This window comes from Nesterenkonia sandarakina (assembly GCF_014138825.1).
GTDB lineage: Bacteria > Actinomycetota > Actinomycetes > Actinomycetales > Micrococcaceae > Nesterenkonia > Nesterenkonia sandarakina.
Window position 1 is genome coordinate 339797 of sequence record NZ_JACJIH010000001.1, and the last position, 230686, is coordinate 570482.

The 230686-nt window shown below is 65.9% G+C and carries 207 protein-coding genes, 6 tRNA genes and 1 riboswitch (2 of these 214 cut by a window edge); of the genes, 143 read left to right on the forward strand and 70 right to left on the reverse strand.

Annotated features, from left to right (window positions below):
- A protein-coding gene (locus HNR24_RS01550; RefSeq protein ID WP_182494801.1) for an ABC transporter permease crosses the window boundary here: on the reverse strand, window positions 1–223 show its start. 593 nt of this gene lie to the left of the window's left edge; only the first 223 of its 816 coding nucleotides appear in the window; it begins with the start codon at window positions 221–223; the stop codon falls past the left edge of the window.
- Window positions 220–1224: an ATP-binding cassette domain-containing protein gene (locus HNR24_RS01555; protein ID WP_058888916.1), complete on the reverse strand. Its 1005-nt coding sequence runs from the start codon at window positions 1222–1224 to the stop codon at window positions 220–222. The genes HNR24_RS01550 and HNR24_RS01555 overlap by 4 nt, the downstream gene beginning before the upstream one ends.
- A gap of 274 nt (window positions 1225–1498) precedes the next feature.
- On the opposite strand from HNR24_RS01555, the gene HNR24_RS01560 reads away from it, so the two are divergent.
- The 4 genes from HNR24_RS01560 (at window position 1499) to HNR24_RS01575 (ending at window position 7557) form a co-directional block, all read left to right on the forward strand.
- Complete coding sequence (locus HNR24_RS01560; protein WP_083504890.1) at window positions 1499–3142, forward strand: ABC transporter substrate-binding protein; 1644 nt, start codon at window positions 1499–1501, stop codon at window positions 3140–3142.
- A gap of 148 nt (window positions 3143–3290) precedes the next feature.
- Window positions 3291–3506 carry a hypothetical protein gene (locus HNR24_RS01565; protein ID WP_182494802.1) on the forward strand — a complete coding sequence of 72 codons (216 nt, stop codon included), beginning with the start codon at window positions 3291–3293 and terminating at the stop codon, window positions 3504–3506.
- Between the two features lie 656 nt (window positions 3507–4162).
- Window positions 4163–5614 carry an ATP-binding protein gene (locus HNR24_RS01570; protein ID WP_182494803.1) on the forward strand — a complete coding sequence of 484 codons (1452 nt, stop codon included), beginning with the start codon at window positions 4163–4165 and terminating at the stop codon, window positions 5612–5614.
- Entirely contained in the window at window positions 5611–7557 is a 1947-nt protein-coding gene (locus HNR24_RS01575) for a Druantia anti-phage system protein DruA (RefSeq protein WP_220477140.1), read from the forward strand. Before HNR24_RS01570 ends, HNR24_RS01575 begins: the two co-directional genes overlap by 4 nt.
- A 30-nt stretch (window positions 7558–7587) precedes the next feature.
- On the opposite strand, the gene HNR24_RS01580 is transcribed toward HNR24_RS01575, so the two are convergent.
- The 3 genes from HNR24_RS01580 to HNR24_RS01590 form a co-directional block, all read right to left on the reverse strand.
- Window positions 7588–13143: a DEAD/DEAH box helicase family protein gene (locus tag HNR24_RS01580; RefSeq protein ID WP_182494804.1), complete on the reverse strand. Its 5556-nt coding sequence runs from the start codon at window positions 13141–13143 to the stop codon at window positions 7588–7590.
- Complete coding sequence (locus HNR24_RS01585; protein ID WP_182494805.1) at window positions 13133–13486, reverse strand: hypothetical protein; 354 nt, start codon at window positions 13484–13486, stop codon at window positions 13133–13135. Before HNR24_RS01585 ends, HNR24_RS01580 begins: the two co-directional genes overlap by 11 nt.
- Before the next feature lie 729 nt (window positions 13487–14215).
- A complete protein-coding gene (locus HNR24_RS01590; RefSeq protein WP_182494806.1) occupies window positions 14216–17026 on the reverse strand; it encodes a hypothetical protein in 2811 nt (936 codons plus the stop codon).
- Between the two features lie 981 nt (window positions 17027–18007).
- Between HNR24_RS01590 and HNR24_RS01595 the strand changes: the two genes are divergently transcribed.
- Window positions 18008–18187, forward strand: a complete 180-nt coding sequence (locus HNR24_RS01595) for a hypothetical protein (RefSeq protein ID WP_182494807.1) — start codon at window positions 18008–18010, stop codon at window positions 18185–18187.
- A gap of 205 nt (window positions 18188–18392) precedes the next feature.
- Here the strand turns inward: HNR24_RS01595 and HNR24_RS01600 are convergent.
- The 9 genes from HNR24_RS01600 to HNR24_RS01640 all read right to left on the reverse strand — a co-directional run bounded on the left by HNR24_RS01600 (window position 18393) and on the right by HNR24_RS01640 (window position 26311).
- Window positions 18393–18469, reverse strand: a tRNA-Pro gene (locus HNR24_RS01600).
- A gap of 186 nt (window positions 18470–18655) precedes the next feature.
- Window positions 18656–19693: an L-glyceraldehyde 3-phosphate reductase gene (mgrA, locus tag HNR24_RS01605; protein ID WP_182494808.1), complete on the reverse strand. Its 1038-nt coding sequence runs from the start codon at window positions 19691–19693 to the stop codon at window positions 18656–18658.
- An 85-nt stretch (window positions 19694–19778) separates the two neighbouring features.
- Window positions 19779–20897, reverse strand: a complete 1119-nt coding sequence (locus HNR24_RS01610) for a cysteine desulfurase family protein (RefSeq protein ID WP_182494809.1) — start codon at window positions 20895–20897, stop codon at window positions 19779–19781.
- A complete protein-coding gene (nadC, locus tag HNR24_RS01615) occupies window positions 20897–21847 on the reverse strand; it encodes a carboxylating nicotinate-nucleotide diphosphorylase (protein ID WP_182494810.1) in 951 nt (316 codons plus the stop codon). Before nadC ends, HNR24_RS01610 begins: the two co-directional genes overlap by 1 nt.
- A 9-nt stretch (window positions 21848–21856) precedes the next feature.
- Complete coding sequence (gene nadA / locus HNR24_RS01620) at window positions 21857–23134, reverse strand: quinolinate synthase NadA (RefSeq protein WP_182494811.1); 1278 nt, start codon at window positions 23132–23134, stop codon at window positions 21857–21859.
- Window positions 23131–23838 (reverse strand): NUDIX hydrolase, encoded by a 708-nt coding sequence (locus HNR24_RS01625; protein ID WP_058888921.1) that lies wholly within the window; start codon window positions 23836–23838, stop codon window positions 23131–23133. The genes nadA and HNR24_RS01625 overlap by 4 nt, the downstream gene beginning before the upstream one ends.
- A 105-nt stretch (window positions 23839–23943) precedes the next feature.
- Window positions 23944–25119 (reverse strand): SGNH/GDSL hydrolase family protein, encoded by a 1176-nt coding sequence (locus tag HNR24_RS01630; protein ID WP_182494812.1) that lies wholly within the window; start codon window positions 25117–25119, stop codon window positions 23944–23946.
- 202 nt (window positions 25120–25321) lie between these two features.
- Entirely contained in the window at window positions 25322–25738 is a 417-nt protein-coding gene (locus tag HNR24_RS01635; RefSeq protein WP_182494813.1) for a hypothetical protein, read from the reverse strand.
- A gap of 69 nt (window positions 25739–25807) precedes the next feature.
- Window positions 25808–26311 (reverse strand): GNAT family N-acetyltransferase, encoded by a 504-nt coding sequence (locus HNR24_RS01640; RefSeq protein WP_182494814.1) that lies wholly within the window; start codon window positions 26309–26311, stop codon window positions 25808–25810.
- A gap of 43 nt (window positions 26312–26354) precedes the next feature.
- Here HNR24_RS01640 and HNR24_RS01645 point away from each other — a divergent pair, with 43 nt between their 5' ends.
- The 3 genes from HNR24_RS01645 (at window position 26355) to HNR24_RS01655 (ending at window position 29896) form a co-directional block, all read left to right on the forward strand.
- Complete coding sequence (locus HNR24_RS01645; protein ID WP_182494815.1) at window positions 26355–27248, forward strand: alpha/beta hydrolase fold domain-containing protein; 894 nt, start codon at window positions 26355–26357, stop codon at window positions 27246–27248.
- 325 nt (window positions 27249–27573) lie between these two features.
- Entirely contained in the window at window positions 27574–29184 is a 1611-nt protein-coding gene (locus tag HNR24_RS01650; protein ID WP_182494816.1) for a peptide chain release factor 3, read from the forward strand.
- Between the two features lie 211 nt (window positions 29185–29395).
- Complete coding sequence (locus HNR24_RS01655) at window positions 29396–29896, forward strand: hypothetical protein (RefSeq protein ID WP_220477141.1); 501 nt, start codon at window positions 29396–29398, stop codon at window positions 29894–29896.
- A gap of 51 nt (window positions 29897–29947) precedes the next feature.
- Here HNR24_RS01655 and HNR24_RS01660 read toward each other — a convergent pair whose 3' ends face one another.
- The 5 genes from HNR24_RS01660 to tgt all read right to left on the reverse strand — a co-directional run bounded on the left by HNR24_RS01660 (window position 29948) and on the right by tgt (window position 36080).
- The gene (locus tag HNR24_RS01660; protein WP_182494817.1) at window positions 29948–31597 is read right to left on the reverse strand and encodes a sodium:solute symporter family protein; all 1650 of its coding nucleotides are present in this window, start codon (window positions 31595–31597) and stop codon (window positions 29948–29950) included.
- Window positions 31594–32250: an OsmC family protein gene (locus tag HNR24_RS01665; protein ID WP_058888930.1), complete on the reverse strand. Its 657-nt coding sequence runs from the start codon at window positions 32248–32250 to the stop codon at window positions 31594–31596. Before HNR24_RS01665 ends, HNR24_RS01660 begins: the two co-directional genes overlap by 4 nt.
- 12 nt (window positions 32251–32262) lie before the next feature.
- Window positions 32263–32357: riboswitch (SAM riboswitch) on the reverse strand.
- 146 nt (window positions 32358–32503) lie between these two features.
- A complete protein-coding gene (locus tag HNR24_RS01670; RefSeq protein WP_182494818.1) occupies window positions 32504–33529 on the reverse strand; it encodes an SGNH hydrolase domain-containing protein in 1026 nt (341 codons plus the stop codon).
- Between the two features lie 2 nt (window positions 33530–33531).
- A complete protein-coding gene (locus HNR24_RS01675; protein WP_182494819.1) occupies window positions 33532–34593 on the reverse strand; it encodes an acyltransferase family protein in 1062 nt (353 codons plus the stop codon).
- 137 nt (window positions 34594–34730) lie between these two features.
- Window positions 34731–36080, reverse strand: coding sequence for a tRNA guanosine(34) transglycosylase Tgt (gene tgt / locus HNR24_RS01680; RefSeq protein WP_310735364.1), 1350 nt, complete (start codon window positions 36078–36080; stop codon window positions 34731–34733).
- Window positions 36081–36115: 35 nt separating this feature from the next.
- Here tgt and HNR24_RS01685 point away from each other — a divergent pair, with 35 nt between their 5' ends.
- The 8 genes from HNR24_RS01685 (at window position 36116) to HNR24_RS01720 (ending at window position 43544) form a co-directional block, all read left to right on the forward strand.
- On the forward strand, window positions 36116–37198 hold the full coding sequence (locus HNR24_RS01685) for a YeiH family protein (protein ID WP_220477142.1): 1083 nt from the start codon (window positions 36116–36118) through the stop codon (window positions 37196–37198).
- Window positions 37199–37235: 37 nt separating this feature from the next.
- The gene (locus tag HNR24_RS01690) at window positions 37236–38786 is read left to right on the forward strand and encodes an Rv2578c family radical SAM protein (RefSeq protein WP_182494821.1); all 1551 of its coding nucleotides are present in this window, start codon (window positions 37236–37238) and stop codon (window positions 38784–38786) included.
- 91 nt (window positions 38787–38877) lie between these two features.
- Window positions 38878–40668 (forward strand): gamma-glutamyltransferase family protein, encoded by a 1791-nt coding sequence (locus tag HNR24_RS01695; protein ID WP_058888934.1) that lies wholly within the window; start codon window positions 38878–38880, stop codon window positions 40666–40668.
- A gap of 101 nt (window positions 40669–40769) precedes the next feature.
- Complete coding sequence (locus HNR24_RS01700; RefSeq protein WP_182494822.1) at window positions 40770–41090, forward strand: antibiotic biosynthesis monooxygenase family protein; 321 nt, start codon at window positions 40770–40772, stop codon at window positions 41088–41090.
- Window positions 41091–41169: 79 nt separating this feature from the next.
- A tRNA-Arg gene (locus tag HNR24_RS01705) sits at window positions 41170–41242 on the forward strand.
- Window positions 41243–41492: 250 nt separating this feature from the next.
- A complete protein-coding gene (locus HNR24_RS01710) occupies window positions 41493–42308 on the forward strand; it encodes a hypothetical protein (protein WP_182494823.1) in 816 nt (271 codons plus the stop codon).
- Entirely contained in the window at window positions 42280–43179 is a 900-nt protein-coding gene (locus HNR24_RS01715) for a DUF3037 domain-containing protein (protein ID WP_182494824.1), read from the forward strand. Before HNR24_RS01710 ends, HNR24_RS01715 begins: the two co-directional genes overlap by 29 nt.
- A 158-nt stretch (window positions 43180–43337) precedes the next feature.
- Window positions 43338–43544, forward strand: coding sequence for a helix-turn-helix domain-containing protein (locus HNR24_RS01720; RefSeq protein WP_182494825.1), 207 nt, complete (start codon window positions 43338–43340; stop codon window positions 43542–43544).
- A gap of 9 nt (window positions 43545–43553) precedes the next feature.
- Here the strand turns inward: HNR24_RS01720 and HNR24_RS01725 are convergent, their stop codons facing one another.
- The 3 genes from HNR24_RS01725 to HNR24_RS01735 form a co-directional block, all read right to left on the reverse strand.
- On the reverse strand, window positions 43554–43742 hold the full coding sequence (locus HNR24_RS01725) for a hypothetical protein (RefSeq protein WP_182494826.1): 189 nt from the start codon (window positions 43740–43742) through the stop codon (window positions 43554–43556).
- 128 nt (window positions 43743–43870) lie between these two features.
- Complete coding sequence (locus HNR24_RS01730) at window positions 43871–44185, reverse strand: helix-turn-helix domain-containing protein (RefSeq protein WP_182494827.1); 315 nt, start codon at window positions 44183–44185, stop codon at window positions 43871–43873.
- Between the two features lie 90 nt (window positions 44186–44275).
- Complete coding sequence (locus tag HNR24_RS01735) at window positions 44276–44884, reverse strand: helix-turn-helix transcriptional regulator (protein WP_182494828.1); 609 nt, start codon at window positions 44882–44884, stop codon at window positions 44276–44278.
- Window positions 44885–44963: 79 nt separating this feature from the next.
- Here HNR24_RS01735 and HNR24_RS01740 point away from each other — a divergent pair, with 79 nt between their 5' ends.
- From HNR24_RS01740 to HNR24_RS01785, 10 genes are all read left to right on the forward strand, one after another.
- Window positions 44964–45197, forward strand: coding sequence for a helix-turn-helix transcriptional regulator (locus HNR24_RS01740; protein ID WP_182494829.1), 234 nt, complete (start codon window positions 44964–44966; stop codon window positions 45195–45197).
- On the forward strand, window positions 45194–45391 hold the full coding sequence (locus tag HNR24_RS14340) for an excisionase family DNA-binding protein (RefSeq protein ID WP_182494830.1): 198 nt from the start codon (window positions 45194–45196) through the stop codon (window positions 45389–45391). Before HNR24_RS01740 ends, HNR24_RS14340 begins: the two co-directional genes overlap by 4 nt.
- Before the next feature lie 84 nt (window positions 45392–45475).
- A complete protein-coding gene (locus tag HNR24_RS01750) occupies window positions 45476–45685 on the forward strand; it encodes a hypothetical protein (RefSeq protein WP_182494831.1) in 210 nt (69 codons plus the stop codon).
- Between the two features lie 115 nt (window positions 45686–45800).
- Complete coding sequence (locus tag HNR24_RS01755; RefSeq protein ID WP_182494832.1) at window positions 45801–46727, forward strand: hypothetical protein; 927 nt, start codon at window positions 45801–45803, stop codon at window positions 46725–46727.
- Between the two features lie 3 nt (window positions 46728–46730).
- Complete coding sequence (locus tag HNR24_RS01760; RefSeq protein WP_182494833.1) at window positions 46731–46976, forward strand: hypothetical protein; 246 nt, start codon at window positions 46731–46733, stop codon at window positions 46974–46976.
- Window positions 46966–48114, forward strand: a complete 1149-nt coding sequence (locus tag HNR24_RS01765; protein WP_182494834.1) for an LvrA C-terminal domain-related protein — start codon at window positions 46966–46968, stop codon at window positions 48112–48114. Before HNR24_RS01760 ends, HNR24_RS01765 begins: the two co-directional genes overlap by 11 nt.
- Window positions 48074–49345 (forward strand): replicative DNA helicase, encoded by a 1272-nt coding sequence (locus HNR24_RS01770; RefSeq protein ID WP_182494835.1) that lies wholly within the window; start codon window positions 48074–48076, stop codon window positions 49343–49345. Before HNR24_RS01765 ends, HNR24_RS01770 begins: the two co-directional genes overlap by 41 nt.
- The gene (locus HNR24_RS01775; protein WP_182494836.1) at window positions 49342–49638 is read left to right on the forward strand and encodes a hypothetical protein; all 297 of its coding nucleotides are present in this window, start codon (window positions 49342–49344) and stop codon (window positions 49636–49638) included. Before HNR24_RS01770 ends, HNR24_RS01775 begins: the two co-directional genes overlap by 4 nt.
- An 82-nt stretch (window positions 49639–49720) precedes the next feature.
- Window positions 49721–50011: a hypothetical protein gene (locus HNR24_RS01780; protein ID WP_182494837.1), complete on the forward strand. Its 291-nt coding sequence runs from the start codon at window positions 49721–49723 to the stop codon at window positions 50009–50011.
- Between the two features lie 195 nt (window positions 50012–50206).
- Complete coding sequence (locus HNR24_RS01785; protein ID WP_182494838.1) at window positions 50207–50818, forward strand: hypothetical protein; 612 nt, start codon at window positions 50207–50209, stop codon at window positions 50816–50818.
- 352 nt (window positions 50819–51170) lie between these two features.
- Here the strand turns inward: HNR24_RS01785 and HNR24_RS01790 are convergent, their stop codons facing one another.
- Window positions 51171–51395, reverse strand: a complete 225-nt coding sequence (locus tag HNR24_RS01790; RefSeq protein WP_182494839.1) for a helix-turn-helix domain-containing protein — start codon at window positions 51393–51395, stop codon at window positions 51171–51173.
- A 330-nt stretch (window positions 51396–51725) separates the two neighbouring features.
- Between HNR24_RS01790 and HNR24_RS01795 the strand changes: the two genes are divergently transcribed.
- From HNR24_RS01795 to HNR24_RS01875, 17 genes are all read left to right on the forward strand, one after another.
- Window positions 51726–51796, forward strand: a tRNA-Trp gene (locus HNR24_RS01795).
- A 77-nt stretch (window positions 51797–51873) separates the two neighbouring features.
- Window positions 51874–52050, forward strand: coding sequence for a hypothetical protein (locus tag HNR24_RS01800; protein ID WP_182494840.1), 177 nt, complete (start codon window positions 51874–51876; stop codon window positions 52048–52050).
- A 901-nt stretch (window positions 52051–52951) separates the two neighbouring features.
- Window positions 52952–53491 carry a phage terminase small subunit P27 family gene (locus HNR24_RS01805; protein ID WP_182494841.1) on the forward strand — a complete coding sequence of 180 codons (540 nt, stop codon included), beginning with the start codon at window positions 52952–52954 and terminating at the stop codon, window positions 53489–53491.
- 88 nt (window positions 53492–53579) lie between these two features.
- Window positions 53580–55283 (forward strand): terminase large subunit, encoded by a 1704-nt coding sequence (locus HNR24_RS01810; RefSeq protein WP_310735365.1) that lies wholly within the window; start codon window positions 53580–53582, stop codon window positions 55281–55283.
- A gap of 3 nt (window positions 55284–55286) precedes the next feature.
- Window positions 55287–56693: a phage portal protein gene (locus HNR24_RS01815; protein WP_182494842.1), complete on the forward strand. Its 1407-nt coding sequence runs from the start codon at window positions 55287–55289 to the stop codon at window positions 56691–56693.
- Entirely contained in the window at window positions 56690–57781 is a 1092-nt protein-coding gene (locus HNR24_RS01820; protein ID WP_182494843.1) for a hypothetical protein, read from the forward strand. Before HNR24_RS01815 ends, HNR24_RS01820 begins: the two co-directional genes overlap by 4 nt.
- Window positions 57782–57860: 79 nt before the next feature.
- Window positions 57861–58610: a hypothetical protein gene (locus HNR24_RS01825; protein WP_182494844.1), complete on the forward strand. Its 750-nt coding sequence runs from the start codon at window positions 57861–57863 to the stop codon at window positions 58608–58610.
- Between the two features lie 31 nt (window positions 58611–58641).
- Window positions 58642–59493 (forward strand): major capsid protein, encoded by an 852-nt coding sequence (locus tag HNR24_RS01830; protein WP_182494845.1) that lies wholly within the window; start codon window positions 58642–58644, stop codon window positions 59491–59493.
- Between the two features lie 15 nt (window positions 59494–59508).
- The gene (locus tag HNR24_RS01835; protein WP_182494846.1) at window positions 59509–59901 is read left to right on the forward strand and encodes a hypothetical protein; all 393 of its coding nucleotides are present in this window, start codon (window positions 59509–59511) and stop codon (window positions 59899–59901) included.
- A 14-nt stretch (window positions 59902–59915) separates the two neighbouring features.
- Window positions 59916–60518, forward strand: coding sequence for a hypothetical protein (locus tag HNR24_RS01840; RefSeq protein WP_182494847.1), 603 nt, complete (start codon window positions 59916–59918; stop codon window positions 60516–60518).
- Entirely contained in the window at window positions 60511–60909 is a 399-nt protein-coding gene (locus tag HNR24_RS01845) for a DUF6093 family protein (RefSeq protein ID WP_259392387.1), read from the forward strand. The genes HNR24_RS01840 and HNR24_RS01845 overlap by 8 nt, the downstream gene beginning before the upstream one ends.
- Window positions 60906–61286 carry a hypothetical protein gene (locus tag HNR24_RS01850; RefSeq protein ID WP_182494849.1) on the forward strand — a complete coding sequence of 127 codons (381 nt, stop codon included), beginning with the start codon at window positions 60906–60908 and terminating at the stop codon, window positions 61284–61286. The genes HNR24_RS01845 and HNR24_RS01850 overlap by 4 nt, the downstream gene beginning before the upstream one ends.
- Window positions 61283–61660, forward strand: coding sequence for an energy transducer TonB (locus tag HNR24_RS01855; protein WP_182494850.1), 378 nt, complete (start codon window positions 61283–61285; stop codon window positions 61658–61660). Before HNR24_RS01850 ends, HNR24_RS01855 begins: the two co-directional genes overlap by 4 nt.
- A 13-nt stretch (window positions 61661–61673) precedes the next feature.
- Window positions 61674–61916: a hypothetical protein gene (locus tag HNR24_RS01860; protein ID WP_182494851.1), complete on the forward strand. Its 243-nt coding sequence runs from the start codon at window positions 61674–61676 to the stop codon at window positions 61914–61916.
- Window positions 61888–62403, forward strand: coding sequence for a phage tail tube protein (locus tag HNR24_RS01865; protein WP_182494852.1), 516 nt, complete (start codon window positions 61888–61890; stop codon window positions 62401–62403). Before HNR24_RS01860 ends, HNR24_RS01865 begins: the two co-directional genes overlap by 29 nt.
- Window positions 62404–62496: 93 nt before the next feature.
- Window positions 62497–63048, forward strand: coding sequence for a hypothetical protein (locus tag HNR24_RS01870; RefSeq protein ID WP_182494853.1), 552 nt, complete (start codon window positions 62497–62499; stop codon window positions 63046–63048).
- 38 nt (window positions 63049–63086) lie between these two features.
- Window positions 63087–63404 carry a hypothetical protein gene (locus HNR24_RS01875; protein WP_182494854.1) on the forward strand — a complete coding sequence of 106 codons (318 nt, stop codon included), beginning with the start codon at window positions 63087–63089 and terminating at the stop codon, window positions 63402–63404.
- Here the strand turns inward: HNR24_RS01875 and HNR24_RS01880 are convergent, their stop codons facing one another.
- Window positions 63405–63614 (reverse strand): hypothetical protein, encoded by a 210-nt coding sequence (locus HNR24_RS01880; RefSeq protein ID WP_182494855.1) that lies wholly within the window; start codon window positions 63612–63614, stop codon window positions 63405–63407.
- 42 nt (window positions 63615–63656) lie between these two features.
- On the opposite strand from HNR24_RS01880, the gene HNR24_RS01885 reads away from it, so the two are divergent.
- The 11 genes from HNR24_RS01885 (at window position 63657) to HNR24_RS01935 (ending at window position 76160) form a co-directional block, all read left to right on the forward strand.
- Window positions 63657–67079, forward strand: coding sequence for a phage tail tape measure protein (locus HNR24_RS01885; protein WP_182494856.1), 3423 nt, complete (start codon window positions 63657–63659; stop codon window positions 67077–67079).
- Window positions 67080–67897: 818 nt separating this feature from the next.
- Complete coding sequence (locus HNR24_RS01890; protein ID WP_182494857.1) at window positions 67898–70183, forward strand: hypothetical protein; 2286 nt, start codon at window positions 67898–67900, stop codon at window positions 70181–70183.
- Window positions 70184–70186: 3 nt separating this feature from the next.
- Window positions 70187–70507 carry a hypothetical protein gene (locus HNR24_RS01895; protein ID WP_182494858.1) on the forward strand — a complete coding sequence of 107 codons (321 nt, stop codon included), beginning with the start codon at window positions 70187–70189 and terminating at the stop codon, window positions 70505–70507.
- Between the two features lie 36 nt (window positions 70508–70543).
- Window positions 70544–72082, forward strand: coding sequence for a glycosyl hydrolase family 28-related protein (locus HNR24_RS01900; RefSeq protein WP_182494859.1), 1539 nt, complete (start codon window positions 70544–70546; stop codon window positions 72080–72082).
- A 178-nt stretch (window positions 72083–72260) separates the two neighbouring features.
- Complete coding sequence (locus HNR24_RS01905) at window positions 72261–72710, forward strand: hypothetical protein (protein WP_182494860.1); 450 nt, start codon at window positions 72261–72263, stop codon at window positions 72708–72710.
- 9 nt (window positions 72711–72719) lie between these two features.
- A complete protein-coding gene (locus tag HNR24_RS01910; RefSeq protein ID WP_182494861.1) occupies window positions 72720–72974 on the forward strand; it encodes a hypothetical protein in 255 nt (84 codons plus the stop codon).
- Between the two features lie 65 nt (window positions 72975–73039).
- The gene (locus HNR24_RS01915) at window positions 73040–73216 is read left to right on the forward strand and encodes a hypothetical protein (protein WP_182494862.1); all 177 of its coding nucleotides are present in this window, start codon (window positions 73040–73042) and stop codon (window positions 73214–73216) included.
- 3 nt (window positions 73217–73219) lie between these two features.
- Window positions 73220–74353: a LysM peptidoglycan-binding domain-containing protein gene (locus HNR24_RS01920; RefSeq protein ID WP_182494863.1), complete on the forward strand. Its 1134-nt coding sequence runs from the start codon at window positions 73220–73222 to the stop codon at window positions 74351–74353.
- A gap of 9 nt (window positions 74354–74362) precedes the next feature.
- Window positions 74363–74608: a hypothetical protein gene (locus HNR24_RS01925; RefSeq protein ID WP_182494864.1), complete on the forward strand. Its 246-nt coding sequence runs from the start codon at window positions 74363–74365 to the stop codon at window positions 74606–74608.
- A gap of 136 nt (window positions 74609–74744) precedes the next feature.
- The gene (locus HNR24_RS01930; protein WP_182494865.1) at window positions 74745–75461 is read left to right on the forward strand and encodes a hypothetical protein; all 717 of its coding nucleotides are present in this window, start codon (window positions 74745–74747) and stop codon (window positions 75459–75461) included.
- A 300-nt stretch (window positions 75462–75761) separates the two neighbouring features.
- Window positions 75762–76160, forward strand: coding sequence for a type II toxin-antitoxin system PemK/MazF family toxin (locus tag HNR24_RS01935; RefSeq protein WP_182494866.1), 399 nt, complete (start codon window positions 75762–75764; stop codon window positions 76158–76160).
- Between the two features lie 20 nt (window positions 76161–76180).
- On the opposite strand, the gene HNR24_RS01940 is transcribed toward HNR24_RS01935, so the two are convergent.
- From HNR24_RS01940 to HNR24_RS01960, 5 genes are all read right to left on the reverse strand, one after another.
- Window positions 76181–76396 (reverse strand): hypothetical protein, encoded by a 216-nt coding sequence (locus HNR24_RS01940; protein ID WP_182494867.1) that lies wholly within the window; start codon window positions 76394–76396, stop codon window positions 76181–76183.
- A 361-nt stretch (window positions 76397–76757) separates the two neighbouring features.
- Window positions 76758–77039 carry a hypothetical protein gene (locus tag HNR24_RS01945; RefSeq protein WP_182494868.1) on the reverse strand — a complete coding sequence of 94 codons (282 nt, stop codon included), beginning with the start codon at window positions 77037–77039 and terminating at the stop codon, window positions 76758–76760.
- Between the two features lie 878 nt (window positions 77040–77917).
- The gene (locus HNR24_RS01950) at window positions 77918–79135 is read right to left on the reverse strand and encodes a tyrosine-type recombinase/integrase (protein WP_182494869.1); all 1218 of its coding nucleotides are present in this window, start codon (window positions 79133–79135) and stop codon (window positions 77918–77920) included.
- 343 nt (window positions 79136–79478) lie between these two features.
- Window positions 79479–79823 (reverse strand): hypothetical protein, encoded by a 345-nt coding sequence (locus HNR24_RS01955; protein ID WP_157075461.1) that lies wholly within the window; start codon window positions 79821–79823, stop codon window positions 79479–79481.
- A 127-nt stretch (window positions 79824–79950) separates the two neighbouring features.
- Complete coding sequence (locus tag HNR24_RS01960) at window positions 79951–80373, reverse strand: VOC family protein (protein ID WP_220477278.1); 423 nt, start codon at window positions 80371–80373, stop codon at window positions 79951–79953.
- A gap of 22 nt (window positions 80374–80395) precedes the next feature.
- Between HNR24_RS01960 and HNR24_RS01965 the strand changes: the two genes are divergently transcribed.
- Both HNR24_RS01965 and HNR24_RS01970 read left to right on the forward strand, forming a co-directional pair.
- Window positions 80396–81202 (forward strand): hypothetical protein, encoded by an 807-nt coding sequence (locus tag HNR24_RS01965; protein WP_182494870.1) that lies wholly within the window; start codon window positions 80396–80398, stop codon window positions 81200–81202.
- A gap of 9 nt (window positions 81203–81211) precedes the next feature.
- Entirely contained in the window at window positions 81212–81415 is a 204-nt protein-coding gene (locus HNR24_RS01970) for a glycine zipper domain-containing protein (protein WP_058888938.1), read from the forward strand.
- A gap of 394 nt (window positions 81416–81809) precedes the next feature.
- Here the strand turns inward: HNR24_RS01970 and HNR24_RS01975 are convergent, their stop codons facing one another.
- From HNR24_RS01975 to HNR24_RS01990, 4 genes are read right to left on the reverse strand one after another with little or no spacing between them, the layout of a single operon-like run.
- Window positions 81810–82205 (reverse strand): VOC family protein, encoded by a 396-nt coding sequence (locus HNR24_RS01975; protein ID WP_058888939.1) that lies wholly within the window; start codon window positions 82203–82205, stop codon window positions 81810–81812.
- Window positions 82206–82259: 54 nt separating this feature from the next.
- Window positions 82260–83243: an SRPBCC family protein gene (locus HNR24_RS01980; protein ID WP_182494871.1), complete on the reverse strand. Its 984-nt coding sequence runs from the start codon at window positions 83241–83243 to the stop codon at window positions 82260–82262.
- Window positions 83244–83260: 17 nt separating this feature from the next.
- Entirely contained in the window at window positions 83261–83632 is a 372-nt protein-coding gene (locus HNR24_RS01985) for an ArsR/SmtB family transcription factor (RefSeq protein WP_058888941.1), read from the reverse strand.
- A 58-nt stretch (window positions 83633–83690) separates the two neighbouring features.
- The gene (locus HNR24_RS01990; protein ID WP_182494872.1) at window positions 83691–84587 is read right to left on the reverse strand and encodes a LysR family transcriptional regulator; all 897 of its coding nucleotides are present in this window, start codon (window positions 84585–84587) and stop codon (window positions 83691–83693) included.
- A gap of 90 nt (window positions 84588–84677) precedes the next feature.
- Here HNR24_RS01990 and HNR24_RS01995 point away from each other — a divergent pair, with 90 nt between their 5' ends.
- From HNR24_RS01995 to HNR24_RS02090, 20 genes are all read left to right on the forward strand, one after another.
- Window positions 84678–85544, forward strand: a complete 867-nt coding sequence (locus tag HNR24_RS01995; RefSeq protein WP_182494873.1) for a LysE family translocator — start codon at window positions 84678–84680, stop codon at window positions 85542–85544.
- A gap of 103 nt (window positions 85545–85647) precedes the next feature.
- Window positions 85648–87303 (forward strand): arginine--tRNA ligase, encoded by a 1656-nt coding sequence (gene argS / locus HNR24_RS02000; protein ID WP_182494874.1) that lies wholly within the window; start codon window positions 85648–85650, stop codon window positions 87301–87303.
- A gap of 78 nt (window positions 87304–87381) precedes the next feature.
- The gene (gene lysA / locus HNR24_RS02005) at window positions 87382–88824 is read left to right on the forward strand and encodes a diaminopimelate decarboxylase (protein WP_220477280.1); all 1443 of its coding nucleotides are present in this window, start codon (window positions 87382–87384) and stop codon (window positions 88822–88824) included.
- Between the two features lie 56 nt (window positions 88825–88880).
- Window positions 88881–90230: a homoserine dehydrogenase gene (locus HNR24_RS02010; RefSeq protein ID WP_182496056.1), complete on the forward strand. Its 1350-nt coding sequence runs from the start codon at window positions 88881–88883 to the stop codon at window positions 90228–90230.
- A 94-nt stretch (window positions 90231–90324) separates the two neighbouring features.
- Window positions 90325–91434 (forward strand): threonine synthase, encoded by a 1110-nt coding sequence (thrC, locus tag HNR24_RS02015; RefSeq protein ID WP_058888946.1) that lies wholly within the window; start codon window positions 90325–90327, stop codon window positions 91432–91434.
- Between the two features lie 22 nt (window positions 91435–91456).
- Complete coding sequence (thrB, locus tag HNR24_RS02020; RefSeq protein ID WP_083504994.1) at window positions 91457–92551, forward strand: homoserine kinase; 1095 nt, start codon at window positions 91457–91459, stop codon at window positions 92549–92551.
- A 310-nt stretch (window positions 92552–92861) separates the two neighbouring features.
- Window positions 92862–95027, forward strand: coding sequence for a transcription termination factor Rho (rho, locus tag HNR24_RS02025; RefSeq protein ID WP_182494875.1), 2166 nt, complete (start codon window positions 92862–92864; stop codon window positions 95025–95027).
- 143 nt (window positions 95028–95170) lie between these two features.
- Complete coding sequence (gene prfA / locus HNR24_RS02030; protein WP_179443013.1) at window positions 95171–96253, forward strand: peptide chain release factor 1; 1083 nt, start codon at window positions 95171–95173, stop codon at window positions 96251–96253.
- Between the two features lie 35 nt (window positions 96254–96288).
- Window positions 96289–97215 carry a peptide chain release factor N(5)-glutamine methyltransferase gene (gene prmC, locus HNR24_RS02035; protein WP_182496057.1) on the forward strand — a complete coding sequence of 309 codons (927 nt, stop codon included), beginning with the start codon at window positions 96289–96291 and terminating at the stop codon, window positions 97213–97215.
- The gene (locus HNR24_RS02040) at window positions 97203–97880 is read left to right on the forward strand and encodes an L-threonylcarbamoyladenylate synthase (RefSeq protein WP_182494876.1); all 678 of its coding nucleotides are present in this window, start codon (window positions 97203–97205) and stop codon (window positions 97878–97880) included. Before prmC ends, HNR24_RS02040 begins: the two co-directional genes overlap by 13 nt.
- Complete coding sequence (locus HNR24_RS02045; protein ID WP_182494877.1) at window positions 97877–99025, forward strand: MraY family glycosyltransferase; 1149 nt, start codon at window positions 97877–97879, stop codon at window positions 99023–99025. Before HNR24_RS02040 ends, HNR24_RS02045 begins: the two co-directional genes overlap by 4 nt.
- 288 nt (window positions 99026–99313) lie before the next feature.
- Complete coding sequence (atpB, locus tag HNR24_RS02050) at window positions 99314–100105, forward strand: F0F1 ATP synthase subunit A (RefSeq protein ID WP_083504897.1); 792 nt, start codon at window positions 99314–99316, stop codon at window positions 100103–100105.
- 138 nt (window positions 100106–100243) lie between these two features.
- Entirely contained in the window at window positions 100244–100447 is a 204-nt protein-coding gene (locus tag HNR24_RS02055; RefSeq protein ID WP_036476452.1) for an ATP synthase F0 subunit c, read from the forward strand.
- A gap of 81 nt (window positions 100448–100528) precedes the next feature.
- Window positions 100529–101098, forward strand: coding sequence for a F0F1 ATP synthase subunit B (locus tag HNR24_RS02060; RefSeq protein ID WP_058888952.1), 570 nt, complete (start codon window positions 100529–100531; stop codon window positions 101096–101098).
- Window positions 101098–101907 (forward strand): F0F1 ATP synthase subunit delta, encoded by an 810-nt coding sequence (locus HNR24_RS02065; protein ID WP_058888953.1) that lies wholly within the window; start codon window positions 101098–101100, stop codon window positions 101905–101907. The genes HNR24_RS02060 and HNR24_RS02065 overlap by 1 nt, the downstream gene beginning before the upstream one ends.
- 89 nt (window positions 101908–101996) lie before the next feature.
- Window positions 101997–103625 (forward strand): F0F1 ATP synthase subunit alpha, encoded by a 1629-nt coding sequence (atpA, locus tag HNR24_RS02070; protein WP_058888954.1) that lies wholly within the window; start codon window positions 101997–101999, stop codon window positions 103623–103625.
- Window positions 103626–103682: 57 nt separating this feature from the next.
- Window positions 103683–104576, forward strand: coding sequence for a F0F1 ATP synthase subunit gamma (locus HNR24_RS02075; protein ID WP_058888955.1), 894 nt, complete (start codon window positions 103683–103685; stop codon window positions 104574–104576).
- A gap of 69 nt (window positions 104577–104645) precedes the next feature.
- Complete coding sequence (gene atpD / locus HNR24_RS02080) at window positions 104646–106106, forward strand: F0F1 ATP synthase subunit beta (RefSeq protein ID WP_058888956.1); 1461 nt, start codon at window positions 104646–104648, stop codon at window positions 106104–106106.
- A 2-nt stretch (window positions 106107–106108) separates the two neighbouring features.
- Window positions 106109–106375 carry a F0F1 ATP synthase subunit epsilon gene (locus HNR24_RS02085; protein ID WP_058888957.1) on the forward strand — a complete coding sequence of 89 codons (267 nt, stop codon included), beginning with the start codon at window positions 106109–106111 and terminating at the stop codon, window positions 106373–106375.
- 156 nt (window positions 106376–106531) lie between these two features.
- Complete coding sequence (locus HNR24_RS02090; protein ID WP_182494878.1) at window positions 106532–107113, forward strand: dihydrofolate reductase family protein; 582 nt, start codon at window positions 106532–106534, stop codon at window positions 107111–107113.
- Between the two features lie 10 nt (window positions 107114–107123).
- On the opposite strand, the gene nucS is transcribed toward HNR24_RS02090, so the two are convergent.
- Window positions 107124–107816, reverse strand: a complete 693-nt coding sequence (gene nucS / locus HNR24_RS02095; protein WP_058888958.1) for an endonuclease NucS — start codon at window positions 107814–107816, stop codon at window positions 107124–107126.
- Between the two features lies 1 nt (window position 107817).
- Between nucS and HNR24_RS02100 the strand changes: the two genes are divergently transcribed.
- Complete coding sequence (locus tag HNR24_RS02100; RefSeq protein ID WP_058888959.1) at window positions 107818–108195, forward strand: Rv1322 family protein; 378 nt, start codon at window positions 107818–107820, stop codon at window positions 108193–108195.
- 77 nt (window positions 108196–108272) lie between these two features.
- Here HNR24_RS02100 and HNR24_RS02105 read toward each other — a convergent pair whose 3' ends face one another.
- On the reverse strand, window positions 108273–109418 hold the full coding sequence (locus tag HNR24_RS02105) for an AI-2E family transporter (RefSeq protein ID WP_232301783.1): 1146 nt from the start codon (window positions 109416–109418) through the stop codon (window positions 108273–108275).
- Between the two features lie 392 nt (window positions 109419–109810).
- Between HNR24_RS02105 and HNR24_RS02110 the strand changes: the two genes are divergently transcribed.
- The 6 genes from HNR24_RS02110 to HNR24_RS02135 all read left to right on the forward strand — a co-directional run bounded on the left by HNR24_RS02110 (window position 109811) and on the right by HNR24_RS02135 (window position 117810).
- Entirely contained in the window at window positions 109811–112027 is a 2217-nt protein-coding gene (locus HNR24_RS02110) for a hypothetical protein (protein ID WP_182494879.1), read from the forward strand.
- 66 nt (window positions 112028–112093) lie between these two features.
- Complete coding sequence (locus tag HNR24_RS14205; RefSeq protein ID WP_058888961.1) at window positions 112094–113074, forward strand: co-chaperone YbbN; 981 nt, start codon at window positions 112094–112096, stop codon at window positions 113072–113074.
- A gap of 86 nt (window positions 113075–113160) precedes the next feature.
- Complete coding sequence (locus HNR24_RS02120) at window positions 113161–113931, forward strand: ABC transporter ATP-binding protein (RefSeq protein ID WP_182494880.1); 771 nt, start codon at window positions 113161–113163, stop codon at window positions 113929–113931.
- The gene (locus tag HNR24_RS02125) at window positions 113916–115496 is read left to right on the forward strand and encodes a hypothetical protein (RefSeq protein WP_182494881.1); all 1581 of its coding nucleotides are present in this window, start codon (window positions 113916–113918) and stop codon (window positions 115494–115496) included. The genes HNR24_RS02120 and HNR24_RS02125 overlap by 16 nt, the downstream gene beginning before the upstream one ends.
- 184 nt (window positions 115497–115680) lie before the next feature.
- Window positions 115681–115998, forward strand: a complete 318-nt coding sequence (locus HNR24_RS02130; RefSeq protein WP_182496058.1) for a DUF3039 domain-containing protein — start codon at window positions 115681–115683, stop codon at window positions 115996–115998.
- A gap of 21 nt (window positions 115999–116019) precedes the next feature.
- Window positions 116020–117810: a DEAD/DEAH box helicase gene (locus HNR24_RS02135; protein ID WP_182494882.1), complete on the forward strand. Its 1791-nt coding sequence runs from the start codon at window positions 116020–116022 to the stop codon at window positions 117808–117810.
- Window positions 117811–117834: 24 nt separating this feature from the next.
- On the opposite strand, the gene HNR24_RS02140 is transcribed toward HNR24_RS02135, so the two are convergent.
- Together HNR24_RS02140 and HNR24_RS02145 are read right to left on the reverse strand one after the other, a co-directional pair.
- A complete protein-coding gene (locus tag HNR24_RS02140; RefSeq protein ID WP_058888965.1) occupies window positions 117835–118479 on the reverse strand; it encodes an isochorismatase family protein in 645 nt (214 codons plus the stop codon).
- Between the two features lie 74 nt (window positions 118480–118553).
- Window positions 118554–119534 carry an NAD(P)/FAD-dependent oxidoreductase gene (locus HNR24_RS02145; RefSeq protein WP_182494883.1) on the reverse strand — a complete coding sequence of 327 codons (981 nt, stop codon included), beginning with the start codon at window positions 119532–119534 and terminating at the stop codon, window positions 118554–118556.
- Between the two features lie 76 nt (window positions 119535–119610).
- On the opposite strand from HNR24_RS02145, the gene HNR24_RS02150 reads away from it, so the two are divergent.
- A complete protein-coding gene (locus HNR24_RS02150) occupies window positions 119611–120165 on the forward strand; it encodes a helix-turn-helix domain-containing protein (protein WP_058888967.1) in 555 nt (184 codons plus the stop codon).
- Here the strand turns inward: HNR24_RS02150 and HNR24_RS02155 are convergent.
- Window positions 120158–121417, reverse strand: coding sequence for a nicotinate phosphoribosyltransferase (locus HNR24_RS02155; RefSeq protein WP_375139287.1), 1260 nt, complete (start codon window positions 121415–121417; stop codon window positions 120158–120160). The two genes, HNR24_RS02150 and HNR24_RS02155, sit on opposite strands and share 8 nt — an antisense overlap.
- Before the next feature lie 200 nt (window positions 121418–121617).
- On the opposite strand from HNR24_RS02155, the gene clpS reads away from it, so the two are divergent.
- The 7 genes from clpS to HNR24_RS02190 are packed head-to-tail and all read left to right on the forward strand — an operon-like array spanning window position 121618 to window position 126797.
- The gene (gene clpS / locus HNR24_RS02160) at window positions 121618–121929 is read left to right on the forward strand and encodes an ATP-dependent Clp protease adapter ClpS (protein ID WP_058888968.1); all 312 of its coding nucleotides are present in this window, start codon (window positions 121618–121620) and stop codon (window positions 121927–121929) included.
- 3 nt (window positions 121930–121932) lie between these two features.
- Entirely contained in the window at window positions 121933–122607 is a 675-nt protein-coding gene (locus tag HNR24_RS02165) for a DUF2017 family protein (protein WP_058888969.1), read from the forward strand.
- Window positions 122604–123491 carry a glutamate racemase gene (gene murI, locus HNR24_RS02170; RefSeq protein WP_058888970.1) on the forward strand — a complete coding sequence of 296 codons (888 nt, stop codon included), beginning with the start codon at window positions 122604–122606 and terminating at the stop codon, window positions 123489–123491. The genes HNR24_RS02165 and murI overlap by 4 nt, the downstream gene beginning before the upstream one ends.
- A gap of 18 nt (window positions 123492–123509) precedes the next feature.
- Entirely contained in the window at window positions 123510–124343 is an 834-nt protein-coding gene (locus HNR24_RS02175) for an MBL fold metallo-hydrolase (protein ID WP_058888971.1), read from the forward strand.
- The gene (rph, locus tag HNR24_RS02180) at window positions 124340–125080 is read left to right on the forward strand and encodes a ribonuclease PH (protein ID WP_058888972.1); all 741 of its coding nucleotides are present in this window, start codon (window positions 124340–124342) and stop codon (window positions 125078–125080) included. Before HNR24_RS02175 ends, rph begins: the two co-directional genes overlap by 4 nt.
- Complete coding sequence (gene rdgB / locus HNR24_RS02185; protein ID WP_182494884.1) at window positions 125077–125715, forward strand: RdgB/HAM1 family non-canonical purine NTP pyrophosphatase; 639 nt, start codon at window positions 125077–125079, stop codon at window positions 125713–125715. Before rph ends, rdgB begins: the two co-directional genes overlap by 4 nt.
- A complete protein-coding gene (locus tag HNR24_RS02190; protein WP_058888974.1) occupies window positions 125712–126797 on the forward strand; it encodes a 3'-5' exonuclease in 1086 nt (361 codons plus the stop codon). The genes rdgB and HNR24_RS02190 overlap by 4 nt, the downstream gene beginning before the upstream one ends.
- 1 nt (window position 126798) lies before the next feature.
- Here the strand turns inward: HNR24_RS02190 and HNR24_RS02195 are convergent, their stop codons facing one another.
- Window positions 126799–127722 (reverse strand): ADP-ribosylglycohydrolase family protein, encoded by a 924-nt coding sequence (locus HNR24_RS02195; protein WP_058888975.1) that lies wholly within the window; start codon window positions 127720–127722, stop codon window positions 126799–126801.
- Window positions 127723–127789: 67 nt separating this feature from the next.
- Between HNR24_RS02195 and HNR24_RS02200 the strand changes: the two genes are divergently transcribed.
- Genes HNR24_RS02200 through HNR24_RS02210 form a run of 3 tightly spaced genes read left to right on the forward strand, consistent with a single transcriptional unit; the run spans window position 127790 to window position 133559 of the window.
- Window positions 127790–128977, forward strand: coding sequence for a metallophosphoesterase family protein (locus tag HNR24_RS02200; protein WP_058888976.1), 1188 nt, complete (start codon window positions 127790–127792; stop codon window positions 128975–128977).
- Entirely contained in the window at window positions 128974–132180 is a 3207-nt protein-coding gene (locus HNR24_RS02205) for an AAA family ATPase (protein WP_182494885.1), read from the forward strand. Before HNR24_RS02200 ends, HNR24_RS02205 begins: the two co-directional genes overlap by 4 nt.
- Window positions 132177–133559, forward strand: coding sequence for a hypothetical protein (locus tag HNR24_RS02210; RefSeq protein ID WP_058888978.1), 1383 nt, complete (start codon window positions 132177–132179; stop codon window positions 133557–133559). Before HNR24_RS02205 ends, HNR24_RS02210 begins: the two co-directional genes overlap by 4 nt.
- A 9-nt stretch (window positions 133560–133568) precedes the next feature.
- Here HNR24_RS02210 and HNR24_RS02215 read toward each other — a convergent pair whose 3' ends face one another.
- The 5 genes from HNR24_RS02215 to bcp all read right to left on the reverse strand — a co-directional run bounded on the left by HNR24_RS02215 (window position 133569) and on the right by bcp (window position 138469).
- On the reverse strand, window positions 133569–134357 hold the full coding sequence (locus HNR24_RS02215; protein WP_182494886.1) for an alpha/beta fold hydrolase: 789 nt from the start codon (window positions 134355–134357) through the stop codon (window positions 133569–133571).
- A gap of 3 nt (window positions 134358–134360) precedes the next feature.
- The gene (locus HNR24_RS02220) at window positions 134361–135872 is read right to left on the reverse strand and encodes a malate:quinone oxidoreductase (protein WP_083504899.1); all 1512 of its coding nucleotides are present in this window, start codon (window positions 135870–135872) and stop codon (window positions 134361–134363) included.
- A gap of 118 nt (window positions 135873–135990) precedes the next feature.
- Window positions 135991–137637: an ABC transporter substrate-binding protein gene (locus tag HNR24_RS02225; RefSeq protein WP_182494887.1), complete on the reverse strand. Its 1647-nt coding sequence runs from the start codon at window positions 137635–137637 to the stop codon at window positions 135991–135993.
- 58 nt (window positions 137638–137695) lie between these two features.
- Window positions 137696–137779, reverse strand: a tRNA-Leu gene (locus HNR24_RS02230).
- Window positions 137780–138001: 222 nt separating this feature from the next.
- Window positions 138002–138469 (reverse strand): thioredoxin-dependent thiol peroxidase, encoded by a 468-nt coding sequence (bcp, locus tag HNR24_RS02235; protein WP_182494888.1) that lies wholly within the window; start codon window positions 138467–138469, stop codon window positions 138002–138004.
- Between the two features lie 89 nt (window positions 138470–138558).
- On the opposite strand from bcp, the gene HNR24_RS02240 reads away from it, so the two are divergent.
- Complete coding sequence (locus HNR24_RS02240; protein WP_058888982.1) at window positions 138559–139077, forward strand: hypothetical protein; 519 nt, start codon at window positions 138559–138561, stop codon at window positions 139075–139077.
- Window positions 139078–139182: 105 nt separating this feature from the next.
- Here the strand turns inward: HNR24_RS02240 and HNR24_RS02245 are convergent.
- Window positions 139183–139255, reverse strand: a tRNA-Lys gene (locus HNR24_RS02245).
- 291 nt (window positions 139256–139546) lie between these two features.
- On the opposite strand from HNR24_RS02245, the gene HNR24_RS02250 reads away from it, so the two are divergent.
- The 14 genes from HNR24_RS02250 to HNR24_RS02315 all read left to right on the forward strand — a co-directional run bounded on the left by HNR24_RS02250 (window position 139547) and on the right by HNR24_RS02315 (window position 151780).
- Window positions 139547–139620, forward strand: a tRNA-Pro gene (locus tag HNR24_RS02250).
- 40 nt (window positions 139621–139660) lie between these two features.
- Entirely contained in the window at window positions 139661–141061 is a 1401-nt protein-coding gene (tig, locus tag HNR24_RS02255) for a trigger factor (RefSeq protein ID WP_058888983.1), read from the forward strand.
- Window positions 141062–141266: 205 nt separating this feature from the next.
- On the forward strand, window positions 141267–141875 hold the full coding sequence (locus tag HNR24_RS02260) for an ATP-dependent Clp protease proteolytic subunit (protein WP_036476421.1): 609 nt from the start codon (window positions 141267–141269) through the stop codon (window positions 141873–141875).
- Between the two features lie 66 nt (window positions 141876–141941).
- Window positions 141942–142610 (forward strand): ATP-dependent Clp protease proteolytic subunit, encoded by a 669-nt coding sequence (locus tag HNR24_RS02265; protein WP_058888984.1) that lies wholly within the window; start codon window positions 141942–141944, stop codon window positions 142608–142610.
- A gap of 124 nt (window positions 142611–142734) precedes the next feature.
- Entirely contained in the window at window positions 142735–144027 is a 1293-nt protein-coding gene (gene clpX / locus HNR24_RS02270; protein ID WP_058888985.1) for an ATP-dependent Clp protease ATP-binding subunit ClpX, read from the forward strand.
- Between the two features lie 136 nt (window positions 144028–144163).
- A complete protein-coding gene (locus HNR24_RS02275) occupies window positions 144164–145474 on the forward strand; it encodes an extracellular solute-binding protein (RefSeq protein ID WP_058888986.1) in 1311 nt (436 codons plus the stop codon).
- Window positions 145471–146481, forward strand: coding sequence for a carbohydrate ABC transporter permease (locus HNR24_RS02280; RefSeq protein WP_182494889.1), 1011 nt, complete (start codon window positions 145471–145473; stop codon window positions 146479–146481). Before HNR24_RS02275 ends, HNR24_RS02280 begins: the two co-directional genes overlap by 4 nt.
- A 2-nt stretch (window positions 146482–146483) precedes the next feature.
- On the forward strand, window positions 146484–147335 hold the full coding sequence (locus HNR24_RS02285; protein WP_182494890.1) for a carbohydrate ABC transporter permease: 852 nt from the start codon (window positions 146484–146486) through the stop codon (window positions 147333–147335).
- 21 nt (window positions 147336–147356) lie between these two features.
- Window positions 147357–148604, forward strand: a complete 1248-nt coding sequence (locus HNR24_RS02290) for an ABC transporter ATP-binding protein (RefSeq protein WP_182494891.1) — start codon at window positions 147357–147359, stop codon at window positions 148602–148604.
- Between the two features lie 143 nt (window positions 148605–148747).
- Window positions 148748–149134, forward strand: coding sequence for a glycine cleavage system protein GcvH (gene gcvH, locus HNR24_RS02295; RefSeq protein WP_058888990.1), 387 nt, complete (start codon window positions 148748–148750; stop codon window positions 149132–149134).
- A gap of 36 nt (window positions 149135–149170) precedes the next feature.
- The gene (locus tag HNR24_RS02300) at window positions 149171–149614 is read left to right on the forward strand and encodes an FHA domain-containing protein (protein ID WP_182494892.1); all 444 of its coding nucleotides are present in this window, start codon (window positions 149171–149173) and stop codon (window positions 149612–149614) included.
- 91 nt (window positions 149615–149705) lie between these two features.
- On the forward strand, window positions 149706–150464 hold the full coding sequence (gene ftsR / locus HNR24_RS02305; protein WP_083504901.1) for a transcriptional regulator FtsR: 759 nt from the start codon (window positions 149706–149708) through the stop codon (window positions 150462–150464).
- Between the two features lie 14 nt (window positions 150465–150478).
- Entirely contained in the window at window positions 150479–150982 is a 504-nt protein-coding gene (locus tag HNR24_RS02310; protein ID WP_182494893.1) for a bifunctional nuclease family protein, read from the forward strand.
- Between the two features lie 192 nt (window positions 150983–151174).
- Window positions 151175–151780, forward strand: coding sequence for a MerR family transcriptional regulator (locus HNR24_RS02315; RefSeq protein WP_182494894.1), 606 nt, complete (start codon window positions 151175–151177; stop codon window positions 151778–151780).
- 92 nt (window positions 151781–151872) lie between these two features.
- Here the strand turns inward: HNR24_RS02315 and HNR24_RS02320 are convergent, their stop codons facing one another.
- Window positions 151873–152658 carry a ParA family protein gene (locus HNR24_RS02320; RefSeq protein WP_058889458.1) on the reverse strand — a complete coding sequence of 262 codons (786 nt, stop codon included), beginning with the start codon at window positions 152656–152658 and terminating at the stop codon, window positions 151873–151875.
- Window positions 152659–152723: 65 nt separating this feature from the next.
- Window positions 152724–153053, reverse strand: a complete 330-nt coding sequence (locus HNR24_RS02325) for a putative quinol monooxygenase (protein ID WP_179442623.1) — start codon at window positions 153051–153053, stop codon at window positions 152724–152726.
- 160 nt (window positions 153054–153213) lie between these two features.
- On the opposite strand from HNR24_RS02325, the gene HNR24_RS02330 reads away from it, so the two are divergent.
- Both HNR24_RS02330 and HNR24_RS02335 read left to right on the forward strand, forming a co-directional pair.
- A complete protein-coding gene (locus HNR24_RS02330; RefSeq protein ID WP_182494895.1) occupies window positions 153214–154662 on the forward strand; it encodes a mycothione reductase in 1449 nt (482 codons plus the stop codon).
- A 281-nt stretch (window positions 154663–154943) separates the two neighbouring features.
- The gene (locus HNR24_RS02335; protein ID WP_182494896.1) at window positions 154944–155546 is read left to right on the forward strand and encodes a mycothiol-dependent nitroreductase Rv2466c family protein; all 603 of its coding nucleotides are present in this window, start codon (window positions 154944–154946) and stop codon (window positions 155544–155546) included.
- 119 nt (window positions 155547–155665) lie between these two features.
- Here the strand turns inward: HNR24_RS02335 and HNR24_RS02340 are convergent, their stop codons facing one another.
- Window positions 155666–156430, reverse strand: coding sequence for an SDR family oxidoreductase (locus HNR24_RS02340; RefSeq protein ID WP_182494897.1), 765 nt, complete (start codon window positions 156428–156430; stop codon window positions 155666–155668).
- Window positions 156431–156511: 81 nt separating this feature from the next.
- Between HNR24_RS02340 and valS the strand changes: the two genes are divergently transcribed.
- The gene (valS, locus tag HNR24_RS02345) at window positions 156512–159199 is read left to right on the forward strand and encodes a valine--tRNA ligase (RefSeq protein WP_182494898.1); all 2688 of its coding nucleotides are present in this window, start codon (window positions 156512–156514) and stop codon (window positions 159197–159199) included.
- Between the two features lie 113 nt (window positions 159200–159312).
- Here the strand turns inward: valS and HNR24_RS02350 are convergent, their stop codons facing one another.
- The 3 genes from HNR24_RS02350 to HNR24_RS02355 all read right to left on the reverse strand — a co-directional run bounded on the left by HNR24_RS02350 (window position 159313) and on the right by HNR24_RS02355 (window position 161972).
- On the reverse strand, window positions 159313–160020 hold the full coding sequence (locus HNR24_RS02350; protein WP_182494899.1) for an MgtC/SapB family protein: 708 nt from the start codon (window positions 160018–160020) through the stop codon (window positions 159313–159315).
- An 81-nt stretch (window positions 160021–160101) separates the two neighbouring features.
- Window positions 160102–160233 carry a putative transporter small subunit gene (locus tag HNR24_RS13765; protein WP_218849701.1) on the reverse strand — a complete coding sequence of 44 codons (132 nt, stop codon included), beginning with the start codon at window positions 160231–160233 and terminating at the stop codon, window positions 160102–160104.
- Entirely contained in the window at window positions 160230–161972 is a 1743-nt protein-coding gene (locus HNR24_RS02355) for a sodium:solute symporter family protein (protein WP_182494900.1), read from the reverse strand. Before HNR24_RS02355 ends, HNR24_RS13765 begins: the two co-directional genes overlap by 4 nt.
- 668 nt (window positions 161973–162640) lie before the next feature.
- Between HNR24_RS02355 and ileS the strand changes: the two genes are divergently transcribed.
- The 4 genes from ileS (at window position 162641) to ndk (ending at window position 168361) form a co-directional block, all read left to right on the forward strand.
- Window positions 162641–166021 carry an isoleucine--tRNA ligase gene (gene ileS / locus HNR24_RS02360; RefSeq protein ID WP_182494901.1) on the forward strand — a complete coding sequence of 1127 codons (3381 nt, stop codon included), beginning with the start codon at window positions 162641–162643 and terminating at the stop codon, window positions 166019–166021.
- Complete coding sequence (locus HNR24_RS02365; RefSeq protein WP_182494902.1) at window positions 166018–167394, forward strand: bifunctional folylpolyglutamate synthase/dihydrofolate synthase; 1377 nt, start codon at window positions 166018–166020, stop codon at window positions 167392–167394. The genes ileS and HNR24_RS02365 overlap by 4 nt, the downstream gene beginning before the upstream one ends.
- Before the next feature lie 81 nt (window positions 167395–167475).
- Window positions 167476–167955: a DUF4233 domain-containing protein gene (locus HNR24_RS02370; RefSeq protein WP_058889048.1), complete on the forward strand. Its 480-nt coding sequence runs from the start codon at window positions 167476–167478 to the stop codon at window positions 167953–167955.
- Window positions 167948–168361, forward strand: a complete 414-nt coding sequence (ndk, locus tag HNR24_RS02375) for a nucleoside-diphosphate kinase (protein WP_058889049.1) — start codon at window positions 167948–167950, stop codon at window positions 168359–168361. The genes HNR24_RS02370 and ndk overlap by 8 nt, the downstream gene beginning before the upstream one ends.
- A 139-nt stretch (window positions 168362–168500) precedes the next feature.
- Here ndk and HNR24_RS02380 read toward each other — a convergent pair whose 3' ends face one another.
- From HNR24_RS02380 to HNR24_RS02390, 3 genes are all read right to left on the reverse strand, one after another.
- On the reverse strand, window positions 168501–169514 hold the full coding sequence (locus tag HNR24_RS02380; protein WP_182494903.1) for an ABC transporter ATP-binding protein: 1014 nt from the start codon (window positions 169512–169514) through the stop codon (window positions 168501–168503).
- Window positions 169511–170449, reverse strand: coding sequence for an ABC transporter permease (locus tag HNR24_RS02385; RefSeq protein WP_182494904.1), 939 nt, complete (start codon window positions 170447–170449; stop codon window positions 169511–169513). Before HNR24_RS02385 ends, HNR24_RS02380 begins: the two co-directional genes overlap by 4 nt.
- A gap of 154 nt (window positions 170450–170603) precedes the next feature.
- Window positions 170604–172787: an acyltransferase family protein gene (locus HNR24_RS02390; RefSeq protein WP_182494905.1), complete on the reverse strand. Its 2184-nt coding sequence runs from the start codon at window positions 172785–172787 to the stop codon at window positions 170604–170606.
- 239 nt (window positions 172788–173026) lie between these two features.
- Here HNR24_RS02390 and HNR24_RS02395 point away from each other — a divergent pair, with 239 nt between their 5' ends.
- From HNR24_RS02395 to HNR24_RS14210, 6 genes are all read left to right on the forward strand, one after another.
- On the forward strand, window positions 173027–174190 hold the full coding sequence (locus HNR24_RS02395) for an ATP-grasp domain-containing protein (RefSeq protein ID WP_182494906.1): 1164 nt from the start codon (window positions 173027–173029) through the stop codon (window positions 174188–174190).
- 45 nt (window positions 174191–174235) lie between these two features.
- Window positions 174236–175384 carry a hypothetical protein gene (locus HNR24_RS02400; protein ID WP_182494907.1) on the forward strand — a complete coding sequence of 383 codons (1149 nt, stop codon included), beginning with the start codon at window positions 174236–174238 and terminating at the stop codon, window positions 175382–175384.
- A gap of 228 nt (window positions 175385–175612) precedes the next feature.
- Window positions 175613–176797: an ATP-grasp fold amidoligase family protein gene (locus tag HNR24_RS02405; protein WP_182494908.1), complete on the forward strand. Its 1185-nt coding sequence runs from the start codon at window positions 175613–175615 to the stop codon at window positions 176795–176797.
- A 129-nt stretch (window positions 176798–176926) separates the two neighbouring features.
- Window positions 176927–178204 (forward strand): nucleotide sugar dehydrogenase, encoded by a 1278-nt coding sequence (locus HNR24_RS02410; protein ID WP_182494909.1) that lies wholly within the window; start codon window positions 176927–176929, stop codon window positions 178202–178204.
- Window positions 178205–178298: 94 nt separating this feature from the next.
- Entirely contained in the window at window positions 178299–180788 is a 2490-nt protein-coding gene (locus tag HNR24_RS02415; protein WP_182494910.1) for a glycosyltransferase family 2 protein, read from the forward strand.
- Window positions 180760–181893, forward strand: coding sequence for an O-methyltransferase (locus tag HNR24_RS14210; protein WP_182494911.1), 1134 nt, complete (start codon window positions 180760–180762; stop codon window positions 181891–181893). The genes HNR24_RS02415 and HNR24_RS14210 overlap by 29 nt, the downstream gene beginning before the upstream one ends.
- Before the next feature lie 12 nt (window positions 181894–181905).
- Here HNR24_RS14210 and HNR24_RS02425 read toward each other — a convergent pair whose 3' ends face one another.
- A complete protein-coding gene (locus HNR24_RS02425; RefSeq protein WP_182494912.1) occupies window positions 181906–184011 on the reverse strand; it encodes an acyltransferase family protein in 2106 nt (701 codons plus the stop codon).
- Complete coding sequence (locus tag HNR24_RS02430) at window positions 184008–186737, reverse strand: glycosyltransferase (RefSeq protein ID WP_182494913.1); 2730 nt, start codon at window positions 186735–186737, stop codon at window positions 184008–184010. The genes HNR24_RS02425 and HNR24_RS02430 overlap by 4 nt, the downstream gene beginning before the upstream one ends.
- A 275-nt stretch (window positions 186738–187012) precedes the next feature.
- Between HNR24_RS02430 and wecB the strand changes: the two genes are divergently transcribed.
- Window positions 187013–188185, forward strand: coding sequence for a non-hydrolyzing UDP-N-acetylglucosamine 2-epimerase (gene wecB / locus HNR24_RS02435; protein ID WP_179442603.1), 1173 nt, complete (start codon window positions 187013–187015; stop codon window positions 188183–188185).
- A 10-nt stretch (window positions 188186–188195) separates the two neighbouring features.
- Complete coding sequence (smc, locus tag HNR24_RS02440; protein ID WP_182494914.1) at window positions 188196–191939, forward strand: chromosome segregation protein SMC; 3744 nt, start codon at window positions 188196–188198, stop codon at window positions 191937–191939.
- Here smc and HNR24_RS02445 read toward each other — a convergent pair.
- Window positions 191923–192387 (reverse strand): DUF1801 domain-containing protein, encoded by a 465-nt coding sequence (locus tag HNR24_RS02445; protein ID WP_198144732.1) that lies wholly within the window; start codon window positions 192385–192387, stop codon window positions 191923–191925. The genes smc and HNR24_RS02445 overlap by 17 nt on opposite strands.
- A 159-nt stretch (window positions 192388–192546) precedes the next feature.
- Here HNR24_RS02445 and HNR24_RS02450 point away from each other — a divergent pair, with 159 nt between their 5' ends.
- A complete protein-coding gene (locus HNR24_RS02450) occupies window positions 192547–193779 on the forward strand; it encodes an MFS transporter (protein WP_182494915.1) in 1233 nt (410 codons plus the stop codon).
- 116 nt (window positions 193780–193895) lie between these two features.
- On the opposite strand, the gene HNR24_RS02455 is transcribed toward HNR24_RS02450, so the two are convergent.
- Together HNR24_RS02455 and ftsY are read right to left on the reverse strand one after the other, a co-directional pair.
- Window positions 193896–195176 (reverse strand): ammonium transporter, encoded by a 1281-nt coding sequence (locus HNR24_RS02455; protein WP_182494916.1) that lies wholly within the window; start codon window positions 195174–195176, stop codon window positions 193896–193898.
- Window positions 195177–195399: 223 nt separating this feature from the next.
- Window positions 195400–196599 (reverse strand): signal recognition particle-docking protein FtsY, encoded by a 1200-nt coding sequence (gene ftsY, locus HNR24_RS02460; protein WP_182494917.1) that lies wholly within the window; start codon window positions 196597–196599, stop codon window positions 195400–195402.
- 222 nt (window positions 196600–196821) lie between these two features.
- On the opposite strand from ftsY, the gene HNR24_RS02465 reads away from it, so the two are divergent.
- The gene (locus HNR24_RS02465) at window positions 196822–198993 is read left to right on the forward strand and encodes an acyltransferase family protein (RefSeq protein ID WP_182494918.1); all 2172 of its coding nucleotides are present in this window, start codon (window positions 196822–196824) and stop codon (window positions 198991–198993) included.
- 52 nt (window positions 198994–199045) lie between these two features.
- On the opposite strand, the gene wecC is transcribed toward HNR24_RS02465, so the two are convergent.
- Complete coding sequence (gene wecC, locus HNR24_RS02470) at window positions 199046–200281, reverse strand: UDP-N-acetyl-D-mannosamine dehydrogenase (protein WP_058889063.1); 1236 nt, start codon at window positions 200279–200281, stop codon at window positions 199046–199048.
- A 256-nt stretch (window positions 200282–200537) separates the two neighbouring features.
- Between wecC and HNR24_RS02475 the strand changes: the two genes are divergently transcribed.
- Complete coding sequence (locus HNR24_RS02475) at window positions 200538–202700, forward strand: acyltransferase family protein (protein WP_182494919.1); 2163 nt, start codon at window positions 200538–200540, stop codon at window positions 202698–202700.
- A 55-nt stretch (window positions 202701–202755) separates the two neighbouring features.
- Here HNR24_RS02475 and HNR24_RS14215 read toward each other — a convergent pair whose 3' ends face one another.
- The 3 genes from HNR24_RS14215 to HNR24_RS14220 form a co-directional block, all read right to left on the reverse strand.
- Window positions 202756–205635 (reverse strand): glycosyltransferase family A protein, encoded by a 2880-nt coding sequence (locus tag HNR24_RS14215; protein WP_182494920.1) that lies wholly within the window; start codon window positions 205633–205635, stop codon window positions 202756–202758.
- Window positions 205632–206000, reverse strand: coding sequence for a hypothetical protein (locus HNR24_RS02485; RefSeq protein WP_058889066.1), 369 nt, complete (start codon window positions 205998–206000; stop codon window positions 205632–205634). Before HNR24_RS02485 ends, HNR24_RS14215 begins: the two co-directional genes overlap by 4 nt.
- Window positions 206001–206101: 101 nt before the next feature.
- The gene (locus tag HNR24_RS14220; RefSeq protein WP_182494921.1) at window positions 206102–209092 is read right to left on the reverse strand and encodes a glycosyltransferase family 2 protein; all 2991 of its coding nucleotides are present in this window, start codon (window positions 209090–209092) and stop codon (window positions 206102–206104) included.
- A 97-nt stretch (window positions 209093–209189) separates the two neighbouring features.
- On the opposite strand from HNR24_RS14220, the gene ffh reads away from it, so the two are divergent.
- The 14 genes from ffh to HNR24_RS02560 all read left to right on the forward strand — a co-directional run bounded on the left by ffh (window position 209190) and on the right by HNR24_RS02560 (window position 221045).
- A complete protein-coding gene (gene ffh / locus HNR24_RS02495) occupies window positions 209190–210794 on the forward strand; it encodes a signal recognition particle protein (RefSeq protein WP_179442591.1) in 1605 nt (534 codons plus the stop codon).
- A 200-nt stretch (window positions 210795–210994) separates the two neighbouring features.
- Window positions 210995–211402 (forward strand): 30S ribosomal protein S16, encoded by a 408-nt coding sequence (rpsP, locus tag HNR24_RS02500; RefSeq protein ID WP_179442590.1) that lies wholly within the window; start codon window positions 210995–210997, stop codon window positions 211400–211402.
- Window positions 211403–211419: 17 nt separating this feature from the next.
- Window positions 211420–211662: an RNA-binding protein gene (locus tag HNR24_RS02505; protein WP_036476533.1), complete on the forward strand. Its 243-nt coding sequence runs from the start codon at window positions 211420–211422 to the stop codon at window positions 211660–211662.
- Window positions 211663–211681: 19 nt separating this feature from the next.
- Complete coding sequence (rimM, locus tag HNR24_RS02510) at window positions 211682–212266, forward strand: ribosome maturation factor RimM (protein ID WP_182494922.1); 585 nt, start codon at window positions 211682–211684, stop codon at window positions 212264–212266.
- A gap of 14 nt (window positions 212267–212280) precedes the next feature.
- Entirely contained in the window at window positions 212281–213033 is a 753-nt protein-coding gene (trmD, locus tag HNR24_RS02515; protein ID WP_182494923.1) for a tRNA (guanosine(37)-N1)-methyltransferase TrmD, read from the forward strand.
- 204 nt (window positions 213034–213237) lie between these two features.
- Complete coding sequence (gene rplS / locus HNR24_RS02520; protein ID WP_058889071.1) at window positions 213238–213633, forward strand: 50S ribosomal protein L19; 396 nt, start codon at window positions 213238–213240, stop codon at window positions 213631–213633.
- A 149-nt stretch (window positions 213634–213782) separates the two neighbouring features.
- Complete coding sequence (gene lepB / locus HNR24_RS02525; protein WP_310735366.1) at window positions 213783–214412, forward strand: signal peptidase I; 630 nt, start codon at window positions 213783–213785, stop codon at window positions 214410–214412.
- A complete protein-coding gene (lepB, locus tag HNR24_RS02530) occupies window positions 214399–215133 on the forward strand; it encodes a signal peptidase I (RefSeq protein ID WP_375139288.1) in 735 nt (244 codons plus the stop codon). Before lepB (HNR24_RS02525) ends, lepB (HNR24_RS02530) begins: the two co-directional genes overlap by 14 nt.
- Window positions 215134–215161: 28 nt before the next feature.
- Complete coding sequence (gene rnhB / locus HNR24_RS02535; RefSeq protein ID WP_182494925.1) at window positions 215162–215830, forward strand: ribonuclease HII; 669 nt, start codon at window positions 215162–215164, stop codon at window positions 215828–215830.
- 165 nt (window positions 215831–215995) lie between these two features.
- On the forward strand, window positions 215996–216376 hold the full coding sequence (locus HNR24_RS02540) for a YraN family protein (RefSeq protein ID WP_182494926.1): 381 nt from the start codon (window positions 215996–215998) through the stop codon (window positions 216374–216376).
- A complete protein-coding gene (locus tag HNR24_RS02545; protein ID WP_182494927.1) occupies window positions 216376–218013 on the forward strand; it encodes a YifB family Mg chelatase-like AAA ATPase in 1638 nt (545 codons plus the stop codon). The genes HNR24_RS02540 and HNR24_RS02545 overlap by 1 nt, the downstream gene beginning before the upstream one ends.
- 14 nt (window positions 218014–218027) lie before the next feature.
- Window positions 218028–219338: a DNA-processing protein DprA gene (locus HNR24_RS02550; RefSeq protein ID WP_182494928.1), complete on the forward strand. Its 1311-nt coding sequence runs from the start codon at window positions 218028–218030 to the stop codon at window positions 219336–219338.
- 93 nt (window positions 219339–219431) lie between these two features.
- Window positions 219432–220391 carry a tyrosine recombinase XerC gene (locus HNR24_RS02555; RefSeq protein ID WP_182494929.1) on the forward strand — a complete coding sequence of 320 codons (960 nt, stop codon included), beginning with the start codon at window positions 219432–219434 and terminating at the stop codon, window positions 220389–220391.
- 147 nt (window positions 220392–220538) lie between these two features.
- Window positions 220539–221045: a DUF3145 domain-containing protein gene (locus tag HNR24_RS02560; RefSeq protein ID WP_058889079.1), complete on the forward strand. Its 507-nt coding sequence runs from the start codon at window positions 220539–220541 to the stop codon at window positions 221043–221045.
- A 256-nt stretch (window positions 221046–221301) separates the two neighbouring features.
- Here the strand turns inward: HNR24_RS02560 and fabF are convergent, their stop codons facing one another.
- From fabF to aceE, 6 genes are all read right to left on the reverse strand, one after another.
- Complete coding sequence (gene fabF, locus HNR24_RS02565; protein ID WP_182494930.1) at window positions 221302–222561, reverse strand: beta-ketoacyl-ACP synthase II; 1260 nt, start codon at window positions 222559–222561, stop codon at window positions 221302–221304.
- A gap of 94 nt (window positions 222562–222655) precedes the next feature.
- Window positions 222656–222901, reverse strand: coding sequence for an acyl carrier protein (locus HNR24_RS02570; protein ID WP_058889081.1), 246 nt, complete (start codon window positions 222899–222901; stop codon window positions 222656–222658).
- 84 nt (window positions 222902–222985) lie between these two features.
- The gene (locus HNR24_RS02575; protein ID WP_246310664.1) at window positions 222986–223990 is read right to left on the reverse strand and encodes a beta-ketoacyl-ACP synthase III; all 1005 of its coding nucleotides are present in this window, start codon (window positions 223988–223990) and stop codon (window positions 222986–222988) included.
- A gap of 141 nt (window positions 223991–224131) precedes the next feature.
- Window positions 224132–225055: an ACP S-malonyltransferase gene (locus HNR24_RS02580; protein ID WP_182494931.1), complete on the reverse strand. Its 924-nt coding sequence runs from the start codon at window positions 225053–225055 to the stop codon at window positions 224132–224134.
- Between the two features lie 91 nt (window positions 225056–225146).
- A complete protein-coding gene (locus HNR24_RS02585; protein ID WP_058889084.1) occupies window positions 225147–226322 on the reverse strand; it encodes a PucR family transcriptional regulator in 1176 nt (391 codons plus the stop codon).
- A gap of 278 nt (window positions 226323–226600) precedes the next feature.
- Window positions 226601–229339, reverse strand: a complete 2739-nt coding sequence (aceE, locus tag HNR24_RS02590; protein ID WP_182494932.1) for a pyruvate dehydrogenase (acetyl-transferring), homodimeric type — start codon at window positions 229337–229339, stop codon at window positions 226601–226603.
- A 247-nt stretch (window positions 229340–229586) separates the two neighbouring features.
- Between aceE and HNR24_RS02595 the strand changes: the two genes are divergently transcribed.
- Window positions 229587–230063 (forward strand): DUF3052 family protein, encoded by a 477-nt coding sequence (locus tag HNR24_RS02595; protein WP_083504914.1) that lies wholly within the window; start codon window positions 229587–229589, stop codon window positions 230061–230063.
- The gene (locus HNR24_RS02600; RefSeq protein WP_182494933.1) at window positions 230060–230587 is read left to right on the forward strand and encodes a redoxin domain-containing protein; all 528 of its coding nucleotides are present in this window, start codon (window positions 230060–230062) and stop codon (window positions 230585–230587) included. The genes HNR24_RS02595 and HNR24_RS02600 overlap by 4 nt, the downstream gene beginning before the upstream one ends.
- Here HNR24_RS02600 and HNR24_RS13915 read toward each other — a convergent pair.
- Window positions 230566–230686: the 3' end of a COX15/CtaA family protein gene (locus HNR24_RS13915; RefSeq protein ID WP_259392388.1), read on the reverse strand. The gene runs 1016 nt beyond the window's last position; only the last 121 of its 1137 coding nucleotides appear in the window; its start codon lies beyond the right edge, outside the window — the gene reads right to left on this strand; its stop codon occupies window positions 230566–230568. The two genes, HNR24_RS02600 and HNR24_RS13915, sit on opposite strands and share 22 nt — an antisense overlap.

Sequence of the window (230686 nt, forward strand, 5' to 3'; positions counted from 1 at the left end):
GGAAGTCAGCCACCCCGATGCCCTCGGCCACCGATTCCAGGGCTCCGATGTTCACCACGAAGAAGAACAGCGGGATGATCAGCGCCGGGATGACCGCGGCGGGATCTCTCGGAATCGCGCGCAGGGCTCGGTGCGCGACGGAGGTGAGATCGCGCAGGAACCCGGCGCTCTTGGGTTCGATCCGGGCGGGCGCGGTCGTGGTCGCGGTCGGGGAGGAGGTCACTGCAGCTCCTTGGTGCTCTGCGGGGCGGAGGCGCTGGCCATGAACGCGCTGGAGTCGGAGATGTGCTCACCGGTCACGGAGAGGAAGACGTCATCGAGCGAGGGTCGGCGCAGTGAGAGCTCGATGACCTCGACATCGGGAGCCTGGGCCAGCGCGACCGCAATCGGGCTGATGGACGAGGGGCCGTCGGAGACGCTCAAGGTCAGCGAGGGCCCGTTGGTCTCGATACGTTCCACCAGCTCCAGAGACTCCAGCGCCCGCGCCGCGGTGGCTGGATCCCCGGCGACCGAGACGACGACGACGTCGGTGCCGATGGTCCGCTTCAGCTGGGCCGGCGTGCCCTCAGCCACCAGTCGGCCCTTATTGATGATGCCGACGCGGTCCGCCAGCTCATCGGCCTCCTCGAGGTATTGGGTGGTGAGGAAGACGGTCATGCCGAGCTCCTGGTTCAGCCGCCCCACCTCCTGCCAGACCTTCGCCCGGCTCACCGGATCCAAACCGGTGGTGGGTTCATCCAGGAAGAGGACCTCGGGGTCGTGGACCAGAGCCAGAGCGAGATCCAGACGTCGCTTCATCCCGCCGGAGTAGGTGCCGATGCGTCGGTCCAGGGCGGCCCCGATGTCTACCAGCTCGGTCAGCTGGTCCACTCGAGCTTTGGTGGCCTTCGCAGAGAGGCCGTAGAAGCGTCCCTGCAGGGGGAGCATCTCGGACCCGGTCTGCTTATCGTCCAGAGCCGCCTCCTGGAGGGCGACCCCGGCGCGCAGCCGGACCTCACCGGGCTGGGACTCGACGTCGTAGCCTGCCACGGTGGCGTGACCAGACGACGGTGTGAGCAGAGTGCACAGGATCCGGGTCAGTGTGGACTTCCCGGCGCCGTTGGGTCCGAGGAAGCCGTAGATCTCCCCGGCCTTGACCTCAAGACTCACTCCGTCCACGGCGGAGAGGTCTCCGAAGCGGCGCACCACCGTGTCCGCCCTGATAGCAATCTGATTTGAGGGCATGCCGGTTCCCTTCGGGATTCGACGCTGCGGGTGCCGGGTGTCGAAGCATGGGCTCGGCACGGAGTCTCGCGCTGAGACAAGGATAGAAGCGCCGGTGAGTGCGGGCAATACTCCTTCGGCTTCAGCCTTTCATGCAGGTCACAAGCCGAGGCTGTGACCGAGAGGCAGAATTGCCGCTTGAAATTGTTGCACGGTATGACCCTATACTTGGTGTGATCTGTATCACCAAGATACAAATTCGCATCAGCTGTATCAGGGAAAAGGCGTGCAGACTATGACACAGCAGAAGAGAAGCCCATGGTCCCGATCAGGCGTGGTGGGGTTGCTGGCAGCAGGGTCGCTGCTGGCCACCAGCTGCGGCGGGGGCGATGCCGGGGAGGACGACGGCGCTGACGCCGCCGATCGCAATGCGGCGGCCATGGAGGACTTTGCGGTCGGAGACAGCTTCGTGGCCACCGAGCCGCTGGAGCTCTCCGTGCTCTACCGCAACAACCCGGACCACGGGTTGGACCAGGACTGGATGTTCTTCGACCACCTGGAGGAGAACCACAACGTGTCGCTGTCCATCGTGGACGCGCCGCTGAGTGACTTCGAGCAGCGCCGATCCCTGGTCATCGGGGCTGGGGACATGCCGGACTTCGTTCCGGTGACCTATCCCGGTCAGGAGGTGCCGTATATCTCCGGAGGCGCCCTCCTGCCGGTCAGTGACTACTTGGAACACATGCCGCACTTCACCGAGAAGCTCGACGCCTGGGATCTGCGGGAGGACTACGAGGCGCTCTACCAGGAGGATGGGAAGGCCTACATCCTGCCGGGACTGCTGGAGGATCCCTTCCAGCACTTCTCCCTCGTGGTCCGGGGCGATATCTGGGACGAGATGGGCTTCGAGGAGCCCGAGACCTGGGAAGAGTTCGCCGATCAGCTGCGTGAGGTCAAGGAGGAATACCCGGATGCGGTCCCGTACTCGGACCGCTGGGAGCTGCAGAGCACCTTGAACTTCGCCTCGGCGAACTTCAACACCGTCGCCGGCTGGGGCTATGGCGACGGCATCTACTTCGACCATGAGGCCGAGGAGTTCATCTACGCCGGGGCCTCGGAGGAGTACCGCGAGCTCCTGGAGTTCTTCGCCGGACTCCTCGACGAGGGTCTGATGGACTCAGAGACGCTGACCCAGGATGATCGCACGGCCGAGCAGAAGTTCTCCGCCGGGAGCTCGCTGGCGATCGCCGGAAACGACGAGTCCACCCAGATCTACACCCGCGGCTTCGAGGAGCTGGGCACCGAAGGCGCCGAGGCGCGGCTGATTCCCATTCCTGGCGGTGAGGACGGTGACTTCGTGCACAGCGGGGCACGTTTCGACAGCGGACTCGCCATCTCCTCCTCGGTCGCCGAGGATGATGACTTCCTGGCCAAGCTGCAGTTCATCGACTGGCTGTACTACTCGGACGAGGGCCTGGAGTTCGCCACCTGGGGTGTGGAGGGTGAGACCTACACGGTCGGCGAGAACGGCGAGCGGGAGCTGGATCCCAACATCGATCTCAACAGCCTGAACCCGGAAGCGGAGGAGCACCTGGTGCGTGACTACGGCTTCTCGAACCAGCCGTTCCTGCACGCCGTGGGCTCCACGACTGACCTGGTCCACTCCACCTTCCGCCCGCACGTGGTCGAGTGGCAGGAGAAGATGCACGACAAGGAGGAGCTGCCGGTGACGCCGCCGTATCCGTTCACGGATCTGGAGCTGGAGCAGGCGGGTCTGCTGCAGACCACGCTGACCGACCACGTGCAGACGGCGTCGGCGCAGTTCATCCTGGGGCAGCGGTCCTTCGATGACTGGGATGCCTACGTCGCCGAGCTGGAGAACCTGAACATGCAGCAGCTCGTGGACCTGGCGAACGACGCCTACGAACGCGCGCAGTGACCTCGCGTTCTACCGGGGTCTGCGTGAATCATCTGACCTCTGGTCTGTCCGATAACTCGCAAAGGCATCGGTAGAACGAGTCATTCTTCAAGCTATGCCACCTCTTCTGGACTATGCCAGGTGCGTCCCGGCATCACAGACTGACGTGGTGGAGGAAAGAACTCCAAAAAAACCTGTCTATGTCATGGTCCAAGGAATGCCGATCGGGACGTTCATCGGTCGCGTTTCCTTCGACAACTTAGCACTACGTATCGGCGTAGGGATGGCCCTCGGGGTCGCCTTCACGGCCATGTTCGATCCTACGGGCAAGGCCAAAGGACAGGCTGACCCCGATCCGGACGACACAGACCATACCAACAACTAGCCCACACCCGGCGGAGGAGGCCGGGGCCACCGGGGAGGGCTTCAGAAAGCGGATTCTCGGCCTAAACTCGGGATCGTCAACCGCTGGGATCTGTGCATGAAGAAGCTCCCTGAACCGTGGGTTCAGGGAGCTTCTTCATGTATTGAGGCAATATTGTCGGGCCAACGTAGTCACAAGCGAACAGAGTGTAGAGCAAGTCAAAAGAGGCGCACGCTTCATTTAATGAGATCGACAGCCGAACAGCCTGCACCAATGAGCCAGGAGGGAGCGCGATCTCCGCGGAAGCGCCCCCCTTGAGCATTGACACCCGAAGACATCGACCACCTCGTTGCTGACTACCGAACAGGTCTGTCCCTGTCCGAACTCACAACCAAGTACCGTTTTCACCGTGTCGTCAACCTAAGGTACACAAGCCAATCTGGCGTGCATCGAAAGGCGTAGGGTGAGAGTAGCCCGCAGGCACTGACCGAGATGACTCAACTATATGAGTCAAGCACCGGCGACATCGGCCGCGAGGTCGGGTTCACGACCAACACCGTGCGCAGAGAACTGAAAGCGCCGGAGTGACGCCAGGACTAACGCGCCATATCCACACGCACCGGGGATCGAACACCTACTCTAGAGGGAGTAGTCACAGCACGAGCTAAGGATCGACCATGCATACCGGCACTGAGGAGTCTGGGGACCTACTTGTTCCTGCAAATTTTCTTCGAGCAGTCCGGGAGTCGGGTTACCTCAGCATCAGCACTGCACTAGCCGAACTCATCGACAACTCGATCGAAGCCGCAGCATCGGCCATAAGCATCACGATAGCGCGACACTCGGCAGAGTCGATGCCGGAAATCTCCGTGGAGGATAACGGCAGAGGGATGTCAGAAGCCGAACTGAAGGCATGCTTACGTTTTGGCGGCTCTTCTCGGTTTAACGCACGAGATTCCCTTGGCCGATTTGGAATGGGGCTGCCTGCTGCCAGCCTGAGCCAGGCTAGGCGTATCGAGGTCGTTTCCTGGCAAGGAAGCGGCCCCGAAGCCCGGGTCGTACTAGACGTCGACGCCGTAGTCTCCGGCGCCCAGGTCGGACTGAACGTGGAACGTAGTGGTCAAAACCTCACGCCCTCGGGGTGCAAAGTGCGATGGGAGCATTGTGACCGAATCGAATATCAGCGGCTGGGGTGGCTCGAGCGTGTGTTGCGCCGGGACTTGGGACGGATGTTTCGTCGCTTTCTTTGGTCAGGTACGAACATAACCATCAATGGCGAGCCTGTTATACCTGTGGATCCGATGATGCTCACAGATGAAGCTGAAGGGGCGCGCGCGCAACTCGCCTGTGACCCTATGGAATTTGCTATCGAGAAGGAGGACGGCAAACGTTCCATTGTGACAGTTCGCTTCGCGTCCCTACCAGTGGCTGCATGGCACCACCTCGATAACGCGACGAAGCGCAAGATTGGAGTTATCGGAAAGGCTGGTGTTTCTATTTTGCGGGGAGGGCGGGAGATCGCGAACGGATGGCACCTCATGGGATCGAAGCGCAAGGAGAACTATGACGACTGGTGGCGCTGCGAGATTGAATTTGAACCGCAACTTGACGAGCAGTTCGGCATCACGATCAACAAGCAAGGGGTCCGACCTTCGAGTAAACTGCGCCACGCGCTAGAACCTGAGCTTGAAGCTATTGCCCGCCTGCTGAACAACCGAGTCCGGCGGTCCTTCGAAGAAGCGAAGATTCGAGCCGCTACGGAAGCAGCATGCTCTATCGCTGCCGCAGCAGATCGCGACCTTCCTCTCCTCGCGCTCAACGAGCAAACCGGACCGATGCTCTATAGAATCGAAGCCCAAGTCCTGCCCATGGACACGATGTTCCGGACGGATTTGGATGGCAGGACGATTACGCTGGTCCTGAACTCCGACCATCCCGTGTTTGAGGCTCTCTACTTGCCGCTCCAAAAGCTTGCAGAGGCCGGTTCCAGCAACCTTCGGACCTCTGTCGAACTTTTGCTTCTCGCACTAGCGAGAAGCGTGATTCAACAACGGCAGTCGGGTCAAGACCTCGACGCACTCCTGGATACGTGGAGCGGCACCTACCAGCGTATGCTTCAACGGACATGATTTCCGAGAAATCCAATGCTGTTCGCCTGACCCTTCCGGCAATTGCTGACCCAACGGAACACCAAGATTTCCGTAGGCTCTGCACTCTCTTCGACGAGGCCGAAGTCGATCCGGAGGTGGTGCTAGATCATGACTACTGGACCTCACGTGCAGGAATACAGGACCTTTATGACCGTCCTCTTCTGGACGCTGCGGCCCGTGTACTCATCGACCTTGTAGACCAAGGTTGGTCTGTCCAAACCGACGAAAGCCAGGTGTTCGTCCTGCCACCGGTCGAGCAAGCGAACCGTGAGGACGAAAAGGCGCGAGTTCGCAAACAAGAGCACCTCCGGCGAGATGCCCAACTCCGCCAATCGAGCGTCCGACGGTTCGTTCGGAAAATGGAAAGTCCCCGGGACCACCGAGGGGAACTCATATCGATCTTCAGCGTGATGCGCGATGGTGGGGAACTGGCAGATTCCTTAAAACGTGATGATGGCAGTGGCCAGAGCATCCAGCCCTACGTTCAGGTCGTCGATACTACAACCTACTGCGAGTACACCGGGTTAAGGCTTCACGACATGTGGCGCTACTTCCGTCATACCTGGGCAAATGCCTATGCAACAGTCCCTGGCCGTTCCATGCCCATCCTGATTCGTGACGCTGCCACGAAGCACCACGCGGTGATCGGCCTCGCCGCGATTTCCAGCCCTATTGTCCAAATCGCAGAACGTGACAAGTGGATCGGATGGGATACCAAGCAATTTGTCGCCGAGATCGCCGCAGACCCGAGTGAGAAAGTAGCACGTTGGCTGAAGGCCAGAATGCAACTGCAACTTGATGAGATCTACGTCGATGACCTACTTCGTGAAGGTGTTATTGACCTGGTGGAATTTACCCACCCAAACCCGGGTACAGTCTCACGGTTGCGGGCAGACGCTGAACGTCATCGACTCAAGCACCACCAGGGCGGGCGAGTGCGTGTAATTCGCCGCATTGAACCAGCTTCATGGGCAGATCGAGCCGAGACAGACCTCTTCCGATCTAAACGCGCGTCATTACTAGCGGAAACCCTAGAGATCCGTTCAGAGCTTGAACCTTACCTGTGGAGTGATGACCCTGTTGCCGGATTAAAACATGCACTCGAAGCGGCCAAGTCTCGCAAGCATATTGGCAGGCTGGTGCGTCGAGCCCGCGGGGAACGAGTCGGCACTGTAATCGCTGACCTAACTGTTTGTGGCGCTGTGGCTCCATACAACGCGCTGGCGGCCGGAAAACTAGTCGGAGCCCTCGCTGTTTCACCTCCGGTCCTGGCCGCGTACAAAGCAAAGTATGAAAGACCGAGTGAGATAGCCTCGGCGACGGCAGGACGACCAATTGTTCGAGAGTCCCGTCTTGCGTTCGTCGGCACCACCTCTCTCTACGGCTCTGGATCAAGTCAGTACAATCGTCTCTTCTGGCCTGCCGCCCTTATGGGGGGATCCGAGGATGAACGGCTGGGCTACCAACGACTGGGACGATCCCTGTCATTTGGAACATCGCATTTTTCACCGGAGACTGTCGCTGCTCTAGTAAGAGCAGCGGAGCTGAGCCATGGACGCGTACGAGTGAACGGTCTCTTCGGGGAAGGAGTCAGTCCCCGCCTAAGAAAGGTCCGTCTAGGACTTGCGGCACTGGCGTGGCCCGCCAATGAATTGCTGAAGCACGGGCGAGAGCGAATCCTCTATGGAGTTCCGGTGGTGCGAAACCTTCGGGAGTATTCCCTCGGTCTTGACCCTGAACCGGACTATCTTTTTGATGTCGAAGATACTGGCGCTGAGCAGAAGATAGGAGAGTGGTGGGTGAGCCGGTGGGGTAGTAGACGTCTCGAGCAAGAGCGTGTCATAGGCTCCATGCGCCAAAGCACACTCACTCGGCCAGTGCAGCATGGTGCCCGTGTCGCGCTACCTGCCGAAACGTTCTGATCCCAGGTACCAAGCTCCGGGCGAGACGGTCTACTTCACGAGCTGCAGCACTTTGTTCACCGCCGCAGGCAGGTTACGTGTCACCATCATGTCGTCAATGGAATGTACTTGAAAGTGGTTCCGTGCTTCGAACAATTCTTCGTTCGGCGGTACGTCGAGTGTCAGTGGACTCTGTATGTAGAAGAGAACCGTTCGACCTTCGGCGGTAACTACAAGTGGAGCGAGAATTGAATTTCCTCCGGGTAGTTTCACTGAGTCGTATTTAGCGAACTCGAGATTGGGTAGCTCCCGGCTCTGCAGATCGGCGAGCAGCATATCCAGTGCCTTCTCCTCCCTCGCTTTACTAATCGAAGGTTGAGTCCCATCCAGTGCGTATCGCAGCAAGGCTGCTCCGACTTCGCGGTCTAGTAATCCATGCTCAAACCGATTACGGAAACTACGCAGACAGCGATAACAAGAAGAGTCGCAGCCTGCCGGGCAGTTCTCAAGACGCTCAAGCGCTGTCCGATATATTGCCTCCTCATGCTGATGTACCCGCCGGGTGAATCCAGCACCACCGTCCAAGGTGTCATACATGTAGATCTCAGCTTCGAGCCCATGGCGTCCACCCGGGGTCAACGCCGGACGGAACTCTGCCTGCAGTTCGTTCGCATCAATATCAAGCGTCTGGGTCGCAGCGAGTGTTACTGCCTCTGCCACAGTTCTGAGTGCAACTTGGGTCGATAGAAGGTCCGGCTGAAGTGTAAGCGGCCGCTCCACTTTCAGACGTATCAACAGCACATCAGTGATGAAGTCTGTACCTAAGACCAGACCCTTAGTGGTGAACTTGCCGGCGCAGTGAGGATTCTTCTCGTCTGGATAGGGCTTCGGATGAGATCCCACAACTATGCCAGACGCACCGTGTGTGGGCTCAATCACACCACAACTCGTGCAATAGTTGTACCCCTCACTTCGAGGGCCGGTATTGGCGACAAGCAGAGTATCGCGATGATATGCCTGCTCGAGGCGCTCCGTTAGTCCTGTCCATGCTTGCTTTCCAGGCCCCTCAGCAACCAACTTAGCCCGCGTGGCGTAACTTGCGGCAGGTGTGTCGTCAGGGCTGGTGCCTGGTTCGTCACTCACGCGGTGAGCAAAACCTGTAGGGCGCAGCCAGGGCATCCCTGGTCCGAACTTCTCCTCGGCACCACAAGCTTCACACTCTTCGTACTTACCACGACGTTCTGGTTGATAATCGAAGTACTTGGCGTAATGGCAGACCTGGCATTCGAAGTACAGGGCTCGTTGAGCCCAAGCCTGGTCAAGTTCCTTACGCACGGGGGCGTACAGTGCCCCCGACACCCACTCTTTGCCATCGATCCAAACGGTTTTGCCAGGTGCGTACTGACTGAGTGCCCTGGGCAGGCCTTGCGACGGCTCGTACTTGAACTCGGCCCGGAACGGCTGCGACTTCTCCCGATCGAAAACGTGGAAAGACACAACATCTGTTGGGAATGCGTAGCGCGGCAACACTCCTTTGTAAAGCAATCGATCCAGCAGATTTCTTTGACTACGTCGCTCGGTGGGGAGATCGTCCGCGGTCTCGGGAGTGCTTATCTCCTCATCCCCGTGCACATCCGTCGAAACATCGCTTTCCCTACGAACAGAGAATTTACCCTCCTTGTCAATGGGTAGAGCCCTGTCGATCTCTTTTAGAGTCTGCTCCACAATGCCATCCAGAAGCTGAAACCTGTTCTCTTCGGAAAGTTCGGAAGGCAGCCAGTCGTCGATTTCCTTATGGAGAATACTTTCCTTCTCAACAAGCCAATTCTCGAAACCGTTCCTCGTTAGGTCCGCAGTCGTTCCCACGAAGTCTCGCACCGTACCAAGTACCGCGAACAACTGCGGTTGTTCCTCCGGCTTGATGCTCGGGAGTTGATCCTGGTGATACCGCTGCAGTAAATAGGCGGTGATGTGACGCCGGGCAATTTCCTCGTTATTGAGTGTCAGTGAAGGGTCATCCACGTCCCCTCGAATCATCTCTTTGGGGTTGCGGAAATAGTGGTCATCATGTGTATCGGCGCTTCCGAAAGAGAGCACCGTAGCCACTGCGTTGCCTCGACGCCCAGCGCGACCTGCTCTCTGCTGATAGTTCGCCCGAGACGGCGGCATGTTGCGAAGAGCCACCCCCGACAAACTACCAATATCGATACCGACTTCCATGGTAGTAGTGCAGGACAACACATCGATTGCAGCTCGGGGCTGTTCACCGGGGCGCGGCAATCCCACGTTGATGTCCTGGAAGAGCAGTTCGTATTCTTCTGCTTGAGAAAAAACGGCATCAGCCTGTGCTGCATTCAACTGCGCTGTGTGCTCTGCAGCCAGAATGCTCATAATTGGCTTACCAGACGTTTCGAGCGCACGCTCAGCACTCGCGCGGTAGTAGCCTTTGCGAGCCCGAAATACAGGATCGGTCGGGGGGTCGAGCAGCCGAATTCGATCCTCGCCGCAACTCACGCAAGTGTCTAAGCCCGGAAATGGTCGCTGAGTAGAACGACACCGTTCGCAGTACCCCCACTTTCCGTCCAGGTCCAACGCAAGGTTGCGGGCAAGCATCCGGTACTTGGCATCTGATGTTTGCTCGCAGAACATTTCGAGAAGGACAGGGAGCCATTGATCGTTAAAATCCCTCTTGGCGCCTACCTTGTTGAGCAGCCGCTCGAAGGGCCGGAACATTCCCTTGTGTGATTTCACACCACCACGCTGTTCTATTGAATCAGCGGTCATCGCGCCAAACCAAATGCCGGGTACCGTCCACTGACTAAGCCATAGTCGGAGAAGCGCAAGACGAGACTCATCGTTTTCAGCAAGTCCGTGGATCGGTGGGAGTTTCTCCAGCAACCGCTTGGTGAGCGATGGGCGTTCGCGTAGCGACGCGAGTCCTAGGGAAGCAAGTCCGTAATGCCTGTCGGTCAATGCGGAGTACATCGCCCGAAGCAAGGACTGTGGGGGAGGCGCACTGAATTCCAGCAGTTCCTCGAGAGCATCTTCATCCCCATCCAAGGCACCATCGTGAAGGAGCCGTGCCACATCGCGCAGCGACTCAAGCGACTCCTGCTGTCGCAGTTCAGGCCGGAGGCGCACCTTCAAGCGGCTAGCACCGATAACCACCGCAAGGTATAAACGCTCCAGGTGCAAGGTGCGACTGCGCTTCTGCGCTAATTCTGTCCAGCCTCTAATAATTAGAGGGCGAATAGCATCTCGCATAGAGTAAGTCTGAAGGTTCGGCGCCAGCCGTGCAGCCACCTGACGTGAGTCAGAAAATACCAGTGCTTTTCGGCCGCGCAACGGTGCAAAATCCGAATAAGGCGCACTTGGAGGCTGGACCTCGATTTGACGGGAGATAAGAGCCTGGAACGGCTGGTCACCTTTAGTCTGATGATCCTGAACCGAGCTCCGCCCGAAAATGGGTCTTCCTTTACAGACTGCACAGGGCACAAACTCTCCCTTAGCCTCGAAAGCGTTTCCCTCAGCGTCGTCGTCATTATCTGAACTGACTAATTCACCACTCCGCAGTTTCGGCAAATAAACAGTTCGGACTCTCTCCGGATCCTGCTCATTCTCATTCACGATGCTGCCTGTCACTAGGTCGAGTTCCTTGACCACGTAGTCGGCATCCGGGGATGGGTCTTCCAGTAGGAGATCTAGAGCGTCCAGTTCGGGCGCGGACTCGATTGCGCTCCGAAAGGCCGCTCCCGGTTCGTGCCATAAGAAGGTCGGCGCGTCCAGACTATCCGTATAACCGCGGGCATATGAGGACCCGCAGTGCCTGCAGGTGTAGTACTCAAATACGCGGGCTCCGCAATCACAGGAAGCTCGAGGCTGAGCAAATAGCTTACCGATCGGCTTCTTTTCGGTCTGGTCGCCACGCTCTTCGCAGTCCTGGTCCAAGCACGCCCATAGACCGGGCAATCCCCGGAAGAAGGCATGTACCCGGCATGGCAGCAATCCAGCAGCATCCGATGATTCGCGTGCTGCGCTTCCCAAGCTCACGAGGGCCGTGACTGCGCGATCGGCTATGTGCGCTTCAACGCCGGGGAAGACCGCTTGGCCCAGTTCGTGCACTGGCTGCGCGTGTTTCATGGTTTCGTTGATAAGCAAATTCATCGGCCCATAAGAGCTCAGTGCCTGATAGAGAAGAAGGCTAGGCGGTTGATCCTGCTCTTGAACCCCTCGGTTACTGAGGAACCCCGACAGTGCGGTAATCCGTACCGAGTCGTCCTCGGCTTCGTAAAATTCCTCGAGTGAGACGGAAGCCAGCAATTCGGCCTCGCTTGGTGTCCCAGCGACTGCGGCATCCCGCCAAGCTAGGTCGCTAGTTACTGTCTCGAAGTCGGCGGTGTCTTTGCCCGACAGTTGCGCTGCGAAAGCTTTAGCATACTCCGGGTCAGAAAAACTGGCGCTGGTCGTGATGACCTGCATACGCTCTGGAGGTATCTTCAATCTGGAGCGCAAACGCCGCAAAAGTAGTCCCACTTCTGCGCCCGCGGCCCCTCGATATAGGTGTGCCTCATCCACGACGAGCAAGAACTTCTCTTCGGGGTTGTCGGCCAACCACTGCCGCGTATGGTCGAAAACTGGACGCTCCAACGGACGCATCAACATGTACTCCAACATGGAATAGTTAGTGACGAGGGCGTCCGGTGGCGTGTCAAGCACCTCGTGGCGCGTAAGAAGTTCGGGATCGCCTGGCAAGGTAACCGCGCGCAAGAACTTCCTGGTCTTCGGATCCTGCCACCAAGAGCCGCTCTTGCCATACCATGCCTTGAGGTCAGGCTTTGCAGGCCACTTTCCCCGAGCTTTGAGTTCCTGCATCAGTTTCTTGGCCTGCTCGTGCCCAGTTGCTTTAGGGTCTGAAGCGCGCTCGATTAGGAGCACATAAAAGTCTTCGATCGAGCTCAACCTGTAACTATCCTTCTTTGGGCTTCGCACGCCAGGATAGAGAGTCCGGCTTGTATACCGCGCGAACCGCGCGGGGCGTCCGGCCCATTGGTGAAATTGTCCTGTGACGCGCTTATCCCCCATCAGCAGTCGAAGTCGACCCAGCTGGTCGTTCACTAGCGCGTTCATCGGATACAGGATGAGAGCGCGAACGGCGGGCGCTTCAAAGGAGCGTGGTCGATGAGCCGCCTCGGTAGCTAACTTCGCCAGCATCGGCATCAAGAACGACTCGGTTTTGCCGGAACCAGTACCAGTGGTGATGGCCAGGCTCTTGCCCCGGCGGCTTGCCTGTTGCAACGCCTCAGCCTGGTGTGTGTAAGGCGGGTTGTAGAGGAGGCGATTAAGCCCTTCACCCTGTTGGGTCAACTGCGTAAAAAGCTCCAGAATTGCCGGGTCTAGATCCAGGTCCTCGAAGCGTCGATTCGCCTGGTACCGCGGGGTGCTTTCAATGTAAGGAGCTTTGAACAGTACCCCTTCCTGGCGGAGTAGCTTCTGCCGCTGATCGACAATCTGAGGATGGCCGATGTGATATGTCGCCTCGATATAATCACGCAAGGCAGCCTGAATATCCTCTATGGTCTCCGCTATAGTCGGGGTCTCAGTCGCCATTCGTCGTCTCCTCGGGAATCATCCACAGCATCTCGATCAAGAAAGCTTCTGTCCGTTCTACAACATTAGGTGGTACTTCAAAAGAGAATAAGGCTCCGGGCGACTTATCTCGGGACTTCCCAACCAACCCCAGGTAGCGCTCCGCAAAACCGGGAAGCGGAGAGAAGAAATCCAGTACAAAGTTGCTAGTCGCAGAGTCGTCGTGCACACGGAACCTTTGCGGTGCTCCCGAAAGAGAGTCCAGAGCCGCTTGAAAGCGCCATGCCTCATCACGTCCAGGTGCAAGCGGATCGTGTACCGGAAGATCCAGGACCCTCTCAGGAGTACCGATTTCCACACTCATGATGCACCATAGGTCTGCGCCATACTGTTGTGGTCTTCGCGCCAGGAAAGTGCCGGTGTCTTGAGGTGTGGGTGATCGCCAGCGACCGCTGTAGTAGGTCACGTCAGTTTTGTCGGCAAGGATCCTAACGTGCTTGAGGTCGCCAGCTCGTGGCGCCGATCCCAAAGGTTCAGAGAAGCGCGCGGCAAACGTCTCGGGAGCCTCTGCTCTAGGCGCAGAAATCCAAGTTTTCGCTGGAACCTCTCGGATTCCTGCGGCATCTAAAGCACGTGGAGCTTCACCAGCAGACATCTCAAGCACACGCATGTGACTCACTGGCTTTATGAACCCCGCGAGGTCATTCGACAAGAGGGCCTCACCGTAAGGACGCACACCCGCGAGGAGATAGGAGCCCGGGGCGCGTTCCACGTACGAGGGAGGAGCAAGATACAGGAGCCGGCTACTGCGGCCCCCTCCCTCATTCAATTCCAGCAGATCGCCTGAAGCTACTAGAAGGTCCAAGACCTTGCTGACTTTGCCTCTATCAACGCGGTCCGCAAGTAGCGGTCGCAAAACTCCAAGCACCGCATCCACGGTCCTGCTAGGAGTCGTAGGGCACATAAAGGACGCGGCTCGACGCAAACTCTCTGCAATGCCGGGAACCGATCCAAGCTCCACGCCGTTCGGGATACCTAGGGCTACCGCCGCTAGCTTGGATGCTTCCTTTGGCGTCAAACTGCGCAACTGCACCTAGATCGCTCCTCCCACATCCTCGGGGTCTGCGAAGATCCTCGTGCCGAGAACTGCAAATCGCGCGACTCGATACAGGAACCGAGATTGCAAGACCCGCCCGAGCATCTCCTCTAGTTCGGGGGAACTCCAGTCGGGGACTTGCTCAGGTTTGCTCGCCAGAGTCAGCAGAAATCGCGATGCCGTGGGAAAGTCTCGCAGTGACTGCAGGTGAGGGGTCACCGTTTGATGGAAGCCCATTACCAGCTCACCCGGACTTGTCCAGTTGTAGAGGTTGTAAGCGATAGTTTTCGCCAGCACTGCATGCTGATGAGTGTGGCCAACTGCTTTTTGCAAGTCGTCAACATAGTCGGCAGGGTCATCACATACAGCGACTTGGCGTTCAAGTTCGCCCCACCGATTGCCGCCAATCAACCCAGCTAGTTCCAGGTCAAGCTTCGATAGGACTCTGTCATGCGCGTATTGTGCAAAAAGATCAACAGGAGTATCGGCCAAGTGCCATCGCCGAATACCTTCCGCAAGGCGAAGGGTTTCAGCAACAGTTCGTTCCCCTAGGCCAAGTTGCACGTCGACCTCACCCAAACCGAGCGTGGCATTGGGGTCGGGAGGGAGTATCACGGCCTCCGTGGTGTGTTGAGTTTTCGCGATTGCTAGACCACCACGCGAGGGCACGACAACGTTCGCTCCATCCAAACTCTGCACCTCGAGGGGTGCATCCGCAGGCGAGAACTCCAATGTCGTAGCACTGCCATCTGTCCGGTCAACGAGGGCGGCCCGGACCTCTCCAGATTTACTCCGCTGGACCCGCCACTGTAAAGGTCGGAAGTCTCGCTCAGCGGTCAGCGCCGCGAAACCGAGTCCGCCTCGTTCAACACTAATGCGAGATGCTTCCGCAAATTCATAGGCCTCCAAAAACTTCCTGTCCTGACGAAAACTCTGAGCAAGATCGCGCCATTGACGTTCTGTGAAAGGTAAAGTTATGGACTTGAGGATGTCCCACAAGGCCTCGCCGGTATCGGTCAAGAGAGCTGCTTTGAGCTGCGCTCGACTCTTAGCTGGTCCGTCGACAAAAAGTGATGCTGCTTCTGTCCATAGTTCTGTCATGGAGGGGCGGTTCGGGATTGCTGTTAGGCGTATTCCTTCACCCATTGAGGCTTCCTCTGAACGGACCTCCGGGTTCCTGATAGTGATCCGAAGAAGGCCGCTCGCGAGCTCTCGTCCGGAGTCCCCTAACAACGTGATCTCGGCCGTGTGGATGCCCACCTCGATTCGCTCGAGTACGAACAATAGTTCCGCTTCTGCCTCCCGCCAGGGCATGTCGTAACTCGTGTCACCTACGGTCACGCGGCAAGCTGACGGGCAGAGGTCTGAGCGGATAGCGATAATCGCGGGTTCGCCCGCCAACCATTCGGCGGCGCCCTCTCCGTCCCAATTGCTTGCCACGATCCCTATAGGGCGAATGGATACGTGGGAGACGACAGGAATTCCAGCTGCCTTGAGGCTAGCTTCCTCACCCTCAGACAATTCACTAGGGACACTGAGTCGGTACGCCAATGCAGACTGTACGTCGAGATCGACAGCCGTGCAGCAAGCGAGCTCAGGCGCCTCTATATCAGGCGTCCCGACAAGGATATAGTCGTGTCCGGGGCGCACGAATTTGCCTTTGACCTCGAGGGCAAGACCCAATCCTTGCTGGCGAAAGATCCACCATGGCCCCGACGTGACTCGGCAACTTTCTGCTAACAGGTTATTCAGTTCGTTTGTTCCACGTTGAAGCTGCAGGAAAGGCTTGTCAGGCTGGGGCCAAGACGAAAGCAGAATCTCCTGTCCGGAATGCAACAACGCGCTGCGAGGTACGGGGTTGGCTCCGCCATTGGCCTTTCCCCGCGAGTTACGGAGTTGGCTGTGAGCATCGGCAATGTCGTTGGCGAGCGAAGATAAATTCGGCAGTTCGGCGACAGCTTCCCATCGCCCACGTTTCCGCAGGAAAAGCTTCGGCTCTAACGACAACCGCCGACTGGGTGAATCAGCTCTAGCCTGCGTGACACCTTTATTCTCGTTTGGCAAGGCCCCTCGTACTAAGGTCGCGGATTGCCGAGCGGACCGCAGCCAGCTCCCGGCCTGCTGCTCTTGCGACAGGCTTTCAACGATCCGTTCAAGCGTTGCTCCGGACAGATAAGGACTCTCCTCGTTCTCACCAGTCAGAAGAGCAGCCGCGACATGCCCGACCAGCGAAGTGTTTTCACAAAACACCCGAAACCGTTCGGGATAGCCGCTGGCCGCTCGGGCCAACAGCCGCCCGAGTTCCTCCGGCGCTTGAAGAAAATCGGACTTCAGCGAACCTCTGAAGTCATGAAGCAACTGCGCTAAATGCCGCTGTAGGTAAGTGGGCAAGACCGAGTGTGCAATCGGCCACGCGATAATATTGAAAACCTCGGCGAAGGTGCCGCCAGGCTCAGCACCACCGTAAGTGTTGCGAAAGTGGACAAACCGATCTCGGAGCCACTGTCGGTCACTGCTCTGCCAGCCTGGCGTCACGTCCTGAAAACTAGGCCAGTATTCAGCGCCGGCGTACTCATATCCGATTTCAGCTGCGTACACAATGAATGGCAACCAGGACTCCCTGTGCCCTTGTCGGAGACCAGTCCCAACACCGCGCCGCACTGCGTCTCGCAGATCATCCAGTTCTTCTGCAGAAAAGTCATGCTCCAGGGCGAACACCGGAGGGGTGGACGACAACTGTTTACGATGGGCGTAGAGCAGGTGAAAGCGCACACTGAGCTTGTCGTGCAGGCTGGCGAGCCTCTGCACGGTTGTCGTAGTCCCGTGGGCACCACTGCTCTTCAAGCGGATATCTCCTCTCTGGTGGCAACCCCTGACGGGATAGAGCTGCGCTGCTCTGAGTCGGAAGCATGAGTCCTTGCACCTCAGAGCGCGATGTGTGATCCATGATCAACACTACCGGGGAAGTCAGACATCCGATTTGATACCCGAGCATACCCGGGAGCGGTAGACGTGTCGGGGTGGTTCCTTGTGATCTTCTGGAACCTCACCGCAGGGCGGAGAAAGTGGGGCCGGCTAGTGTCCAAATTTCCGTCTCCGGATGTGTCCACGTCCAAACGGCAGGTCTCAGTTAGCCTGTTCCACTACCTAGAACAGGCTGCTTCCTACGTTGCGTAGCCAGAACCAAGCGAAGCTTCGCAGATTCCCCGTTCGCAGAGGATGAGGCTGTAGTTCTCAGGCTGTCCACGAGACAAAATGCCGACTACCTCCTCTTGGCGGGCTGCGGGGCTAACTCAGCCTGCGTCGCTGGCTCGGCATGGAGCGCGAGGAATAGGAACTGCATGTTGCTGTCTACACCCACGACGGTGACGCGTCGCTGCGAAATGCACTGGAATGCGGAGCCAGTTCCTTGTGGCTACTGGAGCCCGACAAGTCCTGAGCCCGTAGCTACCGGTTGCTACTCCTCCATTTGGGCGCGATCCGGAACTACGGAACCTCCTCATAGTGCCAGCAAGCTCGTGGATCGTCGCCGTGGTCGATGTGATGCAGGTCCAGCACGGGATGACCTGCTGATCTGCTGCGCGGTGATTGGCATCCCAACCACGCTGCTGAAATTGGCTTCTCCGCATTATCTGGGAGCGTGAGCACTCGGCTGGTGAGACAGGTGCTTCTTTGATTGCCATCCGAATCCAGATCGTTCCCCCACTCAAGGAGGCAGGTCCTCGCTGGTGAGCCATTGGGCCTGTGAACCTAGATGAGCGGGAACTTGAGGTTCGATATTCTTGATACTTGATTCAGCTTTTTCTCGCAGATGAGACAGGACTGGAATATCGCTACGCGACTGACAAGCTGAAGCGTGAGCTGAACATGCTGTTCTTTGGTCGCACCGTCGTCCACGAAGACGTGACCGGAAACCTCAACATCGGGGGCCAACTCGAGCGGCCACCGGGAGTTGTCTTCAGCGACTAAACTTGAGGCCTGGTCTACGAAGAACCGAATACTCAGGCAACGGGGGGGGGATTGCCTGAGAGTCGCAGGAAGCGAGCGTCCTCCCGCCCAACAGCAGGAACGGGTCCCGGATCCAATGGACGTGGCGGGCTTCGTCTGTATAAGCAATTATCTATGTCCCCAGCTACTCGAGACCTCTCAGTCTCTTGTTTGAGTTACCGAGTCATGGTCGGGCTAGCGGGATTTGAACCCACGACCTTCCGTCCCCCAGACGGACGCGCTACCAAGCTGCGCTATAGCCCGAAATCCTTCCAGCAAACTCGCCGGAAGCACCAGGAAAGTCTACCGCATGATCCGGCTGAAGCGCGCATCGGCCGCTGCGACCATCATGGCATCGACCCACGCCCCAGGTGTCTGACCTGCAACAGCCGAACTTCCCGGTGGGGTGCGGACGGATCCACACCCCACCGGAGCAGGGCCCGGGGGCAATCAGCCCTTGGTGCTCTTCCGAGCCGTGCCCCAGATGTCGATCCCGCCGTCGACGGCGTGCTCATCGATCGCGTCCAGCTCTTCCTTGGAGAAGGAGCGCTGGTCCAGGGCGGCCAGGTTGGACTTCAGCTGCTCGGGCCGGCTGGCGCCGATCACCAGCGAGCTCACCCGGTCATCGCGCAGCGCCCAGGCCAGTGCCATCTGCGCCAGGCTCTGCCCGCGGTTCGAGGCGATCTCGTTGAGCGAGCGGATGTGCCCGAGGTTCTCCTCGGTGAGGAAGTCGTCCCGGAAGGAGCCCTTCGTCGCTGCACGCGAATCCGAGGGGACCCCGTTGAGGTACTTATCGGTCAGCATGCCCTGGGCCAGGGCGCTGAAGCCGATGACCCCGACTCCGAGCTCGTCGACCGCGTCGAGCAGGCCCTCGGTCTCAATCCAGCGGTTGAGCATCGAGTAGGAGGGCTGGTGGATCAGCAGCGGGGTGCCGAGATCCTTCAGGATCGCGGCGGCCTTGATCGTGTCCTCCGCGGAGTAGGAGGAGATCCCGGCGTAGAGCGCCTTGCCGGAGCGGACCGCGGCGTCCAGAGCGGACATGGTCTCCTCCAGCGGAGTGTCCGCGTCGGGACGGTGCGAGTAGAAGATGTCCACATGGTCCAGGCCCATCCGGCTCAGCGACTGGTCCAGGCTGGAGAGCAGGTGCTTGCGGCTGCCGGTGGGCCCGCCGTAGGGCCCGGGCCACATGGTCCAGCCGGCCTTGGTGGAGATGATCAGCTCATCGCGCAGCCCAGCGAAGTCCTCGCGCAGGATCCGTCCGAAGTTGATCTCGGCCGAGCCTGGGGGAGGCCCATAGTTATTCGCCAGATCGAAGTGGGTGATCCCATGGTCGAAGGCCATGTGGATGATCTCGCGCTGGTTCTGGAGGGCGAAGTCGTCACCGAAGTTGTGCCAGAGGCCCAGCGAGAGCGGGGGCAGCACCAGGCCGGAGCGGCCCACACGGCGGTACTCCGCGTTCTCATAACGGTCTTCTGCGGGAACGTACATGGTGGCTCCTGAAGTTCGCGGTGTCAGTGTTTCCAAGTCTTGGTCAAGCCTGCCGGTCAAGACACCAGGCAGACCCCTGATCACCTTACGCCTGCGAAGCCGGTCCTACCCCCGGCAGCGCTGCTGCGGCGCGAACCAGATCCTGCGAGGTCACAGAGTCCCCGAAGCTGAACCGCACGGCGCTCTGGGCGACCTCCTCCGAATACCCCATGGCGGTCAAGGCGGGACTCGGCTCACTCGAACCGGCGGCGCAGGCCGATCCGGAGGAACAGAAGATCCCCTGCCGCTCCAGGTCCAGCAGCACCGACTCCCCGCTGCGCCCGGGCAGCACGAAGGAGGCGTGCCCGGCCAGTCGACGGGTCCGGTGCCCGGTCAGCTGCGCGCCGGGCACCCGGCTCAGCACCGCGTCGATGAACTCATCGCGCCGCTGCGCCAGGTCGGCGACGTCGGTCTGGGTGGCGAGGCGCAGCGCCGTCGCCATCCCGACGGCTCCGGCGACGTTCTCGGTGCCCGAGCGCAGATCCCGCTGCTGGCCGCCGCCATGGATGAGCGGTTCGAAAGGCGTCCGACGGCGCAGGTAGAGCACCCCGGTGCCTTTGGGGGTGCCCAGCTTATGTCCGGCGAGGCTCATCGCGCTGACCCCGAGGACCTGCGCATCCAGGGACAAGGTCCCGGCGGCCTGGACCGCGTCGGTGTGGAACGGGACCTGATGCTCGGCACAGACCGCCGCCAATGCCGGGATGTCCTGGACCGTGCCGACCTCGTTGTTCGCGTAGTGGATGGAGACCACGGTGGTGTCCGGGCGCAGCGCCGCGGCCAGTGCGGCCGGAGTCACGACGCCGTCGCGGTCCACCGGGATGGTCTCCACCTCGTAGCCCAGCCGTCCCAGCCAGGCGGCCGACTCGCTGACCGCTGGGTGCTCCAGGGCTGAGATCAGCACATGGCGGCCCCGGGGTTCGGCGAGTGCGATGCCCTTGAGCGCGGCGTTGTCGGATTCGGTCCCACCGGAGGTGAAGATGATCTCGGTGGGGCGGGCGTTGAGGTGCCGGGCGACCTCGGCGCGGGCGGTCTCCAGCGCACGGGAGGCCGCGGCTCCGGGTTCGTGCACGCTGGAGGGGTTCGCGTATCCGGTCAGGTGCGGCCACATCGCCTCCAGCACCTCGCGCCGGACCGGCGCTGCGGCGGACTCGTCCAGGTAGAGCATCAGGCCGAGGTCCCCGGCCGGTTCACGTCCGTGTTCTGGCTCAGGTTCATCTCCTGGCCGAGGTTCGCGCCCAGGCCCAGGTTTATGTCCAGGCTCAGGTTCATGTCCAGCCCCAGGTCAAGGGCGCGCGCCCCGTGGGTCAGTGCGCCCACGCTGATCAGGTCCACCCCGGTGCTGGCGATCCCCGTGATGGTCTCCAGGCTCACCCCGCCGGAGCCCTCCACCAGGGCCGCACCGTCGATGAGCTCCACGCCGCGGCGCAGGTCCTCGAGGCTGAAGTTGTCCAGCATGATGGTGTCGGCCCCGCCGGCGAGCACCGGGGCGATCTGCTCGATCCGGTCCACCTCCACCTCGATATGCGTGGTGTGCGGCAGGCGCTCGCGGGCGGTGCGGATCGCCTGGGTGAGCGCCTCCGGTGAGTCCCCCAGGACCGCAAGGTGGTTGTCCTTGGCCATCACCGCATCGGAGAGTGAGAACCGGTGATTGTGCCCGCCCCCGCAGCGCACCGCATAGCGTTCCAGTGCGCGCAGCCCCGGGGTGGTCTTGCGGGTATCGGTGACCCGGACCCCGGTGCCGACCACGGCCGCGACGTACTGGCTGGTCAGCGTGGCGACCCCGGAGAGCCGCTGGATCAGGTTCAGCGCCACCCGTTCCGCCCCGAGGATCGCCCGGGCGGGGCCCTGCACGCTGGCCAGAACATCCTCAGGGGCGAACCGTGCGCCGTCGTCGGTGTGCAGACTCACGACGACGCCGGGGTCCACCGCGGCGAAGGCGCGGGCGAAGACCTCGCCACCGGCCAGGACGCCGGGCTCCCGCGCCACGAGCTGGGCGTGCGCGGTGGCGTCGGCGGGGAGGAACGCGGTGCTGGTGAGATCCCCGAAGGGCATGTCCTCAGCCAGGGCCAGGGTGATCACCGCGTCGATCGCGCGGGCGGAGAGTTGAGCGTCCACAGGGTCCCTTCAGGCTTTGGGCTTCGCGGCGAGCATCCGGTCCAGTGCAACCTTCGCGTGCACCGAGACCTCTGGCTCCACACTGATCTGGTTGTGCACTTCTCCGGCCACCAGCTCCTCCAGCACCCAGGCGAGGTAGCCCGGATGGATCCGGTACATGGTGGAGCACGGACAGATCACCGGATCCAGGCAGAAGATGGTCCGGTCCGGGAACTGCGCGGCGAGCCGATTGACCATGTTGATCTCAGTGCCGACTCCGATGCGGTCCCCCGGGGCGGAGGCGGCGATGAACTTCTGGATCGCATCGGTGGACCCGGCGGCGTCGGCGGCATCGACCACCGGCATCGGACATTCCGGGTGCACGATGATCTTCACCCCCGGATCAGCCGCGCGGGCCTGGCTGATCTGGTCCACGGTGAAGCGCCGGTGCACCGAGCAGAAGCCGTGCCAGAGCAGGACCTTGGCCTCGCGCAGCTGCTCCGCGGTGTTCCCGCCCAGGGCCTTGCGCGGATTCCACAGCGGCATCTGCTCCAGCGGCACGCCCATCGCCTTGGCGGTGTTGCGTCCCAGATGCTGATCGGGGAAGAAGAGCACCCGGTGGGCCCGCTCGAAGGCCCACTCCAGCACGGTGGAGGCGTTGGAGGAGGTGCAGACGATCCCGCCGTGGCGGCCGCAGAACGCCTTCAGCGCCGCCGATGAGTTCATGTAGGTCACTGGCAGGATCGGCAGCTTGCCCTCGGCGTCCGGGAGCGTGTTCTCCGGATCCACGCCGTAGGTCTCGCAGATCTCCTCCCATGCGGTCTCCACCGAGGACTCATCGGCCATGTCCGCCATGGAACACCCGGCCGCAAGGTTGGGCAGGATCACCGCCTGTTCCGGGGCGGAGAGGATGTCGGCGGTCTCGGCCATGAAATGGACCCCGCAGAACACGATGGTCTTCGCCTCCGGCTTGCTCAGCGCGGCGTTGGCCAGCTGGAAGGAGTCGCCCACGAAGTCGGCATGCTGGATGACCTCGTCACGCTGGTAGAAGTGGCCCAGGATGACCAGCTCTTCGCCGAGCGTGGCCTTCGCGGCGAGGATCCGCTCATGAAGCTCCGGCTCCGGCATGAGCTGGTAGCGCTCGGGCAGCTGCCCGGGTCTGGAGACCGGGTCCGGGAGGCGATCCGCCTGGGAGGATCCAGGCCCGTAGCCCGGCACGGTGTCGAAGTCCCAGGGCCCGGCGGCGAGTTTGGTGTTGCAGCTGTCCTTCGGGGTCAGGGTGATCAGGTCATTGACCGAGGCGGTCATGGTGTCTCCTGGATGGTGAGGGTGTAGCGGGTGCGGTCGGGGTTGGAGCGGTAGAGCCTCGGCGGGCGGTGCGCGGTGCCGGTCATGCGCTCGCCGGTGTCCTCCACGGAACGTTGCGCCAGGATCTGGCGGCGGAAGTTCGAGGGGTCCAGGGCCCGGTTCAGGATCGCCTCATAGACCCGGCGCAGCTCCGCCAGGGGGAACTTCTCCGGCAGGAAGGCGTGGGCGATGGGGGAGTAGGTGACCTTCGCGCGCAGCCGGTCCAGCGCGTAGGCCAGGATCAGGCCGTGGTCGAAGGCCAGCACGCCGGCCTCCTCGGCGATGTCATCGGCGGGGAACCACTCCAGGTTCTCGCCCTCCACCGCGTCGGTGTCCTCGTCCTGACGCACCAAGGCCCAATAGACGATGGACACCACCCGGGTGCTGGAGGGGGAGCGGTCCACGTTGCCGAAGGCATAGAGCTGCTCCATGTGCCGCGGAGCCAGCCCGGTGGTCTCCAGCAGTGTGGCGCGGGCGGAGCTGACCAGGTCCTGCTCGGGTTCCAGCGGCCCGCCGGGCAGCGCCCACTGTCCCAGAAAAGGCTCCCGGATCCGACGCACTAGAGGCAGCCAGAGAGTGAGCTCACCGGTGTCCGGGTGCGGGCGCAGCGCGAAGACCACCGTGCTCACGGCGAGCTCGGTCTGCAGGTTCGACGGCGCGGCCATGGCAGGGACTCCTTAAGGTGACAGTGACACTATGGTCCAGGTCATATGGTCACGTCAACCTGAAGGGGCCCGGTTGATCCTCTCTGGGAGGGGTGGTCCGTGCGCTCAGTCGGCGAGTCCTGCTTGGACCTCCTCGAGGAAGCCGGGAGTCTCGGTGAGCTGGCGCGCGAACTTCGCAGCGCCTGGGGGTGCCAGGTGGATGGCGTCCCGGCTGTCGCCGTCTCCCCACCAGTCCCCGAACTCGTCCACGGCGAAAAGCGGGACCTCATGCGGGGTGGTCAGGGCCTGTGCCGCGTCCTGACGGCGAGCGTCGTAGTCTCGCCCGGCCTCCTCCAGGTTCGCCTGGTGGACCGGCGTGTAGGGGATCTCGAAGGCAAGCACGGTGACCCCGTGGCTGCGCAGCAGCTCCGCAGTCCTGCCGAAATCGGCCACCGCCTCATCGTGGACCGTGGGGAATCCCGGGAAGCCGCGCTCCATCCGGGTATCGCTGATCTGCCGAGCCTCGGCCGCACTGACTCCCGGGTGGATCATGAAACCATCCGAACGCAGCTGGCTGCCTTCCTTGATCCGCAGGCTGGTCTGCGCCGGCCGGCCCTCCTGGGCCCGTGCCACCTGGTCCCCGCCGGTGCGGAACCGAAACAGCGGATCGGCGACGTCGCGCTGGCACCTCGCGGTGTCGGCCTCGCCCCAGTCCTCGCTGCTGGGCCGCTCACATCCCTCCACCAGCGAGGAGAACGGAGACTTCGCCCCTTCTGAGGTGTAGAAGTCATCATCCTCGGCCGCGCGGGTCGAGATGCCCATCAGCGCGACGGAGGGCGGATCCTCGAGGCTGACCACGTAGTGCGCGAGCAAGAGATTCATGCTCCACCGGGCCCTGCTGCTGGCCCCGTTGAAGGCAGTGACTTCCTCACCAGCGGCTTCCGAGAGGAGATTCCCCAGTTCGGCGGGGTCAAGGCCCTGCTGAGTCATGGAGTCACCGAAGATGATCACATCGGGCGCGGGATCGGCGACGCGCAGAGCATTGGTCATCGTCTCAAATGCGCCGCCGTGGGCCGGCGCCAGGGGGAGCAGATCGCTGGCCGTCCAGTCCTCCAGCTGCTCAGGCGTCACATCTTGAGTCAAGGCTTGATTGAATTTCACGGTCGGGAAGCTGTCCTCATCTGTGGAGGATGACGCGCCGGGATCTGCGCCCGAGCCGTTCTCCTCGGCGGCGCCGCTCTCACACGCCGAAAGCAGCAGGATCAGGGCGGTGCCCAGAGAAGCGGCTCGACGACCGGTCATGGGCACACAGTAGCAAGCACCTGACCGGCCACCTAGGTCTGCCTCTGGAGGGGAGCCGGCGGAAAGCATGGCGCGGGTTCGTTGCCTCGTTCTACGTGCCCGGGGCATCGGCGCGGAAGACTTCCCGGAGCGCTTTGCCAGGCGCGCCCGATGGGCGGGATGGCAGGGTCTCCCCGTTCGTATGCCTGCGGTGAGTCTCGGCCTAGCCTCTGGTGACGAAGACGTTTTGTGAGACCTGGATGGCTCCTTCGGGGAGTTCGGCGCTGTCCGGGCGAACACGGTAGTCCCATCCGTCGCCGTTGCTGACACTTACCTCATCACCCGTCGAACAGCCGGTGACCCACCTGTCGTCGTCTGGATAGACGACCAGGCATGCGCCCGCACCCTCGGCTTTCACGCCCAGCCATAACTCGGTGCCCTCGTGTTCTCCCACCCACCGGGTCGATTCGGGGTCGAGGGTGTCGACGGCTTGGCCACGGATCGTGTCGGGAAGAGGTTTTTCGCTGGTGTGATCTTCGGTCAGGTCTGAATACTGATCCGCTGGGCTGGAACAGCCAGATGTGCCGATGAGTGCGGTGACGGCAATGGTCAGAGCAGGGAGCTGATGACGAAATTCCACGGTGCAACTATCGCATATAAGAAAAGGTTTTCGTCAGATCCTGCGGCCGCACCGCCGTCGGTCACCCCCTCAGAGCCGCATGCTGTACACGGCCCGCACCGGGATGGGCCCGGCAAGGTCGTCCGCGACACGGTGCATCCCAAGCTTCTGAGCAACCCGCTCCGAGGCTCGGTTCTCCGGGTGCAGGATTGCCACCAGCTCCGTCTCTTTGGTTTGCTTACGGGCGAAGTCCTGACAGGCGAGCGCAGCCTCGGTGGCGTAGCCCCGGTTCTGCCGCTCTGCTCGGACCCGGAAACCGACCTCAAGCTTGGGGACCCCGTTCACGGACTGCCAGGTGAGCCCGCAGTCGCCGAGGAATTCGCCCTCGAGCGTCTCGATGATCCAGAGGCCGTAGCCGTGCTCGGCATAGCGCTGCTGGTTCCGCTGGATCCACGCTTCAGCCTCCGCCCGGGACTTCGGCGCCGGGTAGTAGTGCATCACCACCGGGTCACCCAGCATCGCAGCCATATCCTCCAGGTCAGCCTCGGTCATGGGGCGGAACCTGAGTCGTGCGGTGTGCGGTGGAATGGTCATGAGAGCAAGAATAGGCTGAGCGTCGGCGAAGGAGAGACTGGACATGGTGTTACCTGGATGGCTCGCCGACGGCGCCGCCAAGCTGATGCAGCGGGCTCCCCGCGGCCCTCGGATCCCTGCAGAGGTCTCCTTCACCGAGCTGCCTGCCACCACCGAGGAGATCACCGTCCCCACCCGCCATGGGCCGCTGCGCGCGATCCGATACTCCCCGCCGTCGGGCGCTGCCGGGCGCGGGGTCTACCTGAACCTGCACGGCGGCGGGTTCGTGATCCGCCACCCCGAGCAGGACGATGCGCTGTGTCGGTTCATCGCCTTCCATGCGGGTGTCACGGTGATAAACCTCGATTACATCCCTGCTCCGCAATCCCGGTTTCCCGGCCCGGTGGAGCAGGCCTACGACGTCGCCGCCTGGGTCGCCGCACCGGAACGGCCCTGGGACGGGAGCAGACTGGCTCTCGGGGGTCAGTCTGCAGGTGGCGCACTGGCCGCGGCAGCGGCGCGGCTGGCCTTCGAAGCGGGAACCCCCGAGGTCGCGCTGCAGGTCCTGATGTATCCGGCGCTGGACCTCAGCATCCCCGCCGCCCAGAAATGGTCACCGGGACAAGAGAAGTTCCTGGTGCGTTTGGGGCCGGTGTTCAACTCTGCCTACTGCCCCGATGTTCGTTTACGAGCTGACCGGCTCGCGTCCCCAGCCGGGACGGCCGACACGGCGTCGCTGGGGGGCATCGCGCCGGCGCTGGTGATCTCCGCTGAGCAGGACATCCTCCGTGAGGAGGCCGGGCGATACGCCCAGCGGCTGCGTGCAGCGGATGCCCTGATCGAGCACCTCGACCTCCGGGGAGTGGGCCACGCGTTCAACATGGGCGGCGCCGGCCCCGACGTCGTGGTGCCGGTGTACGAAAAGATCGTTGAATCAGTCCAGCTGGTCTTCGCCTGACAGCCCAGTGTGGGTCAGCTGCGTGTTCGCACCTCGATGATCGCGACCGGGTTCTGGTCGCGAAAGCACACGACACGGTGGCCCCGGGTGATCGGAGCGGCCTGCCAGTCTGGATCTGTCGCACCTCTATGCCACGTCCCATCGCTATTTCGGTCCAAAGCCATGGGACGTGGCATAGGAATGCGACAGATTGCCGCGATGCTGCGCGTCGCGGACGCGGGCGCAGGCGGCGCCGGGTCACGCCCCACTGTCAGCTGTGACCGCCCTCTCAGCGCCGCGGGAGAATTCAACTCTCTCGCGGCGGAAGCGTAGAGTCAGAGATGTGATGGAAGCAGATACCAAGCAGATCCTCCAGCAGGCCTTGTCGCGACGCACGATCGCAGTGATCTCGCATCCGGATGCGGGCAAGTCCACGTTGAGTGAGGCGCTGCTGCTGCACTCCAACGCGATCACCGAGGCCGGTGCGATCCATGGCAAGGCGGGACGCCGGGGCACCGTCTCGGACTGGATGGAGATGGAGAAGGCCCGCGGGATCTCCGTCAGCTCCGCTGTGCTCCAGTTCACGGTGGGGGACGCGATCGTGAACCTGGTGGACACCCCCGGGCACGCCGACTTCTCCGAAGACACCTTCCGCGTGCTTGCAGCGGTGGACGCGGTGATCATGCTCATCGACGCCGCCAAGGGCATGGAAGCCCAGACCATGAAGCTCTTCGAGGTCTGCAAGGCCCGCGGACTGCCGGTGATCACCGTGATCAACAAGTGGGACCGCCCAGGCCAGGATGCGCTGGAGCTGGTCGATGAGATCCTCACCCGCACCGGGATGCGCTCGATGCCGCGGAACTGGCCCGTCGGGGACTCCGGGCACATGCTGGGTCTGCTGAATCCCGAGGCGATGACCATGAACCGTTACACCCGCGCCCCCGGCGGTGCGAAGAAGGTCCTCGCCGAGAAGCTCTCCGCGGAGACCGCCGAGGCCGAGTATCCCCTCGAGTTCCAGACCGCGGTGGAGGAGTCCTCACTGCTGGAGCTCGAGGATCAGTTCTACGACCGCGACGCCTTCCTCGCCCAGGAGGCGACCCCGCTCTTCTTCGCCTCAGCGGTGCAGAACATCGGCGTCGAAGAGCTGCTGCACTTCATCATGGAACAGGGCCCGCCGCCGCAGGCCCGCCCCGACGCCGAGGGCACCCCGTATGAGCTGACCTCTGACTTCAGCGGCTACGTCTTCAAGGTCCAGACCGGCATGGACAAGGCCCACCGGGACCGGATCGCGTTCATGCGGATCTGTTCCGGAGTCTTCGAACGCGGCATGGTCGCCACCCACGCCCAGTCCGGGAAGCCGTTCCCCACCAAGTATTCCCAGCAGGTCTTCGGCCGGGACCGCACCACCGTGGACACCGCTTGGCCCGGCGACGTCGTCGGCCTGGTCAACGCCTCCACGCTGCGTCCCGGAGACACCCTTCATGCCGGGCAGTCCGTGCTGTTCCCGCCGTTCAAACCCTTCGCCCCGGAGCACTTCCGGGTGGGCAAGACCGGGGACGCCTCCAAACACAAGCAGTTCCGCAAAGGTATCGAGCAGCTGGATCGCGAAGGCGTCATCCAGGTGTTCTACTCCGAACGCCGCGGCCAGCAGCGCCCGGTGCTCGGCGCCGTCGGGCCCATGCAGTTCGAGGTCGTCTCAGCCCGGATGGAATCCGACTTCGGCGCCGCGGTCTCCTTCGATGCACTGGACTATTCGGTGGCCCGAGACATCGACGACGAGGCGGCGGCAATCCTGAGTGAACGCCAGGACTGCGAAGTGCTCTACCGCAACGACGGCACACCTGTGGCGTTGTTCCGTGACCCGTGGAGGCTGCGCACCGTCCAGCGCGACCATCCGCACCTGCTCCCGGATCCTCCGGGCAGCGCCACCAGCGCGTCGGTCTCCACACGGAGGTGACCGATCGCCGAGGGCTGCAGGCATCCCATGCAGAACCCTCTTGGAAGGACCACCATGCACGCCGGGAGCACTTCCCGCAGATGCCCATCAACGCGGTCGAGCTCGACTGAGGTCGCTGGCCGGTGAGGGCTGGCAGTCGGGCCTCACCGGCGTAGCCTGGAATCCATGGTCAGGATGCACAGCACCGCCGCCATCGAGCGCACCACGCATCGTGGCTGGGAACCAGTGGGTCACCGCCCTCGACGACGCCGGGGCCGCCGCCCTGCCGCACCGTGAGATCGTCGGGATCGTCTATTACCACATGCCGGCCCACGTGGAGAACCACGGGTGGTGGGCGCAGAGCGTCGCGGTGGCCTATGAGCAGCACCACGCGCTGCGCCAGCCGGGGGAGACCCGCCCTGGGGAGTTCCAGGCCTCGGTCTCGAAGACCTACCCCGGGAGCATGGACGCCGCGTTCCAGGCCTGGTTGGACCTGGTCGCCGGGCGTGGGGACTTCGGAGGTGTCGCGATCACAGGCGAGCCCGGCACCTCGGCCACCGAACGGTGGCGGTATTGGCGTGCCGACCTGGCCGACGGCTCCCGGGTGGCCGTGACCATCTCGCAGAAGTCCCAGGACAAGTCCTCGCTGGGGGTCGGACACACCAAGCTGGGCTCGCCCGAAGAGGTCGCCCGCTGGAAGCTGATCTGGCGGGAGCTGCTGGGCGAGCTGTAGCCACGGGCCCCTTTGCGTGCGGCACAGACCCGGCCGCTGGTGCCGCCCTGGTCACTGGGGCGACGGGCCCTCTGCCGCGGCGGGTTCGGTCCGTGCACCCCACAACTGGGTCCTGGTGTAGGTCGTCGTGGCAGATTCTGCCAGGAGGACCGCACCGGCGAAGATGCCCAGAGTGATGAGGAACAGCGCCAGTCCGATCAGGCCGTAGCTGGTGAGCCATCCCGAGATGTTCAGGGTCATCAGCGCAGCGAGGCCCGTGGCCAGGAGGACCAGTCCTCCGATTCGTCGCCGCCTGCCCGAGGCCGTGACCTGCCAGCTGCTCTGCACCAGCGTGACCAGGACGATGGCGCCGATGTTCGCGATCATAGCGACCCAGACCGGATGAGTTCCGAGGAAGAAGTTCGTGGCGCTGAACCCGGAGAGCGCGTACCAGCCGAGTCCAGCGCTGAAGCCGCCCAGCAGCGCAGCCAGCGCCGAGGACCTGGTGGCCAGCGGCCAGAAGAAGGCGGCGAGCACCGGGGCGAAGGTGGCGCCGTTGCGCAAGGTCCAGGCCATCACGTTCCACCACGCGGATTCCTCGGCCCGCAGGAGGGCGAAGAGCACCATGACAATCGTCAGCCCCACCAGAGCGATGCGCGTATAGCGCACCAGCTCCACCTGGGTCGCCCGAGGGCGCAGCGCGCTGCCGAGATCCCGGCCCAGCGAGGTGGCGCCAGAGAACTGGCACGGCCCAGCCCAGCCCAGTGCGCAGGCCCAGAGGCCGACGAAGAAGACCGCCGCAGCCCACGCGGGCAGCGAGATGGAGATGTATTCTGCGATCCCCACCAGTGGAAGCGTCGCATCCGGGACCACGATGGAGGCCGCGACGCCGATGATGATCCCGAGCAGGATGAGGGGCAGGCCGATGATCGCCGCGAGGAAGAGTCCCTTCTGCCCATCTTCGGGGCTTCGGGCCGACATCGACATCTGGAAGGCGGCCTGGGCCAAGGGGACGTTGACGATGAAGGTGCCGAACCAGGCGACGATCAGCGAGACCCCGGCGTTGGAGACGTCGAACATCTGCGGCTGCTCCTGGGTCAGCGTCTCGAACCCGCTGGGGCCTGGTGAGACCAGGAAGGCCCAGATGCCCACGATGAACATCACGAAGATCATGAGGACGTTCATGGTCTGGCTGAACGCCACGGAGCGCATGCCGCCGAAGGTCAAGAAGGCGAGAAGGATGATGGCGGTCAGCGCGATGCACTGCCACAGCGGGATCTCGGTCACCGCGAAGAGGACGGAGGCGAAGGCGATGCTGGTCGCGACCGAGTACATCGGAAACGTCAGACCGGTGATCACTGAGCTGATGGCCTGGGCTCCGCGGCCGAAACGATCCCCGATGATGCCGGTGACCGTCACCACGAGCTTCTCGCGCAGCGGCTTGACCAGGAGCAGTGCGATCAACAGCACCTGCACGGTCTCGGCGACGCCGTACCATACGGCAGAGACGCCTGTCCGGTAGCTCAGCTCCACGATCGCGATGTAGGAGGATCCTGAGAAGAGTCCTGTGATGCAGAACGCCACGGTCCAGGGACTGAAGCTGCGGCCGCTGACGAAGAATCCGCCGCTTCCTGAGCGGCTGACCACCATGCGACTGCCGACGACCAGCCAAGCCGTGTATGCCAGCGCCAGGCCGATGGTCCAAAGTCCGACCGTCGTCACGGGCGCACCCCCGCGAAAATTGCCGGGGCATCGGCGTTCGAGACCTGGAAGGTCAGGTCGTCGTCGTCGACGGCGTCCGGGTTCGGCTCGTAGCCCCAGGCGAGATTGGCCAAGGCCTCGGCGGAGCCCTGGGAGCTCCTGCGCACGAAGGCCCACGCCACTTCCAGCTCGATGTGCGCGTCGCGCAGCAGGTTGACCGCCGGGCAGATGTGTTCGGCCATCCGGGCGAAGTTTGTCAGGACCGCAGAATCCTGCTCGGTGGTCTCGATGACCAGCTGCAGCCGGTAGGCGTAAAAGTAGGGCTGAACATCCGATTCTCCTGCCAGTCCCCGGGTGTCCTGGCGGGCCAGGGTGTATGTGGAGATGTCGGTAAGCGGAAGATCTCTGCGGTCGGCAAGCTGTTCAATCGCCACAGCGATGCAGCTGCTCACGCCGCCGGCGAGGTATTCCATCGGTGAGGGGCCCTGGTCGCTGCCGCCTCGCACCTCAGGCTGGTCGGCGATGAAGCTGTGGCCGCGCACGGCAAGCTGGGTCCGCACCGGGCCGGACCGGTTGCCAGTGACCCGAAGCGTCTTCGAGGCGGTGTGCAGCGGCGCCTCGGTGTAGCGGGGGTTTCGTCGAAGCCTGGACGTGTTGGAGGGCGCTTCGGGCATGGGGAATCTCACCTTTCATCGTTCCTAGCGGTAGCACCTGCTCACTGGGGAGAGTGGGGTTGCTGCGACGTCGTGGAGCTAGGTCTCTCAGTCGCTCTGGATGATCCGTTGTCTGGTGCAACCTAGGGCTTGCCGCAGACAGATGCAAACCGAGGCAGTGTGCCCGCCGTCGCCGTCGGCGTCGGCCAGCCCGATCGGGACGGCAGGATTCCCCATTTAGGGCGAACCACCAGACCAGCTCGACATCGACACCTCAGAACAGGTGCGGCATCTCCTCGCGCAGCTGATCCTTCAGCAGCGGGGCCAGAGATTCGATGTAGTGGTTCGAGAGGTGGCTCTTGTCGTAGTAGACGGCCACGTTGCCGATCACCGCCGGGCAGACTTGCTCCTCGCAGAGATGCTCGGTCATGTCCAGGGTGTAGAGGCCGCCGGGTAGGTCTGGTGCGGTGAGCGGGTTGTCCTGCTGATAGCTCACCGGGTCCATTCCGCAGCTCTGCGCGTCCCCGCCCTCGGCCAGGCAGTCCGCCACGGAGTCTTCACGTCGGGGGGTGCCGCGCATCAGCAGCACCTCGGAGCCGCGATCCATGATCTGCTGCCATTTCTCGGGCGCCCCGGACTCGATGTTCTCCGGACCGTCGTCATTGGGCACTCGGCTGCCTGCGGTGAAGACCAGGTCCGGGGTGCGCTCGGTGATCACATCGAGAAGATTCAGGTTCCACTCATGGCACTGATTGCCCTCAGGGTCGGTGGGCTCGGTGAGGAGGCACGCCGACTTGTCAGCGATCAGAAGCTCCCAGTTGTGCTCCGCCGCGAGGATCCGCCAGGCGTGGTGCCACTGTCCGGCGTGTGAACCCCCGGTGATCATCACCGTCAGGTCAGGCTCGGCGGGGCTGTCGGGATCTTCGCAGACCAGGACCTCCCCGCGGTTCTCGCCGTCGCCGAACTCCTGGCGGCAGCCCCAGTCGTAGTAGTCCGGACGAGTCTGCGCCAGGGTCTGCACATCGGGGATGAACTCCACACCCTCAGGGGCCTCGACGCCCTCCAGGGTCGCCAGCGCCCCCGGATAGTCCTCCTGCTCCAGCTCCGCCAGAGAGGGCGCCGAGCTGCGCTGGGTCTGCATCTGGTGGATGCTGAAGCTGCTCGCCGCACCCCCGATCAGCAGCACCGTGGCCGCGAAGGCCAGAGGAACCCGCGGTGGGATCCGCGACGCGGACCGGCTCACCGGCTGCTCCACCCACCGGTGGGTCAGATACGCCAGGACCAGCGAGACGGTGAGCACGATCAGCGCCCCGCGCCCCCGAGCGTCGAGTAGTCCCGGATCTCGAGATAGAGGATCAGCAGCGGCCAGTGCCAGAGGTAGAGCGCGTAGGCATGATCACCGATCCAGCCGAACGGCCGGGTGGAGAGCACTCGGGTCGCCGATCCAGCGGGGTCCTTCGCGCCCCCGTCGGGGCCTGCCGCAGCCAGCACCAGGGTCAGGCCCAGCAGCGGCCACAGCGCCCAGGGGCCGGGGAACAGCTGGGCCCCGTCGAAGAGGAAGCCGGTGCTGACGATCAGGCCCACGCCGGCCCAGCCGGCGACGCGCCGCAGGCGCCGCGGCAGCCTCAGCCAGGACCCCAGCAGTGCCAGCATCCCGCCGAAGCCGAGCTCCCAGAGGCGGGTGCGGGTCATCAGGTATGCCTCATCCTGGTTGACCTGTCCCTGCACCGCCGCGTAGCAGAAGGAGACCAGCACGATCAGACCGGTCATCACCGTCATCACCGCGATCGGGCTGCGCCGGATCCGCTTGGCGATCACCACCGCGGCCAGTGCCACCAGGGGCCAGAGCAGGTAGAACTGGCCCTGCACCGAGAGTGACCAGAAGTGTTGGAACGGACTCGTCTCGGGACCGGCGGCACCGTAGGTCAGCTGCGAGCTGATCAGCTCGAGATTCTCGAAGTAGAGCAGCGAGGCGCGGGCCTCAGCGAGAAGCTGAGCGTGCCGGGTCTCCGGGAAGACGAAGAGCCCGGCGAGGGTGGTCACCAGGATGACCAGGGCTGCCGCAGGGAGCAGCCGTCGGGCAAGCCGGGCCAGGTAGCGGCCGACCTTGATCGTCCCGCCGCTTTCGACGGCTTCGCGCAGCAGCATCGCGGTGAACAGGAAGCCTGAGATGGCGAGGAAGATGTCGATCCCGCCGGAGACTCGACCGGCGCCGAAGAGGTGGAAGAGCACCACCCCGAGGATCGCAAGGCCGCGCAGCCCATGAAGCTCCGGACGGTACCGGCGTTCCGGGGCCACCCAGGAGGCAGGAGGGTCCAGGGCGGGAGTGTGGTCGCTCGCCGGTGAGGGGTGGCGCAAAGTCATCCTGCCGTAGGTCGAAGCCAGTCGTGCCGACTCACTGACCGCTTGGTTGTACAAGGTAACGAGTCGTGGGCCAGTTCACCCCAGGCGGGCCCGAAGTGCAACTTCGAAGTGCGCCCGAGAGGCCACTGATCAGGGCCTCATTTGATGTTGGACCCGGCCTGGTAGCGGCCCAGCGTGGCGTCGCGGAACTCGTAGAAGCGCCCCTGCTCGATGCTGGCCCGGATGTCATCGACCATCTTGATCGTGTAGTGCTCGTTGTGGATCGTGCACAGGGTGTTGTAGAGCATCTCCTTGGCCTTGAAGAGGTGATGCAGGTAGGCCCGGGTGTAGTTCTGGCAGGTGTAGCAGGTGCACTCGTCGTCGATCGGGGAGAAGTCCCGTTTGAACCGGGCCTGCGGGATGTTGAAGCGACCATCGGGGTGATAGACCCGGCCGGTGCGCGCCACCCGGGAGGGCGAGACGCAGTCGAAGGTGTCCGCACCGTTCTCGATGGCCGTGAAGAAGTCTTCGGGCTCGGAGATGCCCAGCAGGTGGCGCGGCTTGTCCTCCGGGAGCTCCTCGGCCATCCAGCTCACGATCACCCCGAGGTTCTCCTTGTCCAGGGCGCCGCCGATCCCGAAACCGTCGAAGCTCTGTCCGTTGATCTCCATGGAGCCCAGATCCTTGGCCGCCTTGCGGCGCAGATCCTCGTACTGGGCTCCCTGCAGCACCCCGAAGAGCGCCTGGTAGGGGCGGTGGCTGCGTTCTTCGGTGAGATCGCGGTGCGCGACGAGGCAGCGTTCCGCCCAGAGCCGGGTGCGCTCCAGCGAGGTCTCCTGGTAGTCACGGGTGTTGAACAAGGTGGTCAGCTCGTCGAAGGCGAAGATGATGTCCGCGCCGATCTCATGCTGGAGCTTCATCGAGATCTCCGGGGTGAACCGGTGGGTGGTGCCGTCGATATGAGACTTGAAGGTGACGCCGTCGTCGTCGACCAGTGCGAGCCGCTGCTTGTTCGGAGCCACTGCGGCGTCATTGGGCACCACGGAGGCGTCCATGCTGATGACCTTCTTGAACCCGGCGCCCAGGCTCATCACCTGGAACCCGCCGGAGTCGGTGAAGGTGGGCAGCGGCCAGTTCATGAACCGGCCCAGGCCCCCTGCGGCGTCGAGCACATCGGTGCCGGGCTGCAGGTTCAGGTGATAGGCGTTTGCCAGCGCCGCCTGGGCGCCGACCTCGAGGATCTCGTCCGGGCGCACAGATTTGATCGTGGCCTTGGTGGCCACGGGGATGAAGGCCGGGGTCCTGATGTCACCGTGCGGGGTCCGAATGGTGCCGGTGCGCCCAAGCGCCCCCGGGATCCTGGCCTCCACCGCGAAGCCGAAGGAGCCTCGTCCGGCCTGAGGGTGCGGCGCGCCCTCCTGTGGAGCGGACTCCTGCGATGCGGCGTGCGCAGGGGTGGTCCTCTGGAGCGGGTCGGACGGGGTCTCGGTGTTCAGCTGATTCGGCACCCGGTCAGTCTAGGCGAGGGTCCTATGCTTATCCGGTGCCTACAGACTCCTCCCGCACCGCTTCGCTGACCTCACGGCTGAGCATCCTCTGGCGCCGCACCGCCGAGGCCCTTCCCGGCGTGGCGCTGGCGCTGATCCTCGCGGTCGCCGCGCACCGGTTGATCGCAGAGCTGATCCCGGTGGTCTCCGGACTGCTGATCGCGGTGCTCGCCGGGATCGCGCTGCGCAGTCTGGGCTGGGTGCCGTCCTGGGCTGAACCGGGTCTGCGCTGGGCGGCGAAGAAGCTGCTGCGCGCCGGGATCGTGCTGCTCGGGCTGCAGTTGGCCCTGGGGGATCTGCTCGGGCTGGGCTGGGAGGTGCTTGTCGTCGTCGCGCTGACTGTGGCGGTGACCTTCTTCGGGATGATCGCGCTGGGGCGAGCGCTCAACGCGCCGCGGGGCATGACCATGCTGCTCGCCACCGGCACCGCGATCTGCGGGGCCTCTGCGGTGGCCGCCGCGGCGGCGGCGATCGACCGCGGCGACGGCAAGGACGACGACGGCGCTCCCGTTCAGTCCGCGGCTGCGGCGGCAGTCGCCGTGGTCACCCTCTACGGCACCCTGGCGCTGCTTGCGCTGCCTGCGCTCGGGGCGCTTCTGGGTCTTCAGGAGGAGGCGATTGGTGTCTGGATCGGGGCCAGCGTCCACGAGGTGGGACAGGTGGTCGCCGCCGGGGGAGTGGTGGGCGCCGCGGCGCTGGCCACCGCGACGCTGGTGAAGCTGGCCCGCGTGGTGCTGCTGGCCCCGGTGGTGGCAGGGATCAGTCTGAACCGGCGACGGCGACGCGCTGCCGCTGCAAGCAGGGAGCAGGGGGCCCGGCCGCCGCTGATCCCGCTCTTCGTGCTGGGCTTCTTGGCGATGATGGCGCTGCGCTCGGTGACCGAACTGCCGACCTCGGCCCTCGACTTCTCCGCCGAGGTGACCACGATGCTGCTGACCACCGCGATGGTCGGCGTCGGGGCCTCGGTGGACCTGCGGCGACTGCTGCGGGAGGGCGGGTCGGCGCTGGTCCTCGGCGCTGGCGGCACGGTGCTCGCGGTGGGGACCGGGCTGGCCTCGGTGCTGCTCTTGGTGGGCTGACCTCGACAGCGATTCGAATCTATGTTCGAATAGCTCCATGAGGTGGCAGGGTCAGGCGGTGCAGGAGGGTGAGGCGGCTGCGCTCATCCCGCTCAAAGGGCTGATGCGCTCGGTGCGCACCCCGGAGTTCGAAGGTGTGACCTTCCACGAGGTGGCCGCTAAGACCGCGCTGAACAAGGTGCCGGGTCAGTCGAACATGCCCTTCTCCTGGACCGTGAATCCAACCCGGGGCTGCCTCCATCAGTGCGTCTACTGTCTGAGTCCGGAGACGCTGATTCTGATGGCGGACGGTCGGCAGAAGCTGCTCCGGGATGTCAGGGTGGGGGATGCCGTCGTTGGCACAGAGTTCGATGGCAAGTATCGCCGGTTCGTCCGTTCGGAAGTGTCGGCGAAATGGCGCACGGAGAAACCTGCTTTCCGTGTCACCCTCCGTGACGGCACAGAAATTGTGGCCAGCGGAGACCATCGGTTCCTGACGGAGCGCGGCTGGAAGTATGTGGCCCCTTCCGAGGAGGGGGCGCGGCGTCCAGCTCTGACGGACCACAACCGACTCATGGGCTTTGGGCTCGGCATGACTCCTGAGTCGTATTCGGAGCCGACGGACGCAGGAGCTGAGGCGAGCCCCGTTGGAAGCCTCGTCGAGACCAGTGACTCCATGTCGATCACCGGGATCGAGGCGCTGGGCCGCAGTGAATCTCTCATTGACATCACTACCAGCACCGGTGACTTCATCGCCAACGGTGTGGTGAGCCACAACTGCTTCGCGCGGAAGATTCACGAGTACCTCGACCTCGACGCGGGACGCGACTTCGACACCCAGATCATCGTGAAGACCAATGTCGCTGAGGTGCTGCGCGCCGAGCTGCACCGGCCCTCCTGGAAGCGCGAACATGTGGCGCTGGGGACCAACACCGATCCCTACCAGCGCGCCGAGGGTCGCTACCAGCTGATGCCCGGAATCATCCGGGCGCTCGCGGACTCCGGGACGCCGTTCTCCATCCTGACCAAGGGGCCGCTGCTCAAGCGGGATCTTCCGCTGCTGCAGGAGGCCGCTAAGCAGGTGCCCGTCTCGGTGGCCGTGTCCCTGGCCGTGCTGGATCCTGAGCTCCAGCAGAAGGTGGAGCCGGGAACACCTGACCCGCGGGCGAGGCTGAATCTGATCCGATCGATCACCGACGCCGGGTTGGAGTGCTCCGTGCTGGCCATGCCGATCCTGCCCTGGCTGACCGACGGCGACGCGCGGATCGACGCGCTGCATGCCGCGCTGGCCGAGGCCGGAGCCAGCTACGTCACCACCGGGGCGCTGCACCTGCGCCCCGGTGCCAGAGAGTGGTTCATGGCCTGGCTGGGGCGGGAGTGTCCGGCGCTGGTGGCGAAGTATCGCCGGATCTATGGCGGCGGATCTTATGCCTCGAAGGAGTACCGGCACTGGCTGGCTGACTCGGCGCGCGCGGCCAGGCGTCGCCATGGATTCGACGCGCCCGCGGACCTGATGTGGCGGGAGCGCAATGATCCGGACTCCCCGGTGTCGGCGCAGGGTGGACTGACTGGCGCCGCGGCGGGCCCGGCGCAGCCCGCGCTCTTCTGACGCGGCCCATCCCGTAGTCTGGTTTGCATAAGCAACTAAAGCGGCGGGTGAGTGTTCTGCTCGATCGTCGCCCCGACGCCTCAGGAGTGCCATGACGTTCACCCACGCCGAGACCTTCACCACCAGACCCACCCTGCAGGGCCACTTCGGGATGACCGCCTCCACGCACTGGCTGGCCACGGCCTCTTCGCAGGCGGTGCTGGAACGCGGCGGAAACGCCTTCGACGCCGCAGTGGCCGGGGCCTTCGTGCTGCATGTGGTGGAACCGCATCTGAACGGGCCCGGCGGCGATATGGTCGGGATCTTCGCCACCGCAGACGCCGGGTCGACGCCGCAGGTGCTCATGGGCCAGGGCCCTGCGCCGTCCGGGGCGCTGATCGAGCACTACCGGGCGCTGGGGCTGGAGAGCGTCCCGGGTGCCGGTGCCCTCGCCGCGGCCATCCCGGCCGCCGTCGACGCCTGGCTGGTGCTGCTGCGCGACCACGGGACCTTCAGCCTCGCCGAGGTGCTCGACTACGCCATCGGCTACGCGCAGGACGGTCACCCGATCCTTCCCGGCGCGGTCCGGGCGATCCGGGCCGTCGCCGAGCTCTTCCAGGAGCACTGGCCGACCTCGGCTGCGCTGTGGATGCCCGAGGGCAAGGTGCCCGAGCCCGGGCAGATCATCCGCAACCCCGAGTACGCGCAGGTCCTGCGTGAGCTCATCGCCGCCGGTGACGGCGTCGAAGGGCGGATCGCGCAGATCGAAGCGGCCCGCACCGAGTGGAAGACCGGGCGCGTGGCCCGCTCGGCTGCCGAGTTCGTGAAGACCCCGCATCGGCACTCCGATGGCGGTGACTACGCCGGAGTGATCACCGCAGAGGACTTCGCCTCGCACAGCGCAGGCTATGAGCACCCGACCAGCATCGAGTTCCGTGGTCAGCGCATCGCGAAGTCCGGGCCCTGGGGCCAGGGACCCGCTCTGCTGCAGGCGCTGAAGATCCTGGAGGGATATCCCGACGAGCAGCTGGACCCGGGCACTGAGACCGGCGCCCACCTGATCCTGGAGGCGCAGAAGCTGGCCCTGGCGGACCGGGACACCTACTACGGGGACGTTCCTGTGAACCTGGAGCATCTGCTCTCCGAGGACTACGCGGCCCAGCGCCGGGCTCAGATCGGGGAGCGCGCCTCTGCGGAGTTCCGTCCCGGGGATCTCCCTGGGACGGAGAAGGTGCTGCCAGCTCTGGTTGATGTCTCCGAGGCCGCCACCGGCGCCGGCGCAGGGGAGCCGACCGTGTCCAAGGCGGGGGAGACCAAGGGGGACACCTGCCACATCGATGTGGTGGACCGCTGGGGCAACATCGTCTCCGCCACGCCGTCCGGGGGGTGGCTGCAGTCCTCCCCGGTGATCGAGGGTCTGGGCTTCTGCCTGGGCACCCGGCTGCAGATGACCTGGCTCGATGAGCGCTCCGCCTCTCGATTGCAGCCCGGCAAGCGCCCTCGCACCACGCTGACCCCCACGTTGGTGCTCAAGGACGGCGCACCGTGGATGGCGCTGGGCACCCCGGGCGGGGACCAGCAGGACCAGTGGCAGCTGCCGATGCTGCTGCGTATGCTGATCGGCGGTCACACCGCCCAGCAGGCCATCGACGCCCCCACCCTGCATACGACGTCGATGCCCGGCTCCTTCTGGCCGCGCGCGTGGGAGCCCGGCGGGGCCGTGGTGGAGGACCGGCTTGGCGCCGAGGTCATCGAGGGTCTGCGCCGACGGGGGCATAAGCTCACCCTTGCGGGGGACTGGGCCCTGGGTCGGCTCTCCTGCGTGACGCGGGATCCGCAGACCGGGCAGCTGGGCGCCGCCGCCAACGCCCGCGGTGCCCAGGGCTACGCCGCCGGGCGCTGAGGCGGCACGAATGCTGGTGCCGCTGCGCGTTCGATGCCACTCGGGTCCTCGTGCCGTCACGGTCCTGGTGTGAACCCCGGTGCTCTTGCGATGATGACCCTATGACCATCATCAAGATCAACGCGATCACTGTTCCTGCCGATTCCGGCGATGAACTCGGCAGCCGGTTCGCCGCGCGGCGACATTCCATGGAGGGCACCGAAGGCTTCGAGGGGTTCGAGCTGCTCGAGCCCACCGATGACCGCACCACCTGGCTGGTCATCACTCGCTGGGCCAGCGAGGAGGCCTTCGAGTCCTGGCGCACCTCGCGGGAGTTCCAGAACTCCCACAGCGGCGGCGAATCCGACTCCGCAGAGCCGCCCAAGAAGCCGGTGGGCATGTCCGCGGAGCTGTGGAGCTACACCACCTCGGTGACCGGCTAGGTGGAACCGGCACGGTGCTGGTAATCTAAATCGGTCGGTTGCTCGAGGAACCCAGTTCCTCGAATTGCACAGCCGGCGGGCCTCCGTAGCTCAGGGGATAGAGCGTTGGTTTCCGGTACCAGAAGTCGCAGGTTCGAATCCTGCCGGGGGCACAGATACAGAGTAGGCCCGGATCCTTGCAATAGCAGGGATCTGGGCCTTTTTTGTGCCTGCAGGTAGATCGCTCAGAAATTGCTTGGTGTCGCCATTAGTGTCGCCGTTCGTGATTTCTGCCATGCCTGCTCATGGCCGCGCATGACGCGAAGCATCTCCAAATACCGGACCCTCTGACCAGGGGCGTATATGGTGACGCACAGGGATATTGATCCAGGTCACAGCGGCTCCGGAGGTTAGATGTCTGAGGTGAGTCCAGCAGATCGCGCCTGGTGGATCGGTCGGCTGCAACGCGCCACTGTTACTTCCTGTGAGGATCACGTCGTCGCCGTATTGGGTCGGACGTACTCGGGCAGTGGAGTCCTCAAGGTCCTCTCTTCAACGGGAGAGGTCGAATGGGTAAAGGCCATGGGCAATGCTCAGGGCAACCAGGCGCTGACTACCGAACGTGTCGTCTCGGGGATCAGTGATCATCTCAAGCTTCCAGCTGTAGACTCCCACATCATCCATATCCCGGGAGCGTTTCAAGGGTTCGAGATGGACCAATGGGGACAGTACCGGGTGGTGGCTGGACCGGCGCACGCTTCAAAGCATGTCGAAGGTGCTCGCGAGGGTGACTCAATGAAGTACCGAGACCGAGACAGCAACGCCCAGAGGCAGGCGGGCATATTCGCGATGTGGGACTTGTTCTTAGGACAAGACGAGCAATGGATCTACGACACCTCCAAGGACTACAGCATTTGGAGTTTCGATCACAGCCTGTGGCTCACTCGTGGCGAAGGCGACTGGAACGAGGAACTCCTGACTCGCCTCGACTCTCGTGAGTGGCAGCCGTACGTTACGCCGGCGGGGCTGGACCCTTCAGCACTCATGCAGTACGCAGAACGGCTACGACGGATTGAGCCAGCTGAGTTGATCCAAGTCATGAACTCAGTGCCAGTAGAGTGGGGCACTACCGATTCAGACCTCGAGGCTTTAGCGTGGTTCATATACAGGCGCAGCTCAGAAGTTGCCGACCGACTGGAAAAGATGAGCGATGGAATCCTCACTTGCGACTCAAACTAGTACACAGCGGGACGCCCCAGAGTCGTTCCGCTACTGGGTCATGCGCTTCGTGCCCAACGTTCTGCGCGGGGAATTCATAAACGTCGGGGTCATCGTCGGAGGTCAAGACGAATGGAGCATCCGCGCAGTCGACAGGGCCAACTCGCGGAATATTCTGGGCGTGGACCTTACAGAGTGCCGGGCCTGGGTCGACGAGCTGCGCGAGGAAGTTGAGGCCACACAGAGGCTAGACATCCCCGGCACGGTCGGGGCGATCTCTAGGAGTCGCATGGAGCGTCTCTCCGTCTTCTATAACAACACTGTCCAGCTGGTAGACGGTGGTCCGGTTGCTATTGATAGTGCGGATCACGGAGCAGAGATGCTATATGACCTACTGGTGGCGACGCCTGAGCACGAACCCCAGCAACGCCGTAAGACTCAAATGAATCAAGGGCTTGAGGCAGTGCTCGACTCGTGGCGGGCCCGATCCCCAAATAGGAGCTTCATCCGCCGCCCGGTCGTTACCGTGGGAAGAACTTCGCAACGGTTCGACTTCTCGATCGCCGCATCCTCCGTGGCTCTTTCGCAAACCTGGTCTTTCGGCGGTAGCGATAGGCAGAGCGCCAACAGATTGGTGAAAGACATTCGGTCCTGGAGCCTTGCAGTGCACAAGATGCGCAGTAATGGAGGACTTCTCAGTGCTGGACGCGATTCTAAGGCGCCCTTGGAGATTAATAGAGACATTGCTATAGGGGTCCTCGTGGAGCGCCCCCAGCACGCCATCCTGCGCGATGTGTACGCAGAGGCGCAGGAGACCTGGGCAGAGCTCGGTATTCGAGAGTTCCGAGACAGTCAGGCGTATAGGGTGCCAGAGGTTCTAGTCCCTGCGTAGGGGTGCGGGTAGCGTCTGCGGGAACTCAGCCTAGATCGCCTGGAGGAGCTTCCGGTTTGATGCGGCTCCGGCGACGGTATGCCCGGAAGTGGTGCTTATTCTCCCTCGACATCCGGCTCTTCGTTGCGCAGTGTCAGCCGCTGGCGCACAATCGCTGAATGACACATGATGATGGAACGCCAGCCCTCGACAAGGCGAAGCTGTCGTGCAGCGTCGCGGAGGCGTCGGCCGCGACCGGGGTGTCGCAGGAGCAGCTGCGGAAGATCATCAGGTCCGGGAACCTGGCGGCCGTCAGTCCGCCAGGCTTCTCGCGTCTACTCATCAGGGCTGCGGACCTGCAGGACTGGCTCGACGCGGGGGAGTGAGTTCCGAGGTCACTCGATGCTGCGCAGGTATTCCGATGCCTCGGCGCCACGCTCCACAGCCTCGCGTTCCATATCGGTGAGTTCATGCTTCATTGCAATCTCGAGCCAACTAGGCGTGTACCGGTGCGGATCTTCGCCGCGGTACTTCTGCCACTTCTCCTCGATGTCTGCCTGGTCCTCCGGCGAGAACCGCACCATCCCAGACTGTCGATGGCAGTGCCAGGCGCCGCGCTGCATTAGCGTCTTCACCTTGGACTCTGGGATCCCATAGCGGTCAGCAATTTCGCTGAGTTTCACCCAGCGGTATGATTCGGGGCTACGCATGGTCACGGGATCCGCCAAGAGACATCCTTCAGGAGCCTCTCTCTGCGAGCACGGCGAGCCTTCTTCTCTTCACGCGTCTCGATTCGGTCGGGTCGTGTCGACTCCCACATGTCCTCGATCCGCTGCTGATCATCAGGCGAGAAGCGCCTCGTCTTACCCTGTTGGTGCGATGGCCACTCTCCGGACGCCACCTTCTTGCGCACCGTGGCGTCGCTCATCGAGTACAGTTGGGCGATCTCCTGGATGGTTGCCCAGCGCTCCCTCATCTCAAAGCGGTCGACGTTGCGGCTTCTGGCCCGTTTGTCATCCGTTGCCATGGCTTCCTGCCTCGTTGCACGTCTGGGTTGGTCGACTCATGCGAGCCTAACGCCGCCGGCTCCACCGGAGGCCCATCCGGGTGGAAATTCTTACTCGTCGGGACCTTGTAAGCCCAATTCGACCTGCTTCTCGATGACTCTTCTCCCTATGGGACCCATCGTTTGAAGATCGCGCGTTGCTCTAAGCCCTGCCCTTTCATCCTCTGGAAGTTCGGCCAGCATTGAGGCATAAGTCCTTCGCTGATGACGGAATCGCATCGCGACCGTTTCCTGGATGTTCTCGTGTGACGTAGTTAGCAACTCCAAGTCACCTTCGGATGGCTCGTGACCGTTGGCATCCATGAGGAAGGCTATCTGCCGCTGGGCCGAGTAAACCTCTTCGAGGGCCTTCTGCGCTGTCACGATCTTGTCGTCCAGGTCGGTCAGCTCGTCTGACATGAACCGCAGGGCCGGCGAGGAGACCATTTCGTCCACATGATCGCCAAGAGCTTGCGCGATCGCGTGAGCTTCATTCAGCTTCACCGGACGAATCAAGCTTTCTATCTTCTGGATCGTCTGCCGGTGCAGGTCCAGACCCAGAGGTCGGAGAGCTTCTGCTAGGTCGGCCTGGCTCCAGCCTTTGGATTCGCGCAGGAGCTTCATGTTGACGCAGAAGTTCTCCTCTGGCGTCGGAACATGTCCGCGATCGTCGTTCGTCATAGGTGCCACAATACCGTTTCGTTGACGATCGTGCTCCAAAAGGTTGCATCCAAGGTTGAAGCTATGTATTGTTGTCACCATGACAACAGAACGCATCACAGGAGGCAGCTGGATGATGGACCCGAAGCTGAGAAGTATCGAAGACTTCGCGGATATGACGGGCGTTCCCGTGCCAACAATTAGGCACTGGCGGATCCGAGGCGAGTGTCCACCGGCGATCCGAATGGGTAAGCGCTTGTACTGGCGTGAACAGGACATTCTCGACTGGATCGATTCCAAGTTTGCGGAAGTTGAGAAGCAGGTGTCCTCATGACCGTCGAATCAGTGCCCCACGTAGAGCGTCTCGCGTACAGCTATCAGCAGGCCGCTGACCGGACCGGCTACAGCGTCTCGCATATTCGCCGCATGGTCCGAGAAGGACACCTGCGTTCCGTCTCGCCGGCGGGAAGTAGCAAGCCCGTTATAACTCGCGAAAGCCTGGAGCTCTGGATCTCTTCAGGTCGTTGAACAAACCACCCGGCAACCTAGCAGGACCCCTCAAGTCGTCGCTCTGACGCAGGCCATACAACCGGCCCTGACAGGAGATTCACTATGCCCACGTTCAAGGAAGCAAAGAGCTGGATCCGTGAAGCCGCCCGAGAGCTGGGCGCTCAGGTGAACGGCAGGGAGGCCCAAGCCCTTGCCGGCGCATACCTCACGACGCTCGACACGGACCCGCAACTGCGCCAGTCCGCGCTCAGCTACGCGGATCCAACCGGAGAGCGCGCAGTCAAAGCTTGGTTCAGAGGAATCACGACGTGATTCGATGACCCGAAGTTAGGCCGTCTCTATCTTCACATTCGCTACTCAGGCCTCCGTCGCCGCGGAGGCCTTTTTTGTTCCATGAAACAGAAGAACTCTACGCCAGGAGTAAACCATGCCACGCAAGACTCACGCCAAGACCGTCACGCTCAGCCACCCGGAATGGTGTGCTCAGCGCCACCCCGACCGCTGCGGCCGGGAGGCCTTGTTCCCCTCCGAGCAGTTCCACGAATCGCTTCGAAAGACCTTCACCGCCCACGGGCACCCAACAGAGGGCGGCGAACCCTTCACAGTCGTAGCCGACTGGTACCTCATGGACGGCAAAACCTACGACGACGACCCAGAGTTCGACGGAGGACTTCAAGTCACCTTCAACGACCCAGGGACAGACGACACCCCAGCGGCAATCTCCATCGGTTCCCGCGACCTCCGGGCACTCGCCAAGTTCCTCGAAGCCGAGGCCGACGCATACGACGCCTGGCGCCAGTCCCAAGACGCTGAGATTCATGCAGAGGCGCTACGAACCACGGAGGAGCGCGCCGCCAAAGAGTCGAGCGCGGCAGATGTTGAACCGGCACCGAAACGACCTGAGGAAGGGCACACCCGACCTGCGGCCGGAAAGCGCTACACACCCGCCATAACGACCGATGAATGGCACCCGTCCTTCTGTCAGCTCGCACGCACATGTGACGCCGTTGAGGGTGCGACAGACCCGAGGCACCTCTCCTTCGCGCAACAGTTCAAGCGTCGCAGCAACGGCGTCGTCGGCGCGGAGGGTGGATCCGGACAAGAACTCTTCGCCGCAGTAATGCTGCAGTTGTCTCACGAACCAGGCGCAAGCCGACCTGAGGACTACACCTGTGAGGCAAGGTTCGTCATCAAGAACCAGGATGAGGGCAGGACCGTCGGCATCACAACCGACAGCACCCGACTCCGCGAGCTCGGAGATTGGCTCGTCAGGTGCGCGACCTGGGTCGACAAGAAGCACGAGATCACGGTGGCCGAGATTGAACGCCGCCACCAGGAACGGAAGACGGCGTGACCCATGGAATCAACCAAGGAGTTCTTCGACTCGCTAATCACGCCCGAGGAAGGCGCCGTCATGGCTCGCCGAGCAATGGCTTGGTACTGCCTCCGCGAGATGGCCTATATCCGCTTCAGCCGCAGCACGCCGTCGACGCGTCAGGCATTTTCCGCCGCCGTCGAACAGGCCCTCAACTACGGAGTCGACGGTCTCGATATCCGCCAGACAATCAGCGAAGCCAGCGAGGAGGCACTCCATGGCAGGTGACTTCCGCAAGATCAACAGCATGATCTGGTCGGACAGTTCATGGCGATCCCTACCGCCGCTCGAGCAGTGGCTGTACTTCGCTCTTCTCACCAACTCCAAGACGTCGTACGTGGGCGTTCTGGACTGGCGACCCCGTAAGCTCGCTGGTCTGGCTGACGGCGTCTCAGGAGCTGACCTCGAGGAGCTGGCTCAGGAGCTGCAGAGGAAGCGATTCATCCTCATCGATGAAGAGCGGGAGGAATGTCTCGTTCGGTCCTTCATTAAGCATGACGGAGTGCTCAAGAACCAGAACCTGGGCAAGAGCATCGGACGGGACTTTGCAGCTACCTACTCGGAGCCCATCCGACAGGTCATCGTCCACGAGGTCCAGAAGCTGGTGGATTCCGCTGAGGATGACCTCAAGGCGGTCACGAACAAGTACTCGCGACCGTTCATCCTTGAGATCCTGCGGAACCCTTCGGCGCCGATCGAGCAGTTCTTGGACCCGCAGAGCTCGCCAGCCACACCCCAGCTGACACCGGACCAGAAACCAGAGCAGACACCCGAGGGGAGACCCGAGCCGAGACCCGGTGTAGGAGGTCAGCCGACAGGGGGTCACCCCCCATCTCCATCTCCATCACCCCCTTCTAAAGAAGGGGGTCCGGGGGAAGGTTTGACCGAGGCAAGCTCGGCCGAGATTGCTCTGATCGAACCGGAGAAAGCAGGTCCTACCGTCGAGGACTTCTTCAACCAGTTCTGGGAGCACTGGCCCAGGAAGATGAAGAAGCCCGATGCGCTCAAGGCGTTCAAGCGAGCGGTGAAAGAGAAGCGTGCGACCCCCGAGCGGATCGTCCAGGGCGCGGAGATCTACTCACGGTCCCGGCTCCCGGAGGAGCGGTTCATCCCGCACCCGGCCACCTGGCTGAACAACGACCAGTGGAACGACCTCGATGCTCAGCCGTTCGCTTCCAGAGGCGCAGGCCGGCCGACGGTTGAAAACCCAGGAGCGTTCACCAACTGGTCGCTCGATGACTACCGGCCGTGGGCCAGCCGACCACACGTCGTAGAGGCACAAGAACGCGTCGATGACGCCCGAAGCAGGGGAGAGGAGCCCACCGATGACGACCTCAGAACCATCGCAGGCCCTGACGGAAGTTGAGGAGAACCTGATCGCAGCGGCCTTCGGAGACCCCTCGCTGCTGGACGCGCTCGAGTTCAACCCGCGGGACTTCCGCCAGCCCCGCCACGAGGACATCTGGCACGCGATGGGCGCACTCCACGGCGCTCGCAAGCCCGTCGACCCCGTGTCAGTGCATGACGAGCTCAACAGGCGCGCAGACGGTCCTCAGCCACTCACACTGCCGGAACTACACCGGCTCAACAACGGGGCAGTCATCCCCACGAGCGGCTACTACTACGCCGACATCGTGAAGCGAGAAGCCCAGCGCCGGCGGATCCTCGAAGCCGGCCAGCAGATGGTCCAGCAGGCGCAGACCGGGGATCCGGAACAGGTGCTCGAGCAGGCCAGCGCTACACTCGAGGGGCTGCAGCAGGGCATCCACACCCAGGGTGTCGTGTTCATCGGTGACGACTTCGACGCAGTCGCCACGTCACTGCGGGAAAAACCGAAGTACATCCCCACGCCATGGCGATCGCTCAACGAACGGTTAGGCGGCTTCCTTCCGGGAGCCATGTACGTGGTCGGCGCCCGACCCGCAGCCGGCAAGAGCATCTGGGGACTCCAGTCCGCGATCTCACTGGCCCAGCATGGGTCCGTGGCGTACATCAGCTTGGAGATGAGCCGCTACGACATCCTCAAGCGGGCCATCTCCAACGTGGGCAGGATCGACGGCAAGCACCTGAACCACCACGAGCTCACTGGCCGAGACTGGCAACAACTCGAGGAGATCAGGCCCAAGCTGAAGTCTCTGCCCATCGGGATCCTGGACCAGGACGTGTCGATCACCCAGATGCGGCGGTACGTGCGATCGGTGCACCGGAGGAAGCCGCTGGCCGGGATCGTCTTGGACTACCTGGGGCTCCTGAACCCGCCACCGGGGGACAGGCGCAGCAAGCACGAGTACGTCTCTGCCATGAGCCGAGAACTCAAGCTACTAGCCATGAAGCTCAACGTGCCGGTCATCGTGCTTGCCCAGCTCAACCGAGAGTCCGAGCGAAGGGAAGGCGGAGTGCCGAAGGTCAGCGACCTGCGCGACTCCGGTTCGGTGGAACAGGATGCTGACAGCGTCATCCTTTTGCACAAGGACGAAGCCAACCCGTGGGAGGTCCAAATGATCGTTGGAAAGAACAGACGCGGAAGTACCGGGTCGGTAACGTTCAACCTTGAGGGCTACTACAGCCGAATCAGCGAACAAGGAGCAGCCGCATGATCGACAACTGGCAAGCCAAAGAACTGCTCGACGCGATCGAAACTTACGGTGACCGAGAAAGGATCTATGGCCGCGAGCTTCAGAAGAACCTTCACAGCGAATCAGCCATGGGAGTCGCCGAGGAACGCAACAACTCCGTGAACCGAGCACTGAATGAGGTGAAGCGCCTCTTGCAGCCCTTCCTCGATAACCCTTCCGGACCCCACGGGCTGTATGACGTTCCCGATCGAGGCAGCGAAGACCGGCCCGAGGAAGTGGACGACTTCGAAGTCAAGTGGGGGTTCCAGTCCTGACTTCGCGGATGTACGGCACCCAAACGAAAGACCCTCACCATCTGGTGGGGGTCTTTCCATTTCCACAGGAAGGAACAGCAGCATGCTGACCGAATCCCACGGCGACAAGATTCACGCCCTCAGCCGCAATCTGGCTAACGCGGCCGAATTCCTCAACGACACCATTGGCTCAACCCCAAGCGACGAGATGAACCAAGAACGTCTCGAACTGATGCGGGACTTGACCCACACGATCAAGACTGACCTCCGGGGCATCGACCTCATCATCCGCAACACGAGCGCCGCTCCCACGAAGGAACCGCAACACCTACAAGTCGACCGGGCGCAGATCGCCGGTGGCAGCGGGCCACGTCCCAACCTCAAGGCTGTCTAACACGGCCGCAATAGGACCGCGAGACCGCATGGAGCCCCCACCAAGTGTTGGCGGGGGCTCCACCTAATTCCTGACCACCAGGAACTTTCGTCGCCCCGTGCGACCGCCACGGGGCCCCTTTCGTCTACATGCGGATCAGCACTGGGGACCTTCGTCTCCACGTAGCCACCCACCCTCAGACCGCCAGGAGTTGCGATGAACCCAGAGCTGACCACTTGCACCGTTGAGACCTGTGATCGACCGACTCAGATGTACCTCTGCAGCGAGTGCATTGCAGAACTCCAGGGCTCCTGGGACGCGATCCCCGCGCTCCTGCCTGTCCTGCAGCTCATCGTCAGGGGAGAGGAGCAGGCATTCCGGCAACCTACCGCCGGCGGCCGCGGCGCCCGTATGGGGAGCAATCCACCGATCAACCTCTCAGCCCTGTCCCTCGTCCAGGACTTGCAGCTCGCACTCGCCTGCACGCCGGCACAGTACGGCCAGCAGAGCGATGGATGGCGCGCCAAGATCCAGATCGAGCAATGGGTCGCCGACGCAGACCTCATGGTCAACGGAGAGAAGGAAAGTGTCCCAACAGAGGACTACCTCCGCTACCGGGTCGAGCTGAAGCGCAAAGAGATTGACCCGATGACTGTCCGCTACCTGCTCCCGTGGTTCCGAGAGAAGACCGGCATTCGACTCACGAAGAAACAAGTCAATAAATGGGCCGAGCGAGGGAAGCTCACGCGACGCAACGACGAAGGGCACCCGACCTACCACCCCGCGGACCTACTGACAGCCCACCACAACGACAGGAGAATGAAATGAGCGCGAAAGTCCTGCGAGGATCCCGAAACCCCGTCCCGTTTCAAGATGAATGCCTGAAGCCTCGCTGCGAGAAGCGAGTCCCCGAGGGCTACGGGTTCCAACTGTGCGAACGGCACCTAGCGAAAGCTTGGGCAGCGTTCCAGATCCTTCTCAATGAGAAGCAGGTAACCCTCTGACAATGTGTTAAAATGGAGACGTTCCGGGTTAATTGGCATGCCCGGTTGAAGGCCCAGTCGATTGCGACGGGCCTTTTTTCGTGCCCTGGCGTGGGTGCGGCGGGTCTGGTGCGCGCTCTGGTTGCGCTCGGAATCGAGTTCAGCCAGAGCGCCACTCCTGCTCACGCGAAGCCGCGCTAAAGTCTCTCGTTTGGCATGGCGTCAACCCACGCCTCCAGCTCCGACCGCTTGATTCGAATCTTCGTGCCCCGATAGCTGGGAGTCAGGTCACCCCGGCGGAGCGCATCTCGAATTTCCCAGACACTGCTACCCGTGTACAACGCTGCATTCTCGATCGAAAAGGCGTACGGAGTCTCGTTGACCACCGGTTGCGGGGGCTCGACTTCCAGCTCGTCACTCATGCGTTGAGCATACGCAAACCCCCACCACCTCTAGAAGCGGTCAGCACCGCGCCAGCCAGGCCCAGCAGCGGCCACCTGGAAGTGCAGCAGGGGCAGCACCTGCCTAGAGGACGAACCGAACCAGGCGAGACGGACGACGCGATATAGGCGTTAGGACGAAACCTGGGGCGGGGATCTAGTTCGTCGTGGTCCTCTTGGATTCGCGGCGTCTAAGCGGCATCAAGTGGTTTGCCTGAGAGGACGAAAGGGCTCCCCGAGTAGTGCCGGGGAGGTCGCGGGGAGCACGCCCCGCGCTTGGGTTCGAATCCCAAGACCACTTGCTCTGCCCCATGGTCCTTCGTCTAGTGGCAAGACAGCGGCTTCCAAACCCGCTTACCGGGGTTCGATTCCTCGAGGATCAGCGACACACCACCACTGCTCAAAGGAGAGCGACATGGCCGGCAAGTGCACCGCACCCAACTGCGAACCATGCGCCAGCGTGATTCCATTCGACGCCGCCCGTGCCGACAGATACGCCGACATGCTCGCCCGGATCGCTACTGAGCTGAGAGAGTACCCGCCCCGCATCATGCTCGGCGCAGACCCTGCCGTCGTGATCCCCTCCTGCTGGGAAGACAACACCCCACTCCAATACGTCACCCCCACCACGGACTAACCCCACACACGTCGGAGGTAGCCCGGGACAAGCCACACGGCACACCCCGGAAGACACCACCCACGCCGCACGGCCAGCGCATAGGCCACCACCTAACCCAACCGGTGCCGGCATACCCAATGCCCCACCCGAACCCACACCCCAACCCAGATGCGCACACCCCACACCGAAGCCCCAAGGCAACCCGACACCGGCACCGGTGGCCGAGGCGGGGACCCACCGGGGATGCACACCATGCCCAGCCATGGGCATACCCAACCCCACCCCAGGGGATACCCACCCCAGCCATACCCAGCCCCACCCGGAACCCAGACAAGGTGAACACAATGCCAGCAGGCCCACGCAAAGCCTGCTCATGGCCCGGATGCTCACAGCTCGTCGGGCTAGGGCAAGGCAGATGCACCACGCACATGAGCGCAGCAGAGAAGCGCAGACGCGGCACACCCGACCGTGACTACCAATCACGGGGACACCGCATCGACTTCCGAGAAGCCGTCCTCGCACGGGATCCGTTCTGCGTCCGCTGCCACAAGCGCAGATCAGAGCACGCCGACCATCATCCAAGATCGAAGCGCCAACTCATCGCGCTCGGACTCGACCCCAACGACCCGCAGCACGGCCGCGGACTGTGCGCATCGTGCCACTCAAGCGAGACCGCCGAGCACCAACCCGGCGGATGGAACGCGCAGCAATGACACGACCATGCGGCCAAGAATTCTCGTCGCCGGCAAGGGTGGGGGCACCCCCCTCGGGGACTCCTCCGAGAGCCGCCGGGCAGGAAAACGCATTCTCGCGGAAGTTTTGACTTTCTTGGCAGGGGGTATCAGTTATGGGCGCTCGTGGTCCTGCTCCGTCTCCTACGGTGGTTCAGCTTCGGGAAGGCAATCCCTCCCATGCGTCGATGACTGATTCTGTCCAGATGCCCCCTGGGTACCTGCCGGAGCCTGAATGGACACAGGTGTTCCCGGCCATGTCGCTCAAGAAGAAGCCGCAGCCACCGGAGCCCCGGGAAGGCGAGTCTGCGGAGCGCTTCGAGAACCGGGAGCAGCGCTACGAGAACCAGATGGACCGCTATGAGGCGCAGGTGACGGCCAAGCGAATGGCCGAGACGTCACGCAAAGTGGCGGAGGGCTGCTGGCGCCGTGTTGTGCCGATTCTGGAGCGTGCGATCGGCCTCTCTGAGGTCGACATGGACGTCTTGCAGGATTACTGCGTGACGGTGGCCCGTATCGTCGTCGCTGAGCAGGAGGTTAGCCGTCAGGGGATGCTCGTTCCCTCTAATCGGGGCGGCACTGTCAAGAATCCACTCCTGCCAGCACTGGCCCAGTACCGCGGCCAGATCAAGACATATATCGGCCAGCTCGGTCTTTCGCCGGCGGCCCGCGTCGGACTGCCGGGCAAGCCGGACGACGATGATGACGATGATCTCTTCGACGCATAGGAGCTCCGCCCGGCACTGACTTGTGACGGGAGGTCCGACTGTGGCTGTTGAGTCTCCTCTGACCGAGTTTTCGCTCGATGATCTCCCAGTGCCCTACGAAGCTCTCGTGGAGCTTGGCCTGGAGCACGTGGACATCGTGGAGGCGGCTAAGCGCCGGCCCCGCGATGTGGCTTTCCAGGCTGACCAGCACCCGGACGCTTGGTTCGATGTGGAGCTGGCCCGGAAGAAGCTCGCGGTGATTGGCCGCTTCAAGCACACTAAGGGCCGCTGGGCTGGTGTGCCTATGAAGCTGGGCGAGGGCCTGGATTCGTGGCAGATCGTCTGGGTGTTGGCACCGGTGTTCGGCTGGGTCTACTACGACGCCGAGGCCGAGCGCGTGGTCCGCGTGATCCGCACAGTCTGGGTGGAGATCCCGCGCAAGAACGGCAAGTCGACGCTGTCGTCTGCAATCTCTGGTCTGCTGCTGCTCGCAGATGGCGAGGCCGGCGCCGAGGTCTACAACGCTGCGGGCTCGTCGTCGCAGGCTGCTCGCGTGTTCGATGAGGCGAAGGCCATGATGATGGCTTCCCCGTCGGTGCGGAAGCGGATCGAGCCACTTAAGGCCGTGGTGCGAGCTCCGAAGACGCTCTCGGTGCTGCGCGTCCTGTCGAAGGTGGCCGAGACGGCGCACGGGCTGAACGTTTCCGGCGGCGTGATCGATGAGATCCACACGCTGCGCCATCAGCGGAAGCTGGTCGAGGCGATCGAGACTGGCACCGGTGCACGTGATCAGCCGCTGATCCTGTTCATCACGACCGCGGATGAGGCCGAAGAGGGCACCATCTACGACGAGAAGCACACCTTCACGTTGAACTGCGCGAAGCGGGTAGTCGATGATCCCTCCCACTACGGGGTTATCTGGGGCGCGTCGGAATCGGACGACATCTTCTCGGACGTCACGCTGGCGAAGGCGAATCCGGGGCATGGGAAGTCGCCATCGTGGAAGTACCTGCGGGGCGAGGCGAAGAAGGCGCAGGCGTCACCGACCTACCTGGTGGCGTATAAGCAGCTGGCGCTCAATATGCGCTCGCGCAACGCCTCCCGCTGGATCGACCTAGACCGTTGGGACACGCTCACCGGTGCGAAGCGCTCTGCGCTGCGGGGACGGCGCGCCTGGGGCGGCCTGGATCTCTCCGCGGTGGCTGACTTCTCGGCGTGGTCTGTCTGGGCGGAGTCGAACCGGCCCGGTCGCCAGCTCGAGCTCTTTACGCGGCTCTGGGTGCCGGAGGCCGCGGTGGACAAGCTCGCGAAGCAGCTGCAGATCCCGCTCCACGACTGGATCGAGCGCGGCTACGTCTCCACTACGGAGGGCGAGGCGATCCACTACGACGCGATCCAGCAGGCAGTGATCGGGGACTGCAAGCACTTCGACATGCAGCGCGTCTCCTACGACCGCATGTTCGCCGGCCAGATGGTCCAGAACTTGGACGAGAAGCTCAAGGGCATCGAGGTGGCGACGGTCGCGCAGACCTTCATGGGGCTGGGCCCGGCCATGAAGGAGATGGAGCGTCTGATGCTGACGAAGACCATGCGCCACGACGGAAACCCGGCAATGCGCTGGATGGCCGGCGTGGTCGAGGTCAAGAAGGACGACCTGGACAACGTGCGTCCAATCAAACCTGACCGCAGAAAGTCATCCAGCCGCATCGACGGTGTCCAGGCGGCCATCACGGGCCTGGACGGCGTGGTGCGAATGGATCTGCACGAGGCCCCGAACTGGGTCTACACCGGCACGTCGACACGAAGGGGGTAGCGCGTGAATCTCGAACAGGCGCAGGCCAAGGTTGCCACCCTCTCGCGAGAGCTGGATGACCGCCGCCCGACGATTCAGAACCGTCTGGGGTATCTCCGGGGAGAGTCGGGCAAGCTTAAGTACGCCAGCCAGAAGTTCGCGGAGTACAACAAGACCCGGTACCAGGGGTTCTCGGATAACTGGTGCTCGCCGGTCGCGACTGCGCCGGCTGAGCGCATGGGCTTCCTGGGCTTGCAGACGTTCGACAACCCGGACAGTTTCGACAAGGACCTGCAGCGCACGTGGAACTACGTGGACGGCGACGCGAAGTCCTCGGAAGCCTGGCTGGTCCACGCTGCCGCAGCTCGGGCGTTCGCTCTAGTTCACCCGGCGGCGACGCCGGATGAGGAGCCGAACCTCACGTTCGAGCACCCCGAGTCGGCCATCGTGGAATCGGACCCGATCACGGGGCGAGACCGTTACGGCCTGATCACTTGGATCGACGGCACCAACGACTACGCGACCCTGTACACCCCGGATCTGGTGGCTCGCTTCTGGCGCGACTCGGACCGTGAGAAGTGGGAGCGCACCTCCCCGCAGGTCGCGCTTCAAGACGGCTGGCAGCCGCGTGATGACGAGCCACAGCCGAACCCGCTGGGCGAGGTTCCGCTGGTCGAGATGAAGAACCTCTCTCTGCTGGACGATGAGCCGATCAGCGACATCGACGGCGTCATGGCACTGCAGGACACCATGAACCTGATCTGGGCGTACCTGCTCAACGGCTTGGACTCGGCGTCTCTGCCCGCTCGCGTCGTCACGGGCGCCGATTTGCCGAAGACCCCGGTGCTCAACGCCGAGGGACAGGTCATCGGCACGCAGGACGTGCCGCTGGATGACCTGATGAAAGAGAAGATCCTCTGGATCCCCAAGGATGGCGCCAAGATCGATGAATGGTCGCCCGGCAACCTTGAGGTGTTCTGGCAGGTCAACGAGCGCATCGTGGAGCACATCGCCGCGCAAACTCGGACGCCCCCGCATTACCTGGTCGCGAAGATGATCAATGCGTCTGCGGAGGCGCTGAACGTTGCCGAAGCCGGCCTGGTTTCCAAGGTGGGGGAGCGGATCAATCGCGTTACCCCGGCCATGAAGAAGGTCATGCGACTGCTCGCCAAGGCAAAGGGCGCCGACGATAAGCGCCTGGTCAGCATCCAAGCCGGAAAGCTTGTCTGGAACAGCATCCAGTACCGTTCCGAGTCGCAGCTGGCCGATGCGATGGGCAAGCTGCGGTCCGCGGGGATGCCGATGCGCTACATCGTGGAGCGCCTGGTGGTCGACCCGGCCGAGGTCAACCGCGTGATGGACCTCATCGAAGCCGAACGCGCCGCGGATCCGCTGAGTCTGGTGACAGCCGCGAATCGGGACTTTTCGTGAGTGCCGTGGAGATGGCGCAGCGGCATCGTCGTGACGTTGACCAGCTGTCGATGACCGCGTCAGGTGAGCTGCAGAGTCTGTGGCGCAACGTGGATCCCGACAACATCCGGGACTCTTGGGCGGAGCAGGTGCCGCGGGCAGCTGCGGTCATCGGCTCGGGTCAGCTGATGGCCGCTCGGTCCTCGGAGTCGTACACGCGCAACGTTCTCGAGGAGCAGGGGATCTCGCCAGCGGGGCCAAGGCTGAACGCCGAGGGGTTCGCCGGCAACACGTTCCCGCTGGGTCCCCGCGTGGGATTCCCTCTTGAGGTTGCAGCGATGACCCCCGCATTCATGGCGCTGCGCTACATCGGCGCCGGCTACGACGTGGAACGCTCGTTGGCCGCCGGCATGGTCAACCTGGTGACGAAGTCCCAGACGGCCATCGCAGACGCTTCACGGCAAGCGGAGGGGGTCACGGCTTCCAGCGCCGAGGCGCGGGTGGTTCAGGTGCGCGTGGTGTCGCCCGGAGCGTGCTCTCGCTGCATCATCCTGGCTGGTCGCACGTACAGGGATGCGTCGTTCTTGCGGCACCCGAGCTGTAACTGCACTGCGATGCCCTCGGATGAGGCGAGCGCCGCCCAATACACCACGGACCCCTACGCGCATTTCCAGGGCCTCTCTCAGGACGACCAGGACCGGAAGTTCGGCAAGGCCAACGCCCAAGCTGTGCGCGACGGCGCAGACATCTTCCAGGTCGTGAACGCCCAGCGGGAGATGTACACCACCGCAGGCGGTTCCCTGGCGACACGCGCCGGCACCACGCGGCGCGGCACATTCGGTCGGATGGAACAGCAGGCCGGACGCACGCGGGACCGGCGGGGCGCAGAGCGGTACGGGTCCGCCACTCGGCACCGCATGGTGCCCGAAGAGATCTACAAGCAAGCCCCCGGCGATCGCGCCCGGCAAGTGGAGCTGCTCGAGGAGTATGGATTCATCCTTCCTCAGGGCCAAGTCCCCACCGGCGCAATCCGCGGCTTCAACGACCGATCACTGGCCCGCCCGTCCTTCACCTACCGGGACGGCCAGTGGGTCGACGACGCCAACTAGGCCACTTTCCCAGCCCTCGGCGCAATGGCCGCGGGACATCTCACCATGAGCCGAGCACGTCGGCAGGAGGAGCACCACCATGTCTGCACAGCGCAAGACAGCCACAATCCACGGCATCGACCCCTACGCACCCGACGGGATCGAGCAGCTGCTCGAGTTCCACCGGAACCTCTGGGGCGACGCCACGATGGAGGCCGACGAGGACCAGAACGACGACGATGCCGACGCTGACTCGCAAGATGACGATGCCGGCGACTCGACGGACCAGGACTCTGACGATGACTCGGACGACGACACCGATATCGAGGGTGCCGACGCGCTGGGCGACAGGGGCAAGAAGGCTCTGGATGCCATGAAGCAGAAGTGGCGGAACGAGCGCAAGAGTGCCCGCGAGATTAGGCGGGAGTTCGAGGAGTTCAAGCGCAAGCAGGAGAGCGCAGGCAAGCCGGACGATGAGCAGGCCATCGAATCTGCTCGCGCCGAAGCTCGCGCCGAGGCCACCTCGGCCGCGAACCGGCGCATCGTCCGCTCCGAAGCCAAGGCCGCAGCGGCCGGAAAGCTCGCTGACCCCGGCCTTATTTCGAAACTCGCTGACCTCGATGACATCGAGGTTGACGACGACGGCAACGTCGACCAGGACGCGCTCAATGACGCCATTGAGCAGGTCCTAGAGAGCTACCCCTCTCTGGCCGCGCAACGCAGCACGGGGAAGTTCGACTCTGCACGGGGCAAGAAGCGCCCCGGCAAGAAATACACCCCGGATGACCTCAAGTCGATGACCTCGGCGCAGGTCGCCAAGGCATACGACGACGGACTCATCCAGCTGTAACCCACCGCGACCTCAGAAAGGACGGCCCCAAGTGGCTATCGAAAATTTCATCCCGAAGATCTGGTCCTCCAAGATCATCGAGCAGTTCCGTCAGGAGTCCATCTTCGCCGGACTCGCCAACACCGATTACCAGGGTGACGCCCGCAAGGGCAACACCGTGCACATCCCCGGCGTCGTGGACGTCACCGTGCACGACTACAAGACCGGTTCGCTCCTCGACTCCGAGGGGCAGCCGATCTCGCGCACCACCACCGCGGACGGCATCTCGGACACGGGTGTCGACATTCTCATCGACCAGGAGAAGAACTTCGACTTCTACGTCGATGACATCGACAACGCGCAGTCGAACACCGCGCTGATGACCCCGTACGCCAACTCGGCTGCGCACGGCCTGCGCGATGACGCCGACAAGTTCCTCGCGAACCTGCTCTACCTCGGCGGCACTTCTGCCACCGTGGGTGCGCCGGCAACGGACGCGAAGTCCGCCTGGAACGTCGTGCGCGACCTGCGCAAGGCGCTCAACAAGGCGAAGGTGCCGGCCGCGCAGCGCGTGTTCGTCGCCAATGCCGAGTTCACCGCACTGCTGGAAGAGAACGACTCCAAGCTCATGGCAGAGAACACCTCCGGGTCCACTCGTGGTCTGCAGGAGGCGGCTCTGCCGCGGATCCTCGGCTTCGACCCGTTCGGTTCCGAGAACCTGCCCGAGACGGACAAGCCGTCCATCGTCGCCTGGCACAAGTCGGCGCTGGCCTACGCCTCGCAGATCGACAAGACCGAGGCCATGCGAGCCGAGAACAAGTTCGCTGACCGACTCCGTGGACTCCATGTCTACGGCGGCAAGGTCATCCGCCCCGGCGCAGTGTTCCACTGGACCGCCGCCTAAGCCTAGGAGGCACCCATGACGAAGATCAAAGGCCCCAGCGGCACAGTGATCGACGTTTCACCGCAGCACGCTCGAGGGCTGGTGCGTGACGGCTTCGCCACCTATGTGGACGGGGACGCCAAGAAGGAGGGCGAGGTGCTCGAGCCTCGCACTCAGGGCGAGTCGGAGTCCGCGCAGTTCGCTGTGGGGCGTCGCCCGAAGCACATCCAGCAGGAGCCGGCCAAGGTCGCTGACCCAGAACCGGACACCGAGCCGACCGTGCCTCCCGCGGAGGACAAGCCCGGTGCGCGTGCCACCCGCGACGAGCTGGTCGACTACGCCGTGGAGCACAAGATCGTCGCTGACGGTGAAGAGCTGCAGGGAAAGTCGAAGGACGAGATCCGCGAGCTCATCGAGGGATCCAACTAGGGGAGGTGGAGCGGATGGCTGATCTGATCAAGGCGTCAGACCTCAAGGACTACGGCCTGACGGAGGCGCAGTCATCCACCCCTCTTGTCGCCCGGCTGATCCGGTCGGCATCGGAGCAGGTACTCGATGCCGCCGGATCGCCTATCGGTGGGCTTCGGTCCACCGTGACCCTGGTCCAGCCTGCGGGGTCGGTGCTATTCCGGCTCCCTGGCCTGCCGATCCAGGAGGTGCACGAGGTGACCGTCGACGGCGTACCCATGACGGACTACCTGGTGGTCTCCGGCGGGCTCTATCGGGCCGATCGGTGGGGCGTGAACGCACCGGCAGTCGTGGCCGTGGACTACACGCACGGTGTGCCCGAGGTGCCGGCAGACATTGAGGACCTGGTGTGCCGCATGGTCCTCGCCGGCGTCCTCAACTCGATCGACGGGCCCGAGGGGATGGTGCTGAACAACGGCAACATCTCATCTGTCGCCATCGATGACTTCCGGGAAGCGTACGCCACCGGCCGAGACGTCGAAGCAGTCACCGAAATGACACTGCCGGAGCGGACCCGCGAGCGCCTCGCTGCGCGGTTCGGCGCCGGCGGCCCGAGTGTTGGCTCCAGCTATGAGTAGCGCCCGATTGCGCGCCACCGTGGCGAGAGGCCGACGTAAGGCCGAGGCACTGATGACCGACACGCTGCTGATCACGCGAAGTTCCGGCAACCCAGTGACGAACCCAGACGGCACAGTCACCCGCCCGGTTCAGACCGTCCACGCCGGCGTCGGCCGCATCCAAGGTCGTTCAACGGAGGGAGAGGACAGGACGGTCGCCGGTGCAGATGTCCTGATCGTCACCTTCCAGGCGCAGGTCCCAGTGGGTGTCGACCTTCGGCCGAGTGACCAGGTCGAAGTTACGGCGTCACAGATGGATCCGCTGATGGTGGGACGAACGTTCCGTGTCGAGTCAGTCGTGCGGAAGACGCACGCGACCAAGACGACCGCCAACGTCGAGGAGGGCCCATGACCGCAGGCAATGAGCTGCAGCGCTTCGGCACCGACCTCGGCAGGATCGCCTCCCGGGCCCTGCCCGACGTGGACAAGGTCCTCGAAGTAGGGGCGAACAAGATCAAGAAGGGCCTGAACGACAACCTGGCTGGTTCGAGCTCGTTCAGACCGGCCAGTGGTTCGGTCACCTATGACCGGCAGGCGGGCCTCGGCAGCATCTCGTACGTGATCGGCCCTGATAAGCAGCGCCGTGGCGGCGCGCTGGGGAACATCGCGTTCTTCGGCACCTCTCGCGGCGGCGGCACCGTGGACCTCGAGGGCCCGCTCCGTGAGGAGGCCCCCATCGTGGAGGGGCTGCTTGGCGACCTGATGGGCAAGTGGAGTCGGTCGGTATGACGGCACACAACGAGCTCATCCAGCTGCTCGACTCCACCCCGTACACGATCTATGACCATGACGTGTTCAGCACGCCCACCTACCCGTACGTGCTGGTGGAGCGGAGCCGGCCGGCGTACCCCGAGCGCGCACTCACCCGGGACCGTCAAGGTGTCCGCGTCTCCTGGCTCCTGACGCCGGCGGGCCAGTCCCGGCAGTCGGTGTCCATCATCTCCGACCTAATCATCCCCTTGCTGGATGGCGCCCGCCTCGAAGGCCAGCGGCTCGAGTACGAGCCCACCGGAGTCGGCATCGAGGAGGAGGAGAACCTGCAGGTCAATGGCCTGCCGGTGTTCTTCTCCAAGCTCACCTTCGGTGTCACCCTTCCCAGATAACCCAGGAGGTCGCGTGTTCATCCGCGTCAAGGACAAGTCCACCGGGCACGAGTTCGATGTGCCCGAATCTGACCAGCGTATCGGCAAGGCGTTCAAGCCACTGTCGAAGAACCACTACCCGCCGTCGGCTGTTGCACGTCGGCCCAAACACCACATCGGTCGCAGTTCCGCACCGGTGACCACAGAGCCGTCCGGCGTGGCGGAGGAACCTGAGAAGGAGAACGAGAATGACGCAGATCCCAAGCACGCCGTCTGACGGCAATGTGAAGGTGCTGGTGGTCCCCGCGATCGCTGACACGAAGGCCCCCACGGTGACCGAGCTGACCGGCGAAGGCGTCGTGGACATCTCCTGCTACCTGACCGGTGACGGGCTGAACCTCACCAGCGACCAGGCGTCCATCTCGGATGAGCGCCTGTGCTCGACCCAGACGTTCGAGCAGCCAGGCCGAGAGACGCACAGTGCCGAGGTCACCTACATCGACAACACCAACTCGGAGTACGAGACGGACTCCAACAAGGCTGCGGAGACGCTGGTCAAGAACTCGGATCACTTCATCGTGACCCGACGCAACGTCGCCTATGAGGCCGAAGTCGAGGCCGATCAGAAGGTGTCGGTGTGGCCGGTCAAGGCGGGGATCCATCGCGATGTGCCTGCGGAGGCGAACTCGGTGACCCGAACCGTCCAGAAGCTGTTCGTCACCGGCGATGTCCACCAGAAGGTGTCGGTCGCGTCCGGCACCTGATCGGCCTGATTCTCCTGGTGCGTCGTCCCTTGCAGGGTGGCGGCGCACCAGGTCAACCCTGCATCACCCTGCCTAGTCTTTGAGGAGTACCCGATGGCCCTGAACGTGAAGCGACCTGAACGCCTGGTCGATGTGTGCCTGGATGGCAGCCTGATGGCCGAGTGGGAGGCGACCGACAAGGAGTACCGATCGGCTCGCGCCGAACTTCTTGCGGCCCCCGACAAGCGCATGAATGATCCGCGAGCGAAGCGGGTGGACGAGCTCCTTGCGAAGGCCCGCGAGCTCTCCAAGCAGGCGCGTGCCGAGACGGTGACGTTCCGACTTCGCGCACTCCCGCGATCGGCGTGGGATGAGCTGGTCACCGCGCACCCGGCGCGCTCGAAGGAGAAGGACGGCGGGTTCCCGTTCAACATCACCACGATCACCGACGCCGCGATGTCCACCGAGGGCACCATCGTCTCCGTGGAGCGACCGGACGGCGCCGTGGAGCCCTTCGCCTGGGATGACTGGGAGGCGTTCGCAGAAGGACTGTCGAGTGCCCAGCACGAGGACTTCTACGTGGCCGTGATCGGGCTCAACGCGGGGGCGAACGAGGTCCCTTTTTTACCCGAGTCCGCACAGACCACCGATTCCGACAAGAGCTAGAAGCCTCACGGAAACTCGGGATCTCGCACCGCCGGTTCATGGGCTGGGAGCCGACCACGACGTTCGAGACTGGCGCGGATGGCCGTCTGCTGTCGTCCGTGCCGGAGCCTGAATGGTCGGACGAGGAGCAGGGCAAGATGCTGGCGCTAACGTACTACGAGGCGGCCGAGAAGTGCCCGGTGTGCGGCGGGCCCAAGTCTGAATGCCAGGACCCAGCGAACGAGATGCGCTACAAGGCCGAGCCGCCCGTCAGGTGCTTCTACCAGACACAGGTATCTCGGGAGCTCGACCAGTGGAAGAGCGATGAACGCCGCCACACCCAAGCGCTGATCCCGCAGGTGAAGCTCCAGGAGTAGCTACCGTGCGGCCATCTTCTGCATGTAGCTGAGGCCTAGCGCGCCGATACCGGCAAACAGCGCGAGCCACGGGCCCATCGTCAACTCGTCCCCTCTCACGGCGCCCACCACGAGGTTGAGCACCGCGAGCATGCACAGAGCAATCCCGACGTACCGCAACGCTATGCCCGCTTCGGGCTTCTTGGCTTCTGTCTCAGCAGGGTCACTCATGCCTCCAAGTCTATTGGAGGCATTCGTCGTTAAGGAGGCCCCATGGCGGATCGCACCATCACACTCAGCCTTAAGGCCCGGGTGGACGGCCTTGTGAACGGCGTCAAGACCGCGCAGATGGCAGCGACCGACGCAGGGCGCAGCCTCGACAACTTCCGCAAGAACAACGAGCAGGCGTGGAACACCGCCGGCCGGCGAATCGCAGCATTCGGCACCGCCACCGTCGCCGGACTGGGCATGGCCGGCAAGGCCGCCATGGACTGGGAATCGGCCTGGACGGGTGTCCAGAAGACTAATGAGGGCACGGCTGAGCAGATGGCTCAGCTCGAGGACGACCTGCGTGGACTCACCCAGGTCCTTCCTGCCAGTCACGCTGAGATCGCAGCCGTAGCAGAGGCCGCAGGCCAGCTCGGCATCGGCGTGGATGACGTCGCTGAGTTCACCAAGACGATGATCGACATGGGCGAGTCGACCAACATGTCCGCCGATCAGGCGGCCACCTCGCTCGCTCGATTCGCGAACATCATGGGCACCAGCCAGTCCGACTTCGACCGCATCGGCTCCTCCGTGGTGGAGCTGGGCAACAACTTCGCCACCACAGAGTCCGAGATCGTGGAAATGGCTATGCGCATCGCCGGCGCCGGCGCGCAACTCGGTCTCACCGAGGGCGAAGTGCTCGGCTTCTCCACCGCGCTCTCCTCGGTCGGCATCGAAGCACAGGCCGGCGGCACAGCCATCTCCAAGGTCATGATCGACATCGCCGCGGACGTGGACAAGGGCGGCGAGGATCTCGAGCAGTGGGCCGCCGTCGCCGGCATGTCCGCACAGGAGTTCAAGCGGGCCTTCGAGGAAGACGCTGCAGGGGCCATGGTGTCCCTGGTCGAAGGACTCGGCAACGCCGAGGAGCAGGGGAAGACCACCCTGGGAATGCTCGATGAGCTCGGCATCACTGAGGTCCGCACCCGTGACGCCATGCTGCGCCTTGCTGGCGCGAGCGACATGCTCGCGGATTCCCTCGCCACCGGCAATGAGGGGTTCGCAGAGAACACCGCGCTGATGGAGGAAGCCGAGAAGCGTTACGCGACTGCCGAATCCCAGATCGCTATCGCCTGGAACGGGATCAAGGACGCTGCGATCGACGCTGGCGCCGTGATCGTCCCGGTGATGGTCGGCATGGTGGAATCCATCGCGGATCTCGCGGCGTGGTTCTCTGAGCTGCCTGAGCCAGCGCAGACCGCAATCACGACCCTCGGGGGCCTGGCCGGCGTCACCGCGGCAGGGCTCGGCGGCTTCATGCTCCTCTTCCCGCAGGTGCAGAACACCCTCGAGGCGCTGCGATCCATCGGCCCCGCCGGCGGCAAGGCCGCAACGGCCATCACCAACGTCGGCAAGGTCGCCGGGATCGCCGCGGTCGGATTCATCGCACTCGAGACCGCCTCCCGGATCGCGGGAACGGGCCTGGATGACCTCGGGTCAGCCAGCGACTTCGAGCGGGCGCTGCATCTCCTCGCAGAGGACGCGCTGGCCGGCGCAAACTCCCTCGATGAGCTGGCTTCCGCGTCGGGCTCGTCTCTCACCTCGGTCCATGGTCTTGGCGACGCTCTCAAGACCGTCGACGCCAGCGGGTTCGTGAAGAGCCTCGACTGGGTCGGCTCCATGGGTGGCAACTTCGACACCGAGGTGGGGTTGGCGGAGGAGGCGCTGGGCAACTTCGATGAGGCGTTGACCAACCTTGCCAAGGGTGGCAACTTCGAGCTGGCCGCGGAAGGTTTCAGGCAGCTCGTCATGGAGGGTGAGGCGCAGGGACAGTCCCTCGAGACTGTCGCCGCGACCGTGCCCGAGTACATCGACGCCCTGGGCGCCGCAGCTCTCGAGCAGGGGGTCTTGCTCAACGAGACCGACCTGCTGAAGCTGGCCATGGGTGAACTGCCGCCCGAGCTGCAGAGGGTGAAGGACGCGGCCGACCAGGCCGCGCAGCAAGACCAGCTCGAGTCCGCGCTGAGCGATGTTGGTCTCGCCGCGGACGGCGCGGTGGAGTCGCTCTCGGACTACCTGGATCTCCTGTTCGAGACTGGCCTTGCGGCGCAGTCCGTGATGCAGGCCCAGTCGTCCTACGAGGCTGCCCTCGATGGCGTCTCGGATGCAATCGATCAGGTGGCCGCGTCAGAAGGCGAGATGGGCAGCATCCTCAATGAGACGAAGGATGCTTTCGATCTGACGTCCGATGCGGGCCGTCTGGCGCAGGACAGCTTCCTCTCGATTGCCGATGCTGGCCGCGATCTTGCTTCCTCTATGGCTGAGGCCGGCGACTCCCAGGAGGACATCCAGAGCTCACTCGAGGGCACCTACAAGGGTCTGATTAACGCGGGGGAGCAGTTCGGCCTCACCGCGGAGCAGTCCAAGGCTTTGGCTCGTGAGGTGCTCGGCGTCCCGGATGGCGTGACCATCGACTCTTGGATGTCCACCGAGGCGGAGGAGACCGCTAAGCGAATCTCCACCGAGGTCAACGACATTCCAGACTTCACCGAGGTGATGGTGGTGGTCGATGACGATGGCGCACTGGGCCCGATCCAGATCACGAAGGAAGAACTGGCGTCCATCCAGGACCGCACGGTCGACGTGGATGTCACCGACAACGGCAGCGTGCTGACCGTCCAGGGCGGCATCGACAACGTGGAGGGCAAGACCGAGTACATCTACGTTGAGGACGACGGCACGGCGCGTGTGGTCCAGTCGCGGATCGACAGCGTGACCGGCAAGACCGAGTACGTGTATGTGGACGACAACGGCACAGTCCGGGTGGTCCAGGGCCAGATCGATGGTGTGCAGGATGGATCAGCGGACATCACCGCGGTTCCCCAGACTGCGAACGCCGAGTCGGCGCTGAACAACACGGCCCGGAATCGCACCTCGACCATCACGCAGGTCATCAAGCGATCCAACCTGCTGACCAACACGTCCCCAGGTGGGCCCACCCTGAACAGCGGCGGGTACACCGGAGGTGTGGCGGGGCGCGACTTCGGCTTCCCCAAGCTGCGCAATGGCGGGCGACTTCCGTACACGGGACTCGGCACGGACATGATCCTTGGGGTGAACGGGGCGGGGCTGCCTGTCGCTCGGGTGGATGACGGCGAGTGGGTGGTCCGTGAGCGGTCCGCACAGAAGTACGACAGCGTGCTCGACCGGATCAACCGCGACCACCCATCCGTGCAGCACCTCGCCGGGTACGCGGCGGGAGACAGGGTCAACCGTGGCGCTATCCAGTCGCAGCAAATGGCAATGGCTACAGCGCCGGCCATGACGTCAGCGGGTGTCGCATCGCCGGCGGGACCGTCTGAGATGACGGGGACGCTGTACTTCGAGAATGGCGCGCTGGCGGGGCAGTTCAAGGCGGCCATGAGCAACAACACTCAGGGTCTCGCCCGCGAGACGAACAATGCGCTGCGGAAGCTGCGCACCACATAGGGGGTTCATATGACCGCATACCTGGGCCCCGCGGGTGGGCTGGTGCCGTTTCGGTGCCCGTCCGCCGTGTCGATCACCACCGAGCGGGCGCAGAGCTTCAAGACCACACTGGGTGGGCGGGTGAAGGTCCAGCGCGGACCGGTCACCCGCCGGCAGTGGCAGGTCGAGCTCGGCAGCGCGACACCGCAGGAGCTCGCGAACCTGCAGGCGCTTGTCGAGGCTGGCACTCCGCCATGGGTGTGGGTGGAGCCGTATGCGCAGGTGACGAACCTGTTTACCCCGGAGCAGTCGACACTCGCGCCGGGGACATGGTCGGGGAACGGGGCAACTGAGGGCGGCGCGGTCGCAGTAGCGGACGCAATGGCTCCCCGATCTATCATGCACCCCAGCGGCGGTGCGATCACACTGGGGCTTCGCTTCGGCTCCGCTGATAGGCCACCTGTCCGGCCTGGCGTTCCCTTGAGTGTATCCGCAGCTGTCCGTGGATCTGGTGTGTTGACTGCCCACTGGCACAATTGGCAGGGTTCCGCAATCGGCTCAGCAACCAAGAGCTTCAGCTATTCCGAGATGGGCCGGGCCCTTCTGGAGAACATCAACCCACCAGCCGCCGCGCAGTCTGTGCGTGTTGTGGTGACTGGCGCGCAACAGGTCGCCATGCCTTGTCTCACATGGACGCCGGACGCGCCGCCATGGTCCATGGGTCGGGGTTGCACACGCGCTGTCGAAGACGGCCTATCTGAGGCCGTGCAGGCGGCGGTCCGTGATGCCCCGTCGATGCGCCGGTCGTCGCTTTCGTTTACGGTTCGGGAGGTGGGTTGATGCAGGAGATTAGCGGATATCCCGACGATATAGGCATGGTCGAACCTACCGCGCTGGTCCTGGTGAACGGGTCCCCGGTGGAAGTATCGTCGCTCTCAGTATCTCGTGAGCTGTCCTCCTCGATGCCTTCGCAGGTGGCGTCTGCCAGCGGCCTAACCGCCGCGACGGGAAGCGTGTCATGGGCTGTGGGTGAGGACGTGCAGACGCGCTCAGCTCACCCTTGGGATGGGAACGACTTCCCGCCGAAGCCGGCCGATGAGGTGGTCGCTTTCATGGGGTACGGGGAAGCGTTCGTCCGGCAGCTCACCGGCAGCATCGATGACTCGCAAGGGTCGGCGGCCAGTGGGGATGTTTCTTCTGGCCTGGTGGATGCCATCGACAAGCTGAATCGTCCCGTCTCGTTTCCCGCACTGCTGGACTGGATGCCCCCACGGGTAGATGGTGAAGAGTACACCCGCGTGGGGATGCAGCCGGTCTATATCACGGACAGGATCCTGCGCGAGTGTGGATTCAATGCCACCCCTCCGCAGGTCAATGGGTGCGTGTTCTCGGCTCCACACATGGGTTCAGCTTGGCCCGAGGTGGGCGACGTGTATAGGGCAAGCGAGCAGGGGTTCTCCACCCGCTCGGTGCTGCATGTCCCGACGGTGTGGGGTGTGGGACTGTCCAGCGGGGACGTTCTCTACGAGCCGGACTTCTCGAAAGCAAGCAGCAACGGGCGACTGAATCGCACGATGCAGATCACCGTCAAGGTGAACCCCGGTCAAGTGTCAAGTGGTGAGGCGTTTGTCCGCGCACAGTGGGGCGGCGCCTACGTGTCCCTCAGTGTGACAAATCTGCGCACCATCCGGGCGCGTCTCCACAACGGGTCCTCTGTGACCACCGTCTGCCAGTTGACGGACGCCGACGTTTCAGATGCGACCGTGTTCACCCTCCGGGTGCTCCCAGATGGAAGCTTCACGATCTTCGCGAACACCGGCAAGTCAACCTCCGGGTCAGCCTCACTGCCGTCCGCGATCACAGGTAGCGACATGGACCGTGTTCGGGTGTTCGTCACCCACGAATGCGGGCTGCTAATCGGCGGGACCCAAGTCAACTTTGGGTCTACGAGTGTCTTCAATGCACCGCAGACAGCGCGACTCACCCCACCCGCGTCGTGGCGGCAGCTTCACGCATTCCCGCGAGTAGAGTCTCGCAACGCGCTGGACCTTCTGAAAGAGCAGGCAGAGGCAGAGTGCGCAGCGATGTGGATCGATGAGCACGGCGTCTTCCGCTGGGTGAACCGGACGAACCTCACGGGCGCGGGGGCATCTGCGAGGATCAACGCCTTGGATGATGTGCTCGATATCGGGTGGGAGTCCAGCGCGGCGGGGGTCCGGTCCCGCGTGGTGCTTAAGTCACTGGAATCGAACATCAGCCGGTCAAAGATGCCGAATCAGATGGCTTGGCAGGCTGGCGGAAAGTCGCTGGAGGCTGGGGAGTCTAGCGAGGAGATCGTCTCGCCTGCTGGCGACGCCGATTGGGTACGTGTGGATGAGGATCTCAAGGTACTCCCCGGGGACTTCTTCGACTTCAACCGGGGCCGGGGCACCTGGGGCGGGGGTATTGCATCCAATGATGACGGGTCCCAGTGGGCGACCATCGGCAACTCTGCATTCTCGGTGTCCATGGAGAAGCTGGCAGACGCGGTTTACAAGATCACCACCAATGCGGGTTCTCCACCCAATGGGCGGACCGTGGAGCTCAGCACCCCCGACGAGGACGCGTCGACGGGTGTGTGGAAGTCCAAGCGAAACGTAAACCTTCCGATGCTGCGCGCCAAGGGAGTTGTGGAGTGGTCTGACCGGGAAACCGTAGGGCTCCATGTAGGGCCACAATTGGCTGCCGTTTTGGAACACGACGTCGGCCCTTGGGTGCAGAACCCCACCGACCTGCAAGACCTCGCAGATTGGCTCTCAGCGCAAGTATTCGAGCCCAAGCCAGTACTGCGGAACCTCTCGGTCATCCCAGACTTCCGCCGCCAACTCGGCGACGTGGTGTGGGTCGAGGACAGGGAGAACCTCCACATCGAACTCAAGCTGCTCATCACCAAGATCGACACCACTATCTCGGCGGGCTCAGCCGATCAGACCATCGGCGGGCGCATCCTCGAAGCGCGGTCCCTGGGGACCACCAACGCGCAACTCGACACGCACGCCGGGTACCGCACTAACACAGGGTTCGACATCCTCTGGGCTGACGCAACGAACGCGCAGCTCGACACTGATCCTCTCGGAAGGGGCTAGGACATGCCGTTCGTCGGACCATTTCAGCAGTACGTCATCGATGAAGATAGGAACGTCGCACGGGTCGATGACTGGGCCATGCAGGCCGCAGCGATCACCTCGGGGATTGAGCAGGGGAAAGCGGAGGCGCTGGCGGCCGCGAGAGTGGATGCTGCACATAAGGCGGCGGCCACTCTCGCGGCATCGAAGCAGTTCACCACGGACTCGATGAACACCTCGCACCTTGACCTCGACACGGACGGCACGCCGTATTTCCGGCTGGGCTCTATGACGCTAAGCATTCACGCCGACACAGACGGCAACCCATTCTTCCTCGACAATTAGGAGCACGCCTTGACACAGCCACTAGACCGCCGACTGATGACAGAGGCGACCTTCCAGGCGAAGGCTCTAGAGCAGGATGGTCGACTCAGCAACTACGACACTCGAGTGCGCGCCATTGAGGTGCTGGGTGAGCTCGCACCGGGGAACGTGGATGACGCGACGTTCGCATCCGTGGTGGGGCAGGAAGACTCGCAGGGGTCGCAGGCGCTCAAGGCAGCCTATGCCACCCTTGACAATCAAGGGCGCCAGCCTGTGCGGAAGGGGGAGCTCAGCCTCAACGTCCAGGACTATGGCGCAGTGGGGGACGACTCCACCGATGATTCCGTGGCTTTCCAGGAAGCGATCAACGATGCCGCCAGCAAGGGCGGCGGTGTCGTCTATGTTCCGCGATCTCGGTACAGGGTGGCAAATCTGGTGCTTCGCAGTGGCGTGACGCTGACGGGCGGGGCGGGAAACTTCAACTACCTGGCGTCGTCCGCTCAGCCGGGCGGGGCAGTGCTTCGCGGCGTGGAGCCCGGCTGGCTGGTGGACATGCCCGAAGACGGTGCACGCTGCGCGGCGGTCGTGGGGCTCGGTCTTGACGGTCGCGGCGTATCCAATGGTTACCGGATGCGGGGCCGCTGGAACGCCGCAGGGCACATCGGTGTGCACAACACCCCCGAGCAGGGGATCTACATCCAGCACGAGGCATCTAAGTATGACTCGGTCGGCAACGCGATCAACGCCGCACTGCTCACTAACGTGGTCATGAACAGGACACCCGGCAAGTACACAGGAGGCGTCGAAGTTGAAGGGACCGACCACTACCTGAACTGGATCGAGTCCAGCAACTCAGTACAGGGTGACCTGGGGACCACGATGGCGAACCCGGACGAGGGGTATGTGACACCCTTCCTCATCGGTGGCGCTGACCACTTCATCAATAACCTCGTCGGAGAATACGGTGAGACTGGGCTTATTTACATCGGCGACAAGTGCCGATTCGCGAACATCCGCTCCGACTCGAACCTTGGTCACGGTTACCTGCTGGATAACGGGCGCGGGGGCGTCTGGGTCAACGTCACCAGCCGAAAGAACGGGATGGCTGCAGCCAACACTTACGACGGCTGGAAAGCCGCGAGCAACTCTGTTGGGAACACCGTTACCGGGCTCGTCACGCAGCAACAGGATGGGCACACTTACCGGTATGGAATCAACGATGAGGTCAACACCGACTTCGGCAGCCGCAACCAGTACGTCGCACCAGACGTGCGGGGTTGGTCGACCGCACCACTGAGCATTGTGGACTTCCTGGGCTCCGGGGTCATGTTCGCCTCGAAGGTGGTCCGCTCTGGATCCGCTGCCAACGTCGACGTGTTCGGCGCATCTACGGTGGCTGTCAACTCGTCCACCACGACCATCACGGACTTCATCCACGGATACAGCGGCCAGGATATCTCGGTCGTGGCAACAACGACCGGCGGGATCATCCAGGCCAACAGCAGGATCAGGACGTCTTCTGGATCGAACCTGTCACTGCAGGCGAACCGCGCCTACCGGTTCACTTTCTACAACGATCGGTGGGTGCAGCACTGATGCCGCCTAGCCGCCACATCCCCGGCCAAGAGCCGCCCAGCAGAGAGCAGGTGATCGGATGCCGCATACGACTCATCTGACGAATAGGCCCCACCCACCGGAGCCTCGCACCCCGCGTGCGGTGGCCCGGTGGTGCTGGGACACAGTCCTCTGGGCTGCCGGTGTACTGACCCTGTCTGTGAAGCACCCGCGCCAGGCGGCCCGGAACTTCTGGCACCTGGTCAACGAGCCCCGCGGGATCACCCTGCTGGTGTTCGCCGGCTACGTGGTGCTCACCTGGGGCGGACAATCGGCGCTGCGGAACCCGCCGAACACGGTGGAGAACGCCGCCGGTGAGCTCGCCATGACTCTACTGTCCACCATGTTCGTCTCAGGCGGGGTGATCGGGGCGCTGACCTGCCTGCCCGGGTGGAACTGGCTCGAGCGCGGAGGGGTGCTGCTTGCCGGTTTCGCTGCGCTGATCTACGCGGTGATCGCCATCTCTCTCGGTGTCACCACCAACGGGAACCGGGATCTGCAGGTCAGCCTGATCCTGTTTGCCGTCATCATGCTCACCGGGAGAGCCTTCTGGATCTGGGAAAGGCCATACGCCAAGCGCCGAGACAAGAGCACGGCCACTACCGCATAGGAGGCGCTAGTGAGCCCCGAACTAATCACCGCACTTGTGAGCCTCGTCGGCGGCGGCATCGGTGTCAAGATCATCGACTGGATCATCGCCTGGACCAAGGGGCGGATGGACCAGGCGCAGAAGGTCCAGAAGCGCCTCGACGCAGAGACCAGGCGCCGGCGTGAAGCTGAGTCGGCCTACCACTCGGTGCGTATCACTGCAATCAAAGCGGGGGTTCCCGTGGCCGAGATAGCGAACTTGCCCGACACGCCAGCCGGCGAGTAACCGACCACCGAACCGCAGGCCCCGCTCCACATGGACGGGGCCTTAGTCATGCCCAGGAGGCACAGATGAGCAAGCAGCTACCAGCCGAGGAAGAGCTCGAGGTCCACCACAAGGCCGGATACCTCGAAGACGTCGACCGCGAGGACGAAGCACCTGAGCCCGAGTTCGACGGCGCCGAGGGCGATCTGCCAGAGGACGCCGAGGACGTGGAGATCGAGATCCCAGAAGCCGAGGAGGGCTAACCCATGAGCTTCACCATTCTGCCTCGGTCTGCATGGACCGACACCGCACCTGGCTTCGCCCGGTTCCCCTCCCGTCGACTGGATCCCAACGTGGTCCGCACGGTCGCCCCGCACTACCCGGCGGACGGTCCCGTCACCTACGGACCCGAGCCCACCCTGGCGCAGTCAGCCGCCCGGCTGCGCGCCTATCGCAACTACCACGTGAATCACCTGGGCTGGGCTGACATCGGCTATCCGATGGCCGTCGACCAGGCTGGACGGATCTTCACCTGCGCCGGGCTCAGCTTCGCTGGCGCGCACTCCGCCTCGCCCAGCTTCGCGGATGCCAACTACCGGGTGACCGCGGTGCTATTCATCCTCGGCAACAACGAGCGGCCCAGCGCAAAGGCCATCGCCGCCTTCCGCAACCTCTGCCGATGGATGAAGGACAACCGCTACCCGAATCTCGCCACCCGGCCGGTGGACCACGGCAACCTGCGCGGCGCCTCCACCTCCTGCGCCGGCCCAGAGATCCGCCGACTGATCCCAACCGGTGGGATGGACATTCCTGCCGGTAAGGTCACGGCACCCGCGGCGACCGCTACTGGCGACCGAGCGCACACGGTCAAGGCGGGGGAGACCCTGTCGGCCATCGCGGCGCAGTACAGCGTCAGCGTGGGCACGCTCGCCACGGCGAACAACCTGGCGAACCCGAACCTCCTGCAGGTCGGCCAGAAGCTCACCATCCCAGGCGGGGAAACTGCGAAGCCATCCGCGCCGAAGCCGAGCGCCCCGGCGGACTCCTACGCGGACAAGACCAGCTGGCCCGAGCGGCCCATCCAGCAGCGCCTCAACGACCAACTGTGGGAGGACAACGCCTACGACAACACCAAGTTCGCGCTGGTCGAAGCGCTCCGGCGGGCAGGCTACGGCACCGAGTCGGTCACTCCGTGGGGTCGGCTGCAGCAGATCAGCCGGTGGCTCCGCGGCCGCCACGGGATGCGTGGACCTGAGACCCAGGTCGAGATCTGGAAGAGGTTCCAGACCTTCCTCAAGAGCGTCGACCGGTACGCCGGCGCGATCGACGGGATCCCCGGACCCCAGACCACACGAGGCATCTTCGGATGGCTCAACGACATCCGACCCGCCTACCTCTAGGAGACACCAATGCCTCAGAACACCCCGAAGAAGAAGGAGCCGGTCGCGCTCTCCGCGGCCATCGTGGCACTGGTTGCCGCTGTGGGCCCGGTGCTCATGGCGTTCGGGCTCGAGATCACCGATGAGCAGAACGCCGCCGTCATGGGGCTGGTGACCGCCGTCGTCGCGGTCGCCACTGGCCTCTACGCCCGGTCCAAGGTCACCGCACCCGAGCGCGACCCCAAGCCGCCCATCACCAGCGAGACCCAGGCCTGACGAGTCCAACTGACTCTAAGTCGCGGCCACGCCGCTGTAGCGCCGCACCACACACTGCCGCCCCACCCTCAAACAAGGGTGGGGCGGCTTTCGTGTCTGTTCGGGGGTGCGTCCGGTACCGCTGTATATTTGAGCCATGGAGACTTGGACAACTGCGTACCGGTTCGAGTGGACTCCGATCATCGCCTTCAGTGCCCGTCGTCTAGAGCTCCTACAGTGGCTTCAAGACAATGTGGAGCCAGTAGCTTTTCGAGATCAGGATGACTCTGTTGGAGTCGCTGTAGAGGACTTGTACTTGAAGGTGACCGCGACTAGAGATTCGTTGACACTTCTGAATGGCCGCGTCCCCCACTTGGACCTCGAGGCAACGACTCATGTCGTTGAAGGAATATTCGAAACCTTGAAGCCCGAGGGCATCACGCTCGCCTACAGTTCACAAGCGATATCCGGCGAGCTACCTAGCGCTGACTATGAGGCCGAGACTGCACGCTTCTCTGCTCGTGCCGCCGGTACACCGGATGTGTCGGTCGTTCCCTACGACGCCGCGATATTGGCCGACTTCTCCACCCCAGGCTTCCTGGTGCAGTCAGAGTGGGGTATCGTCAACGGATCAGAGTTGGCGATGCGCGTCGAAGATCCGCGTGTTGGCCGAGCAGGGGGCTCCAGAGCCCTCACTAGCCTCGACAACGAAGACCGACAGTCTCTGCCGGCGCTGAGTGTATTCATGGACAACTTCATTCGACCCTCAACCAAGGGCGAAATAAACGACGTGCAGAGTCTGTTTGGAACTGCGCGTAGTGCTGACGAAGCTAGCGAGTTAGTTTCGTCCACGATTATGGAAGGAATGCGGTGAGTTCTGTGACGTCAGTCTTGGCAGAGGCGCGAGTCCCCGCGACGCAGGATGACTCTCGAGAACGAGACTCATGGGTAACGATGCCAGCGAGGAACCGTGGGCGTTCCAGCGCCCTTGCGACATTGAGGGGGACGCTTTCGAACCTCTCCGACGATTACGCACGGGGGTGCGCCCCCTCAGCTGAGGTGCCCGAAGCCAGCGACCTGCGGCCAGTAGACGAGCACGATATTCATGCTGCGAACTACCTAGCGTCGACGTACGACGACTAGATAGGGTTTCGCTTCAGTGGTCGGGTTGCGGATGATCTCCGTCGGGCAAGTTCGATGGGCGTTCATCCCCTATAACGATTCGCCGCCTCATCCGGGTGAGCGCGATTCAAAAGGTAAGACACGACCGGTGGTAGTTCTCGGCTGGAACAGCTTTAGTGACGGCGACAGCTCAATCCTCGTGGTTCCCGTATACACCCACGGCAACGGTTCAAAGCATCTTCGGCCGGGAGAGGTGCGAATCGGAAACTACGAGGAGCTAGGACTCTCACCCCAAGCTCGGATTCAGCCGTTCAAGGTGATCGCACTTCACCCCACTAGTATTGATTTCTCCCAGGTGCCGGCCGGGAATATCACCCCCGAGGCCATGGAGAACGTCATTCATAGCATTGGCTCGATGTTCATGAGCGTGGGCGAATACACGAAGGTGTAGTGGCAACGCGCTTCCTGGACTCACAGGTCGTAGGGGTCCTGCCACCGAGACTCTGCCCGGCTGATCCTGGTGACCCATTCGGCGGGCACCCATGCGGATTGCTTGTCGTGGTGCTCGGTCTCCCATAGGATCAGCACCCGTGTCTTGGTCCAGCGGCGCACTTTCGCGTCGACGGTGCCCAGGTCGGGGAGCTCCACCCGGACGTAGGGCTCGCGGCCGTACGGGGTCGAGACCACCTCGTCAGGGTTGACATTGTGCTCACCGTAGATCCGGATCCTGGGGAGCGGGCGAGGCGGTTGCACGGCTCATATCGTGCCGGAGCCCTATGACACGAAACCTGGCCGCTCCGGGGGAAGGGTTAGGCCTCCCTGTCCCGTCTTTGCTGGCGTCTGTGATCGCAGAGATTGAGCAGGCCGACAGAGGCGAAGCATATGAAGCACGCAACCAGCCCGACAGTTTGGATGGTGAAGCCTTCGCCCTGATGCCGGTCTATGGCGGACGCGCCAGCCAAAGCTGCAGCCGCGAACAGTAGGGCAGTGCCGACTTTGAACCTCATTGGGCCACCGTACCCGCCCCTGACCTGGCGAAACTAGAGCGTCACTCGTCGCGCTCGGGTCCGGTCTGGAACCGGCGAACCACCCACGAATCCGGGAACAAGGCGTCCTCGACCGCATTTGCCCGGTTCGCAGTGAAACTCGAGGGGTGGCCGTACCGTGATGCCGAGGCGTAGAACGTCGGCACCTGAAGTTGCTCCACGAGGTCCGCGGCCAGCGCGTGAAGGTACTCGCGCTGCACCTCGTCAGGCTCTCCGTGCTGCCTAGTGTGGGCATCGAGCATCTTGGCGACGAACGAGTCCACAGCGGGGGATCGGTCTGGCATGGGCCCATGATGCCACGCCGCGATTCGTAGTTCCCGAAGTCGCGCTGCCGAGTGACTGGAGAAGTTCCCAAGCTGCTTCGTGCGCCTTTACTACGAACGGGCCCTCGAATACGAGGTGCAACCCGGTCGTCTCCGTCGCTGATAAGGAGTGGAGCACCAAGGTCCTAAGCGAGCGGAAAGCCAGCATGCCAGGGTATAGCGCCGGTAAGACCCTCACCTGCCGCACTGAACGCACGCTGGACTGCGCGGTAAACGACTCTTGCTGTGCGCCGCACCAAGAAAAAGCCATGCCATAACCCAGCTCACGACGAAGCCCACGATCATTACGATGGGACTCGCAGAGTACTCGGAGAGCTGGTTTTGCAACCGTGAGATCAGATCCGGCAGTGAAACGCCCATCAGTCCGACCCCAAGTAGGCGGGCGCAAGCACGGGTGTGGATGCTTTTGCGAGGCCAGTCGTCACCCTCAATCCAGTCATCTGGTTTCACTGAAGACACAACTAGCAACCAAATTCCTGCTGCTAACGCTCCGATGGAGAATCCGAACCCCAGGCCATTTTCTGTCTGCGTTATAGATAGCGCGAAGAAGACCATCAATCCAAAGACGCCAAGCTCAGCTCGGATCGCATTGACTTTGGTCAATTCTGCTGCCCCAATCATTTAGATGCCTTGGCTGAAGCACTGAGCATCGTAGATACCTAGCCATTATCTATCAACTAATCATCAATGAAGGAATATGGTTCTCTCTTGGGGCGAGCCGCTCCCAGGGTCATCGAAAACTCTTTGTGGTCATGACTGATCGAGGCACTCGCTCCGGATACAACTTGCCATAGTCCCTTCGAGTCTTCAATGGAGGTGTGAGTGCCAACCCGCCCAGCTCATCCCGCGGCATAGGACGCGAGCTGGGGTGTGGCGCCCGTCTGCATCAGGTGTGACATCTGCTCCATAGCTCGCTGCACCGCGGGCCCGTACTTGGATCGGTACCCGCGGGTGACCTGGCGGGAACTGTGTCCGACGATCTCCATAATGATCGGCTCCGGCACCTCGAGGATGTAGAGAAGGTCCACCACCGTGTGCCGAGCGCCGTGCAGCGTGACGTGATCCTTGATCCCCGCCGCTTTAAGCATGTCTGCCCATCGGTCGGTGATGTGGTCGGGGTCCCAGGGTGTTCCATCTGGGCGCCTGAAAAGCAGGCCATCGGTGGGTGAGTCCGCCACGACTCGATGGAGGAACGATCGCAGCGGCTCCACGAGCGGGTAGGAGCGCCAGCCAGCTTTGGACTTGGGCCTCACCCGGTAGAAGTGCCCGTGCATGTGCTCATACTCGTAGTCCGCCGGCGCCTTCGCGATTGCTTCAGGGTTGAATCTCTGCAACTGCCACTCGAGGTGCAGCTCATCTTCGGTGACCCGGTCTGTGGTGAGACCGAGAAGCTCGCCGCGCCGCGCACCGGTGAGCAGGTACGTCACCCACAAAGGGGCCAGTCCTTGCGTTAGATCATCGCTTGTGGGCTTGTCCATCTGTTGACCTAGCCACCGGAGCAGATTCACCGCTTGTTCGACATCGAGGGCCTGAGCGGTCTTGCGCTTCGCTCGCGGTAGAGGCAGGTTCTCCATGGGGTGGCTGTTGATCCATCCGTCGTTGACGGCGTCAGTGAGGACCGCGGAGAGGTAGCTGTGAGCGTTGCGTGCCGTCCCGGAGGATCGGGTCGCTTGAATGTCTTGGACCGCGTCGCGGATCATCCCCGGGGTCAGCTGGTCGAGCCGGCGAGCGCCCAGCCGGGGTCTCACCTGCGCGTTCAGCGTGCTCCGGTAGGCCTCCATGGTCTTGGGTGTACGCGTAGTCGGTGCGATGTCATTGATCCATTTCGTGAGCCAGGCGTCCAAGGTGATGACCCGTGTGGAGAGGTCTCCGCGTTGGGCCAGATCCTTCTGGGCTTCACGGAGCTTCTGCATCAGGATCTTCTTGTTCTTGGAGGAGACGACCTTGCGCCGGCGCTTCAGCTGTCCGTTCTCTACGGAAGGTGGTAGCTCGACGGATGCTCGCCATAGCCCTCGTGAGTCTTGCCAGACGCCACCGTCACCTTTACCCCGTGCCATGCTCACTCCCAGGTGTAGCCATTGGTGTAGCCATTCCATAGATGGCCTTGGATCGCTATCGTCTCACGATCCCTGTATTTAAGGCGATCTACGGCTCTATTCTATCTTGTCCGTTGGTTTCCGGTACCAGAAGTCGCAGGTTCGAATCCTGCCGGGGGCACCAGTCAGAAGAAGGTCCGCATCCTTGTCATTCGAGGGATGCGGACCTTTTTTGTATCATTCCTCAGCCGGGTGGACACCACGGTGCAGACGCACCGCAGGCGCACCACGCCGCTGCTCTGCGCCGATCCCGCCGGCAGGAACGGGTCCGTGCTCGGGCTTCGCGCGCCCAGGCCAGCCCGATTCAGCCGGCGGAGCGCGCAAGCAGGGGGAGCCCCCAGCGCCGCTGGTCGCGCCGGGGCCCAAGATTCAAGCACTGGCTCAATGCCATCTGCAGCATGTTCCACTGTGCGTCTGGCCACGAGCTGTCAAGGATCTCGAAGGGTGCCGCATGGCTGAACGAGCCGTACCACACCTCGATGCTCGGGCTGCCATAGCTCGCGGCGTCGCCGGTGCGCAGATCGACTCCCCGCACGCGGACCTTGTACCCCTCCAAGGTGGCCTCATGCGGAAGGCCATCAATGGCATGGCGTCGCAGGGCTCGAATGAGTCGGGTGGTCAGCGAAAGCGGCATCTTCTGCATAGTCATCCAGTGGTCGGCGTCACATTATGTGCTGGCCGGAATGCTATATGAACTTTAGTCACTAGGGAATCCCGATCACGGGTGTGTCCCACCGAGGGCCGTCGCGTAGGCGCCTCTCAGATGTCGCCTGCGCTCAGGAGTCGATGCCCGCTGACTCAGCATCGGCAGTCAGAACGCAGAACTCATTGCCCTCCGGGTCCAGCAGGACGGCCCACCCGTGGTCGGGTTCCCGGAGGTCGCTGCTCATCGTCGCGCCGAGGGTCAGCAGGCGTTCGACTTCTTCGTCGCGGCTGCTCGCCACCGCGCGGATGCAGAAATGCATCCGGTTCTTCACCGTCTTCGCCTCGGGCACCCGCAGGAAGATCAGGCTCCTGCCCTTGGGCCCGAACAGGGCGACCTCGGCGTCCTCGGGCTTGGCGGTGGGATCGATGATGAAGTCCTCGAGGGCCCGGGTCCACCATGTGGCCTGGGCGAAGGGGTCCGCGGCGTCGATGCAGAAGTTGGCGATGCGAGAGACCGTGCTGCAACGGTACCTCTCTGACTGAGGCCTGAGCAGGAAAAGCCCCTAACCTGGGTCTATGAACACCGCACCCGCCCAGGAGGAAGACGAGCGCGGATCCGAGTCGACGAGGAGGCGCACCTCGGCCGCCGCCCGGGAGCTCGCCGAGACTGCGAGCGGCAGAGCCTCCCAGGAACGCGCCGAGGAGCTCCAGGAACGATGGGAAGACCGGCTGGCCTGGCCGGTGCTGATCGCCGCCGTCGTCTCCGTGCCCGCGGTCTTCCTCACTCTGCTGGACGAGCCCTTCGAGATGATCGGACACGTCGGGCTCTGGATCACCAGCGTCGTGCTCATCGCCGAGACGTTTGTGCTGTTCCTGGTCTCACCCAGGAAGATCGACTGGCTGCTGCGCAACTGGTGGCTGGTGGGCCTAAGCGGGCTCGTTGTCGTCGCCGTGGTCTTCAGCATCGGCCCGATGCAGCTGCTGCGGCTGCTTCGCAGTGTCGGCGCGCTGCGGGTTCTGCGCGCGAAGCAGGTCGCCAAGGCCGGTCATTCGCTGCAGAAGGTGGGAGCGTCGCGGTGGTGGCAGCGCCTGGGCACGATCCTGGCCACGTTCGTGGTGACCGCGTTCGTCGTGGTGGCGCTGATTGATCCCGAATCTCCGGCCAGGTCGTTCTTGGATGACCTGGTCGGTGAGGAATGGGCCATCCCCGCCGCCATCGGCGCCGGCCTGTTGCTCTTCGGCGCGACCTACCTGCTGGTGCGTCAGCCCCGCGGCGAGAAGGATGAGAACGGCGAGGATGAGAACAGTGATGGTGATCGCGCCGCCGTCACCACCGCGCAGCGCGGGGCAGACCGTGGAAGTTCTTCCTCCCGCAACGTCTAGGCTGAGAGCATGGCCAAGGACGTGAGTTCGAATCACATTGCCTACGGGATCGCTTTAGGGGTGCCTTTCGGCGCGATCATGGGAATGGTCGTCTTCGACAACATCGGCATCGGCGTTGCTTTCGGTCTTTCCATCGGTATCGCCCTAGCGGCGGGCTTCAGCGAGGACAGCAAGAAGCGGGACAACGACGAGAATCCCGAGGGCGCGCCCTAGAACCCCACATCATCCACGTCGATAGCCACGGTGTCTTTGATAAGACAGACCGGCGGCTATCCGAGTAGCGTGAAGCTATGGATGAGCCGCTTTGGATGCTTTGGGTCGCGGGTCTATTTCTGATTGTGGGTGGCGTTTTGTTGTTCATCCACCGCAATCGCGCGGCATAGCTCATCCGTCGCAGCACCCCCTTCGTGGGCGACAAGGAGATTCTGCCCCCGGAGGGCTCCCTCCTGATACTCCCCGCCATCATGGCTCCACCCATGGGTGTCTTCTTCCTCTTCTACGCGGCGCACCGAACCTTCGGTTGGTGGGGAGGGTAGACGGGCCTCGGCGGCGGGAGCAGACAGCGCAGTCCAGTCCTGTCGTCGCGAGTGCTGCCCGTCGGACGAGCTCAGCCCACGTAGAGCTGCCAGGCGTGAGCATCCGGGTCCGCCACGATCGATTCGAAACCCCAGGGCTGGCGGGTGGGCGCGCTCAGCAGAGTGCCCCCGGCTGCCAGGAGCTGGTCGGTCATCGCGCTGACCTGCTCGGCGTCGGTGAGCGCCATTCCCAGCAGGCATTCGCTGAGCCCGGCGGGGGAGAGCTCACGGTCACCGAGGACCCAGCCGAGTCCCTCCGCAGGGACCAGGCACAGGCAGACCTCGCCGGAGAGCTGGAATTGCAGCGGTTCCGGGAGGCCGTCCTGGGCCAGCTCGCCGATGGTGTCCAGCCCCAGGCCTTCTCGGTAGAACCGGTGTGACCGGTGCCGGTCGCTGATCGGAAGGGTGAGGGTGAATCGCTGTGGCATGGCGGCATCCCTGGCTTTCATGATGGGGCTCTGGTGTCGGAGAGGAACGACGGGTCAGCTTCTGGCTGGCGTCAGCATCTCTTCGAGTCGGCGATAGCTGGCCTCCATGCCCTCGGTCATGCCGGTCTCCAGGATCATGTCCCGAACCTCCGGGCTGGGGTAGGTGACCACCAGGGTGAGCAGCGTGCCGCCGTCGAGCGCTGTGAGTGTCTGATCATTGATGTTCGGCTCACCGGGGACGCCCTCCATGGACTCCGTGGTGACCTCACGGTAGGGCTCCTCCAGCTCGATCAGCTTCCCGGTCATCGCGAATCCGCCCGAGCCGTCGGCTTCCTTCTCCCAGGCGAAGCGGTAGCTCTCGCCCACCGTGGTCGCGACCTGGCAGTCCGACATCCGCCAACCGTCGGGGCCCAGCAGCCAGCGGCGCAGCAGCTGCGGATCCCGGTGTGCCTGACGGACCTGCTCCGGGGTGCCGCGGATGATCCGGCTGAACCGGACCACGGTCTCGGTGAGCACCTGGGTCTGGACGCCCTTGCCTGCCGCGAAGGAGGAGAGGTCCTGCAGCACCGCATCCATCTGGCCCATCGCGGAGGTCATGCCCTCCTCCATGCCCATCTCCAGGAGCTGCCGAAGGTCTTCGGCGGAGCTGAACCAGGTCGTCGTCGTCAGTCGGGAGCCTTCCGCAGTGGCCTCGAAGCCCAGGGTCATCCGCAGCCGCGGCATCTCGGGATTCGGTGTGCCCGACTCATCCGCGAAGCCATCGGCGACCTCGAAGGAGCGCCCGTGGTCCATCGCGAGGAACTCCCAGTAGCCGCAGGACCGAGTCCCGTCTGGCCCGGTCATCCAGTAGTGCGAACGGCCCCCGGGGCGGAAGTCATGCCGGGTGAAGGTGGCAGGCCACTCGGCGGGCCCCCAGAACCGCTCGAGCATCCGGGGGTCTGCGTAGGCGTCCCAGAGTCGCTGGACCGGGACGGGGAAGTCGGAGACCACGGTCATGGTCAGTGCATCGGTGTCTTGGGTGACGGAGGTGATGGGCATGGCGAGCCTTTCTGGTGTCAGGAGCCCCCACTGGAGTCATGCTGCGAGTCCTCCGCCAGGACTGCGTCCAGGCGGGAGATGCGGCCCTTCCAGATCAGCGCGTACTCGTCGAGCAGCGCCTGAGCTTCACGGAGGGTGTCGGGATTGCCGCGGACCAGGCGCTCGCGCCCTTGCCGGCGTTTGGTGACCAGGTCAGCACTTTCAAGGACGCTGACGTGCTTCTGCACGGCGGCGAAGGACATCTCGTAGAGCGCGGCCAGGGCGGAGACCGAAGCCTCGGCCCCCAAGGTGCGCCGGACGATGTCCCTGCGGGTGGCGTCTGCCAGGGCCCGGAAGATCCGATCCACCTGGTCGTCACGCAACGGTGAAACCTCGTGATGTATAACCATTTGGTTGTACGTTAAGCCTGTGGCCGGGTGGAGTCAAGGGTTCTCCGCCGAGGAGTTCTCAGGACTGCTGGGCCTGGAGGCGCAGCACCTTCAGCGCCTCGACGACGAGCTCCTCACCCGCGCGGTCCTGGCGCACGTGCGCGACGATCCTGCGCTGCACTGTGGGGTTGCGCAACGGCCGGGCCACGGTGCCCCGGGGGAGATCGCGCAGCGCCAGATGCGGGAGTACTGTGATCCCCAGACCGGCGGCCACCAGGGAGAGGGCGGCATTGTGGTCATCGAGTCGGGCGGCGAACTGCGGGACGAAACCGGCCGCCTGGCAGGCGGTGCGGATCATCCGCCCATTGGGGCTGTCCTGGATGTCATGGTCCACCCACATCTGGTCGCTGAGCTCGTGAACCTCCACCGTCTCAGCCTTCGCCAATGAGTGCTGGGCCGGCAGCACGACCGCGAAGTCCTCATCGCGCAGCAGGTGGCGCTGGCAGCCGGGGAAGTGCTTCTCGGGCTCCAGTGGGGACTCATTGCGAATGTCGATGTCCACCGGGTGTCCGGACTTCTCGGTGTAGGGCTCGTTCAGACTGATCTGCACGGTCAGGTCAGGTTCCTTCGCGCGCAGGGCGGCGACGACCTGAGGGAGCCATTCCTTGGCTGCAGAGCTGAAGCTGGCGAGCACCAGGTGACGGGACCTGCCCACGCGCAGGTTCTCCACCAGGCGGTCCAGCTCATCGAGGTTCTGCAGCACCGATGTGCTGGCCTGGGCGAGGGACAGCGCCGCAGCGGTTGCGGTGAGTCCGCGGCCGGTGCGCTCGAAGAGCTTCAGGCGAGTCTCCTGAGCGAGGCTGCTCATGTGCTGGCTGACCGTGGCGGGGGAGTAGTGCAGGCTGCGGGCCGCGCCCTGGATCGAGCCTGCGGCGATGACCGACTGCAGCACACGCAGCCTGTGTGGATTCAACATGGAATCAGTCTGGCTCAAATTCGGTAATGCCGAACAGTGCAACGCGATTATCTGCTTGTTCTGATGAATGAGTGGCGAGACCATGGAGCCATGACACTCTCCAGCTACCTCGGTCTGCTTGCCGTCTCCGCGGTCCTGGCGGTGACACCGGGGCAGGACACCATGCTCTCGCTGCGCAATGCGCTGCTCTCACGCCGGGCCGGCCTGGGTGCGGCCACCGGATCCTCGGTGGCTGCGCTGATCTGGGCGGCGCTGGCGGCCACGGGTCTGGCGGCGCTCTTCCAGGCCTCCCCGGTGGCCTATGAGCTGTTGAGCCTCATCGGTGGGCTCTACGTGATCTTCCTGGGTCTGCGCGCCGTGCGCAGCGCCCGGCTCACGCTGCGATCCCATCCGCGTGCACGGGCTGGGGCCAGGGTTCCAGCGCTGGTGGGCGGCCATCACGATCCCCAGCCGTCCGCAGTGGCGACCGACCCAGTGACGACCGACCCAGTGGCCACCCGCCCAGTGGCCACCCACCCATCGGCGGGGGTGACGGATGCCCCGAAGCGTGATCTCTCCGATGCGGAACAGTCCGACGGCGCTCGCGGAACGCTTCCCGGGACCCCGCGTCCCGCGGGCCGGCGTCCCCGCCGGGAGACCACCAGCTTCCGGAGCACCTTCCTGATCGGGCTGGCAAGCTGCATGACCAACCCGAAGGTCGGACTGTTCTTCCTGGCGCTGTTCCCGCAGTTCACCCCGGTCGGGGCCTCTCCGGCCTTCGCGATCGGGGTGCTCGGCGGGACCGTGGCCGCGAGCATGTGGCTCTACCTGATCGGCGTCGTACTGCTTGTGGACGCGGCGAACACCTGGCTCTCCAACCCGGTGGTCACCGGGCGCATCGAGCTGGGCAGCGGCCTGACCCTGGCAGGGCTTGGGATCTACCTCAGCGTCAGCGGCGTGCTGGGGCTGCTCAGCTGAGCGACCCCGGGGCCGACCAGCTCCCGCCGCGCCCCCGGCCGCGCTCCGCCGCGCTCGCGCTTCCCACGCCGGGCATCTGGAACTGACCCCGTAGACTGTCCCGGTGACTCCCGAAGAACTCTCCACCGTTGTCAAGAGCGTGCTCGCCGAGGCTGTCGAAGCCGGCGAGCTGAGCGTCGATCTCCCCGAGAACGTCGTCATCGAGCGCCCCAAGAACCGCGAGCACGGCGACTGGGCCACCACCATCGCGCTGCAGCTGGCCAAGAAGGCCGGCATGGCCCCGCGTGGGTTCGCCGAGATCCTGGGCGCGCGGCTGGAGCAGGTGGCCGGCGTCGAACGCGTCGAGATCGCCGGGCCCGGGTTCATCAACATCACCGTGGACTCCGCCGCCGCCGGTGAGCTCGCCCGCACCATCGTCGAGGCCGGAGACAGCTTCGGGCACAACACCGCGCTGGCCGGACGAACGGTCAACCTCGAGTTCGTCTCCGCGAACCCCACCGGCCCGCTGCACCTGGGACACACCCGCTGGGCAGCCCTGGGCGACGCCATCGGTCGTCTGCTGCGCGCCTCCGGGGCCAGGGTCGCCAACGAGTACTACGTCAACGACGCCGGCAACCAGATGAACGTCTTCGGGCTCTCGGTACTCTCCCGGATCCACGGCGAGGACGTCCCGGAGGGCGGCTATCCCGGTGAGTATGTGGTGGAGCTCGCCCAGGAGATCCTCGCGGCCCGTCCCGACGTCAAGGAGATGCCCCGGGAGCAGGCCCTGCCGATCGTGCGCGAACTGGGCTACCAGGCGCAGATGGGCCAGATCAAGGACACGCTGAGCTCCTTCGGTGTGCACTTCGACGTCTTCTACTCCGAACAGACCCTCCACTCCGAGGGCAAGGTCGCCGCCGCCGTGGAGACGCTGCGCGAGCAGGGCCACATCGAGGACCGCGACGGCGCCGTCTGGCTGCGCACCACCGATTTCGGCGATGACAAGGACCGGGTGCTCTTCAAGGCCGACGGCGAGCCCACCTACTTCGCCGCCGACGCCGCCTATTACCTCTCCAAGCGGGAGCGCGGCTTCAGCGAGAAGATCTACCTGCTCGGCGCTGACCACCACGGCTACGTCTCCCGGCTGAAGGCCATCGCGGCCTGCGCCGGGGATGATCCGGAGCACAACATCGAGGTGCTCATCGGCCAGCTGATGTCGATCCGGGGCGCGAAGCTCTCCAAGCGGGCGGGCAACATCATCGAGCTCACCGAGCTCATCGAATGGCTGGGCGCCGACGCGCTGCGCTACACGCTGGCTCGGTTCCCCGCGAACTCTCCGATCGACGTGGACCCGGAGCTGCTGCAGTCACGCACCAATGACAACCCGGTCTTCTACGTCCAGTACGCCCACGCTCGGTCACGCAACGCCGCGCGCAATGCCGAGGCCGCGGGCGTAAACCGGGAGAGCTTCGACGCCGGCCTGCTCACCCATGAGACCGAGGAAGAGCTGCTCGCCCACCTGGGACGCTTCACCTCCGTGGTGGCCTCCGCCGCCGAGCTGCGCGAACCCCACCGTGTGGCGCGCTACCTCGAGTCCCTGGCCAGCGCCTACCACGGCTGGTACGCGGTGTGCCGAGTGGCGCCCAGCGTCAGCCCGGACGGCGTGCAGGACCCGGTCACCGACCTCAACCGCACCCGGCTCTGGCTCAACGACGCCACCGCCCAGGTGCTGCGCAACGGACTGGCGCTGCTCGGCGTCACCGCCCCCGAAAGGATGTGAACCGTCATCACAGCCAACAGCTCCACGTCTGAGACCGCTGAAGAGCAGACGCTCCGCCCAGCCCCCGAAGCTCACCCGCTGGCCCCGACCTGGCTGAGCGCCCGCCGGGACACCGACGACCTCGAGGCCGCGCTGCTCCCGCGCAACGCGCATCGCGACGCGGAAGGTCGCCTGGTCATCGGCGGGGTCGACGTCCAGACCCTCGCCGCCGAGCACGGCACCCCGCTCTACGTGCTCTCCGAGGCAGACTTCCGGGCCCGGGCCCGCAGCTTCCGGGAAGCCTTCAGCGCAGCCTTTGCCCCGGAGACCGAGGTCGATGTCTTCTACGCCGGCAAGGCGTTCCTGAGCACCCACGTGGCAGGCTGGGCCGTGGCCGAGGGGCTCTGCGTGGACACCGCCTCCGGCGGCGAGCTGGCCCTCGCGCTGGCAGGCGGAGTCCCGCCGCAGAAGATCGGACTGCACGGGAACAACAAGTCCGACGCCGAGATCCAGCGTGCCCTGGACGCCGGGATCGGTCGCATCATCGCCGACTCCTCGGATGAGCTGGAACGCATCTCCCGCCTCGCCGTGGCCGCCGGCACCCGTGCCCCGGTCATGCTGCGGCTGACCCCCGGGGTGCACGCCTCGACCCATGAATACATCGCCACCGCGCATGAGGACCAGAAGTTCGGGCTCTCCCTGACCCCCGCCCCTGGTGCCGCTCAGGCAGGCTCCGCGAACCCCTACCTGGGCTCCCCGGCCTGGACCGCGGCCACCCGGGCACTTGAGCTCCCCGGCGTCGAACTGCGCGGACTGCACGCCCATATCGGCTCGCAGATCTTCGAACCGGCCGGCTTCGAGCTCGCCGCACAGAAGCTGATCACCTTCCTGGCCAGCCTGCGGGCCGAGCACGCGGTGGAACTGCCCGAGCTCGACCTCGGCGGCGGCCACGGCATCGCCTACACCGAGGCCGACACCCCGCGTGACCCGGAGTCGATCGCCGCGGCGCTGGCGACCACCGTGAAGCAGGCCTGCGCGGAGCACGGTCTGAGCGTGCCGCGGATCTCCATCGAGCCCGGACGGGCCATCGTGGGACCCGCCGGAATCACCCTCTACCGGGTCGGCGTGCAGAAGGACGTCCAGGTGGACGCTCCCGACGGCGGCACCGCCTCCCGCCGCTACGTGGCGGTGGACGGCGGAATGAGCGACAACGCCCGCGGCGTGCTCTACGACGCGGACTATTCCGCGGTGCTCGCGTCCCGTCGCGTCACCGGTGATCACGTGCTGTCTCGCATCGTGGGCAAACACTGCGAGTCCGGCGACATCGTGGTGCGAAACGTATACTTGCCGACGGCGACGGCACGGGATGATCTCCTGGCCGTTCCCGCCACCGGCGCGTACTGCCACTCGCTCTCGAGCAACTACAACTACCTGACTCGACCAGCGGTGGTCGCCGTCGCAGACGGTGCCTCCCAGGTGCTCATCCGCCGGGAGACCGAGCAGGACATGCTCGGGCGCGACACCGGCTTCGCCGCAGGCTGACCCAGAGCCCACGCGCAGCGCCGGGAACCGAACAGGCACAAGGGATTGAGGTCATGATGTCCGCAGCCAGGACTACTGCAGAGCCGCTGAAGATCGGTCTGCTCGGCGCAGGCAACGTCGGCTCCCAGGTCGCACGCACCCTGGTCGAGGAGCGCGAGCTGATCTCCTCCCGCGTCGGTGCGCCGATCAAGCTGGTCGGGGTCGCCGTCCGGGACGTCGAAGCCCCACGGGACTGGAAGATTCCGGGTGAGCTGCTGACCACCGACGCTGAGGCGCTGGTGGATGAATCCGACCTGATCATCGAGCTGATGGGCGGACTCGAACCCGCCGGAGCCCTGGTGGAGCGGGCGCTGCGCAGCGGCACCGCCGTGGTGACCGGGAACAAGGCGCTGCTGGCGGTCCAGGGCGGCGCGCTCAGCCAGGCAGCCACCGAATCCGGGGCCCTGCTGCGCTTCGAGGCTGCCGTCGGCGGTGCGATCCCGATCCTGCGTCCGATCCAGGAGTCGCTCTCCGGGGACCGGATCACCAAGGTGATGGGCATCGTCAACGGCACCACCAACTACATCCTGGACCAGATGGACTCCACCGGCGCCGCCTTCTATGACGCCCTGGCCGAGGCGCAGCGACTGGGCTACGCCGAGGCGGACCCGACGGCCGACGTCGAGGGCCATGACGCGGCCGCCAAGGCCGCCATCCTCGGAGCGCTGGCCTTCCACGCACCCTTCACCATCGATGACGTCTACTGCGAGGGCATCACGGCCGTCACCTCCGCCGACATCGAAGCCGCCGCGGCCTCGGGCTACGTGATCAAGCTGCTGGCGATCGTGGAGAAGAACGACGACGGCGCCATCCTGCGCGTGCACCCCACGCTGCTGCCTCGCACCCACCCGCTGGCAAGTGTGCGCGGGGCCTTCAACGCCGTCTTCGTGGTGGCCGAGAACGCCGGGGAACTCATGTTCTACGGCCAGGGCGCCGGAGGGCTGCCCACCTCCTCGGCGATCATGGGTGACGTGGTCTCGGTGGCGCGCCGGCTGCACGGCGGACCGGACCGCCCCGGCGCGGCGGGCACCGATGGAGACGCTCAGCGGGTGCGTGCGCTTCCGGTGGATGACGCCCGCACGCAGTACTACATTGACATGGTGGTCGCGGACCGGGAGGGTGTCATCGCCGAGGTGGCACGGGTGCTGGCCGATCACCACGTCTCCATCGAGTCCATGCGTCAGCCCGGCAGCGTCTCGATCGACGGCGAGGTGGACACCGAGGCGGCGCGCGAGCGCGGCGCCGTGGTCCAGATCGTCACGCACCTGGCCAAGGAGAAGGACCTCTCCGACACGGTTGCGACGCTGCGCGCCCTGGACGTGGTCCGGGCGGTGAACTCGGTGCTGCGCGTCGAGGTCGAACAGTAACCTGGCGGACAGCGACCCGCAGAGCAGCAGCACCTCACGGCACGGCCCCACCCGATCAGACCCCACCAGCACGACGATGAAGGAGCACCCACTCGTGGCGCACCAATGGCGCGGAGTCATCCGCGAGTATGCAGACCGACTCCCCGTGGATGAGACCACCGAGGTGATCACCCTGGGCGAGGGCGGAACGCCGCTGGTCCACGCCCCGGCGCTCTCGGAGCTGGTCTCCGGCACGGTCTACCTCAAGGTCGAGGGGATGAACCCCACAGGGTCCTTCAAGGACCGCGGGATGACCATGGCGATCACCGCCGCCGTGGCCGAGGGCGCCAAGGCCGTGGTCTGCGCCTCCACCGGAAACACCTCCGCCTCTGCTGCCGCCTACGCCACTGCGGCCGGGCTGACCTGCGCGGTGCTGGTGCCCGCGGGGAAGATCGCGATGGGCAAGCTCTCCCAGGCCGTGGCCCATGGAGCGGAGCTGATCCAGGTGGACGGCAACTTCGACGGGTGCCTCGACATTGCCCGCAAGCTCTCAGAGAACTACCCGGTGTTCCTGGTCAACTCGGTGAACCCGGCTCGGATCGAGGGCCAGAAGACCGGAGCCTTCGAGGTGGTCGACGCGCTCGGGGACGCCCCGGACTATCACATGCTCCCGGTGGGCAACGCTGGCAACATCACTGCTTATTGGAAGGGCTACCAGGAGTACTCCCAGCCCTGGACCAACCCCCGCGACGGCGGGACCGGCGCCCCGCTGGCAGCGGTCGCCACCCGGACCCCGATCATGTGGGGCTTCCAGGCCGAGGGTGCGGCCCCCATCGTCATGGGCCACCCGGTGACCGAGCCGGAGACCGTCGCCACCGCCATCCGGATCGGCAATCCCGCCTCCTGGGAGAAGGCCGAGGCCGCTCGGGACCAGTCGAGCGGGGTCATCGAGTCGGTGACCGATGAAGAGATCCTCGCCGCACACCGGTGGCTCTCCTCCAAGGAGGGGGTCTTCGTGGAGCCCGCCTCGGCGGCCGGGGTCGCGGGCCTGATCAAGAAGCACTCCGCCGGTGAGGTCCCGGCGGAGAAGACCATCGTGATCACGGTGACCGGGCACGGCCTGAAGGACCCGGACTGGGCGCTGAAGAACGCCGACGGCTCCGACGTCACCCCCACCATGGTCCCGCAGGACGTGGAGACCGTGGCACGGCAGCTGGGGCTCTGATCCGATGAGCCGGCAGCCCAGCATGCACAAGCTCGGACAGGGCCTGGCGCCCGAACAGGCGGTGGCCCCCTCGGCCAAGACGCCCCCGGCGGCCGCACCTGGCCCGGGGACCGGTCACCCGGCGCCCCAGCTGCGCGAGCCGCTGGCCGGGCCGGTGTCCTTCCACCTCAGGGTGCCCGCGACCTCGGCGAACCTCGGGCCGGGGTACGACAGCATGGGTCTGGCGCTGAGCCTGTTCGACGAGATCACCGTCCACGCCGCCCCGCGCACAGCCGACACCGCGCAGGTCGAGATCAGCGTGGACGGCGAGGGGTCCGCGACGCTGCCCCGCGATGCCTCGCACCTGGTGGTCAGCCTGGTGGAGAAGATCCTCAACGCCAAGGGCTTCAGCCTCCCGGACCTCACCGTCCACGCGGTGAACAACATCCCGCACAGTCGTGGGCTCGGATCCTCCGCCGCCGCAGTGGCCTCCGCGGTGATCACCGCAGATGCTCTGCTGCCTGGGGGGCTCAGCGCCGATGAGCAGCTGCAGATCGGATCCCGGATCGAAGGCCATCCGGACAACTACGTCCCGGCGCTGCGCGGGGGAGTGGCGATCTCCTGGCAGGCCAGCCATGCGGCGACGCCGGATGCCGCCAGCGGCGCCGCGAGCTTCAAGACCGCCCCGCTGCGGGCACATCCGCAGCTGCGCACCGTGGTGGCCGTGCCGAACTTCGAGCAGTCCACGCAGGTGGCACGGGATCTGCTTCCCGCCGAAGTCGCCCACGCCGATGCGGCACGCAATTCGGCCCGCGCCGGGCTGTTGGTCCACGCCCTGACCACTGCCCCGCAGCTGCTGCTCGAAGCCACCGAGGATGCCCTGCACCAGGAGCAGCGCCGTCCCGCCTTCCCGGCCTCGATGGCGCTGGTGGATGGACTCCGTGCAGCAGGGTTCGCCGCGGTGATCTCCGGGGCAGGCCCCTCGGTGCTGGTGCTCACGGAATCCGAGGCCCAGGCCAGCGCCGCGGCGGAACAGATTTCAGCCCTGGGCGGACCCGACGAGCTGGGCCGTTTCTTCACCCCGTCGATCCTGCCGATCGCGGACACTGGTGCTACAGTGGAAAAACATCGGCGTTGATGGCGTGCTCGACACGCTCACTCCACCGGACCACTGAGCTGGCCCCGAAGAGATCACTGCGATGTTCCTTCGCGCACGTTACGCTGTATTCCTGAGCGCGCTGGACGTTGCCGACCCTCCATCGGAGCGGTTGAGCAGAGTCTCGCGATGATCCCACTCCCCGCCGGGGATGAGGACCGCGCAAGAAGCCTCCCCAACGCTGTACGCGCGGAAGAAACTGAAATAAGCCAACGGACTTCTGACGCTCCGTTGAAGACATCGCAGGTCGGCGCATCCGCCGGGCCTGCCTGACGAGGGGGAAGGAACCTTCGTGACAGAAACCACCGCTGAGACCACTGCGACTCAGAGCCCCGAGAAGGCCGAGTCTGCTGCACCCGAGGCCAAGAGCTCCGGGCTTGCCGGTCTGAAGCTCGCACAGCTGCAGGCGCTTGCCTCGCAGCTGGGCATCACCGGAAGCTCCCGGATGCGCAAATCCGCCCTGGTGGATGCCATCTCCTCGCATCAGCGCGGCGGCGCCGTCGCCGAGCGAGAGAAGAAGCAGGACCAGGCGAAGACCTCCGGTGGCCAGAACGAGGCCGCCAAGGACGGGAACCAGGACGCCGCCACCGACGAGACCGCCCCGAAGCGCCCGAGTCGCCGCCGCTCCAAGGCCGATCCCAAGGCCGCTGACACCGCGGCTGAGGACAACGGCGCCAGCGCCAACGGCGCTGCCAGCGCGCAGGGCGGCGAGAGCCCCCGCGAGAACGGGCCCCAGGAGGGCAACGAGCGCAGCAGCAACGACCGCAACGGCAACGACCGCCGGTCAGAGCAGCAGAACACCGAGGGCAGCGACGACGCTGCCGAATCCCAGCCGCGCGGACGCAACCGCAACCGCCGCAATCGCAACCGGGACGAGAACCCGGGCCAGCAGCAGGACGCCGCGCAGAGTGACGCGCAGACCTCGAACTCGTCTTCCCGCTCCGAGGAGCAGGATCAGGCCCAGGACAACGGCCAGCGCAACGACGGAGAAGGTCGAAACCGCCGCAACCGCGAGAACAACCGCAACGACGGCGGACGCGGCAACAACCGCAACGACGGCGGGCGTGAGAGCAACCGCAACGACGGCGGGCGTGAGAGCAACCGCAACGACGGCGGGCGTGAGAGCAACCGCAACGACGGCGGGCGTGAGAACAGCCGCAACGACGGCGGACGCGACGAGGAGCGCCGGAACCGGCGCAGCCGCAACCGCAACGACCGGAATGACCGCAATGACCGCAACGATCGCGGTGATCGGAACAACCGCCGTCGCGGCCGCGATCCCGAGGTCGATGACACCGAGATCACCGAGGACGACGTCTTGGTCCCGGTGGCCGGGATCCTGGATGTGCTCGACAACTACGCCTTCGTGCGCACCTCGGGCTACCTCTCCGGACCCAACGATGTCTACGTGTCCCTGGCACAGGTCAAGCGGCACAACCTGCGCAAGGGCGACGCGGTGCACGGGCACATCCGGGCCCCCCGCGAGGGGGAGAACCCGCAGAAGCGCGCGAAGTTCAACGCGCTGGTCAAGCTGGATGCGGTCAACGGGCGCCCGCCAGAGTCCAACACCGACCGTGTGGAGTTCAGCAAGCTGGTCCCGCTCTACCCACAGGATCGTCTGCGCCTGGAGGGGGACGCGAAGAACATCGCCCCCCGAGTAATCGACCTGATCGCCCCGATCGGCAAGGGCCAGCGCGGCCTGATCGTCTCCCCGCCGAAGGCTGGCAAGACCATCATCCTGCAGGCGCTGGCCAGCGCGATCAAGATGAACAACCCTGAGGTCCACCTCATGATGGTCCTGGTCGACGAGCGGCCCGAAGAGGTCACCGACATGCAGCGCACGGTCGACGGCGAAGTCATCGCCTCGACCTTCGACCGTCCGGCGGAGGACCACACCACCGTCGCGGAACTGGCGATCGAACGTGCCAAGCGACTCGTGGAACTGGGCAAGGACGTCGTCGTCCTGCTGGACTCCATGACCCGGCTCGGCCGCGCCTACAACACCGCGGCACCGGCCTCCGGTCGGATCCTCTCCGGCGGTGTCGATGCCAATGCGCTCTACCCGCCGAAGCGGTTCTTCGGCGCGGCGCGCAACATCGAGAACGGCGGCTCGCTGACCATCCTGGCCACCGCGCTGGTGGAGACCGGGTCCAAGATGGATGAGGTCATCTTCGAGGAGTTCAAGGGAACCGGCAACATGGAGCTGCGTCTGTCCCGCCGTCTGGCGGACAAGCGGATCTTCCCGGCCGTGAACGTGAACGAGTCCTCCACCCGTCGTGAAGAGAACCTGCTCTCGCCCGAGGAGGTCAAGATCATGTGGAAGCTGCGCCGGGTGCTCTCCGGACTCGAGCAGGAACAGGGTCTCGAGCTGCTGATCAACAAGCTCAAGGAGACACAGTCCAACGCTGAGTTCCTGATGCTCGCGTCCAAGACCACGCTCGGAGACAAGGGCAACTAGCCACCTCAGAAGCTGAAGCCCGGGGAGAGCATCTGCTCACCCCGGGCTTCGCCTGTACCAGCCCGATCTGCCAGCAGTGCGTCCGCGCATCAGCCACGGAAACGAAAGAGAAGCCAGTCATGAGCGAAGAGATCAACGCCAGGATGTTCGACTCCGTCTCGACGCTGCTCGCTGAGCACGCCGAGCTCCAGGAACAGCTCGCCGACCCCGCGGTCCACGCCGACCAGTCCCTGGCCCGTCGGCTGGGACGCCGCTATGCCCAGCTCAACGGCGTCGCCGAGGCGCACAAGACCTGGAAGCAGCTCAGCGAGGACCTGGCCACCACCCAGGAGCTCGCCCAGGAGGACGCTGAGTTCGCCGCGGAGATCCCTGAGCTCACCGCCGCCCGCGAGGAGGCCGCGGCGAAGCTGCTGCGGATGCTGATCCCACGCGATGAGAACGATGTCCGCAACGCGATCATCGAGGTCAAGGGCGGAGCCGGGGGCGATGAGGCGGCGCTCTTCGCCGGGGACCTGCTGCGGATGTACACCCGCTACGCCGAGTCCAAGGGCTGGAAGACCGAGATCATCTCCTCCACGCCCTCAGACCTGGGTGGGTATAAGGACGTGCAGATGGCGATCAAGTCCTCCACCAACGACCCGGCCCAGGGGGTCTACGCCCACCTGAAGTTCGAAGGCGGGGTGCACCGGGTGCAGCGAGTGCCCGAGACCGAGTCCCAGGGCCGGATCCACACCTCCGCCGCCGGCGTGCTGGTGCTGCCCGAGGTCGATGAGCCCGAGGAGCTGGAGCTGAATCAGAACGACCTCAAGATCGATGTCTACCGCTCCTCCGGACCGGGCGGACAGAGTGTGAACACCACGGACTCCGCGGTCCGGATCACCCACCTGCCCACCGGGATCGTGGTGGCCATGCAGAACGAGAAGTCACAGCTGCAGAACCGCGAGGCCGCGATGCGCGTGCTGCGCTCCCGCATCCTGGCGCACCAGCAGGAACAGATCGACGCCGAGAACGCGCAGGTGCGCAAGTCCCAGGTCCGCACCATGGACCGCTCCGAACGGATTCGCACCTACAACTACCCGGAGAACCGGATCGCCGATCACCGCACCGGCTATAAGGCCTACAACCTGGACACCGTCATCAACGGTGACCTGGAGGCCGTGATCCAGTCCTGCGTCCAGCTCGACGAGCAGGAGCGACTCGCCGCGCTGAACGACAGCCAGGGCTGAGCCCGGTGCACGCCCCCGACCCCACCGATGCCCAGCTGGCAGCCCAGTCGGCAGCCCGGGAGGCCGATCAGCTGCTGAGCGAGGCGACAGCGCGGCTGCATGCCGCCGGGGTGCCCAGCCCGAGGGTGGACGCAGAGATCCTCACCGCCCACGTGCTCGGGGTCTCCCGCGGACGCCTGGCCGCAATGGCCTTGGCTGGCAGCGCGGTGCCCGCCTCGCAGGCCGACCGGATCACTGAGCTCATCGCCGAGCGCGCAGAGCGGATCCCGCTGCAGCACCTCACCGGACTGGCCCCGTTCCGTCACCTGGAGCTGCGAGTGGGGCCCGGGGTCTTCATCCCGCGCCCGGAGACCGAACAGGTGGCCCAGGCGGCCCTTGATCAGCTGGGCCGGATGGCCGCGCAGCGTCCAGCGTCCTGGCGGCCCCGCGTGATCGATCTCGGCACCGGCTCCGGCGCCCTGGCCGGGGCCATCGCCGCAGAGCACCCGAGCGCGGAGGTCCACGCGGTGGAGCTCTCACCGCAGGCCGCCGCCTGGGCGCAGCTCAACCTGGACCCGCTGGGGGTCACCCTGCATCAGCAGGACCTGCGCGAGGTGCCTGAGGACTGGGAGGCCAGCTTCGACGTCGTGGTGTCCAACCCGCCGTACATCCCGGCCGGGATGGTGCCGCGCGAGGCGGAGGTCCGGGTGCATGATCCCGAGCTCGCGCTCTACGGCGGGGGAGACGACGGGCTGACCATGCCTCGCGCAGTCATCGAGACCGCCAAGCGGCTGCTGAAGCCGGGGGGCTGGTTCATCCTGGAGCACGCCGAGGCTCAGGCGGACGCGCTGGCCGAGCACTGCCGGCGCGACCCCAGGCTCTCCGCGGTCAGCACGCACCAGGACCTCACCGGCCGGGACCGCGCCACCAGCGCAGTGGCTGACCTGGATCCAGCCGCGGTCGTGGAAGAATGGCGCGCGTGAGCCAGACAGTCGACTGCACGGACCCCGCCTCCCGCGCCGAGGGCATCGCCGCGGCACAGAACGCACTCTCCCGCGGGGAGACCGTGGTCCTTCCCACCGACACCGTCTATGGGATCGGCGCCGACGCCTTCTCGCCGCAGGCCGTCGCGGTGCTGCTCGCCGCCAAGGGGCGCAGCCGCGCGATGCCGCCACCGGTGCTGATCGCACGCCCTGAGGTCATGGACGCCCTGGCCATCGACGTGCCCGAGCAGGCGCGGGCACTGGCCCAGGCCTTCTGGCCCGGCTCGATGACCCTGATCCTGCATGCTCAGCCCTCGCTGCACTGGGACCTGGGGGAGACCCATGGCACCGTGGCGCTGCGCATGCCCGCCGATGAGCTCGCCCTGGACCTGCTCTCCGCCACCGGGCCTCTGGCGGTGTCCTCCGCCAACCGCACCGGGATGCCCGCGGCCACGAATGTGACCGAGGCGCAGAGCATGCTCGCCGAGTCCGTCGCGGTGTATCTCGACGCCGGGGAGCGCGCCAGCAGTGCCGCCTCGACCATCATCGACGCCACCGTGAGCCCGCCCCGCGTGGTGCGCTCCGGTGCCCTGCCGCTGGCCGAGGTCCAGGCCGTGGTCCCTTCAGTGGAGCCCGAGGCAGAGGCCCCCGACGCCCACTCATGATCTATTTCCTGGCCGTCCTGGTCGTCTCGATGGTGGTGACCTATGCGCTCACCCCTGCGGTGCGCATCGTCGCCCTGCGACTGGGCATCTACACCCCGATCCGGGACCGCGACGTGCACCAGGCGATCAAGCCGCGCTGGGGCGGAGTCGCGATGTTCCTGGGGATGGTGGTCGGACTGGCGGCCGCCTCCACGATTCCCTACCTGGGAGGGATCTTCGCGGACCTGACCCCGGTGCGCGGGGTCTTCGCCGCGATGCTGGTGATCCTGGTGGTCGGCATGGCCGACGACGCCTGGGACATCCCCTGGATGGTCAAGCTGGGCGGCCAGGTCTTCGCCGCCGTGACCCTGGTGCTGCACGGGATCCAGCTGGAGGTCATGCCGGTGGGCTGGCTGGGGGTCGGCGGTCCGCTGGTCCAAGCGATGCTGACCGTGTTCGTGGTGGTGCTGACCATCAACGCCTTCAACTTCATCGACGGCCTGGATGGCCTCGCCGCCGGCGTGGCGGCCCTGGGCGGGGCGGCCTTCTTCATCTATAGCTACCTGCTCACGCTCTCGATCAACGCCTTCGACGCCTCGAACCTGGTGACCCTGCTGATGGCGGTGCTGGTGGGCTCCTGTCTGGGATTCCTGCCGCATAACTTCTACCCCTCGAAGATCATCATGGGCGACACCGGGGCGATGCTGCTGGGACTGGTCATGGCCGCCGGGGCGCTGGCAGTGACCGCCGACGTCGGCCAGCTCGCGGAGGGCTTCAGATTCCGTAACATCCCGGCATATATGCCGATCCTGCTGCCCCTGGCGGTCACGCTGCTTCCGCTGCTGGACCTCGCCCTGGCAGTGGCCCGGCGCACCGCCCGTGGCGCCTCGCCCTTCAGCCCCGACCGGGGTCACCTTCATCACAAACTGGTCGACGGCGGCTACTCGCATCCCCAGGCGGTGCTGCTGCTCTACTTCTGGTCGGCGCTCTTCGCCTTCGGAGCGGTCTCGTTCAACTTCGTGGACTGGTGGCTGGTGACACTGGGCATGGTGCTGAGCCTGGGGGCGGCGCTGGTGCTCACGCTGGGACCCTGGCTGCGCCGTCGCGCGCTGCGGGTCAACCGCGCCGCCGCGTCGCGGGCCCTGCGGCGCCGACTCAAGAACTGATCCAGCCCGGCAGGGCAGGCTCAGCGCCGAGCAGAGCGTCCGTGGACGACGTCTCGCGGCAGAGCCGAAGCCCTCGTTCTGATAGGCTTTCTGTGACTTCCCGCGCTAGTTCTGTGTTTTCCAACACCTGCGCGGGGCAGTTGCCCGTGGACGGTCATTCGGAGGTCTCTTAATAGACTGGCGGTCCACATACAAGGCGAGACGGAGTTGATCCGGCTTCCGATGCCCGGGGTTTGAACCCACTGACGGACACCGCAGAGAGGACCAGCGTTGCATTCGCTTGCGCCCATGGCCACCAATGAAGGTGGATTCCAGCCGCCCACGATTTCTGAGACGCACCTTCCGGAGATCTTTCCCTGGATGGCGGAGTGGGGGACTGGCTTCGGCAAGAACATGCTGATGGTCATCCTCTCGGTCATCGTCATCTCCTGGTTCTTCATGTGGGCGATCCGGAAGCAGTCCCTGGTGCCCTCCCGCGCGCAGTTCATCGCCGAGTCCGGCTACGGCTTCGTCCGGCACACCCTGGGCCGCGACATCCTCGGCGAGAAGCACTTCCGCCGCTGGATCCCGCTGCTCTTCGCGGTCTTCTTCTTCGTCCTGGTCAACAACATCTTCGGCGCGGTCCCAGGGCTGCAGCTGCCGACCTTCTCGCATGCCGGGCCTGCCTACGCGCTGGCCGGCATCATCTGGATCACCTGGATCGTGCTGGGCTTCAGGACCCACGGGCCGAAGTTCATCAAGCTGATGACGGTCCCCTCCGGGGTGCCGAAGTGGCTGCTGCCGCTGCTGGTGGTCCTGGAGTTCCTCTCGAACTTCATCATCCGCCCGCTCACGCACTCGCTGCGACTGATGGCTGTGATGCTCGCCGGGCACATCATCGTGATGCTCGCCGGATCCGGCGTCGAATTCCTCGTGGCCCAGCAGGGCGGCCTGGACGGCTACGGCCTGGGCGCGCTGATCCTGGTGGGCTCGATCCCGCTGTACTTCCTGGAGCTGGTGATGATGGTACTTCAGGCCTTCGTCTTCGCCCTGCTGACAGCGATCTACATCCAGGGCTCCATCGAGGCTGACGCCCACTGATGAGTTTCCTCTATGCGGTTCGGCTCTCCTGACCCGGAGGCCGAGTGGCAGCGGCGGACCGGCAAACGCCGGTAGGCCTGACATTGAAACGTCCGCGTGGCACGCACGCCGGACTCAGACAGAAAGTGAGCAACACATATGGACGGCACTCTGAACATGGTCGGTATGGGTCTCGCAGGCTTCGGCGCTGCTCTGGCCATCGGCATGATCTTCTCGGCCTACCTCAACGGTGTGGCCCGCCAGCCCGAGGCTCAGCGTGTGCTGCAGCCCATCGCCATCCTCGGCTTCGCGCTGGCGGAGGCGGTCTTCATCCTCGCCATCGTCTTCGCCTTCGTGCTCTGACGCTGGTCCGATTCCTCTGGGACGGGCACCGGAGCTCCGGGCCCTCTGAGATCGTCAGACTACTGAAAAAAGGGTGAACACATGATCAGTGCATCTCTGATCCAGGCAGCAGAAGGCGACGCCAACCCATTGCTCCCCAACCCCTGGGAAGCACTGGTCGTGGTGCTCGGCTTCCTGGTGCTGTTCTACGTGGTCCAGAAATGGATCGTGCCAGCATTCGAGAAGTCCTACCAGGCCCGCACCGAGGCCATCGAGGGCGGTCTCAACGAGGCTGAGAAGGCCAAGGCTGAGGCTGAGGCCATGAAGGCCGAGTATGAGAAGAACCTCGGCGATGCCCGTGCTGAGGCGAGCCGGATGCGCGAGGAAGCTCGCGCTGAAGGTGCGCAGATCGTCGCCGAGCACAAGGAGAAGGCCGCCGCCGAGGCGGCCCGCATCACCGAGCAGGCTCAGCAGCAGATCGCCGCAGAGCGCGCCTCTGCTGCGCACTCGCTGAAGGCCGAGGTCGGTTCGCTGGCCACGCAGCTTGCGAGCCGGATCGTCGGCGAGGCCCTGGAGGACGACACCCGCTCCCAGCGAGTGGTGGATCGCTTCCTCGCGGATCTCGACGCTGATCAGGCAGCCCAGGCTGGCCAGACGGGAGCAGCACAGTAATGGCAGCGGTGACCACCGAATCCCTCGCATCCGTGCAGAAGGAGCTCGCGTCGACCCTGGCCCAGGCCGATCTTGAGGTCGCTCGGGAGCTCTTCGCCGCACTGGACGTGCTCGACTCCTCGGCGGGGCTGCGGCGCAGCCTCACCGACCCCTCCCGAGAGGCACAGGACCGCGCCGCGATGGCGCGCAGCCTCTTCGGTGGGAAGGTGACCAGCACGACGGCGGAGGTTCTGACTGCTCTGGTCTCCCGACGCTGGAGCAAGGAGCGCGACCTCGGCGACGCCGTCGAGGTTCTGGCCGTCGCTGTGGTGGTCGTCCAGGCCGAGCGCGAGGGCCTGGCCGGGCTCGAGAAGCTGGAGACGGTGCTGCTGGACTTCCGCCGGACGGTGTCCTCCTCGCATGAGGTGCAGCGCGCTCTGACGGATCCGCAGGCGAAGCCAGAGGCGAAGCAGAAGCTGGGAGCTGCGCTCTCACCTTCTGCCAGCGCCGAGGCCCGGCTGCTCATCGACCGCGCCGTCACCTCGCCTCGCGGACTTCGGCCCGCGCAGCTGGTGGAGCGTTTCACCGAGCAGATCGCGGCCCGCCAGCAGCGCTGGATCGCATTGGTCACCGTCGCCAAGGAGCTGGATCCCAGCTACATGGAACGGCTCCGGGCAAGCCTGGACCGCTACTTCGGCCGGGAGCTGAAACTCGACGTCGTCGTCGACCCTGCTGTGGTCGGCGGCATCCGTGTCCAGGTCGGCGATGAGGTGGTCGACTCCACCGTGGCCACCAAGCTCAACGATCTCGACCGGAGACTGGCCAGCTAGTCTTCTTCAGACTGGCTCAACACACACGTGAATCTTTGAACCACCCGGCCGCACACTGCGGCCATGACTGAGGAGAGCAGGGACTGCAGATGGCCGACTTGACCATCAACGCCGACGACGTCCGCAACGCCTTGAACGATTTCGCCGCATCCTACGATCCCGGCAGCGCTGAGCGCGTCGAGGTCGGACGCGTGATCTCCGCGGCTGACGGCATCGCACGTGTCGAGGGACTTCCCTCGACCATGGCAAACGAACTTCTTCGCTTCGAAGACGGCACCCTGGGCCTGGCCCAGAACCTCGACACCCGAGAGATCGGCGTCGTGATCCTCGGCGAGTTCTCCGGGATCGAGGAGGGCCAGGAGGTCACCCGCACCGGAGAGGTCCTCTCGGTCCCGGTGGGCGACGAGTTCCTGGGTCGCGTGGTGGACCCGCTGGGCAAGCCGATCGACGACAAGGGCGACATCGCCCCGGAGGGACGCCGCCCCATGGAGCTGCAGGCTCCTTCGGTGGTGCAGCGCAAATCCGTGCACGAGCCGCTGCAGACCGGCATCAAGGCCATCGACGCCATGATCCCGATCGGCCGCGGTCAGCGTCAGCTGATCATCGGTGACCGCCAGACCGGCAAGACCGCGATCGCGATCGACGCCATCCTCAACCAGAAGGCGAACTGGGAGTCCGGCGACGTCTCCAAGCAGGTCCGCTGCATCTACGTCGCGGTGGGCCAGAAGGCCTCCACGATCGCAGCCGTGCGGCAGACCCTCGAGGAGCGCGGCGCGCTGGAGTACACCACCATCGTGGCGTCCCCGGCCTCGGACCCCGCCGGCTATAAGTACCTGGCGCCATTCGCCGGTTCCGCGATCGGTCAGCACTGGATGTACGGCGGCAAGCACGTGCTCATCGTCTTCGATGACCTCTCCAAGCAGGCTGAGGCCTACCGCGCCGTGTCGCTGCTGCTGCGTCGCCCACCGGGACGCGAGGCGTACCCCGGCGACGTCTTCTACCTCCACTCCCGTCTGCTCGAGCGTTGCGCGAAGCTCTCCGACGAGCTCGGCGCAGGCTCGATGACCGGACTGCCGCTGATCGAGACCAAGGCCAACGACGTCTCGGCCTACATCCCGACCAACGTCATCTCGATCACCGACGGCCAGATCTTCCTGCAGTCGGACCTCTTCAATGCCAACCAGCGCCCAGCGGTCGACGTAGGCATCTCGGTGTCCCGCGTGGGCGGCGCGGCGCAGGTCAAGGCCATGAAGAAGGTCTCAGGCACGTTGAAGCTGGACCTGGCCCAGTACCGGGACATGCAGGCCTTCGCGATGTTCGCCTCGGACCTCGACCCCGCAACGCGCCAGCAGCTGGTGCGCGGCGAGCGTCAGACCGAGCTGCTCAAGCAGGCCCAGTACACCCCGTACGCCGTCGAGGATCAGGTCGCCTCGATCTGGACCGGTTCCCAGGGTCACCTGGACGACGTCGAGACCGCTGACATCAAGCGCTTCGAGACCGACTGGCTGGACTACCTGCGTCGCAAGACCAACGTGCTCACCAACATCGCCGCCTCCGGGAAGCTCGAGGATGACACCGTCAGCGCGCTGAAGGAAGCCATGACCGCGTTCAAGAAGGAGTTCCACGCCGAGGGCGCGGGCTCCATCGTGGGCAACGAGCAGACCGAAGCGATGTCCGCCGACGAGATCAGCCAGGAAGAGATCCCCGCGCGCAGCTGAGGTTCACACCACAGCTGAGCAGGATCACTTGCTGGACGACATCAGGGAAGGACAAGCATGGGAGCCCAGATTCGGGTCTACCGCCAGAAGATCGCATCGACCTCGTCGATGAAGAAGATCTTCAAGGCGATGGAGCTGATCGCGACGTCTCGCATCGGCAAGGCACGCAGCCGTGCGCGGGCAGCCTCGCCATACGCAGATGCCATCACACGAGCGGTCTCCGCCGTGGCCTCGCAGAACGACATCGATCATGTGCTGACCACCAAGGTGGAGAACCCCACCCGCGCGGCAGTGCTGATCCTCACCAGCGACCGCGGTCTCGCCGGCGCCTACTCCACGAATGTGCTCAAACGGGGCGAAGCCCTGACCAAGCGCCTGCGTGAGGACGGCAAGGAGATCCGCCCGTACCTCTATGGACGCAAGGCGCAGGCCTTCTACGACTTCCGCGAGCGGGAGTACGACCAGGTCTGGACCGGCAACACGGACGCCCCCGAGGTGGAACGCGCTCAGGAGATCGGCCGCACGCTGGTCGACCGCTTCCTGCAGCCCACCGAGGAGGGCGGTGTGGACGAGCTCTACCTCGTCTTCACCGAGTTCCAGTCCATGGTGAAGCAGGAACCGGTGGTGCGACGTCTGCTGCCACTGGCCTTCGTGGAGAAGGAAGCAGAAGCCACGCACGAGCCGACTCCGCTGTATGACTTCGAGCCCGCCGCCGAGGAGGTCCTCGATGCGCTGCTTCCGCGGTACATCGAGTCCAAGATCTTCGCGGCGATGCTCGAAGCCTCCGCCTCGGAGCTCGCGGCACGCCAGCGGGCGATGAAATCGGCTGCAGACAATGCAGACGAGCTCATCAAGAAGTACACCCTGTTGCGCAACAACGCTCGCCAGGCGGAGATCACCCAGGAGCTCAGCGAGCTCATCGCGGGTGCCGACGCACTGGCCTCGAGCTAGCCCACGGGGACTCCCGCAGGCCAACAACAGACGTTTTGACATCATCCAAGATCAAGTGAAGTGAGAGAGATGACTGCCACTACTGCAGAGCAGAGCTCCGGAGGAGCCGGTCAGCCGGGTGCGACTGGTCGCATCGCCCGGGTGATCGGCCCGGTCGTGGACATTGAGTTCCCCGCCGACTCCATCCCATCGATGTACAACGCGCTCACCTCCGAGGTCACCCTCGGCGGCGAGACCCGCAGGATCACCTTCGAGACCGCCGCGCACCTGGGCGACAACCTCATCCGCGCGATCTCGCTGCAGGCCACCGACGGCCTGGTGCGCGGCACCCCCGTGCATGACACCGGATCCGCGATCTCGGTGCCCGTCGGCGAGTCCGTGAAGGGCCACATCTTCAACGTCCTGGGCGAGACCCTGGACATGCCGATCTCGGACCTCGAGGTGACCGATCGCTGGCCGATCCACCGTCCGGCTCCGAACTTCGCGGCGCTGGAAGGCTCCACCGAGATGCTGGAGACCGGCATCAAGGTGATCGACCTGCTGACCCCCTACATCCAGGGCGGCAAGATCGGCCTCTTCGGCGGCGCCGGTGTGGGCAAGACGGTGCTCATCCAGGAGATGATCACCCGTGTGGCCCGTAACTTCGGCGGCACCTCGGTGTTCGCCGGCGTCGGTGAGCGCACCCGTGAGGGCAACGACCTCTGGGTGGAGATGGAAGAGGCCAACGTGCTCAAGGACACCGCCTTGGTGTTCGGCCAGATGGATGAGCCGCCAGGCACGCGTCTGCGTGTGGCGCTGAGCGCGCTGACCATGGCGGAGTACTTCCGCGATGTGCAGAACCAGGATGTGCTGCTCTTCATCGACAACATCTTCCGCTTCTCGCAGGCCGGCTCCGAGGTCTCCACGCTGCTGGGCCGCATGCCCTCGGCTGTGGGCTACCAGCCCAACCTCGCGGACGAGATGGGTGTGCTCCAGGAGCGCATCACCTCCACCCGTGGGCACTCGATCACCTCGATGCAGGCCGTCTACGTCCCCGCCGATGACTACACCGACCCCGCGCCGGCGAACGTGTTCGCGCACCTGGATGCGACCACGGAGCTCTCCCGTGCGATCGCTTCGCGTGGCCTCTACCCGGCTGTGGATCCGCTGAGCTCCACCTCGCGCATCCTGGACCCGCAGTACGTGGGTCAGGAGCACTACGACACCGCGACGCGGGTGAAGCAGATCCTGCAGAAGAACAAGGAGCTGCAGGACATCATCGCGATCCTGGGCATCGACGAGCTCGGCGAAGAGGACAAGATCGTCGTCTCCCGAGCCCGCCGCATCGAGCAGTTCCTGTCCCAGAACACCTACACGGCGAAGCAGTTCACCGGCGTGGACGGCTCCACCGTGTCCATCAAGGACACCATCGAGGGCTTCAACGCCATCGCCAACGGCGATCTCGACCACATCCCGGAGCAGGCGTTCTACAACGTCGGCGGTCTCGATGACGTCGAGCGGCTCTACTCCGAGATCCAGAAGAGGTCCTGATCATGGCCGAACTCGACGTCCAGGTGGTCGCCAGCGACCACGCCGTCTGGTCCGGTGCCGCGAAGTCGGTGCGCGGGCGCACAGTGGAAGGTGACATCGGCATCCTGCCCGGTCACACCCCGGTGCTCTCGCTGCTGGCCGAAGGTGAGCTGGTCATCCAGCCCGTCGAGGGCGCCCCTGTGAAGGCCGACGTCAGCGGAGGCTTCTTCTCGGTGGACTCCGATCAGGTGACCATCGTGGCGGACAAGGCTGAGCTGACCGAGAGCTGAGCGTACTGCCCCAACGGCACATCGCATCAGGCGGGCCCCCGGACTCTTCACCGAGTCCGGGGGCCCGCTTGCGTATCAGGGCTGCTTGGGGACCGAGGTAGATTGATCTCATCGATCCTCACCGGCTCCGGCCGGTCCAGACCGGCGGAGCGTGCCATGCGTGAACTCGTCTACTACATCGCGACCAGCATCGACGGGTTCATCGCGGACCCGGCCGGAGACTTCTCCAGCTTCCCGCTGGATCCTGAGACCTTGGCCGCGCTCTTCCAGCGCTATCCGGAGACCTGCCCGGCGCACGCCCGCCAGGCGCTGGGGGTGACGGCGGAGCCGCGTCGCTTCGACACCGTGCTGATGGGCCGGCGCACCTACCAGCCAGCGGTGGACGCCGGTCTGGTCGGCGGAGCGTATCCGCATCTGCGCCAGGTCGTGGCTGCCAATCGGGCCCTGCCGCAGGCGCCGGGAGTAGAGGTGATCCAGGGGGATCTTCTCGAGGCGGTGCGCGAGCTCAAGGCCGGATCGGGGCGGGACATCTGGCTCTGCGGCGGTGCTGAGCTGGCCGCTCAGCTCCTCGGGGAGATCGATGAGATCCAGCTGAAGATCAACCCACTGGTGCTCGGTGACGGAATCCCGCTGTTCAGATCAGCGGTGTCTGCGCACAGCTTCTCCCCGGTCTCGCAGGAGGCGCTGCCCGGAGGCGTGACTCTGGCCACCTACCGGGCGGAGGTCTCCCCGGGCTGAGCGGGGCTGCTCAGAACAGGCGCGAGTCGGCGTCGTCGACTCCGCGCATCGCGTCATAGTCCAGCACCAGGCAGCGGATGCCACGATCCTCCGCCAAGGTCCGCGCCTGCGGCTTGATCTGCTGGGCGGCGAAGACTCCCTGCACCGGGGCCAGCAGCGGATCCCGGTTGAGCAGGTCCAGGTAGCGGGTGAGCTGTTCCACGCCGTCGATGTCCCCGCGACGCTTGAGCTCCACGGCCACGCTGCCCTGCGGGCCGCGGGCCAGGATGTCCACCGGGCCGATCGGGGTGGGGTGCTCCCTGCGGATCAGCCGGTGTCCGGAGCCGAGCAGCTCTATCTGCTCCGCGAGCAGCCGCTGCAGATCAGACTCCACGCCGTCCTTGACCAGACCGGGATCCACCCCGAGGTCATGCGAGACGTCCTCGTGGACCTCACTGATCAGGATGCGCAGGGTGTCGTCGCTCTTGGTCGCAGAGACGGTCCAGACCTCGCTGATCCCAGCTTCGCGCTGCTGCTCGTCGGGTGCGCTGACCCGCATGGTGGCCGGGGGCGACATCCAGTTCAGCGGCTTATAGGAGCCGCCGTCGGAGTGGATGAGCACGCCGCCGTCGGCCTTGACCATGAGCAGGCGCGTCGCCTGAGCCAGGTGGGCGTTGAGCCGGCCGGAGTAGGACACTGAGCAGGTCGCAATTACCAATCGCACGGTGCCTGATCCTACCCGGTCCGGCTACCGGTGCCGCATCGGCTCCGGCAGCTGGAACAATGGGATCATGGCGAAGTCAGCGAGGGGCCCCGGACGGCGCGCGTCGAAGTGGCAGCGCGAGCACCGGCCGCTCTCCACGGGCGTCTTCGGCCAGGGTGCGTTCTCCACCGGAACCGTCCGGCGCCGAGACGGGGAGTACCACGTAAGGCACATCTCCGCCTCCGCCGCGCAGAAGAGCTACACCTGCCCGGGCTGCCAGTTGCCGGTCCCGGCCGGGACCGCCCATGTGGTCGCCTGGCGCGCGGACTCGATCTTCGGCGATGAGCACGCCGCGGCTGAACGTCGGCACTGGCACAGCCACTGCTGGCGGATCGGCTGAACGCCGGCTGAGAGGTCTCAGCTCCTCGCTGCTCGGCCGGGTGCGATCCACGGCACGCGGCTGGGGTGAGCGTGCTGCTAGCGCGCGTCCTGGCGGCGGATGAGCACCTCGCGGGTGAGCAGCATCACGGCGGCCGCGGTGGGGATCGCCATCAGGGCCCCGAGCACCCCGAGCAGGGTGCCCCCGGCGATCACTGAGATGACGACGACGGCGGCCGGGATCCGGACTGCGCGCGCCATGATCCGGGGTGAGACCAGATACGCCTCCACCTGCAGGTAGACGAAGTATATGGCGGCGAACGTGGCGGCGGTCTGCCAGTCCACGGTGAGCGCGACCAGAGTGACCAGGGTGCCCCCGGTGACCGGGCCGACCAGCGGGATGAATGCCAGGACCCCGGCCACCACGGCGAAGAGCACGCCGAAGGGCACCCCGGCGATGCTGATGGCGATATAGGCGACGAGCCCGTTGAGCACCGCCACGCAGGCCTGACCGATCACATAGTGCCCGATGCCGTCGAGGATCCGATCTCCGAGATGCTGCACCCGGTCCCGGTTCGATCGCGGCGCCAGACGGTACGCCCAGGCTGTCATCACCGGCAGCGAGGACAGGAAGTAGATCGCGAGCACGAACACCACCAGGGTGCCGAGTCCGGTGGTCAGGATGGCCGTCCCCACCCCGAACAGGCCACCGAGCGCATTGGTGATGTTCGTCGGGTCGGAGATGAACCGGTTGACCTCGGTGTCGATGATCTGCTGGACCTCGAAGTCCTCCTCCACGCGGCGGAACCACTCCGAGCCGGAGATGTCGTTGACCAGCGCCGGCAGCGAGCGGACGAAGGTGGCCGTCTGCTCCGCGACCATCGGGGCCAGGGCGGCGATGAACGTCGCCACGACCAGGACGAAGGCGCTGATGGTCGCGGCCACACCCGCCGGGCGGGGGAGGCCGGCACGTTCCAGGCTGCGCACCACCGGATCCAGCCCGATGGCGATGAACAGTGCCGCGGCGATCCAGACCAGAAGCTGCGTGTTCGCCTGGGCCACGTAGAAGACCAGCAGCGCCAGACCGACCCCGAGGGTCAGCATGAATCCGGTGTAGACCGGACGCGTGGCGTAGGAGGCGGCCTTCTCGATGTGTTCCGCGGAGACCGGCGGAAGACCATACTGGTCGAACTCCGGCGGAGCCGCCGCGGATCTCTGGGCCCGGGCGGAGCGAAGGCTGCGCACCCCGCTCTGCAGGCCTCCCCGGAAGGCGGTCAGGCGGCGCGAGGTGGAACCGGCGCCGAGCCGGCCCCGTCGTCTCGAATCAGTCCCAGATCCTGGCTCAGCCCCGGCTCTCGAGGGGGACCCGGCTGTCGAGTCGGCGCCGGCACTCGAGGTGGAGCCGGCTGTCGAGTCGGTCCCCGCCGACGCGTCCGCCCCGGGCTGGCCATCCGGGCCCGGTCTCTGAGGGTGCCGCTCGGACTCTGTCACGGGTTCAGCTTAGTCACGCGGCGGTCGCAGGACACCATCACCCCGGATCGGCGCGTTCGGCGGGCACTCGGACTGTGATCCGATCGTTATCTTCGGTAGTCTAGGAAGTTGAACCACAGCTCCCTCCGATCAAGGACCTCACACCCGTGCGTTTCCCCGCTTCCATCATCGCTTTCATCCTGGGTCTGCTCCTGGCGGGCATCGGAGTGGGGCTGCTCACCGTCTGGGCCTCCGACGAGGTCCCCACCGCTGCGACCCAGGAGGTCCAGGACGCTCCGCTGACCGTGATCGGTGAAGATCTGATCGACCCGGAGCAGGAGCGCGAGGAGTTCACGATCAGCGCCGAGGGTGAATACACCATCGCCCTGGCACGCACCCAGGACATCGAGGCCTGGGTGGGCGACGCCGCACACGTCACCATCGGGGCGGTCCAGGAGGGCACCGAGGACGCGCCGGCCACCATCGAGACGCAGTACACCGAGGGTGAAGCCACGGTGCCGGATCCCAGCGGCTCGGATCTCTGGGCCGCCAGTGAGACCACAGAAGGGGACCTCCGGTACCGCTGGAGCGCCCCGGATGACAGCGGCGAGTGGAGCCTGTTGATCTTCCGAGACGGCGAGGAGCCAGCACCCGCGGCCGTGACCGTGGAGCTTCCCGAGGAAGAGGACAGCCTGCTGGGCACGGTGCTCATCGTGCTGGGCGCGCTCTCGATCCTGCTGGGTATCTTCCTGCTCTACCGCGCGCTGGCAGCCCGTCGGCGCGATCGCGAGGCCGAGCCGGCGGCGGTGGGCACGCGCGATCATGACGCCTCCGGCGATGCCACCGCTTCGGGCACCGCGGCTACAGCCGGGACCTCAACCACGGGAGCCTCAGCTGCCGCCGCTGCGGGCGCCACAGCTACCGCCGGGGCCACGGGTGCCGCGGCTCCTGCCGCAACCACCGGCACTGCAACCACCGGCACCGCAACCACCGGCACCGCAACCACCTGGGCTGCCGGTGATCCCGAGGAGTCCAGCGCCACCGACCCGATCAGCACTGAGGACGAGATGAACCAGAACCACGGTGAGGACGAAGCTGTTCGTGAAGCCGGCTCCCAGGACCTCGATCCCGCCGAGAACGAGCTGACCGGGGTCATGGGATCGATCTCCACCACCGAGAGCACCCACGACCCCGAGGCGCTGAAGGATCGCGAGACTGACCAGGACATCGCCGAGGATCCCGAGGAAACCGGGCGGATCGACCCGGTCCCGGGGAATCACCCCGAGGACCCCGCCGCTGCGGATGCGCAGGATGACCCGGAGGACGAGACCCGCCAGGGGCGCACCTGGCGCAGCCGTTCCGTGGCCACCGCTGCCGGCGTCGTCCTGGCGCTGAGCCCGTCGGTGCTTCTGGCCGACGCACAGGATCTCTCGCAGGATCCCGCCGAGGATGAGTCGGCCCAGACCGAGGATGTCGAGGCCGAAGAGGTCGAGGCGGAAGACGGAGAAGACGCCGGTTACTCGGTGCTGCTGGAGTCCCAGCTGCAGGGGATCATCGATGAGATCGCGGAGACGACCGCTGCTGCGGACGCCGAGTTCGACGCGGATCTGCTCTCCCCGAGAGTCTCCGGAAACGCTGCCCAGGTCCGGGAGCTGACCTACCGCAACCACGAGATCGACGACGAGGTCCTCCCGGACGCGATCGGCACCCAGATCCTCAGCGCCGCGGTGACCTCCGGCACAGACTTCCCTCGCCAGGCCGTGGTGATCACCCAGGAGGCCGAGGCCGAGATCCCGCAGGTGCTGGTCATCGAACAGGCCTCGCCACGGGAGAACTATGAGCTCACCCAGTCGGTGCTCATGGTCCCCGGCACGGAGTTCCCCGCCATCTCCGCCGAGGACGGCGGTGTGGAGCCGGTGGATCCCGACGCTGAAGAAGCACGGTTCGCCGCCAACCACGCCATGGAGCGGGTGGCGGTGTTCTTGAACAACCGCGAGTACTACTTCGGCATGAGCGTCGAGGAGAACGCCTACATCGAGGACCTGCAGGGGTACCAGGACGAGCTTCGAGAGGGTGCCGAGGACCTCAGCATCTCCTACACCCGTCCGTTGATCACCGAGGGCAGCACCGCGATGCGCCTGCCCGACGGTTCGGTGATCGCGATCGGCAGCTTCGACTCCACCACCCGGCTGCGGCCCGATGACGGGGCCTCTATCAACCTCTCCGGGGTGACCGCCGAGCTCGCCGGCACCGAGTCCACCACCGAGGACGTGGACATCGTCAATCGGGAGTCGATGATCCTGCACATCCCGGCCGAGGATGGGGAACGGGTCGTGGTGCTCGGAGTCCACGATATTGTGAACGAGGTCAACATTCTCGACTGATCTCCTCAGCCGGAGTACGGTCTGCAGGACCGCCATGATCGACGCCGACGTGCAAGGAGAGCCGCAGTGACAGAGTCCGCCCAGGAACCACAGTCCCGCCGAGTCGATGCCCGGGGAGCGGTGGACCTCTCCGGCTTCGCCGCTGGTGCGGGCTCCGCTCCTGCCCCCTCAACCCCGGGCGGCGCAGCAGCCCCAGGCCCGACGACACCGGCCCCCTCGGGGGCGCCCAACAGCTGGGCGGTCCAGGTGCAGCCGCAGCAGCTGCAGCAGGTGGTCGAGCTCTCAGCGCAGGCCCCGGTGATCGTGCTCATCCATGGCACCGACCCCGCCTCCACGACGATGAAGGCCACTCTGGAGGACCTGGTCGACGCCCAGCAGGGCCGGCTGCTCCTGGCCGAGATCGACTCCTCTGCCCACCCGGAACTGGCGCAGAGCGCCGACCAGGTGCCGGTGGCCACCGCCTTCATCGGTGGGCGGCCGGTCGGTGAGTTCGACGCCTCGGTGCCCGCCGAGCAGCTCGCACAGCTGGTCACCCAGATGGTCCAGATGGCGACGCAGAACGGAATGACCCAGAAGCTCCCCGCGCAGTCGACCCGGGTCGTCGAGGGCCAGGAGCCCCCGGCCGAGCCGGAGCTGCCGCCGCTGCACCAAGAGGCGCTTCAGGCGCTGGAGAACAGCGACTACGCCGCCGCCGCGAAGGCCTACGAGCAGGCCATCAAGGAGAAGCCCGACGACGAGGACGCCAAGATCGGCCTGGCGCAGGTGAAGCTGCTCCAGCGCACCACCGGAGCCGACCTGGCCCAGGCTCGAGAGGCTGCCGCCGGGAACCCGGACGACGTCGACGCGCAGATCGCCGTCGCGGATCTGGACGTGCTCGGAGGCCACGTGGAAGATGCCTTCTCCCGACTGGTCCGGTTCATCCAGACCCACTTCGGCGAGGATCGGGAGACGGCTCGGGCACATCTGGTGGAGCTCTACTCGATCACCGGGGACAGCGACCCGCGGGTCTCGGCCTCGCGCCGGCAGCTGGCCAGGGCTCTCTTCTAGGACTCGGCCTCGGTTCCACGACCGAGGCTCACGATGTCCCTCTCAGGGCTGAGGCGGCGCTGATCTGGGGTGGGTAGGCTCGAAGCATGAATTCAGCCAGTCAGACCACGCCTGCACTTCGACTGCGCGGGCTGTCCAAGACCTTCGGTCAGACCGAGGCAGTGGAGACCCTGGACCTGGATGTGCCGCGCGGCTCGTTCTACGGCTTCGTGGGTCCCAACGGAGCCGGGAAGACCACGACCCTCTCGATGGCCACCGGACTGATGCGCCCCGATGCCGGCACTGCCGAGGTTGTGGGTGTCGATGTCTGGGAGCAGCCCTGGGAGGCGAAGCGCTCGATGGGAGTGCTCGCGGACGGGGTGACGCTGTTCAACAAGCTCACCGGGGCCCAGCTGGTGGCCTATGCCGGACTGCTGCGCGGCATGGACCGTGACACCGTGGAGTCTCGCACCGCCGATCTGCTCCGGGTGCTCGGTCTGCAGGACGCCCAGGGAAAGCTGGTCCAGGACTATTCGGCCGGCATGACCAAGAAGATCGCACTGGCCTCGGCCATGGTGCACGCCCCGGAGCTGCTGGTCCTCGATGAACCCTTCGAGGCCGTGGACCCGGTCTCAGCCCGCACCATCCGTGGGCTGTTGGAGTCCTATGTGTCCTCCGGGGGCACCGTGATCCTTTCCAGCCACGTGATGGACCTGGTGCAGCGGATGTGTTCCCATGTGGGCATCATCGCCGAGGGCCGCCTGTTGGCCTCCGGCACCCTGGATGAGGTGCGCGCAGGCTCGGACCTTGAGACGCGATTCGTGGAGCTGGTCGGACTCGAGGGTGGAGATCAGGAGCTGGCGTGGTTGCAACTCTGATCCGACTCAAGAAGGACCTGACCTTCAACGGCTTCAACCAGTCCGTCTGGCACATCCTGGGCACCATCTTCGCCGGGCTCTACGGCCTGGGCATGGTGGGGATGGTGTTCTCGCTGCAGGTGATGGAGGGCGCGGCGGACGTCGCCGATCCAGAGTTCGTGAGGACCGCCAGCGTGCTGATGGGCTCGGCGGTCTTCCTGCTGTGGCTGATCATCCCGGTGTTCATCTCCGGTGCGGACGCGGCGATGAATCCGCGGCAGTTCATCACCTACGGCATCTCTCGTCGCGGACTGATCCTGGGACTGGCGGTGACCGGTCTGATCTCCATCGGCGCGGTGCTCACCCTGATCTGGCTGATCGGTCAGGTGCTGCACTGGCGATGGGATCTCGCTGCCGCCGCCACGTCCCTGCTCACGCTGCCGCTGCTGCTGATCACCTTCAGCCTGGTCTCCCAGGCGGTGACCACCTCGATCAGAGCCTGGTTCAGCGGTCGCCGGTCTCGGGACTTCCTGGCCGTGCTGGCGCTGAGCCTGATGGTGATGCTCTACCCGATCATGGTCGGTCTGCAGAGTGCGTTCGCCTCACTCTCCGATGCCATCCCCGCGGTGGTCGATTTCCTGGCCTACACCCCGCTGGGTGCCGGTGCCGCGCTGCCCGCCGACGCCGCGGCGGGCGCCTGGGGTGCGATGCTGCTGCGGCTGGGGGTCTTGCTCGCCACGGTGGTGCTCGCCGTCGTCGTGATCCGCGCCGGACTGGTGAAGATCACCGAACAGCCCGCTGTGCAGAGCTCCTCGGGGTCCAAGCAGGCCAGCGGGCTCGGGCTGCTGGGCCGGTTCCCGGCCACACCCTGGGGCGCGGTGGCGGCCCGGGCCAGCACCTACTGGCTCAAGGACACCCGCTACGGCGGCACCCTGGTGGTCCTGCCGGCGCTGGTCGTGCTTGCCCTGGTGATGTACTTCCAGACCGATGCCGTCTGGGTGCTGCTCGCGCTGGGGCCGGTCTTCGGCTTCACCCTGGGCTATGCGATCTCCGCCGACATCTCCTACGACCACTCGGCCTTCGCCCTGCACATCACCAGCGGGGTCTCCGGGACGGCGGACCGCCTGGGCCGTCTGGTCGGCCTGCTGGTCTTCGGGCTGCCGGCCACGGTGCTGGCAGCACTTGTGCCGGCCGTGATGTTCACGACCCCAGGCACCACCGTGGCCCTGGTGGGAGTCAGCGTGGGCGTGCTCCTCAGCGCCTCCGGGCTCTCCTGCCTGATCTCCGCGCGCTTCACCTACCCGGTTCCCAAGCCCGGGGACGGGCCGCTGACACAGCCCTCCGGCTCCACCGGCCGGCTGATGATCGTGCAGTTGGGCATGATGCTCTCCGCCCTGGCGCTGATGCTGCCTGAGCTGATCCTGGTCTTCTTCCTCCTGGTCAGCGGCGAGGCCTGGCTGGCCTGGGTGCTCGGTGTCGGTTCGGTGCTCAAGGGTGCGGGGCTGGTCTGGCTCGGGGTGCGTCTGGGCGCGCGGGTCTACGAGCGCAGCCAGCCCGAGCTCTTCCAGCAGGTGAGCCGGTACTGAGGCGCAGGCGATGGGCGCCGCCCCGCCAGGGCGGTGGCGCTCGTGATGGACACAGGGTCGCCCGGAGATGATGTGCTCGCCGCGGCTGGCTAGAATGGTTCCCATGATGGTCATCGAGAACGGACTCCAGCCCGCTGACGCCCGCTTCGGCGCCCCGGCCGCCCGGCACGCCGGCCCTGGGCACATGCACACCGCCGATCCGGCTGCGGCCCCGGCGGGAGCGGCGACCATCGAGCGCGAGCACCAGGAGCAGCTCTCCGAGCCCGGTGACCACGAGCGCTTCGCGCACTACGTGAACAAGAACCGGATCATGGAGTCGGCCCTGGAGGGCGGCGCCGTGGTGGCGCTGTGCGGGAAGGTCTGGATCCCGTCCCGGGACCCCAAGAAGTTCCCGGTGTGCCCGGAGTGCAAAGAGATCTACGAAGAGATGATGGGCGGCGACGGCGAGTCCGGCGGCGACTCGGGCGGCAAGCGCGGCTTCTTCGGCTTCGGCCGCAGCTGAACCTGCTGAGCACAGAACCCAGTGGAGCAGTCTGAGACGCTTTTCGACGTCGGCACCGATGTCGGCAGATCCCTACCGCCGGTCTACCCGCACCGCGCCGCGCACGGCACCGCGGGCACCCTGCGGCAGTGGCAGCAGGAGGCGCTGGACCTCTACATCCAGCGCCGACCCAAGGACTTCCTCGCGGTGGCGACCCCCGGGGCCGGCAAGACCACCTTCGCGCTGCGCGTGGCGAAGCTGCTTGTGGAATCCGGCGAGGTCAACCGGATCTACGTGGTGGCGCCCACCGAGCACCTGAAGCGGCAGTGGGCCGACGCCGCCGGCCGTGTGGGTCTGGCCCTGGACCCGAACTTCAAGAACTCCGACGGCCGCCACGGACGGCAGTACATCGGGGTGGTGGTGACCTACTCCCAGGTGGCGAACAAGCCCGCGCTGCACCGGAACAAGACCGAGGCTGGGCGCACCCTGGTGATCTTCGACGAGATCCACCATGCCGGTGATGCGCTCTCCTGGGGCGACGGCGTGCGTGAGGCCTTCGACCCTGCGGTGCGCCGGCTCGCCCTGACCGGCACCCCGTTCCGCTCCGACACCTCCCCGATCCCGTTCGTGGACTATGTGGAGGACGGCGACGGCGTGCGCCGGTCCAAGGCCGACTACGCCTACACCTACGGGCCCGCGCTGAAGGACCGGGTGGTCCGCCCAGTGGTCTTCATGGCCTACTCCGGGAACATGCGCTGGCGGACCTCCACCGGTGAGGAGATGGAGGCTCAGCTCGGGGCCGCGGCCACCAAGGACATCACCAACCACGCGTGGCGCACAGCGCTGAACCCGGAGGGGGAGTGGATCCCCTCGGTGCTCCGGGCGGCGCATCAGCGTCTGCTGAAGGTCCGCGACAAGATCGACGACGCCGGGGGACTGGTGATCGCCACCGATCACGAGACCGCGCGCGCCTATGCCGCGCAGCTGGACGCGCTCACCGGGCAGAAGACCACCGTCGTGCTCTCCGATGACAAGGGCGCATCGAACCAGATCGAGGCGTTCTCCGAGGACCCTTCGAAGCTGTGGATGGTCGCGGTGCGGATGGTCTCAGAGGGCGTCGACGTGCCGCGTCTGTGCGTCGGCGTCTACGCCACCTCCACCTCCACACCGCTGTTCTTCGCCCAGGCCGTGGGTCGCTTCGTGCGGCTGCGCAAGAAGGCGGAGGTGGCCTCGGTCTTCCTGCCCTCGGTGCCGGTGCTGACCACTCTGGCCAACGAGATGGAGCAGGAGCGCGATCACGCCCTGGAGGTCCCGCGCTCGGCCGCCGAGGATCCGGAGGAGGCACTCGATGATGATCTCCTGGCGGCCGCGAACCGGGAGGAGCGTGGCTCGGAGAGCCTGGAGCGCGGCGAGTTCGCGGCGCTGCATTCCAACGCGTCCTTCGACAAGGTCCTCTTCGACGGCGCGGAGTTCGGCCTCGGCGGCGCCATGGGCTCCGAGGAGGAGCTCGACTTCCTCGGCATCCCCGGCCTCCTGGAACCCGAGCAGGTCTCCACGCTGCTGCGCCAGCACCAGGCGGATCAGCTGCGCCGGAAACCCACGACGGCGACTGCGCCGGCGGAACCGGTGGTGGACCACCGGCAGCTCAAGACCCTGCGGGCCACGCTGAACAAGTCGGTCTCGGCCTATGCCGCGAAGACCGGGATGCACCAGGGCAGCATCCATACCAAGCTTCGTGATGCCTGCGGCGGGCCTGCGGTGGGTCAGGCCACGCAGGCTCAGCTCGAGGAACGGCTGAAGAAGATCCAGATGTGGTTCGTCGGGCGCAAGTGATGCCGCTGGCTCAGCGGCTGTTGCTCAGAGGTCGTCGAGACTGACGACCTCGACCTCGGCGGCGTCGAACTCCGCGTAGGCCTCCTGGACGGAATCCTCGCTGACGCCCACCGTGAGCTCCCGGATCACCCGGACTCGGAAGTCGTTCTCCACCGCATCGAGCACCGTGGCGCGCACGCAGTGGTCGGTGGCGATCCCCACGATCGTCACGGCGTCGATGTCCTGGGCCTGCAGCCACGCGTGGAGGTCCGCCGCGCCCTCGGCGATGGCGGCCGCCGGACCCACTTTGGCTCCGTTCTCGCCCTCCAGGCTGCCGACCTTCTCCGGGTCGCCCTCAAGTCCTTCGAACCCGGAGTAGCCGTCGGAGTAGAGCCCCTTGAGGAACCGGGCGTCCACGTGCTCGGTGTCGAGGTTGGGATGCAGCTCGGCACCCGGGGTGCCGGCCACGCAGTGCTCGGGCCAGCTCACCGTGAAATCCGGGGTCGCGGAGAAATGCGGGCCCGGATCGATGTGCCAGTCCTGGGTGGTCAGTATCGCGTCGAACTCGGCATAGCTGTCCTCGAGGAACTCACTGATCTCGCTGGCGACCTGAGCTCCGCCCGCGACCGCGAGTGCTCCGCCCTCACAGAAGTCCTGCTGCACATCGACAATGATCAGCGCCTGGGCCACTACATCCTCCTGATCGGGAAGCTCCGGGAAAGGGTGCGCGAGCGCACGGTTGATGCGCCCGCTCACCCTCCACGTTACTGGTTCTTCCCGGCCGCGGCGAGATCGAACTCCTCGTTGACCAAGGCCCCGTTGGCCGCCGCTCCGGCGAAGCTGCCCATACCCATCGATGCCGGGACCGTCGCCATCGGCGCGGCCACGTTTCCGGCGGCCCAGGTCCGCTCATGGGAGGTCTGTCCCATCGCATCGACCTTCACGAAGCTGCCCACCATGGTCTCCTCGCGCTCGAGCCCGAGATCGCGCAGATAGCCGTCGCGCGGGATGAGTCTGCCTGCGGTGAAGATCGCGTCGAGGGCGATGCTGCGCGAATCCTCCAGCACCACCCCGGTCACCGCGGTCCCGTCCCCGAGCACCTCCTTCACCGGGGTCGGTTCCACGACGACGCCGCGCGCCTGCAGCCGCTGGAGGGTCTCCGCGGGCAGCTCTCCGGCCCCGGCGCTGAAGTAGGTCAGCCGGTCGCTCCACTGACGCAGCAGCTGAGCCTGGTGCAGCTGCATCGGGCTGGTGGCCAGCACCGCCAGGCGCTGACCACGAAACTCCCATCCGTGACAGTACGGGCAGTGCAGCACGCTGCTGCCCCAGTGCTGCGCCAGACCGGGGATCTCGGGCAGCTCATCGGTCAGGCCCGAGGCCGCGATGACGCTGCGGGTGAAGAGCTGGACCCCCGAGTCCAGCGTGACCACGAGCTCGCGCGCCCCGGTCCCGTCCACGGAGTCGGCGCGGGTGGAGTCGCGCACCCGGTGCACCCCGGCGGTGAGGCGTTCGACCCCGTAGCGCTGGGCCTCGGCGAGTCCGCGCGACACCAGTTCTGCAGGGGGTGTCCCGTCATGGCCCAGGACGTTGTGCATGTGCCCGGCGAAGCGGTTCCGAGGCTCGGCGGCGTCGAGGATGAGCGTCCTGCGCAGCGCCCGCCCCAGTGATTGGGCGGCGCTGAGTCCGGCGACGCCGCCTCCGATGATGATCGCGTCATAACGGTCTGCCTGTGCTGTGCTGTTCATGGCACCAGCATGCGCCTCGGCCCCGCAATCTGAAACACGTCTTGCTGAAATGGCAATAAGTGCTCAGACTGGGAGCATGGAAGAACTCGCTCAGCTGGGCCTGCGGCTGCGATCGGCGCGCACCAGTCGTGGTTGGACCCTGGACCGGCTCGCCCGCGGCGCGGGAATCTCACCGAGCACCCTCTCGCGCCTGGAATCGGGCAAGCGCCAGGCCAGCCTGGAGCTGCTGCTGCCGGTCACGCGCTGCCTGGGCATCACGGTGGATGAGCTGCTGGTCTCTTCCAGTCCGGACCCGCGGGTGCAGCGCGATGCCTGGGAGCGCAACGGCATGCTCGTGCAGCCGCTCTCCCCAGAATCATCTCCGGTGCACACCTACAAGATCAGCTACGTGCCGCGCCCGCCGCTTCCAGAGCTGGGCAGCCACGACGGCTATGAGTGGCTCTACGTGCTCACAGGACGCCTGCGTCTGCAGCTCGGGGAGGAGGAGATCCTGCTCGGGCCCGGCGAGGCCGCCGAGTTCGACACGCTGCGCCCGCATGGGCTCAGCGCTGTGGGGCCGGAGAACGCCGAGGTCATCTGCATCCTCAATGACGCTGCCGTGAACCGGCACACCTCAGACGCGGTCAGCTGAAGATCGTGGGCAGCACCGGGTCCCCGTGCTGCAGACGCTTGGCGGCAGGCGGGAGCTCGGCCAGGGACGCGGCGTGTCGGCGCTGCGCGTTGGCCACTCCCGCCGCGCCGACATGTTCGGCGGCGATGACCCCGTCACGGACCAGCGGCGCCATCAGCTCGCGAGTGTCCCGGTCCGCGAGATGCGGGGCAGCCCCGACCCCGATCAGCTCGGCATCGGCGCGCCCGGTCTCATCCAGGCGGCGCAGCGGATGTTTCACCCCGCCCACGCTGGACTTGCCCGGGGCGTTCTTCGCCACGGCGACCGCGGCGCCGTCGTCGTCGGTGCGGGAGACCAGCTTGTAGACCATCGCGGCGGTGGGGGAGCCGCCACCGGTGACCAGCTTCGTGCCCACCCCGTAGGAGTCCACCGGAGCCGACTGCAGGCGCGCGATGGCGTGTTCGTCGAGATCCGAGGAGACGATGATCCGGGTGCCGGTATTGCCCAGGGAGTCCAGCAGCGCACGCACCTCCCCGGCCTGCTCCACCAGGTCTCCTGAGTCCAGCCGGACTGCACCCAGCTCGGGACCGGCGATGGACGCCGCCCGGCGCACCGCCGTCTCCACGTCGTAGGTGTCCACCAATAGGGTGGTGCCCGGACCGAAGGCTCGGACCTGGGCTTCGAAGGCCTCCTCCTCCGAGTCGTGGAGCAGCGTGAAGGCATGGGCTGCCGTGCCCAGGGTGGGCAGGCCCCAGCGGCGCCCGGCCTCCAGGTTCGAGGTGGCGCTGAAGCCGGCGACGGCGGCCGCCCGGGCCGCCGCGACGGCGCTGAACTCCTGGGTGCGGCGAGATCCCATCTCCACACAGGGCCGGTCCCCGGCGGCCACGGTCATCCGGGAGGCCGCCGAGGCGATGGCAGAGTCATGGTTGAGCACGGAGAGCACATAGGTCTCCAGCAGGCAGGCCTCCGCGAAGCTCGCCTCCACGCGCAGCACCGGGGAGTCTGGCATGAAGACCTCGCCCTCGGCGTAGCCGTGGATGTCCCCGGAGAACCGGTAGTCGGTGAGGAACTCCAACGTGGGCTCATCCACGATGCCGCGTGCGCGCAGCCAGTCGATCTCGGGCCCGCCGAAGCGGAACTCCTCCAGGCCTTCGAGCATCCGCCCGGTGCCGGCGAGGACGCCGTAGCGCCGGCCCGCCGGAAGGTGCCGGGTGAAGACCTCGAAGACGCAGCGCCGCCCGGCGGCCCCGGAGGCCAGCGCCGCCTGAACCATGGTGAGCTCATACTGGTCGGTGAGCAGGGCGGTGGAGGGCACAGCGGCCGGGACAGGGGTGGCCGGTGCGGCGGCTTTGGGGGCTGCTGGTGCGGCGGCGGCGAGCCCGGACGACGCGCCGGCAGCTGAGCTGGCGCGGGCAGCGTCGGACTGGGGGGAGTCAGATTGAGGTGTCACAGCCCCAGCGTAGAATACGGAGCATGAGTTCAGCCCAAGGATCCACGCTCAGCCGTGAGGAGACTGACCTCGATCCCGAGTTCTCCCAGCTCCTCTCCGCCGCGCGCCCCTACCAGGTGGTCGTCTGGAACGACCCGGTGAATCTGATGACCTACGTCAGCTGGGTCTTCCGCAGCTACTTCGGGCATTCCAAGGCCCGGGCGGAGCAGCTGATGATGCAGGTCCACCAGAAGGGCCGCGCCGTGGTCTCCCACGGTCCGCGGGAGAAGGCGGAGCAGGACGTGACGGCGATGCACCAGTACGGCCTGCAGGCCACCCTGGAAGAGGTCGAGTAGTCCGTGGCCACAGCCTTCCGTGCCACCACCAAGGGATACCGAGCAGATCTGGAACAGCATGAACGACGGCTGCTCAGCTCGCTCTGCGCCGACGTGATCCAGCTTCTCGAGAGCCGCGAGGAGGACTCTGCGCTCGAGAAGAACCCTGCCCCTGAGACCACCGCTGCGTCTGAGACGGCCTCGGCCGAGGCCGCCCCGGCTCCCGCCGAGGATCCCGCCTTCGCGCACTTCCGGGCGGAGCTCGCAGGCCTGGGCAGTGAGGAGCCGCTGACCCCGCCGGAGGATGAGGTCCTGCGGCGACTGCTGCCCGATGCCTCGAGCGACCCGGAGCAGGCCGGGCAGTTCCGCCGGCTCAGCGAGAACTCGCTGCGCGGCGCGAAGATCGCCGATCTGCGCACCGCGCGGATGCTGCTGGAGAGCACCCCGATCAGCGTGGACGAGGATCTCGCCCCGGTCTTCGGCCGGGCGCTCAACGATCTGCGGCTGACCCTGGCGACCCGGCTCCGGCTGGAGACCCCCGAGGACGCGGAACGTGTCCACCGGCTGGCCGGCGGCTCGAGCAGCAAGGACACCGAGTCCTTCATGGCGGAGATCTACACCTTCATCACCTGGCTGCAGGAGACCCTGTTCAGCGCGATGACCGAGTTCCTCCCGGAACCCGGGACATCGTCTCGATGAGCGCCGCTGCTCCGGTCGGGATCTTCGATTCCGGTGTCGGCGGACTCACCGTGGCCCGCGCCGTGCTGGACCAGCTTCCGGGGGAGTCGATCACCTATCTCGGGGACACCGCCCACGGCCCCTACGGTCCGCTGCCCATCGCCCGGGTCCGGGCCCATGCGCTGGGTGTCATGGATGAGCTCGTGGACTCCGGTGTGAAGGCCCTGGTCATCGCGTGTAACTCCGCCTCGGCGGCCGTGCTGCGCGATGCCCGGGAACGCTACACCGATCGGCGCGGGATCCCCGTGGTCGAGGTCATCCAGCCCGCCGTGCGCCGCGCCGTCTCGGCCACCCGCAATGGTCGCATCGGGGTCATCGGGACCTCCGCCACGGTGAGCTCCGGGGCCTATGAGGACACCTTCGCGGCCGCCCCGGCGCTGCAGATCACCACCGCGGCCTGTCCGCGGTTCGTGGAGTTCGTCGAACGCGGCGTCACCACCGGAGACGAGCTGCTCGCCGCGGCAGAGCAGTACCTCGCCCCGCTGAAGCGCGCCGGCGTCGACACACTGGTGCTCGGCTGCACGCACTACCCGCTGCTCACCGGCGTGATCTCCTTCGTGATGGGTCAGGAGGTCACCCTGGTCTCCTCCGCGGAGGAGACCGCCAAGGACCTCTACCGCGCGCTGACCCGCCAGGATCTGCAGCGCCGAGCCGCCGCGCCTGCCGAGCCCGGACATACCTTCCTCGCCACCGGCGACGCAGCGGCGTTCGCCCGGCTCGCCCGACGCTTCCTGGGTCCCGAGGTGCGCAGCGTGCAACAGGTGGCCCATGTGCGGGAGGCCTATCCCACCGGTGTGATCGCCCGGATCTCCCCCGCTATGCTGGCCGGAGCGCAGGATGACTGAAGGGGAGCCCGCCAGCATATGAAACTCACCATCATCGGGTGCAGCGGGTCCTTCCCCGGCCCGGAGTCCCCGGCCTCGTGCTACCTGCTCACCGCCCAATATCAGGGCCGGACCTGGCGGGTCGTCGTGGATCTGGGCAATGGTGCCCTGGGCAAACTGCAGCAGCACCTCGCGCTGGAAGACATCGACGCCGTGTGCCTGTCCCACCTGCACCCGGACCACTACATGGACCTCTGCGGACTCCACGTGGCCATCCGCTGGCGACCCGGCGGCTGGCCCGGCAAGCACGTCCCGGTCTATGGCCCCTCCACCACGGATCAACGGATCGCCAGTGCCTACGGGATGGACCCCAATCCCGGGATGCACCCCGACTTCGACTTCCAGACCTGGCGGCCGCGGCAGGCCGAGACCATCGGGCCCTTCACCATCACCCCGGTCCCGGTGCGCCACCCGATCGAGGAGGCCTATGCGCTGCGGATCGACATCGCCGCCGAGGCCTCGGCGGATGCTCGCGAGCACACGCTGACCTATTCCGGTGACACCGACGCCTGTGACGGGCTCATCGAAGCAGCTCGGGACGCCGATGTCTTCCTCTGCGAAGCCGCCTTCGAGGACGGCCGTGACGACCACATCGAGGGCGTGCACCTGAACGGGCACCGCGCGGGAGTCATGGCACGCTCCGCCGGGGTGGGACGGCTGCTGCTGACCCACATCCCGGTCTGGACCTCGCAGCGGGTGCTGCTGGCCAAGGCACGCGAAGAATACGCAGGCGACCTCGCCGTCGCCGTCGCCGGTGTCACCTATGAGATCGGCGCGACCACCACCCACCACCAGGGAGAGACCAAGCAGTGAGCATCACCACCCTTCGGACCGACGGACGCGCAGCGGATGAGCTGCGCCCGGTCACCATCACCCGGAACTGGAACGCGCACGCGGAGGGATCCGCGCTGATCGAATTCGGCGGGACCCGGGTGCTGTGCACCGCGTCCTTCGAGTCCAACGTGCCGCGCTGGCTCAAGGGGCAGGGCTCCGGCTGGGTCACCGCCGAGTATGCGATGCTCCCGCGGGCCACCAACACCCGCTCCGGGCGGGAGTCCGTGAGGGGGAAGATCGGTGGGCGCACCCACGAGATCTCCCGGCTGATCGGTCGCTCGCTGCGCGCCGTGGTGGACACCAAGGCGCTGGGCGAGAACATGATCACCCTGGACTGCGACGTGCTCCAGGCCGACGGCGGAACCCGCACCGCCGCGATCACCGGCGCCTACGTGGCGCTGGTCGACGCGGTGGAGTGGGCGCGGCAGCAAGGTCACGTCTCCAAGCGCGCGGAGGTGCTCAAGGACTCCATCGCGGCGATCTCGGTCGGGGTGCTCCCCGACGGGCAGGCTGTGCTGGACCTTCCCTACTCGGAGGACTCCACAGCAGAGACCGACATGAACGTGGTGGTCACCGGCTCGGGGGACTTCGTGGAGATCCAGGGCACCGCCGAGGGTGCGCCGTTCAAACGTGAGGAGCTGGATCGCCTGCTCGATCTCGCCCTGGGCGGGACCGACCGGCTCGCGCAGCTGCAGCGGGAGGCGCTGGCCCAGTGACAGCAAGGATCGTCCTGGCCACCCGCAACCAGGGCAAGCTGCGGGAGTTCCGTGCCCTGCTCAGTGCCAGTCCGCAGCTCCAGGGCCGGGATCTCGACGCTGAGGTGATCGATGCCGCGACCGCAGGCTGTCCCGACGTCCCGGAGACCGGGATCAGCTTTGAGGAGAACTCGCTGCTGAAAGCCCGCGCCGTCGCCGCACAGACCGGTCTGCCTGCCGTGGCTGATGACTCCGGACTGGCCGTGGAGGTCCTCGGCGGGGCACCAGGGATCTTCTCCGCCCGGTGGGCCGGGGCGCGTGCCTCCGATGAGGCCAACCTGAGGCTGCTGCTGGAGCAGCTCGCCGATATCGCACCGGCACACCGCAGCGCCGCCTTCGTCTGCGTGGCCTCGCTGGTGATCCCCGACGCGCAGGGTGGCCCGCTGCGGGAGTTCACCACCACCGGGCGTTTGGAGGGCACGCTGCTGCGCGAGCCGCAGGGCCTGGGCGGCTTCGGCTACGACCCGATCCTGCAGCCCGCGGGGGAGACCCGCAGCACCGCCGAGCTCTCGATGCAGGAGAAGAACGCGATCTCACACCGGGGCAAGGCCTTCGCGGCGCTGCGGGAGCACGTGGTGGAGGCGCTCGGCGCGTGAGAGGTCTGGACTTCACCGCCGTGGACTTCGAGACGGCCAACGGCTTCCGCGGCTCGCCCTGCGCCATCGGTCTGGTCAAGATTCGCGACGGCCAGGAGGTCGGCAGCTTCTACTCCGCGATGCGTCCACCGGAGGGCTTCGACCGGTTCGATCCGCATAATGTCGCGATCCATGGGATCACCCCGGACGCGGTGGCTCAGGCCCCGCGCTTCGGGGAGCTCTTCGAGCAGATCCACCGCTTCATCGGCGAGGACGTGCTGGTCGCACACAACGCGGCCTTCGACATCGAGGTCTTCGAAGCCGCGCTGGAGGTCAGCGGACTGGACTCCCCGGGACTGAGCTGCCTGTGCTCGGTCCGGCTCTCCCGGGCGAACTACCAGCTTCCCTCCCACGCGCTTCCCAAGGCGGCCGCGGAGGCTGGGTATCACCTCACCGCGCACCACTACGCGCTGGACGACGCGCGGGCCTCGGCCGCTGTGGTCTGCGACATCGCGAGCAGGCGCGCCGTCGGGTCCACCCACCGGCTCTTCAAGGACTGTGGGATCGAGCCACGGACCATGGAGTCCTGGCAGGGCCGGCGCCCCCGTGAATCGCGGGCGACCCGGCAGGTGCGCACCATGGCGCACCTCTTCGATGCCCGACTCCCGGCACCGCCGCCGCGCCATATGCCCGACCTGATGCGCTGGCAGGATGAGGGCAAGAACCTCCCGCCATCCTCCGTGGCCGACCCGGGGCACCCGCTGTTCTCCCAGCAGATCGCCTTCACCGGAAACCTCTCGATCCCGCGCGCCGAGGCCAAGGAGCTGGTCGCCGCAGTGGGTGCGGCGACTGCCTCCCGGGTCACCGCCGGCACCACGCTGCTGGTGGTGGGGGACGGGTTCGAAGCCTGGGAGCTCAGCACGCCGGAGCGGTCTGCTCCGCTGCGCAGCAGCAAGGCCCGCGCTGCGCTGCGCCGACAGGCCGAGGGCCAGCCGCTGCGGCTCATCGCCGAGGAAGAGTTCCGCGCGCTGCTGGGACCGGACTGGCCGGTGCCCGCCCCCGCCCAGGACACGGCGTCTGCACCGGCTGAGTCGGACCGGTGAGTCAGCGCGCGCGGGTGACCTCTTCCCAGTTCCGGGCGAGCTCGCCGATCACCGAGTAGACATCCGGGGTGGCGGGATCGGTGACGCTGTCATGGCGGCCCAGAGGTGAACCCACCGACGTCGACGCGCCTCCCGTGGACGCGCCTCCCGACGGCGCTGCTGACGGCGCTGCTGACGGCGCTGCCCCGGCGTCCATCCCGGCCGCAGCAAGCAGCTGGCGCTCCAGGATCGCGGCGACGTCGTCGTCGAGTCCGTCGGTGATCGCCCGCCGCTCCCGCTCGCTGGTCTCCGGGGACTCCGGTGCCGCGGCGTCGGTGGCGAGCCGGTGCACCAGATCCGCGAGCGCCGCGGCCTTCTCCAGCAGATCTGGATGTCCGTGGGTCAGCGAGAGGGCCTGACGCGTCCAGGTGCTGCGCATCGAGGCGTCGATATAGGGGACCAGACCGATCGGCACAGCGCGCAGCAGCGCCGTGTCATCGGTGGTCTCTGGCTGTGCCGGGGCACTCGGATAGGACATCTGCCCGTGACTGAGTCCGCGCAGGCTGATCGCGCCAGATCCGTGCCGGACGGTGAGCCGGCGCTGCCCGCGCAGCTGCTGCAGCTGCTGGTCCAGCCGGCGGGCGGGCGGCTGTGGGGCCTGCTCCGGGTAGGACCCGGTGATCAGTCGGTACCAGCGCAGCGAACCGAGCCACATGCAGGCCAGCGGATCGGCGCCGAGTCCCTGGCGGCTCCAGTCCAGCAGCTCGAGCAGGCCGTCCGCGGTGCACATCTGGTGCAGCACCTCGGCGTGCAGGGCCACAGCGGAGGCCTCCGCGGCAGCATTGCCCGAGGCCGCAGGCGACGCGGAGGTCTGCGGTGTCGAGGGTTCCACGGCGGCGGCCAGCACCGGGCCGAAGCGACTGATCAGTATCTCGGCGGTTTCCACCCTTTCAGAATAGTCTCCTGCGGGGTGGTGCTCAGGCCATGTCCGTGCCAGCCGATAGCGTGGGGGCATGCGCTGGCTACACACCTCGGACTGGCACCTCGGTCGCGGCTTCCATGGTCATTCTCTGCGCTCCGAGCAGGAGCAGATGCTGGAGACGATCTGCGCCGCGGTGACCGAGCACCAGGTGGACGTGCTGCTGATCGCCGGAGACATCTATGACCGCGCACTGCCGCCGGAATGGGCCGTGGCGGCGCTGGAGGAGGCGCTGCAGCGCATCACCGAGGGCGGTGCACAGGTGATCATCACCCCTGGAAACCATGACTCTGCCGCGCGTCTGGGTTTCGGGCGCGGTCTGATGCGCGGCTCCGGGGTGCACATCCGCAGCGCGCTGAGTGAGGCGTGGACCCCGGTGGAGGTCACCGAGCCCGACGGCGGGCAGACCCTGGTCTACGGCATCCCTTATCTGGAGCCTCAGCTCTTCGCGCCGAGTCTGGGGCTGGACCGCGGCCACCACACCGGCGTCACCGCCGAGGTGATCCGCAGGATCTGGGAAGACGTGGAACGACGTCGAGTCAGCGGCTCGGAGCCCACAGTTGTCCTGATGGCCCACCTCTTCGCGGCGGCTGGCGCAGCCTCGGACTCGGAGCGCAACATCGGCGTCGACGCGGCCGCCGGGGACCGGCCGGAGCATCACGAGGAGAGCATCGGTGGTCTCGCCGTGGTGCCTCTGGAGCTTTTCGAGGGTTTCGACTACGTGGCGCTGGGCCATCTGCATGGGCGCCAGCGGCTGTCCGGGACCGTGCGCTACAGCGGCTCCCCGCTGCGGCTCTCCTTCTCCGAGACCAGGCAGGCCAAGGGAGCCTGGCTCTGGGACTCCGGCTCGGGGGAGCCGGCCCAGCCTCTGGACTGGAGCATCGGTCGACCCCTGGCTCAGCTGGAACTGCCCCTGGAGGAGCTGCTCGCCCCGGAGACCGTGGAGCTGCACCGAGAGTCCTATCTCCAGATCAAGCTCACCGATCCGATCCGGCCGGCGCGCGCCTTCCAACGCCTGCAGGAGGTGTACCCCTATATGGCCTCGTTCTCGCACACCGGCCGCCAAGACGCCCCGCATCGGACGTATTCGGCGAAGGTGGAGCGGGCCCGCACCGACACCGAGGTGGTCGAGGGCTTTCTGGAGCACGTCCGCGGCGGACGCGGAGCCAGCGCCGAAGAAGCCCAGCTGATCGCTGAGGGTCTCCAGGCGGTGCGCTCGTGAAGCTCCACCAGCTCACCCTGCACGCCTTCGGGCCCTTCGCCGGGACCGAAGTTGTCGACTTCGACCGGCTCGGCGCCGACGGCGTGTTTCTGCTTCGCGGGCGCACCGGAGCGGGCAAGACCTCGATCCTGGACGCCATCACCTTCGCGCTCTACGGCGACGTGCCCGGGCAGCGGGACAAAACCCAGCTCAAGAGCACCCACGCGCCCGCGGACAGCGAGCCCTACGTGCAGCTGGAGTTCACCCAGGGCGGGCGTCGCTGCCGGGTCAGGCGCTCCCCGCAGCACGCACGTCCGCAGAAGCGAGACGCCAGCCGGCAGCGGGAGGTGGGGCAGCGCATCGTCGTGGAATTCTTCCAGGACGGCAGCTGGCAGCCCTATACCTCCGGGATTCAGGCCGCCAATGATGAGATGCAGCGTCTGCTCGGCCTGGACCTGCACCAGTTCACCAAGGTCATCCTGCTTCCGCAGGGCGCCTTCGCGCACTTTCTGCATGCCAGCAGCAAGGACAAGCAGGAGCTTCTGGAGCGACTCTTCGACACCGATCGGTTCACCCTGTTGGAGAAGCACCTGCGCGAACTCGCCCGGGAGGCCGAGCAGCAGCTCAAGGACAGCGACACCCGGATCCAGACCCACCGCGAGAACCTCAGCCAGGCGGCACTGGCGATGTTCCCCGTCACTGAGCGGGCCGATGCCGAGGTCGACTCTGCCGGGCAGGAGCAGCTTCCCGGGCTGCCCGAGGCGGAGACCGCCGAGCCGCCGCAGCTGACCGAGGCGGAGACTGCCGAGCCGCCGCAGCTGACCGAGGCGGAGCTGACGGAACTGACCGAATCAGAGCTGACCGAACGCGTCACCCAAGCCATCGAGGCTCGACGCGCTCAGCTGCACCAGGACTCCGCACAGGCCGACTCTGCCGCGCAGGCCGCGACTTCCGCGGATGCGGAGCTGCGAGTCCAGGAGGAGGAGCTGCGCCGGTTCGCTGAGCATGAGGCACGGCTGGCGGCGCATCGGGAGCAGGGGCCACGGGTGGCAGCGCTGCGGGATGCGCTGCGACGGCATGAATCCGCGCAGCTCATCCAGAGCTGGTTCACGGCCGCCGCCGAGGCGGTGCAGGACCACCGACGCGCCGTCCACGCCGCCGTCACCGCCACCGAGTCGGCCGAGTCCGCCCTGGGCATCTTCGCGGCGCGGCAGCCGGCGGAGATCTCTGCCCGCAGGCTCCTCGCCGGAGAACACGATGCGCAGCACAGTGCTCAGCCGGAACCTGCGGCGCTCACCGCCGCGGTGGAGGAGCTGATCGCACTGCGCGCCCGGCTCTCCGATGAAGACGCCGGTCAGTTCGAGGCTCGGCTCACCGAAGTCTCCGCGCAGATCTCTGGCTCCGAGCAGCAGCAGGAGCAGACAGAGGCCGAGGCCGCGCAGCTGACCGGGCAGCAACAGGCACTGGACGCCACGCATCAGGACCTGCAGGCACAGCTGGAGGACCCAGAGGAGCTCGAGAGTGCGCGGGATCTGGCGCGCGCGGCCACCGGCTCGCTGACCCAACGGCTGCAGACCCAGCGCACCCGGGGCCAGATCTCAGCCCGCTGTGAGCTGTGGCGGGCACGCCAGGACGAGCGCGAGCAGGCCCACATTCAGGCGAAGGCCCGGCACCAGCAGCGCCTGGCGAGCTACCTGCGCAACCTCGCCCTGCAGCTGGCCGGAGAGCTCGAAGCTGGAGAGCCGTGCCTGGTCTGCGGGTCCACCGAGCACCCGCATCCAGCCGTGGACGAAGACTCCTCCATCACCCAGGCAGAGGTGGAACAGACTCAGCTGGAGCTCCAGACGGCGCGGGACGAGCTCAGCGAGGCCCAGATCGAACTGCGCAGCCTCAGCGAACAGCTCGAGGCGGTGCACGCCGAGCTTGCCGAGCACGCGAAGCTCAGCGTCACCGACACCGAGGCCGAGCTGGCTCGGGCGCAGGAGGCGCTGGAGGCCGCCGAGCGGCGCAGGTCCGACCAGCGCGAGCTGCGCAGCCAGCTCGACGCCAACGCCGCGCAGCGGCAACGCGTGCAGACCCGCCTTCTCGAGGCCCGGCACGGTGCCCAGCAGGCCCAGGCCGCGCTCGTCCAACAGCGCGCGCAGGTCAGCGAGCTTGAAGCGGCGCTGGAGGGGCTGCGCGGAGACTACGACTCCCTGGCCCTGCGCCGCGAGTCCCTTGAGCAGGTGCTCGGCGAGCTGCGATTCGCCCTGACACAGCTCGAGGCCGCAACCCTCCAGCGGTCCCACCGGGACCGCGCACAGGCCAGCGCCTCCGCCCAGCTCGAGAGCTCGGAGTTCACCGAGCAGGCCCAGCTGGGGGCCGCGCTCTTGGACCAGTCGACGCTGCACCGCGATCAAGACACCGTCACGACCTGGGACGAGCTGAAGCACCAGCTCGACTACGAGTCTGAGCAGGAGTCCGTCCAGGCCGGCCGGCGTCGTCAGCTCGAGGGGCAGACCCGCCCCGACGCCGAAGAGCTGCACCGCGCGGGGGAGCTCAGTGCCGCCGCGGCGCAGGCCCTACATGATGCGGGAGCCGCTCAGCTGCGCTTCCAGGCCCAGTGCGAGACCGTCGAGGACCACATCGGCAAACTCGAGTCGGCTCTGCGCCACCGCGACTCCGCCCTGGGTGAGCAGCGCAGGAGGAGCGAGCTGGCAGCCACCATCAACGGGGCAGGCCCGGAGAACACGCTGCGGATGACGCTGACCACCTTCGTGCTGGCCGCGCGCCTGGAACGCGTGGCAGAAGCAGCCACGCGGCACCTGGCCACCATGTCAGAGGGCAGGTACCGGCTCCACCACAGCGATGAGGCAGGCGGACGCGGGCTGCGCGGACTGGAGCTGAAGGTCCACGATGACCACAGCGACGTGGAGCGGCCCACCTCCTCGCTCTCCGGCGGGGAGACCTTCATGGCCTCGCTCGCGATGGCGCTGGGCCTGGCCGAGGTGGTCCAATCAGAGTCCGGTGGCATCGGCATGGAGTCCCTGTTCATCGATGAGGGGTTCGGCTCACTGGATGAAGACACCTTGGAACACGTGATGAGCGCGCTGTACCGGCTCCAGGGGGAGGGTCGCCGGGTGGGGCTGGTCAGCCACGTCACCGAGATGCACCGCGCGATCCCGACCCAGCTGCGCATCCACCGGCATCGCGCCGGATCGACCACCGAGATGGTCATCCCGTGAGCGGCCAGCCTCCCTGGGCCGCAGCCGTCTCGCTCGCCGCGCGGATGCCGGGACCCATGCTGCCGGTGGGGGTCATGGCCGCCGCTGCGGCCAGCACCGGTTCGATGTTCACCACCGCCACGCTCACCGCCGCCGGGCTGATCGGCCTCTCGATCTCCGCCCCGTCCGCCAGCGCGGGCGCGGAGCGCTTCGGGACGCGCAACGTGCTGCTGGTCAGCGCCATCGTGCATGTGCTGATGCTGGTGCTGATGGTGAGCAGCGTAGATCGGCTCACCCGAGGTGACACTCTCGCCTCCAACGCCACCATCTACACGCTGCTGCTGATCTTCACCCTGATCGCGGGCCTGAGCACCCCCGCGGTGGCCACCTTCAGCCGTGCCGGGAGTTGGGCCGGGGAAGCAGGCATCTCGGTGCGGCACGGGCTGCGTGTCCAGGGTCGGCTCGACGACGCCGCCCTCGTGGCAGCACCGATTCTGCTCACCGTGCTGAGCTTCAGCGTGGGGCCCACCGTCGGACTGCTCAGTTCCGCGGTGCTCACCGCGGTGGCGGTGCCGCTGTACGCGGTGGAGCGTGCACACCTCACCGAGGCTCCCGTGGAATCCGCGCGGCTGCCCCTGGCGGGAGCCGAATCCGCCCAGCAGCTTCTTCTGGAACACCATGGACTTGCGTCCGCAGCGCAGACATCCGCGTCAGCCGCACGTAGACCCGAGTCAGTGGCACAGACGCCGGGAGCGGGCGTTCCGGCAGCGGAATCCGATCCCGGCTGGGCGCGAGGCCTCAGCACGGGGATCACCTTGGCCGCCGCACTGGGACTTGTCCTGGGAGGTCTCTGGATCTCGGTGCTGGATGCGGCGCAGCCCCTGAGCCGACCCAGCGTGTTCGCCCTGGTCATCGGGCTGATGGCGGCTGCAGGGGTGCTCTGTGCCCGCTGGCGACCAGCGGGGTTCACCGACCCGCTGACCCTGCGTCGACGGCGGCTGCATGTCCTCTTGCTGGTGGTGCTCAGTCTGCTGATGGTGGTGCTTGCGGCGCTGTTGCCGGCTGGGACGTGGACACTGGTGACGCTCAGCGGTCTCGCGGTGCTGCAATCGGCCGCTCTGGGACGGCTGGTCCTGGGACTCTATGCCGGGCTGGCGATCTCGGTGCCCACCGGTCGGCTCGCCGTCGCGACCCCGGCGGTTGCCGGGGGAGTGTTGCTGGGGATCGCCCTGGGGCTCACGCTCGCCGGGATCGCCGCCGACGAGATCGGCCTCGGTGCCGCGGCCGCAGTGGTCACCGCGGGCAGCCTGCTGGCCGCCGTCGTGGTGTTCTCGGGTCAGCTCTGGGGCAGCCCGGAGTCCCGCACGGATACCGCCGCTGGCCTTCCGCGCGGTGAATGAGCCCCCGGTTCAGGCGCTCTGCAGGAAGCTGACTACTGCCTTCTTATAGTCCCTCGAGGTCACCGCGTTGATGTGATCGCGCTCGGGAATCTGCAGGAACGCGGCGACGGCCCCCTGGGCGGTGACTAGCGGCACCAGGGAGGCCGCCTCAGCGGCGATCTCATCCTGCGATCCGGCCACCACCAGCGTGGGCACCGGCGGCACGGTCGCGGCGGGGTCATAGGAGTCCACCGAGAGGCTCAGCAGCAGCTCCACGGTATGTGGCACATTCGCGCCGGGCAGCGCGCCGGCCAGCGTCACCAGGTTCCGGGTCAGATCGTCGACCGGGCGCACGCCCTCCTGCACCCAGAGCCGAGCCTGCTTCGCCTTCAGCGCGCCCAGACGATCATCGGTAGGCGATCCTCCCATGATCAGGTGCGTGACCATCTCGGGATGGGCCGCACTGAACTCCCAGGCCAGGCGGGACCCCAGGGAGTATCCGTGCACCGCGACCTGGGGGTGCCCCTGCTCCCGGAGGTGGGCGCTCAGATCCGCGAGGATGTCTGCGACCCGGACATCGACGGGATTGATGTCCTGGGACTCGCCGTGACCGGGAAGGTCCACGGCGATGATGCTGCGTCCGGTGCGCGCCAGCGGATCCAGCCATCCGGTCTTCACCCAGTTGTAGAGCGTGCTGCTCGCGAAGCCGTGGATGAGCAGCACCGGCTGCCCGGTGGGCTCGGAGTGGGTCCAGGTGTGCAGCGTCAGTCCGGACGGGGTCCGGACAGAGTCAGGGGCGGGGAACTCCAAGCGGGGCATGGATCAGGGCTGCAGCTGCAGAGTCTCGACGGTGTCCGCAGTGACCTCGGAGAGCAGCCCCGGGTTGTCGTTGAGTGCCCGTCCGAAGGAAGGCACCATCTGTTCCAGCTTCGGGCGCCAGCGGTCCATCTGCGCCCCGAAGCAGCGCTCAAGCAGCGAGAACATGATCGACGGCGCCGTGGAGGCGCCGGGGGAGGCTCCCAGGAGCCCGGCGATGGAGCCGTCCCGGGCGGAGATTAGCTCGGTGCCGAACTGCAGCACGCCCTTGCCCTTCTCGTTCTTCTTCATCACCTGCACCCGCTGACCGGCGGTGATCATCTCCCAGGCGTCCGAGCCGGCACTGGGGAAGAAGGCGTGCAGCTCTTCGAACTTCGAGCTGGAGGATTTGGTGACCTCCTTGACCAGGTACGTCACCAGATCGGTGTTGTCCTTGCCCACCTGCAGCATCGGCTTCAGGTTGTGCGGACGGACCGAGAGCGGCAGGTCCATGAAGGAGCCGCTCTTGAGGAAGTTCGTGGAGAACCCTGCGTAGGGTCCGAACATCAGCGTGCGCCGACCCTCGACGAAACGGGTGTCCAGGTGCGGCACTGACATCGGGGGAGCGCCCACCGATGCCAGGCCATAGACCTTGGCGTGATGCTTCTCGGCGACCGTCGGGTCGGTGCTGCGCAGGAACTTGCCCGAGACCGGGAACCCGCCGAAGCCCTTGATCTCATCGATGCCCGCACCCTGCAGCAGGCTCAGCGCACCGCCGCCGGCACCGACGAAGACGAAGCGGGCACTGGCCACACTGCGATCTCCGGTGGCCTTGTCCTTGACCTTGATGTCCCAGCGACCGTCCACGCCGCGCTTGACGGACTGGACCTCGTGTCCGTAGCGCAGATCCACACCGTTGCCGCCGAGGTGGGTGGCGAGCTGGCGGGTCAGTGAGCCGAAGTCGACGTCGGTGCCGGTGTCGAACTTGGAGGCGGCGATCCGCTGGGCGGGATCCCGGCCCTCGATCAGCAGCGGCGCCCATTCGGCGATCTCCGCGTGATCCTCGGTGTGCACGATGTCAGAGAAGAGCGGCTGGGCCTTCATCGCCTCGTAGCGGTCCTTGAGGTACTGCGCGTTCTTATCGCCCCAGACGAAGCTGATGTGCGGCAGTCCGTTGATGAAGGTGCGCGGCGAGCCGATCGTCCCGGACTTGACCCAGTGCGAGTACAGCTGCTTGGACACGGTGAACTGCTCGTTGATGCCCTGGGCCTTCGCGGTGGAGACCTTGCCGTCGGCCCCGCGCGGGGTGTAGTTGAGCTCGCACAGCGCCGCATGGCCGGTGCCGGCATTGTTCCAGGGATCGGAGGACTCCTGGCCTGCCTGGTCCAGCGCCTCGAACAGCCCGATGGACCAGTTCGGCTCCAGCTCCTTGAGCAGGGCGCCGAGCGTGGTGGACATGATTCCGGCGCCGATGAGCACGACGTCGAACTTCTGTCCTTCGCTGGACTGCTGAGCGCTTGTCGACGATGACTTGGCCACAGAATTCTCCTTGAGTGTTCCCCCTGATGAGACCCGGGGGTGGTACGTGTTGTCCGTCAATCGACTCTACCCGCGCCCGCGCGGGCCCAGGAAATCCTCCACCCGGCGGTCGCGGTGGCTAATCGGCCGGAACGATGTCCTTGAAGAGCTCGTGCAGCACCGGCGACATAGGATAATCGGCGACGCCGCGGCCCAGCGCCACACCAGAGATCGGATGCACCAGCGGAAGCGCCGGAAGATCCTCGGCGACGAGATCGGCGATCGCCCGGTATAAGTCATTGCGTGACTGCTCTTCGGTCTCGCTGCGCGCACTGCGGATCAGCTCGCGCACCTCGGGGGAGTCGTAGTTGAACTCAGGGGTCTGATGCGAGAACAGCGGACCGAAGAAGGAGTGCGGGGACCGGTACCCGCCGTTGCGTCCCAGCAGGTGCATCGCCCGCTGATCGTCGTCGAGCAGGGCATCGACATACCCGTTGTCCCAGGACACCGGGCGCGGAGTGATGTTGAAGCCGACCGCCGTCAGATCCCGCGCGATCGAGGCGAACACCGCCTCGGGTCGGGGGAAGTAGCTGCGCGTGGCGTTCATCGGGTAGTAGAAGGGCAGCGGCTCGCCGTCGTAGCCGGCGTCGGCCAGCAGCTCCTGCGCCTCCTCGACGTTGTAGTTATAGCGCTGCGCCTGCTCCGAGTGCACACCAAGGGCTGCGGGGGTGAACTGGTAGGCGGGTCGACTGCCTTCGAGGAAGAAGGACTCCACCAAGCTGGTGAGGTTCACGGCGCGCGCCGCGGCCTCCCGCACCTCGGGATCTCCCATGATGGGGTGGTCCAGGTTGAACCCGAGGTAGAGCACGGAGAATGGGTCGCGCTGCAGGATGAGCCGCCCTGACTGGACCAGGGATCGCAGATTCTCGGCGGTGATGTAGTCATAGACGTCGATGCCTCCGCGCTGCAGCTCTCGGAGCCGGTCGAAGGAACGCGGCAGGGTGCGCACCACTGCCCGTTCAGCAGCGGGTCTGCCGTCCCAATAGTCCTCGAACGCCTCGAGCACCACCTCGTCGGCCCCCACGCTGCTCAGCCGGTACGCCCCGGTGCCGCGGGGTTCTCGGGCCAGCAGATCCGGCTCGCTCTCCGAGAGCACCTCGGCGGAGGCGATCCCGAAGGCTGGCATGGCCAGGGCCTCGGGGAGGAAGACCAGCGGCTCCGAGAGGGTCAACCGCACAGTGGTCGAGTCAGGGGCTTCCACGGATTCCAACAGGCAGTCGGGGTCGTCGAAGAATCCGCCGAAGAGCGACTCGAAGGCCAACGTGGTGCGGGCCGGAGCGTCGGATCCCAGAATCTCGTTCATGCGACCCCAGCGCTGGAAGTTCGCCACCACCACCTCGGCGGTCAAGGCGCTGCCGTCGTGGAAGAGGACGTCCTCGCGCAGGGTGAAGGTGTAACGCAGTCCGTCGCGGCTGGTTTCCCAATCGGTGGCCAGCAGCGGCACGGTGGCGCCGGTCTCGCGATCGACCCCGACCAGCGTCTCGAACACCTGCCGGCAGACCCGCTCGGTCTCGGTGTCCACCGCGAGTGCCGGGTCCATCCAGACCACAGAGGACACGGCGGAGAGCACGACGCCGCCCGGGAGCTCTTCCTCAGCGGCTCCCGTGGCGCTGAGCCGGGCCGCCGCCCCCGAGGCGGGCTCAGAGACTGGCCAGTCCAGGGCGCCGGCGGCGCCGGCCAGCCCGAGTGTGCCGAGGAAGCGACGGCGCTGCATGGGTGAGCGCATCTCGGGTCCTTTCGATCGGGGCAGGACCGGCGGGAACTCCGCGACTGGTCTGGCTTCGTGGTGCGGGCGGGGGGACTTGAACCCCCACGTCTAAGACACTGGAACCTAAATCCAGCGCGTCTACCAATTCCGCCACGCCCGCAGTCATCGCCGGAGGTGCCTCCACCTGCTCAGCGACGCCTCAGTCTACAGGAGCGTCTGCTCGCGGGACCGGGCCCGCGCGGCACGTCGCAGAGGGTGCTCCGCGGCCCCCGGGCCGAGGCGCCCAGCCCCGGAGCCGAGGTTCCCAGCGCCTGGGCCGAGGCTTCCGGCACCTGGGGATGGGGCTTCCGGCCCCGGGGATGGGGCAGAGCTCAGGCCGGGCTCAAGCGTTGAGCTTCTCCCGCAGCCGGGCGACGTGACCGGTGGCCTTGACGTTGTACTGGGCCAACGCGACCTTGCCGTCCTCGTCGAGCACGATCGTGGAGCGGATCAGGCCTTCGACCACGCGGCCGTAGTTCTTCTTCTCGCCCCACGCGCCGAAGGACTCCGCCACGGCGTGGTCCTCGTCAGAGAGCAGCGGAAAGCTCAGCGACTGGTCCTGCGTGAACGTCTCCAGGGCTGAGACCGGGTCCGGAGAGATCCCCAGGACCGAGTAGCCCGAGGCGGCCAGGGAGTCCAGCGAATCTCGGAAGTCGCATGCCTGGGTCGTGCAACCGGGGGTGGATGCCTTCGGGTAGAAGTACAGGATGACCTTCTTTCCGCGCAGCTGCTCCAGGCTCAGGGAGTCCCCTCCAGCGGCGGGGAGGGTGAAGTCCGGAGCCTGATCGCCGGTTTCGAGTCGAATGCTCATCGAAGTCCTTTCAAAGGGAGTGCTGATGCGCCGGAATCGGCCTATCCGTAGACTAGTTCAACCAAGCCCCCGCGAGAGTAGAGGCATCGATGGTCATCGTCACCGAGCGCAGCCAGCCGGAACAGCACCTGGTCGACGCCCTGCGGGCCAGCTTCGACGCCTCGGTGATGAACTTCGGGTCCTACAACATCCTCTGCACGGTGGACCGGCTGGGGGTCCCGGCCAAGGAGGGCGCTGCACGGGCCTGGGGCGGCTCCCTGCTGCTGGTGGGCTACCGGCGTGAGCCGGTGGAGATCGTGCTGTGTCCCGTGGATCTCGACGACGCTCTGGACCGGGTCCGGTTGCTGCGCCAGGGGATGGAACCAGGTCCTGCCGCAGGCGCCGTCCCCACCTTGGTCAACCTCACCAACCTCGCCGGCATGGCGTCGCAGGACAATGTCGTGGAGGTGGCCCTCTCCACCGGTCGTCGGATGAAGCTTGACCTGCATGGGCAGGTGCGATTCGACCAGTTCCCTGAGATAGCGCTGCACCAGCGCCGCGACGTCGAGGACTTCTATGAGTTCATCGACTACTTCATGGATGTCGTGGAGCGGATGAACGCGGCCTAGGGCCGGGGCCCGTCAGGGTGCCTGGGCATGAAAAAGGCCGCCGGGCTACGAGATGAACTCGTGGTCCGACGGCCTGTTCCTGATCCAGCGCCTGGTCGTGAAAAGTGGGCCCCTCGGGACTCGAACCCGAAACCTGCAGATTAAGAGTCTGATGCTCTACCAATTGAGCTAGAGGCCCTTGAAGACAAGCGCTGTATTCACTTTCGCCGCACCGCATCTCTGCAGGGCAACGACATAGAACTCTAGCACCAGGTCGGCGGGCACGCCAATCCGCGGGCAGTGACCGTGGTCTCACCTCGCGAGCCCGCCAGTGCTCAGCGCGGCACGGGCGCTTCACCGGTTCATCGGGGCCCGCAGCGGCAGGATTCGCCGCCCTGGGGGAGGACACGGTACTGTAGACCGGTCCGCCTGAAGTCCTCATGCAGGGCTGCCATCTACTGGCAGTCACATCACAGGACGGGCAGTCGATCGGGGTGTAGCTCAGCTTGGTAGAGCGCGCGCTTTGGGAGCGTGAGGCCGCAGGTTCAAATCCTGTCACCCCGACAGCAGACGATTCACCAGTCATCGATCAGGAGCCCCACACGTGGTCAAGAGCACCGTAGAGAATCTGAATCCGACCCGCGTCAAGCTCACCGTTGAGGTGACTTCCGAGGAGCTGGAACCGAAGATCAAGGCGGCATACAAGAGCATCGCCGAGCAGGTCCAGGTCCCAGGCTTCCGCAAGGGCAAGGTGCCGGCTCCGATCATCGATCAGCGCGTCGGTCGCGAGTACGTCATCCAGCAGGCCATCAACGATGGCCTCAACGACTTCTACCAGCAGGGCCTGGCCGAGGCTGACCTCGCGCCGCTCTCCCGTCCCGAGGTTGAGATCGAAGAGATCCCGGACGTGAAGACCAACGAAGGTGTGCTCAAGTTCACCGGCGAGCTGGACATCAAGCCCGTCATCGAGCTGCCCGAGTACTCCGGCCTCGAGGTCGAGGTCGAGTCCCGCTCGGCAGACGAGTCCGCAGTCCAGGAGCAGCTCGACGAGCTGCGCGGCCGCTTCGGCACCCTCAAGGACGTCGAGCGCCCGGCCGCAAAGGATGACTTCGTCACCATCGACCTGGTCGCCACCGTCGGCGAGGAAGAGGTCGACACCGCATCGGGTCTGTCCTACCAGGTCGGCGCGGGAACCATGCTCGAGGGCATCGACGAGGCCCTCGAGGGCCTCTCCGCCGGCGAGGACGCCACGTTCGAGACCACCCTGGCCGGTGGCGAGCACTCGGGCGAGACCGCATCGGTGAAGGTCACGCTGCAGGCCGTGAAGGAGCGCGAGCTCCCCGAGGCCGACGACGAGTTCGCCCAGCTGGCCTCGGAATTCGACACCATCGAGGAGCTGCGCGCCGATCTGAAGTCCAAGGCTGAGGAGAACCTCGTCGTGGAGCAGGGCATCGAGGCGCGCGACAAGGTCCTGGAGAAGCTCATGGAGCTCATCGAGGTCCCCGTGCCGGAGTCCGTGGTCGCCGAGCAGGTGGAGCAGCACTTCGCCTCCCAGGGACACACCCCCGGTGATGATCACGACACCGAGGAGCACCGCGAGGAGCTCTCCAAGCAGACCGCCGACGCCTTCCGCAATGAGCTCGTCCTCGACGAGATCGCGCAGAAGGAAGAGATTGGCGTCGAGCAGAGCGAGGTCATCGAGTACATCGTCTCCACCGCCTCGCAGTACGGCATGGAGCCGAACCAGTTCGCGCAGATGCTCGACCAGGCCGGGCAGGTTCCGATGATCATGGGTGAGGTGCGCCGTCGCAAGGCGCTGGCCAAGGTGCTCGAGCTCGCGGTGGTCAAGGACGCCGAGGGCAACGTTGTGGACCTGACCGACTTCGTGACCCCCGCCGGTGACGAGGACGAGGCAGAGCCGGCCGCAGCGGAGAACGCTGAGGTCGAGACCAGCGAGACCGAGACTGAGAAGTCCGAGGCCGCAGAGGACACCAAGCAGAGCTGATCCAGCTCCTGACTGCACAGCGGGGCCCCACCGTATCGGTGGGGCCCCGCTGTGCGTTGAGCCTTCTGCTCTTGAGTCGAAACCGTGTGCCAACAGCGAACAGTCCCGCACCAGGGGCTCTCACGGCCCGGGTGAACCAGTAATGTTCTTGCCGAGGGCACTGCACGTGCCGACCCAGTTTGACCCACCAGTGGAGGATGAGTCCATGACCCAGAGCCTGCCGAGCATGTCCAGCGTGGATCCCGCGTCCCGCGACGACTACATCTACAACCGTCTGCTCAAAGAACGGATCATCTGGCTCGGTTCAGAGGTTCGCGATGACAACGCCAACGCCATCTGTTCCCAGCTGCTGCTTCTCTCCGCCGAGGACACCGAGAAGGACATCTACCTCTACATCAACTCCCCGGGCGGGTCCGTCACGGCGGGGATGGCGATCTACGACACCATGAAGTTCATCCCGAACGACATCGTCACCGTCGCCACCGGCCTGGCCGCCTCGATGGGGCAGTTCCTGCTGTCCTCGGGCACCCCCGGCAAGCGCTTCGCCACTCCGCATGCACGCATCCTGATGCACCAGCCCTCAGGCGGCATCGGCGGCACCGAGTCCGACGTTCGGATCCAGGCGCAGCTGATCCAGCACATGAAGCAGGTGATGGCGGAGCTCACCGCCGAACAGACCGGTCAGAGCCTCGAGACGATCCTGCGGGACAACGCGCGTGACAAGTGGTTCACCGCAGAGGATGGCCTGGAGTACGGCTTCTTCGACAAGATCGCCCAGCGGTCTTCCACCGTCTCCGGCGGCGGGGGAGTCTGATCCCCTGACGGGAGCAGACCAGCCTCAGCCCACGATTCGCACCAGGACCACAGGAGCACATCTGATATGAACCCCCTTGATCATTCGGCCCCCGGCCTCCCCTCGGCTCAGCCCAGCGGCCCCGGCATGCCTGACTCGCGCTATATCCTCCCCTCCTTCGAAGAGCGGACGCCCTACGGCTTCAAGCGTCAGGACCCCTACGCGAAGCTCTTCGAGGACCGCATCGTGTTCCTGGGCAGCCAGGTCGACGACGCCTCCGCAGATGACATCATGGCGCAGCTGCTCGTGCTGGAGTCGATGGATTCCGAGCGTGACATCACGCTCTACATCAACTCTCCGGGCGGCTCATTCACAGCCATGACTGCCATCTACGACACGATGCAGTTCGTCCGGCCGCACATTCAGACGGTCTGCCTGGGACAGGCAGCCTCCGCCGCGGCGGTGCTGCTGGCCGCAGGCACCCCGGGCAAGCGCCTGGCCCTGCCCAACGCTCGCGTGCTGATCCACCAGCCGGCCGTCGGGGGCACCCGCGGCACCGCCACCGACCTGCAGATCCAGGCCGACGAGGTCCGCCGGATCCGCACCTGGATGGAAGAGGTGCTCGGGGACCTCACGAAGAAGTCCGCGGATGAGATCGCCGAGGACATCGATCGTGACAAGTTCCTCTCTGCAGCGGCTGCGAAGGACTATGGCCTCGTCGATGAGGTCCTGGCCTCCCGCAAGCTTCCGCTCTGAGGCCCTCACGCTGAATCACGAGACCCGTTCGGGGACGTTCCATGGGAACGTCCCCGAACGTGTCGGTGCCCTGAAGTACGCTATATCTTGAATGCACATCAGTTCTTAAGGGGATCCCACGTCCATGGCACGCATCGGTGAGAGCGCAGATCTGCTCAAGTGCTCGTTCTGCGGCAAGAGCCAGAAGCAGGTCCGGTACAAGCTGATCGCCGGGCCCGGCGTCTACATCTGCGACGAATGCATCGAGCTCTGCAACGAGATCATCGAGGAGTACCTCAACGAGGTCCAGGAGCCCGATGACTTCGAGTTGCCGAAGCCCCGCGAGATCTACGCGTTCCTCGACGAGTATGTGGTCGGTCAGGACAGGGCCAAGCGCACTCTCTCGGTGGCCGTGCACAACCACTACAAGCGCATCCAGGCCACAGGCTCGGCGACCAAGACCACCTCCCTGGAGAAGGGTCCCCTGGACGACGTCGAGATCGGCAAGTCCAACATCATGATGGTGGGCCCGACCGGCTCCGGGAAGACCTACCTGGCCCAGTCGCTGGCCCGGAAGCTGCAGGTGCCCTTCATCGTCGCCGACGCCACCAGCCTCACCGAGGCCGGCTATGTCGGTGAGGATGTGGAGAACATCCTGCTGAAGCTGATCCAGGCCGCGGATGGGGACGTCAAGAAGGCCGAGCAGGGGATCATCTACATCGATGAGATCGACAAGATCTCCCGGAAGTCTGAGAATCCCTCGATCACCCGGGACGTCTCCGGTGAGGGGGTCCAGCAGGCGCTGCTGAAGATCCTGGAAGGAACCGTGGCCTCGGTGGCCCCGCAGGGCGGGCGCAAACACCCGCAGCAGGAGTTCATCCAGATCGACACCTCGAACATCCTGTTCATCGTCGCCGGCGCCTTCGCCGGCCTCGAGGAGCTCATCGAGTCCCGCGCTGGACGCAAGGGGATCGGCTTCGGCGCACCGCTGTCCACGATCACCAAGAGCGAGGCCAGCTATGCCGACGTGGAACCCGAGGACCTGCATAAGTTTGGACTGATCCCGGAACTGATCGGGCGGCTCCCGGTGATCGCCACCGTGGAGCAGCTTGACGCCGCAGCCCTCACCGACATCCTCACCAAGCCGCGCAACGCGCTGGTCAAGCAGTATCAGAAGATCTTCTCCATCGACGGGATCGAGCTTGAGTTCACCCCGGAGGCCCTTGGCGCCGTGGTGGAGCAGGCCGAGCTGCGCGGCACCGGTGCCCGCGGCCTGCGCTCGATCCTGGAGAACGTGCTGGGACCTGTGATGTTTGAGCTTCCCTCGCGGGACGACATCGCCTCGGTGACCATCACCGGGGAGGTCGTCCGTGAGGGTGCCGAGGCTGAGCTGGTCACCCTCTCCGAGGCCAAGAAGTTCCGCAAGAAGTCTGCCTGACCTGCCTCTTCCCTCTCTTCTCAGAGCCTGTCTATTTGCTGTACAGGAGCTGAGGTGTAGGCTCGATCACACGTAGTGGCCTAGGCCACATCAAGTGACCGGGCCACTGCGCCGGGTGACGAGAGGTGGAAGATTCATGGGCGAATCGCAGGGCTCCCCGCGCAGGGGACGGAAGGTTCGGGCAGCCGGCACCGCACTCGCGGCGGCCATCCTGCTGAGCGGCTGCTCCGACAGTGAGGACGTGCCGGTCCTCACCTGGTACATCAACCCCGACGACGGCGGCCAGGCCACCCTCGCGCAGCTCTGCACCGAGGAGGCCGAGGGTGCCTACGAAATACGCACCTCGCTGCTGCCAGCAGACGCGCCCTCCCAGCGCGAACAGCTTGCCCGCCGTCTCGCGGCCAACGACTCCTCGCTGGACATCATGTCGCTGGACCCGCCGTTCATCCCCGAACTGGCAGAGCCCGGGTTCCTCGCACCGGTCCCGGACGATGTCGCCGAGCGCACCACCGAGGACACCCTGGAGGGTGCCCTCGCCGGGGCGATGTGGAACGACGAACTGGTCACCGTTCCGTTCTGGGCCAACACCCAGCTGCTCTGGTACCGCGAATCCGTGGTCGAGGAAGCCGGACTCGATATGGACGAGCCGGTCACCTGGGACCAGGTGATCGAGACCGCGATGGAGCAGGACAAGCTGCTCGGCGTCCAAGGGACCCGCGCCGAATCCATGACCGTGTGGGTCAACGCCTTGGTGGAGTCCCAGGGCGAGTCGATCCTGGCCAACCCCGAGGCTCCCGCAGTGGATCTTCAGACCAACCTGGACACCGAGGTCGGAAGCCGTGCGGCAGAGGTGATCTCCCTGATCGGCAGCGAAGGCCTGGCAGGTCCCGGTGTGGCCTCCATGGATGAGAACCAGTCGATGCTGCTCTTCCAGGGAGATTCCGGATCCTTCATGGTCAACTGGCCCTTTGTCTGGGCCGCGACCAACGCCGCCGCCGAAGAAGGTGTGGTGGACGAGGGGCTCGTCGACGACATCGGCTGGGCACAGTATCCAAGGGTGGTCGAGGACACCGCCTCAGCTCCTCCGCTGGGGGGGATCAACTTGGGCGTGGGTGCCGACTCGGAGAATCAGGAGCTCGCCTTCGAGGCCATCGAGTGCATCGTGGCTCCAGAGAACCAGACCGAATACTTCATCACCAACGGCAACCCGCCATCCTCTGAGGCGGCGTATGAAGACCCTGCCCTGGAGGACGATTTCCCGATGGCCGACGCCATCCGGGAGGCGCTGGAGAACGCGGCACCCAGGCCGCAGACCCCCTTCTACAACGAGATCTCCACCGCGATCCAGCAGGAATTCACCCCCATCTCCGGGGTCAGCGCAGAACAGACTCCCGCCCAGACCGATGCATTCATCGTTGAAGTCCTCCGAGGGGAGCGTCTCCTGTGACAACCGCACCTGAAACCTCGCGGCGGCAGAGGCGCGAAGCCGCCGCATCGTCCAACGGCAAGGCCGCCGATCGCAAGAACGGCGCCGGTGCCAAGCGGAGCAACCGGGCGAAGTCCGAGGCACGTCTGGGCTGGCTCATCGCCGGACCGGCATTCTTCATCATGCTCGCGGTCACCGCATATCCGATCGCTCAGGCGATCTACGACTCGATGTTCTCCTTCCGACTGACATCGCCGGATGACCGATCCTTCGTCTTTCTGCAGAACTACATGACGATCCTCTCTGACACGGAGGTCTTCTGGTCTGCACTGGGAGTCACGGTCCTGGTCACTGTGGTCACCGTGGCGGTGGAGCTGGTGCTCGGCTTCGCTCTGGCGCTGGTCATGCACAAGGCGCTGAAGCGGATCCGCGGACCGCTGCGCACCGCAATCCTCGTGCCCTACGGCATCATCACCGTGGTCTCCGCCTTCGCCTGGTACTACATGTTCGACATCAACTCAGGCTTCGTGAACAACTGGTTCGGCTGGGTCCCAGGCATCGACAGCGACCTCGACTGGTTCGCCAACTTCGGCACCGCCATCACCGTGATCATGGCCTCGGAGATCTGGAAGACCACCCCATTCATCGCGCTGCTGCTGCTGGCCGGACTCGCGCAGGTGCCCGATGAGCTGGTCGAAGCCGCCAAGGTCGACGGTGCCAGCTGGCGACAGCAGATGACCCGGGTGATTCTTCCGAACATGAAGGCCGCCATCATGGTCGCGGTGCTCTTCCGGGCCCTGGACGCTTTCCGAATATTCGACAACGTCTTCATCATGACCAATGGTGCCGCCAATACGGAGGTGCTCTCCCTGTTGGCCTATCGGACCTCCATCGGGCGGCTCGAGATCGGACTGGGCTCCGCCGTCTCGGTGATCCTCTTCGTCTGTGTCCTGCTGATCTGCTTCATCGCGATCAAGTTCTTCAAGGTCGATCTCGCCAGCGGCACCGATGCAAAGGGAGGTAAGTAGAGATGGCCGCCAACGGCAAGCTCACCGGAAAGCAGCGCCTGGGTTGGACCGTGCTGACCGTCGTCGTCCTGGTCTACGCGCTCTTTCCGGTGGCCGCGATTCTGGCGACCAGCTTCAAAACTCAGGCGGACCTGGGCAACGCGTCCTTCCTCCCCACAAATTGGACCTGGGACAACTACCGGATGATCCTGGTCGGCGACGCGCAGGAGCTCTTCCTCACCGCCTTCCGCAACTCGATCGGGATCACACTGATCGCCACCTTCATCGCGGTGGTGCTGGCCACGCTGTGCGCCTACGCCATCGCTAGGCTGAACTTCCCGGGCAAGAAGATCATCCTGGGCACCGCCCTGGCGGTGTCGATCTTCCCGGTGATCTCGGTGGTCACCCCGCTGTTCAACCTCTGGCGCAACATCGGGCTCTACGACACCTGGCTCGGCCTGATCATCCCGTACCTGTCGCTGACTCTGCCGATCTCGATCTGGACCCTGGCTGCGTTCTTCCGGCAGATCCCTTGGGACCTGGAGCAGGCAGCGCAGGTGGACGGCGCCACCCAGTGGCAGGCGTTCCGCCGGGCCATCGTTCCGCTGGCGATGCCCGGGGTCTTCACCACCGCCATCATCGCCTTCTTCATCGCCTGGAACGACTTCGTCTACGGTATATCCCTGACCTCCACCGAAGCCGCCAGACCGGTGCCCGCGGCGCTGGCCTTCTTCACCGGCGCCTCCCAGTTCGAGGAACCCACCGGCGCGATCTCCGCCGCTGCCATCATCGTGACCATCCCCGTCGTCGTCCTGGTGCTGCTCTTCCAGCGCCAGATCGTCTCCGGACTGACCCAGGGCGCCGTCAAGGGCTGAGTAGATAAGGACTCCACTGAAATGTCATCCATCACGCTGCAGCATCTCGTCAAGAAATACGACGACGGCTTCCCGGCCGTCAACGACATCTCCATCGACATCGAGGACGGCGAGTTCATCATCCTGGTGGGGCCCTCCGGCTGCGGAAAGTCCACGCTGCTGCGCATGATCGTGGGCCTCGAGGACATCACCGAGGGGGACCTGCTCATCGGTGGGGAGCGGGTCAATGAGAAGGCCCCTCGGGAACGCAACCTCGCCATGGTGTTCCAGAGCTACGCGCTCTACCCGCACCTGACCGTGTTTGAGAACATCGCGTTCCCGATGCGACTGACCAAGGGGCAGTTCACCAAGGAGCAGATCGACGAGAAGGTGCGCCACGCGGCGACCATGCTCGAGCTCACCGAGCACCTGGAGCGCAAACCGGCGAACCTCTCCGGCGGTCAGCGGCAGCGCGTGGCCATGGGTCGCGCGATCGTGCGCGAGGCCGATGCCTTCCTCTTCGATGAGCCGCTGTCCAACCTTGACGCCAAGCTCCGCGGTCAGATGCGCGCGGAGATCGCCCGGCTCCAGCGCGAGCTGAACACCACCAGTGTCTACGTCACCCATGATCAGACCGAAGCGATGACGCTGGGCGACCGGGTCGCCGTGCTGAAGAAGGGCCTGCTGCAGCAGATCGCCTCCCCGCGGGAGCTCTACGAACAGCCGGCCAATCTCTTCGTGGCCGGATTCATCGGCTCGCCCTCGATGAACTTCCTGCCCGGCACCGTGGAGGGCAACATCTTCTCCACCCCGCTGGGCAAGATCGAGATCCCGGACCGGGCGGCGAAGGCCGGCGCAGGACGCGAGATCGTCCTGGCGGGCATCCGACCGGAGTTCTTCGACGACGCCTCCCAGCTCGGTGAGGCGCAGCTCTCGAAGGGCACCACCTTCACCGCGGAGATCAGCCACAGCGAGTGGATGGGCAACGAGCAGTACGCCTATGTCTCCTATGAGACCGACGAACGGGTGCAGGAGACGCTGCGCAACCTGGCCGAGGAGATGGACGCCGATGAGCTGCGCACCCAGCTTGTGGTGGAGGTCGATGCGACCTCTCGGTTCCGCAGCGGGGACACCGCCGAGCTCTGGCTCGACACCCGTCGGATGCACCTCTTCGACCCGGCCACCGGTGAGAACCTGACCCGAGACGCGGAGGCCGGCGCCGAGCTGACACGCGAGGCCCGCGAGGACCGCAAGCGCGACGCCGAGAGGTTCGTCGCCAAGCAGGCCTGAGCTGAGCCTGGCCTGGTCATACCCCCAGGCCAGTCCGGGGTGCTAAGTTATTCGCAGACAGACCTGAGGCCCAGCAGGTCGGCCCGCCGATGGCGGACCGACCTGTCACGCCACCATCACCGGCCCAAGAGTGGAGCGCCACCATGAGCACCGTGCCCGAAGAGTTCAAGTACAGCGCCGAACACGAGTGGATCGGCACCACCGCGGATGCCCAGGTGGTGCGGGTGGGCATCACCGACTTCGCCCAGGACGCCCTCGGCGAGGTCGTCTACGTGGAGCATCCCGAGGTTGGGGCCAGTGTGGCGGCGGGAGATGTGGTCGGGGAGGTCGAGTCCACCAAGTCGGTCTCAGACATCTTTGCACCGGTGGCGGGGGAGATCGTGGCGGTCAACGCCGACCTCGATGAGAATCCCGGTGCGGTGAACTCCGCCCCCTATGCGGCGGGCTGGCTCTTCGAGATCAAGCTGGCAGAATCCGCAGGGACGGACTCGCTGCTCTCCGCCGAGGACTATAAAAAGCAAGTAGGCTGAAGGCCGCCAACATGCGGGCCGGCGAGAGGAGGCGACGTGGACAACACGCGAGAACATGAGAACGGGCAGAGTGCTGCCGAGACGACGAGCATCTCGCTGCCACCAGCCGATGCCCACCCGGGCGAGCCTCATCTCTCAGATGATGACAAGCAGGCCATTGCGGCGCTGCCCAGGAACTCAGCGCTGTTGATCGCGCACAGCGGGGCCAATCAAGGAGCCAGGTTCCTGCTGGACCAGGATGTGACCACCGTCGGGAGGCACCCGGAGGCAGGGATCTTCCTGGACGACGTCACCGTCTCCAGGCGCCACGTGGAGCTCACCCGCCAGGGAGTGAGCTTTCAGATACGGGATCTCGGAAGCCTCAACGGCACCTACGTGAACCACGATCGTGTGGACGAGTACACGCTGAAGCCCGGCGATGAGGTGCAGATCGGGAAGTTCCGGCTCACCTTCTACGCCGGATCCAGAGAATCCGACTGACCGGTGATCCGAGATCCCAGGGCGAACCGGTGGGGAACGTTATCCTGATGGCGATGACGTTCCTTCCCCGCAGCTCGAAAGAGGCCCCGCAGTGAGTGCTTCACCCGCGCCGAAGCCGAAACCGGCGACGACCTCGACCGCGCGCGCCGCCACCCACGTCTTCACCATCTCCGAGGTGCTGCGTGAGCTGCAGAACGAGTTCCCGGACCTGACCGCGTCGAAGCTGCGCTTCCTCGAGGAACGCGACCTTGTCGAGCCCGCCCGCACTGCGAGCGGGTACCGCAAGTATTGTGCAGCCGATGTGGAGCGGCTTCGGTTCATCCTGGCCCTGCAGCGCGACCGCTACATGCCGCTGGATGTCATCAAGCAGACCATGGATGCCATCGATTCGGGCGAGACCGCCGAGGCGCTGCCGCAGGCCGCACCGGTGGGGCCCCGTGAGGTCACCGAGGAGATGGCCGCCCAGATCACCGGACGGATCCGGCCGATGTCTCGCAAAGAGCTGCGCGCGCACTCCGGCGCCACCCGGGGCATGCTCGACACCCTGGAGAAGTTTCGGATCATCCAGGCGGACAGCGACGGCAACTACAGCCATCACGACCTCAAGGCCGTCAAGGCCGTCCGTGTACTGGCACGCTACGGGCTGGAGCCGAAGCACCTGGTCAACATCCGGCGCTCCGCGGACAACGAACTGGACCTGATCTCCCGGGCCATGGCTCCGCATGCCGCTCGAAAGGACACTGCCGCCCGTGCCCGGGTCGCAGAGTCCTCCAAGGAGATGCTGCAGTGCCTGAAGGACCTGCGCGCCTCGATCATGGACACCTCAGTCGAGCAGTTGGACAAGAACTGACCTAGACTTAAGCCATGGAGAGCCAGCTGGTGCCGCTGGATGTCGTGGGGGTTCGGATCGAGCTCCCATCGAATCAGCCTGTAGTGGTGCTCCGGGGTGCTGAACCGGGCCTTGAGAACCTCCATGTGGCGGTCCTGGTAGGACCGGCCGAGGCGAATGCGATCGCGATGGCCATGGAGAAGAAGGTCCCGCCCCGCCCGATGACCCATGATCTGCTCTCGGAGGTCATCACCAGACTCGGCTCAGGGGTCCGGTCGGTGGAGATCGGCATGCTGGATGCCTCGACCTACCGGGGCACCATCATCTTGGGCAATGGCCGCAGCTTCGATGCTCGAGCATCAGATGCCATCGCAGTGGCGGTCCGGGTGCAATGCCTGGTCACGATGGACCGGGAGATGCTCACCCGGGTGGGGATCACGCCGAGGACCGCGGCCACCGGTCAGCGTCCCATCTCTGAGGATGAGATCAAGGAGTTCCGCCGGTTCCTGGATAGTGCGGAGCCGGAGGATTTCGAGTGAAACCGGCCTATGGCCGGGGTATGACTAGTGCAATCTCACGACACGCCGTAGAGTAAATTTCAAATGTCTTTGACCCTGCACCCCTGCAGGAATACCGTCAGGGGACAAGGTTTCCGCGTGCACCCCACGCGCCGCCCTCGCGGTGTGGGATGCGCTTCCCCAGCGGAGTCCAGCACTTCAGGAGGCTACCAGGTGGGTCCAGAATCGCACGCGGGACATGAGCGTGTACGGCCAGGACATGCGGCTGCCCAGCAGCCCCTGTTCAGCGACGGCCTGCCCGAGCTCGATGAGGAGCTGGGCTACCGCGGTCCCGTGGCCTGCGCCGCCGCGGGCATCACCTACCGTCAGCTGGACTACTGGGCACGCACCAAGCTGGTACAGCCTTCGATGCGCAACGCCGCCGGCTCCGGCTCCGCCCGGCTCTATTCCTTCCGCGACGTCCTGGTGCTCAAGGTGGTCAAGCGGCTTCTGGACACCGGGGTCTCCCTGCAGCAGATCCGCTCAGCGATCGAACATCTGCGTGAGCGCGGCGTGGATGACCTTGCGCAGATCACCCTGATGTCAGATGGTGCCTCGGTCTATGAGTGCACCTCCGCCGACGAGGTCATCGACCTGGTCCAGGGCGGCCAGGGCGTCTTCGGCATTGCTGTGGGTCGAGTCTGGCGCGAGGTGGAGGCCAGCCTGGTGGAGCTCCCGCGTGAGCGCACCGAACCCGATGCGATCCCAGAGCTCGAGGCCTTCGGCCCCGTCGGAGATGAGCTGGCCCAGCTCAGGGCCCGCCGCTCCCAGGCCTCCTAGCCCTCATCTTCATTCCCCTCGGGGGACACAGAAAAAGGACCGCCCCGCTGAGGGGTGGTCCTTTTGTCTGTATCAGCTGCGGTGACGGGAGCTCAGGCGAGCTGGGTGAGCAGCTGATCAAAGGATTTGGCCAGGTCCCGGACCTGGTCGCCGGGCCACTGATGCACCGGGTACGCGGCGCCCTGGATCTGCTGCCAGAAGGGGTTCTCCTCCAGCACGGGCAGCATCAGCTTGTCCTTATAGAGCCGCTCCATCTCCAGAAGCCGGTACTCATGCTCGGTGGAATCCGCCCGTGCCCGGTTGACCACCACACCGGCCGACTTCAGCTGCGGGGCGTATTCGTTGGAGAACATCCGGATGGCGCGCATCGTGCGTTCGGTGCCGGCGACGGAGAACAGGCTCGGCTCGGCCACCAGCAGCACACCGCTGGACGCCGCCCAGCCGATCCGGGTCAGCCCAGCCAGCGAGGGCGGGCAGTCGATCAGGACCAGGTCGTATCCGGTGACCCGGTCCAACAGCAGCCGAAGCCGGCGCATGTCGCGGGGCCGGATGTCTGGACGGTCGAAGGCCGCGGACAGCGCGGAGCCCACGACGACGTCCAGCGTGGCCTGGGCGCGGTGCTCCTTGGGCAGCAGGTCGACCCAGCCGGAGCGCACCACGTGGTCGTTCAGGTCCGCGCGCTTGGCGTCACGCAGCAGCTGTCCGGCCTCGGTGCCGGTGCCCCGAGTGACCGCAAGTCCGGTGGTGGAGTCCGCGTGAGGGTCGAGGTCGACGACAAGGGTTCGCACCCCCTGATGGAGAGCGGCCGAGGCAAGGCCCATCGTGACCGAGGTCTTACCGACCCCGCCTTTCAGACTGGAAACACTCAAGATCTGCACGGTATCCATCATAGGGATGATCTGCGGTGTTCCTCACCCCGGCGCTCCGCGCGGTGCAGGTCAGATCAGTTGATCTGCATCTCACCCATCTCTTCCCAACCCTCACCGTCGATCTGGCGCGAGATGATCTTCGGGGTCGACACCAGGGCCTGCGCCATGGCCCCCTCGGAGCTCACGGCCTGCTGGAAGTGTGCAGACTCCACGTGCGGGCCGGCGGCGTCGTCGTCGAAGGCTTCGATGAGCACGTACTCGTTGGGGTCCTCCACGCTGCGGGACCACTCGAACCACTTATTGCCCGGCTCTGCCCGGGTGGCCTGGGTGAACTCCGCGGTGATGGCCGGCCACTGCTCGGCGAACTCCGGCTTGACCTGGAATTTCACGACGATGAAGATCACGGGCTGCTCCTTGGTATAGCGAATCGGGTGACGGGCCCCGGGCGCTGCGGCGGATCCGCGCAGACCGGGGGGCCCTCCCAGGACAACCGAGCAGAAGGTGCAGGGATTCCCGCCTCGGCCCGCGTGCAGATCGCCCAGCGGGGGAGTCTAGGATTGCCGCATGGCCCACTATGACCTCTCCATCATCGGCTCCGGCTCCGGGAACTCCCTGATCACGCCCTTCTGGGATGACAAGCGCGTCGTCCTGGCGGACAAGGGCTCCGGGAGCACGGCGGCCTTCGGCGGCACCTGCCTGAACGTGGGCTGCATCCCCACGAAGATGTTCGTCCGCCCCGCCGCGCTGGCCCGCGGCCCGGAGGAGGCCGCCCGGCTCAACCTGACCCAGGAGACCACCGCGGTGGACTTCCCCGCCATGCGGGACCGGATCTTCTCCCGCGTCGACGCCATCTCGGCGGGTGGACGGCACTATCGGGAGGTGGAGTTAGAGCATGTGGACCTCGTGGCCGAGCAGGTCAGGCTCACCGGGGACCTCCGCCAGCCGCCCTTTGCATTCGTCTCTGACTCTGGTGTCCGCGCCGAAGCCGATCAGCTGGTCATCGCCGCCGGGTCCCGGCCCACGCTGCCCCAGGTCCCCGGAATCGAGCTGCCCGGGGTGCACACCTCGGACAGCGTCATGCGCATCGAGCAGCAGCCGCAGAAGCTGCTCGTCATCGGCGGGGGCTACATCGCCTGCGAGTTCGCCGGGATCTTCTCCGGCCTGGGCACCGAAGTGATCCAGGTCAATCGCAGCCACGGGCTGATGAAGGCGATGGACACCGAGATCTCCACAGCCTTCTCCACAGAGGCTGAGCGGAACTGGACCGTGCACTACGAGCGCACGCTGAGCAGGATCGTCGAGCACGGAGCAGGACTGCGCGCCGAGCTGGTCAGCTCCGACGGCCGGGTCGAGCACCACGACGTGGACGCGGTCCTGGTGGCCATCGGCCGCACCCCGAACACCGACCTGATCGGCGCGGCAGAGGCCGGGCTCGACCTGCACCCCGATGGCCGCCTCGCGGTGGATGAGTACCAGCGGGTCCTCATCCAGGGTGAACCGGTGGCCGGTCTCTACGCCCTGGGTGACATCAGCTCCGAGGCGATGCTCAAGCATGTGGCGAACCACGAGGCCCGGGTGGTCGCCCACAATCTGGAGCATCCCGAGCGGATCCGGGCGTCCCGGCAGGACGTGATCCCCTCGGCGATCTTCTCCTTCCCCGAGATGGCCCAGGTGGGTCTCACCGAGGCCCAGGCGGTGGACACGATCGGGGAGGACCACGTCACCACCAAGGTCCAGAACTACGGCGACACCGCCTATGGCTGGGCGATGGAGGACGGGCACGGCATCTTCAAGGTGATCGCAGACCGCCGCAGCGGGCAGATCCTCGGCGCCCACGTCATGGGCTACCAGGCCTCGAACCTGATCCAGCCGATCATCCAGGCGATGAGCTTCGGCCAGGACGCCTATACCGCCGCCCGCGGCCAGTACTGGATCCATCCCGCGCTGATGGAGGTCACCGAGAACGCGCTGCTCGGTCTTGAGGTCCCGATCCCGGAGGACGCGCCGCTGTGACCTCGCGGGCCTGAGCTGTCATCGGTCCTCCTCGAGGCCCACTATGGGTGCCGCCCGGACGGCCAGGCGGACCGTCCCGCTGAACCACGCCTGGTTCCTCAACGAGCGCCACGCCGCGCCCCCGCGGGCTGGCCCAGGAATGGAATCTGCGCGGCCCCGGTTGGGAGGATGAGAAACACCATCTGCGGCGCAGGCGTCTTCCGGATGCGCGCCGCAGCTGATCCGAACGAACACTGATCCGTGCGCGGCGGCCAAGCGCCCCGCGCCGAGAGGAGCCCTTCATGGCTGAACGCGTCGATTTCTGGTTTGACCCGCTGTGCCCCTTCGCCTGGGTGACATCGCGCTGGATCCTGGAGGCCGAGAAGGTCCGCGACATCGAGGTCCACTGGAACGTGATGAGCCTCGGCGTGCTCAACGAGGACAAGAACCCCGCACCGGCCGAGGACCCCGAGCAGCTCTCCCGCTGGATCCCGGCCCGCACCGCCACCGCCGTCGCGCTCAAGCATGGCGAGGACAAGGTCGGCGAGTTCTACACCGCAGCGGGCACCGAGATCCACAACAACGGGAACAAGGACTTCGAGGCCGCCACGCTCAACGCACTGCGCGCGGTGGGCCTGGACGAGGACCTGCTGGCAGAGGCCAAGACGGATAAGAACGACGCCGAGATGCGCGCCTCCCACGAGAAGGGCATCTCCCTGGTCGGTCAGGACGTGGGCACCCCGATCGTCGCCTTCCAGGGCACCGCGTTCTTCGGGCCCGTGCTGACCCGGATTCCCCGCGGCGAGGACGCCGGCGTGGTCTTCGACGGCGCGGTGGCCCTGGCCCAGTTCCCGTACTTCTTCGAGCTCAAGCGCTCCCGCACGGAGTCCCCAGCCTTCGACTGATCCAGGCTCCCATCTGCGAGAAAACTCAGCAGAGGGCACCACACGACGACGCCGGCGCGGGCTCAGAGGCTCGCGCCGGCGTCGTCGTCGGTTCTGGTCGGCTCAGGCAGGGGGAGTGGTCACTCCTCGCGGATCACCTTGTGCTGGGCGGCCTGGGCCACCGGGCGGACCACCACCTGGTCGAGGTTCACGTGGTGGGGCAGCGTGACCGCGTCGGCGATCACCTCGGCGATGTCCTCGGCCAGCAGCGGTCGCTTGACCCCGCGGTAGACCGCCTGGGCCGCCGCGACGTCTCCGCGCAGCCGCTTGGCGGTGAACTCCTCGGTGGCGACCATGCCGGGCAGCACCTCGATCACGCGGATGTTGTGCTCGGCCTCCTCCAGACGCAGCGCCCCGGTGAGCGCGTGCTCGCCGAACTTCGCCGCGTTGTACCCCGCCCCGCCTTCATAGGCGGTGATGGCGGCTGTGGAGGTCACGGTGAGGATCGTGCCCTCGCCGTGGGCGCGCAGCATCGGGATGAACGCCTGGATCATGTTCAGCGCGCCGAGCACATTGACCTCATACATCCAGCGCCAGTCCTCGGGCCTGCCCTCGGCCACCGGGTCTATCCCCAGTGCCCCGCCGGCGTTGTTGATCAGCGTGTCGATGCCGCCGGCCGCGGTGACCTCCTCCAGGGCCGCGGCGACCTGCTCGGGATCGGTGACGTCACAGATGATCGGAATGATCCCCTCCTGCTCGGCGAGGCTCTCGAGCTTCTCGGCACGCCGGGCGACGGCGAAGACCCGCCACCCCTCGGTGGTGAGACGGTGCGCAGTGGCCGCGCCGATCCCGGAGGAGGCGCCGGTGACCAAGGCGCTGCGGGGGGAGACATCAGTCTGAATCATGGGCTCAGCCTAGTGAGCACGGTCTCTGCAGAGAACCGGGGGTTCAGTATGTGACACTTCCGTCGTGAGAGAATGGCCAGCATGGCTGATCAGACCCCGGGCACAGACGCGCCCGCCACCGACACCCTTTCCGCAGACTCCTCCCACGGCACCACCGCGCCGAAGACCCCGGTGGTCCCGGACCGTCCGGCGCTGGAGGGCCTCGAGGAGAAGCTCCACACCGCCTGGCAGGCTGAGGAGATCTACCACTTCGACGAGGACACCGAGCGCGCCGAGGTGTACTCCATCGACACCCCGCCGCCCACTGCCTCCGGGTCCCTGCACGTGGGCCACATGTTCTCCTACACGCAGACCGATGTCATGGCACGCTTCATGCGGATGACCGGGAAGAACGTGTTCTACCCGCTGGGCTGGGACGACAACGGCCTGCCCACCGAGCGCAGGGTGCAGAACTACTACGGGGTGCGCTGTGACCCCGCCCAGCCCTACGATCCCGACTACACCCCGCCGGAGAAGCCGGCGAAGAACCAGCGGGACTGGGACGCGATCAGCCGGGCGAACTTCATCGAACTCTGCGAGACCCTGACCGTCCAGGACGAGAAGGTCTTCGAGGACCTCTTCTCCCGGCTCGGCCTCTCGGTGGACTGGCGCCAGACCTACCGGACCATCGACGACGACTCCCGCGCCGCCTCCCAGCGGGCCTTCCTGCGCGACATCCACGCCGGGAACGCCTACACCGCGCAAGCCCCGACCCTGTGGGACATCACCTTCCGCACCGCCGTGGCCCAGGCCGAGCTCGAGGCCAAGGAGCACCCCGGGGCGTACCACCGGTACCCGTTCACCGTGAAGGACACCGGGGAGCAGGTCTTCATCGAGACCACCCGACCTGAGCTGCTGCCCTCCTGCGTGGCGCTGGTCGCACACCCCGAGGACGAGCGTTACCAGCACCTCTTCGGCAAGACCGTCATCTCCCCGCTCTTCGACGTCGAGGTCGAGGTCAAGGCGCACGGACTCGCCCAGCCAGACAAGGGCTCCGGGGCGGCGATGATCTGCACCTTCGGTGATATGACCGATGTGACCTGGTGGCGTGAGCTGCAGCTGCCCACTCGCGCGCTGATCGGGCGTGACGGCCGCTTCTCCCGGGAGACCCCGGAGTGGATCAGCTCCGCGCAGGGACAGGCCAACTACGACCAGCTCGCCGGCAAGACGGTGCACTCCGCCAAGGAGGCCGTGGTGGAGCTGCTCAAGGCCGCGGAGCTGCTCGAGGGCGAGCCCAAGAAGATCATGCACGCGGTGCACTTCTACGAGAAGGGCGACAAGCCCCTCGAGGTGGTCACCTCACGGCAGTGGTACATCCGCAACGGCGGGCGCGACGCGGCACGCCGGGAGAAGATGATCGCCCGCGGCAAGGAGATCTCCTGGCACCCGAGCTTCATGCGGTCCCGCTATGAGAACTGGGTGGAGGGCCTCAACGGGGACTGGCTGGTCTCCCGGCAGCGCTTCTTCGGCGTGCCGATCCCGGTCTGGTACCCGCTGAACGCCGACGCCGAACCGGACTACGACAACCCGCTGCTCCCTGATGAGGCGCTGCTGCCGGTGGATCCCGCCTCGGAGGTCCCCGCCGGATTCCAGGAGGCCCAGCGTGGGGCGGCCGGAGGTTTCATCGGTGAGTCCGACGTCCTGGACACCTGGGCCACCTCGGCGATCACCCCGCACATCGCGGGCCGCTGGGAGAAGGACAACGACTTCTTCAACAAGGTCTTCCCCTTCGACCTGCGTCCGCAGGGCCACGACATCATCCGGACCTGGCTCTTCGCCTCCGCCGTGCGCGCGAACTCACTCAACGATTCCGTGCCGTGGACCAACACTGCGATCTCCGGCTGGATCCTGGACCCGGACCGGAAGAAGATGTCCAAGTCCAAGGGCAACGTGGTCGTGCCCACCGAGCCGCTGGAGCAGTTCGGCTCTGACGCGGTGCGCTACTGGGCGGCCTCGGCCAAGCTGGGCGCGGACACCGCCTACGAGGTGGCGCAGATGAAGATCGGGCGCCGCCTGGCGATCAAGCTGCTCAATGCCTCGAAGTTCGCGCTGAACCTGGGCGTGACCGAGGCCCACATCATCACCGACGACGCCGGAGCCGAGGTCCTCACCGAAGCCCTGGACCGCGCCCTGATCGCCGAGCTGCGCACCGTGGTGGACCAGGCCACCAAACACTTCGCGGACTACGACTACGCCCGGGCGCTGCAGCTGGTGGAGTCCTTCTTCTGGTCCTTCACCGATGACTACGTGGAACTGGTCAAGGACCGCGCCTACGGGACCCGCGGCGAACAGGCGCAGGACTCGGTGCTCGCCGCCCTGGCGACCACCCTGGACTCACTGCTGCGGCTCTTCGCCCCGGTGCTGCCCTTCGTCACCGACGAGGTCTGGCGCTGGTGGCGCGAAGGCTCGGTGCACTCGACCCAGTGGCCGTCCACCGCCGGGCTGGAGTCCGTGCAGGGCTCGGCCGGCATGCTGGACTCGCTGGCTCAGGTCCTCTCGGGTCTGCGCAAGGTCAAGTCCGAGGCGAAGGTCAAACAGCGCACCGAGGTGCTCACCGCCACGATCTCCGCACCCGAGGCGACCCTGGCCCACATCGACGCGGCCATCGCCGATGTGCAGGCGGCCACCCGGTCCCGCGCCCTGGAACTTGTGGCGCAGACCGACGGGGCCCAGGCGGTGCTGGTCACCGAGGTGCAGCTCGCCGAGGAGGAACAGCCCGCCCAGGTCTGACCCTCCCCGCGCCCGCCGATGACTCGTAGAGCTGCAGCCGATCCTCGGGCTGCAGCTCTACGATTTTCTGTACAGGCTTGACGTTTCCTTGATCAGCGGTGGGACCGGAGCCCTCAGTCGTTCTCCACGGTGACGGTGTGCACCTCCACGACGCCGTCGAGCTCCTGCAGCGCCTCGAAGAGCTGCTCGCGGCCCACGCGCTGGGTGCGGGTGAAGATCATGGTGGCGTCCACTGCAAAGCCCTCGGCGCGTTCGATCCGCCGGGTGCGCACCAGGCGGGTCTCATATCCCAGCTGCGGGGCGGCCCCGAGGATTTCACGCAGGATCCCGCGACCGTCGGCGTAGCGCACCACGTAGCGTTCGGCGCGATCCCGGCGGGGGAGTCGGCGCACCAGCTTCGTCACCAGGGTGACGGAGAGCATGTAGAACACCACTGTCAGCCCGGCCAGCAGCGGCATCCCCGCACCACAGGCCATCCCCACGGCGGCAGTCACCCAGATCGAGGCGGCGGTGGTCAGTCCGGAGACGGCGTTCTGCCGCACGAAGATCACACCGGCGCCGATGAAGCCGATCCCGCTGACGATCTGCGCGGCGATCCGCGACGGGTCCAGGACGACATCCCCGCCGATCAGATGCGAGAACCCATAGGCGGAGACCAGGGTGAACAGCGCCGAGCCCATGCCGACCAGGATGTGGGTGCGCGCACCAGCGGACTTCTGCCGGATGTCGCGCTCGATCCCGATGGCCGCCGAGAACACGAACGCCAGCGTCAGAAGCAGGATCTGGGTCGGGGCCGTCTCGGGCCAGACGTCGATGCTCACCGGGGCTCCTCTCGGGCTGCCCGATCAGCCTATAGCGGGGTCACCGGGGCCGGACAGCCCCGGTGACCAGCCCGTCTGGCCTCAGATGATGTCCTTCCCGGACCTGCGGGCCTCCTTGAAATCGGTGAAGAAGGCGTAGCCGATCACGCCCATCACCACCAGCACGATCATCGGCCACATCAGGGTGTACAGGGTCAGCGCAAGGGTGCTCATCGGGTGTCTCCCACAGTCGTCGTGTCATGGTTCTCGGGATTGGCTGCACCGGGGGCGCCGGCGTCAGCGGCAGCACCGGTCGCGGTGCCGGGGGCGGCGTCGTCGTCGTCGTCGAAGTTGCCGGTGCGCTGGGCGATCAGCGCGAAGTCGAACTCTGCGGTGGCGCGCACCGACATCGCCCAGCAGACCACGGTGCTCACCGCGTAGGCCACCAGCGAGGCGCTGAGGGTGGCGTAGTCGTGCAGGAAGCCGATCACGAAGGGCGCCGAGACCAGGCCGGCGATCACCGCCACCACCTTCGCGACCCTGACCCCGAAGAAGCCGAAGCACATCAGACCCAGGATCACGGCGATCCCGATCACCGAGAGCACATCCACCAGGATCCCGAGCGCCCCGGAGAGCGGGAACCACTCGAAGCGCACCGGCACGAAGCAGGCCAGCGCCGCGAGCACCGAGACCGTGAACGCCTTATTGGTGACCTTCTTCCAGTAGAAGCTGGCCAGCACGGGAAACACCAGCGCGCCCCAGAGCGCGCCGACGAAGACCAGCAGGTCCAGGATGCTCAGCTGCAGGCTAGCGAAGCTGACCGCCGCCGCGGTGGCCAGCAGCATGGTCACCCGGCCCACCAGCAGCATGGTCCGCGGGTTGGCTCGGCCCTTGCCGGCCACGTTCTGTCCGTAGACGTCGGCCATCATGATCGAAGACATCGCGGCCAGGTCCGAGTCTGCGGTGGAGGACAGCGCGCCGATGATCATCACGAAGAACACCGCCAGCAGCACCGCGGGCAGGTAGCTGGCCGCCATCTCCGGGATGATGTTGTTGGCGTCGCCGTCGGTGGGCTCGAAGCCCAGGTAGAGCGCGAGCACACCGAACATGCCCACCCCGATGACCATCGCGCCATAGCCGATGGTCGCGGTGATGAAGGTCGGCTTGATCAGGTCCTTGCGCACGGCGAAGAGCCGCTGCGCGATGGTCTGGTTGCCGATGGCGTAGGCCAGCACCGCCGCGATGTAAGGGGCGCCCTGGTTCAGGAACGCCTCGGACGAGAAGAAGCTCTGCTGCTCGGCGGAGAGGTTCTGCGCCCCGGTCTCGAAGGCGGAGGGGAAGTCTGCGGCGATGAAGATGAACGGGATGATCACTGCCACCGCTCCGAACATCGCCATGACCTGGATGAAGTCGGTGAGCACCGAGGCGCGGAAGCCGGACCACAGCGTGTAGAGCAGCACCCCGGCGGCCACGGTGAGCACGCCCTGGATGAAGGTGAACGGGGAGAGCATCGCGATCAGCACCCCGCCGGCGATGAAGTTCGACATCAGCGAGATCAGGCTGCCCACCACATTGGAGCCGGCGAGCATCAGCTGGCTGGAGCGGCCGTGCCGGGCGTACATCACCTCGGCGATGCTGTGCGCCTTAGGCGCCACCGCCCGGATGCGCTTGCCGAAGGGGTAGATGAACAAGATCATCAGCGCGCCCCAGAGCCCGTAATGGATGGGCCCGGAGACCCCGTAGGTGTAGCCGGCCTCCGCGGAGGCGTACATCGAGGAGGCCCAGATCCAGGTGGCGGTCATCGACGCCGCCGAGATCCCGAAACCGATCTTGTTCCCCGCCGTCATGTAGGCGTCGGCGTTCTCCTTCTTCTTCCTGATCCGATGCGAGATCAGATAGGTCCCCCCGTAGAAGGCCACCAGCAGCAGCACCACCGTGATGGCGCCGAACTGGACTGCGCTTGCTTCGTTCACGTTCTGTGTTCCCCTCGTTGAGTATCAGTGTTCTCGCTGCAGGCATCTCAGGGCGCGTGCTTCTCAGGGCGCAGGCAGACCAGGCGTCGTGGCGACGCTGCGTGGTGCTGCGATGGACCGGGTCCGCACGTGCGGCTCATATACGCGGGCTGACGCGTCAGCCTCGGCGGAGCTTTGCAGGCGGCGCAGGGCGGTGTCCCCGCACGGTCCCCTCGTGCCAGCCGGGCAGCACCCCTGATGACCTGCGGTCTTTCATGACATCTGGCTCGCAGGGTGTCTTGCCTCGGGGTGAACCCGGCCACAAGCAGTAGACCGTAACACACGGGAATTTCCGGCCCGGGTCGGGCAGGTGGCAGTGGTGCACGCCCCGGATGGGCCGCGGATGGCTCCCCGGGCCAGGACCCAGTAGACTGTCCCCAGCAGCTTTGACCCGGCCATCACCGGTGAGCTTCCGGAAGAACAGGCCCTGCGGCACCCGCTGGCAGGCCTCAGTAGAGCCGGACGGGTAAGCCCGTCACAGCAGTCATGGAGCGGCCCGACGGCGGGTCCCCACCTCGCTCGCGAGGCAGGGGAGTCCTCGGCAGGGCAAGCAAGGTGGTACCGCGCCCGGCAGGCGTCCTTGTGAGTGCGTCAGACCATTGCTCAGCACCACAGCAGGACGGATCTCCATGACCGAGAACAGCTCTCCCGTGTATCCCCGCGCATCAGCCGCCGAATCCGGCGCGCGCCGGATCCCCGCCTCACCGCGATTCCCGAAGATCGAAGAGCGGGTGCTGGCGCAGTGGGAGCAGGACGGCACGTTCCAGGCCTCCATCGAGAACCGCCCCACCGAAGACTCCTCCGGTGAGGCCAACGAGTTCGTCTTCTACGACGGACCTCCCTTCGCCAACGGTCTGCCGCACTACGGGCACCTGCTCACCGGCTACGTCAAGGACCTGGTGGCCCGCTACCAGACCCAGCGCGGCTCCCGGGTGGAGCGCCGCTTCGGCTGGGACACCCACGGGCTGCCCGCCGAGCTGACCGCCATGAAGGAGCTCGGCATGACGGACAAGGCCGAGATCGAGGCCTTCGGCGTGGACAAGTTCAACGACGCCTGCCGGGCTTCGGTGCTGAAGTACACCGGCGAGTGGGAGTCCTATGTGCACCGTCAGGCCCGCTGGGTGGACTTCGAGAACGACTATAAGACGCTCAACGTCGACTATATGGAATCGGTCATCTGGGCCTTCAAGCAGCTGCACGAGAAGGGCCTGACCTACCAGGGCTTCCGGGTGCTGCCCTACTGCTGGAAGGACGAGACCCCGCTGTCGAACCATGAGCTGCGCATGGACGACGAGGTCTATAAGGACCGCCAGGACCCTTCGGTCACGGTGGCCTTCCCGATCACCGGCGGTGGCGCCCACGGCGAGGCGCTCGCCGGGGTCAACCTGCTGGCCTGGACTACCACGCCCTGGACGCTTCCGACCAACTTCTCCGTGGCTGTCGGGCCTGAGGTGGAATACGTGGTCGTCCAGGCGCCGGCCGAGTCCGAGCTGCCCGGCCGGCACCTGATCGCCGCCGAGCTGCTCGGCGCCTACGCGAAAGATCTGGGCTTCAGCGACAGCGACACCGAAACCGACAGCGCCACCGAAACCGACAGCAAGGGCGACGACGCCGCCCCGACCACCGCCGCCGAGGCCGCAGCCGCCGCCGTCGTCGCCCGCTATCAGGGCACCGAGCTGGCCGGCATCGAATACGCACCGCTGTGGGACTACTACACCGACACCGAGACCTGGGGCACCGAGCATGCGTTCCAGGTGCTGGTGGAGGACTACGTGACCACCACCGACGGCACCGGTCTGGTCCACCAGGCCTCGGCCTATGGTGAAGAGGATCAGCGCTCCTCCGAGGAGGCCGGGATCCCGGTGATCCTCTCCGTGGACGAGGGAGCCCGGTTCCTGCCGATGTTCGCCCAGCCCACCCCGAGCGGTGCGAGCCCGCTGGCCGCGATCGCCGGTGTGCAGGTCTTCGAGGCCAACCGCACCATCATCAACGAGCTCAAGTCCTCCGGCCGGCTGGTCCGCGAGGCCTCGTATGTGCACTCCTACCCGCACTGCTGGCGCTGCCGCACCCCGCTGATCTACAAGGCGGTGACCTCCTGGTACGTGGCGGTCACCCAGGTCAAGGAGCGGATGCTCCAGCTCAACGAGCAGATCAACTGGATCCCGGGCAACGTCAAGCACGGCCAGTTCGGCAAATGGCTGGAGAACGCCCGCGACTGGTCGATCTCGCGCAACCGCTACTGGGGCAGCCCGCTTCCGGTCTGGGTCTCCGATGACCCGGAACACCCGCGCACCGAGGTCTACGGCTCGCTGGAGGAGCTCAAGCAGGCATTCGGGGACTACCCGCGCAACGCGGCAGGCGAGCCGGACCTGCACCGTCCCTGGATCGATGAGCTGACCCGGCCCAACCCGGATGACCCCACGGGGAAGTCCACCATGCGCCGGGTGGAGGACGTCCTGGATGTCTGGTTCGACTCCGGGTCGATGCAGTTCGCCCAGGTCCACTACCCGTTTGAGAACGCGGAGTGGTTCGCCGATCATCATCCGGCGGACTTCATCGTGGAGTACATCGGGCAGACCCGCGGCTGGTTCTACACCATGCACGTGCTGGCCACCGCGCTCTTCGACCGTCCGGCCTTCACCAACGTGATCAGCCATGGAATCGTGCTGGGCTCGGACGGGGCGAAGATGTCCAAGTCGCTGCAGAACTACCCGGATGTCTCCGAGGTGCTGGACCGCGACGGCTCCGACGCGATGCGCTGGTTCCTGATGTCTTCTCCGATCCTGCGCGGCGGGAACCTGGTGGTCACCGAGGAGGGCATCCGGGAGAGCGTGCGCCAGGTGCTGCTGCCGATGTGGAACGCCTGGCACTTCTTCGGTCTCTACGCCAACACCGCGAACGACGGCGCCGGCTACCAGGCGAAGGCCGTGGGCGCCGACGACGTCGCCAGCCCGCTGGACCGCTACATCCTGGCCGCCACGGGTGACCTGGTCCGCGAGGTCACCGCCTCGCTGGACGCCTACGACGTCTCCGCCGCCTGCGAGTCGCTGCGTCGGTTCTCCGACACACTGACCAACTGGTACATCCGGCGCTCCCGGGCGCGGTTCTACGCCGAGGACTTCGCCGCCTACGACGTGCTCTACACCGTGCTGGAGACCTTCGCCCGAGTCGCGGCCCCGCTGCTGCCGCTGATCAGCGAGGAGATCTGGCGCGGTCTGACCGGCGGCCGCTCGGTGCACCTGGCCGACTGGCCGAACCCGGAGGACTACCTGCGCGATGAGCGCGCCGTGGAGCTGATGGAGCTCACCCGGGTGGTCAGCTCCGCCGGGTCCTCGCTGCGCAAGCAGGCGAACCTGCGGGTGCGTCAGCCGCTGGCCAAGCTCAGCGTGGTCGTGCCTCAGGCCCTCGCGCTTGAAGGCACCTACCAGCAGATCATCGCCGATGAGCTGAACCTCAAGGAGGTCCAGCTGCTCGACGCGGAGCAGACCGAGGCCGCCGACTTCGGCATCGGCCAGCAGCTGGTGGTCAACGCCCGCGCCGTCGGGCCCCGGCTGGGCAAGCAGGTCCAGCAGGCCATCAAGGGTGCGAAGTCCGGTGACTGGTCGGTGGTCGACGGCGTGGTCACCGCCGGCGGGCTGGAACTCTTCGAGGGCGAATACACGCTGAGCACCACGGTCTCGGAGCAGCACGGGGAGAAGGCCGTCACGGTCTTGGACACCACGGGTGGATTCCTGGTGCTGGACACCGCGCTCAGTGAAGAGCTCATCGCTGAAGGCACCGCGCGGGACCTGATCCGCAGCATCCAGCAGGCCCGCAAGGACGCCGACCTTCAGGTCTCGGACCGGATCGAGACCACGGTCACCGCCTCTCCCGAGGTGGTGGCGGCGCTGGAGGCCCACCGGGATCTGGTCTGCGAGGAGACCCTCACAGTGGATCTGCACCCGGTGGCCTGCGAGACTGCCACCGAACCGAGCATCCATGTCTCCGTCGTCGAAGGAGCTCGAGCATGAGCGAGGATCTTGATCAGTTCTCAGTGGCCAGCGTCTACGCGGAGCTGCTCTCCCGGGCCCCGGAGAACAAGATGGAACCCCGGATGCAGCCCATGGTCGAGGCCATGGACCTGCTGGGGGAGCCGAACCGGACCGCCCCGGTCATCCACATCACCGGCACCAACGGCAAGACCTCCACGGCGCGGATGATCGAGGCCGGGCTCCTGGCCCACGATCTGCGCGTGGGACGCTACACCTCCCCACACCTGACCTCGGTGACCGAACGCATCTGCCTGGACGGGGACCCGGTGGACGACGCCACCTTCGTGCGGATCTGGGACGAGGTGCGCCCGTTCATCAGCATGGTCGACGCCTCGCTCGCCGAGCGCGATGAGGTGCCGCTGACCTACTTCGAATGCCTCACCATCCTGGCCTTCGCGGTCTTCGCCGATGCCCCGGTGGATGTGATGGTGCTCGAGGTGGGCCTCGGCGGCATCACCGACGCCACCAACGTGGCCGATGGTTCGGTCAGCGTGATCACCCCGATCAGCCTGGACCACACCGATCTGCTCGGCGACGACGAGCGTGACATCGCCCTGGAGAAGGCCGGGATCATCAAGACCGACGGGTTCCTGATCTCCGCCGCGCAGGTCCCGGGGGCGGCCGATGTGCTGCTCGCCGAGGCGCGCGCCAAAGGGGTGCCCTTCCGCTTCGAAGGCGTGGAGTTCGGCGTCGAATCCCGGGTCCCGGGGGTGGGCGGTCAACAGCTGACAGTCTCCGGGCTGGCCGGGCGCTACCCGGAGATCCTGCTGCCGCTGCACGGAGCCCACCAGGCGCAGAACTTCGCCGTGGCGGTGGCGGCTCTGGAGGCATTCATCGGAGGGGGAGACCAAGAGCTCAACATCGAGAACCTGCGTCTGGCCGCGGAGAACATCAGCGCGCCTGGCCGGTTGGAGACCCTGCGCACCGGCCCGAGCATCATCGTCGACGCCGCGCACAATCCCGCCGGGATCACCGCCAGCGCGCAGGCGCTGAAGGAGAGCTTCGGGCTCTCCCGGCTGGTCCTGGTGGTCGGGATCCTGCAGGACAAGGACGCCCGCGAGATGCTCACCGCGCTGTACAAGGAGTACGAGGGGCTGGTCGAGGACATCTGCTTCACGCAGTCCACCTCGCCGCGGGCGATCCCCGCCGGGGAGCTGGGCAGCCTGGCGCTCGACGTCGGCTACGCGGAGCAGGACATCTACGTCACCGAACGCCTCGACGACGCGATCGACTGGGCGGTCGGACGCGCCGACGAGGCGGATCCGGGGCTGATCGGCGGCGTGCTGATCACCGGATCCATCACCTTGGTGGGGGAGGCCCGCACGCTGCTGGGCGCTCCCGAGAGGACCTGATCCTGGTGCGGTGAGCAGCGCGACCGCACAGGGATGAGCACACGGCAGCACCCCAGCACGGAATCACGGCAGGAGCACAGGATGCCCAGACAGACCCGCGCACAGCGCGAATGGCGCCCCGGACAGGTCAAGCCACCCCGGTCGGTGAAGACGCTCTTCGCCTCCACCGTGCTGTGCCTGGAGGCGGTGCTGATGTTCTTCTTCAGCCTGATGGCCTGGGGGCTGAACCAGAACGAGTCCTACGCCTGGTGGCTCTTCGGCGGATCGCTGGCCCTGGCCGTCGTGCTGGTCCTCACCTGCGCCGTCCTGCAGCGCCCCGGCGGATACATTCTCGGCTGGGTGCTGCAGTTCCTGATGCTCTTCGGCTTCATCGCGGTGGCGCTGGTGACTGCTGAAGGTCTGATCGTGCCGCTGGCGGCGATCCCCGGCGTGGCCTTCATGGCCTGCTGGTGGTACGCGTTGAACAAGGGCGCCCAGCTCGATGATGAGAAGCTCGACAGATTCCGGGCCGAGGAGGCCCTGGCAGAGAACCCCACAAGTGAGGAGAACAAGAATGACTGAACGTACCCTGATCCTGGTCAAGCCCGACGGTGTTGCACGAGGACTGACCGGTGAGATCCTGCGGCGCGTCGAGGCCAAGGGCTACCGGGTCACCGCGCTGCAGCAGCTCAGCGCGAGCACCGAGCAGCTGGCGCAGCACTACGCCGAGCATGAGGGCAAGCCGTTCTACCAGCCGCTGGTGGACTTCATGCTCTCCGGCCCGGTGGTCGCGGCGGTCCTGGAGGGCGAGCGGGTCATCGAAGGCTTCCGCTCCCTGGCCGGCACCACCGAGCCGACGACGGCGGCGCCAGGCACCATCCGCGGAGACCTCGGCCGGGACTGGGGCGAGAAGGTGCAGAAGAACCTGGTCCACGGCTCGGACTCGGTGGAGTCCGCCGAGCGCGAGATCGGCATCTGGTTCGGTTGAACCTCATCAGTGGCTCATCAGGGCTGATCAGCCCAGCATGTGAGCTGAGACAGCAGCGGCGGTCCCGGGATGATGATCCCGGGGCCGTCGTTGTGCTGGGACCGCTGTTGTACTGGGCGCGGCGATGACTGCCGACCCGCTACTTCTTGGGCCGGGATCCCCCGGTGAAATCGATGGTCACCGGATCCAGCTGCAGTCGGGTGCGCTCGTAGACCACCTTGGCCGCGCGCATCCGCCCGTTGGACTTGTGCGAGGTGTACTCCTCGTACTGCTCGCAGACCCATTGCGGGTCCCCGTCGGCAAGCATCTCGCCCTGCTCGATCCAGATCACTCGGGTGCACATCTGCTTGATGGTGCCCAGGGAGTGTGAGACCAGGAAGACTGCGCCCGCGTTGGCGCGCACCTCATCCAGGCGCTGCTTGGTGCGCGCCCGGAACTGCGCGTCGCCGGTGTTCAGCGCCTCGTCGATCAGCAGGATGTCTGGGTCCACGGACGTCGCGATGGCGAACTGCAGGCGTGAGGACATGCCTGAGGAGTAGGTCTTCAGCGGCATCTCCAGGGCATCGGAGAGCCCGGAGATCTCGACGATCTGATCGTATTTCGCCGCGGTCTGCTCGGGGGAGAGCCCCATGGCCAGGCAGCCCAGGCGGATGTTCTCCCGCCCTGAGATCTCTTTGACCAGGGCCGCGTTGACCCCGAGCATGACCGGCGTGGAGGTCGCGTAGACCTCGCCGCTGGTGGGGCGGACCTTACCGGTGAGCAGCTTCATCAAGGTGGACTTGCCGGAGCCGTTGGTGCCGATCACGCCGACCGATTCACCCCGATTGACGATGAAGCTCAGGTTGGAGAGGGCGTGGACCTCGGCCCACCCGGACCCGGTGATCCGCTTGAGGCCGCGCGCGATGCGACCCCCGGAGTCTCGATTCCCCGAGGAAGAGCGCACTCGGTAGGTCATCGAGGCATCGTCGACCACCATGCACACGTTCTCGGGGTCGATCCTATGGACCACGGGGGCCGGCTGGGTGAAGGAGCGGTCGTCGCCGTCGTGAAGAGCCTGCTCGGCATCGTCGAACGCGATGGCGAGGTCTTCCGCGATCAGGTCAGACTCCGACGCGGGTTGCCGGGGCGAGACGCGAGATGTCGAGGTGCTCATCGTTCCTTCCCGTAGCTCTCTTCACCATGCCAGAAGATCAGGAACCCGATGAGCATGGAACCGGCCGCCCAGGAGCCCAGCACGATCCACCGGGAGGGATCGGCAGCGCCGTCGTAGAGCCAGGCATGGCGCAGGATGTCCAGGACGCAGAACAGCGGGTTCAGGCTCATCACGGTGTCCAGCCAGTTCACCCCGAGGTCGGAGTAGCGATCTGCGGAGAAGAAGACGGCGGAGGTGTAGAACAGGATCCGGGTGCTGAAGCTGATCAGATGCTTGATGTCGTTATGCGCGTTGACCGCGCGCGCCAGGGCCAGGGACCACCCCAGCATCACCATCAGGGCGAGCAGGATGCAGGGGAAGAAGAGCAGCCAGTGCCAGGTCAGGGTGATCGGCACCGCTTCAGCGTCGCCGAGCTGCATGTCTCCGATGGTCAGGACCAGAAGGGCCATCACGAAGAACATCGGGATGCTGGAGAAGAGCTCCCGGACCGTGGTGGAGATCACCAGGCATGCCCGGGGGAAGTTGAACGCCTGGACGACCTTCTGGTTCCCGGCGATGGCGTTCGCGCCGCCGGTGACGGCGGCGGTGAAGAAGCGGAAGGTGAACACGCCGATGATCAGGTAGCCGATGAAGTTGTCGATCCCGCGACCGGTCTGCAGGATCAGTCCGAAGACGAAGAAGTACGCGGTCCCGAAGAGGATCGGGTTCAGGATCATCCACACTCGGCCCAGCGAGTCGTAGCTGTTGGCGGAGGAGACCCGCGAGTGCGAGTCGTAGTACAGGAAATGCCGGAAGTCCCAGATCTCACGGATGTAGCGGAAGAGGCCGGGACGCGCGCCGACCCTAATCAGGTTGCTGCCATCAAGCTGGGCAACCCGTCGGGCCTCACCGGACTCGGGGGACTCATCGGCGCGCTCTAGAGCAGGTGCGGCCATGGTCATTTCCTTCCTGGTGCATCGATCCGGCGGGGATGCCGTCTCGCTTGCGCTGCCGGTCCTCCCTCGATCCGCAGGAGGCAGGGGAGGATGAATACCGGCTGAGCGCCTGCGAGTCTATCAGCGTCCATGGGTGCCACCGGGTGTCGTTCGGCTAGCTGGGCTGGGGTGTGAAGAGGTGTGGGAGCGATTCCTGCAGCGCCTGCTCCAGGTGCGGGACCATGGTCTCGACGTATTCGTTGGTCAGATGATGACTGTCCCGGTAGACCAGCACGTTGCCGATGATCGCCGAGCATTGTTCCTGGGGGCAGAAATGCTCCGTGAGGTCCATGCTGTAGGTGTTCTCCGGGAGGTCCAGCTGGCTCAGCGGGTCACGCTCTGCGTACTTCCCGAAGTCCGGGGCGCATGTGAGCTCGTCTCCGCCCTCTGCCAGGCAGTCCGGGATGTTGGCCTCTGCCCGCGGGGTCCCGCGCAGCAGAAGCAGGTCAGTCCCGGTCCGGGTGATCTCCTTCCAACGGTCCGGCGCGCCGTCATGGACTTCTTCTTCCCCATCCTCCCGGGGTATCGCCGTGCCAGGGGTGACCACCAGGTCAGGTGCGCGCGCCTGAAGCATCTCGGGGAACGCGTCGTTCCAGTCGTCGCAGGTCGAGGGCTGGGCCGGGTCGTTGGCGCGGAAGACACAGCCCCCCTTGGTGGACACGAGGACTTCCCAGTTGTGCCTCTCGGCCAGGATGATCCACGCGTTGTGCCAGTGCCCGGCATGGGAGCCGCCGGCGAGCACGATGGTCTTCTCAGGGTCGGTGGGGGAGGCGGCATCCTCGCAGACCAGCACCTCGCCGGAGCCTGGCTGATCGCCGGTGGGCTGATGACAGTCGGTCCGGGCGTACTCCGGGATGCGGTGCGATATTCCGCTGAGCTCGGGATAGAACTCGACGTCGCGGGTCGAGCTTTCAGCCTGGATGATGTCCGCGCCGGGGTAGAGCGCGCGGTCCACCCCCGCCATCGCCAAGCCGTCCTGCTGTGGGGCGGTAGTCATCTGCACATAGACCGTGGAGCCGACGCCGCCGATGACCAGTGTCCCGGCGGCCAGGCGCAGCGTCATGCGTCCGGCACGGCCCGGCTGGGCGCGGGCGGCAGTGGTCGGAACGCGGGCCAGGGGACGTTCCAGGAAGCGGAAGGTCAGCCACCCCAGCAGCAGCGAGGAGGCGAGCACCAGGACGGCATCTGGCAGGGTCAGGTCGGTGGTGCCTCGGAGTTCAAGTGTGAAGATCAGCAGCGGCCAGTGCCAGAGGAAGAGGCCGTAGGCGATGTCACCGAGTCTGGTGAACGGCGCCGTGGCCAGCAGACCGGCGGCGGTGCCGGGACCTTCTGGACTCTGGCGCCGAGGAGGGTGGTGTGCTGAAGCCGCCCCAGATGGATCCGGGTGGGGCAGTCCCTGGGCAGCGCCGCTGGGTGTCGCCGAGGCGAGGACCAGTGCCATCCCGGCCAGCGGCCACAGCGCCCAGGGGCCCGGGAAGAGCGCGGCGCCGTCCAGGGCGAAGCCGCAGCTGATGATCAGCACGAGGCCCAGCCAGCCAGCCGAGGTGCGCAGCCGGGGCGGGAGCGTGAGCCTGGCTCCAAGCAGGGCGAGCAGGCCGCCGAAACCGAGCTCCCAGATCCGGGTCTGGGTGAGCAGATACGCCTCCGCCTGGTTCTGCTGCTGCACCAGCACGGCGGTCGCGAAGGACGCCAGCATCAGCAGCCCGATCAGGGTCGCCATGGCGGCGGTGGGAGAGAGCCGGGATCGTCGGGCCAGGCCGACGGCGAGCAGCGCCACCACCGGCCAGATCAGGTAGAACTGCCCCTGGACGGAGAGGGACCAGAAATGCTGAAAGGGACTTGTCTCTGCCCCGGCCGCCTCGTAGGAGAGCTGGGAGCGGACCAGCTCGAAGTTCTCGAAGTAGAGCAACGAGGCTCGCGCCTCGGTGATGAGCTGGGCGTGCCGGGTCAGCGGCAGCACCAGCAGGCCCACGAGCGTGGTGGCCGCGATGACCAGGGCCGCAGGCGCCAGAATCCGCCTGGCAAGGCGTGAGAAGTAGCGCAGGAAGTCGATCGTGCCAGTGGTGCCGGCCTCGCGCAGCAGCATGGCGGTGAACAGGAAGCCCGAGACCGCCAGGAAGATGTCGATGCCCCCGGAGACCCGGCCAGCACCGAAGAGGTGGAACAGCACGACGCCGGCGATCGCGAGTCCGCGCAGCCCGTGCAGCTCGGGCCGGTAGCGACGCTCGGGGAGTGCGCCCAGGGCAGGCCGACTGGCCGTCGAGGCGCACTCATCCAAGGCGGGGGCTGGTTGAGGCATCGTGTCTGACCGTACCGGAAGGCTTTCTCGTCGGCGTGGAACCACGCCAGGTGAGATGACCTGCCCTCAGCGAGTCGGATGGGACTCACAGTCAGAGATTCGGATGACTTCCAGTTGGACGAATCATCGGACTAGGTAGAACCACCCAGACGAAACACCCTGTGTGTTCTAGGATATCCTCGCGCACCGTCTTCACATAGGGCCGTGATCGGCTGCGAAACCTCCAACGGACAGGCAGCATGAACCAGGAAACCGATGCCCAGGCTGACACTCCCGAATCCGTGAACGTGCAATTCGTCGAGCAGCACCTCAGGGACCGCTGGTTGAGGTTCAATGAGGGCGGCCAAGAGCTGTCTCACACCGACGCGATACTCGCCGCTGCATCCGCACGTGAATTGACCTTCCAGCGCACTGGGAAGAACGTGCTGATGTTCGACGGGGACCGGTGTGTCGGAGGAGTCATGGGGGCAACGCCGTCCATGAACAGCAGCTTCTCGCAGCTCGTCGCCTCTTCTAAGCTCCTGACGAAGAGCGTCCTGCGCCGTGCGGGGGTCCCTAGCCCGCCTGCGAGGCAGTTCACCGAGTCGGAGTGGACCCAGGCTTCGGACTACCTTCTGGCGCAGTCTGGTCGTCGACAGGTGGTGAAGCCATCAGATGGGCGGCAGGGACTTGGCATCACAACGGGCGTCAAAACGCAGGATCATCTGCTTCAAGCTTGGCCCCACGCCATGCAGGCGTCTCCGGCCGGGCGGGTGCTCATCGAGGCGGAGGTGCCGGGAGTGGACGTGCGGATTCTCGTCATCAGGGGTCGCGCCGAGGCGGCGGCCACAAGGATTCCACCGTTCGTCGTCGGTGATGGGCGCCATTCGATTCTGGAGCTGACCGAGGACCTGCGGGCGGCACGGATGAGTCATGTCTATCTCAAGGACAGGGTCGTCAAGGTCGATGGATCGTACCTTGAGCGTCATCAACTGGCTCCCGGGGATGTCCTGGGGGATGGAGAAGTCCAGTTCTTGAACGGGACTGCCAATCTGTCGCAGGGTGGCGTGTCGGTGGACCTCACAGACTCGATCCCCGCTGCAGTGATGTCGCTGGCGGAGTCCGCGTCGGCGTCGATACCGGGACTGAACTTTGCGGGGGTGGATATTCTCATGCCAGATCCGACTCAGGCACTGGGGGCGAGCGTGATCGAGGTCAATACCAGCCCGAATCTCCTGGTTCACGAGGCGCCCGCCTATGGTCAGCCACGAGGTGTCGCGCACACCGTCGTTCAGTCCATGATCGACTCAGGTCTTTCACAGGGCGAGCGGAATCTGCCGGAGACATCCGCGGTGGAATCCTCCCCCGCGAAGAGTCTTCTCTCGAGGATGTGGGCTGCACGAATCGCGCAACGGCGGCGTTGACCCCCTTCACGGATCACGGGCACTTGGGCACCTACCATGGAGACCATGCCCGAGCGAAGAACTGATGAGCGTACACTCTCATGGCCGAGCCGTGTGACACCGTCCGGCACTGACGGACACAGTCCGCTTGAGAAGGTCATCGCCGAAGACGTTCTCCCCAGGGTCGGTGCTCTCAACGCGCCCACTAAGATCCTGGCGACCTCGGGAATCTTTTGGGGCCCCTTGAAGAATCGCGGCGTGAGGGGTTCTATCGTCAGCGACGATCATCGCGTCTACATGCGCAACGGGAAGGTCATCGGTGGCAGGGACGCTGCCGGGACCTCACTCACCAGTGATCTGGGGGAGCGCATTCTGCTGACCAAAAGCGAAGCGAAGCAACATCTTCAGCGGGCGGGACTTCCGGTGCCACGAGGCCGAGTCTTTTCGCCCGACGATCTGGAGAGCGCGCAGGCATATGCCAGCTCTTCCTCCGGGCCCGTCGTGGTGAAGCCGAATGGACGAACGTCAGGTGAAGGCGTGGCTACCGGGCTCCGCAGTGAATCGATGGTCGCTGCGGCCTGGCGTTCGGCGACAGCGGCATCGATCCAAGCTGAACGGCCCCGCCCCTGGGATCCGGAGCCGCGGGACGAGGACCGAGTGGACCGCATCCTGGTCGAGGACGACGATGCCGGCCTGGCGCTCCGCGTCTTCGTGACGGGGGAGCAGGTCCTCGGTGCGGTGATTCGCCTTCCGATGTTCGTCGTAGGAGATGGGGATCGCTCCATCGGAGAACTTATCGCTGAACTCGTTGAGTGGAGGGCAAGTCACGCTTTCCTCAAGCGGATGACCCCGCGGGAGAAAGTCGTCGAGCGCCGCCTGGAACATTTGGGACTTGTGGCGGACGCCGTGCCCGGTGCTGGCGAGGTGTGCCGTGTCCAGGAAAGCCCCAACATTCACCTTGGAGGCCTGAGCCTCGATGTCACAGACAGGCTTCACCCGGCGCTCGCGGACTTGGCGATCGAGGCTCGCTGGGCGATACCCGGTGTGCTCGCAGCCGGGATCGATCTGTCGGTGCCCCGCATCTCATCTTCACGGGGTGTTGTCATCGGGGTCAACGAGCGCGCCAGCCAGCAGATTCATCTCTACCCTGCATTCGGATCACCGCGGAACGTGACCCATGGAATCATCGATCTCTTTGCACGGAGCCGCTCGTGAGAGTCTCAGCCTGCATCGGAACGAGACGTGAGCCTCGATCCGGTGGGCCGTTACGATGACTAGGGGTCTTACGCAACAAGTCCGGCCCAGGGGCTTGTCGTATCGCGTGCAATCGGTGGCAGACCTTGCGAGGTCATAAGGAGAGCTGAGGCAGATATTGTGAGATTGCGAAGACAGATTGCGCAACGGGTACCTGGTATCTCGTGGCGTGACCGCAAGCTGGACTTTTTGGAGAAGCGACTCGCCGAGGTGGAGACCGAGAAGCTGAAACTCTCCGGCGAGCTGCGGGCGGCCCGGAAGTTCGTCGAGACCAACGCTGAAGAACTCGACGTCGCTCGCTCTCAGGCAAGCCATCTGGCCGAAGAGCTGAAGAACAGTGCACAGCTGACAAGGAGCGAACGTCTGCGTCGTCGTGCCCCGTCATTCGAGGCGCTTCTGTCTGCCTACGCGGCGCAACACAGCGCGGCCCTGAAGTACGGCAATCGAGATCACAGTGCCATGGCGCAGATTCCGTATAAGCTCCGGAACTACTCGCTGGCGCAGAGTCACGGGGTGCGGACGCCCGAGGTCTACGGGGTCTGGAGAGCTGCGCGGGACGTCAGCCTGGCCCGGATCTCGGCGCAACGGATCGTTCTGAAGGGCGACGGCGGGCACAGCGCCCAGGGCGTCTTCCCACTGGAGCGGACCAGTGACGGTTGGCGCTCAATCGACGGCGGAATCCGGTTCACCGGTGATGAGCTTCCCCCTGAGATTCTCAAGCCGCTGGGCAAGGCTCGGGCGCCTTACTTTGCGGAGGAGTTCCTGGAGAGCCCCAGCGGATGGACCATCCCAGAAGACGTGAAGCTCTACTGTGCCTACGGAGAGGTTCTGCAGGTCTATGTGATGCGATCCTCGGACGACGGAAGCATGGAGAGGCAGAAGTTCTCAAGCCGATTCTTCGATGCAGAGGGTGCACCGTTCGGAGAGATCCGGAAAGGTCTCACGTACAACACTGCCATCGATGCTCCCAGCCAGCTTCCGGAGCTGGTGGCGGCGGCGCGTCACCTCTCTTGCGCTGTGGGGCTGCCCTTCATCCGCGTAGACATGTACGCCACGCACTCCGGACCTGTGCTGGGGGAGCTGACATCGATTCCCAGCGGTGGCAACCAGAGCTATTCTGCGGCTCACGACCAGCAGATGGGTCTCGCCTGGGTAGCGGGCATGGCGGCGCTCGAACGAGACCTCATGCTGGGGCGTCCCTTCGGGACGATCTACGGTGGACACGACTACACATGGCTATACCCGGAATCGCTCGACAACAGCAACATGCATCACGCTGACAACTGGACCAGACGTGAGGTGGGCTGCTCCGACTGGTGCGCCGTGGAACACCACGGTCGCAGCCCGGCCGGATCAACCGCTGATCGTGGTTGAGACCCAGGGGCCATGTCGATGTGTCGTGCAGGGCGACGTTATTCTTTGAGAGAATCCGTCGCCCGAAATCACGAGGCGCTTGGTCCTTACACCTGAATCCTCCACCAACCCGAAATCGGAAGAACCTTAATGCATTCAACTGAAGAGCTTGATGTCGTAGTCGTCATGGGACAGGGGTATGTGGGCCTGCCGTTGGCAGAAGCCGTCGTCGAAAGCGGAGCCAAGGTCTACGGTTTCGAGATCGACCTGAACCGGGTTCGGTCGATCAATGAAGGTCATTCACACATCGATGACCTGAGCGACGACCAGCTGCGCGCCATGCTGACTGCAGGCTATGAGGCTTCCGCGGCCCCAGAGGTGCTCTGCGCCGCGGATTTCGCCATCATCGCAGTGCCCACCCCACTCGACGATGGCGGCGGTCCTGATCTGCGCGCCGTCGAGTCAGCGGCTCGAGCACTTGCAGTGCAGCTTAAGCCCGGTGCCACAGTGATTCTGGAGTCCACGACGTACCCTGGAACCACGGAAGACGTTGTCCTGCCAATTCTCGAGAGCAGGGGCCGGGTGCATGGGAGAGACTTCTTCCTCGCATTCTCTCCCGAACGAGTCGATCCAGGGTCTGCGCGATTCGGGATCAGGAACACGCCAAAGCTTGTCGGTGGTCTCACCCCCGAGGCCACCGAAAAGGCCACGCGCTTCTACGAAGGATTCGTAGACACTGTGGTCCCGCTCTCCGGTGCGAAGGAGGCCGAAACAGCAAAGCTTCTCGAGAACACGTATCGCCACGTGAACATCGCTCTCGTCAACGAGATGGCGCGCTTCTGTCACGATCTGGACATCGATATCTGGGAGGTCATTCGCGGGGCGGCCAGCAAGCCGTTCGGCTTTCAGAAGTTCACGCCCGGTCCCGGAGTGGGCGGTCATTGCATCCCTATCGACCCGAACTACCTCAGCTTCCAGGTCAAAAAGACGCTCGGTTACCAGTTCAAGTTTGTGGAACTCGCGCAGGAGATCAACAATTCGATGCCGCAGTACGTGGTGGGTCGCGTGTCCGAACTCCTCAATGAGCAGCGCAAACCCTTGAACGGTTCGAAGATTCTCATCCTCGGGATCACCTACAAGCCGGATATCGCCGACCAGCGCGAGTCGCCGGCCCTGCCGCTCATAGAGATCCTGCGGTCCCGCAGAGCCGAGGTCTCCTTCCACGATCCTCTGGTGGAGGAGTGGAACGTCGATGGTGAACGCCTGTCCCGAGTGCCCGACCTTGACGCCGCGCTTCAAGACGCAGACGTGGTCCTGCTGCTACAGGCCCACTCGAGCTACGACATGGAACATGTGGCGCGACTGTCTGAGACGCTCTTCGACACGCGAGGAGTGGCATCCAACACGGACGGCGTGTACAAGCTGTAGCTGGTCGATCCCCAGCGGGGAGGATACGCGCCTCGCGCCGGGAACCTCAGACCCATGGTACTGCCACTTTTATGCCGGATGGAGCGCTCAGCCGATGAATATCTTGCCCGACCGTCTCCTCGCGGAGCACTTCGCTGATGCGCAACGCCTGGGACCCGCGGCGGAAGACGCCGCTCTCCTTGCACAGTCACCTTCGATGAGGCAGATCTTCGCCTACGGCGCCAGCGCGGGTGCTATGGACTGGGAAGAGATCAGGGCACGGGTATTGGACCAAGATTTCCGCGACCTCGATCCCGTGTGGCTGGCCAAGCTGGCGCGCGTCTGCGGACTTCAGGATCTCCTGAAGGGCGATGTCGAATTCGCGCTGACGGCATTGCGTCACGCGAACCGCAGTTTACCGAAGTCCCAGGAGTTCCGCCGGTTCCACCTGTTGGAAATCGAGCTGCTGATGGAGCAGCGCGAGTTCGAGGAGGCTCAGGTGCTGTTGAATCGCAACCTGGTGCTTCGACGCGCGACGCAAGGCTACATCGGGTGTGACTTGAAGAATCCGTTCTTACGAGCTGATTCGAATCTCTACGAGACGTGGATCGAAGCGTTCAACCGGCCTTTAGTGCGGAGCCGGTGGTCGCCGGTGCAGGTCACTGAGGGATCCTCGGTCCCGTTCGACCGTCTTTCCGGCGATCCGCACCTGGAGCCCTGCGGCATCGAGGAACGGTCCCCGTTGGTCACTGTGATCATGACAACGTACAGACCGGAACGCACCACTCTGTTGTCGGCAGTGAACTCGATTCTGGCGCAGACGTGGCGGCGACTGGAGCTCATCATCGTCGATGACGCCTCACCCAGCGAATTCCAAGGGATCCTCGACGAGGTCGAGATGTTGGATGACCGGATTCGCGTTCACCGGCAGTCCCGCAACGGGGGCACCTACACCGCCAGAAATGTGGGTATGAAGCTTGCCCGTGGCAGCCTCTTCACGGGGCAGGACTCGGATGACTGGTCTCACCCGGAGCGACTGCAGGCTCAAGTCGGCTATCTCGCCGAGAACCCAGACGCCCCCGGTGTGATCACCTCGTCTCAGCGGATGGACGAGGAACTGGTGATGACGTGGCGAGGAAGAGATCCTAGACGCCCCTGCGAGGTCAGTCTGATGGTCCGGCGCGAGGTCGTTGATCGAGTCGGAGACTATATGCCAGCCAGGAAGGCTGCGGATTCCGAATACCGGCTGAGGATCTCTGCCGCCTCGTCCACGCCAGTGGGAAGACTCAAGGTGCCGCTCTATTTCGTGCGCCTGCTGCCGAATTCGCTGTCCCGAGGGGATTTCGTACCGGGTTGGGCCCATCCGAGCCGACTGGGCTTCAGGCGGGCGTATACGACATGGCACGCGGGGGCCTCGGTCGAGGAGCTGCACGTTGCTCCTGGCACGCCGGTGGATCAGCTGAGGGTGCCGATACCGGCTCGCCTCCAGCTCGCGCCGCCCGATCCCAGGAAGGTCGACGTCGCTTACGTCGCAGACTGGCGCGGCGAGGAAGGTGTCCAGCGATCTGCTCTCGATGAGTTGGAGCAGCTCGCAGCAGCCGGACTTCGTGTAGGCGTCGTCCACATCGATTCATGGAAGTTCTCCCAGGGAAAGATGGGGCCCTTCACCCCGGCTCTCCAGGACGGCATCATGGACCGGAAATGGAGCCTGCTGCGACTGGACGAGCGCGCGGAAGTCGACCTGGTGGTGGTCAGGGATCCCAGAGCGCTTCAGTTTCTGCCACAGGAGCAGTGCGGACTGAGCATCCGACGGCTCATGGTACTCACCGATGAAGACCCAGCCGACGGAGAATTCCGCGGCTACGACGTGCTGTCCTGCGGTGAGAATGCACGTCAGGTTTTCGGGGTCGAGCCGGAATGGGCGGCGATGCGTGCCGGGCTGCCCGTCTTGGAAGATGTGCGTCGACTCGGCGGCCAGATCATCGAGCGCAGCTTTCCCCATGTCATGGCTGAGGCCTACTGGAGGGACCGGCCGAGCCGAACGCACAGAGTGCGGCCTGTCGTCGGACGGCACGCGCGGAGCCTTAATGATGCCTGGCCTGAGGATCCGACAACGATCGCCCGCCTGTGGCCGCTGGGCGGGGACGCCGATGTCTGGTTCCGTGGCAGTGCAACCGAGGCATTTGAAGTACTTGATGTGTCAGAGACTCCGAGAGCGTGGGTAGTTTTCGCTCCGCACCACCTCTCGGCGGGAGATTTCCTCAGTGCGCTCGACTTCTACGTCACCACCTCCGCGGGCTCGACCCTCCGCGAGGTGCGGGAAATACTGGAGGCTGTCGCCAGTGGTTGCATTGTGATCGTCCCGGAGGCCTACCGGCCGCTGTTGGGCAACGCTGCCATCTACGCGTCGCCGGATCAGGTGCCTGAACGGGTCAGCGCGTTGTGGAGTTCCCCCCTGACCATGCACCGCCAAAGACGAATTGCCGCCGATTCCATTCGCCACGGCCTTGTGGCGAATGCCGAGTTTGTGGAACTGTTTCAATCCTTCCTATCGGATGAGAAGTCCCTGAACAAGAGTGGAGAATTCATTGCTGGGGATGTCTAGAAACCAAGCGACAACGGTCCTCGCAGTGCTGGCGGTGGCGGTTGCTGCCGTCCTGCTGGCGGGAGGCAGCGCTGACACGGGACTCCAGATCTCTTCTATGGCGATCTTGCTCACGCTTGGTGCTTTAGGCGTCGTGGTCCTACGGGTCCAGAATGCAGTGCTCAGAGAGCTACGCCGGTCTTCGGGGGCGACCAAGCGCACGGAAGAGAAGCTGGGCAGAGAGATCTCCAAGGTTGATGCGAGACAAGCAAAGATTGAAGAGAAGCTCGCCGCCATGCGGACCGAGGTGAAGGCGACAAACACTAGGAACGAGGCGCATATCGAGAAGGCCGCCGGGTACGTCGATCGTGTACGTGCCCTGCGTGTGCGGATGGAAGAGGCAGAGCGAAGAATTCTTGCCGGTACAGAGGTCTCTCGCCTTTCGATGGAGGATGCGGCGAAGAAGCTGGGCAGCCAGTCCACCCGGGAATCCCGAGACGTTGTGCTTCAGATCGAGTCGTTGATGCAGCTCTTTGCTCAGGGTGGGGTCGAGAGCAGGGCACCGATGCCGCCCACCGGCGGTTTCGCTCTTGACGCCCCCGGCTTGCTTCACCTGCTTCACCTCATCCGATCCAAACATCCTCGGCGAATCCTCGAGCTCGGCAGCGGCACCTCGACGATCTGGATCGCGCACCTGTGCCGCGAACTTGGTATCGAGCTGGTATCGCTAGACCATCTGGAACGGTATGCGGAGCGGACGAGGGACGGTCTGCGCAGGCATGGCCTGGAAGATGTCGCAGATCTGCGGGTGGCACCTCTGGAGAGCCTCGAGCTTGGCGGTGAGACCTTCCAGTGGTATTCAAGCCAAGCCCTGGCAGACCTGGGTGAGATCGACTTCTTGATCATCGACGGCCCGCCACAGGCTACCGGCCCCCGTGCTCGTTTCCCCGCGGTGCCGGTCTTGTGGGAGAAGCTCTCAGATCAGGCGACGGTGGTCCTCGACGACACCCACCGCGCAGGGGAGGTGGAGATCCTGGAATCCTGGCTCAGTCAGTTCGAAGGCCTCGTCCACGAGGATCAGGGGATCAGTCGGCTCGGCGTCCTTACCCGAAGAGATCGGCTCTGACCACGCCCCCGATCAGCGGTAGAGATGAGGCAACTCACTCCGCATCTCTCTATCCAGATATGGTGCGAGGGTCTCCACGTAGTGGGCGCTGAGGTGGCTGCTGTCGCTGTAGACCGCGACGTTTCCGATCACGGCGGGGCATGAGCCTCCCGGGCACACATACTCGGTCATGTCTATCGAGTAAATCGAGTCGTTTCGGGTCACCCCTTCGAGCGGGTCGTTCTCGGCGTAGATGCTGAAGTCAGGGCCGCACTCAGAGGCGCTTCCGCCATCAGCCAAGCACTCCGGAACGTCCTCGTCAGGCCGAGCTGTTCCCCTGATGAGGAGGAGGTCGGAACCAGTCTGCACGATCTCTTGCCAGCGGTCCTCGGCTCCCGCGGTGATCTCTTCGGAGCTTCCACTGCGGTACAGAGCGGTGCCGGTGGAGATCACCAAGTCTGGTTGTCGCTCTGCTATGACAGTAGGGAGCTTCTCGTTCCATTGCCCGCAATAGTCGTTTTCGGAGTCGTCCGTCTCCCGCAGCCGGCATCCGGACTTGTTCACGACGAGAAGCTCCCAATTCTGCTCATCTGCGATGAGGGCGAGGGCGTTGTACCAGTGTCCAGAATGTGACCCACCGGTCACCACGATGGTGGCCTCAGGGTCTGCCGGCGGGTCTGGGTCTTCGCAGATCAGAACCTCATCGGAACCTGGTTCATCCCGAAAGGTCTGTTCGCATCCCCATGCCAGATGCATCGGCACGCTTGAACTCAGTTCAGCTGGTTCTGGGAGCACGTGGACACCGTCCTCGCTGCTCTCGCCGTCTTCGAGGGCGCGCGCCCCCGGGTAGGGGTCGCGGTCGACCCCGGACATGGCATAACCTTCCGGAATCTGAGGGGCGAGCTGGCTCAGGACGATCGAAGAGACGAGTCCGGCGGCGGTGAGGAGTCCTGCCGTCCAGGCGAGTTGGGTCCTCGCTAGCAGACTGGTCCTGCTCACCGGCTGCTCGACCCACCGATGTGTGGTCCACGCGAGCGCGAGTGAGACGGCGAAAACCGCGGCGGCGCCCCGGACCCCGATGGCTTCTCTTTCTCGCACCTCCAGATAGAAGATCAACAGAGGCCAGTGCCACAGGTACAAGCCATAGGCAACATTGCCGATCCAGGCGAAAAATCCGTTGGAGAGGAAGGCGGCAGCGCTGCCTTTAGAATCTCGATGATCCGTGCCATTGGCTGAGAGCATCACCAGAGTGAGTCCAGCCAGCGGCCAGAGTGCCCACGGTCCGGGAAACTGTGCAGCTCCGTCCAGCACGAAACCGCACAAGACGATCAGCAGCACCCCTAGCCAGCCCGCCAGCAGGCGCAGCTGGCGGGGCAGGGCGATCGACGAGGCGACGAGCGCAAGGAGCCCCCCGAAGGCTAGTTCCCAGAAGCGTGTACGCGTCATCAGATACGCCTGGTCCTGATCCAGCGTCTGCATGTAGAGCGTGAAGACGAAGGATGCGGCGATGATGAGCATGACAAGAGGCGTCATCACGTGCGCGGCAGGCCTCCTGAGCCTGCGGGCGAGCAGCACGGACACCACGGCGACAACAGGCCAGACCAGGTAGAACTGCCCCTGGACGCTGAGTGACCAGAAGTGCTGGAAGGGGCTGGTGTCAGGACCCGCAGCTCCGTATGCGAGCTGTGAATTGATGAGCTCGATGTTCTCGAAGTACAGGAATGATGCTCGCGCCTCGGCCCAGAGCTGCTCGTGCCGGGTGCTGGGGAACAGGAACAGTCCGACCGCCAGTGTCACGGAGATGACCAAGGCAGCAGCGGGCAGCAGTCTCCGTGCTAGGCGGGCCAGATACCGCAGGACATCTATGGGCCCGCCTGAGACGGCAGCCTCCCGAAGCAGCATCCCGGTGAACAGGAAGCCGGAGATCGCGAGAAAGATGTCTATCCCACCGGAGATTCGACCAGCCCCGAATAGGTGGAACAGCACAACACCTAGGATCGCCAGTCCTCGAACTCCGTGAAGTTCTGCTCTGAACCGCCGCTCGGGGAGATTTCGGGTCAGGTTCTCATCGTTGGTGACAGGCTGCGGTGCAGCTCGTCTGGGCAGATAGGTCGTAGCTCCCATGGGCGAGCTGGTCACCTATCGACCCCATACTTCTGAAGGCGTGCACGATAGGCGCTTGGGCTGCATTCGGAGCGCACGAAATCTAGCCCCTTCTGGCGCTGCTCCTCGTAGCGTTGGGGATCCCAGAGCCCGCTGATTGTCGCCTGCACGTTGCGCGGCGTCGCGTAGACGGCGCCCTCTCCGAAGACCGGCTCGAAATGTGGTGGGAGCACGCAGACGACGCCGTGGTTCATCGCCTCGAGGATCGCCATCCCGAAGGCTTCGACGAGATCGTCGCTGTGGTAGTACACGAAGAAGTCGAGGCTGCGCAGGTAATCCGAAACCTCGATGCCGTTGAAGGGGTGCACCGTCCAGCTCCCCGGAAGCTCCTCGGGCAGCCAGCCGGCCTTGATGGGTGTGCCTGCGCCGCCGAGGATCGCGACCTCGACTGAGCCGTCGACCGGGTAGGTCTTGAGGAAGTCCGACTTCGTCGAAGGCCACTTGCCCGGGTGATCCCGTCCGTGGCGCCCGATCACTGGGGTTCGGTCTTCAGACGGGAGCCTGGTGCTGCGTGATTCGAGTTCGAGTGGGACGGTGATGCCCTTCCAGGCGCCCTCGGCGAGCTGGCCGGAAGGAACGAGGTCCTGGATGTATTCGCGCAGCCGTTCACTCTCCGCGGCCCACTCGGGGGCTGCCCCGAACGTCGCCGAGACGTTGCGGGTGACTGCTCGCACATCGTAGCTGCGGCGATCGCCGGCAAGTTCATAGGGCATGTGGTTCGCCACCACGAGTACCCTCTCGGCGACCAGCTTCGAGCGGGTTCCAAGTGCCAACTGCATGCATGCTGGCCACCGGATCAGGAGCAGCTTGGTGCGCGCGGACTGCGCCACAGCAAGCCGATCGACTCGTCCGTCGAGGACCAGGCGTTCCAGTGCGGGGACGAAGTGACGCTTCGATGCGGAGGCGATGAGGCCATTCTCGATCGGGATCACACCGACCTTCAGGCCGGCATCCAGGCAGGTCGTGATCTCCTGGAGCAGCACGCTGGAGTTGCCAGCTTCGAAGCCGAACTCCGAGAGGTAAATGACGTCATAGTCCGCAGGTTCTGAGGGTTTCTCAGGCAGGAAGCTCGGGGGTGCGACGAAGGGCCGAACCTCGGGGTGCTTCGGCATATAGGGGGTGGCTTCACCGCGTTCGATCTGCCGATGCCAGTCCCGGTACGCGCGCTGGTAGGCATGCCTGTCGTCGTGACGAAAGCCCAGTCCCAGATCCGAGCTTGTGAGGTTCCCGCTGCCCATCAGGGAGAAGGCGAGCGGTGCTTTGATCGTCGGCTGCAGGTCCACGCCATAGACAAGCTGGAAGCGGAATTTGAATTCGCCGTCACCGGATTTGCGCACGGTGTCCCAATAGCCCAGGGTCTGCTGGATCTCCTCTCGGCGGAACATCAGCGACGCGAAGCTCGGGTGGACCACACGGTCGGGACCCCACCGGAGCAGGAATTCCAGATCTTCACTCACGCGCACCCAGTTGCCGAGGTTTGCCTTGACGGAGCTGTCGCTGAGCAGTTCAGTCGCCTGCAGCTCGATCTTCTGCGGGTGGTGCCAGTCATCCTTGTCCGCGATCGTGACGAAGAGGCCCTGGGCGAGGTCGTAGCCGTCGTTGCGCACGGCGTAGGCGCCGCGGTTCGTCTCACAGAACACCAGCCGGACTCGGTCATCTCTCTCGGCCCAGTTCTGTAACCGGTCTCGATATCCGGTGGGAACCCCGTTGCGGTCATGACTGGGGGAGGCATCGTCGATGACGATGATCTCCAGGTTTCGCCAACTCTGCCGCAGCAGGGAGTCGATGGCGAGGTCGGTGGAGTCATCGGGCTCGTAGATCGGCATGATGACGCTGACCAGGGGCTGCTCCTCGAGCGGAATCGCCGCCTGCGGAGTCTCAGCGGTGAGCTCGAAGAATGAGGGAGACTCGGGATTCTTCACCCCGAGGGGGCTGAGTCCGCTCTCGCTCAGCAGCGTGTTGATGGATTCGAGCCATTCGAATCGACGTCGCGGGTCGGAGGTCACGTTGGGGTTGATGGCGTTGAGCCTCAGGAAGCCCTGGCTGTAGTGACGGTCAGCACTCTGAGCAGGTGCTGACTCCAGCACCTCGATCGCCTCGGGGAAGCGCTTCTTCCAGGTCAGTAGGTCAGCGTAATACGAGCGATCCACTCCGGAGAGGACCTTCGGACCGTGCTCATGGTGCAACAGCTCGTAGATGCTCAAGGCATCCAGCAGGTCCATCTCGGTGTCGCGCTGGGAATACAGCACGCGGGCGAGGTTGATCAGCCCGGGCTTCCAGGTGTTGCCGATGAGCTCCCTCTCGGCCCTCTCCCGGTACATCGGGATGCGCCAGGATTCCAGGAGATCGCCCAACTGGGTGAAGTCGTGGTGGCCGTTGGTGGCAGCGTGCGCCAGGACGTCGCGTGCTCCGATCAATCGGTTGCGGATGGCCAGTGTGGTGAACCAGGAAAGCTGCCCCTTGACCGAGCGGACCTGCTGGGCCCAATACCCCGTGGTGGAATCGTGTTTGCCGGAGACGGCAGGAGTGACGAGAGTCTGAGCCTTGCGGTCCCTGCGCAGCTGTCGGGAGATGTCGCTGGTCTGGGCGAGCAGCCGTCGGGAGACGCTGCTGAACCCATAGATGGAGACCCCCAGCGAGAGCAGCAGCATTGCTGAGACCCCGACGACGACGACCGGCCACCACTGCAGAACGGCAGCCACCGTGCTGAACGTCGCAACAACGATGAAGACCCCGATCGCGGCCCTATGGGTCCGTGTGAGTCGTTGACGAAGACCACGCAGCGAACGCGTCGAACCTGAACGCAAAATCAATCCCTTTCCTGCACCGATCTCGGTCCCGATGCTGACACGGTGCTGAAGTTTACCGGCACAACCGCTCATGACCACGGTACCTGGGTGTCAGTCCGACCCCATGTCGGAGCGGGGAGCTAGGCTTGGTGGCAGACATTGGGCGTATGAAGGGATTGCTAGAGGTGATGAAGCGAATCATGCCCATCTACGGGACTCGTCCCGAAGCCATCAAGATGGCCCCGATCGTCAAGGCGCTGCAGGCCAGCGATCTCTTCGAGTGTGAGGTCACCGTGACCGGCCAGCACCGCGAGATGCTGGACCAGGTCAATGAGCTCTTCGGGATCGTGCCGGACCACGACTTGAACATCATTCAGCCGCGGCAGACGCTCAACGGCGTGCTCACCCGGACGGTCACCGGCCTGGATGCGCTCTTCGCGGAGCACAAGCCTGACGCCGTCGTCGTCCAGGGTGACACCACGACCACCACCGCCGGGGCGATGGCGGCGTTCTATTCCGGGATCCCGGTGATCCACGCCGAGGCCGGGCTGCGCTCCTTCAACCTCTACTCGCCGTTCCCGGAAGAGGCGAACCGGAAGATGACGAGCCAGATCACGGCGCTGCACCTTGCTCCCACTGCGCAGTCCCGGGCCAACCTGCTGCGCGAGGCGCTGCCGGCCGAGGACATCGTGGTCACCGGCAACACCGTGATCGACGCGCTGCTCGAGGTGGCCAGCAAACACGTGCCCTTCGCGGATCCGCAGCTCGAGGACGCCGCCGCCTCCGGCCGCGAGGTGCTGCTGGTGACCACCCACCGCCGGGAGAACCAGGGCTCCGCGATGGAGGGCGTGGGCCGGGCCCTGGCCCGACTCGCAGATCGCTATCCGGAGAAGCTGATCGTGCTCCCGGCGCACCGTAACCCGGTGGTCCGCGAAGCGATCCTTCCCGCGCTGGCCGGTCACGAGAACGTGATCGTCACCGAGCCGCTGCCCTACGGGGAGTTCACCCGGCTGATGAATCTGGCCACCGTGGTGCTCACCGACTCCGGCGGCGTGCAGGAGGAGGCCCCGTCGCTGGGCAAGCCTGTGCTGGTGATGCGGGAGAACACCGAGCGCCCAGAAGCCGTCGACGCCGGGACCGTGCGCCTGATCGGCACCGCCGAAGAACGGGTGGTCGAAGAGGTCGCGACGCTCTTCGACGACGCGGACGCCTACGCGGCGATGGCCAATGCGGTGAACCCCTACGGTGATGGCCACGCGGCCGAGCGCACCGTCGCGGCGATCGCGTCGATGTTCGGTCTCGGGGATCGGCTCGAGGACTTCCAGCCCCAGGAGAGCCCCGCCGCGACCGGCGGAGTGTGAGTCCACCCCCGTGCATCTGAAGACCCTCACGGTCCGTGGATTCAAGTCCTTCGCCTCGGCCACGACCTTCGAGTTCGAACCCGGAGTCACCGCCGTGGTGGGCCCCAACGGCTCGGGCAAGTCCAATGTGGTCGACGCGCTGGCCTGGGTCATGGGCGAGCAGGGCGCGAAGTCGCTGCGCGGGGGCACCATGGAGGACGTCATCTTCGCCGGCACCGCCGAGCGCCAGCCGCTGGGCAGGGCCTCGGTCGCGCTGACCATCGACAACTCCGACGGCGCGCTGCCGATCGAGTACTCCGAGGTCACGATCTCGCGGACCATGTTCCGCGCCGGAGGCAGCGAGTACACCATCAACGGCGCCAAGTGCCGGCTGTTGGACATCCAGGAGCTGCTCTCAGATTCCGGGCTTGGCCGGGAGATGCACGTGATCGTCGGGCAGGGTCAGCTGGACCAGATCCTGCAGGCCACACCGGAACAGCGCCGAGGCTTCATCGAAGAGGCCGCCGGTGTGCTCAAGCACCGGCGCCGCAGAGAGCGCAGCGTACGCAAGCTCGAATCGATGCAGAGCAACCTCGCGCGCCTGGAAGATCTGATCAGCGAGATCTCTCGGCAGCTCGCGCCGCTGGGCCGCCAGGCGCGGGTGGCGCGCCGGGCGCAGCGCATCCAGCACGACCTGCGTGATTCGCTCTCCCGCCTGATCGCCGATGACCTGCTCAGCGCCGCCACCGCCCTGAACGAATCCAGCCAGGGAGAACAGGCCGACCGGGAAGCGGCCGAAACGCTGCGCGACTCACTGGCCGCCCAGGACGCAGAGATCACCGAACTGGAGAAGCAGGCGGCCGAGCAGCGAGCTCACGCCGAGCAGCTCCTGGCAGGTCACCACCGGCTGGAGCAGGTCCAGGAGCGGCTGCGCTCCGTGGCCTCTCTCGCTGAAGAACGGGCACGCAGCCTGCACGCCTCGGCCCGGGTCCAGCACACCGGTCGCGATCCGGAGGAGCTGCGAGCTCAGGCCCAGACCGTCAGCGCGCAGGCTGAGGAGCTCGCCGAAGAGGTCGCTGCGGCCCAGGAACGCCTGGACCGCAGCTCCTCAGCTCGCGCCGCCGCCGAGGACGCCCTCAAGGACGAAGAGACCCGGCTGACCGAGCAGCTGCGCGCGGTTGCGGACCGCCGGGCCGGGCTGGCCACGCTGCGCGGCCGGGTGGACACCGCTCAGGGCCGGATCGACGCCGCCCAGGCTCGCCGCCGGCGTGCCGAGGACCAGCGCGAGACGGCGCTAGCCGCTCAGCAGCGAGCCCGAGGGGATTTCGCTGAGCTGGAACAACGCGTCGCCGGCGTGGAGACCGGCGAGCAGGACCTCGACGCCGCCTACGAGGCGGCGCATCAGCGCCTTCAGACGCTGCGTGGTGCCTATGACGAGCAGCTCGCCCAGCAGCAACGGCTGCGCACCAGCATCAGCGAGGACAAGGCGCGGCTCTCCGGACTCTCCGCCGCTCGCTCACCGCGCGACGGGGCCGCAGCGCTGCTGAAGGACAAGTCCGCAGAGGTCGACGCCCCGCTGGCCCAGCGACTGCGCATCACGCCCGGTTGGGAGACGGCGATCGCCGCCTGTCTGGGCAGCCTGGACACCGCGCTCATCGTGAAGGACGCAGACACCGCAGCCGCAGCCCTGGACTGGTTGGCCGCAGAATCCGCCGGGCGCGCGCACCTGATCCACCCGGTGGCCTCCGCATCGATGGACGCCGGCCAGCCCGCAACACGTCCCCTCGAGCCTCCCGCCGAACCCCAGCCCGCCGCCGCTTCCGCCGCCGCTTCCGCCGCCGCTTCCACCTCTGCCGTCGTTCCTGCCCCGACGCAGCTGCCGGAGGGAGCGGTGTGGGCGGAAGAGGTGGTCAGCATCGCCGCTGACCTCCGCGGCCCGGTCCTCGGCGCGCTCACCGGCGTCGTGCTGTGCACCGACCCTGCCCAGGCCAGCGCGGTGCTGCAGCATCCCGAGGTGCGCACCGCGGTGACCACCACTGGGATCATCCTGCGTCCAGGGGAGCGGATCGGCGGCACCGCGCTGGAGAACTCCGATGTGGCCATCACCGCGCAGATCACCGAGCTCAGCGAGGCGCTGGAACGGCGGGAAGCGGAACTGGAGCTGCTCACCCAGGCCTGCGCCTCCCAGGAGTCGGATCTGAACGCGGCGGAGCTCGCGGTCGAGGAGACCCTGCAGGCGCTGCACGCCAACGACGCCGAGATGCATGCGACCACCGAGCAGCTGGGCCGGCTCCACGCCGAGCTGGCGCAGTCTGCCGAGCGGATCGAGCACTCCGAGCAGGAGATCCACGAGGCTGAGGAATCCACCGCTCAGGCGCAGCAGCTGCTGCAGGAGGCGCAGCAGCGACTGGACGCCGCGCAGAGCCAGGACACCGAGGAGGAGCCTTCCAGCACGGAACGCGACCGGCTCTCGGCCGCGGCCACGGCGCAGCGCCGCCAGGAGGTGGACTCCCGGCTGGAGCTGCGCGCCGCGCAGGAGCAGCACAAACAGATGCTGGAACGAGCCGCCGCGCTGCGCCGCAGCGCCACCGCGGAGCAGGCCCGCCGGGAGGAGGCCCAGAAGGTGGCCCGGGCGCGCAGCTCCCGGGCAGCACAGGCAGAGGCCGTTCAGGCGGAGGCCGAGGCGGCCTTCCAGGCCTTGCTGGGAGTCCTGGAACGCTCCCAGCACACCCGCCTGGCCGCCGAGGATGCAGGGCGTCAGACCCAGGAGCGGACCCGCACGCTGCGCGAGGCGCGCCGCAACGAGGCCGCTGAGCTGGAGACGTTGACGGCGGCGCTGCACCAGGCGGAGCTGACCCGCACCGAGCTGCGCCTGAGCCTGGAGGCTGCTGAGGCCCGCGGACTCGAGGAGCTCAGCCTGACCCCGGAATACCTGATCGAGCACTACGGACCGGACCAGCTGGTGCCCGAGCCGGAAGACGGCTCGCCCACCCGAGCGGATGAATCCTCCGGGTCTGAGGAAGCAGCCATGCCGGAGGAATCAGCCGGAGCGGGAGAAGGCGCGCTGCCAGCGGAGCCGGTCGAGTCCGGTGTGCCTTATGACCGGTCCGCCCAGGAGAAGCGGCTCGCTCAGGCCCGCCGGGACCTCAAAACGCTGGGCAAGGTGAACCCCCTGGCACTCGAGGAGCACTCCGCGCTCCAGGAACGCCACACCTACCTGCAGGAGCAGCTGAGCGACCTCAAGAAGTCACGGCAGGACCTGCTCGAGATCATCGCCGAGGTCGACGCGACTGTGGAGCGGGTGTTCACCGAGGCCTGGCTGGACACCAAGGTGCAGTTCGAACGGGTCTTCGCCCGGCTCTTCCCCGGTGGCGAGGGCCGTCTGGAGCTGACCAATCCGGAGGACATGCTCAATACCGGGATCGAGGTGCAGGCCAGGCCCCCGGGCAAAAGGATCCGTCGGCTCTCGCTGCTCTCCGGCGGGGAACGCTCGCTGACCGCCGTCGCGCTGCTGGTCGCGATCTTCAAGGCGCGTCCCAGCCCGTTCTACGTGATGGATGAGGTGGAGGCGGCCCTCGACGACACAAACCTGTCCCGGCTGCTGGTGATCTTCGAGGAGCTCCGAGAGTCCTCTCAGCTGATCATCATCACCCACCAGAAGCGCACCATGGAGATCGCCGATGCCCTGTACGGGGTATCGATGCGCCAGGACGGCTCTACCCGCGTGGTCTCTCAGAGGATCGGCGCACCCACCGAGCTCACGACCCCGCAGTAGCTGCGCGGTCCGGGTCCTCGCCGAGCGTGCCGCCATCCCGTGCGCGAGCGCCGAAGGTCGCAGCGCTCACGCGCTGATAGCTGGCTGAGATGATCTCCTCGAGGACCCCCAGGTCCACCTGCTCCAGACGCGTGATGTAGAGGCAGCCCACCCCGGTGCTGTGCTCGCCCAGCCTCGCCAGCGCCTCGGCGTGCGCCCCGACCCCATCCGGGAGGTAGACCGTGGTGGCGGAGCGGCGCGGGGCGAACGAGGCCGCCGGGCCGTCACCCTCGCGCCCCGTGGCGTAGCGGTAGTGGTACTCCCCGAATCCCAGGATGCTGCCCCAGAGCCGCGGCTCCTGAGCCGTGACCCGGCGCATCAGCTCCACCATGGTCCGGGCGTCACGCTGCCGGACCTTGGGGGTGACGGCGCTGAGGAATGTCTCAAGGTCCGTGTCGGTGGGCTGCATCGGCTCGCCTCTCATGAAGATGTGCTCCCATGGTGCCACGCGAGGTCGCTGAGCGGGGATGCTCCACGGAAGGGAATGAGTCCAGGGTTCGTTGCGTTGAGCAACGAGGACGATCGATGGTGCCATCACAGATCGTGGGGCAATGACAGGAGTGGCCAGATGACACGCGACGCGAAGATCGGGATCCCACCGGAGCTGAAGGTGATGATCCTCTCGGCCTTCGTGATCGCGATCGGCTTCGGGATCGTCGCCCCGATCCTGCCCCAGTACGCCTCGGACTTCGGCGTCTCCGCCATGGCCGTCTCGGCTGTGGTCTCGGCCTTCGGGCTGTTCCGGCTGCTCTTCGCACCGGCCTCGGGCAAGCTCACGCAGTGGCTGGGGGAGACCCCGGTCTACGTGATCGGACTGCTGATCGTCGCGGTGTCCATGATCGCCACCGCCTACGCGCCCACCTACGAGCTGCTGCTGCTCTTCCGGGCGCTCGGCGGAATCGGATCGACCTTCTTCACCGTCTCGGCGATGACCTTCCTGGCCAGGAAATCCCCACCGACCATCCGTGGAAGGGTCTCCGGGGCGTACGCCTCGGCCTTTCTGATCGGCAACGTCGCCGGACCGCTGGTGGGTTCGGGTCTGCTGGTCTTCGGTCAGCGGGTGCCCTTCCTGGTCTACGGAGCGGCGCTGGTGGTCGCGGCGGGCATCGTCTTTGTGATGCTCCGGCAGTCGCGGCTCGAGGACCGGGGCCGCAAGGAGGAGCGGGAGAAGGCGACCCTGGCCGAGGCCTGGCAGCACCGGGGGTACCGGGCGGCGCTGACCGCCGGGTTCGCCAACGGGTGGGCGACCTTCGGGCTGCGCAACTCCATCGTGCCGCTCTTCGCGGCCTCGGCCTTCGTCGGGTCAGGGTGGTTCCTGGATTCCAGTCAGTTGGCGGGAGTCGCGCTGGCCACCTTCGCGGCGGGCAACGTGGCCGCGGTGCTGATCTTCTCCCGGCGCTCGGACCGCTTCGGACGACGCCGCCCGATCATCCTCGGGCTGATGATCTCCGCGGTGGCCACCGGGCTGCTCGGACTGGCGCCCAGCCCGCTGCTGCTGCTGCTGCTCAGCGTGATCGCTGGAGCGGGGACCGGGCTGATGAACCCGGCCCAGCAGGCCGCCATCGCTGACATCGTGGGATCCGGACGCAACGGGGGCTCGGTGGTCTCCACCTTCCAGATGACCCAGGACCTCGGGTCGATCGTCGGGCCGCTGCTGGCCGGGTTCCTGGTGGACCAGCTGGGCTACGCCTGGGCCTTCGGCGTCACCGGGGTGATCCTGATGTTCGGGGCGCTGGCCTGGACACAGGCCCCGGAGACCTTGGAGTCCCAGGAGGAGCCGGTCGCGCCCGCGCAGACCTGACCGGCCCGGTCGCACGAGAGACGCAGGAAGCCGGGGTCGGGTCCATCGAGCATCTCGCTCGATGGACCCGACCCCGGCTTCTTCGGTGAGGCGGAGAACCGTGACCTAGGCGGTCGTCATTCTCGCGGTGCCCCAGCCGTGGTCTTGCTGGCGCCGTTGACCGTCTCGAAGATGTAGGCATCCTCGTCGTGCTCGGAACGGTCGATGCCGACGGTCTCCACGTCGGAAGTGACGCGGAAGCCGATGGTGGCGTGGATGGCGTAGGCGATGATCGCGGTCATCACCACGGTGAAGACCAGAGTCACCAGGACCGCCACGATCTGTGAGCCCATCAGACCCAGACCGCCGCCGTAGAGCAGACCGGCGCGTTCGCCGTCGATCAGCTCGGCGCGGCCCAGCAGACCGATGGCCACAGTGCCCCACAGGCCGGCGACGAAGTGCAGTCCGACCACGTCGAGCGTGTCATCGAAGCCGAGCTTGTACTTCAGGCCGACTGCCAGGTAGCAGACGAAGCCGGAGATGGCGCCGATGACGATCGCACCGACCGGGTCCACGTGGGCACAGGCCGGGGTGATGGCCACCAGGCCGGCGACGATGCCTGAGGCGGCGCCCAGGGCGGTGGGCTTCTCACCTCGGATGCGCTGGGTGATGAGCCAGACGACCAGGGCGGCGGCGGGGGCAAGGAGGGTGTTGACCCAGATGAGTCCTGCTTCGCCGGCCTCGGCGGCTGCGCCGCCGTTGAAGCCGAACCAGCCGAACCAGAGGAGTGAGGCGCCCAGCAGCACGAAGGGAGTGTTGTGGGGGCGGTGTGAAGCACGTTCGGTGAAGTTGCGACGCTTGCCCAGGATCAGTGCAAGGACCAGGGCAGCGAGACCGGCGCACATGTGCACCACGAGGCCGCCGGCGTAGTCGACTGCCTCACCGACAGCGTCGCCGACGGCGCCGCCCTCGACGAGGAGTCCACCATCGCCCCAGACCATGAAGGCCAGCGGGCAGTAGACCAGGGTGACCCAGATGGGCACGAAGACCATCCAGGCGGAGAACTTGGCGCGGTCTGCGATCGCGCCGGAGATCAGTGCGGTGGTGATGATGGCGAAGGTGGCGCCGAAGCCGATGCCGATGAGCTCCTCGGGTGCTTCGCTCAGCGTGCTGTAGAGGCCGAGGTCACTGCCGGGATTGCCGAACAGTCCGCCGACTGAATCTCCGCCCGCGATGGAGGAGCCCCAGAGGGCCCAGACCACGGCGACCAGGCCCATGGCGGCGAAGCTCATCATCATCATGTTGATGGCGGACTTGGCCTGAGACAGACCGCCGTAGAAGAAGGCCAGTCCGGGTGTCATGAGCAGCACGAGTCCGCTTGCCACAAGCACCCAGACGTCTAATGATCCAAGTTCCATGTGTCCCTCCAAGAAACATCAGGTCATCGGTGAATCTCACCGATGCGAGCTGATCTCTATGGTCGCTGGCCTGTGTTTCACCGGGCGCGCCATGATGTTTCCGGGACGTTAAACCTTCCTCCGGCGCTGATGACTGCACCGTCGTGCAGCTCCGAGGCTGACCGAGTCAGAGGGCCTCAGGTGGTCTCGCGCGGTGCTGGACCTCAGGCCGCGCGAGCCGGGTTCAGCGGTCCTCGAGGAGCGCGGCGACGAACTCGTCCGCGTCGAAGGGCGCCAGATCATCTGGTCCCTCACCGAGGCCGATGAGCTTCACCGGGACGCCCAGCTGACGCTGGATCGCGACCACGATGCCGCCGCGGGCGGTGCCGTCCAGCTTGGTCAGCACGATGCCGGTGACGTTGACGACCTCGGAGAACACCTTCGCCTGGTTCAGACCGTTCTGGCCGGTGGTGGCGTCGAGCACGAGCAGCACCTCATCGACAGCGGACTTCTTCTCCACCACACGTTTGACCTTGCCCAGCTCGTCCATCAGGTTGGACTTGTTCTGGAGTCGACCGGCGGTGTCGATCATGACGACGTCGACCTCGAGCTCGACACCCCGATCCACGGCCTCGTAGGCCACCGAGGCGGGGTCTGCGCCCTCGACGTCGGACTTCACCGTGGGCACTCCCACGCGGTGCCCCCAGGTGCTCAGCTGCTCGGCCGCAGCGGCGCGGAAGGTGTCGGCAGCGCCGAGCAGGACGTCCTTGTCCTCGGCGACCAGCATCCGGGCCAGCTTGCCGACCGTGGTGGTCTTGCCGACCCCGTTGACCCCGACCACCATGAGCACGGCCGGGCGTCCATCGGCGCTGACCGTGAGTCGGCGATCCAGGGTGGGATCCACCAGGGCAGTCAGTTCCTCGGTGAGCATCGACTTCACCACGGCAGGGTCCTTGGTGCCCTCGACCTTGACCCGTTCCCGGAGCCGGTCCACCAGCTCCATGGTCGGCTCTGTGCCGAGGTCGGCCATCAGCAGGACCTCTTCGATCTCGTCCCAGACGTCCTCGTCGATCTCGTCCCGGGAGAGCAGGGCCAGCAGTGATCTGCCGAAGATGTTGTTCGACTTCACCAGCCGGGCGCGCAGCCGGGCGAGGCGTCCCGCCACCGGCTCCGGGGTCTCCACGCGGGGCTCTTCGACCGTGGGCTCCTCGAGGAGGTTCACGCCGTCACCGAGGGTGGGCTCCTCGGTGCCCGGACGGTCCTCCGCCGGAGCTTCGAGAGTATCCACGCCGCCGGAGGGGAGATCATCGGGGTCCCGCTGCGTCAGGTACTGCTCCCGCTTGTCCTTGGGCAGCAGCTTCCCGCCCTGGACCAGGAAGAATCCCAGGGTCCCGAGCAAGATCACGGAGAGTGCGATGAAGAGAATGAGTACGTCGAAATCCACGGGCTCAGTCTGTCACAGACCCAGCGGACCGTTGGTCAGAGCCACGACGACGCCGGCCTCCCAGGAACCTGACGACGCCGGCCTCCCAGGAACCTTCAGGGCGCTGGAGTAATGTGCGGCTTCGAGGTCATCGGTGGGCAGCAGTGCTCCCGGGTGACCCGGTGACAGATGTGGATCCGGCGCTGCGTCGTCGAGAAGACCAGGCGAGAGACTCAGGTGAGCATGACTTCGACCTACTCGGCAGAGGCGACGGCCTCAGGCCGCCCGCTGCCAGCTGCAGCCGGGGCCCCGACGCGCTTTCAGCCCGAGATCCAGGGGCTGCGGGCCCTCGCGGTGCTCGTGGTGCTGCTCTACCACTTCTGGCCCGAACGGCTCACCGGCGGCTACGTGGGTGTCGATGTCTTCTTCGTGATCTCCGGGTACCTGATCACGGCGCACCTGTTCAAGGAGGCCGTGAAGACCGGGGGAGTGCGTCTGGGTCAGTTCTGGGGACGCCGGATCCGGCGTCTGCTGCCCCTGAGCCTGCTGGTGCTGCTGCTGACTGCGATCTCGGCGGTGTTCATCCTGCCCAGCACCGCCTGGCAGGCGACACTGCGTCAGATCATCGCCTCGACCCTGTATGTGCAGAACTGGATCCTCGCGGCGGACGCGGTGGAGTACTCCAAGGCCGATGAGCGCGCCACGGCCGTCCAGCACTTCTGGACACTCTCGGTGGAGGAGCAGTTCTACATCCTCTGGCCCGTCCTGCTCGCGCTGACGCTGCTGTTCCTGGGCCTCCGGCAGCGACGCTCCGGGGCACCGGGGCTGGGACACCGGCAGATCCGCGCCACATTCCTCTGGGTGGTGGGCCTGCTGGGCGCCGGCTCGCTGGCCTTCTCCATCTACTACACGGCGGCCGCACCGGCGCAGGCCTACTTCGTCACACCCACCAGGATCTGGGAGTTCACCCTCGGCGCGGTCGCGGCGCTGGTGCTCGGGTCCCGCCAGTTCACCGGCAGAGGCGGAAACGTCCTGGGCTGGATCGGGTTCCTCATGATCCTCGGGGCTGCAATCTTCTACACCGACGCCACCCCGTTCCCCGGCTGGACTGCACTGCTGCCGACTCTTGGGACGGTGCTGGTGCTTGCCTGCGGCGGGCGTGAACCCGGGACCGGCATCTATTGGTGGCTCTCGCTGCGGCCCGCCACAGCCATCGGCGACTGGTCCTATGCGATCTACCTCTGGCACTGGCCGGTGGTAGTCTTCTCTCCCTACATCAGCGAGTCGGCCAGGTTCTGGTACGTGAAGGTCCTGCTGATCCTGGGCATCATCGGGCTCTCCGCGCTGAGCACCCGCTTCTTCGAGACCCCGATCCGCCGGGCCAAGATCCTGCTCCCCACCTGGCGGACCATGGCTGCCGCCGGTGCTGGCATGGTGTTGGTCATCGTCTCCGGAAGCGTGGCGGTCTCCGCGATGCAGACCAACTCCGCGGACTCGGCGCTGAGCGAGGATCACCCCTGTTACGGCTACAGGGCCCTGGCGAACCCCGAGGAGTGCGGTTCCCCGTTCGAGGGGGATCTGGGGCTCTGGCCCTCCCCGGCAGTGGTCACGCAGCAGTACCAGGAAGAAGCCTTCCCGGGTTGCCAGGCCGATGAGGACACACCGGGAGTCCAGGAGTGCTGGCTGGGGGCTGAGGAGTCCGAGGCCCAGGGCACGGTCGCGGTCTTCGGCGACTCTCACGCCACGATGTGGCTGCCGGCGCTCGATGAGATCGCTCAGGAGCAGAACAAGCAGCTTCTCGTGCTGACCCGCTCCGCCTGCACACCCCGAGGCGGGGAGGTCGGGGGCGACTCCAGTGAGTGCCTCCGGAGCAACGTGGAGGCCATCGATGAGCTCACCACGGATCAAAACGTGGACACCGTGGTGATCGCGGCGAGTCAGATGCACGGCGAGTTCGGCGGACCCAGCAGTGATCTCGGCCTCGACGCGGAACGTTACGACCTCGACGACTCGGCGCTGGCGATGTATGAGCCGATCGTGCGGCTGCTCGAGGCGGAGAAGGAAGTGGTGGTCTTCGGGGAGACGCCGCGCATGAGCAACGACGAGCAGTCCGAGGAGACCCTCCCGGAGTGCGTGGCCCTGAACGAAGGGGATCTCTCCGCGTGCAATGAGCGGCTCGAAGACACCCAGGTGGGGGATCGCTGGCTGACCCGGTCTGCGGAGGTCTTCGCCGAGGAGGAGAACTACCACTTCGTGCCCACGGAGGACCTGGTGTGCCGAGAGGACACCTGCTACGCGGTGCTCGGTGGGGCCATCACCTACTCGGACAACAGCCACCTCGCGCGGACCTTCGTGCGCTCCACCATCCCGGAGCTGACCTCCCGGATGGAACCGGCCCTGGCGGCGAACTCCTAGGAGACCGGCGCGGGCGGGCGCATCAGCCGGGAGAGCTCATCCCCGAAGCAGGTCAGCGCCAGATCCCGCGCGTGTCGATCAGCACGGCCTCACCGAGGCGCGCCGCCGGCAGGTCCTTGAACACCTGGTGATCCACTAGCAGCACCACCACGTCGGCGCGCTGCAGAGCCTCATCGAGGTCAGTCAGCGCCACGTTGCTGAACCCACTGAGCGCCGCGGGCAGGGTCTGGATATGCGGCTCCACGGCCAGCAGCTGTGCCTGTGGGGCGCGCTCGGCCAGCGTCTGAGCGATCTGCAGCGCGGGAGACTCGCGCAGGTCATCGATGTCGGCTTTGAAGGCGAGCCCCAGCAGCGCCACGGTGGGGGCGGGCCCAGCAGACTCCAGGGCCTGCTCGATCCGGCCCAGAACCCACTCCGGCTTCGCGTCGTTGGTCTCGCGAGCGGTGCGGATCAGCCGGGACTCCTCGGGGGCCGCGTCGACGATGAACCACGGGTCCACGGCGATGCAGTGGCCGCCCACTCCCGGGCCGGGCTGGAGGATGTTGACCCGGGGATGGTGGTTGGCCAGCTCGATGAGCTCCCAGACATCGATGCCCAGTCGGTGGCTGATGACCGAGAGCTCATTGGCGAAGGCGATGTTGACGTCTCGGAAGCTGTTCTCGGTGAGTTTCGCCATCTCGGCGGTGCGCGCATCGGTGAGCAGGAACTCACCTTTTGCGAAGGCCGAGTACAGGTCACGGGCGGCCTCTGCGGCGGCCGGAGTCAGCCCGCCGATGATCCGATCGTTGGTGATCATCTCCTCCATGATCCTGCCCGGCAGCACGCGCTCGGGACAGTGCGCGACCAGGATGTCCTCGGCGCCGAGGTCTGGGCGCGCCGCGAGGATCCGCTGCGCGAGATGCTCTGTGGCTCCCGGAGGGGAGGTGGATTCCAAGATGATCAGTTCTCCGCCGGTGAGCTTCCCGGCGATCCCATCCGCGGCAGCCTCGATATAAGAGAGGTCCGCGGCGTGTGCCTCGGTGAACGGGGTGGGCACTGCGACGATGTAGGCCTCGGCCGTGGGTGTCTGCGTCGTCGCGGTCAGTGTGCCGCTGCTCACCGCACGTTCCAGGACCTCGCGCAGGCCGGGCTCCACGAAGGGGACCTCGCCCTTGTTCACCGCCGCGACATTGCGCTCAGAGACGTCCATGCCGATCGTGGTGACGCCGTGGTCTGCAAGGATCGCGGCGGTGGGCAGTCCGATGTAGCCGAGTCCGATGACACCGACGCTGGAGAAGTTCCTGGGCAAGGCGGTCCACTTTCGTAGGCGACACGATGATGCCCAGAGCGGGAGGGGCCGAGGGCACGATGAGGCTGACAGCAGGCGAGTCTATCCCAGCCGGTTCAAGCGGTCACTACCTTCCAGGAGCCTGGGATCCTGCAGATCGGTGTGGGGTCGGGGTTTCTCCGAAAACGGCGATATCTTAGATCGGTTGCCGTCAAGCGTGGAAGGAAGATAGGAACCGCCCATGTCCTCACGCGAGACATCTGCAGCTGCCCCGGCCGTGGCTTCGACAACCGTGACTCAGCCCGCCGGACGAGGCTCACGCAGCGAACGTTTCCAGCCGGAGATCCAGGGCATGCGAGCCTTGGCGGTGCTGCTGGTGGTGGTCTACCACTTCTGGCCGGAGCAGCTGCGAGGCGGGTACGTCGGGGTCGATGTCTTCTTCGTGATCTCGGGCTACCTGATCACTGCGCACCTGTTCAAGGAGGCCTCCCGGACCGGGCGGATCCGGCTGGGTCAGTTCTGGGCGCGCAGAATCCGGCGTCTGCTGCCACTGAGCCTGCTGGTGCTGGCCGCGACCGCTGTCGCGTCGGTGCTGATCCTGCCCAGCACGCTGTGGCAGAGCACCAGCCGGCAGATCATGGCCTCGGCGCTCTACGTGCAGAACTGGGTCCTGGCCGAGGACGCGATCGACTACTCCAAGGCTGATGAGCGGGCCACCGCGGTGCAGCACTTCTGGTCGCTCTCTGTGGAGGAACAGTTCTACCTGTTGTGGCCGGTGCTCCTCGCGGTCGTCCTGGGCATCGCAGTGCTGAGCCGGCGCGTCCGGACCCGTGCCGAGGGTGCTGCGGTGCCGCGCAACCACACCAGGGCGATCTTCCTCTGGGTGATCGGTCTGCTCGGTGCCGGATCCCTGGCGTTCTCGATCTACTACACCGCCGAGTCCTCCGCCCAGGCCTACTTCATCACCCCGACCCGGATCTGGGAGTTCGCGCTCGGAGCCCTGCTGGCGCTGATCCTCGGGTCCAGCCAGTTCAGCGGCCGGTGGGGGAACCTGCTCGGCTGGGCCGGACTGGGGATGATCCTTGCCGCGGCCTGGTGCTTCAGCGAGACCACCCCGTTCCCGGGCTGGACGGCACTGCTGCCGACCCTGGGGACGGTGCTGCTGATGGCCTGCGGTGGCAAGAGCCCGTGGGTCGGGGTGCACTGGTGGCTCTCGCTGCGACCAGCCACGGCGATCGGTGACTGGTCCTACGCGATCTATCTCTGGCACTGGCCGGTGCTGATCTTTGCGCCCTACCTGCTGGAGGGAACCGAGGGCTGGGAGGTCAAGGTCGCGCTGATCTTCGGCGTGGTGCTGCTCTCCGCGCTGAGCACCAGGTTCTACGAGGCCCCGCTGCGTCGCGCGAGGGTCCTGCTGCCGACCTGGCGCACCCTTGTCGCTGCTGCGGCCGGGATGGCCCTGGTGGTCGGCGTCGCCCACTACTCGGTTCAGATCGTGGAGGCGGAGTTCACCGCCTCTGAGCTCTCCGAGGACCACCCCTGCTACGGCTACCGGGCCTTGGCGAATCCAGACCAGTGCGGCGACCCGTTCGAAGGGACCCAGGGCCTGACGCCCTCCGCGGCCGAGGTCGCCGCCCAGCCCCAGGAGCCGGCGTACCCGGGCTGTCAGGCCGAGGCAGAGGACGAGGGCGTTCCGGAGTGCTGGCTCGGCGCGGAGGCGGCCCAGGCGGAGGGGACCATCGCGGTGTTCGGTGACTCCCACGCCACGATGTGGCTGCCGGCCCTGGATGAGATCGCCCAGGACGCCGGCAAGCGCCTGCTGGTGCTGACCCGCTCCAGCTGCACTCCCCGGGCCGCCACCTACGTCCAGGCGGAGGACCCCTGCGGGGAGGCCAACCTCGAGATCCTGGATCGGCTCGCGGAGGACCCCGAGGTCGAGACGGTGGTCATCGCGGGCAGCCAGATGACCGGAGGCTTCGAGGGCCCCGACGTCGAGGTGGACCTTCCGGAGTCCGAGGTGGAGCTCAGCGACGCCGGGCGCAGCATCCTGACCCCGATCCAGTTCTGGCTTGAAGCCGAGAAGCAGGTCGTGGTGATGGGCGAGATTCCCCGGCTCAATCTCGAGCGCAATGAGACTGAGACCCTGCCCGAGTGCGTGGCTCTGCACGAGGAGGACCCCGCCGCCTGCAATGACGACCTCCAGGACACCCGGGTGAGCGAGCGCTGGCTCACAGCGTCAGAGACCGTGTTCGCCGAGGCTGAGAACTATCATTTCGTCCCGACCGAGGATCTGCTCTGCTCGGAGGAGCAGGGCACCTGCTACGCGGTGCTCGGCGGAGCGATCACCTATAACGACAACAGCCACGTCTCGCAGAACTTCGTCCGCTCGGTGACCGCGGAGCTGGCCCAGCGGATCGAGCCGGCGCTGCAGGGACCCTAGCGCGTCCCGGCGGGTGCTCCGCTGTGGGGAAGGACCATCTCACGGGATGGCGGGTTCAGCGGGGGGAGCGCCCCCGAGCCTGCGCCAGGTGCTCCCAGAACTCGACAGCCTCCGGGGTGGTCCACTGGTGGTCCCCGTAGTAGCCCAGCAGATCCGCCAGGGTCTCGGCGGCGAAGCGCCAGTCCGCGGGCTCGGCCTCGAGTCGGCGCAGCTTCGGCAGCATCCAGCTCACGAAGAAGGGCTCCAGTCGGAGTTCCCGGTAGGCCTCCAGCTTGCCCACCTCCCGCAGCCACTGTGACCGCGCGAGATCCAAGGGACGGTACTTCTCGAAGTAGCCCGGATTGATGGTGTTAACGGTGGAGTCGCTGACCGCCGAGTAGTAGGTGTGCACCCCGATGTCCTGGACCCGGACCCGGCGGGCGTAGTAGAGCATCTGCTGGAAGAAGTAGCTGTCCTGCCCCACCGCGCCCACCGGCTGCTGCAGTCCGCAGGCCTTGAGCCACTTGGTGCGAGCAACGACCGTCTGGATCCCCATCGGACGGAAGTGCAGCTTCTCCAGAGCGTCCCGCGGAACGGTGATGGTGCCTGAGGGGTCCTGGTGCTCCGCCAGCGTCTCGCGCAGCAGCTCGCTGTAGCGCAGACGGCCGAACCGGCTGGCCCAGTGCGTCATATCACCAAGCACGAAGTCCACGTCCTGGTGCTCCGAGATGTCCTCGAGCAGCTGCGCGAAGCCGTCCTGGATCGCCTCGTTGTCCGGGTCCAGGTAGGTCACGAACGGTGTGTGCGTGAGCTCCAGTCCGGTGTTCCGTGGTCGCGACGCCGAGCCGGAGCCGCCACCTCCATGGTGGTAGGCGGTCACGTTCGGATACTTGTGGGCGAGCTCCTCCACGGTGTCCACTGTGACCGGATCGGTGGACCCGTCATTGACCAGAAGCACGTGCATCTTCTCGAAGATGGATGAACGGCGCAGCGACGCGAAGGCCTTATGCCGCAGGTGATCGCCGTTGTTGTAGACCGGAACGATCACGGTCAGGGCCAGGTCGAGCCGGCGCGCGGTCTCGGCGGCTCGCCGTGAGGTCGCCTGCAGATCTTCATCGACCAGCAGCGCCGGGCGGTCTCGGCGCGCCCGGTCCCCGCGGGCGTGGTGTCCGAGGTGGTCGATGAAGAAGACCCGCTCCTCGGCGGCGTGTCTGCGCAGCGCAGCGGGGCTGGCTGTGGCTTCGGCAGCAGGACGCCACCACGCCGTGAGGTCCGCGGGCAGACCCGCATGGGTGGCCGATGCGTGGCGCTGGGCGGCATGCCCGGTCTGTTCCGCGCTGCCATCGAGCTTGGAGACCACGCCGGCGCCCTGGTAGCGGAACGCCGCCACCATGTCCGCCACATAGGTGGGCGAGTAGTGCCGACTGGTGGAGACCGGGAGCAGGATGTCATAGCTGCCATGGCGGGCGGGCAGCTGATCCCAGGTGGTCAGCGGGACCGCTCCGTGGGTCTGGGAGGCCAGCTCGCCGCGCAGCACCGGATCCAGCTCGTGGTTGCCCGTGGTGCGTGCGGTTCCTCCCTGGTATTCGGCTCCCGGGCCTGCGGCTCCCGCGCCCGCGGCTCCCAGGTGTTCGGCTCCCCGGGCCGGCGCAGGCTGATCAAGCACGGCGAGCACCCGTTCGGTGGGCTGCGCGGCAGGCAGGCCGACGGCGGCGCACATGGTCTCCAGCACGTCGCAGACGTGGTGGTTGATGAAAGCTGTGCGGATCCCGTCGCCCTGGACGCGTCTGAGCTCCGCGACGCTCAGTGATCCCAGTGCGGCCGAGACGTCCTCGGCGGACTGCGGGATCTGGACATGCGGCAGGTAGGAGTTCACGCCCTGGTTGTAGCCGCTGATCACCAGGGAACCAGCGGCCTGCAGCTCGATGATGCGCCGATCGTAGAGCGTCTGGGAGCTGATCACCTCGTTGAGCACAATGCCGATGTCGGTCACCCTGTCCAGGGCGGCCAGGGTCTCGGCTCCTGGGTTCTCCACGAGCAGCGGCCAGTGCCGGGCGGCGAACCCGGCTCCGACCCCTGCGGGGAAGGTGTCCCTCCCGTCCTGGCGCAGCAGCGCCGCGGGGAGTCCCTGGGCGCTGATGCCGTCGAGGATCCATTCCGCCATCAGGCGCAGATCGCGGGGGCTCTGGGGGACCTGCGCCCCGGCCATCGCGATCACCTCCGAGTGGGTGTTGCGAGAGCCCAGCGGGGAGTTCTGCAGCGGGTTGACCACCATCGGCACACGGGTAACCGTGGACGCCTCGCCCCGCGAGTCCGCGTAGCGGCGGACGGCCTCCTGGGACACGGCGAAGACCTGCTCACAGGCGTCGGCGATCTCTCGGCCGGCGGCGGTGGTGCTGCGCGTCGTGCGGTCCCAGAAGACCACCGGTGTTCCACGTCGCGCGCAGTGCGGGAGCACCTCGCCAAGCAGCCGCTGGACCCGGGCCGCCTGTTCGTCCTCGGTGGCCTCGCTGACGCCCTCTGCCGGGAAGCTGAAGCGGGCTCCCACGCTCACCGGGGTCAGCACAAGAAGGTCGATCCCTTCAAGCAGCGCCGGGTCGGAGCTGAGCTCGGCGCCGCTGAACCCGCGGACCCGGGCTGCACCGTGCAGGACCCAGCGGGTCGCCTCGTCGTCGACGACGGCCACGCGCAGCGGGAGTGCCGGTCGGGAGATCCCGGACTCTGTGGCGGGGAGTGCCCGCATGGCCGGCTCGAGGCGCTCGAGCAGGTCCGAGGCGTCTCTCGCGCCTCGGGCGAAGGGGCTGCCCGGTTCTGGGCCCAAGAGCTCCAGGGTGCCCATCTGGCGCAGGGCGCGCGCCGGATCCGGTGCCATGAGCAGCCGCGTGATCGCAGCGGCGCCCGCCTCCAGGCGGACCTGGCGCGGGTGCGGACCGATGTGGTCCGGCCGGGGTGTCACCGGCTGAGCCCTGCTCGTCGGGCGGCCCGTTCAAAGGGCCGGGAGAGTTTCCGTCCGGCCGCCCGCGCGGCCTTATCGGGGTGCTGCAGAGCGAACTCCACGCGCTTGCGCATCTTCGACGAGGCGGTGGCTGAGGCCGCCAGTGCGGTCTTCCCGCGGGAACGGCGCTGTTCGAGTTCTGAGACGCGCTGCTTCAGGGCGGCGATATCCACCTCCTGGAGGCGTTCCAGCTGCCCATAGGCCCAGCGCAGCTCGGTCAGCAGCGCCTGGTGCTGGGTGAGCAGCTCGACGAGGACCTCGCGGGTGTCCTCGCTGAGGTCGGACTGCGCCGCTGGGTCGATGGTGGTCTTCTCGGTCTCGGTCATCGTCTTCCACGTCCTTCACTTCGATGGTGCCCGGCCGGTTCGCGGGCGCTCTGCTTGTGCCTGGGTTCCGACTCAGGAACCGGCGCTGCTCGTCTGGGTGATCATGGTCGCCCCTCGGGGCTGTGGAAGAAGTCCAGTCCACGAGGATCTCTCCAGCGGACCTCTCCGTATGCGGCGATGAGCTCCCGGAGCACACCGGCCGCCTCGTCGCGGTCGTGAGGCAGCACACGACGGTACTTCTGCAGATACCAGGAGACGAAGAACGACTCGAAGCGCTGCTCGAGGTAGACCTCGAACAGGCCGACTTCGCGCAGCCAGGCCGCACGATCCTGCTCCAGGATCAGGTACTTGCGGAAGTAGTTCGGTGAGATCACGTTGACGATCGAGGTCTCCACCGCCCCGTAGTAGGTGTAGACCGGGCGGTAGACCGGGACATAGGCCCGGGTGTGGAAGAACATCTGCTGGAAGAAGTAGCTGTCCTGTCCCACGGCGCCCTCGGGCTGCACCAGCCCGAGGCCCTGCAGCCAGGCCGTGCGCGCCACCAGCGCCTCGATGGAGGCAGGCCGGAAGTTCAGTATCTGCAGGGCGTCCTGGGTGGGCCAGTGCAGACCGTCGCGGTGCTCGACGCCGGGCTGGAACCACTCATGGTAGTCATGGACCCCATACTTGCGGGTCCACACCGCCATGGTCCCCAGGGCGTAGTCAGCCTCTTCAGCCCCTCGCAGCCGCTCCAGCAGCTCCCAGTAGCCGTCCTCGAGCTCCTCATCATCGGGATCCAGGTAGGTGAGGAACTCGGTGAAGCTCAGCGCCAGCCCGGTGTTGCGCGGACGGGAGGCTGAGCCTGACCCGCCCAGTCCATGATGGAACGCCGAGACGTTTGGCCAGGTCGCGGCGAGCTCCTCGATGGTGTCCACGGTGGAGGCGTCGGTGGAGCCGTCGTTGATCAACAGGACATGCATCTTCTCGAACATCCCGGATCGGCGCAGCGAGGCGAACGCCTTATGCCTGAGATGGTCCCCGTTGTTGTAGATCGGGACGATGACGGCGAGCTCGAGTCCCAGCGTCTCGGCGGTGGCGCGGAACTCCTCTCGAGCCTGCGCCAGCTCGGTTCCCCGCTCGCGGATGATCTCACGCCGGGCACCGGCACGGCGGTGCCCCAGATGATCGATGGCGTAGACCGGCAGCGGCGAAGCTGCTGAGCTTGGGGACGACTCCAGGGATTCGAGCAGTCGCTCCGGGGACAGGGCGGTGGAAAGTTCTGGCCGCCACCAGGCGGAGAGTCCCAGATCGGTGACACCCCGGCGGCGCTGATGGGCGGCGTCGTCCGTGGAGGCGGCGTCGCCGTCGAGCTTCGTGGTCACCGCCGCCGACTGGTACCGGAAGGCGGCGACATGATCGGCGAGGTACTCCGGGCTGTAGCGCCGGGCCGCGCTGAGCGGAACCAGGATGTCTACGCCTGCGTGGAGAAGCTCGGTGCCCGCGCTGCCCTGGGCGCTCAGCTGGCTCCAGGTGGTGACCGTGCTGGCTGGGTGAGTCTGGGAGGCGACGTCCGCGCGCAGCTGCTCGGTGAGCTCATCGGCGACCACCAGGATGCGTTCCCGGCACACCTCGGCCTCCATTCCGGCGGCCTGGACGATCCGGCTCAGCACCTCGGCACCGTGATGGTCCGTGAAGATCTTCCGGATCCCGTCCGCCTGGACCCGGCGCAGCTCGTCCAAGGTCATCGTCTCCAGGGTCTTGGCGACGTCCTCCGCCGAGTTCGCGATATGGACCTGCGGATAATAGGAGTTCACGCCCTGGTTATAGGTGGAGAGCACCATGGTCCCGCTGGCCTGGAGCTGCAGGATCTGGGGATCGAAGACCGCCTGCGAGTCCATCACGGCGTTCACCGCCAGCCCGACGTCGAGGGCGCGCTGCAGTCTGGCCGCGGTCTCCGGGGACTCGAGCGTGGCGGCCTCCGCACGGGTGAGCGTCCAGGGGGCATAGTCCCGGGGGATCGCCCAGTGGTTCGGTCGTGGGTCCGGAGCCGGACCGCGGGTGAAGCTCGGGGTGAGGTGCGGTGGAAGCAGCGCCGTCGGCCGTCCGGAGCCCAGGGCCCCGTCGAAGAGCGGCGGGATGAACTCCGGCTCCTCCAGATGTGCGGCGGGCCGCCGCTGTTCGGTGCCCAGCAGTGCGATCAGCGAGCTGCGCGCGGGACGAGTCCCCACCGGGGAGTGCAGCAACGGACTCACCGGATGCGGGATCACCTCCACCGGGATCGCGTCGGAGCAGCGGCTTCGCAACACCTCCGCGGCTTCATGGTCTGTGGCAAAGATGTACGAGCAGCGCTCTGCGATGCTCAGGCTGGGGCCGACTGCGGGGCCGGAGGTGACCACCAGGACGACGCTCAGGCCGCGAGCCCGGGCCGCGGGGATCAGGGTCTCGAGCAGGAACTCCGCTGATTCCTCCGTCTCGGAACCGATCAGCAGCAGGTCGATCTGCTTCAGCTCGGTCTCCCAGTCCTCGGCGGTGATCTCTCGCAGCTCCGCCAGGCCGAAGAATCCGGCGTGCAGCCGAGCTCCAGCGACCAGACCAACGCGCAGGGTCAGCGCGGGCCTGGAGATGCCCGCCTCCGGGTCTGGCAGCTTCGTGGCGGCGTCCAGCGCCTGGGCCCACTGCCGGGTCGGCATATCGGCAGGGGCATGGCCGGCGTGGTCCGGTGTCGGGCCCGCATGGTCATGTGTAGGGCTGGCATGGTCCTGTGCCGGGCTGGTGTGGTCCGGCGCGGCGCTCGCCGGGGTGCCAGGGAGCGCGGGGGACCCCTTCAGGGCCCGAGGGGACCCCGTCAGGGCCTGTGCGGACTCGGCCAGGGCCTCGGCGCGCTCGCGGTGCGCGCCGGCGTGCCGGGTGTGCAGGCTGCCGGCCATCGAGTCCTGTGTCGGCGCGGACCAGGAGCGCGCCGCCGCGCGATGGGCCTCTTCCACCGCGCCCAGGGCCTGGACGTGGGCTTTCCTGGCGGCCTCGAGGATCGCCGCGTCGGTGGCCGGGACCCGCTCCGGACGTTCTGCGGTCTGGGAGGCGGTGTCACTGGGGGGAAGGTCTGTCCATCGCACATTGATACTCTAGAGCCTCGGTACATCCACTGCGCGGTGGACGCACGCTGCTCCGGGCCGCGCAGCCACCACCCACGACCCAAGGGACATCCCAGACGTGTTCAACTCCCTCTCCGATCGCCTGAGCGCGACCTTCAAGAACCTCCGCGGCAAGGGAAGGCTCTCCGAGGCCGACATCGACGGCACCGCTCGGGAGATCCGCCGGGCGCTGCTCGACGCCGACGTCGCGGTGCCGGTGGTCCGCGAGTTCATCGCCAAGGTCAAGGCGCGCGCCCTCGGCTCCGAGGTCGCCCAGGCGCTGAACCCGGGTCAGCAGGTCGTGAAGATCGTCAATGAGGAGCTTGTCGGGATCCTCGGCGGGCAGACCCGCGAGCTGGCCTTCGCGAAGAACCCGCCGACCGTGATCATGCTCGCCGGCCTGCAGGGCGCGGGCAAGACCACACTGGCCGGGAAGCTGGCGCATCACCTGAAGAATCAGGGCCACACCCCGATGCTCATCGCCTGTGACCTGCAGCGACCCAATGCGGTCACGCAGCTGCAGGTCGGCGGCAAGCGCGCCGGTGTCCCGGTCTACGCCCCGCACCCAGGGGTCTCATCGGAGTTCGAGGCCGCCACCGGAGACCCGGTCCAGGTGGCCACCGACGGGCTCGCCGAGGCGCGCAACAAGCTGCACGACGTGATCATCATCGACACCGCCGGCCGGCTCGGCGTCGACGCCGAACTGATGCGTCAGGCCGCAGACATCAAGGCTGCGGTCGGCGCCCACGAGACGCTCTTCGTGATCGACGCGATGATCGGCCAGGACGCGGTCACCACCGCCCAGGCCTTCAACGAGGGCGTCGACTTCACCGGCGTGGTGCTGACCAAGCTCGACGGCGACGCCCGCGGCGGTGCAGCCCTCTCCGTCGCCTCGGTCACCGGCAAGCCGGTCATGTACGCCTCCACCGGAGAAGGACTCAAGGACTTCGAGGTCTTCCACCCGGACCGGATGGCGCGCCGGATCCTGGACATGGGAGACATCCTCTCCCTGGTCGAGCAGGCCGAGGCCAACTGGGATCGCGGCGAGGCCGAGAAGATGGCGAAGAAGTTCGCCGACCAGGAGGACTTCACCCTCGACGACTTCCTGGGCCAGATGCAGCAGCTCAAGAAGATGGGCTCGATGAAGAAGCTGCTGGGCATGATGCCCGGCGCCCAGGGGATGCGTCAGCAGCTGGAGCAGTTCGACGAGTCCTCGATCGGCCGGGTGGAGGCGATCATCTATTCGATGACCCCCTATGAGCGCAACGTGCCCAAGGTGATCAACGGCTCTCGCCGGGCGCGCATCGCCAAGGGATCCGGCGTACATGTCTCGGAGGTCAACCAGCTTCTGGAGCGCTTCACCCAGGCGCAGAAGATGATGAAGAAGATGGCTGGGGGCGGGGGAATGCCTCAGATGCCCGGCGGCGGCGGAATGCCGGGGATGGGCGGGATGCCCGGAATGGGCGCCGGCGGAGGGGCGTCGAAGAAGCGCAAGCCTGCGCCCAAGCCCAAGAAAAAGTCCGGGAACCCGGCCAAGGCGGCCCAGGAGGCCCGCGAGGCCGAGCTCAAGCGCACCCAGGGTGCCGCCAAGCGGATGGACGGCTCCAGCTTCGGTGCGGGCTCGAAGGATCTCAAGCCCGAGGACCTGAACCTGCCCAAGGGGTTCGAGAAGTACCTGCGCTGACCAGCGCGGACCGGGCGCCAGATCGCGCGTTCGGGGGATCTCTGGCACAATAGGCAGGTACTTTGTTCGACGGAGGGCACCCTCTAAACCCGCCGTAGGGACAATGTTCTGAAGTGGTCGCATCGATTGTGCAGCACGTCCCCACGCAATCTGTTGCCTGACCGCGCCCCTGAAACAAGAAACAGGAGTGGACCACTCAAGTGGCAGTTAAAATTCGTCTGAAGCGCATGGGCAAGATCCGTGCACCGTTCTACCGTGTTGTCGTCGCCGACTCCCGCACCAAGCGGGACGGCGCCGCGATCGAGCAGATCGGCAAGTACGACCCGACGCAGGAGCCCTCGCTGATCGAGATCGATTCCGAGCGTGCTCAGTACTGGCTCTCCGTGGGCGCCCAGCCCACCGAGCAGGTCAATGCACTGCTGAAGGTCACTGGTGACTGGCAGAAGTTCAAGGGCCTCGAAGGCTCCGAGGGCACTCTGCGCACCCGGGCCCCCAAGGAGGAGTTCGTCGCTCCCAGCAAGGGTTCGGTCATCCAGGAGAAGAAGTCCAAGGCTCCGGCTCCTGCCGAAGAGGCAGCTGAGTCTGCTTCGCAGGAGAACGCCGAGTAATCATGGGAGCTGATGCAGTGCTGAGTGACGCGCTCGAACACCTGGTCCGCGGCATCGTGGATGCCCCGGACGACGTCGATGTCCGCCGTAAGGGCGGGCGTCGCTACGACGTGCTCCAGGTACGGGTTCATCCCGATGACCTCGGTCGAGTGATCGGCCGGGCCGGGCGCACCGCCAAGGCACTGCGCACTGTGGTCTCCGCGCTCCCTGGTGGGGGCGATGTCCGGGTGGACGTGGTCGACACCGACCGCAGCCGCTGAGCGATCCGAGGACTGCACCATGACTGCTGGCACACCAGGCCAGGAAGCACACGAGACCGACCCGCAGGCACTGCCAGATTCGGCAGAGCGCCTGCGGGTCGCTCGTATCGGCAAACCCCACGGGATCCGCGGCGAGGTCACCGCCCAGCTCTACACCGATGAGCCGGAGCAGCGTCTGGCCCCCGGGGCGGAACTGATCCGCACCCCCGGAGCCCAGACCCTGGATCGCAACACCACCACGCTGACGATCACCCGGCAGCGATGGAACAAGAACATCGCGCTGTTGAGCTTCGCGGAGATCAGCGACCGCGACAGCGCCGAAGCCCTGCGCGGCTCCACCCTCTACGTCGCGGTCCCCGCACTGGAGGACACCGACGAGGACGGCTGGTACAGCCACGAGCTCGCAGGCTTCTCCTGCGTGGACGCCGCAGGCCAGCCCCTGGGCACGCTCAAGGAGCTGCTCACCGGAGCCGCCCAAGACCTGCTCGTGGTCACCTCCGGCAGCGGCGAGGAAGTCATGGTCCCCTTCGTCGAAGAGCTCGTCCCCGAGGTCGACGTGGAGAATCGGCGCATCGTGCTGACCCCGCCGGCCGGCCTGTTCTGAGCGGCAGGCACGCCATGCGGATCGACCTGATCTCCATCTTTCCCGAGTTCTTCGACGTCCTGGACCTCTCACTGATCGGGAAGGCCCAGCGCGAGGGACGGCTCGCCGTGCACCGGCACCAGCTGCGCGACTTCAGCTTCGACAAGCACCGCAGCGTGGATGACACCCCCACCGGCGGAGGCGCCGGGATGGTCATGAAGCCCGAGCCGTGGGCGCTGGCGCTGGAGCATGTGCTCACCCAGGCCCAGCCCCCGGCCCACGCGCAGTCTCCAGGCTCCGAAGGCCGGCCGACCCTGATCATCCCCACCCCGGCCGGGGAGGTGCTTACCCAGCACACCGCGCAGCAGCTGGCCCGCACCGAGCACCTGGTCTTCGCTCCGGGGCGTTTCGAGGGCATCGATCAGCGACTGCTGGACTGGGCCCCGCAGCACTTCGACGTGCGCCCGATGTCGATCGGGGACTATGTGCTCAACGGCGGCGAGTCCGCCGTCGTCGTGATGGTCGAAGCCATCACCCGGCTGATCCCCGGGGTATTGGGCAACCCAGAGTCGCTGGCGGAGGAGTCCCATGCGCACGGGCTGCTGGAGTACCCGGTCTACACCAAACCCGCGCGCTGGCGCGGCCTCGATGTGCCCGAGATCCTGCTCTCCGGGGATCACGCGAAGATCGCGGCCTGGCGGGCGCAGCAACAGGATGTCCGCACCCGCAAGCTACGACCAGATCTGTGGGCCAAGCACGTGGTCGCACAGGAGAAGAATCTGACATAGAATTGACCACCGTGCCTGCTGGGCGGCTTCATCTGCCATGGGGGATGAGCGTCAACAGACGGGCCGCCGGAGCGGGAATTCCTCCCGATCCGGATCTTCGCGACTTGACCTGCGCCGGACTCCGGCGTGCGCGGCGCCACGAGCGCCCGCCGAGAGGTCGCAACCCGAACGAATGACCTGTGGCGCTCGTTCAAGGAGAGACATATGCATAAGCTCGATTTCATCGACGCAGCCAGCCTGCGCACCGACATCCCGGAGTTCGGCCCCGGCGACACGGTCAGCGTGCACGTGAACATCATCGAAGGCAAGAACACCCGTGTTCAGGTCTTCAAGGGCTACGTCCTGGGTCGCCAGGGCCACGGCGTCGGCGAGACCTTCACCGTCCGCAAGGTCTCCTTCGGCGTCGGCGTGGAGCGTACCTTCCCGGTGCACTCCCCAGTGACCGAGAAGATCGAGGTCCTGGCCCGCGGTGACGTTCGCCGCGCCAAGCTCTACTACATGCGCGATCGCCATGGTAAGGCTGCACGCATCAAGGAGAAGCGTGAGTCCACCATTGCTCGCCAGCAGGGCGAGAAGGTCGAAGAGGTCACCGAAGCCTGATCCACGGATCAGCTTCGGCGCACCGCTGAGAGCCTGAACGTCGTATGAACAGCGCAGAGAACCCTGAGCACTCCGAGTCCGACTCGGCGGCTCGGGGTTCTCGGCGTATCAGGCGGTCCGCCCGACCCGGAAGATTCCCGTCCTGGACGGTGCTCGCCGCGACCGTGGTGCTCGCGGTGCTTGTGGCCACCGGGCTGCGCCTGTTCGTGGTCGACGTCTACACCGTCTCGCAGGTCTCCATGGAGCCCACCCTGGCAGATGCGGAGCGGATCCTCGTGGAGAAGCGCTACCCCGGGGACGAGGGCGTGCAGCGCGGGGATGTGATCGTCTTCGACGGTGAGGGCTCCTTCACCCCCTACGAGGGCGGCGGATCGAACCTGGAGGAGCTCGCCGCACGCGTCGGACACTGGTTCGGCCTCGCCACGCCGCCAGCGACCTACGTCAAGCGGGTGCTCGGCACCGGCGGTGACACCGTCGCCTGCTGCACCGACTCCGGAGCGCTCACGGTCAACGCGGAACCAGTTCAGGAGGACTATCTGGGCCGCGAGGTCTCGGCCGAGATGCCCGCCTCGGAGCTGAGCTTCGAGGCCGAGGTGCCCCCTGGTCGCCTCTGGGTGATGGGGGACAACCGTGAGGAGTCGCTGGATTCCCGCGCGCTGTTGGGCGCACCTGGCGGGGGTATGATCAGCGAGGACCGCATCCTGGGCCGCGTCACCGGCGTGTTCTGGCCCTGGAGCGAACGACGAGAACTCCCGGAGGTCGATCATCAGCAGCAGTGACACGTCTCCGGCAGCACAGCCGCAGAGCCGTCGAGAACGACGTCGTCAGGCCCGCGAGGCCCGACACCCGCTGACGGCATTCCTGATCGAAATCGCCACGATCCTGGTGTTCGCCCTGGTCATCTCGTTCGTGGTGAAGACCTTCTTCTTCCGGGCCTTCTACATCCCCTCGGAGTCGATGGAGCCCACCTTGCAGGTCGATGACCGGATCATCGTGAACCTGCTGGCGCCTGAGGTCATGGAGGTGCAGCGCGGGGACGTCGTCGTCTTCGAGGACACCCGCCAGTGGTGGGGCGCCGGGACCCAGATCGAGACGAACACCTTCCAGGACGCGATGATCTTCTTCGGCCTGATGCCCGACACCTCCTCACACTTCGTGGTCAAGCGGGTCGTCGGGGTGGGCGGAGACGAGGTCGAGTGCTGTGACGACCAGGGACGGATCCTGGTCAACGGCGAGCCGATCGAAGAGCCCTATATCTTCCCCGGCGATGTCCCCAGCGAAGGCGAGTTCGCGGTGACCGTCCCGGAAGACAGCGTCTGGCTTCTTGGGGATCACCGCGGGAACTCCGCCGATTCACGCTCCCACGTGGATGAACCCGATATGGGAGCCGTCCCGCTGGAAGACGTCATCGGTCGATCCAGCGCCGTGATCTGGCCGCTGGATCACTTCGGTGACGGCGGGACCGAGCGGGACCCGTTCGAGTCGGTTCCCGCGCCATGAGCACCCGTTCCGCCGCTCTTGCGCGCTGATGCCTGAGAACGCCACGCTGCTGCCAGAGCTGGCCATCGCCGCTCAGCGCAACGTCCGCTACATCGCCGGCATCGACGAGGTCGGTCGGGGCGCCCTGGCCGGTCCGGTCAGCATCGGAGTGGTGGTCTTCGACCTTGCCTCCCCGGTGTTCGCCCAGACGCCGAGGGTGAGCGGAGTCTGCTCTCAGCTCGACGGCGTGCGCGACTCCAAGCTGCTCAGCGCCAAGGCGCGGCAGCGCTGGCATCCGCACATCTGCGAACACGCCGCCGCCTACAGCGTCCAGCACCGGGCGCCACGAGAGATCGACGCGCTGGGGATCAACGGGGCGCTGCGCGCCGCCGGATTCGCTGGGCTCAACGCGGTAGAGCTCCAGCTCGGGCGACCCTTGGATGCCGTGATCCTGGACGGGTCTTATGACTGGCTGACCCATGGGGCCTCGCCCCGGGTGCAGACCATGGTCAAGGCAGATATCAAGTCCCTGACGGTGGCCTGCGCCTCGGTGCTCGCCAAGCTGGAGCGCGATCAGCTGATGGAGCAGCTCGCCGTCGAGCATCCCGGGTACGGGTGGGACTCCAACCGCGGCTACGGCTCCCAGGGCCACCGCAGCGCGCTGCTGGAGCTCGGCGTCACCGCCCAGCACCGGCTGAGCTGGAACCTCGGCGTCTGATCCGTCGCTCTCTCGGCTGATCCGGCACGCGGCGCGCCATCGGGCTCAGTCTGCCCCAGGTGGGATCTGCCGTCTTGCGCCGGGCCTCTCCTCCACAGCACTCCGGTGTCGCTGCCGGGTCCGCGACGCGTGCCCGATGCTGGTGTTCCTGAGAGAGGAGCGCAGATGCGAGCCAAGGACGTCACGGGCATCATCGGAGAAGAGATCGCGGCCGAGTATCTGTCCCGGCAGGGTCATGAGATCCTCGAACGCCGATGGCGCGGTGCGCGCGGTGAACTGGACCTGATCACCAGGGACGGCGCCCACCTGGTGGCCGTGGAGGTCAAGACCCGCCGGGGCAGCGGCTACGGCCACCCCTTTGAGGCGATCACGGGCCCCAAGCTCGCCCGGCTGCACCGGCTGCTGCTGGAATACTGCGCCGCCGTGCACCGGCTGCACGAGCGGCGCCGAGTCGACGTCGTCGCTGTGGTGCTGAGCGGGACCTCGGAGGCACACGCTGCGGAGCATCTGATCCGCGGCGTGGAACACCTCAAGGGCGTCAGCTGATGAGCATGGGTCGCGCACGTGGGGTGGTCCTCTTCGGCATGGACGGTCATCTGATCGAGGTAGAGGCCGACGTCGGCCGGGCACTTCCCGCATTCATCCTGCTGGGCCTGCCTGACGCGTCACTGCGCGAGAGCCAGGACCGGATCCGCTCCGCGGCCAAGAACGCCGGCCTCGATCTCCCTGCCCGTCGGCTCACCGTCAATCTGCTTCCGGCGTCGTTGCCGAAGTCCGGCTCGGTGCTTGACCTCGCGATCCTGATGAGCGCCTGGGCAGCTGACGGGAAGGTCAGCGGCACGGCTGAGGTCGTGTTCCTCGCGGAGCTGGGTCTGGACGGGCGTCTCCGCCCGGTCCGCGGCGTGCTTCCCTCGGTGGCTGCGGCCCAGGCTGCCGGCGCACAGACCGTGGTGGTCGCAGTGGAGAATGCTCAGGAGGCTGCTCTGGTGCCGGGGATGACGGTTCTCGCTGGCTCACATGTGGGTCAGGTCGTGACATCCTTCGCGTCGGTCGCGCTCAGACCGCGGGTCCGCCGTGACTCGCTCGGGCTCGAACGCTGGGGTGCAGAGCGTTCAGCGGACGCCGGCGCCGTCCTGGATCCGCGCCGGGCGGCAAGTGCTGCTCAGGACCATCTCGGGTCGTTCCTTTCAGGGAACGACGGTGAGGGTGCCCTCGGTGATCCCGGCCCCGACCTCGCGGAGGTGCGAGGTCAGGAGGAGGCGCGGTTCGCTCTGGAGCTGGCGGCGGCGGGTGGCCACCACCTGTTGCTGATCGGTGCTCCCGGGGCTGGCAAGACCATGCTGGCGGAGCGGATGTCGGGGATTCTGCCGCCGCTGGATGACCAGGCGGCGATGGAAGCCACCGCGATCGAATCGATCTCGGCAGATCCGCGCACTGTCACCAGGCTGCGCCGGGTCCCGCCGTTCCAGGCTCCGCATCACAGCGCCTCGATGGCGGCGATCGTCGGTGGTGGAGCCCGCATCGCCCGCCCTGGGGCGGTGACCCGAGCGCATCAGGGGGTGCTCTTCCTCGACGAGGCTCCCGAGTTTCCTCGGCCCGCCCTCGACGCCTTGCGCCAGCCCTTGGAGACCGGGAGGATCTCGCTGCACAGATCCGCTGGCAGCGTGACCTACCCCGCCCGTTTCCAGCTCGTGCTCGCGGCGAATCCGTGCCCCTGTGGTCTCAATGTGGGCTCTGGGACGCGGTGTCGATGCTCGGTGGCTCAACGGCGAAACTACATGGCGCGTCTCTCGGGTCCTCTGCTGGACCGCATCGATCTGCAGATCCAGGTGGATCGGCCCCGATCAGCCGCTGCGGCCCTCGGTCCGCCGGGGGAGAGCTCGGCGGCAGTCCGCGCCCGGGTCCTGGAAGCCCGCGCGGCGCAGGCGGAGCGCCTGCGGCCATGGGGGCTGCGGACCAATTCCCAGGCTCCGATGCAGCTGCTCACCGGAGAACTGAAGCTGCCCGCGGGGTCTACAAGAGACATCGACGATGCCCTGGACAAGGCGTCGATCTCATTGCGCGGTTATCTCCGCGTGCTGCGGCTGGCCTGGACCATCGCGGACCTGATGGACCAGGACCGGCCGGGGGTCGATGAGGTCGACGCCGCCCTGCAGCTGCGCCAGAGGTCCCAGACCCACTGAACCCGGGAGAACCGATGACACCTGAGCCCCTGCAAGCAACCCCCCAGCGGATCGTCCGCGCAGACCTGTCCCGACTGATCGAACCCGGCGATCTTCTCGCCGGCCTCGCGCTGGAGCGCTTCGGCGCAGAGGCCCTGCATGCGCTGATCACCTCCGGACGCACATCCTCGGCCTCGGAACGCCAGAGGCTCGCCGAGGCCGCAGAGTCAGCGGGACTGGGGCCCCGCCAGCGCGATCTTCGCGAGGGGCTCGCGCGATGGCGCCCCCGCTGTGGTCAGCTCCATGCCGCCGCCGACCTTGCGGCCATGGGCAGACTGGGCGGAGGCGTGTTGATGCCGGAGGACCCGGGCTGGCCGCAGCAGCTGCAGGACCTCGGACCATCGGCCCCCGTGGCGCTCTGGTTCCGTGGCGGCGAGGAACCCGAGGACGTATCGCTGAACCGGCTCCCCGGACCGAATCGGACCGTGGCCATCGTCGGGTCCAGGGAGGTCACCGATTACGGCATCCGGGTCACTGCGGAGCTCACCGAGGATCTGGTGCGCGCGGGACTCTGCGTGGTCTCCGGCGGCGCCTACGGTGTCGACGCGGCAGCGCACCGAGTCGCGCTGCGCACAGCACTGGAACAAGCCTCACGCTCCGCACCCGGATCGGAGTCGGCCGCGCGGTCGTGCTCCACGGCGAACGCCGGCAGGGCGCCCACGCTCGCGGTCATGGCCGGCGGACTGGACCGGTTCTATCCGGCCGGAAACGAGAGCCTGCTCCGAGAGGTGGCGGCGAAGGGACTGCTGCTCAGCGAGATGGCACCCGGATCTGCACCTACGCGGCATCGATTCCTGCAGCGGAACCGACTCATCGCCGCACTGGGCATGGTCACCGTGGTCACCGAGGCGCGGTGGCGCAGCGGCGCGCAGTCCACTGCCCACCATGCGCTCACCCTGGGCAGAGAGGTCGGCGTGGTGCCCGGGAGCATCTTCTCGGCCTCATCAGCCGGCTGCCATCGGCTGCTGCGGGAGACCCCGGCCCAATTGGTCCGCGACGCAGCCGACGTGCTGGGTCTGGTCACCGGAGCCGTGCCAGCACACACCCCGTCCCGGGGTGCCGTCCAACCCGTGCTGCCCATGCCGGCCGGGCAGAAGCATCCGCAGGACGGACTCGATGAGGCCCAGCGGCTGCTCTTCGACGCTCTGCCCAGACGCGGACTGAGCGCCCCGGGCAAGCTCTCGGCGGTCGCCGGTCTGCCGCTGCCCAAGGTACTCGCCGAGCTGACTCGACTTCAGCGCTCCGGCCACGCCAGAGACGTCAACGGACAGTGGGGGCGGGCATGAGGTCAGCGCGCAGAGTGCGGCGGCGCGTGCAGTGCCGCCAGGGCCGGTGCGCGCCGAACCACGGGATCTGTCAGGCGGTCGTAGACTTTCGCCATGGCCCCCGTGCAGGATCAATCAGCAGAGCCCGCCGCCGCGGCAGAACCCGAGCTGATCACAGCGTTCATCGATCATCTCCGTCACGAACGCGGCCTCTCCGCGCAGACGATCCGCGCCTACCGCAGCGACCTCCTCCAGCTCGCCCAGCGCCGAGGCCCGCTGGAACAGCTGCGCCTCGCCGGGATCCGCAGCTGGCTGGGAGAGCTGCATGAGGCCGGGCTGAGCAGAAACACCTTGAACCGGAAGACAGCCTCGGTGCGGGCCTTCACCGCCTGGGCACACCGCCGCGGCCACCTGCCCGAGGATCCGTCCGTCCGACTGCGGACCGCGCGGCGCAGCGACCACCTGCCCGATGTGCTGCAGCACCAGCACGTGGAGCAGCTCACCGGTCACCTGGCCGAAGCGGCGCAGGAGATCGCTCACGCGGAGGCCCCGGATCACGCCGCGCACGCGCTGAGCCTCCGCGACGCCGCGATGGTAGAGCTGCTCTACGCCACCGGTATGCGAGTCTCTGAGCTCAGCGGACTGGATCTGTCTTCCTTCGAGACCGGGCGGCGAATGGTGCGACTGCTCGGGAAGGGCAATAAGGAGCGGATCGTTCCCTACGGCGTGCCCGCCGAGTCCGCGCTGCGAGCCTGGCTCGGCCACGGACGCCCCGAGCTTGCGACCCCGGCCTCGGCGCAGGCGTGCTTCCTGGGTCGCCGCGGCGGACGGGTGGACGTGCGCACGGTCCGGCGCGTCGTCGACGCTCAGCTGGCCAGGCTGGGCACCACAGCCGCCCGTGGCCCGCATGCGCTGCGACACACGGCGGCTACCCATCTGCTCGAAGGCGGCGCCGATCTGCGCACAGTCCAGGAGCTGCTGGGTCACGCCTCCCTGAGCACCACTCAGCTCTACACGCACGTCACCATCGACACGCTGCGCGACGCCTACGGGCAGGCCCATCCTCGCGCCTGAGAAAACGATCTGACCTGGATCTGTTAAGATCAGTAGTGTTGCTCGCCGCACAAGATGTTAACCTGTGCAGGAGAGTAGAACCATCAGCCATCTGGCTGCTGTCTGGTCGTAGGGGAAGACGTACCAACAGCACAGTGGAGGATGGATATGTCTCAAAATACGGCCCGAGGTGTGCTTCACATCCATTCGGCGCCTGCCGCGCTCTGCCCTCATGTCGAATGGGCGGTGTCCTCGGCGGTCGACTCGCGAGTGGATTTCACATGGCACCCTCAGCCTGCCGCGCCCGGTGACTTCCGCGCGGAGCTCTCCTGGGAGGGCCCCGCTGGACTCGGTGCCACCCTGGCCTCTGCGCTGCGCGCGGTGAACCATCTGCGTTTCGAGGTCACCGAGGACCCCTCGCCAGGCTGCGACGGCGGACGCTGGTCGCACACGCCTGAGCTGGGCATCTTCCACGCCACCACCGATGTGCACGGCAATATCGTGGTGTCCGAGGATCGGATCCGCTACGCCTACGAGATGGGCGCCGGCGACCCCTCCGTGGTCTATCAGGAGCTCTCCCTGGCCCTGGGTGAGGCCTGGGACGAGGAGCTCGAGTCCTTCCGCCACGCGGCAGAGGGAGCACCGGTCCACTGGCTGCACCAGGTGGTCAGCTGAGCGGAGGCCTGCGCGGCCTGCGTCCTCCACCGCAGCCCGCCGGCCCTGCAGCGCCAGGCCAGCACTAGCACAGACTTGCCGCCCAGCGCCCCCGTCGGGGGCCATCGCTTCCCAGCCGCGGCAGCTTCCTTGTGAAGCAGCGAAGACCCCCGGTCAGAATCCCTGAGGATTCCGGCCGGGGGTCTTTTCCTGCGCGGCGGCGCCCGCCGATGATCGGGTCCTTCGCGGGGGAGCGGCTCCGCCGGGGTGGAGCGGCTCAGTAGCTGCGGAACGCGGCCACGGCGTTGTGCCCGCCGAAGCCGAAGGAGTTGCACAGTGCGACCTGCTGGCGGTCTCCAAGCTCACGCGGTTTACCGGCGACCACGTCGAGCGGCATCTCCGGGTCCTGGTGCTCCAGGTTGATGGTGACCGGGGCGCGCCGCTCGTGCAGGGCCTTGACGGTCAGCACTGATTCCACGGCACCGGCCGCTCCCAGCAGGTGCCCGGTCTGGGACTTCGTCGCGGAGACGCAGATGTTCTCCAGGTGGTCACCGAAGACCGCCTTCAGGGCTGCGTACTCCGGCTTGTCACCGACCGGGGTGGAGGTGGCGTGAGCATTGACATGGGTGACCTCGCCCAGCTCGGCGCCGGCAGAGTCCAGCGCCCGGCGCAGGGCACGCGAAGCCCCCAGCGCCTCCGGGTCCGGAGCGGTGATGTGATGTGCGTCCGAGGTGATCGCGGATCCGGCCAGTTCGGCATAGATCGTCGCGCCGCGAGCCTTCGCGTGCTCCTCGGTCTCGACCACCAGAGCGCCTGCCCCCTCGCCCATGACGAAGCCGTCACGGTCCCGGTCATAGGGTCGGGACGCCGCTGCGGGGTCGTCGTTGCGCTTGGAGAGTGCCTGCAGCGAGCTGAACGCCGCCATGGGCAGCGGATGGATGGCGGCCTCTGTGCCACCGGCCAGGACGACGTCGGCGTCGCCCTTGCGCAGCATCTCCAGGGCCACGTCCAGCGCCTCGACGCCGGAGGCGCAGGCCGAGACCGCGGTGCGCGCGCCGCCCTGAGCGCCCAGGTCGAGGCTGATCGCCCCGGCGGCGCCGTTGGGCATCAACATCGGGACCGTCATCGGCATCACCCGGCGCGGCCCGCGCTCGCGCAGAGTGTCCCAGCTGTCGAGCAGCGTCCAGACCCCGCCGATGCCGGTGGCGAAGGAGACGGCGACCCGCTCGGGGTCCAGGTCGTAGCCTTCATCGCCGGGGCGACCGAGGCCGGCGTCTTCCCAGGCCTGCCGGGCGGCGACCATGCCCAGCTGCGTGGAGCGGTCCATCCGACGGGTCTCGGGCTTGGAGAGCACCTCGGCCGGTTCGATGGAGACCTCCGCGGCAAAGGTCACCGGCAGCTGGTACTTCTCGACCCAGTCGTGCTCCAGGGTCTTGGCCCCGGGCGTGCCGGCAAGTGCGTTGGTCCAGAGCGTCTGCACGTCGCCGCCGATGGGGGTCGTGGCGCCGAGACCGGTGATGACAAGACGACGTGTCATGGATCTACCTCAATGAATGTGGGAGAGCAGGTGGGGGAGTGGAGGGGAGGGCTCGGCGCTGCGCCGCAGCCCTCCCGCTCGGATCAGAGCTGGATCAGCCCTTGGCGTTGGCGATGAAGTCCACGGCGTCACCGACGGTGGCCAGGTTCTTGACCTCTTCGTCGGGGATCTTGACGTCGAACTTCTCTTCGGCGTTGACCACGATGGTCATCATCGAGATCGAGTCGATGTCCAGGTCCTCGGTGAAGGACTTCTCCGACTGGACCTCTTCAGTCTCCAGGCCGGTCTCTTCGTTCACGATCTCTGCCAGGCCTGCGAGGATCTCGTTCTTGTCAGCCATATCAGCGGCTCCTTTTCTGTAGGTGGTTCTTCGGGTTGAGGATGGATCTGTTCCGGGTCTGCCACGCAGGCCCGGACCCGGGGTCTAGGGCAGCCGGATGACCTGCGTGCCGTAGACCAGTCCGGCTCCGAAGCCGATCTGCAGAGCAAGACCGCCGGAGAGTTCTGGGTTCTCCTTGAGCAGACGGTGCATGGCCAGCGGGATCGAGGCCGCGGAGGTGTTGCCCGCGTCCACGATGTCTCGGCCGACCTTCACATGCTCAGGAAGCTTCAATTGTTTGACCATCTCGTCGATGATGCGCATGTTCGCCTGGTGCGGGACGAACGCCACCAGGTCATCGGCGGTGATCCCGGCGGCGTCCAGCGCCTGCTGAGCCACCTTCGCCATCTCCCAGACGGCCCAGCGGAAGACGGTGGGCCCGTCCTGGCGCAGCGTGGGCCAGTACCGGTTCTCGGCGTCGAGCAGCTCGGTCGCGTCCTGAGTCTCCCGCGCCCGAGACAGGGCGTCGCGGAAGTTCAGCAGCGTGCTGTCCATCGCCACGGCTTCCCACTTCTCGCCGTTGGAGCCGAGGATCGAGGGGGAGATCCCGGGTTCCTCTGAGGGACCGATGATCGCCGCCCCGGCGCCGTCGCCGAGGAGGAAGGAGATGGTGCGCTCATGGTTGTCGATGAAGTCCGAGAGCTTCTCCACGCCCACGACCAGGACGTAGCGGGAGAGCCCGGCGCGCACCATGGCGTCGGCCTGTCCGATTCCGTAGCAGTACCCGGCGCAGGCCGCGGAGACGTCGAACGCCGCCGCCGGGGTGGCACCGAGGCGGTGCGCGAGGTCGGCGGCCGCTGAGGGGGTTGCGAAGGGATGCGTGACGGTGGCGACGATGACTCCGCCGAGCTGATCCCCGGAGATCCCGGCGTGCTCCAGCGCCTCCCGGGCGGCACCTTCGGCCATGTCCACCACGGAGACCTCGCGCGGGGCGCGGTGCCGGGTCTTGATGCCCGTGCGCTTCTGGATCCATTCGTCGGAGGAGTCGATCCACTGGCAGATCTGCTCGTTGTCGATCACGACGTCGGGACGATAGGCACCCAGGCCCATGACACGGGTGCCCGCTATGGCGGTGGGCTGCTTCAGAGCTGGAGTCACGTCAACGTCCTTCATAGGTCATGGGCGGGCAGCTGCCCGGCGGGGTCGCCGGAGCAGGGGGTCTGTGGGCCCGTGGAGCACGGGCCCTTCGGCTCAACCCGCATGCTCGGCGATGAATTCCGCAGCGGCGTCGATGTCTGCGGGAGTCTTCACGGCCAGGGACTTCACGCCCTTGAGCCCGCGTTTGGCCAGGCCGGTGAGCGTGCCGCCGGGCAGCAGCTCCAGGACGCCGGTGACCTCGGCGTCTGCCATGGTCTCCATGCACAGGTCCCAGCGCACCGGTCGGGTCACCTGATCCACCAGGCGTTGCAGGACCTCTTCTCCAGAGGTGACATAGCCGCCGTCGCGGTTGGAGATCAGCCGGTGGAGGGGATCGGTGACCGTGAACTCGGCTGCGGCGGCGGCGAGGGACTGCTGCGCGGGAGCCATGAAGTCGGTGTGGAACGCGCCGGCCACCGTGAGTGGGATCACCCGGGCGCGAGTCGGTGGGTTGGCCTCGAGCGCTGCGAGCTTGTCCAGCTCCCCGGCCGCGACGATCTGCCCCGGGCCGTTGGCGTTGGCGGGGGTCAGCCCGGCGTCGGCGATCGCCTGCCGGACCTCGTCCTCTGCCCCGCCGACCACGGCCGCCATGGAGGTGGGCACCGCGGCTGCTGCGGCCGCCATTGAAGTTGCGCGCACCTTGATGAACTCCAGCGCCTGCTGGTGGGTGAGCACCCCGGCCAGGACCGCGGCGGGAACCTCTCCCACGGAGTGTCCTGCAAAGAGCACCCGCTCCGGGTTCAGCGCCGAGAGGTCCAGCGCGGAGGCGTTGAGCAGGGAGGCCGCCACGATCAGCGGCTGAGCGACGGCGGTGTCTCGGATCGTCTCGGAGTCAGAGACGGTCCCATGGGTGACCAGGTCGGTGCCGGAGTGCTGGGAGTAGGCGTCAAGTGCGGCGCGGGAGGCCTCGTCACGGATCCATTCCGAGAGGAAGCCTTGGGTCTGGGACCCCTGTCCGGGGCAAACTATGGCAAGCACAACTCCAACTTCCCATATGGGGGGTGGTTTTCGGCGGTCATGGGCTCACCAAGCTCGCACGTGGCGTTTGTAGGTACCCTACAACGCGTGGTCAGAGGCGTCCTACGGCGAGGGCGGTCTGCAGCACGTAGGCGTCTCGCGGGTTCACCGGGTCCCACCCGGTGACATCCGTGACCCGGCGAAGCCGGTAGCGCACGGTGTTGGTGTGGACGAAGAGCTCGCGCGCCGTGGCCTCCAGCGAATGGCCGGCCTCCAGGTAAGCGGTGACGGTCTCGAGCAGCCCGTTCCCGGCCGCGCGGAGCACCTCGAAGATGCTCTCGCGCAGCGCAGTCTTCGCGGTCTCGTCCCCGCACAGCGCCCGTTCCGGAAGCAGGTCCTCCGCGGCCACCGGGCGCGGGGCGGAGGTCCAGGCCCCTGCGGCGCCGAACCCGATGAAGGCTGACTGTGCGCTGGCGTGTGCCTGACTGATCGACCCGGCGAAGCTGGCGAAGACCACCTGGCCTGCGCCGAAGCGCGGGATGATCCGCTCCAGGCCCGCCTCGAGCTCGGTGACCCGGCCCAGGAGCAGGATCAGCCGGTCACCGTGGACCCCGACGACAGCATCGGCGGAGAAGCGCACACACTGCCGGCGCAGCTGCGAGATGAACACGGCGTCGGCCTGTTCCGGGGCCTCCCCGACGACGACGACGACCCCCTCGTGGCTGCGCCACCCCACGGCCGCGGCCCGGGAGGCGATCTGCTCCGCAGGCTCCCCGCGCAGCACCGCGTCCACTAGGAGCGCCTCCAGGCGGGAGTCCCATGCCCCGCGGGACTCTGCGGCGCGCGCGTAGACGTCCGCGATCGCGAAGGCGACCTCACGGGAGTAGCGCAGCACCGCCTCGAGCATCAGCTGCTGATCCTGGGCCGGGACCAGGCCGGGCAGTCGCTGCTCCACGGCTTCGACGATGCTGCGGATCAGCTGCAGCGCACGCTGCAGCGAGATGGTGCGCATCAGGTCGGTCGGGGCGCTGCCGAGCAGTTCGTTGACCAGGGGCAGCGAGCGTGAGGAGGGGTTCTCCAGCCACGTGATCAGCCCCCCGATGCCGCGCTGCGCGATCAGGCGCAGCGAGGCGCGCTCATCGGTGCTCAGCTGGCGGTACCAGGTGAGGGTCTCTTCCAGATGGCAGTTGACCTCGTGGGTGAGGTTGCCCGCGTCGGAGCGGAGCACCTCCAGGGCCTCCCAGGAGACCGGTACGGGCCCGGGTGTCGTCGGAGCAGATGCAGTCATGCTCTGGAGCCTAGGGCGTGTGCCGGTGACCCGCCAGTTGTGCGATCCCTACAAACACCGATCCGAGGGTGGTGGAGGGCTGCTCAGGGGCCTGCGGCACTCAGCGAGGCGGTCCGCGCCACGGTGCGGTCCAGCAGCGCGGCAGGCCCCGGCGGCATGGGCCCAGCAGCGCGGCAGGCCCCGGCGGCATGGGCCCAGCGACGCAGAAGGGCCCGGAGCTGCTGCTCCGGGCCCTTCTGGCGCTCATCTGAGCCCCGGCTCAGCCGGGGTGGTGGGGATCAGCCGTCTTCGACCTCACCGGAGGCGCCGGCGTTGACGTTGCCCAGGTCGTACTTCTTCATCGCCTCGACCGGGACGGAGGCGTCGATGTCGCCGTCCTCGGCGAGCATCTGCAGCGCGCGCACCACCATCGAGTGGGCGTCGATCTTGAAGTGCCGCCGGGCTGCGGCCCGGGTGTCGGAGAAGCCGAAGTCGTCGGCGCCCAGCGTCGCGAAACGGTTCGGCAGGAACTGCCGGATCTGATCCGGGACCTGCGTGGCGAAGTCGCTGGTCGCGATGATCGGACCCTCGGCGCCTTCCATCTGCTGGGTCACGAACGGAACCTCGGGCTCCCGCTCGGGGTCCAGCATGGCTGACTGCTCCACATGCAGCGCCTGGCGGCGCAGCTCGTTCCAGGAGGTCACCGACCACACATCGGCGGAGACGCCCCACTCCTCGGCGAGGATCTCGGCGGCATCCTTGGCCCAGGGCACACCGACTCCGGAGCCCAGGAGCTGGACCTTCGGGCCGTCCTGCTCCGAGACGGAGAGCCGGTAGATCCCGCGCTTGACACCTTCGATGTCCAGGCCCTCAGGCTCGGGAAGGTGCTGGACCGGCTCGTTGTAGACGGTGATGTAGTACATCACGTTGTGGTCACCGTCATGATCGCCGTACATCTCGTACAGCCCGTTCTCCATGATGTGCGCGATCTCATAGCCGAACGCGGGGTCGAAGTGCTTCACCGCGGGGTTGGTCGCCGCCAGCAGCGGGGAGTGCCCATCGAGGTGCTGCAGACCTTCGCCCACCAGCGTGGTGCGCCCGGCCGTGGCACCGATGATGAAGCCGCGGGCCAGCTGATCCGCCGCAGCCCAGAAGGAGTCACCGGTGCGCTGGAACCCGAACATCGAATAGAAGATGTAGAACGGGATCATGGTCTCGCCATGGGTGGCGTAGGAGGTGCCGGCCGCGGTGAAGGCCGCAGTGGCTCCGGCCTCGTTGATGCCCGGGTGGATCATCTGACCCTGCGGGGACTCCTTGTACGCCAGCATCAGCTCGCGGTCCACGGAGATGTAGTTCTGCCCCTTGGGGTTGTAGATCTTCGCCGTGGGGAAGAACGAGTCCATCCCGAAGGTGCGTGCCTCATCCGGGATGATCGGCACGATCCGGTGCCCGATGTTCTTGTCCCGCATCAGATCCTTCAGCAGCCGGACCAGCGCCATGGTGGTGGCGGCCTTCTGCTTGCCGGAGCCCTTCTTGGCCTGCGCATAGGTCTTCGCCTCGGGAAGGATCAGCCCTTCGCCGGCGGTGCGACGCTCGGGAACCGATCCACCCAGGCCCTGACGACGCTCGAGGGTGTACTTGACCTCCTCGGAGTCCGCACCGGGGTGGTAGTACGGCACGTTGTAGGGATCGGCTTCGATCTGCTCGTCGCTGACCGGGATCCGCAGCGTGTCGCGGAACCGCTTGAGGTCATCGACGGTGAGCTTCTTCATCTGGTGGGTCGCATTGCGCCCCTCGAAGCTCGGGCCCAGTCCGTAGCCCTTGACCGTCTGGGCCAGGATCACGGTGGGCTTGCCGGTGGCTTCTGTGGCCGCCTTGTATGCGGAGTAGACCTTCTTATAGTCGTGTCCGCCGCGCTTGAGGTTCCAGATGTCGTCGTCGGACATGTCCGCGACGAGCTCCTTGGTCTTCGCGGACCGGCCGAAGAAGTGCTCGCGCACGAAGGACCCGGATTCCGCCTTATAGGTCTGGTAATCGCCGTCGAGGGTCTCGTTCATGACCCGAACCAGCTCGCCGTCCTCGTCCTTGTCCAGCAGCTCGTCCCACTCGCGGCCCCAGAGCACCTTGATCACGTTCCAGCCGGCGCCGCGGAAGAACGCCTCCAGCTCCTGGACGATCTTGCCGTTGCCGCGCACCGGACCGTCGAGGCGCTGCAGGTTGCAGTTGACCACAAAGTTCAGATTGTCGAGCTTCTCGTTCGCCGCCAGCTGGAGCAGCCCGCGGGATTCCGGCTCGTCCATCTCTCCATCGCCCAGGAACGCCCAGACCTGCTGCTCCGAGGTGTCCTTGATCCCGCGGTTGTGCAGGTACCGGTTGAACTGGGCCTGGTAGATCGCGTTCATCGGACCGATGCCCATGGACACGGTCGGGAACTGCCAGAACTCGGGCATCAGCCGCGGGTGCGGGTAGGAGCTCAGACCGTTGGGGGCCTTCGAGCGCTCCTGACGGAACCCGTCGAGCTGGGCCTCGGTCAGCCTACCCTCGAGGTAGGCGCGGGAGTAGTTGCCGGGGGAGGAGTGCCCCTGGAAGAAGATCTGATCCCCGCCGCCGGGATGATCGGCGCCGCGGAAGAAGTGGTTCAGGCCCACCTCGTAGAGGGTGGCGACGCCGGCGTAGGAGGAGATGTGCCCTCCGACCGAGATGTCACCGCGCTGGGCACGGTGGACCATGATGGCCGCGTTCCAGCGCAGGATGCGGCGCACCCGGCGCTCCATCTCCTCGTCGCCGGGGAAGTCAGGTTCCTGGTCCACCGGGATCGTGTTGACGTAGTCAGTGGTGGTGACCATCGGGACCTCGATGGACTTCGCCCCGGCCCGCTGCAGCAGGGAGCGGATGATGTACTCCGCGCGCTCGGTGCCGTGGAATTCCACGAGCTGGTCAAAAGACTCCAGCCATTCCTGGGTCTCCTCCGGATCCAGGTCCGGGAGTTGGTTCGTCAGTCCGCTGCGGATATGGGAGTTCTCTTCACCAGCGCTCACGGGTCACCTCTCAAGGGGTAAGGGTGGCGGGTCATGCGCTCCGCGGACAGGGATGTGCCACGGGCGGGACCCACAAGGTCATCTGCCGCCGGTTGTTTGGCGGCCGAATTTCAGCTCAACTCTACCCGCTCAGGTGGTGTCGCACTTCCCGAACCGACAGGGGTCCGCGTAACGTTGCTGGTGGCGGCCCCTTCCCTTGCGGAGGAGCCGCGCTCCAGACGCTAATGAAAGAGGAAGGGAACCTCAGGTGAGTCAGGCTTCTGCAGCCGAGGATCCGTCGGGCATCGCGACGGACCACAAGAACGACGCCGGAACGAACGTCGTCTCGCTCGGCGACCTGCTCCAGGAGCTCGGGCTCAAGCCCGACTCGCTGGTCCAGGAGATCGGTGTGGATGAGGACGTCGACGACGACTTCCGTGACCGTCTGGAGGACCTCCTCGACGAGGAGCTGCTCGACGAGGACGTCCAAGAGGTCGTCGACGCCGTGCTGGTCTGGTTCCGAGACGGCGACGATGACCTCACGGACGCGCTGGTGGACGCCCTGGCCACCCTGGACGAGGGCGGCGTGCTGTGGCTGCTGACCCCGCGTTCGGGTCGCGAGGGCTATGTCGCGCCGGTGGAGATCCAGGACGCGGCGCCGAACGCCGGACTGCATGTCACCTCCTCCGCCGGAGTGAGCACCCACTGGGCCGCCACCCGGTTGATGGGCCGCAAGAAGCAGTGACTGGCTCGCGGCTCCCGAGGATCGGCGAGCCGGCGCCGGAATTCTCGGGGCGCACCCAGCACGGGGAGGTGCTCGAGCTTGATCAGCTCCGTGGCACACCGGTGCTGCTGCTGTTCTACCCCTTCGCCTTCAGCCGGGTCTGTGACTCCGAGCTGCAGGCCCTTGCGGCGCGCCGAGGCAGCATCCGTGAGACCTCGGCGCGCGTACTGGCCATCAGCTGCGACCCGATTCACAGTCTGCGCGCCTACGCCGAGATGCTGCGCTCCGAGCACCGGGCCGACCCGGCATCTGATTCCGACCCTGCCTCCCGGGCCGGTGAGCTGAGCTTCGATCTGGTCAGTGACTTCTGGCCGCACGGCGAGATCGCCCAGCGCTACGGCGCCTTCGATCCGGTCACCGGGGCAGCCCAGCGCATCAGCTTCCTGTTGGACTCAGAGCTGCGCCTGGCGAAAGTCGACTCGGTTCCCGCGACTCAGACGCGGGACCTCGACGCGACCCTGGCTCAGCTGGCGCGGCTGGGCTGAGCAAGTCCCGGATGGCCGGCCGGCTCGGCCGGAGCGTGGGAGAGGCCCCGGGTGCGATACCGGGCGCGGTAGCTGTCGAAGACCGCAGTGGCGGTGACC

Bases quoted from the DNA above. Each gene is read 5' to 3' on its own strand.
- wecB (WP_179442603.1), top strand. From the start codon at position 187,013: ATGAAGCGAATCATGCCCATCTACGGGACTCGTCCCGAAGCCATCAAG.
- HNR24_RS02010 (WP_182496056.1), top strand. From the start codon at position 88,881: ATGTCCGCAGCCAGGACTACTGCAGAGCCGCTGAAGATCGGTCTGCTC.
- HNR24_RS01775 (WP_182494836.1), top strand. From the start codon at position 49,342: ATGATCGACAACTGGCAAGCCAAAGAACTGCTCGACGCGATCGAAACT.
- HNR24_RS02225 (WP_182494887.1), bottom strand. From the start codon at position 137,637: ATGCGCTCACCCATGCAGCGCCGTCGCTTCCTCGGCACACTCGGGCTG.
- gcvH (WP_058888990.1), top strand. From the start codon at position 148,748: ATGAGCACCGTGCCCGAAGAGTTCAAGTACAGCGCCGAACACGAGTGG.
- atpB (WP_083504897.1), top strand. From the start codon at position 99,314: ATGGCCACCAATGAAGGTGGATTCCAGCCGCCCACGATTTCTGAGACG.
- HNR24_RS01835 (WP_182494846.1), top strand. From the start codon at position 59,509: ATGACGAAGATCAAAGGCCCCAGCGGCACAGTGATCGACGTTTCACCG.
- HNR24_RS01740 (WP_182494829.1), top strand. From the start codon at position 44,964: ATGACAACAGAACGCATCACAGGAGGCAGCTGGATGATGGACCCGAAG.
- HNR24_RS02455 (WP_182494916.1), bottom strand. From the start codon at position 195,176: ATGGAACTTGGATCATTAGACGTCTGGGTGCTTGTGGCAAGCGGACTC.
- murI (WP_058888970.1), top strand. From the start codon at position 122,604: ATGAGCGCCGCTGCTCCGGTCGGGATCTTCGATTCCGGTGTCGGCGGA.
- HNR24_RS02085 (WP_058888957.1), top strand. From the start codon at position 106,109: ATGGCCGAACTCGACGTCCAGGTGGTCGCCAGCGACCACGCCGTCTGG.
- atpD (WP_058888956.1), top strand. From the start codon at position 104,646: ATGACTGCCACTACTGCAGAGCAGAGCTCCGGAGGAGCCGGTCAGCCG.
- HNR24_RS01985 (WP_058888941.1), bottom strand. From the start codon at position 83,632: ATGGTTATACATCACGAGGTTTCACCGTTGCGTGACGACCAGGTGGAT.
- HNR24_RS01675 (WP_182494819.1), bottom strand. From the start codon at position 34,593: ATGACTTTGCGCCACCCCTCACCGGCGAGCGACCACACTCCCGCCCTG.
- HNR24_RS02545 (WP_182494927.1), top strand. From the start codon at position 216,376: ATGAGCATGGGTCGCGCACGTGGGGTGGTCCTCTTCGGCATGGACGGT.
- HNR24_RS01690 (WP_182494821.1), top strand. From the start codon at position 37,236: ATGAGGTGGCAGGGTCAGGCGGTGCAGGAGGGTGAGGCGGCTGCGCTC.
- HNR24_RS02290 (WP_182494891.1), top strand. From the start codon at position 147,357: ATGTCATCCATCACGCTGCAGCATCTCGTCAAGAAATACGACGACGGC.
- HNR24_RS01950 (WP_182494869.1), bottom strand. From the start codon at position 79,135: ATGGCACGGGGTAAAGGTGACGGTGGCGTCTGGCAAGACTCACGAGGG.
- HNR24_RS02150 (WP_058888967.1), top strand. From the start codon at position 119,611: ATGGAAGAACTCGCTCAGCTGGGCCTGCGGCTGCGATCGGCGCGCACC.
- HNR24_RS01575 (WP_220477140.1), top strand. From the start codon at position 5,611: ATGATTTCCGAGAAATCCAATGCTGTTCGCCTGACCCTTCCGGCAATT.
- HNR24_RS02215 (WP_182494886.1), bottom strand. From the start codon at position 134,357: ATGCCCCGCTTGGAGTTCCCCGCCCCTGACTCTGTCCGGACCCCGTCC.
- HNR24_RS01790 (WP_182494839.1), bottom strand. From the start codon at position 51,395: ATGAGTGACGAGCTGGAAGTCGAGCCCCCGCAACCGGTGGTCAACGAG.
- HNR24_RS02390 (WP_182494905.1), bottom strand. From the start codon at position 172,787: ATGCCTCAACCAGCCCCCGCCTTGGATGAGTGCGCCTCGACGGCCAGT.
- HNR24_RS01665 (WP_058888930.1), bottom strand. From the start codon at position 32,250: ATGCCCGAAGCGCCCTCCAACACGTCCAGGCTTCGACGAAACCCCCGC.
- HNR24_RS02285 (WP_182494890.1), top strand. From the start codon at position 146,484: ATGGCCGCCAACGGCAAGCTCACCGGAAAGCAGCGCCTGGGTTGGACC.
- HNR24_RS02465 (WP_182494918.1), top strand. From the start codon at position 196,822: ATGACTTCGACCTACTCGGCAGAGGCGACGGCCTCAGGCCGCCCGCTG.
- HNR24_RS01965 (WP_182494870.1), top strand. From the start codon at position 80,396: ATGAACACCGCACCCGCCCAGGAGGAAGACGAGCGCGGATCCGAGTCG.
- HNR24_RS01640 (WP_182494814.1), bottom strand. From the start codon at position 26,311: ATGACCATTCCACCGCACACCGCACGACTCAGGTTCCGCCCCATGACC.
- HNR24_RS02060 (WP_058888952.1), top strand. From the start codon at position 100,529: ATGATCAGTGCATCTCTGATCCAGGCAGCAGAAGGCGACGCCAACCCA.
- HNR24_RS02400 (WP_182494907.1), top strand. From the start codon at position 174,236: ATGCCCGAGCGAAGAACTGATGAGCGTACACTCTCATGGCCGAGCCGT.
- HNR24_RS01780 (WP_182494837.1), top strand. From the start codon at position 49,721: ATGCTGACCGAATCCCACGGCGACAAGATTCACGCCCTCAGCCGCAAT.
- HNR24_RS14340 (WP_182494830.1), top strand. From the start codon at position 45,194: ATGACCGTCGAATCAGTGCCCCACGTAGAGCGTCTCGCGTACAGCTAT.
- HNR24_RS01695 (WP_058888934.1), top strand. From the start codon at position 38,878: ATGACGTTCACCCACGCCGAGACCTTCACCACCAGACCCACCCTGCAG.
- HNR24_RS02380 (WP_182494903.1), bottom strand. From the start codon at position 169,514: ATGAGCACCTCGACATCTCGCGTCTCGCCCCGGCAACCCGCGTCGGAG.
- HNR24_RS02410 (WP_182494909.1), top strand. From the start codon at position 176,927: ATGCATTCAACTGAAGAGCTTGATGTCGTAGTCGTCATGGGACAGGGG.
- HNR24_RS01720 (WP_182494825.1), top strand. From the start codon at position 43,338: ATGACACATGATGATGGAACGCCAGCCCTCGACAAGGCGAAGCTGTCG.
- HNR24_RS01895 (WP_182494858.1), top strand. From the start codon at position 70,187: ATGCCGTTCGTCGGACCATTTCAGCAGTACGTCATCGATGAAGATAGG.
- HNR24_RS02075 (WP_058888955.1), top strand. From the start codon at position 103,683: ATGGGAGCCCAGATTCGGGTCTACCGCCAGAAGATCGCATCGACCTCG.
- HNR24_RS01975 (WP_058888939.1), bottom strand. From the start codon at position 82,205: ATGCCACAGCGATTCACCCTCACCCTTCCGATCAGCGACCGGCACCGG.
- HNR24_RS01870 (WP_182494853.1), top strand. From the start codon at position 62,497: ATGGCCCTGAACGTGAAGCGACCTGAACGCCTGGTCGATGTGTGCCTG.
- HNR24_RS01630 (WP_182494812.1), bottom strand. From the start codon at position 25,119: ATGACCGGTCGTCGAGCCGCTTCTCTGGGCACCGCCCTGATCCTGCTG.
- HNR24_RS02335 (WP_182494896.1), top strand. From the start codon at position 154,944: ATGGCTGAACGCGTCGATTTCTGGTTTGACCCGCTGTGCCCCTTCGCC.
- HNR24_RS01920 (WP_182494863.1), top strand. From the start codon at position 73,220: ATGAGCTTCACCATTCTGCCTCGGTCTGCATGGACCGACACCGCACCT.
- HNR24_RS02130 (WP_182496058.1), top strand. From the start codon at position 115,681: ATGCACACCGCCGATCCGGCTGCGGCCCCGGCGGGAGCGGCGACCATC.
- HNR24_RS01840 (WP_182494847.1), top strand. From the start codon at position 59,916: ATGGCTGATCTGATCAAGGCGTCAGACCTCAAGGACTACGGCCTGACG.
- clpX (WP_058888985.1), top strand. From the start codon at position 142,735: ATGGCACGCATCGGTGAGAGCGCAGATCTGCTCAAGTGCTCGTTCTGC.
- HNR24_RS01700 (WP_182494822.1), top strand. From the start codon at position 40,770: ATGACCATCATCAAGATCAACGCGATCACTGTTCCTGCCGATTCCGGC.
- HNR24_RS01880 (WP_182494855.1), bottom strand. From the start codon at position 63,614: ATGAGTGACCCTGCTGAGACAGAAGCCAAGAAGCCCGAAGCGGGCATA.
- HNR24_RS02445 (WP_198144732.1), bottom strand. From the start codon at position 192,387: ATGCAGCCCACCGACACGGACCTTGAGACATTCCTCAGCGCCGTCACC.
- HNR24_RS13765 (WP_218849701.1), bottom strand. From the start codon at position 160,233: ATGAGCACCCTTGCGCTGACCCTGTACACCCTGATGTGGCCGATGATC.
- HNR24_RS01785 (WP_182494838.1), top strand. From the start codon at position 50,207: ATGAACCCAGAGCTGACCACTTGCACCGTTGAGACCTGTGATCGACCG.
- HNR24_RS01755 (WP_182494832.1), top strand. From the start codon at position 45,801: ATGCCACGCAAGACTCACGCCAAGACCGTCACGCTCAGCCACCCGGAA.
- HNR24_RS02145 (WP_182494883.1), bottom strand. From the start codon at position 119,534: ATGAACAGCACAGCACAGGCAGACCGTTATGACGCGATCATCATCGGA.
- HNR24_RS01715 (WP_182494824.1), top strand. From the start codon at position 42,280: ATGGAATCCTCACTTGCGACTCAAACTAGTACACAGCGGGACGCCCCA.
- clpS (WP_058888968.1), top strand. From the start codon at position 121,618: ATGAGTTCAGCCCAAGGATCCACGCTCAGCCGTGAGGAGACTGACCTC.
- fabF (WP_182494930.1), bottom strand. From the start codon at position 222,561: ATGACACGTCGTCTTGTCATCACCGGTCTCGGCGCCACGACCCCCATC.
- HNR24_RS02560 (WP_058889079.1), top strand. From the start codon at position 220,539: ATGTCTCAAAATACGGCCCGAGGTGTGCTTCACATCCATTCGGCGCCT.
- HNR24_RS02260 (WP_036476421.1), top strand. From the start codon at position 141,267: ATGACCCAGAGCCTGCCGAGCATGTCCAGCGTGGATCCCGCGTCCCGC.
- HNR24_RS01915 (WP_182494862.1), top strand. From the start codon at position 73,040: ATGAGCAAGCAGCTACCAGCCGAGGAAGAGCTCGAGGTCCACCACAAG.
- HNR24_RS01850 (WP_182494849.1), top strand. From the start codon at position 60,906: ATGACCGCAGGCAATGAGCTGCAGCGCTTCGGCACCGACCTCGGCAGG.
- HNR24_RS01585 (WP_182494805.1), bottom strand. From the start codon at position 13,486: ATGAGTGTGGAAATCGGTACTCCTGAGAGGGTCCTGGATCTTCCGGTA.
- HNR24_RS02415 (WP_182494910.1), top strand. From the start codon at position 178,299: ATGAATATCTTGCCCGACCGTCTCCTCGCGGAGCACTTCGCTGATGCG.
- HNR24_RS02240 (WP_058888982.1), top strand. From the start codon at position 138,559: ATGGTCATCGTCACCGAGCGCAGCCAGCCGGAACAGCACCTGGTCGAC.
- mgrA (WP_182494808.1), bottom strand. From the start codon at position 19,693: ATGTACGTTCCCGCAGAAGACCGTTATGAGAACGCGGAGTACCGCCGT.
- HNR24_RS01765 (WP_182494834.1), top strand. From the start codon at position 46,966: ATGGCAGGTGACTTCCGCAAGATCAACAGCATGATCTGGTCGGACAGT.
- HNR24_RS02155 (WP_375139287.1), bottom strand. From the start codon at position 121,417: ATGGTTCAGGCGGCGCTGGCCTCCGGGGCCGCCGGGCGGCGCTGCGTC.
- HNR24_RS01805 (WP_182494841.1), top strand. From the start codon at position 52,952: ATGACTGATTCTGTCCAGATGCCCCCTGGGTACCTGCCGGAGCCTGAA.
- HNR24_RS01855 (WP_182494850.1), top strand. From the start codon at position 61,283: ATGACGGCACACAACGAGCTCATCCAGCTGCTCGACTCCACCCCGTAC.
- HNR24_RS02265 (WP_058888984.1), top strand. From the start codon at position 141,942: ATGAACCCCCTTGATCATTCGGCCCCCGGCCTCCCCTCGGCTCAGCCC.
- nadA (WP_182494811.1), bottom strand. From the start codon at position 23,134: ATGACCGCCTCGGTCAATGACCTGATCACCCTGACCCCGAAGGACAGC.
- HNR24_RS01995 (WP_182494873.1), top strand. From the start codon at position 84,678: ATGACACTCTCCAGCTACCTCGGTCTGCTTGCCGTCTCCGCGGTCCTG.
- HNR24_RS02395 (WP_182494906.1), top strand. From the start codon at position 173,027: ATGAACCAGGAAACCGATGCCCAGGCTGACACTCCCGAATCCGTGAAC.
- HNR24_RS02370 (WP_058889048.1), top strand. From the start codon at position 167,476: ATGCCCAGACAGACCCGCGCACAGCGCGAATGGCGCCCCGGACAGGTC.
- HNR24_RS02330 (WP_182494895.1), top strand. From the start codon at position 153,214: ATGGCCCACTATGACCTCTCCATCATCGGCTCCGGCTCCGGGAACTCC.
- HNR24_RS01925 (WP_182494864.1), top strand. From the start codon at position 74,363: ATGCCTCAGAACACCCCGAAGAAGAAGGAGCCGGTCGCGCTCTCCGCG.
- HNR24_RS02310 (WP_182494893.1), top strand. From the start codon at position 150,479: ATGGAGAGCCAGCTGGTGCCGCTGGATGTCGTGGGGGTTCGGATCGAG.
- rnhB (WP_182494925.1), top strand. From the start codon at position 215,162: ATGCCTGAGAACGCCACGCTGCTGCCAGAGCTGGCCATCGCCGCTCAG.
- HNR24_RS01885 (WP_182494856.1), top strand. From the start codon at position 63,657: ATGGCGGATCGCACCATCACACTCAGCCTTAAGGCCCGGGTGGACGGC.
- HNR24_RS01725 (WP_182494826.1), bottom strand. From the start codon at position 43,742: ATGGTGCGGTTCTCGCCGGAGGACCAGGCAGACATCGAGGAGAAGTGG.
- HNR24_RS01750 (WP_182494831.1), top strand. From the start codon at position 45,476: ATGCCCACGTTCAAGGAAGCAAAGAGCTGGATCCGTGAAGCCGCCCGA.
- HNR24_RS01900 (WP_182494859.1), top strand. From the start codon at position 70,544: ATGACAGAGGCGACCTTCCAGGCGAAGGCTCTAGAGCAGGATGGTCGA.
- atpA (WP_058888954.1), top strand. From the start codon at position 101,997: ATGGCCGACTTGACCATCAACGCCGACGACGTCCGCAACGCCTTGAAC.
- HNR24_RS01555 (WP_058888916.1), bottom strand. From the start codon at position 1,224: ATGCCCTCAAATCAGATTGCTATCAGGGCGGACACGGTGGTGCGCCGC.
- HNR24_RS02340 (WP_182494897.1), bottom strand. From the start codon at position 156,430: ATGATTCAGACTGATGTCTCCCCCCGCAGCGCCTTGGTCACCGGCGCC.
- HNR24_RS01625 (WP_058888921.1), bottom strand. From the start codon at position 23,838: ATGGCCGCGCCGTCGAACCTGCAGACCGAGCTCGCCGTGAGCACGGTG.
- HNR24_RS01980 (WP_182494871.1), bottom strand. From the start codon at position 83,243: ATGCCCATCACCTCCGTCACCCAAGACACCGATGCACTGACCATGACC.
- ndk (WP_058889049.1), top strand. From the start codon at position 167,948: ATGACTGAACGTACCCTGATCCTGGTCAAGCCCGACGGTGTTGCACGA.
- HNR24_RS02055 (WP_036476452.1), top strand. From the start codon at position 100,244: ATGGACGGCACTCTGAACATGGTCGGTATGGGTCTCGCAGGCTTCGGC.
- HNR24_RS02540 (WP_182494926.1), top strand. From the start codon at position 215,996: ATGCGAGCCAAGGACGTCACGGGCATCATCGGAGAAGAGATCGCGGCC.
- HNR24_RS01970 (WP_058888938.1), top strand. From the start codon at position 81,212: ATGGCCAAGGACGTGAGTTCGAATCACATTGCCTACGGGATCGCTTTA.
- rplS (WP_058889071.1), top strand. From the start codon at position 213,238: ATGCATAAGCTCGATTTCATCGACGCAGCCAGCCTGCGCACCGACATC.
- bcp (WP_182494888.1), bottom strand. From the start codon at position 138,469: ATGAGCATTCGACTCGAAACCGGCGATCAGGCTCCGGACTTCACCCTC.
- HNR24_RS01945 (WP_182494868.1), bottom strand. From the start codon at position 77,039: ATGCCAGACCGATCCCCCGCTGTGGACTCGTTCGTCGCCAAGATGCTC.
- valS (WP_182494898.1), top strand. From the start codon at position 156,512: ATGGCTGATCAGACCCCGGGCACAGACGCGCCCGCCACCGACACCCTT.
- HNR24_RS02175 (WP_058888971.1), top strand. From the start codon at position 123,510: ATGAAACTCACCATCATCGGGTGCAGCGGGTCCTTCCCCGGCCCGGAG.
- HNR24_RS01760 (WP_182494833.1), top strand. From the start codon at position 46,731: ATGGAATCAACCAAGGAGTTCTTCGACTCGCTAATCACGCCCGAGGAA.
- HNR24_RS01580 (WP_182494804.1), bottom strand. From the start codon at position 13,143: ATGGCGACTGAGACCCCGACTATAGCGGAGACCATAGAGGATATTCAG.
- HNR24_RS02040 (WP_182494876.1), top strand. From the start codon at position 97,203: ATGGCGCGCGTGAGCCAGACAGTCGACTGCACGGACCCCGCCTCCCGC.
- HNR24_RS01730 (WP_182494827.1), bottom strand. From the start codon at position 44,185: ATGGCAACGGATGACAAACGGGCCAGAAGCCGCAACGTCGACCGCTTT.
- thrB (WP_083504994.1), top strand. From the start codon at position 91,457: ATGCACAAGCTCGGACAGGGCCTGGCGCCCGAACAGGCGGTGGCCCCC.
- HNR24_RS02065 (WP_058888953.1), top strand. From the start codon at position 101,098: ATGGCAGCGGTGACCACCGAATCCCTCGCATCCGTGCAGAAGGAGCTC.
- ileS (WP_182494901.1), top strand. From the start codon at position 162,641: ATGACCGAGAACAGCTCTCCCGTGTATCCCCGCGCATCAGCCGCCGAA.
- HNR24_RS01650 (WP_182494816.1), top strand. From the start codon at position 27,574: ATGGAAGCAGATACCAAGCAGATCCTCCAGCAGGCCTTGTCGCGACGC.
- HNR24_RS02365 (WP_182494902.1), top strand. From the start codon at position 166,018: ATGAGCGAGGATCTTGATCAGTTCTCAGTGGCCAGCGTCTACGCGGAG.
- HNR24_RS02090 (WP_182494878.1), top strand. From the start codon at position 106,532: ATGCGTGAACTCGTCTACTACATCGCGACCAGCATCGACGGGTTCATC.
- prfA (WP_179443013.1), top strand. From the start codon at position 95,171: ATGTTCGACTCCGTCTCGACGCTGCTCGCTGAGCACGCCGAGCTCCAG.
- HNR24_RS01560 (WP_083504890.1), top strand. From the start codon at position 1,499: ATGACACAGCAGAAGAGAAGCCCATGGTCCCGATCAGGCGTGGTGGGG.
- HNR24_RS01845 (WP_259392387.1), top strand. From the start codon at position 60,511: ATGAGTAGCGCCCGATTGCGCGCCACCGTGGCGAGAGGCCGACGTAAG.
- HNR24_RS02045 (WP_182494877.1), top strand. From the start codon at position 97,877: ATGATCTATTTCCTGGCCGTCCTGGTCGTCTCGATGGTGGTGACCTAT.
- HNR24_RS02200 (WP_058888976.1), top strand. From the start codon at position 127,790: ATGCGCTGGCTACACACCTCGGACTGGCACCTCGGTCGCGGCTTCCAT.
- trmD (WP_182494923.1), top strand. From the start codon at position 212,281: ATGCGGATCGACCTGATCTCCATCTTTCCCGAGTTCTTCGACGTCCTG.
- HNR24_RS01865 (WP_182494852.1), top strand. From the start codon at position 61,888: ATGACGCAGATCCCAAGCACGCCGTCTGACGGCAATGTGAAGGTGCTG.
- HNR24_RS01935 (WP_182494866.1), top strand. From the start codon at position 75,762: ATGATCTCCGTCGGGCAAGTTCGATGGGCGTTCATCCCCTATAACGAT.
- HNR24_RS01990 (WP_182494872.1), bottom strand. From the start codon at position 84,587: ATGTTGAATCCACACAGGCTGCGTGTGCTGCAGTCGGTCATCGCCGCA.
- HNR24_RS02275 (WP_058888986.1), top strand. From the start codon at position 144,164: ATGGGCGAATCGCAGGGCTCCCCGCGCAGGGGACGGAAGGTTCGGGCA.
- rimM (WP_182494922.1), top strand. From the start codon at position 211,682: ATGACTGCTGGCACACCAGGCCAGGAAGCACACGAGACCGACCCGCAG.
- HNR24_RS01645 (WP_182494815.1), top strand. From the start codon at position 26,355: ATGGTGTTACCTGGATGGCTCGCCGACGGCGCCGCCAAGCTGATGCAG.
- HNR24_RS01770 (WP_182494835.1), top strand. From the start codon at position 48,074: ATGACGACCTCAGAACCATCGCAGGCCCTGACGGAAGTTGAGGAGAAC.
- HNR24_RS02120 (WP_182494880.1), top strand. From the start codon at position 113,161: ATGAATTCAGCCAGTCAGACCACGCCTGCACTTCGACTGCGCGGGCTG.
- HNR24_RS01735 (WP_182494828.1), bottom strand. From the start codon at position 44,884: ATGACGAACGACGATCGCGGACATGTTCCGACGCCAGAGGAGAACTTC.
- HNR24_RS02485 (WP_058889066.1), bottom strand. From the start codon at position 206,000: ATGACCGAGACCGAGAAGACCACCATCGACCCAGCGGCGCAGTCCGAC.
- HNR24_RS01610 (WP_182494809.1), bottom strand. From the start codon at position 20,897: ATGCTCTACCTGGACGAGTCCGCCGCAGCGCCGGTCCGGCGCGAGGTG.
- HNR24_RS01570 (WP_182494803.1), top strand. From the start codon at position 4,163: ATGCATACCGGCACTGAGGAGTCTGGGGACCTACTTGTTCCTGCAAAT.
- HNR24_RS02585 (WP_058889084.1), bottom strand. From the start codon at position 226,322: ATGACTGCATCTGCTCCGACGACACCCGGGCCCGTACCGGTCTCCTGG.
- HNR24_RS01825 (WP_182494844.1), top strand. From the start codon at position 57,861: ATGTCTGCACAGCGCAAGACAGCCACAATCCACGGCATCGACCCCTAC.
- HNR24_RS01955 (WP_157075461.1), bottom strand. From the start codon at position 79,823: ATGACTATGCAGAAGATGCCGCTTTCGCTGACCACCCGACTCATTCGA.
- HNR24_RS02575 (WP_246310664.1), bottom strand. From the start codon at position 223,990: ATGGGCCTGGGTGCCTATCGTCCCGACGTCGTGATCGACAACGAGCAG.
- HNR24_RS01930 (WP_182494865.1), top strand. From the start codon at position 74,745: ATGGAGACTTGGACAACTGCGTACCGGTTCGAGTGGACTCCGATCATC.
- HNR24_RS02450 (WP_182494915.1), top strand. From the start codon at position 192,547: ATGACACGCGACGCGAAGATCGGGATCCCACCGGAGCTGAAGGTGATG.
- HNR24_RS01890 (WP_182494857.1), top strand. From the start codon at position 67,898: ATGCAGGAGATTAGCGGATATCCCGACGATATAGGCATGGTCGAACCT.
- HNR24_RS01875 (WP_182494854.1), top strand. From the start codon at position 63,087: ATGGGCTGGGAGCCGACCACGACGTTCGAGACTGGCGCGGATGGCCGT.
- HNR24_RS02570 (WP_058889081.1), bottom strand. From the start codon at position 222,901: ATGGCTGACAAGAACGAGATCCTCGCAGGCCTGGCAGAGATCGTGAAC.
- HNR24_RS02385 (WP_182494904.1), bottom strand. From the start codon at position 170,449: ATGGCCGCACCTGCTCTAGAGCGCGCCGATGAGTCCCCCGAGTCCGGT.
- HNR24_RS02550 (WP_182494928.1), top strand. From the start codon at position 218,028: ATGACACCTGAGCCCCTGCAAGCAACCCCCCAGCGGATCGTCCGCGCA.
- HNR24_RS02555 (WP_182494929.1), top strand. From the start codon at position 219,432: ATGGCCCCCGTGCAGGATCAATCAGCAGAGCCCGCCGCCGCGGCAGAA.